Source organism: Enterococcus sp. DIV0806c (assembly GCF_051710905.1).
Lineage (GTDB): Bacteria > Bacillota > Bacilli > Lactobacillales > Enterococcaceae > Enterococcus_B > Enterococcus_B mundtii.
Map to the genome: position 1 here is coordinate 173,014 of NZ_JBIOLO010000001.1, position 230,686 is coordinate 403,699.

General features: G+C 38.5%; 211 protein-coding genes, 3 pseudogenes, 1 riboswitch and 1 other annotated feature (2 of these 216 running past the window's edge). Of the genes and pseudogenes, 157 read left to right on the plus strand and 57 right to left on the minus strand.

Going from position 1 to position 230,686, the window contains the following annotated elements; translation table 11 throughout:
- The 7 genes from IGK77_RS00875 to IGK77_RS00905 all read left to right on the plus strand — a co-directional run.
- On the plus strand, positions 1 to 480 hold the 3' portion of the coding sequence (locus IGK77_RS00875; RefSeq protein ID WP_071866085.1) for an HAD family hydrolase. It extends 294 nt beyond the left edge of the window; 480 of the gene's 774 nt are visible here — the last part of the coding sequence; its start codon lies off the left edge, out of view; its stop codon occupies positions 478 to 480.
- 449 nt (positions 481 to 929) lie between these two features.
- Entirely contained in the window at positions 930 to 1,727 is a 798-nt protein-coding gene (locus IGK77_RS00880) for a TIGR00282 family metallophosphoesterase (RefSeq protein ID WP_023518925.1), read from the plus strand.
- 15 nt (positions 1,728 to 1,742) lie between these two features.
- Complete coding sequence (locus tag IGK77_RS00885) at positions 1,743 to 2,117, plus strand: YlbF family regulator (RefSeq protein WP_071866086.1); 375 nt, start codon at positions 1,743 to 1,745, stop codon at positions 2,115 to 2,117.
- A 13-nt stretch (positions 2,118 to 2,130) separates the two neighbouring features.
- Positions 2,131 to 4,719, plus strand: coding sequence for a DNA mismatch repair protein MutS (mutS, locus tag IGK77_RS00890; RefSeq protein WP_373865789.1), 2,589 nt, complete (start codon positions 2,131 to 2,133; stop codon positions 4,717 to 4,719).
- A gap of 17 nt (positions 4,720 to 4,736) precedes the next feature.
- Positions 4,737 to 6,845, plus strand: coding sequence for a DNA mismatch repair endonuclease MutL (gene mutL, locus IGK77_RS00895; protein ID WP_074800056.1), 2,109 nt, complete (start codon positions 4,737 to 4,739; stop codon positions 6,843 to 6,845).
- Positions 6,846 to 6,873: 28 nt separating this feature from the next.
- Positions 6,874 to 7,440, plus strand: coding sequence for a Maf family protein (locus IGK77_RS00900; protein WP_074800058.1), 567 nt, complete (start codon positions 6,874 to 6,876; stop codon positions 7,438 to 7,440).
- Positions 7,441 to 7,614: 174 nt separating this feature from the next.
- Positions 7,615 to 8,559, plus strand: a complete 945-nt coding sequence (locus IGK77_RS00905) for a tocopherol cyclase family protein (protein WP_074800062.1) — start codon at positions 7,615 to 7,617, stop codon at positions 8,557 to 8,559.
- Positions 8,560 to 8,682: 123 nt separating this feature from the next.
- Here IGK77_RS00905 and msrB read toward each other — a convergent pair whose 3' ends face one another.
- A complete protein-coding gene (gene msrB, locus IGK77_RS00910) occupies positions 8,683 to 9,129 on the minus strand; it encodes a peptide-methionine (R)-S-oxide reductase MsrB (protein WP_010734395.1) in 447 nt (148 codons plus the stop codon).
- 388 nt (positions 9,130 to 9,517) lie between these two features.
- Positions 9,518 to 10,231 carry a trehalose operon repressor gene (treR, locus tag IGK77_RS00915; RefSeq protein ID WP_071866091.1) on the minus strand — a complete coding sequence of 238 codons (714 nt, stop codon included), beginning with the start codon at positions 10,229 to 10,231 and terminating at the stop codon, positions 9,518 to 9,520.
- Between the two features lie 232 nt (positions 10,232 to 10,463).
- Here treR and treP point away from each other — a divergent pair, with 232 nt between their 5' ends.
- The 6 genes from treP (at position 10,464) to IGK77_RS00945 (ending at position 15,886) form a co-directional block, all read left to right on the plus strand.
- Complete coding sequence (gene treP, locus IGK77_RS00920; RefSeq protein ID WP_071866092.1) at positions 10,464 to 12,443, plus strand: PTS system trehalose-specific EIIBC component; 1,980 nt, start codon at positions 10,464 to 10,466, stop codon at positions 12,441 to 12,443.
- Positions 12,444 to 12,594: 151 nt separating this feature from the next.
- Positions 12,595 to 13,197, plus strand: coding sequence for a Holliday junction branch migration protein RuvA (ruvA, locus tag IGK77_RS00925; RefSeq protein WP_074800065.1), 603 nt, complete (start codon positions 12,595 to 12,597; stop codon positions 13,195 to 13,197).
- Between the two features lie 12 nt (positions 13,198 to 13,209).
- Positions 13,210 to 14,211, plus strand: coding sequence for a Holliday junction branch migration DNA helicase RuvB (gene ruvB, locus IGK77_RS00930; RefSeq protein ID WP_071866094.1), 1,002 nt, complete (start codon positions 13,210 to 13,212; stop codon positions 14,209 to 14,211).
- Positions 14,212 to 14,259: 48 nt separating this feature from the next.
- Positions 14,260 to 14,862 (plus strand): TetR/AcrR family transcriptional regulator, encoded by a 603-nt coding sequence (locus IGK77_RS00935; RefSeq protein WP_192923821.1) that lies wholly within the window; start codon positions 14,260 to 14,262, stop codon positions 14,860 to 14,862.
- Positions 14,863 to 14,909: 47 nt separating this feature from the next.
- Entirely contained in the window at positions 14,910 to 15,380 is a 471-nt protein-coding gene (locus IGK77_RS00940; RefSeq protein ID WP_071866096.1) for a low molecular weight protein-tyrosine-phosphatase, read from the plus strand.
- A gap of 131 nt (positions 15,381 to 15,511) precedes the next feature.
- Complete coding sequence (locus tag IGK77_RS00945; RefSeq protein ID WP_019724219.1) at positions 15,512 to 15,886, plus strand: hypothetical protein; 375 nt, start codon at positions 15,512 to 15,514, stop codon at positions 15,884 to 15,886.
- Between the two features lie 295 nt (positions 15,887 to 16,181).
- On the opposite strand, the gene brnQ is transcribed toward IGK77_RS00945, so the two are convergent.
- The 4 genes from brnQ to IGK77_RS00965 form a co-directional block, all read right to left on the minus strand.
- On the minus strand, positions 16,182 to 17,546 hold the full coding sequence (gene brnQ, locus IGK77_RS00950; protein WP_071866097.1) for a branched-chain amino acid transport system II carrier protein: 1,365 nt from the start codon (positions 17,544 to 17,546) through the stop codon (positions 16,182 to 16,184).
- A 381-nt stretch (positions 17,547 to 17,927) separates the two neighbouring features.
- Positions 17,928 to 18,668, minus strand: coding sequence for an amino acid ABC transporter ATP-binding protein (locus IGK77_RS00955; protein WP_071866098.1), 741 nt, complete (start codon positions 18,666 to 18,668; stop codon positions 17,928 to 17,930).
- A gap of 12 nt (positions 18,669 to 18,680) precedes the next feature.
- Positions 18,681 to 20,276 (minus strand): ABC transporter permease subunit, encoded by a 1,596-nt coding sequence (locus tag IGK77_RS00960; RefSeq protein ID WP_074800068.1) that lies wholly within the window; start codon positions 20,274 to 20,276, stop codon positions 18,681 to 18,683.
- 212 nt (positions 20,277 to 20,488) lie between these two features.
- A riboswitch (Lysine riboswitch) is annotated at positions 20,489 to 20,663 on the minus strand.
- Between the two features lie 279 nt (positions 20,664 to 20,942).
- A complete protein-coding gene (locus IGK77_RS00965; protein WP_010734383.1) occupies positions 20,943 to 21,239 on the minus strand; it encodes a hypothetical protein in 297 nt (98 codons plus the stop codon).
- Between the two features lie 176 nt (positions 21,240 to 21,415).
- Between IGK77_RS00965 and IGK77_RS00970 the strand changes: the two genes are divergently transcribed.
- The 5 genes from IGK77_RS00970 (at position 21,416) to IGK77_RS00990 (ending at position 27,883) form a co-directional block, all read left to right on the plus strand.
- Complete coding sequence (locus IGK77_RS00970) at positions 21,416 to 22,132, plus strand: NAD-dependent protein deacylase (RefSeq protein ID WP_071866102.1); 717 nt, start codon at positions 21,416 to 21,418, stop codon at positions 22,130 to 22,132.
- Entirely contained in the window at positions 22,129 to 22,965 is an 837-nt protein-coding gene (locus IGK77_RS00975) for a chorismate mutase (RefSeq protein ID WP_071866103.1), read from the plus strand. Before IGK77_RS00970 ends, IGK77_RS00975 begins: the two co-directional genes overlap by 4 nt.
- A gap of 4 nt (positions 22,966 to 22,969) precedes the next feature.
- Positions 22,970 to 23,497 carry a transcription repressor NadR gene (locus IGK77_RS00980; RefSeq protein WP_071866104.1) on the plus strand — a complete coding sequence of 176 codons (528 nt, stop codon included), beginning with the start codon at positions 22,970 to 22,972 and terminating at the stop codon, positions 23,495 to 23,497.
- A 151-nt stretch (positions 23,498 to 23,648) separates the two neighbouring features.
- A complete protein-coding gene (locus IGK77_RS00985; protein ID WP_071866105.1) occupies positions 23,649 to 25,082 on the plus strand; it encodes a hypothetical protein in 1,434 nt (477 codons plus the stop codon).
- Between the two features lie 74 nt (positions 25,083 to 25,156).
- Positions 25,157 to 27,883 (plus strand): hypothetical protein, encoded by a 2,727-nt coding sequence (locus IGK77_RS00990; protein ID WP_438712855.1) that lies wholly within the window; start codon positions 25,157 to 25,159, stop codon positions 27,881 to 27,883.
- A gap of 174 nt (positions 27,884 to 28,057) precedes the next feature.
- On the opposite strand, the gene def is transcribed toward IGK77_RS00990, so the two are convergent.
- Positions 28,058 to 28,621: a peptide deformylase gene (gene def / locus IGK77_RS00995; RefSeq protein ID WP_010734376.1), complete on the minus strand. Its 564-nt coding sequence runs from the start codon at positions 28,619 to 28,621 to the stop codon at positions 28,058 to 28,060.
- 242 nt (positions 28,622 to 28,863) lie between these two features.
- Here def and rpsO point away from each other — a divergent pair, with 242 nt between their 5' ends.
- From rpsO to IGK77_RS01015, 4 genes are all read left to right on the plus strand, one after another.
- A complete protein-coding gene (gene rpsO, locus IGK77_RS01000; protein ID WP_010734375.1) occupies positions 28,864 to 29,133 on the plus strand; it encodes a 30S ribosomal protein S15 in 270 nt (89 codons plus the stop codon).
- A 177-nt stretch (positions 29,134 to 29,310) separates the two neighbouring features.
- Entirely contained in the window at positions 29,311 to 31,422 is a 2,112-nt protein-coding gene (gene pnp / locus IGK77_RS01005; protein ID WP_071866107.1) for a polyribonucleotide nucleotidyltransferase, read from the plus strand.
- A 176-nt stretch (positions 31,423 to 31,598) separates the two neighbouring features.
- The gene (locus tag IGK77_RS01010; RefSeq protein WP_065096493.1) at positions 31,599 to 31,856 is read left to right on the plus strand and encodes a GlsB/YeaQ/YmgE family stress response membrane protein; all 258 of its coding nucleotides are present in this window, start codon (positions 31,599 to 31,601) and stop codon (positions 31,854 to 31,856) included.
- 100 nt (positions 31,857 to 31,956) lie between these two features.
- Positions 31,957 to 33,954 carry a KUP/HAK/KT family potassium transporter gene (locus IGK77_RS01015; RefSeq protein ID WP_071866108.1) on the plus strand — a complete coding sequence of 666 codons (1,998 nt, stop codon included), beginning with the start codon at positions 31,957 to 31,959 and terminating at the stop codon, positions 33,952 to 33,954.
- A 137-nt stretch (positions 33,955 to 34,091) separates the two neighbouring features.
- On the opposite strand, the gene IGK77_RS01020 is transcribed toward IGK77_RS01015, so the two are convergent.
- The 3 genes from IGK77_RS01020 to pepG1 all read right to left on the minus strand — a co-directional run bounded on the left by IGK77_RS01020 (position 34,092) and on the right by pepG1 (position 34,775).
- A complete protein-coding gene (locus IGK77_RS01020; protein ID WP_100207132.1) occupies positions 34,092 to 34,169 on the minus strand; it encodes a putative holin-like toxin in 78 nt (25 codons plus the stop codon).
- A gap of 191 nt (positions 34,170 to 34,360) precedes the next feature.
- The gene (locus IGK77_RS01025) at positions 34,361 to 34,438 is read right to left on the minus strand and encodes a putative holin-like toxin (protein WP_100917302.1); all 78 of its coding nucleotides are present in this window, start codon (positions 34,436 to 34,438) and stop codon (positions 34,361 to 34,363) included.
- A gap of 193 nt (positions 34,439 to 34,631) precedes the next feature.
- Positions 34,632 to 34,775: a type I toxin-antitoxin system toxin PepG1 gene (gene pepG1, locus IGK77_RS01030; RefSeq protein WP_074799581.1), complete on the minus strand. Its 144-nt coding sequence runs from the start codon at positions 34,773 to 34,775 to the stop codon at positions 34,632 to 34,634.
- A 260-nt stretch (positions 34,776 to 35,035) separates the two neighbouring features.
- On the opposite strand from pepG1, the gene IGK77_RS01035 reads away from it, so the two are divergent.
- The gene (locus IGK77_RS01035; RefSeq protein ID WP_074799582.1) at positions 35,036 to 36,334 is read left to right on the plus strand and encodes a hemolysin family protein; all 1,299 of its coding nucleotides are present in this window, start codon (positions 35,036 to 35,038) and stop codon (positions 36,332 to 36,334) included.
- A gap of 46 nt (positions 36,335 to 36,380) precedes the next feature.
- Here IGK77_RS01035 and IGK77_RS01040 read toward each other — a convergent pair whose 3' ends face one another.
- From IGK77_RS01040 to IGK77_RS01050, 3 genes are all read right to left on the minus strand, one after another.
- On the minus strand, positions 36,381 to 37,757 hold the full coding sequence (locus IGK77_RS01040; protein WP_074799583.1) for an MATE family efflux transporter: 1,377 nt from the start codon (positions 37,755 to 37,757) through the stop codon (positions 36,381 to 36,383).
- A 218-nt stretch (positions 37,758 to 37,975) separates the two neighbouring features.
- Entirely contained in the window at positions 37,976 to 38,299 is a 324-nt protein-coding gene (locus IGK77_RS01045) for a DUF960 domain-containing protein (protein WP_071866112.1), read from the minus strand.
- A 328-nt stretch (positions 38,300 to 38,627) separates the two neighbouring features.
- The gene (locus IGK77_RS01050; RefSeq protein WP_071866113.1) at positions 38,628 to 39,236 is read right to left on the minus strand and encodes a 50S ribosomal protein L25/general stress protein Ctc; all 609 of its coding nucleotides are present in this window, start codon (positions 39,234 to 39,236) and stop codon (positions 38,628 to 38,630) included.
- A gap of 321 nt (positions 39,237 to 39,557) precedes the next feature.
- On the opposite strand from IGK77_RS01050, the gene IGK77_RS01055 reads away from it, so the two are divergent.
- The 9 genes from IGK77_RS01055 to IGK77_RS01095 all read left to right on the plus strand — a co-directional run bounded on the left by IGK77_RS01055 (position 39,558) and on the right by IGK77_RS01095 (position 46,736).
- Complete coding sequence (locus tag IGK77_RS01055; protein ID WP_074799584.1) at positions 39,558 to 40,274, plus strand: 16S rRNA pseudouridine(516) synthase; 717 nt, start codon at positions 39,558 to 39,560, stop codon at positions 40,272 to 40,274.
- Positions 40,275 to 40,345: 71 nt separating this feature from the next.
- Positions 40,346 to 40,657, plus strand: a complete 312-nt coding sequence (locus IGK77_RS01060; RefSeq protein WP_074799585.1) for a type II toxin-antitoxin system RelB/DinJ family antitoxin — start codon at positions 40,346 to 40,348, stop codon at positions 40,655 to 40,657.
- A 445-nt stretch (positions 40,658 to 41,102) separates the two neighbouring features.
- The gene (locus tag IGK77_RS01065; RefSeq protein ID WP_074799587.1) at positions 41,103 to 41,798 is read left to right on the plus strand and encodes a YjjG family noncanonical pyrimidine nucleotidase; all 696 of its coding nucleotides are present in this window, start codon (positions 41,103 to 41,105) and stop codon (positions 41,796 to 41,798) included.
- An 83-nt stretch (positions 41,799 to 41,881) separates the two neighbouring features.
- The gene (gene udk / locus IGK77_RS01070) at positions 41,882 to 42,511 is read left to right on the plus strand and encodes a uridine kinase (RefSeq protein WP_010734363.1); all 630 of its coding nucleotides are present in this window, start codon (positions 41,882 to 41,884) and stop codon (positions 42,509 to 42,511) included.
- Between the two features lie 331 nt (positions 42,512 to 42,842).
- Positions 42,843 to 43,445 (plus strand): TVP38/TMEM64 family protein, encoded by a 603-nt coding sequence (locus IGK77_RS01075; protein ID WP_074799588.1) that lies wholly within the window; start codon positions 42,843 to 42,845, stop codon positions 43,443 to 43,445.
- 25 nt (positions 43,446 to 43,470) lie between these two features.
- Positions 43,471 to 43,959, plus strand: a complete 489-nt coding sequence (locus IGK77_RS01080; RefSeq protein WP_177187663.1) for a GNAT family N-acetyltransferase — start codon at positions 43,471 to 43,473, stop codon at positions 43,957 to 43,959.
- Positions 43,960 to 44,393: 434 nt separating this feature from the next.
- Positions 44,394 to 45,767, plus strand: a complete 1,374-nt coding sequence (locus IGK77_RS01085; protein WP_074799589.1) for a hypothetical protein — start codon at positions 44,394 to 44,396, stop codon at positions 45,765 to 45,767.
- On the plus strand, positions 45,748 to 46,194 hold the full coding sequence (locus tag IGK77_RS01090; protein ID WP_071866118.1) for a YaiI/YqxD family protein: 447 nt from the start codon (positions 45,748 to 45,750) through the stop codon (positions 46,192 to 46,194). The genes IGK77_RS01085 and IGK77_RS01090 overlap by 20 nt, the downstream gene beginning before the upstream one ends.
- A 176-nt stretch (positions 46,195 to 46,370) precedes the next feature.
- Positions 46,371 to 46,736, plus strand: a complete 366-nt coding sequence (locus tag IGK77_RS01095; protein WP_074799590.1) for a DUF2512 family protein — start codon at positions 46,371 to 46,373, stop codon at positions 46,734 to 46,736.
- A gap of 180 nt (positions 46,737 to 46,916) precedes the next feature.
- Here IGK77_RS01095 and IGK77_RS01100 read toward each other — a convergent pair whose 3' ends face one another.
- Positions 46,917 to 48,662, minus strand: a complete 1,746-nt coding sequence (locus IGK77_RS01100) for an ABC1 kinase family protein (RefSeq protein ID WP_115357118.1) — start codon at positions 48,660 to 48,662, stop codon at positions 46,917 to 46,919.
- Positions 48,663 to 48,840: 178 nt separating this feature from the next.
- Here IGK77_RS01100 and IGK77_RS01105 point away from each other — a divergent pair, with 178 nt between their 5' ends.
- The 10 genes from IGK77_RS01105 to IGK77_RS01150 all read left to right on the plus strand — a co-directional run bounded on the left by IGK77_RS01105 (position 48,841) and on the right by IGK77_RS01150 (position 62,240).
- Complete coding sequence (locus IGK77_RS01105; protein ID WP_074799592.1) at positions 48,841 to 49,908, plus strand: D-alanine--D-alanine ligase; 1,068 nt, start codon at positions 48,841 to 48,843, stop codon at positions 49,906 to 49,908.
- Positions 49,909 to 50,105: 197 nt separating this feature from the next.
- Positions 50,106 to 51,458: a UDP-N-acetylmuramoyl-tripeptide--D-alanyl-D-alanine ligase gene (locus tag IGK77_RS01110; RefSeq protein ID WP_074799593.1), complete on the plus strand. Its 1,353-nt coding sequence runs from the start codon at positions 50,106 to 50,108 to the stop codon at positions 51,456 to 51,458.
- Between the two features lie 316 nt (positions 51,459 to 51,774).
- A complete protein-coding gene (cshA, locus tag IGK77_RS01115) occupies positions 51,775 to 53,310 on the plus strand; it encodes a degradosome RNA helicase CshA (protein WP_074799594.1) in 1,536 nt (511 codons plus the stop codon).
- 708 nt (positions 53,311 to 54,018) lie between these two features.
- Complete coding sequence (gene acpS / locus IGK77_RS01120) at positions 54,019 to 54,369, plus strand: holo-ACP synthase (RefSeq protein WP_010736606.1); 351 nt, start codon at positions 54,019 to 54,021, stop codon at positions 54,367 to 54,369.
- A gap of 15 nt (positions 54,370 to 54,384) precedes the next feature.
- Positions 54,385 to 55,503, plus strand: a complete 1,119-nt coding sequence (gene alr / locus IGK77_RS01125) for an alanine racemase (protein WP_071866123.1) — start codon at positions 54,385 to 54,387, stop codon at positions 55,501 to 55,503.
- A gap of 10 nt (positions 55,504 to 55,513) precedes the next feature.
- Positions 55,514 to 55,876, plus strand: a complete 363-nt coding sequence (locus IGK77_RS01130) for a type II toxin-antitoxin system PemK/MazF family toxin (protein ID WP_019722700.1) — start codon at positions 55,514 to 55,516, stop codon at positions 55,874 to 55,876.
- A gap of 651 nt (positions 55,877 to 56,527) precedes the next feature.
- The gene (locus tag IGK77_RS01135) at positions 56,528 to 59,233 is read left to right on the plus strand and encodes a YhgE/Pip domain-containing protein (RefSeq protein ID WP_074799595.1); all 2,706 of its coding nucleotides are present in this window, start codon (positions 56,528 to 56,530) and stop codon (positions 59,231 to 59,233) included.
- Between the two features lie 300 nt (positions 59,234 to 59,533).
- Complete coding sequence (locus tag IGK77_RS01140) at positions 59,534 to 61,357, plus strand: APC family permease (protein ID WP_010736602.1); 1,824 nt, start codon at positions 59,534 to 59,536, stop codon at positions 61,355 to 61,357.
- Positions 61,358 to 61,649: 292 nt separating this feature from the next.
- Complete coding sequence (gene mazE / locus IGK77_RS01145; protein ID WP_065096903.1) at positions 61,650 to 61,871, plus strand: type II toxin-antitoxin system PemI/MazE family antitoxin; 222 nt, start codon at positions 61,650 to 61,652, stop codon at positions 61,869 to 61,871.
- 15 nt (positions 61,872 to 61,886) lie between these two features.
- Positions 61,887 to 62,240, plus strand: a complete 354-nt coding sequence (locus IGK77_RS01150; protein WP_071866125.1) for a type II toxin-antitoxin system PemK/MazF family toxin — start codon at positions 61,887 to 61,889, stop codon at positions 62,238 to 62,240.
- A 186-nt stretch (positions 62,241 to 62,426) separates the two neighbouring features.
- Here IGK77_RS01150 and IGK77_RS01155 read toward each other — a convergent pair whose 3' ends face one another.
- Genes IGK77_RS01155 through IGK77_RS01170 form a run of 4 tightly spaced genes read right to left on the minus strand, consistent with a single transcriptional unit; the run spans position 62,427 to position 65,823 of the window.
- Positions 62,427 to 63,089 carry an ABC transporter permease gene (locus IGK77_RS01155; RefSeq protein ID WP_019722425.1) on the minus strand — a complete coding sequence of 221 codons (663 nt, stop codon included), beginning with the start codon at positions 63,087 to 63,089 and terminating at the stop codon, positions 62,427 to 62,429.
- Positions 63,090 to 63,094: 5 nt separating this feature from the next.
- Positions 63,095 to 64,012 (minus strand): osmoprotectant ABC transporter substrate-binding protein, encoded by a 918-nt coding sequence (locus IGK77_RS01160; protein ID WP_023518952.1) that lies wholly within the window; start codon positions 64,010 to 64,012, stop codon positions 63,095 to 63,097.
- Entirely contained in the window at positions 64,009 to 64,650 is a 642-nt protein-coding gene (locus IGK77_RS01165; protein ID WP_010736596.1) for an ABC transporter permease, read from the minus strand. Before IGK77_RS01165 ends, IGK77_RS01160 begins: the two co-directional genes overlap by 4 nt.
- 3 nt (positions 64,651 to 64,653) lie before the next feature.
- Positions 64,654 to 65,823 carry a betaine/proline/choline family ABC transporter ATP-binding protein gene (locus IGK77_RS01170; protein ID WP_071866126.1) on the minus strand — a complete coding sequence of 390 codons (1,170 nt, stop codon included), beginning with the start codon at positions 65,821 to 65,823 and terminating at the stop codon, positions 64,654 to 64,656.
- Positions 65,824 to 66,084: 261 nt separating this feature from the next.
- Between IGK77_RS01170 and queA the strand changes: the two genes are divergently transcribed.
- Both queA and IGK77_RS01180 read left to right on the plus strand, forming a co-directional pair.
- Complete coding sequence (gene queA, locus IGK77_RS01175; protein ID WP_074799596.1) at positions 66,085 to 67,116, plus strand: tRNA preQ1(34) S-adenosylmethionine ribosyltransferase-isomerase QueA; 1,032 nt, start codon at positions 66,085 to 66,087, stop codon at positions 67,114 to 67,116.
- A gap of 569 nt (positions 67,117 to 67,685) precedes the next feature.
- Entirely contained in the window at positions 67,686 to 70,346 is a 2,661-nt protein-coding gene (locus tag IGK77_RS01180; RefSeq protein WP_071866128.1) for a calcium-translocating P-type ATPase, PMCA-type, read from the plus strand.
- A gap of 64 nt (positions 70,347 to 70,410) precedes the next feature.
- Here the strand turns inward: IGK77_RS01180 and IGK77_RS01185 are convergent, their stop codons facing one another.
- The gene (locus IGK77_RS01185) at positions 70,411 to 71,103 is read right to left on the minus strand and encodes a DUF975 family protein (RefSeq protein ID WP_071866129.1); all 693 of its coding nucleotides are present in this window, start codon (positions 71,101 to 71,103) and stop codon (positions 70,411 to 70,413) included.
- A gap of 207 nt (positions 71,104 to 71,310) precedes the next feature.
- Here IGK77_RS01185 and tgt point away from each other — a divergent pair, with 207 nt between their 5' ends.
- From tgt to IGK77_RS01260, 15 genes are all read left to right on the plus strand, one after another.
- Positions 71,311 to 72,456, plus strand: coding sequence for a tRNA guanosine(34) transglycosylase Tgt (tgt, locus tag IGK77_RS01190; RefSeq protein ID WP_010736591.1), 1,146 nt, complete (start codon positions 71,311 to 71,313; stop codon positions 72,454 to 72,456).
- A gap of 93 nt (positions 72,457 to 72,549) precedes the next feature.
- Complete coding sequence (yajC, locus tag IGK77_RS01195) at positions 72,550 to 72,927, plus strand: preprotein translocase subunit YajC (protein WP_010736590.1); 378 nt, start codon at positions 72,550 to 72,552, stop codon at positions 72,925 to 72,927.
- A gap of 316 nt (positions 72,928 to 73,243) precedes the next feature.
- A complete protein-coding gene (gene adhE / locus IGK77_RS01200; protein ID WP_019722420.1) occupies positions 73,244 to 75,841 on the plus strand; it encodes a bifunctional acetaldehyde-CoA/alcohol dehydrogenase in 2,598 nt (865 codons plus the stop codon).
- 278 nt (positions 75,842 to 76,119) lie between these two features.
- The gene (locus IGK77_RS01205) at positions 76,120 to 76,374 is read left to right on the plus strand and encodes a hypothetical protein (protein WP_071866131.1); all 255 of its coding nucleotides are present in this window, start codon (positions 76,120 to 76,122) and stop codon (positions 76,372 to 76,374) included.
- Positions 76,375 to 76,573: 199 nt separating this feature from the next.
- On the plus strand, positions 76,574 to 77,680 hold the full coding sequence (gene bglB, locus IGK77_RS01210) for a beta-galactosidase BglB (RefSeq protein ID WP_071866132.1): 1,107 nt from the start codon (positions 76,574 to 76,576) through the stop codon (positions 77,678 to 77,680).
- Positions 77,681 to 77,696: 16 nt separating this feature from the next.
- Positions 77,697 to 78,716, plus strand: a complete 1,020-nt coding sequence (gene dctP, locus IGK77_RS01215) for a TRAP transporter substrate-binding protein (protein WP_071866133.1) — start codon at positions 77,697 to 77,699, stop codon at positions 78,714 to 78,716.
- A gap of 3 nt (positions 78,717 to 78,719) precedes the next feature.
- Complete coding sequence (locus IGK77_RS01220) at positions 78,720 to 79,199, plus strand: TRAP transporter small permease (protein ID WP_071866134.1); 480 nt, start codon at positions 78,720 to 78,722, stop codon at positions 79,197 to 79,199.
- A 10-nt stretch (positions 79,200 to 79,209) separates the two neighbouring features.
- Positions 79,210 to 80,505 (plus strand): TRAP transporter large permease, encoded by a 1,296-nt coding sequence (locus tag IGK77_RS01225; RefSeq protein ID WP_071866135.1) that lies wholly within the window; start codon positions 79,210 to 79,212, stop codon positions 80,503 to 80,505.
- A 13-nt stretch (positions 80,506 to 80,518) separates the two neighbouring features.
- Positions 80,519 to 81,358, plus strand: coding sequence for a sugar phosphate isomerase/epimerase family protein (locus IGK77_RS01230; protein ID WP_074799597.1), 840 nt, complete (start codon positions 80,519 to 80,521; stop codon positions 81,356 to 81,358).
- A gap of 58 nt (positions 81,359 to 81,416) precedes the next feature.
- A complete protein-coding gene (locus tag IGK77_RS01235) occupies positions 81,417 to 82,328 on the plus strand; it encodes an AraC family transcriptional regulator (RefSeq protein WP_066026117.1) in 912 nt (303 codons plus the stop codon).
- Between the two features lie 51 nt (positions 82,329 to 82,379).
- Entirely contained in the window at positions 82,380 to 83,141 is a 762-nt protein-coding gene (locus tag IGK77_RS01240; RefSeq protein ID WP_074799598.1) for an IclR family transcriptional regulator, read from the plus strand.
- A 93-nt stretch (positions 83,142 to 83,234) separates the two neighbouring features.
- Positions 83,235 to 83,879 (plus strand): bifunctional 4-hydroxy-2-oxoglutarate aldolase/2-dehydro-3-deoxy-phosphogluconate aldolase, encoded by a 645-nt coding sequence (locus IGK77_RS01245; RefSeq protein ID WP_041684164.1) that lies wholly within the window; start codon positions 83,235 to 83,237, stop codon positions 83,877 to 83,879.
- 6 nt (positions 83,880 to 83,885) lie between these two features.
- Positions 83,886 to 84,893, plus strand: a complete 1,008-nt coding sequence (locus tag IGK77_RS01250; RefSeq protein ID WP_074799599.1) for a sugar kinase — start codon at positions 83,886 to 83,888, stop codon at positions 84,891 to 84,893.
- 16 nt (positions 84,894 to 84,909) lie between these two features.
- On the plus strand, positions 84,910 to 85,752 hold the full coding sequence (kduI, locus tag IGK77_RS01255; RefSeq protein ID WP_074799600.1) for a 5-dehydro-4-deoxy-D-glucuronate isomerase: 843 nt from the start codon (positions 84,910 to 84,912) through the stop codon (positions 85,750 to 85,752).
- A 15-nt stretch (positions 85,753 to 85,767) separates the two neighbouring features.
- Complete coding sequence (locus IGK77_RS01260) at positions 85,768 to 86,571, plus strand: gluconate 5-dehydrogenase (protein ID WP_074799601.1); 804 nt, start codon at positions 85,768 to 85,770, stop codon at positions 86,569 to 86,571.
- Positions 86,572 to 86,612: 41 nt separating this feature from the next.
- On the opposite strand, the gene fni is transcribed toward IGK77_RS01260, so the two are convergent.
- From fni to mvk, 4 genes are read right to left on the minus strand one after another with little or no spacing between them, the layout of a single operon-like run.
- Positions 86,613 to 87,656 carry a type 2 isopentenyl-diphosphate Delta-isomerase gene (gene fni / locus IGK77_RS01265; protein ID WP_074799602.1) on the minus strand — a complete coding sequence of 348 codons (1,044 nt, stop codon included), beginning with the start codon at positions 87,654 to 87,656 and terminating at the stop codon, positions 86,613 to 86,615.
- A complete protein-coding gene (locus IGK77_RS01270; RefSeq protein ID WP_019722409.1) occupies positions 87,653 to 88,738 on the minus strand; it encodes a phosphomevalonate kinase in 1,086 nt (361 codons plus the stop codon). The genes fni and IGK77_RS01270 overlap by 4 nt, the downstream gene beginning before the upstream one ends.
- A 12-nt stretch (positions 88,739 to 88,750) precedes the next feature.
- Positions 88,751 to 89,728, minus strand: coding sequence for a diphosphomevalonate decarboxylase (gene mvaD / locus IGK77_RS01275; protein ID WP_074799603.1), 978 nt, complete (start codon positions 89,726 to 89,728; stop codon positions 88,751 to 88,753).
- The gene (mvk, locus tag IGK77_RS01280; RefSeq protein ID WP_071866145.1) at positions 89,721 to 90,668 is read right to left on the minus strand and encodes a mevalonate kinase; all 948 of its coding nucleotides are present in this window, start codon (positions 90,666 to 90,668) and stop codon (positions 89,721 to 89,723) included. The genes mvaD and mvk overlap by 8 nt, the downstream gene beginning before the upstream one ends.
- A 296-nt stretch (positions 90,669 to 90,964) precedes the next feature.
- Between mvk and IGK77_RS01285 the strand changes: the two genes are divergently transcribed.
- Entirely contained in the window at positions 90,965 to 91,621 is a 657-nt protein-coding gene (locus IGK77_RS01285; RefSeq protein WP_074799604.1) for a deoxynucleoside kinase, read from the plus strand.
- A gap of 131 nt (positions 91,622 to 91,752) precedes the next feature.
- Here IGK77_RS01285 and IGK77_RS01290 read toward each other — a convergent pair whose 3' ends face one another.
- The gene (locus tag IGK77_RS01290) at positions 91,753 to 93,150 is read right to left on the minus strand and encodes a lytic polysaccharide monooxygenase (protein WP_074799605.1); all 1,398 of its coding nucleotides are present in this window, start codon (positions 93,148 to 93,150) and stop codon (positions 91,753 to 91,755) included.
- Positions 93,151 to 93,922: 772 nt separating this feature from the next.
- Positions 93,923 to 95,293, minus strand: a complete 1,371-nt coding sequence (locus IGK77_RS01295; protein WP_074799606.1) for a lytic polysaccharide monooxygenase — start codon at positions 95,291 to 95,293, stop codon at positions 93,923 to 93,925.
- 499 nt (positions 95,294 to 95,792) lie between these two features.
- Positions 95,793 to 95,922, plus strand: a sequence feature (ribosomal protein L20 leader region).
- A 43-nt stretch (positions 95,923 to 95,965) separates the two neighbouring features.
- Between IGK77_RS01295 and infC the strand changes: the two genes are divergently transcribed.
- The 8 genes from infC to IGK77_RS01335 all read left to right on the plus strand — a co-directional run bounded on the left by infC (position 95,966) and on the right by IGK77_RS01335 (position 105,529).
- On the plus strand, positions 95,966 to 96,490 hold the full coding sequence (gene infC, locus IGK77_RS01300; RefSeq protein WP_010736567.1) for a translation initiation factor IF-3: 525 nt from the start codon (positions 95,966 to 95,968) through the stop codon (positions 96,488 to 96,490).
- Positions 96,491 to 96,561: 71 nt separating this feature from the next.
- Positions 96,562 to 96,762, plus strand: a complete 201-nt coding sequence (gene rpmI, locus IGK77_RS01305; protein WP_010736566.1) for a 50S ribosomal protein L35 — start codon at positions 96,562 to 96,564, stop codon at positions 96,760 to 96,762.
- 53 nt (positions 96,763 to 96,815) lie between these two features.
- On the plus strand, positions 96,816 to 97,175 hold the full coding sequence (gene rplT / locus IGK77_RS01310) for a 50S ribosomal protein L20 (RefSeq protein ID WP_019723984.1): 360 nt from the start codon (positions 96,816 to 96,818) through the stop codon (positions 97,173 to 97,175).
- Between the two features lie 499 nt (positions 97,176 to 97,674).
- Positions 97,675 to 98,682 carry an Abi family protein gene (locus IGK77_RS01315; protein ID WP_071866149.1) on the plus strand — a complete coding sequence of 336 codons (1,008 nt, stop codon included), beginning with the start codon at positions 97,675 to 97,677 and terminating at the stop codon, positions 98,680 to 98,682.
- A gap of 537 nt (positions 98,683 to 99,219) precedes the next feature.
- Positions 99,220 to 101,040 (plus strand): DUF3329 domain-containing protein, encoded by a 1,821-nt coding sequence (locus IGK77_RS01320; protein ID WP_074799607.1) that lies wholly within the window; start codon positions 99,220 to 99,222, stop codon positions 101,038 to 101,040.
- Between the two features lie 359 nt (positions 101,041 to 101,399).
- Positions 101,400 to 102,737 carry a citrate transporter gene (locus IGK77_RS01325; RefSeq protein ID WP_074799608.1) on the plus strand — a complete coding sequence of 446 codons (1,338 nt, stop codon included), beginning with the start codon at positions 101,400 to 101,402 and terminating at the stop codon, positions 102,735 to 102,737.
- Positions 102,738 to 102,771: 34 nt separating this feature from the next.
- Positions 102,772 to 104,901 (plus strand): hydantoinase/oxoprolinase family protein, encoded by a 2,130-nt coding sequence (locus IGK77_RS01330; protein WP_074799609.1) that lies wholly within the window; start codon positions 102,772 to 102,774, stop codon positions 104,899 to 104,901.
- Positions 104,876 to 105,529 (plus strand): hypothetical protein, encoded by a 654-nt coding sequence (locus IGK77_RS01335; RefSeq protein WP_071866153.1) that lies wholly within the window; start codon positions 104,876 to 104,878, stop codon positions 105,527 to 105,529. Before IGK77_RS01330 ends, IGK77_RS01335 begins: the two co-directional genes overlap by 26 nt.
- 56 nt (positions 105,530 to 105,585) lie before the next feature.
- On the opposite strand, the gene IGK77_RS01340 is transcribed toward IGK77_RS01335, so the two are convergent.
- From IGK77_RS01340 to IGK77_RS01355, 4 genes are all read right to left on the minus strand, one after another.
- A complete protein-coding gene (locus IGK77_RS01340; RefSeq protein ID WP_071866154.1) occupies positions 105,586 to 106,263 on the minus strand; it encodes a GntR family transcriptional regulator in 678 nt (225 codons plus the stop codon).
- Between the two features lie 182 nt (positions 106,264 to 106,445).
- Positions 106,446 to 106,613: a hypothetical protein gene (locus IGK77_RS01345; RefSeq protein WP_169823213.1), complete on the minus strand. Its 168-nt coding sequence runs from the start codon at positions 106,611 to 106,613 to the stop codon at positions 106,446 to 106,448.
- A gap of 76 nt (positions 106,614 to 106,689) precedes the next feature.
- Positions 106,690 to 107,148, minus strand: coding sequence for an acyl-CoA thioesterase (locus IGK77_RS01350; RefSeq protein ID WP_071866155.1), 459 nt, complete (start codon positions 107,146 to 107,148; stop codon positions 106,690 to 106,692).
- Between the two features lie 14 nt (positions 107,149 to 107,162).
- A complete protein-coding gene (locus IGK77_RS01355; RefSeq protein ID WP_071866156.1) occupies positions 107,163 to 107,990 on the minus strand; it encodes an NAD(P)H-hydrate dehydratase in 828 nt (275 codons plus the stop codon).
- 142 nt (positions 107,991 to 108,132) lie between these two features.
- Here IGK77_RS01355 and pepV point away from each other — a divergent pair, with 142 nt between their 5' ends.
- From pepV to IGK77_RS01385, 6 genes are all read left to right on the plus strand, one after another.
- Positions 108,133 to 109,551, plus strand: a complete 1,419-nt coding sequence (gene pepV, locus IGK77_RS01360) for a dipeptidase PepV (RefSeq protein WP_071866157.1) — start codon at positions 108,133 to 108,135, stop codon at positions 109,549 to 109,551.
- Positions 109,552 to 109,856: 305 nt separating this feature from the next.
- Positions 109,857 to 110,561 (plus strand): GntR family transcriptional regulator, encoded by a 705-nt coding sequence (locus tag IGK77_RS01365; RefSeq protein WP_071866158.1) that lies wholly within the window; start codon positions 109,857 to 109,859, stop codon positions 110,559 to 110,561.
- 171 nt (positions 110,562 to 110,732) lie between these two features.
- Positions 110,733 to 112,064: a PTS sugar transporter subunit IIC gene (locus IGK77_RS01370; protein ID WP_430604308.1), complete on the plus strand. Its 1,332-nt coding sequence runs from the start codon at positions 110,733 to 110,735 to the stop codon at positions 112,062 to 112,064.
- A 56-nt stretch (positions 112,065 to 112,120) separates the two neighbouring features.
- Positions 112,121 to 113,476, plus strand: coding sequence for a glycoside hydrolase family 1 protein (locus IGK77_RS01375; protein ID WP_074799611.1), 1,356 nt, complete (start codon positions 112,121 to 112,123; stop codon positions 113,474 to 113,476).
- 259 nt (positions 113,477 to 113,735) lie between these two features.
- A complete protein-coding gene (locus tag IGK77_RS01380; RefSeq protein ID WP_074799612.1) occupies positions 113,736 to 113,915 on the plus strand; it encodes a hypothetical protein in 180 nt (59 codons plus the stop codon).
- 135 nt (positions 113,916 to 114,050) lie between these two features.
- A complete protein-coding gene (locus tag IGK77_RS01385) occupies positions 114,051 to 114,236 on the plus strand; it encodes a hypothetical protein (RefSeq protein WP_074799613.1) in 186 nt (61 codons plus the stop codon).
- A gap of 110 nt (positions 114,237 to 114,346) precedes the next feature.
- Here IGK77_RS01385 and IGK77_RS01390 read toward each other — a convergent pair whose 3' ends face one another.
- Complete coding sequence (locus IGK77_RS01390; protein WP_074799614.1) at positions 114,347 to 114,727, minus strand: PH domain-containing protein; 381 nt, start codon at positions 114,725 to 114,727, stop codon at positions 114,347 to 114,349.
- A gap of 224 nt (positions 114,728 to 114,951) precedes the next feature.
- Here IGK77_RS01390 and IGK77_RS01395 point away from each other — a divergent pair, with 224 nt between their 5' ends.
- Positions 114,952 to 116,409, plus strand: coding sequence for an NAD-dependent succinate-semialdehyde dehydrogenase (locus IGK77_RS01395; protein ID WP_074799615.1), 1,458 nt, complete (start codon positions 114,952 to 114,954; stop codon positions 116,407 to 116,409).
- Between the two features lie 36 nt (positions 116,410 to 116,445).
- On the opposite strand, the gene IGK77_RS01400 is transcribed toward IGK77_RS01395, so the two are convergent.
- Together IGK77_RS01400 and IGK77_RS01405 are read right to left on the minus strand one after the other, a co-directional pair.
- Complete coding sequence (locus tag IGK77_RS01400; protein WP_062805833.1) at positions 116,446 to 117,405, minus strand: glycosyltransferase family 2 protein; 960 nt, start codon at positions 117,403 to 117,405, stop codon at positions 116,446 to 116,448.
- A 138-nt stretch (positions 117,406 to 117,543) separates the two neighbouring features.
- Positions 117,544 to 117,894: a PepSY domain-containing protein gene (locus tag IGK77_RS01405; RefSeq protein ID WP_019724280.1), complete on the minus strand. Its 351-nt coding sequence runs from the start codon at positions 117,892 to 117,894 to the stop codon at positions 117,544 to 117,546.
- 200 nt (positions 117,895 to 118,094) lie between these two features.
- Here IGK77_RS01405 and pepA point away from each other — a divergent pair, with 200 nt between their 5' ends.
- The 4 genes from pepA (at position 118,095) to ytpR (ending at position 120,947) form a co-directional block, all read left to right on the plus strand.
- Positions 118,095 to 119,174, plus strand: a complete 1,080-nt coding sequence (pepA, locus tag IGK77_RS01410) for a glutamyl aminopeptidase (protein WP_019724279.1) — start codon at positions 118,095 to 118,097, stop codon at positions 119,172 to 119,174.
- 123 nt (positions 119,175 to 119,297) lie between these two features.
- Positions 119,298 to 119,618 carry a thioredoxin family protein gene (locus IGK77_RS01415; RefSeq protein ID WP_071866164.1) on the plus strand — a complete coding sequence of 107 codons (321 nt, stop codon included), beginning with the start codon at positions 119,298 to 119,300 and terminating at the stop codon, positions 119,616 to 119,618.
- 21 nt (positions 119,619 to 119,639) lie between these two features.
- Positions 119,640 to 120,095 carry a universal stress protein gene (locus IGK77_RS01420; RefSeq protein ID WP_071866165.1) on the plus strand — a complete coding sequence of 152 codons (456 nt, stop codon included), beginning with the start codon at positions 119,640 to 119,642 and terminating at the stop codon, positions 120,093 to 120,095.
- 246 nt (positions 120,096 to 120,341) lie between these two features.
- The gene (gene ytpR / locus IGK77_RS01425) at positions 120,342 to 120,947 is read left to right on the plus strand and encodes a YtpR family tRNA-binding protein (protein ID WP_071866223.1); all 606 of its coding nucleotides are present in this window, start codon (positions 120,342 to 120,344) and stop codon (positions 120,945 to 120,947) included.
- Positions 120,948 to 121,142: 195 nt separating this feature from the next.
- On the opposite strand, the gene IGK77_RS01430 is transcribed toward ytpR, so the two are convergent.
- The 3 genes from IGK77_RS01430 to IGK77_RS01440 form a co-directional block, all read right to left on the minus strand.
- On the minus strand, positions 121,143 to 122,051 hold the full coding sequence (locus tag IGK77_RS01430) for an IS3 family transposase (protein WP_218150058.1): 909 nt from the start codon (positions 122,049 to 122,051) through the stop codon (positions 121,143 to 121,145).
- Positions 122,042 to 122,725 carry a transposase gene (locus IGK77_RS01435; protein WP_438712849.1) on the minus strand — a complete coding sequence of 228 codons (684 nt, stop codon included), beginning with the start codon at positions 122,723 to 122,725 and terminating at the stop codon, positions 122,042 to 122,044. The genes IGK77_RS01430 and IGK77_RS01435 overlap by 10 nt, the downstream gene beginning before the upstream one ends.
- An 83-nt stretch (positions 122,726 to 122,808) precedes the next feature.
- Positions 122,809 to 124,113 (minus strand): S1C family serine protease, encoded by a 1,305-nt coding sequence (locus IGK77_RS01440; RefSeq protein WP_066025889.1) that lies wholly within the window; start codon positions 124,111 to 124,113, stop codon positions 122,809 to 122,811.
- A gap of 427 nt (positions 124,114 to 124,540) precedes the next feature.
- Here IGK77_RS01440 and rlmH point away from each other — a divergent pair, with 427 nt between their 5' ends.
- From rlmH to IGK77_RS01470, 6 genes and pseudogenes are all read left to right on the plus strand, one after another.
- Positions 124,541 to 125,020, plus strand: coding sequence for a 23S rRNA (pseudouridine(1915)-N(3))-methyltransferase RlmH (rlmH, locus tag IGK77_RS01445; protein WP_034689953.1), 480 nt, complete (start codon positions 124,541 to 124,543; stop codon positions 125,018 to 125,020).
- A gap of 84 nt (positions 125,021 to 125,104) precedes the next feature.
- Positions 125,105 to 125,601: pseudogene (locus IGK77_RS01450) on the plus strand (DUF1456 family protein).
- A 99-nt stretch (positions 125,602 to 125,700) separates the two neighbouring features.
- A complete protein-coding gene (locus IGK77_RS01455; protein WP_010728617.1) occupies positions 125,701 to 126,336 on the plus strand; it encodes a hypothetical protein in 636 nt (211 codons plus the stop codon).
- 450 nt (positions 126,337 to 126,786) lie between these two features.
- Positions 126,787 to 127,725: a 2-dehydropantoate 2-reductase gene (locus tag IGK77_RS01460; RefSeq protein ID WP_002291914.1), complete on the plus strand. Its 939-nt coding sequence runs from the start codon at positions 126,787 to 126,789 to the stop codon at positions 127,723 to 127,725.
- Between the two features lie 12 nt (positions 127,726 to 127,737).
- Positions 127,738 to 128,790, plus strand: a complete 1,053-nt coding sequence (locus IGK77_RS01465) for a PTS sugar transporter subunit IIC (protein WP_002291912.1) — start codon at positions 127,738 to 127,740, stop codon at positions 128,788 to 128,790.
- A gap of 265 nt (positions 128,791 to 129,055) precedes the next feature.
- A pseudogene (locus IGK77_RS01470) lies at positions 129,056 to 129,487 on the plus strand (DUF998 domain-containing protein); the annotation flags it as partial.
- A gap of 51 nt (positions 129,488 to 129,538) precedes the next feature.
- On the opposite strand, the pseudogene IGK77_RS01475 reads toward IGK77_RS01470, so the two are convergent.
- A pseudogene (locus IGK77_RS01475) lies at positions 129,539 to 130,731 on the minus strand (IS256-like element ISEfm2 family transposase).
- Positions 130,732 to 130,861: 130 nt separating this feature from the next.
- Here IGK77_RS01475 and IGK77_RS01480 point away from each other — a divergent pair.
- The 11 genes from IGK77_RS01480 (at position 130,862) to IGK77_RS01530 (ending at position 139,563) form a co-directional block, all read left to right on the plus strand.
- Positions 130,862 to 131,110: a GlsB/YeaQ/YmgE family stress response membrane protein gene (locus tag IGK77_RS01480; protein WP_071866166.1), complete on the plus strand. Its 249-nt coding sequence runs from the start codon at positions 130,862 to 130,864 to the stop codon at positions 131,108 to 131,110.
- A 198-nt stretch (positions 131,111 to 131,308) separates the two neighbouring features.
- Positions 131,309 to 131,713: an organic hydroperoxide resistance protein gene (locus tag IGK77_RS01485; protein ID WP_002292291.1), complete on the plus strand. Its 405-nt coding sequence runs from the start codon at positions 131,309 to 131,311 to the stop codon at positions 131,711 to 131,713.
- 132 nt (positions 131,714 to 131,845) lie between these two features.
- Positions 131,846 to 132,889: a hypothetical protein gene (locus IGK77_RS01490; protein WP_002292292.1), complete on the plus strand. Its 1,044-nt coding sequence runs from the start codon at positions 131,846 to 131,848 to the stop codon at positions 132,887 to 132,889.
- 14 nt (positions 132,890 to 132,903) lie between these two features.
- On the plus strand, positions 132,904 to 133,467 hold the full coding sequence (locus IGK77_RS01495; protein WP_070828486.1) for a restriction endonuclease subunit S: 564 nt from the start codon (positions 132,904 to 132,906) through the stop codon (positions 133,465 to 133,467).
- A 589-nt stretch (positions 133,468 to 134,056) separates the two neighbouring features.
- The gene (locus IGK77_RS01500; protein ID WP_071866167.1) at positions 134,057 to 134,413 is read left to right on the plus strand and encodes a hypothetical protein; all 357 of its coding nucleotides are present in this window, start codon (positions 134,057 to 134,059) and stop codon (positions 134,411 to 134,413) included.
- Positions 134,404 to 135,690, plus strand: a complete 1,287-nt coding sequence (locus IGK77_RS01505) for a hypothetical protein (protein WP_071866168.1) — start codon at positions 134,404 to 134,406, stop codon at positions 135,688 to 135,690. Before IGK77_RS01500 ends, IGK77_RS01505 begins: the two co-directional genes overlap by 10 nt.
- Positions 135,680 to 136,405, plus strand: coding sequence for a hypothetical protein (locus tag IGK77_RS01510; RefSeq protein ID WP_071866169.1), 726 nt, complete (start codon positions 135,680 to 135,682; stop codon positions 136,403 to 136,405). Before IGK77_RS01505 ends, IGK77_RS01510 begins: the two co-directional genes overlap by 11 nt.
- A gap of 9 nt (positions 136,406 to 136,414) precedes the next feature.
- Positions 136,415 to 136,945 carry a hypothetical protein gene (locus tag IGK77_RS01515; protein ID WP_071866170.1) on the plus strand — a complete coding sequence of 177 codons (531 nt, stop codon included), beginning with the start codon at positions 136,415 to 136,417 and terminating at the stop codon, positions 136,943 to 136,945.
- A 327-nt stretch (positions 136,946 to 137,272) separates the two neighbouring features.
- Positions 137,273 to 137,659 carry a DUF4176 domain-containing protein gene (locus tag IGK77_RS01520; protein ID WP_071866172.1) on the plus strand — a complete coding sequence of 129 codons (387 nt, stop codon included), beginning with the start codon at positions 137,273 to 137,275 and terminating at the stop codon, positions 137,657 to 137,659.
- Positions 137,660 to 137,866: 207 nt separating this feature from the next.
- Complete coding sequence (locus tag IGK77_RS01525; RefSeq protein ID WP_438712859.1) at positions 137,867 to 138,535, plus strand: hypothetical protein; 669 nt, start codon at positions 137,867 to 137,869, stop codon at positions 138,533 to 138,535.
- A gap of 314 nt (positions 138,536 to 138,849) precedes the next feature.
- Positions 138,850 to 139,563 carry a TIM44-like domain-containing protein gene (locus tag IGK77_RS01530; RefSeq protein WP_071866173.1) on the plus strand — a complete coding sequence of 238 codons (714 nt, stop codon included), beginning with the start codon at positions 138,850 to 138,852 and terminating at the stop codon, positions 139,561 to 139,563.
- Between the two features lie 135 nt (positions 139,564 to 139,698).
- Here IGK77_RS01530 and IGK77_RS01535 read toward each other — a convergent pair whose 3' ends face one another.
- Positions 139,699 to 141,345, minus strand: coding sequence for a 6-pyruvoyl-tetrahydropterin synthase-related protein (locus IGK77_RS01535; RefSeq protein WP_071866174.1), 1,647 nt, complete (start codon positions 141,343 to 141,345; stop codon positions 139,699 to 139,701).
- 262 nt (positions 141,346 to 141,607) lie between these two features.
- Between IGK77_RS01535 and sstT the strand changes: the two genes are divergently transcribed.
- The 13 genes from sstT (at position 141,608) to IGK77_RS01600 (ending at position 154,189) form a co-directional block, all read left to right on the plus strand.
- Positions 141,608 to 142,840, plus strand: a complete 1,233-nt coding sequence (sstT, locus tag IGK77_RS01540; protein WP_074799618.1) for a serine/threonine transporter SstT — start codon at positions 141,608 to 141,610, stop codon at positions 142,838 to 142,840.
- 234 nt (positions 142,841 to 143,074) lie between these two features.
- A complete protein-coding gene (locus tag IGK77_RS01545; protein ID WP_074799619.1) occupies positions 143,075 to 144,715 on the plus strand; it encodes a BglG family transcription antiterminator in 1,641 nt (546 codons plus the stop codon).
- Entirely contained in the window at positions 144,712 to 145,143 is a 432-nt protein-coding gene (locus IGK77_RS01550) for a PTS sugar transporter subunit IIA (RefSeq protein ID WP_074799620.1), read from the plus strand. Before IGK77_RS01545 ends, IGK77_RS01550 begins: the two co-directional genes overlap by 4 nt.
- 14 nt (positions 145,144 to 145,157) lie before the next feature.
- A complete protein-coding gene (locus IGK77_RS01555) occupies positions 145,158 to 145,439 on the plus strand; it encodes a PTS sugar transporter subunit IIB (protein ID WP_023518991.1) in 282 nt (93 codons plus the stop codon).
- A gap of 4 nt (positions 145,440 to 145,443) precedes the next feature.
- On the plus strand, positions 145,444 to 146,694 hold the full coding sequence (locus IGK77_RS01560) for a PTS ascorbate transporter subunit IIC (RefSeq protein WP_074799621.1): 1,251 nt from the start codon (positions 145,444 to 145,446) through the stop codon (positions 146,692 to 146,694).
- Complete coding sequence (locus tag IGK77_RS01565) at positions 146,695 to 147,435, plus strand: sugar isomerase domain-containing protein (protein ID WP_074799622.1); 741 nt, start codon at positions 146,695 to 146,697, stop codon at positions 147,433 to 147,435. It abuts the gene before it with no gap.
- 191 nt (positions 147,436 to 147,626) lie between these two features.
- Positions 147,627 to 148,271 carry a DUF998 domain-containing protein gene (locus tag IGK77_RS01570; RefSeq protein WP_071866180.1) on the plus strand — a complete coding sequence of 215 codons (645 nt, stop codon included), beginning with the start codon at positions 147,627 to 147,629 and terminating at the stop codon, positions 148,269 to 148,271.
- A 276-nt stretch (positions 148,272 to 148,547) separates the two neighbouring features.
- Positions 148,548 to 150,629 (plus strand): BglG family transcription antiterminator, encoded by a 2,082-nt coding sequence (locus IGK77_RS01575; RefSeq protein ID WP_074799623.1) that lies wholly within the window; start codon positions 148,548 to 148,550, stop codon positions 150,627 to 150,629.
- 18 nt (positions 150,630 to 150,647) lie between these two features.
- Positions 150,648 to 150,950 carry a PTS sugar transporter subunit IIB gene (locus IGK77_RS01580; RefSeq protein WP_010736508.1) on the plus strand — a complete coding sequence of 101 codons (303 nt, stop codon included), beginning with the start codon at positions 150,648 to 150,650 and terminating at the stop codon, positions 150,948 to 150,950.
- A gap of 24 nt (positions 150,951 to 150,974) precedes the next feature.
- Positions 150,975 to 152,264, plus strand: coding sequence for a PTS sugar transporter subunit IIC (locus tag IGK77_RS01585; RefSeq protein WP_074799624.1), 1,290 nt, complete (start codon positions 150,975 to 150,977; stop codon positions 152,262 to 152,264).
- Positions 152,265 to 152,283: 19 nt separating this feature from the next.
- The gene (locus tag IGK77_RS01590; protein WP_074799666.1) at positions 152,284 to 152,676 is read left to right on the plus strand and encodes a hypothetical protein; all 393 of its coding nucleotides are present in this window, start codon (positions 152,284 to 152,286) and stop codon (positions 152,674 to 152,676) included.
- 21 nt (positions 152,677 to 152,697) lie between these two features.
- A complete protein-coding gene (locus IGK77_RS01595) occupies positions 152,698 to 153,567 on the plus strand; it encodes a class II fructose-bisphosphate aldolase (protein ID WP_074799625.1) in 870 nt (289 codons plus the stop codon).
- 1 nt (position 153,568) lies between these two features.
- Positions 153,569 to 154,189, plus strand: a complete 621-nt coding sequence (locus IGK77_RS01600) for an AAA family ATPase (RefSeq protein ID WP_074799667.1) — start codon at positions 153,569 to 153,571, stop codon at positions 154,187 to 154,189.
- Between the two features lie 120 nt (positions 154,190 to 154,309).
- Here IGK77_RS01600 and IGK77_RS01605 read toward each other — a convergent pair whose 3' ends face one another.
- Together IGK77_RS01605 and IGK77_RS01610 are read right to left on the minus strand one after the other, a co-directional pair.
- Positions 154,310 to 155,134, minus strand: a complete 825-nt coding sequence (locus IGK77_RS01605) for an alpha/beta hydrolase fold domain-containing protein (protein ID WP_074799626.1) — start codon at positions 155,132 to 155,134, stop codon at positions 154,310 to 154,312.
- Entirely contained in the window at positions 155,106 to 156,701 is a 1,596-nt protein-coding gene (locus IGK77_RS01610; RefSeq protein ID WP_074799627.1) for a PucR family transcriptional regulator, read from the minus strand. The genes IGK77_RS01605 and IGK77_RS01610 overlap by 29 nt, the downstream gene beginning before the upstream one ends.
- 121 nt (positions 156,702 to 156,822) lie before the next feature.
- Here IGK77_RS01610 and fdrA point away from each other — a divergent pair, with 121 nt between their 5' ends.
- The 13 genes from fdrA (at position 156,823) to IGK77_RS01675 (ending at position 174,045) form a co-directional block, all read left to right on the plus strand.
- Complete coding sequence (gene fdrA / locus IGK77_RS01615; RefSeq protein WP_074799628.1) at positions 156,823 to 159,834, plus strand: DUF1116 domain-containing protein; 3,012 nt, start codon at positions 156,823 to 156,825, stop codon at positions 159,832 to 159,834.
- Positions 159,827 to 160,702, plus strand: a complete 876-nt coding sequence (locus IGK77_RS01620) for a DUF2877 domain-containing protein (RefSeq protein WP_074799629.1) — start codon at positions 159,827 to 159,829, stop codon at positions 160,700 to 160,702. Before fdrA ends, IGK77_RS01620 begins: the two co-directional genes overlap by 8 nt.
- A complete protein-coding gene (locus IGK77_RS01625; protein ID WP_074799630.1) occupies positions 160,672 to 161,916 on the plus strand; it encodes an MFS transporter in 1,245 nt (414 codons plus the stop codon). The genes IGK77_RS01620 and IGK77_RS01625 overlap by 31 nt, the downstream gene beginning before the upstream one ends.
- A 22-nt stretch (positions 161,917 to 161,938) precedes the next feature.
- Positions 161,939 to 162,877 carry a carbamate kinase gene (gene arcC / locus IGK77_RS01630; RefSeq protein WP_074799631.1) on the plus strand — a complete coding sequence of 313 codons (939 nt, stop codon included), beginning with the start codon at positions 161,939 to 161,941 and terminating at the stop codon, positions 162,875 to 162,877.
- A gap of 6 nt (positions 162,878 to 162,883) precedes the next feature.
- A complete protein-coding gene (locus tag IGK77_RS01635) occupies positions 162,884 to 164,098 on the plus strand; it encodes a dicarboxylate/amino acid:cation symporter (protein WP_074799632.1) in 1,215 nt (404 codons plus the stop codon).
- Between the two features lie 203 nt (positions 164,099 to 164,301).
- Complete coding sequence (locus tag IGK77_RS01640) at positions 164,302 to 166,143, plus strand: beta-glucoside-specific PTS transporter subunit IIABC (RefSeq protein ID WP_074799633.1); 1,842 nt, start codon at positions 164,302 to 164,304, stop codon at positions 166,141 to 166,143.
- Positions 166,144 to 166,174: 31 nt separating this feature from the next.
- Complete coding sequence (locus tag IGK77_RS01645; RefSeq protein ID WP_074799668.1) at positions 166,175 to 167,635, plus strand: glycoside hydrolase family 1 protein; 1,461 nt, start codon at positions 166,175 to 166,177, stop codon at positions 167,633 to 167,635.
- A 50-nt stretch (positions 167,636 to 167,685) separates the two neighbouring features.
- On the plus strand, positions 167,686 to 168,525 hold the full coding sequence (locus IGK77_RS01650) for a PRD domain-containing protein (RefSeq protein WP_074799634.1): 840 nt from the start codon (positions 167,686 to 167,688) through the stop codon (positions 168,523 to 168,525).
- Between the two features lie 507 nt (positions 168,526 to 169,032).
- The gene (locus tag IGK77_RS01655) at positions 169,033 to 169,971 is read left to right on the plus strand and encodes a 2-dehydropantoate 2-reductase (RefSeq protein ID WP_019722895.1); all 939 of its coding nucleotides are present in this window, start codon (positions 169,033 to 169,035) and stop codon (positions 169,969 to 169,971) included.
- A 13-nt stretch (positions 169,972 to 169,984) separates the two neighbouring features.
- Complete coding sequence (locus tag IGK77_RS01660; RefSeq protein WP_071866187.1) at positions 169,985 to 171,037, plus strand: PTS transporter subunit IIC; 1,053 nt, start codon at positions 169,985 to 169,987, stop codon at positions 171,035 to 171,037.
- Positions 171,038 to 171,174: 137 nt separating this feature from the next.
- Positions 171,175 to 171,912, plus strand: coding sequence for a tRNA pseudouridine(38-40) synthase TruA (truA, locus tag IGK77_RS01665; RefSeq protein WP_074799635.1), 738 nt, complete (start codon positions 171,175 to 171,177; stop codon positions 171,910 to 171,912).
- Between the two features lie 98 nt (positions 171,913 to 172,010).
- Positions 172,011 to 172,829, plus strand: coding sequence for a peptide-methionine (S)-S-oxide reductase MsrA (msrA, locus tag IGK77_RS01670; RefSeq protein WP_074799636.1), 819 nt, complete (start codon positions 172,011 to 172,013; stop codon positions 172,827 to 172,829).
- A gap of 220 nt (positions 172,830 to 173,049) precedes the next feature.
- On the plus strand, positions 173,050 to 174,045 hold the full coding sequence (locus IGK77_RS01675) for an aldo/keto reductase (RefSeq protein WP_074799637.1): 996 nt from the start codon (positions 173,050 to 173,052) through the stop codon (positions 174,043 to 174,045).
- A gap of 272 nt (positions 174,046 to 174,317) precedes the next feature.
- Here IGK77_RS01675 and IGK77_RS01680 read toward each other — a convergent pair whose 3' ends face one another.
- The 8 genes from IGK77_RS01680 to IGK77_RS01715 form a co-directional block, all read right to left on the minus strand.
- On the minus strand, positions 174,318 to 174,692 hold the full coding sequence (locus IGK77_RS01680) for a hypothetical protein (protein WP_071866192.1): 375 nt from the start codon (positions 174,690 to 174,692) through the stop codon (positions 174,318 to 174,320).
- A 19-nt stretch (positions 174,693 to 174,711) separates the two neighbouring features.
- A complete protein-coding gene (gene lepB / locus IGK77_RS01685) occupies positions 174,712 to 175,200 on the minus strand; it encodes a signal peptidase I (protein WP_205216901.1) in 489 nt (162 codons plus the stop codon).
- 51 nt (positions 175,201 to 175,251) lie between these two features.
- On the minus strand, positions 175,252 to 175,575 hold the full coding sequence (locus IGK77_RS01690; RefSeq protein ID WP_074799638.1) for a hypothetical protein: 324 nt from the start codon (positions 175,573 to 175,575) through the stop codon (positions 175,252 to 175,254).
- A 61-nt stretch (positions 175,576 to 175,636) separates the two neighbouring features.
- The gene (locus IGK77_RS01695; RefSeq protein WP_074799639.1) at positions 175,637 to 177,382 is read right to left on the minus strand and encodes a sortase family protein; all 1,746 of its coding nucleotides are present in this window, start codon (positions 177,380 to 177,382) and stop codon (positions 175,637 to 175,639) included.
- Between the two features lie 203 nt (positions 177,383 to 177,585).
- Positions 177,586 to 178,299 carry a pilin N-terminal domain-containing protein gene (locus tag IGK77_RS01700; RefSeq protein WP_438712863.1) on the minus strand — a complete coding sequence of 238 codons (714 nt, stop codon included), beginning with the start codon at positions 178,297 to 178,299 and terminating at the stop codon, positions 177,586 to 177,588.
- Positions 178,280 to 183,175: a SpaA isopeptide-forming pilin-related protein gene (locus IGK77_RS01705; RefSeq protein ID WP_074799641.1), complete on the minus strand. Its 4,896-nt coding sequence runs from the start codon at positions 183,173 to 183,175 to the stop codon at positions 178,280 to 178,282. Before IGK77_RS01705 ends, IGK77_RS01700 begins: the two co-directional genes overlap by 20 nt.
- A gap of 23 nt (positions 183,176 to 183,198) precedes the next feature.
- Positions 183,199 to 184,920, minus strand: a complete 1,722-nt coding sequence (locus IGK77_RS01710; protein WP_074799642.1) for a SpaH/EbpB family LPXTG-anchored major pilin — start codon at positions 184,918 to 184,920, stop codon at positions 183,199 to 183,201.
- 362 nt (positions 184,921 to 185,282) lie between these two features.
- Complete coding sequence (locus tag IGK77_RS01715; RefSeq protein ID WP_071866199.1) at positions 185,283 to 186,188, minus strand: helix-turn-helix domain-containing protein; 906 nt, start codon at positions 186,186 to 186,188, stop codon at positions 185,283 to 185,285.
- Between the two features lie 507 nt (positions 186,189 to 186,695).
- Between IGK77_RS01715 and IGK77_RS01720 the strand changes: the two genes are divergently transcribed.
- The 8 genes from IGK77_RS01720 (at position 186,696) to IGK77_RS01755 (ending at position 192,379) form a co-directional block, all read left to right on the plus strand.
- Entirely contained in the window at positions 186,696 to 188,264 is a 1,569-nt protein-coding gene (locus IGK77_RS01720; RefSeq protein ID WP_074799644.1) for a peptidoglycan DD-metalloendopeptidase family protein, read from the plus strand.
- A gap of 13 nt (positions 188,265 to 188,277) precedes the next feature.
- The gene (locus IGK77_RS01725) at positions 188,278 to 188,979 is read left to right on the plus strand and encodes a DivIVA domain-containing protein (protein ID WP_071866200.1); all 702 of its coding nucleotides are present in this window, start codon (positions 188,278 to 188,280) and stop codon (positions 188,977 to 188,979) included.
- A 79-nt stretch (positions 188,980 to 189,058) separates the two neighbouring features.
- Positions 189,059 to 189,463: a hypothetical protein gene (locus tag IGK77_RS01730; RefSeq protein ID WP_147287471.1), complete on the plus strand. Its 405-nt coding sequence runs from the start codon at positions 189,059 to 189,061 to the stop codon at positions 189,461 to 189,463.
- Between the two features lie 31 nt (positions 189,464 to 189,494).
- On the plus strand, positions 189,495 to 189,647 hold the full coding sequence (locus IGK77_RS01735) for a hypothetical protein (RefSeq protein WP_157811363.1): 153 nt from the start codon (positions 189,495 to 189,497) through the stop codon (positions 189,645 to 189,647).
- A gap of 254 nt (positions 189,648 to 189,901) precedes the next feature.
- Positions 189,902 to 190,222: a PTS sugar transporter subunit IIB gene (locus tag IGK77_RS01740; RefSeq protein WP_010736487.1), complete on the plus strand. Its 321-nt coding sequence runs from the start codon at positions 189,902 to 189,904 to the stop codon at positions 190,220 to 190,222.
- A 23-nt stretch (positions 190,223 to 190,245) separates the two neighbouring features.
- Complete coding sequence (locus IGK77_RS01745) at positions 190,246 to 190,563, plus strand: PTS lactose/cellobiose transporter subunit IIA (RefSeq protein ID WP_010736486.1); 318 nt, start codon at positions 190,246 to 190,248, stop codon at positions 190,561 to 190,563.
- A gap of 35 nt (positions 190,564 to 190,598) precedes the next feature.
- On the plus strand, positions 190,599 to 191,852 hold the full coding sequence (locus tag IGK77_RS01750; RefSeq protein WP_019723248.1) for a PTS sugar transporter subunit IIC: 1,254 nt from the start codon (positions 190,599 to 190,601) through the stop codon (positions 191,850 to 191,852).
- Between the two features lie 125 nt (positions 191,853 to 191,977).
- Entirely contained in the window at positions 191,978 to 192,379 is a 402-nt protein-coding gene (locus IGK77_RS01755; protein WP_074799646.1) for an MmcQ/YjbR family DNA-binding protein, read from the plus strand.
- A gap of 127 nt (positions 192,380 to 192,506) precedes the next feature.
- Here IGK77_RS01755 and IGK77_RS01760 read toward each other — a convergent pair whose 3' ends face one another.
- Positions 192,507 to 193,235 (minus strand): class I SAM-dependent methyltransferase, encoded by a 729-nt coding sequence (locus tag IGK77_RS01760; RefSeq protein WP_074799647.1) that lies wholly within the window; start codon positions 193,233 to 193,235, stop codon positions 192,507 to 192,509.
- A 202-nt stretch (positions 193,236 to 193,437) separates the two neighbouring features.
- Between IGK77_RS01760 and IGK77_RS01765 the strand changes: the two genes are divergently transcribed.
- The gene (locus tag IGK77_RS01765; RefSeq protein ID WP_074799669.1) at positions 193,438 to 193,896 is read left to right on the plus strand and encodes a GNAT family N-acetyltransferase; all 459 of its coding nucleotides are present in this window, start codon (positions 193,438 to 193,440) and stop codon (positions 193,894 to 193,896) included.
- A 23-nt stretch (positions 193,897 to 193,919) separates the two neighbouring features.
- On the opposite strand, the gene IGK77_RS01770 is transcribed toward IGK77_RS01765, so the two are convergent.
- Both IGK77_RS01770 and IGK77_RS01775 read right to left on the minus strand, forming a co-directional pair.
- Positions 193,920 to 194,246: a YrhK family protein gene (locus tag IGK77_RS01770; protein ID WP_074799648.1), complete on the minus strand. Its 327-nt coding sequence runs from the start codon at positions 194,244 to 194,246 to the stop codon at positions 193,920 to 193,922.
- Between the two features lie 27 nt (positions 194,247 to 194,273).
- Entirely contained in the window at positions 194,274 to 195,407 is a 1,134-nt protein-coding gene (locus IGK77_RS01775) for an alcohol dehydrogenase catalytic domain-containing protein (RefSeq protein WP_019723244.1), read from the minus strand.
- A gap of 247 nt (positions 195,408 to 195,654) precedes the next feature.
- On the opposite strand from IGK77_RS01775, the gene IGK77_RS01780 reads away from it, so the two are divergent.
- Positions 195,655 to 196,497: a hypothetical protein gene (locus IGK77_RS01780; protein ID WP_143073233.1), complete on the plus strand. Its 843-nt coding sequence runs from the start codon at positions 195,655 to 195,657 to the stop codon at positions 196,495 to 196,497.
- Positions 196,498 to 196,591: 94 nt separating this feature from the next.
- Here IGK77_RS01780 and IGK77_RS01785 read toward each other — a convergent pair whose 3' ends face one another.
- Both IGK77_RS01785 and IGK77_RS01790 read right to left on the minus strand, forming a co-directional pair.
- Positions 196,592 to 198,286 carry an oleate hydratase gene (locus IGK77_RS01785; protein WP_074799650.1) on the minus strand — a complete coding sequence of 565 codons (1,695 nt, stop codon included), beginning with the start codon at positions 198,284 to 198,286 and terminating at the stop codon, positions 196,592 to 196,594.
- 48 nt (positions 198,287 to 198,334) lie between these two features.
- Positions 198,335 to 198,463, minus strand: a complete 129-nt coding sequence (locus tag IGK77_RS01790; protein WP_074799651.1) for a methanol dehydrogenase — start codon at positions 198,461 to 198,463, stop codon at positions 198,335 to 198,337.
- Between the two features lie 231 nt (positions 198,464 to 198,694).
- Between IGK77_RS01790 and IGK77_RS01795 the strand changes: the two genes are divergently transcribed.
- The 4 genes from IGK77_RS01795 (at position 198,695) to IGK77_RS01810 (ending at position 200,009) form a co-directional block, all read left to right on the plus strand.
- A complete protein-coding gene (locus tag IGK77_RS01795; RefSeq protein ID WP_420911716.1) occupies positions 198,695 to 198,907 on the plus strand; it encodes an AbrB/MazE/SpoVT family DNA-binding domain-containing protein in 213 nt (70 codons plus the stop codon).
- 40 nt (positions 198,908 to 198,947) lie between these two features.
- Complete coding sequence (locus tag IGK77_RS01800; RefSeq protein ID WP_256209262.1) at positions 198,948 to 199,076, plus strand: hypothetical protein; 129 nt, start codon at positions 198,948 to 198,950, stop codon at positions 199,074 to 199,076.
- Between the two features lie 214 nt (positions 199,077 to 199,290).
- A complete protein-coding gene (locus IGK77_RS01805) occupies positions 199,291 to 199,653 on the plus strand; it encodes a DUF1622 domain-containing protein (RefSeq protein ID WP_074799652.1) in 363 nt (120 codons plus the stop codon).
- Complete coding sequence (locus IGK77_RS01810) at positions 199,653 to 200,009, plus strand: DUF1622 domain-containing protein (RefSeq protein WP_066026548.1); 357 nt, start codon at positions 199,653 to 199,655, stop codon at positions 200,007 to 200,009. Before IGK77_RS01805 ends, IGK77_RS01810 begins: the two co-directional genes overlap by 1 nt.
- A 236-nt stretch (positions 200,010 to 200,245) precedes the next feature.
- Here IGK77_RS01810 and IGK77_RS01815 read toward each other — a convergent pair whose 3' ends face one another.
- The gene (locus IGK77_RS01815; RefSeq protein WP_074799654.1) at positions 200,246 to 201,676 is read right to left on the minus strand and encodes a DNA-binding protein; all 1,431 of its coding nucleotides are present in this window, start codon (positions 201,674 to 201,676) and stop codon (positions 200,246 to 200,248) included.
- A 497-nt stretch (positions 201,677 to 202,173) separates the two neighbouring features.
- Between IGK77_RS01815 and tdc the strand changes: the two genes are divergently transcribed.
- From tdc to IGK77_RS01830, 3 genes are all read left to right on the plus strand, one after another.
- Positions 202,174 to 204,009 (plus strand): tyrosine decarboxylase, encoded by a 1,836-nt coding sequence (gene tdc, locus IGK77_RS01820; RefSeq protein ID WP_074799655.1) that lies wholly within the window; start codon positions 202,174 to 202,176, stop codon positions 204,007 to 204,009.
- A gap of 27 nt (positions 204,010 to 204,036) precedes the next feature.
- Complete coding sequence (locus IGK77_RS01825) at positions 204,037 to 205,491, plus strand: amino acid permease (protein WP_438712867.1); 1,455 nt, start codon at positions 204,037 to 204,039, stop codon at positions 205,489 to 205,491.
- A 153-nt stretch (positions 205,492 to 205,644) separates the two neighbouring features.
- Positions 205,645 to 208,194, plus strand: coding sequence for an HAD-IC family P-type ATPase (locus IGK77_RS01830; RefSeq protein ID WP_074799657.1), 2,550 nt, complete (start codon positions 205,645 to 205,647; stop codon positions 208,192 to 208,194).
- Positions 208,195 to 208,788: 594 nt separating this feature from the next.
- Here IGK77_RS01830 and IGK77_RS01835 read toward each other — a convergent pair.
- Positions 208,789 to 210,231, minus strand: coding sequence for a helix-turn-helix domain-containing protein (locus IGK77_RS01835; protein WP_074799658.1), 1,443 nt, complete (start codon positions 210,229 to 210,231; stop codon positions 208,789 to 208,791).
- 116 nt (positions 210,232 to 210,347) lie between these two features.
- Between IGK77_RS01835 and IGK77_RS01840 the strand changes: the two genes are divergently transcribed.
- From IGK77_RS01840 to IGK77_RS01880, 9 genes are all read left to right on the plus strand, one after another.
- A complete protein-coding gene (locus tag IGK77_RS01840; RefSeq protein ID WP_074799659.1) occupies positions 210,348 to 210,947 on the plus strand; it encodes an NUDIX hydrolase N-terminal domain-containing protein in 600 nt (199 codons plus the stop codon).
- 68 nt (positions 210,948 to 211,015) lie between these two features.
- A complete protein-coding gene (locus IGK77_RS01845) occupies positions 211,016 to 211,468 on the plus strand; it encodes a MarR family winged helix-turn-helix transcriptional regulator (protein ID WP_062805801.1) in 453 nt (150 codons plus the stop codon).
- A gap of 13 nt (positions 211,469 to 211,481) precedes the next feature.
- Positions 211,482 to 212,009 carry a GNAT family N-acetyltransferase gene (locus IGK77_RS01850; protein ID WP_074799660.1) on the plus strand — a complete coding sequence of 176 codons (528 nt, stop codon included), beginning with the start codon at positions 211,482 to 211,484 and terminating at the stop codon, positions 212,007 to 212,009.
- 3 nt (positions 212,010 to 212,012) lie between these two features.
- A complete protein-coding gene (locus tag IGK77_RS01855) occupies positions 212,013 to 212,723 on the plus strand; it encodes a B3/B4 domain-containing protein (protein ID WP_019724095.1) in 711 nt (236 codons plus the stop codon).
- 219 nt (positions 212,724 to 212,942) lie between these two features.
- The gene (locus IGK77_RS01860; RefSeq protein WP_071866217.1) at positions 212,943 to 213,353 is read left to right on the plus strand and encodes a glyoxalase; all 411 of its coding nucleotides are present in this window, start codon (positions 212,943 to 212,945) and stop codon (positions 213,351 to 213,353) included.
- Complete coding sequence (locus IGK77_RS01865) at positions 213,334 to 213,594, plus strand: hypothetical protein (RefSeq protein ID WP_019724093.1); 261 nt, start codon at positions 213,334 to 213,336, stop codon at positions 213,592 to 213,594. Before IGK77_RS01860 ends, IGK77_RS01865 begins: the two co-directional genes overlap by 20 nt.
- A 226-nt stretch (positions 213,595 to 213,820) precedes the next feature.
- Entirely contained in the window at positions 213,821 to 215,131 is a 1,311-nt protein-coding gene (locus IGK77_RS01870) for an NCS2 family permease (protein WP_010736459.1), read from the plus strand.
- A gap of 104 nt (positions 215,132 to 215,235) precedes the next feature.
- Positions 215,236 to 215,775, plus strand: coding sequence for a hypothetical protein (locus tag IGK77_RS01875; protein WP_177187665.1), 540 nt, complete (start codon positions 215,236 to 215,238; stop codon positions 215,773 to 215,775).
- 21 nt (positions 215,776 to 215,796) lie between these two features.
- Positions 215,797 to 216,147, plus strand: a complete 351-nt coding sequence (locus IGK77_RS01880; protein WP_074799661.1) for a DUF7006 family protein — start codon at positions 215,797 to 215,799, stop codon at positions 216,145 to 216,147.
- Between the two features lie 309 nt (positions 216,148 to 216,456).
- Here the strand turns inward: IGK77_RS01880 and IGK77_RS01885 are convergent, their stop codons facing one another.
- The gene (locus IGK77_RS01885; protein WP_074799662.1) at positions 216,457 to 217,353 is read right to left on the minus strand and encodes a helix-turn-helix domain-containing protein; all 897 of its coding nucleotides are present in this window, start codon (positions 217,351 to 217,353) and stop codon (positions 216,457 to 216,459) included.
- Positions 217,354 to 217,571: 218 nt separating this feature from the next.
- Between IGK77_RS01885 and IGK77_RS01890 the strand changes: the two genes are divergently transcribed.
- From IGK77_RS01890 to IGK77_RS01910, 5 genes are all read left to right on the plus strand, one after another.
- Positions 217,572 to 218,213: a sugar O-acetyltransferase gene (locus IGK77_RS01890; RefSeq protein WP_438712869.1), complete on the plus strand. Its 642-nt coding sequence runs from the start codon at positions 217,572 to 217,574 to the stop codon at positions 218,211 to 218,213.
- 56 nt (positions 218,214 to 218,269) lie between these two features.
- Positions 218,270 to 220,549, plus strand: a complete 2,280-nt coding sequence (locus tag IGK77_RS01895) for an ATP-binding cassette domain-containing protein (RefSeq protein WP_074799663.1) — start codon at positions 218,270 to 218,272, stop codon at positions 220,547 to 220,549.
- A gap of 227 nt (positions 220,550 to 220,776) precedes the next feature.
- On the plus strand, positions 220,777 to 221,232 hold the full coding sequence (gene tnpA, locus IGK77_RS01900; RefSeq protein ID WP_100917284.1) for an IS200/IS605 family transposase: 456 nt from the start codon (positions 220,777 to 220,779) through the stop codon (positions 221,230 to 221,232).
- A gap of 689 nt (positions 221,233 to 221,921) precedes the next feature.
- Positions 221,922 to 223,907: a BspA family leucine-rich repeat surface protein gene (locus IGK77_RS01905; protein ID WP_074802101.1), complete on the plus strand. Its 1,986-nt coding sequence runs from the start codon at positions 221,922 to 221,924 to the stop codon at positions 223,905 to 223,907.
- A 177-nt stretch (positions 223,908 to 224,084) separates the two neighbouring features.
- Complete coding sequence (locus IGK77_RS01910) at positions 224,085 to 224,573, plus strand: hypothetical protein (RefSeq protein ID WP_074802098.1); 489 nt, start codon at positions 224,085 to 224,087, stop codon at positions 224,571 to 224,573.
- 268 nt (positions 224,574 to 224,841) lie between these two features.
- Here the strand turns inward: IGK77_RS01910 and IGK77_RS01915 are convergent, their stop codons facing one another.
- The gene (locus tag IGK77_RS01915) at positions 224,842 to 225,714 is read right to left on the minus strand and encodes an IS3 family transposase (protein WP_115357195.1); all 873 of its coding nucleotides are present in this window, start codon (positions 225,712 to 225,714) and stop codon (positions 224,842 to 224,844) included.
- Positions 225,714 to 226,409, minus strand: a complete 696-nt coding sequence (locus IGK77_RS01920; RefSeq protein WP_115357196.1) for a helix-turn-helix domain-containing protein — start codon at positions 226,407 to 226,409, stop codon at positions 225,714 to 225,716. Before IGK77_RS01920 ends, IGK77_RS01915 begins: the two co-directional genes overlap by 1 nt.
- A gap of 427 nt (positions 226,410 to 226,836) precedes the next feature.
- On the opposite strand from IGK77_RS01920, the gene IGK77_RS01925 reads away from it, so the two are divergent.
- The 4 genes from IGK77_RS01925 to IGK77_RS01940 form a co-directional block, all read left to right on the plus strand.
- The gene (locus IGK77_RS01925; RefSeq protein WP_086335374.1) at positions 226,837 to 227,145 is read left to right on the plus strand and encodes an LPXTG cell wall anchor domain-containing protein; all 309 of its coding nucleotides are present in this window, start codon (positions 226,837 to 226,839) and stop codon (positions 227,143 to 227,145) included.
- 24 nt (positions 227,146 to 227,169) lie between these two features.
- The gene (locus IGK77_RS01930) at positions 227,170 to 227,976 is read left to right on the plus strand and encodes a WxL domain-containing protein (RefSeq protein ID WP_438712870.1); all 807 of its coding nucleotides are present in this window, start codon (positions 227,170 to 227,172) and stop codon (positions 227,974 to 227,976) included.
- A 90-nt stretch (positions 227,977 to 228,066) separates the two neighbouring features.
- Complete coding sequence (locus IGK77_RS01935; RefSeq protein ID WP_086335376.1) at positions 228,067 to 229,113, plus strand: DUF916 and DUF3324 domain-containing protein; 1,047 nt, start codon at positions 228,067 to 228,069, stop codon at positions 229,111 to 229,113.
- A gap of 44 nt (positions 229,114 to 229,157) precedes the next feature.
- On the plus strand, positions 229,158 to 230,686 hold the 5' portion of the coding sequence (locus IGK77_RS01940) for a WxL domain-containing protein (protein ID WP_108146380.1). 1,480 nt of this gene lie beyond the right edge of the window; the window shows 1,529 of its 3,009 coding nt (coding positions 1-1,529); it begins with the start codon at positions 229,158 to 229,160; its stop codon lies off the right edge, out of view.

The following is a 230,686-nucleotide window of genomic DNA, read 5'->3' on the forward strand; positions in this document are numbered from 1 at the left end:
ATTGATACAGCATTTGTTAGTTTAGATTCAATCAAACGCTTTTCATCTAATCGTATCGATATGATGGAAGATGCGATGCATTCATTTGGTGCACACTTACCAGAATTGGACGAATACTTTGTTGAAAAACAGGATGTCTATCAAGCATTAGCTTTCTTTGATCACTCTTATGATCAACAATTCAGCGCTTACGATCGTATCCGTTTTGTGCGCTGGCACGAAAATAGTGTCGATGTGGTCCCACACGATGGTTCCAAAGCGGTGACTATCATGAACCTAGCCAATCGAGTAGGGATTGCGCCAGAAGACGTCATCAGTTTTGGTGACGGACAAAATGATCGCGAAATGCTTCGTATGTCTGGCATTGGGGTGGCAATGGGGAATGCCGTACCAGAAGTTCAAGCGGAAGCAAAAATGGTCACAGATACGAATGATCAAGATGGTATTTGGAAAGCATTGAAAGAGTTAGCTTTGATTTAGGTCATAAACATCATAAAACAATAATTTTAGTTAAAAAGAGGGCATGCAACAGGATTTTTCTGATTGAATGTCCTCTCTTTTTTTACCTCATTATGATACATAAATGATATGCTATCATATTATCAGATAGGTACTATCTGACTTCTTTAAAATAGGAGGTGATATCATGGGAGACATCATCGTAAACGTCGTTTTGGTTTTGAAATTGCTGTTTTGGTTCATGCTCTTCATAGGTTTAGCCCTGTCTATTGTTTACTTAGTAAAAAAATTAAAAAATAAATTTTGATCAATTTACATAGTTAGAGAATAAAGTTATAAAAAGCTGTTGCTAGTTAGTTCAAAATACCCTTTCTTGATATTCTAGAAAACAGCTTCTATTTACAACCTCTTTCCTTTCTTTACTAAAACACTTATAATATAAGATACGTTAGAAGAGAAGAGGAAATCGTGTGCGGGTATTGTTTATTGGTGATGTAGTAGGTGCGATGGGTAGAGAAATGATCACAGAATATCTCCCTCGCTTGAAGAAAAAATATCGTCCACAAATGACGATCGTGAATGGTGAGAATGCGGCTTCAGGTCGTGGGATCACAGAGAAAATCTATAAGAAGTTTCTGCAAGATGGCGTAGATGTCGTGACGATGGGGAATCATACGTGGGACAATCGTGATATTTTTGAATTTATCGATGACGCGAAAAAAATGGTTCGTCCAGCAAATTTCCCGGAAGGAACGCCTGGGCAAGGAATCGTTTTTGTCAAAGTCAATCAATTGGAACTGGCGGTCATCAATATGCAAGCTCGTTCATTTATGGTTGATTTAGATGATCCATTTCGTAAAATGACCGAGTTAGTCGAAGAAGCTCGGAAAAGAACACCGATCATTTTTGTTGATTTTCATGGAGAAACGACAAGTGAAAAACAAGCAATGGGCTGGTTTTTAGATGGAAAAGTATCTGCTGTGGTCGGTACACATACCCATGTTCAAACGAATGATGCGCGTATTTTGCCACAAGGAACGGCGTATTTGACGGATGTTGGTATGACCGGTCCATATGATGGGATTTTAGGGATGCGCCGTGAACCAGTCATTGAAAAATTTTTAACAGCTTTACCAAAGCGTTTTGAAGTGGTGGAACAAGGTCGAGGGCTTTTAAGTGGTTGTATCTTGGACATCGACGACCAGACGGGACAGGCAAAAGATATCCAATTGATCCAAATCAACGATGACCGCCCTTACAGAGAATAGAAAGCGAGAGGGAATGTGCAGGACAAAACGACGATCCAATTAGAAGTCGACCAATTGGCGACTCTTTTAAAGAAGAATGAAACGATCACACGTTATCAAGAATTGGAACATAAAGTGAAACATAGTCGTTACTTGAATCAACAAACAGAAGCATTGAAGCAAGCGCAAAAAGATGCAGTACAATATGCGCATTATGGACAAAAAGAAGCAGAAAAAGAAGCAATCAAACGGATCGAAGTCCTGACACAATCAATCGACGACTATCCTTTAGTGATTGCTTACCGCCGTCAACTGGTGGAGGCAAATGAGTTATTGCAACACTTGACTCAAATGATCCAAAATGAAATCAATGAGTATATAGAGGAGGAGCATAATGCCTCAAAAAACTAAGAACACTCCAATGATGGAACAATATCTAAGCATCAAGGCACAATACCAAGATGCTTTTTTGTTCTATCGTCTCGGAGATTTTTATGAATTATTTTACGAAGATGCTGTCAAAGCAGCACAAATCTTAGAACTGACATTAACTAGTCGAAATCGTAATGCGGATGATCCAATCCCGATGTGTGGGGTACCGCATCATTCTGCACAAGGATATATCGACAGTCTGATCGAAAAAGGCTACAAAGTAGCGATTTGTGAACAAGTCGAAGATCCAAAGACGACTAAAGGAATGGTCAAACGAGAAGTCGTGCAATTAGTGACTCCTGGAACAGTGATGGATAGTAAAGGATTATCAGCCAAAGACAACAACTTTCTGACGGCGGTAGTCAATCAAGGTTCCGCTTTCGGGTTTGCTTATGCCGATTTGAGTACAGGCGAATTAAAAACAGCCCGCTTACTTGATGAAGAAGCTGTTTTGAACGAAACCTCTGCGTTACAAACAAAAGAATTGATTCTAGGTACAGAGATCAGTGAAACGTTATATGAACAACTAAGCACAAGACTTGGCTTAGTCTTCTCAAAACAAGAAAGTGTAGAAGAAAATGCAGAATTCAATTTTCTAACGAGTGAGTTGACGGATGAATTAGAAAAGGAAGCGACTGGAAAGTTACTTACTTATTTAGCAGTCACGCAAAAAAGAAGTTTGGCACATATCCAAAAAGCGGTTGAATACCAACCAGATCATTTCTTGAAGATGGATTATTATTCTAAATTCAATTTAGAATTAAGCCAGTCGATCCGTACTGGAAAAAAACACGGCACACTTCTATGGTTATTAGATGAAACCAAAACAGCAATGGGAGGACGTTTGCTCAAACAATGGCTTGATCGTCCGCTGATCCAATCCCATCAGATCAATGCTCGGCAAGAAATGGTGGCATCGCTGATCAATAGTTATTTTGAACGTCTTGATTTACAGAGTGCGTTGACGAAAGTCTATGATTTAGAACGTTTAGCTGGACGTGTCGCATTTGGTAACGTCAATGGTCGAGATTTGATCCAGTTAAAAACATCGCTACAACAAGTACCGATGATTCGCGGGCTGATTGAAGGCATCGATCAAGGACAATGGTCAGAGTTATTAACAGATATGCAGCCAATGGATTCATTAGTTGAGTTGATCGAACAAGCGATCCAAGAGGATGCACCTTTACAAATCACTGAAGGAAACGTCATCAAAGATGGCTTCAATGAACAGCTAGACACCTATCGTTCTGCGATGAGAAATGGCAAACAGTGGTTAGCAGAATTAGAAGCGCGCGAACGCCAAAGTACAGGGATCAAAAATTTAAAAGTTGGGTTTAATCGAGTGTTTGGTTACTATATTGAAATCACGAAAGCGAATTTGATGAATGCTGAACTGGAAAAATATGAACGTAAACAAACGTTAGCCAATGCAGAACGATTTATCACTCCTGAATTAAAAGAATTAGAAACACAGATTCTAGAAGCGGAAGAAAAATCAGTCGATCTAGAATACCAACTCTTTTTAGCTGTTAGAGAAGAAGTGAAAAAAGCAATCCAGCCATTGCAAACCTTAGCAAAATCATTGAGTACTGTAGACGTCTTACAAAGTTTTGCAACGATCAGTGAGCGTTATCAATATGTTCGTCCAGAATTGACGAACCAAAAGACACTAGTGATCGAAGAAGGACGTCATCCGGTGGTAGAAAAAGTGTTAGGGCATCAAGAATATATCCCAAATAGCGTGATCATGTCGGAAGAAGAAATGATCTTGTTGATCACTGGTCCTAATATGTCTGGTAAAAGTACGTATATGCGACAGTTAGCATTGACGGTATTGATGGCTCAGATGGGCTGTTTTGTTCCGGCGCAAAAAGCAGTGCTGCCGATTTTTGATCGGATCTTTACCCGAATCGGTGCAAGTGATGATTTGATTGCGGGGCAAAGTACCTTTATGGTGGAAATGATGGAAGCCAACCAAGCGTTGCGTCATGCGACGCCGAACAGTTTGATTTTATTTGATGAACTCGGTCGAGGAACAGCAACTTACGATGGAATGGCATTAGCACAAGCCATCATCGAGTACATTCATCAACACGTCAAAGCCAAGACGTTGTTTTCTACGCACTACCATGAGTTGACGGTGCTTGATACAGAATTGCCGCAATTGAAAAATGTTCATGTTGGCGCAGTCGAAAAAGATGGCGATGTGGTATTTTTACACAAGATGATGGACGGTCCGGCAGATAAAAGCTACGGGATACATGTAGCTAAAATCGCGGGTCTACCAGATGAATTATTGTCACGTGCCTCTGCGATCTTAGCCTTTTTAGAATCAGGAGAAACGACACACCATGTCTCTGCACTTGAAGCATCTGTCACGAAAAAAAGCGACTATCCTAAGTCACAAACCAACCAACCAAGCCATCAGGTCAATGAAGAGAGTCAACAACTATCTTTATTTGGTGAAGTAACGGAAGCTGAAACGCAAATCATTGCTGCATTGAAACAGTTGAACCTACTAGAAATGACGCCAATGGATGCGTTGAATAAATTGTACGAACTGCAAAAACAATTATAGGAAGAAGGTGCTGATCGATGGCGAAGATCCAAGAATTATCCGAACGCTTGGCCAATCAAATCGCCGCAGGAGAAGTCGTTGAACGACCTGCTTCTGTGGTGAAAGAACTTGTTGAAAATGCCATTGATGCCCATAGCTCTCAAATCGATATTCTCGTAGAAGAAGCCGGTTTACGAAAAATCCAAATCATCGATAACGGTGAAGGAATCTTAGCAGAAGACGTTGAAAATGCGTTCAAACGTCACGCAACGAGCAAAATCCATAACCGTGATGACTTGTTCCGCATTCGGACATTAGGGTTCCGAGGGGAAGCTCTTCCTAGTATTGCTTCTGTCTCTGAATTGACGATCGAGACAGCCAATCAAGATGAAACACAAGGGACCTATCTTGAATTAAAAGGTGGGGAAGTGTTGACACATCGTCCTGCTCCATTGAGACAAGGAACGAAAATCACAGTGAGCAATTTGTTTTTCAACACGCCTGCACGGTTAAAATACGTCAAGACATTACAAACGGAATTGGCGAATATAGGCGATATCGTCAATCGACTAGCGTTGAGCCATCCCAACATCGCCTTTCGCTTAGTCCATGATGGCAACAAGATGTTAGCAACAGCTGGTAACGGAGATTTGAAACAAACGATTGCCGGAATCTATGGTTTGGCGACAGCGAAAAAAATGTTGAAGGTTGAAGCAAAAGATCTAGATTTTGAAGTTTCTGGTTACATTTCTTTACCAGAAGTCACTCGTGCGAGTCGTAATTATCTTTCAACGATCATCAACGGTCGTTTTATCAAGAACTTTTCCTTGAACAAAGCAATCGTGGCAGGTTATGGTTCTAAACTGATGGTTGGTCGTTTTCCAATTGCTGTTTTAGAGGTCAAAATGGACCCGTTGCTTGTCGATGTGAATGTCCATCCAACGAAGCAAGAAGTTCGTCTATCGAAGGAAAAAGAATTGACTGAATTGATTGCACAAGCGATTCAACAAGCACTAAGTCAAGAAAATCTGATTCCTAGTGCAGCAGACAATTTACGTTTCAAGAAAAAAATCGCCGATCAACCTAAAACGGAACAAATCGAAATCGATCTTTCTTATGCGTTTGAGGAACCACCAAAGAAACCACAAAGTTTAAATTTTGATCGCCAGACAGGTACATTTTACGTGGAAGAAAATCCACAAAAATCAGCCTATCCTGTTGATAAGTCTGTGGAAAATGTTGAAAACTCTTCTGTTTTTTCAGAAGATACACTGAATTATCCAGAAAAAGAGGAAAAAACGGTGGATAACTCTGGTGAAAGTGTTGATAACTTTGTAGAAAAACCAGTGGATAACTTTCAGCAAAATCATTTATCCACTGTTGATAACTACTCAGTACAAGAAGAACGAACAGCATCAGTAGAAGAGAAAAGCATAGAGGAAGAACCAAGCTTTGAGCAAGAAGAAAGCAAGTTGCATCCCGAGTTTGACATGAGTCAAGATAGCCGAATTTTGGAGAAAGCAATCAGTAAAGTCGAGCAGGAAGTACCAACACAACGTTTCCCACATCTTGAATATTTTGGCCAAATGCATGGGACCTATCTATTTGCCCAAAGCAATGAAGGCTTATACATCATTGATCAACATGCTGCGCAAGAGCGGATCAAATATGAATATTTCCGTGAAAAAATCGGCGATGTTTCAGATGATTTGCAAGAATTACTCGTTCCTTTTGTTTTAGACTATCCTAATAGTGATGCAATCAAGCTAAAAGAAAAGAAAGAACTATTAGAAGAGGCAGGCATTTATCTGGAAGAATTTGGCCAGAATAGTTTTATCGTACGAGCGCATCCGACTTGGTATCCAAGTGGGGAAGAAGAATCGATCATTCAAGGGATGATCGACATGTTATTGACAACTGGTGAAGTGAGTGTGAAGAAATTCAGAGAAGCCACAGCAATCATGATGAGCTGTAAACGCTCGATCAAAGCGAATCACTACTTGAACGAAGCACAAGCGAGGGTCTTATTAAAAGACTTAGCAAAATGTGAGAATCCGTTCAACTGTCCTCACGGTCGTCCGGTATTGATCCACTTTACGAATTCAGACATGGAACGAATGTTTAAACGAATCCAAGATCCGCATTGATCCGCGAGATTCGGAAAGGAAGTTTTTGATGAAAATAGTATTGGCTTCACAGTCGCCTAGAAGAAAAGAATTGCTCGGAAGATTAGTGCCAGCTTTTTCGATCCAACCGGCAGATATCGATGAAACGCCTAAGCCAAATGAGGACCCGCTTGCATACGTCCAACGCATGGCAGCAGAAAAAGCGGAGGCTGTGCAAAAAGAAAGCGAAGAAACGTTAGTTATTGCTAGTGATACTACCGTAGTTCTAGGAAACGAAATCCTTGGCAAACCAGAGGATGATGATGAGGCAAAACGGATGTTACGCAAATTCAGTGGTACGACACACGACGTCTACACAGCCGTCGTAATAACTGATGGGACGCAAGAAGAGTTCATCCTTTCCCATGCATCAGTCACTTTTTATGAATTGACCGATGAAGAGATTGAGCGCTATCTAGCAACTGGCGATCACCGTGATAAAGCTGGGGCGTACGGCATTCAAAGTTACGCAGGGGCTTTCGTAGAGTCGATTTCTGGCGATTACTATAGTATTGTCGGCTTTCCGATCGGCGCAGTCAATCAGGCGTTGAAAAAATGGCCAGATCTTTTGTCCTAAAATCTCGGACATCTGTATCTAGGTGAATAAAATCAAAAACACATGATCCGAGTAGCAAGAAACGGATCATGTGTTTTTTCTAATTATATTAGTTCATGACCTGGATTCAAGCGTATCGGCTAGAAGCTATAAAAAAACATGGTAAACTTAATTTATCTGAAGGGAGTGGACGAGGTGATTACAACGGATAAGTTTTATCATGGTGAAACGAAAAAAGCGCCGTTCTTTGAAGGTTGGTATTTTAAGCATCAAATCGGCGATGAAGTCTACGCATTTATTCCGGGGTACTCCATTGGAGAACAAGGCGAAAAGTGCCCGTTTATCCAAGTGATCAATCATGAGTCCTCGGAAGTCTTTCATTTTGATCGTGAAGTCTTCATGGCAAGCGAAGATCGTTTGTTTGTGAAAATCGGTGAAAATACATTTAGCGAGGAAGGAATCACACTAGCTTTACGTAGCCCCTCGTTGACGATCGAAGGAACGATTTCTTACGGAGAGTTTACTCCGTTAAAAAGGAGTCGCTATGCCCCGAGTATCATGGGACCTTTCTCTTATTTATCTTTTATGGAATGCTACCACGGAATTTTAAGCATGAAGCATTCGTTAGAAGGAACGTTGAGTTGGAACGGCCAACTCATTGATTTTACGAATGGAGTAGGGTATTTAGAAAAGGATTGGGGAAGTTCATTTCCCGCAACCTATTTATGGGTCCAATGCAACCAGTTTACTGATTCAGATGCTCGTTTTTTCTTTTCCGCAGCTGAGATCCCGTTTTTAGGTTTCCGTTTTTTAGGAATCATTTCGGTTTTACAAGTCGGTGAAGAAGAATATCGCTTATCCACCTATGATGGAGCCAAAATTTCGGAGATTTTCCGTGAAGAGGAGCATCTGATCATTCGAATACAGCAAAAAAATATTGAACTAGAAATGCAAGTGCTAGCAAAAGAAGGGCATGCGTTGATGGCGCCACAACAAGGTCAAATGAGTCGGATCATCCGTGAAAAAGCGAGTACAGAGATGACCTTGATTGTCCGAGAAAACAAGCAAGAGATCTTTCATCAAAAGGGGAAGGCTGCTGGTTTTGAAGAAGTGGGCAATCTCCATGGGCACGAGTATTAAGAATCTTGATCATATAAAAGTTCTGTCGCACCTTCAAAAATAAGCCTGAACCTCCAGAAATTAGAACAATTTCCTGAGGTTCAGGCTTATTTTTCGGAGCGATGTGATTTGATCACCTTCGACTTATTCGACAATTGATTTATATTCACTGTAACCAGCAGCATCCATTTCTTCATAAGGGATAAACTTCAAGGCAGCAGAGTTGATGCAATAGCGTAAGCCACCTTTATCTGCGGGTCCATCATTAAAAACATGTCCAAGATGGGAGTCGGCTTCATTACTTCTTACTTCGACTCGGTGCATCCCATGAGAAAAATCCGCTTTTTCTTTGACGTCTTTTCTGCTGATGGGTTGGCTGAAAGCTGGCCAGCCACAGCCTGCATCATATTTCTCTGCAGAACTGAAAAGCGGTTCGCCGCTAACGATATCGACATAGATCCCTTTTTCATAAAAGTCGTCGTATTCTCCAGTAAATGGACGTTCTGTCGCATTTTCTTGTGTCACTGCATAAGAAATCGGAGATAATGTTTCTTTTAAGTCCTCTTTGTTTGTGTCGGTTGGTTTACTCATTGATACTGCCCCCTTTGTCTCCTAATCATACTGCCATCTGAAATAGAAGCAAACAATCTGCTTTTAGGAGGGGGATAGCCAAGCGATTTAGCATAATTTTAAAGAATAGGACTTACTTGCTACCTAATTACGTCGAGCTATTGGGGTTTCTTACAACCTTGATAAACGGTGTTCAAGAAGCAACACTTCGGTCACAAGCCAAAAAAATCAAAAATGAAACAGCCATTTTTGATTTTTCTGTCTTCTGCCTTAGTGCTAACCGCTTCTTTCACAACCTAGATAAACGGTGTTCGAAAGCCAACTCCTTCAATAATAAGTCAAAAATCGAAAAAATATGAAGAGCTATTTTCTCAATTTTCGTCTTACTATTCGGAGCTGAACGGCTTTCTCACAACCTTCTTCTTCGTGCAAATTCCACGAACCGGAATTTGTCGAGGCGGTGGATTGATTCGGTGTATTCGAAGCATTCGGTATTCTCTAAATAGACGAGTCCGCGAACAATTACGACATAGGGATCGTCGTGGAGGTCCATTGATTCTGAAATACTATCATCGATCGGTTCGACGGTGATTTCTTTTTGAGCATAGGCAATGGAGAGATCTAGCTCATTTTCAAAGTATTCATAAATCGAATTCGCTGCTTGTTCCTTGGTCAAAGTAGGAATGGTTTCTTTTAACAAATAGTCTCGATCTAAAATGACGACTTCGCCATTGATTTTCCGTTGGCGGACTAAATGCCAGACAGGTGTATTGACTGGCCAGCCAGTTACTTTGTGTAATTCGTTGTCGACTACTGTTTCTTCAAGTGTTTGCACGATCGTTTCACTAGGGATATGTTGGTTTTCTTGAAGCTCTTTATAGCTTGTCAATCCAGCAATAGGAAAATCAAAGCGGTTACGGTCTAAAACGATCGATCCTTTTCCTTGTTTCTTTTGGATATATCCTTCTGTTGTCAATAGATTAAGTGCTTTACGAATTGTTTCCCGTGAAACACCATAGATTTTGATCAATTGATTTTCACTAGGTAGTAAAGTATGAGGAGGATACTCTTTGTCTAAGATTTTCTTTTCTAAGTCTAAAAAAATTTCATTGAATTTGTTCATCTTCCCTCTCCTTTGGGCAATCGTTCGTTCTTCGCTTATAAACTATACTACAGCTATATGTAGATTTCAAACTGGACTTGGATAGAAGATAGATGTTGCTACGACAAGGATAATAACGATTACAAATTATTTATCTTTTTGGCATAAAACGCTTGCAATCTGCTAAGAAAAACATTATAGTGTGAGTACAAAGTAACTTGTATAAACAAGTCAAATGAAAGGGGTTTATGTTATGGGGAAATATCAAGCAGATGCCGAGAAGCTGTTAAAAGGAGTCGGCGGGAAAGAAAATATCTCTGCGGTTAGCCATTGTGCGACACGAATGCGCTTTGTTTTAAATGATCCTGCAAAAGCAAATGAAGCTGAGATCGAAGAGATTGACAGTGTGAAAGGAATGTTTACCAATGCTGGTCAATTCCAAGTAATCATCGGGAACGATGTCTCAACATTTTATAACGACTTTGTTGCGGTATCCGGAGTTGAAGGCGTTTCAAAAGAACAAAGTAAAGCTGCTGCGAAACAGAATCTTAATCCATTGCAACGAGCAATTGCAGTTCTAGCTGAAATCTTCACACCATTGATTCCAGCAATCATTGTTGGGGGATTGATTTTAGGGTTCCGTAACGTGTTGGAAGGCATTCAGTTCGAGAGTTTAGGTGGAACGATTGCAGAAAGTTCGACATTCTGGAATGGAGTTAATTCATTCTTATGGCTACCTGGGGAAGCGATTTTCCATTTCCTACCTGTAGGGATCACTTGGAGTATTGCAAAGAAAATGGGAACGACACAGATTTTAGGAATTGTTTTAGGGATTACTTTGGTTTCACCGCAATTATTAAATGCCTATAGTGTCGCCTCAACTGCCGCTGCAGATATCCCATTTTGGGACTTTGGCTTTGCACAAGTACAAATGATTGGTTACCAAGCGCAAGTCATTCCAGCGATGCTTGCCGGGTTCTTACTTGCTTATTTAGAGATTTTCTTCCGTAAGTATATCCCACAATCGATCTCAATGATTTTTGTCCCACTGTTCTCACTATTACCAACAGTTATCGCTGCTAATGTAGTGTTAGGTCCAGTCGGTTGGGCAATTGGTAACTGGATTTCATCAATCGTGAATACTGGATTGACTTCATCAATCAGTTGGTTATTCAGTGCGTTATTTGGTTTCTTGTATGCCCCACTGGTTATTACGGGATTACATCATATGACAAATGCAATCGATATGCAGTTGATTGCTGACTTTGGTTCAACCAATTTATGGCCAATGATCGCATTGTCAAATATTGCGCAAGGATCTGCCGTACTTGCAATCATCTTCTTGCATCGCGGCAATAAAAAAGAAGAACAAGTTTCTATTCCAGCGATGATTTCTTGTTATCTAGGAGTAACGGAACCAGCTATGTTTGGGATCAACTTGAAATATGTGTATCCATTTGTAGCTGCAATGATCGGTTCTGGTGTGGCGGGGATGTTTGCGAACTTGATGGATGTTCGAGCAAATGCGATTGGTGTCGGTGGCTTGCCAGGAATCTTAGCAATCCAAGCACAAACGTGGTTACCATTCACGATTGCAATGATCATCGCAATCATCGTACCATTTGGTTTAACTGTAGTGTTTAGACGTAAAGGGATCTTGAACAAATTAGATCCAGTCAATCCAGAAGAAGTAAGTGTTTTACAAACTGCGGAAGGCGTATCTATTCCTACACAAAACTTTGAAGCCGCAGGAACAACTGCTGTAGCCACTGCCAATGAAGAGTTATTCGCCGTTGCAGACGGACAAATTAAAGCAATTACAGAAGTGAATGATCCAGTTTTCTCACAAAAAATGATGGGTGAAGGCTATGCGATCATTCCTGACAATCAAAAAATCTATTCGCCAGTAAATGGTAAAGTAACTAGTGTATTTGAAACAAAACATGCCATCGGTATTCTGAGTGAAGCCGGTGTGGAAGTTCTTGTTCATATGGGACTTGATACTGTTGAATTAAAAGGTGCACCGTTCAATGTTCTTGTGAAAGAGGGCGATCAGGTCTCGCCAACTACGCAACTCGCAGAGATGGATCTCAGTGCCGTTGAACAAGCAGGTAAACAAACAGATGTCTTAGTTGTTCTAACGAATACGGACAAAGTGGCTGATTTCTCATTAAGTAAATCAGGCCAAGTACAACATGAAGAAATGATTGGTCAAGCCTCTATCAATCGCTAATACACAGAGAAAATATGCTACGAGTTTGGGTCTTTATCAAAGACCTAAGCTCGTAGTTCTGTTTTTGGGAACACTTTTTTTAAATCGCAAAGTATGCTACAATGGATAGAAATATGGGAACGTATGTGTGCGAAAGAAAGAGGAAATTTCAATGTATGAATATCTAAGAGGCATGGTGACTTTTATCAGTCCGTATTATATCGTTGTAGAAACGCAAGGGGTGGGCTATCAAATTGCGTTAGGTAACCCTTATCGCTATAGTAGTAAGTTAGATAAAGAAGTAAAAATCTATGTTCATCAAGTCATTCGTGAAGATGCCCATTTACTATATGGGTTTGATTCACTCGAAGAGAAACAATTGTTTTTACGATTAGTCAGTGTTTCAGGGATCGGACCGAAAAGTGCATTAGCGATCATGGCGAGTGATGATCATTCCGGCTTGATCCAAGCGGTGGAAACTGGCGATGTCACTTACTTGACGAAGTTCCCAGGTGTAGGTAAAAAAACAGCACAACAAATGATCTTGGATCTAAAAGGCAAGTTTGGCGAGTTGAGTATCGATACGCCATTTTCTTTATTTGATGAAGCAACGGTGCAAGATGCAAGTGCCTTGTCAGAGGCAATGGAAGCTTTAGCCGCTCTCGGCTACAGTGAGCGTGAAACCAAACGAGTAGAGAAACAACTAAAAGAAATCGACAATCAGACAACGGATGAGTATCTAAGGCAAGCATTGAAATTGATGATGAAAAAGTAAGGAGGATTCTTGATGACAGATGAATATCTTCTCTCACCAGAACCCGGTGAGAATGAATTGAGTTTAGAAAAATCTTTACGCCCTCAATTGCTTGCGCAATATATCGGTCAACATAAAGTAAAACAAGAATTGAGTATCTACATCGAAGCGGCACGTAATCGTGAAGAACCGCTAGATCACGTCTTGTTATACGGTCCTCCAGGTTTGGGGAAAACAACGATGGCTATGGTCATTGCAAATGAGATGCAAGTCAATATCCGTACGACAAGTGGACCAGCCATCGAGCGACCAGGAGATCTGGTAGCAATTTTGAATGAACTAGAAGCAGGGGATGTCTTGTTTATTGATGAGATCCATCGCTTACCTCGCGTGGCAGAAGAAATGCTTTATTCGGCGATGGAAGATTTCTATGTAGATATCATGGTAGGGCAAGGGCCGACCGCTCACCCCGTTCATTTTCCGTTACCACCTTTCACGTTGATCGGTGCAACGACTCGAGCAGGGATGCTGTCTGCACCTTTACGTGACCGTTTTGGAATCATTGCGCACATGGAATACTATGAAGAAGAAGATTTAAGAGAAATCGTTTTACGATCTGCCGATATTTTTCAAACGGAGATCATCACCGATGGGGCTTTAGAAATCGCACGACGTTCTCGTGGTACTCCGCGGATCGCCAATCGTCTATTGAAACGAGTGCGTGACTTTGCCCAAGTACAAGGAGATGGCAAGATCGATCAGTTGATTGCTGACCGCGCATTGACACTCTTACAGGTCGATCAAGCGGGATTGGATTATGTCGATCAGAAATTGCTACGTACGATGATCGAACTGTATGGTGGGGGCCCAGTAGGTCTAAGCACATTATCCGTTAATATTGGAGAAGAGCGAGAAACAGTCGAAGATATGTATGAACCTTTTTTGATCCAAAAAGGCTTTTTGAAACGGACTCCTCGTGGTCGGATCGCTACCGCCTATGCGTATGAACACTTTGGCTATGACTACCAAGTGTGAACACTCTTTTCTATTGAAAGAGCAAATAGTAGAATATTGATTGAAGAGATGGGAGGGATCATTGTGGGAGAGGCGTCACATACGAAACAAATGATCAAAAAAGTCTTGGTGTCGCTTTGCGAAACACAGCCTTTTCGTAAAATCAGTGTGCAACAGATCGCACAAGAAGCAGGCATCAACCGACAAACATTTTATTATCATTTCACCGATAAGTATGATTTATTGCGTTGGGTGTACTATGAAGATTCGTTACATTACCTAAAAACAGAATCACTTTCTCTCGACAATTGGGAAGAGCAAGCCTTGCTGATGTTAAAAGCCATTGCCGAAAATAAACAGTTCTATTCAAGTACCGTTAGTTCAGAACAGGAGATTCTGCAAAAGCAATTTTCTGCGTTGATCCAACCCTCATTTATTAAAATCTTTGAGCAAATGGATGAAGAAAAACAACTAACTTCCAAAGATAAATTATTTTATGCTCGTTTTTTCTCTTATGGCTGTAGTGGAGTCTTAGTCAATTGGATCACACAAGGTTATACAGAAACACCCTTAGAAGTTGCAATGCAGTTCTTTCGTTTAGCCAAAGATACTGAATTGTATTCGTATCGGTTGTACGCATTGGAAGAAGAACAGGAAATAAAAGACGAATGATCTTTTTTCATTGATTCCAAAATAGGAATACAAAAGGAGAGAATGCTATGACGAAAGTATTATTTGTTTGTTTAGGAAACATTTGTCGTTCACCTATGGCAGAAGGGTTATTAAAAAAGAAAGTAGCAGAACAGGATTTGATGGATTCCTTCGTCATTGATTCAGCTGCAACAAGTACCTATGAGGTAGGTAGTGCTCCTCATCCAGGGACACAAGCGATTTTGGCAAAAGAACATGTTGATACGCGAGAAATGATTGCTCGCCAAATACGTCAAGAAGACTTCCAAAAATTTGATTGGATCATCGGTATGGATCAGTCAAATGTGGCTGACTTAAAGCAAATTGCGCCGATTGAAGCGCAAGAGAAAATCCAACTATTTTTGAGTCCAGTCATTGGCAAAAAAGTACAAAATGTACCTGATCCATATTACACGAATAACTTTGAAGAAACCTATCGATTGATCAATGAAGGCTTAGAAAAATGGCTTGAATTATGGATGAAAAACGACTTAAAATAACGCATGTATTGTTTGGTGGTTTTAGGTAAAAGTTGGTATAAAATAAACTATATTCTTGTTTTTTTAAGAAAAATTGGATAAAATAGGAGTAATTAAGTAACATATTCTTGGCTAGGGGAGGGGTACATTCAATGGATGAAGAAACAGTATCACCAATGAAGAAACTGACAAAGTTAGTGACTAATACTTCGTTTCAACTTTTTGATTCATTTGTGAATGACACAGAAGAAAAAGCTGAGAATGTACGGTTACAAGGGGAGTTCATTCTTGAACTCCAAAAAGCTGCAGCTCAGAATAGTTTAGTGATTCTACAAGTGCGCGAGAATCCACTAAGCAATAAGTACGAAACCTTTTCCGGTTGGGTGGCAACGAAAACAGTTGAACATGACCGAGTGATGATTCGCTTGCAAAATCAAGAGCAACAAATCCGAATCGTCCCAATTGAACAAATCGAAAAAATCACTAGTCTTTCACCTACGGGAGACCAAGAGCGATTATCTAAATAAGAATAAAAGCTATGAAAAAGTAGATTGCTTTTTCATAGCTTTTTTATATGTTTTTCTTACTAGAGAGAGAGGATCTAAAGATTCTCAAAGAACTTGATGTGTGGTATATGTATAAATAAAAAAAGGACCTGCTAGCCGGGGAGCTAGCAGGAAAGGAGTTAAAAATGAAAAAGTGTTGTTAGGGTTGTTTGTTGGTATACTTATATATTAAAGGTGAGTTGTGAATATTTTGTGACGAAAGTTTACCAAAGTTGTTAATTTTTTTATACAAAAAGTTAAACATCTCTTTTTTTTGTTAGCTAACAATCAAGTCAGGTTTTTTTTCATTTTTGAAGAAACTCCAGAGTAATCCGATGATAAAGCCAATCAATGCTGGTGTGATCCAGCCCATTCCTAATGAGAAGAATGGGAGATAGGAATCAGCGAATGTTAAAATGCCTTTGACGACACTTGTTTGCTTGATTGAATCAGGACAAGCATTCAGTCCATCTACGATGGAAGCGAGTAATGTGAAATAAGTGGTCATTCGATAAACAGAAGTACGTTGTTTAAACAATGGGCCAAACAAGACAAGTAAGATCAAGGTCATTGCCAACGGATAAATAAACATCAAGACCGGTAAAGAGATCTGAATAATATTCGTCAAGCCCACGTTTGCAACTAAACATGCCAATAAACTTGTTCCTGTTACAAAGAATAGATAGCTTCTTTTAGGAAACAATTCAGTGAATGTTTCTGCGAATGCAGTAATCAGTCCGATACCTGTTTTTAAACAAGCAAGAATCACGATAAAGGCTAATAGGATACTCCCGTAAGTTCCTAAATAGTGATCAGCGATTTGAGCCAAGGCGATACCACCATTCGCACTCATAGGAAATGTTCCTAGACTCATTGTTCCTGCATAAGAAAGTAGGGTATAGATGATCCCCATCAACACGATGCTGATCGCGCCTGATTTGATCGTATCTCTTGCAATATCAGAAGGCTTTGTGACACCCATGCCACGAATCGTCGTGACGATAATGATCCCAAAAGCTAAGGCAGCTAACGCATCCAACGTATTGTATCCTTGTGTAAAACCAGTGAAGAATGCTTGGTTTTGGTAGTGAGGTTGTACAGGCGCATCCGCCACTGAGCCAAGTGGGTTGATAAAAGCAAGTAATAGCAAGATGCCTAGTAATACTAAAAATGCGGGATTCAAAAATTTACCAACATAATCCAATATTTTAGTTGGACGTTTGGATAACCACCAAGCAGCTAAAAAGAATAAGAAACTAAAAATAGCTAAAAATAATGTTTGATTTTCTGCTGGAATAAAAGGTGCTAAGCCAATTTCAAAAGAAGTAGTTGCCAAACGTGGTAAGGCAAAAAATGGACCAATGACTAAATAAAGTAAGACAGTAAAAATAAGTGCATAAGTTTTATTGATCCGTTGTGCTAATTCGTAGACACCAGAGGTCTTTGAAACACCGATCGCAATGACACCTAAGAATGGTAAACCGATCCCTGTAACTAAAAAGCCAAGATTTGCCCAGAAGATATCCGCACCAGCTTCTTGCCCCATATGGACAGGAAATATAAGATTACCAGCTCCAAAAAATAGGCCAAATAGCATGGAACCGATGAATAGATTTTCTTTGAATGATAATTTTTTTGACATAGAAAACTCCTTTACTTTTTTGTATTTTGTTAAAAGTAACAAATTATGTGATGAATTGCAACAATTTTCTGAAAATTATCGAATTCTCTAGAATGATGCTACACATTGACGAAACGACTGCTAACCCTGTGAGAGGAATAAGTAGCGTGTTTTCTCTGCCTCGAAAAAATGTTAGTCAAAAGATCACTCCATTACCTAAATCTTCTTAATTGAAGTGGTTTCTCACAACCACATGTTACGTGAGGTTGTGCAAAAGTTCAACCGATAAAGCAATCGGAACAAAAACAATAAATAAAAAGAAGAACCGCAACTTTTTGAGTAGGGTGACCTTGCTCAATCAAGTTGCGGTAGTTTGAATACTAAGGGTGATTTGATACTTTATTAGTTATTCAAAATGCGTGACAAGAACTCTTTCGTACGTGTTTCTTTTGGATGAACGAAGATATCTTCAGGACTTCCTTCTTCCGCGATCACACCTTTATCCATGAAGATCACTCGGTCAGATACCTCTTTCGCAAATTCCATTTCATGGGTTACGATGATCATTGTCAGTCCAGTATGGGCTAGATCTTTGATCGTATTCAATACTTCACCGACCATTTCAGGATCAAGGGCAGAAGTTGGCTCATCGAAGAGCATCACATCAGGGTCCATTGATAGAGCACGAGCGATAGCGACCCGTTGTTTTTGACCACCAGATAGTTGAGAAGGGCGAGCTTCGATGTATTGTCTCATACCGACTTTTTCTAAGTTTTCGATTGCTACTTTACGGGCATGCTCTTTCTCTCGTTTTAAGACAGTGGTTTGTCCAGAAATACAATTTTCTAAAACATTCATATTATTGAAAAGATTGAAGGATTGGAAAACCATACCGACATTTGTCCGATATTTTGGTAAATTATATTTTGGTGCTAAGACGTTTTCGTTGTTGTAAATGATCTCGCCGCCCGATGGTTTTTCTAGTAAATTGATACAACGTAAGAATGTTGATTTACCTGAACCAGAGGAACCGATGATGGTCACGACTTCCCCTTTATTGACGGTCATGCTAATATCTTTCAGGACTTCATTGTCGCCGAATTTTTTACTTAAATGATTGATTTCGATGATATTCTCACTCATAGGACTGCCTCCTTATTCCTGTAGGTTCGCGTTGTTGACTTCTTCAATTTTTGTATACGCAGTAGGTCCGTCGATTTTCTTCTCAATCACACGTAGGATTCTTGTGATCGTGAAGGTCATGATCAAGTAGATGATCCCAACGATCGTGAATGTTTGGAAGAATTGGAAGTTTGCACCAGATGCGGAGTTTCCTTGGAAGAATAAATCTGCTACACCAATGACACTTAATACGGCGGTGTCTTTGATATTGATGACAAACTCATTTCCAGTAGCCGGCAAAATATTTCTCAATACTTGCGGAATCACTACTTTACGCATCGTTTGACTGTGGGTCATGCCGATCGCTTGGGCGGCCTCAAATTGTCCGCCATCTACTGCAAAAATCCCACCACGTACGATCTCAGTCATATACGCACCAGTGTTGATCGAAACGATGAACAACGCAGCAATCGTGCGATCCAGAGAAATACCAAAGGCTAGAGCCAATCCGTAGAAGATGACCATGGCTTGAACCATCATTGGTGTACCACGGAAGACTTCGATATAAACAGATAACAAGAAATTAGCAACTTTTTGGAAGAAGCGTGTCACTTTATTATCAGATTCTGGAATTGAGCGAAAGACGCCAATCAATAAACCTAATGTCGTTCCTACAACTGTACCGATCAATGCGATAAACAGTGTCAAACCAGCTCCGCGTAAGAACATGTTGCCATATTGATCCCAAATCGTCTTGAAATCTTGGAGCAAGCCAGTTTCTTCTGCATCTCCATCCGTTGACGCAGGTTGGTCTTCAATGGCTTGGTCCATGATGGCAATGCGATCATCATGAGAAATGCCGCTTAATATTTGGTTGACTTGTTGGAGATCAGGATCACCTTTGCGCATTCCTACAGCGATTTGGACATCTTCGGGATTTGTTTGAAAGCCATTTGCTTCATCTAGTTCGAGCATTTTCAAGGCTGGGTTGACGCTTGTGGCTGTTACCCCTTCTGGACGTTCGCTGACGTAACCGTCGATCATGCCAGAAGCTAGTGCTGTTCGCATGGCTGAAAAGTTATCCATTGCTTGTTGCTTGTCCACTCCTGGGATCTGATCGATCACGTTATAGTGGAATGTATTCAATTGTGCAGTGATTTTTGCGCCAGAAAGATCTTCTAAGCTAGTCGCATTCGCAAACTTACCATCTTTTTGTACGACGATCACAAGTTCTGATTCATAGTATGGATCAGTAAAGTCGATTTCTTTTTGGCGTTCAGCCGTCGGACTCATGCCGGCAATGATTGCATCGATCTTTCCAGATTGAAGGGCAGGGGGTAAACCGTCCCATTTCGTTTGGACAATGACTAGTTCTTTACCTAAACCTTCGGCTACCTTTTTGGCAATTTGTACATCATATCCGCCAGCAAAGCTATTTTGGCCTTGAATTGGATAGGCATTGTTTGCATCAGTTTGTTGAGACCAGTTAAAGGGCGCATAACCAGCTTCCATTCCGACACGAAATTGATCGCTCGGGGTTTTATCATCTGCATTAACCAAAGTGGTCAAGCTAAAGATCGATAGAATAAACGTAAAAATTAGAGTGAGTGTAACTGAATTTTTTTTCATCTGTCTTCTCCTTTTTGTTTGTTCACGTACGTGGTCCTTCAGGCATATACTGATAAGACCAACGTTCGCTCAGCTTCTTTGGCTGATAACCAAAGCGCCTTGACACGAGTGGTCGAATACATGCATTGCAGTTGCTTATCAAGGAGAAATAAAAAACGACCACTTTGTAGGTACAAAAGGGCCGCTAAATTTCACAGAGTGATAAACCTCTCACAAAACATAGCGCAACTTAGCATCACTGCTAAGACAGTCCGTAAGCTGTTAACTTACGTCCCAACATACTTTTTAAGCAAAAAAAAGTACATTTCGGCGATCCTCCCTAGCCCTGCTTCCACATGTTTGCTTCACTCCACAGGTTTAATGATTCTCGCGACCTCTACCTCATTGATTGAGGCATCTCGTATTCAGTTATTTATACAAAAAATAGTCTACGATAGAGTAGCCACTTTGTCAATGAGAAACTACATTTTTGCAGAAAAAAGTTGATAAATAAAGAAATATACTGTTTATTTAATTTCTTTCATGAAAAAAGGAAAAGAGAATGTTTTCAAAAAAAGAATAATTATACATTTTATGCAAAACTTAAATGATAGTAAAATAACGAAAAACAGACTGCAAAATCACGCAGTCTGTTTCCTTTTTTATCTAATTTTATCTAAAAGTATTTTAAGCTGTAGCTTTCTTAGGTTCACGACCAAGAATGGCTTGTAAAATAACTGTTACTCCATAAATAGCTAAAACGAGATAGATCAAACTAGAGTATTGTGTGATCCCCCAGCCCCATGTGCGATAAACAACTAATGTAATTGCTAGAACAATTGCTGCCAATACATTGAAAAAGGCAAACGCCCATAGATTTCCATTTTCTTTACGTACTAAATAGAAGATAGAGAAATAAATACTTAATGCTAACCAAGCGATACATGCTAAAATAACGCCCCAATAAATTAAGAATGCAACCATATTGATTCACCTCATTTCATACTCAAAATATACAGATCATTGGTATTGTAGCACGTTTTCATTGTTTTGTCAGTGATGTTTGTGAGTATTTTCTCAAAAAAAATCTCTGAATTTTCATTCGATTGAGGGTATGTTTCATTTTATTTCGATTATAATAGAAGAGAGGTGAGTGATAAATGTTGGAACAAACAATTGAAGAAGCAGCGACAGCGATGATTGAAAGTCAAAAACTGACCTTTCTAACAGGGGCAGGTGTGTCCACACCTTCTGGAATACCCGATTACCGTTCACTAACAGGTGTTTACCAAGGGATGGATCGCCCAGAATATTTATTGAGTCATCAAGCGATGGAGGAAGAACCACAAAAATTTTATTCGTTTCTCAAACATCTTTATCATCCCGAAGCACGCCCGAATATCATCCATCGAGAAATCGTAGAGTTGGCTAAAGAAAAAGAGGTATGGGTCGTTTCGCAAAATATCGATGGGTTACATGAGAAAGCTGGAAGTAAAAAACTAGTTAATTTTCATGGGAATCTGTATCATTGTTATTGTCGAAACTGCCATCAAGCTGTTGACTGGCAAGATTATCTCAGCAGTGACAAGCATCAACTATGTGGTGGTCAGATTCGCCCAGATATTGTGTTATATGGAGAAGGGTTCCAAGATGAAGTATTAGAGCAAGCAGCTTTTGCTGTAAGTCAGGCCGACTTGATTGTGATCGTAGGGACAAGTTTTCAAGTCCATCCCTTTTGTGATTTGATCCAGTTTCGCTCACCACAAGCGAAGCTGTTAGTCATCAATCAGACCCCTGTCTATCTATCAGAGGCGTATCGATTTGTCCAAACAGATGGAACGAAGGTGTTCAAAAAAGTACAGGAGAGTGTAAAATGACAGCTAAAACAGAAAAAGAAAAAATGATTGCAGGCGAACTTTATTTTGCGGGTGATCCAGAATTATCAGCCGATAGAAAATTTGCTCGAAGTCAAAGCCAGATCATCAACCAAGCGGAAACAAGTGAACTTCGCAGTCAATTACTTAAAGAAACGTTTGGCGCTACCGGCGAAAAGATTTATATGGAACCGACGATCAATTTTGATTACGGCTATAATATTTACGTAGGTGAGAATTTTTATGCGAACTTTAATTGTACATTCTTAGATGTTAGTACGATCAAAATTGGCGATAACTGCATGTTTGCCCCTAATGTCCAGCTTTATACTGCCACACATCCGCTACATCCAGTGAAACGAAATAGCGGGTTAGAGTTCGCTAAACCAATCGAGATCGGCAATAATGTGTGGCTAGGTGGTGGAGTGATCATCACCCCTGGAGTGACTTTAGGAGACAATGTCGTTGTCGGGGCGGGAGCAGTCGTAACCAAATCATTCCCAGATAATGTAGTGATCGCAGGGAATCCGGCACGGATCATCAAACGAATCGATGAACCAATGCCTGAAGAGTCATTGGAGGAGTTGAGACAAGCGATTGATCAAATCGATCACCAATTAGTAGAACTACTTGAAAAAAGAATGGCTACGGTCACGAAGATCGGTGACGTCAAACGAACAACTAACCAAGCAGTTTATGATAAAAAAAGAGAACAACAAGTGTTGGATAAAGTTGCTAGTTGGTTGAAAACACCAGAATACAGTGAGACGATCTTAGCTACTTATGCAGATATCATGAAGCACTCACGAAACTATCAAAAGAAACGAATGGAGTAGATAAATGATTGAAGGAGAAACTCGCCGAAAAGAAATCATTGAAACGCTAGTTGATGCAGAGAAACCTGTCAGTGCCAGTAAGTTTGCTACTCGTTTTGGTGTCAGTCGCCAAATCATTGTAGGAGACATTGCGTTGCTACGAGCAGCAGGAGAAGCGATCGTGGCGACGGCCAGAGGATATCTTTTGGAAGATGAACAAGATAAAAATGGGTTCATCAGTAAAATCGCTGTACAACATCAGAGAGAACAAACAGAGGAAGAACTACAGTTGATCGTTGCTCATGGTGGCGAGATACTAGACGTCATCGTTGAGCATCCCTTGTATGGCGAACTGACAGGGATGCTTCATATCAAGACAGTAGAAGATGTTCGCTCATTTATGAAACGTTATCGGAAAAGTCAAGCTTCGTTATTGTCTGAATTAACGGATGGGATCCATCTGCATACGATCCGTTACTCACATAAGGAAGTATTGCAGCAAATCAAACAAAGCTTGGCAGAAGCAGGCATCTTGTTCGAAGGGAACCAATAATTTACTTTATGAGATGGAGATAGGAGTGTTTTTACTTCTATCTCCATCTCATTTTTTCTTTATTTATAAAATAATTGATTTATGCTATGGCAAAACTTTAACTATACTGAACAGAAATGCTACAAATACTTTTATTGAAAGAGGGAGAAAAATGCTTCGAGGAACAAATCAAAAAACAATTCTTTGCTTTGGAGCAGCTGAAAGCAATTTGGAACAACAGTTGAATGATAGAGAACTCAGGAAAAAAACAAATCCGTATGACCCATTGGTTTATATGGAAGAGTTAGTCGACTATCTCATTCAACAACCTTTTGAGAATTTCTCTCTTCAACCCAAAGAGTTGATTGACCAAATAAAAGAAGGCAGCAAATATCCACTCTGGGAAGATATTCAAGCCATCATGATGGAGGACCCAAGGTTTCAATTACACAGGATCTACTCGGAGCCGTTTCTTGAGGAGTATCAACAATACAAGGAAACAGGACAATTTGCCAATCACTCAATGAAAGATACTTTAACTTATAGTCTACGAATACAATTGTTAAAAAAAACAGAATTATTAATGATTGAAGTTGCAAAAAAACGAAGTGATCTTATCATCTGGATACCTTTAGATTCTTATGATGGGGATTTTGTAACGACGATCCAAGGGAAGCAAAATAGATATAAAGATTTTACGTTACGCAGTTTATACCATGAAAAAGATAAGCTCAAAGCATCAATTGTCTTTTGGGAGCATGGACAAATCGTCGCAGCTCCTTGGGAAAGAAATGCTAGATTATGGAGAAATTGTGTGGAAAATGATTTGAGAAAATCATCGGCTATTTCCCCGTCAGAGAGCCATCTTCTAATCTACGGATTACGGGTAGCACGTATCCACTTTAACTATGAAGATCAAGTTTTGCTAAAACATTTCCAATATAAGGACATAAATGATTTTAATATCGATAAGTATAATGATATTTTAATGGAAAGTATTTTTGAACATATAAAACATTGTCCTACAGAAAAAAGTAGAGACGAATTTTTTAGTCATTGGATTGATTACCTCCCCGAAAAGGAACGCTATTTACCATTGTGGGAAACATATTATCATGTCACACAAACGATTGAAAAATTTCAATTGAAAAACATCTTTAAAGAGGTCATTTCAGAAGACGATACCCAATTTGATCGTCCAGAGATCAAGCAACACTTCATAAAAAAAGGCTGTAAAATAGGGATAGAACTCACTTTGTTGTCTCAACATGTCACAATAGTCTTTCTATTAGACGAACTTTGTGACCTAAGAGTAGTAAAAAAAGTCCCCGGCATTACTGGAAGTGAACTACGCTATATGTATCGAAACTGGGAACGGTTTAAGCAGCGAGTCGTTTTTATTGAAAAGAAAAAATTTGTTTCTCCACCTTGGGAATCTGATCCTGAATTTTGGGCAACCTATCAGCCTAAGTCAAAGAGCATGGCACAACCAGAAGGGTATACGCTTAGTGATAAAAAAGAATTTAAACAGTTGAAAACCTACGCAAAGACGAATAGCCAATCGCAAAGTAAACAAAGAATCAGACAGATGGAACATTGTCGCTGACTGAATCATAAAAATACATACTGACACACCATTGAGACGAATAGATAAAAAATAAGACGATTGGGAGGTCAACTATGATAGATCAAACAATGAACGAATTCAGAAAAAAATTAGATATATTAGCTTTATCTTTATCACTACAAGAAAATATCAATCATTTTGGTTTAAATAAAGACTATCAATTATTATTCTCAACATATATTCAAATGATTCGTGAGGATCAAGACAATTTTTTTATTGAAAAGGAACGAAAAGAAAATATCATGGAATCGCTAAAGCGAACAAAAGATTTTTATGATTTTGAGAAAAAAGAACAAGTGCAAATGATCTTTGAAAAACTGAGAAATGATGATCCAACAGATTTCATGCTTATTCCCTCTTCATTTTATCCAGGAGAGTATGGGGCAGTATCACCTCATACATGTGGATTAACAGTCTATAAAAAAAATGATTCTTTTATAATTATGAAGGTGGATAAAGAAAAAAATTTCGATGATCACACGGTTTCTTATTTTGAGATTCCGCCAACAAAAATTTTGGAACTAAGTGAACTGTTTCTTAAAGAGCGATTTCATGAAGTTCGCAAACCATATTTTATATTGAGAAGGTTAGCAACTCTTTCAATCCAAAACGAATCAATCGGTATACCAGCCATCACGATGAAAGAACAAAAGAGTGGGAATTGTTCAGTTAGCGAAGTTGATGCTTCGCTAAAAACAATTTTATTCAATTGTAGGAAAGATATCTTTTCTTTAGAGATGAATAATCAAGTGACACCTAAATGGCATTCAAAACATGCTGAACCGTCTTTGGAAATGCACAATAGATTTCTTAGTGCTTTGAAAGAAAAGAATCCAGATTGGAATCGGCAGCTCGATTATATCTTTATTTATTATTTATATAAAAAAGGCCAACTTAAAAGTGAGTTTTTAAAAAATATTGATACAAAAAAACGTCGATGGCATCTACAAATCCAGTTTCTTTTTAAGGAAGATCCATATATTTCAGCAATATTCAATCATCCTGGCCAACTTCCAACTATAGATGAAAACTTGATCCAAGAAAAATCCAGCAATATCATTCAATCACTAGGTATTCATACCACAAGTAAGCTTGCAGAAATTTCTTCTGGTGATTTAAAAGAATATCTCTATCAGCAAAAGTCCATAACCGATACAATAAATGGTCGTTTACCATTTATACAAGTTACAATAGCTAAGGAAATGATCCAGCGAATGTTATCTAGCTTAGAAAAGAAAGAGCATGAAGTAACGGAGGAATTACACCGACGAAAAGTATTAAAAGAAAAAAGGAAAGAAATAAGGTTGGAGCAGAACTTGAGCAACCCTGCATCTATTCATTATCAAGCGGAGACGATTTTTCCAATAGAAAAAAATGTCGAGAAGTTAAAACATGTATTGATTTTTGGTGACGAACAGGATAGAAAAGGCTTAATGGAAAAATTGGATCATTTAGATCCTAGACAAAAAAAGATACCCCATGATTCGAAAGTTTACATAGAAATGATTTTTCACGCCTTAAGAAAACGTTCAATTAATTCCAAGAATTTAGAAAGAGCAATACAGAACAATCCTCTACTTAATGAAATCATTCAAGTAATAAGAGATAGCATAGATTTGAACACAAACGCTGTTTATCCAATGCAATCACTGGGAGAGAGGCAAGAGTGTACACAAACAATAGAATATACTAATCAAGCCTTTGAAGAGATTGCAGATGCGGGGAGCCAAAACCCCTTGATCCACCGTTCTGAATTGATCCTGATTGAAGCTGTTAAAAAAAGAGAAGATGTTGAGCTATGGGTACCATTAGATTCGCTTCGCCATCAAATGGATCAAACAATTGACAGTTTTAGAAATGATGTGTTCGATCATGCGCTGCGAGTCTTGTATCTTCAAAGAAATCAACTACAAGGTAGATTTGTTTTTTGGGAAAATGGGCAAAGAGTAGTGGCACCATGGGAGCGTGATCCAGAATTATGGGCAAATCGTGTACCAAAATCAGTTATCAAAAATGAACCCTTTCCTATAGAGGATTCACATACAGCGGCAACTCAAAAAGCAACCATAGATGTGCTTCCACCGTTAAATGAACAGGCAAAGAGATTTGAACGAACATTTACTTCGCTAGATAAGATCGAACCACAAAAAGCTAAGGTAGTAGTCACTGATAACCTTAAAGATTTCAAGAGTGTCGTTACCCACTTAAGCACGGTAGTAAAAGAAAGCCAAGTTATAGTAGCCTCAATGAATGCAAACGAAAAGATAAATGAATTGGCTAGTGTCAAAAGATGTTTATATGGTAAAGAAACTTCAAAAAACAAGGAAGCTGTTATAAATGCCTCTTTGGATGAGCTTAAGTTGTGTAAAAATGTAAGTGCTCTATTTAGAAGGACAGCATCCAATACAGGAGTGGAAATGGAACTAGATCCACCACACAAACCAATAAAACGATTGGTTGATCAAGCAACCGATCAATTAATTCAAAGAAAAGGTCACTCGTATTACACAAGAATTGCAGGAATGAATGATCGAAGTACGAATACTAGTGAGAACGCTAGAAATAAGACCCATTGCTTTAGTAGTGTTGTGTCTCGGTTCAATAATGTATTTGAAAAAGGGAAAAACACTCCAGCAGAAAATGTGACTACCAAACCAACCAATACAGAAAAAGTTAGGATGACTAAATTGTTAACTGGTTTTCGATCAACAAAATTTGGACAGAATCTCGGAATGCATCAGACAACAAAACACCAGCAAAAAACATTGACGGAACGTTGAGTTATCTTTAAGAGAAGAGTAAAGAGTGTTTCGTACAAGAAACAATCATTTATTGTTGTCAACTTCTATAAAAATGTTAAAACAAGATCGAGATGAGTTTTTACGGTAGAAAAAATGAACAGAGGAAAGCAGATGAAGCTGCCACTCTCTGTTCATTTTTGTCATTATCTATTCTTACTCGATCACCAAGACGCCTTCTTTTAAGGCAAAAGGATTTTGATCATTGATATGGTCATAGAACATTACGCCATTGATATGGTCGATTTCATGTTGTACTACGATGGATTCATAATTTTTTAAACGGATTTTTTGTTTCTCACCGTTTTTGTCATAATACGAAAGCGTGATTTTTGCATGGCGCACAACATACCCAGGGACTTCACGATCGACGGATAAACAGCCTTCACCTTCGCCTAAGCAAGCATTCTGGACGGAATGGCTCAGGATTTTTGGATTATACATGACCGTACTCAACGTCGGTTCTGTGATTTCTGGATCTGGATTTGGTACGTGGACCGCAATGATCCGTTTTGAAATATCAAGCTGAGGCGCAGCTAGGCCGACACCACCACGTAAATTTAATTCTTCTGCTTTGATTGGATCTTGGCTATTTTTAAGAAATTCCAACATTTCTTCTCCTAATAAGAGATCTTCCTCACTGAGTGGAAGAGCGACTTCTTGCGCTACTTCACGTAATGTTGGATTGCCTTCTCGAATAATGTCATCCATTGTGATCATGGAATATGTACCCCTTTCTTATCAAACACTCTCTTTTCGGTTAATAGTTTACCATAAATTTGAAAAAGTAGTAGCCTGATTGTTTAATCAACTAGATTTTCTTAAGGATTCTACACTTGATTTATTAGGAAGATTCAGGTAAAGTATAGCTGTATGTTTAAAGCATATGTCCTGTTACTTGGTTAAACGAATCACCAACGTTTTACTCAGTCACAGGGGAATAATTAAACGAGGTGAAAGAAATGGCAATTTCAAAAGAACGCAAAAACGAAATCATCAAAGATTACGCACGTCATGAAGGAGATACTGGTTCTCCAGAAGTACAAATCGCTGTATTAACTGAAGAAATCAACCACTTGAACGAACATGCACGTGTTCACAAAAAAGATCATCATTCATACCGTGGTTTGATGAAAAAAGTTGGTCATCGTCGTAACTTGTTAGCTTACTTACGTAAAACTGACGTTCAACGTTACCGTGAATTGATCCAACGTCTAGGCTTACGCCGTTAATTTTTAACAGAAAGTGGGGTTCGCGTGAATCTCACTTTTTTACTTTAAACTATCAAACATTTCTGTGAATCAGCTCGATGGACTCCTACTAACCAAATGAAAGGTGCAAAAGATCGCTTTCGCGGTTTTCATTTGTTTAGTAGCGTCTAGCGTTCACGAGAAGGAAAAGGAGTATTTATGTCAGAAAAACAAGTTTTTAAAACGACATGGGGCGGACGTCCCTTAGAGATCGAAGTTGGCCAATTAGCCAAACAAGCCAATGGAGCAGTATTAGTTCGTTATGGGGATACGGTCGTATTAAGTGCGGCAGTTGCTTCAAAAGAAGCCAAAGATACAGATTTCTTCCCGTTGACGATCAATTATGAAGAAAAAATGTATGCAGCTGGTAAGATCCCAGGAGGATTTATCAAACGTGAAGGTCGTCCAAGTACGGAAGCAACTTTGACTGCTCGTTTGATCGACCGTCCGATCCGTCCAATGTTTGCGGAAGGTTTCCGTAATGAAGTCCAAGTTACAAATATCGTGATGAGTGTGGAAACAGATTGTTCTCCCGCAATGGCAGCAATGTTAGGTTCTTCACTAGCTTTATCGATTTCAGATATCCCATTCGATGGACCAATCGCAGGTGTTGAAGTTGGCCGTGTCAATGGCGAGTACATCTTGAACCCAACAGTTGAACAAGCAGAGACTACCGATATCGAATTAAGCGTAGCTGGGACAAAACAAGCAATCAACATGGTTGAAAGTGGCGCAAAAGAAGTTTCTGAAGAAGATATGCTGGGTGCATTATTATTTGGATTTGACGCAATCAAAGAATTAGTCGCATTCCAAGAAGAAATCGTTCAAGCTGTCGGCAAAGAAAAAATGGAAGTTTCTTTATTACAAGTCGATGCTGACTTGAAAAAAGAAATTTTTGATGCATCATATGGCACGATGAAAGAAGCGGTCATGACAGAAGAAAAATTAGCTCGTGAAGATAATATCGACCAAGTGAAAATCGATATTCGCGAAGCTTATGCAGAGAAATTTGCGGGTCATGAAGAGGAAGCGCAATTACTAAAAGAAGTGAAACAAATTACGGAAGATCTTGAAAAAGACGTCGTTCGTGAGTTGATCACGATTGACAAAATCCGTCCTGATGGTCGTAAATTAGATGAGATCCGTCCTTTAGCATCAGAAGTTGGCTTGTTGCCACGTGTTCATGGTTCTGGATTATTTACTCGTGGACAAACTCAAGCACTATCATCATGTACATTGGCACCTTTAGGGGAACACCAAATCATTGATGGCTTAGGTGTAGAAGTCAGCAAACGATTCATCCACCATTACAATTTCCCACAATTTTCTGTGGGTTCAACTGGTCGTGCCGGTTCACCAGGTCGTCGTGAAATCGGTCATGGTGCATTAGGTGAACGTGCATTAGCACAAGTGATCCCTTCAGAAGAAGAGTTTCCTTACACGATCCGTCTAGTGGCAGAAGTGCTTGAATCGAATGGTTCATCTTCTCAAGCAAGTATCTGTGCAGGTACCTTAGCATTGATGGACGCAGGTGTGCCAATCAAAGCACCTGTTGCTGGTATTGCTATGGGATTAGTATCTGATGGTGAAAACTACACGATTTTAACAGACATCCAAGGTCTAGAAGACCATTTAGGCGACATGGACTTCAAAGTTGCCGGAACAAAAGATGGAATCACAGCACTACAAATGGATATCAAGATCCAAGGTATCACGGAACAAATCTTAAAAGAAGCACTGGCACAAGCAAAACAAGCACGTATGGAAATCTTAGAAGAATTGACTTCAACGATCGCTACACCACGTGAAGAGCTTAGCCAATATGCACCTAAAATCGAAATGATCCAAATCGATCCTACGAAAATCAAGGATGTCATCGGTAAAGGTGGCGATACGATCAATGGAATCATTGATGAAACAGGCGTGAAGATCGATATCGATCAAGACGGTAAAGTAAGTATTGCTTCTTCTGATAAAGAAATGATCCAAAAAGCAATCAAGATCATCGAAGACTTGACAAAAGAAGTCAAAGTTGGCGAAGTCTACCTTGGTAAAGTTGTTCGTATCGAAAAATTCGGTGCATTTGTCAACTTGATCAAAGGGAAAGACGGCTTAGTCCATATCTCTCAATTAGCGAATGAACGTGTGAACAATGTAGAAGACGTTGTGAAACTAGGCGATGAAGTGTTGGTGAAAGTGACAGAGATCGACAAACAAGGTCGTGTGAATCTTTCAAGAAAAGCAATGTTGAACGAAGAGGACAAGAAGTAATTCCATCGTTTTAAGATAAAAGTTTTTTAATAAGCGTACTACTACGAAAATAATTTTATATTTTCAAAAGTAGTACGCTTATTTTTTTAAAATCGTTAAAGTAAAACGCATAAAGGGTCAATTTATATTTTCTTAATAAACACTTAGTTATTTAAAGTGCAAAAGGAGGAATGGAAATGATCCATTTTTTATTCTCATTGATTGTAGGTGGCGTATTAGGATTCGTTGCTGGAGCTGTTCTTAATGAAGATGTTCCAGGGGGCGTCACTGGAAATATTATCATTGGTTTCTTTGGAAGTTGGTTAGGTGAATTTGTGTTAGGCGATCTAGGTCCATCAATCAGTGGCTTTTATCTTATCCCATCATTGATCGGGGCACTCGTTTGTTTGGCTCTTTACTCCTTTACAGCCGATTATTTAAGAAGACGTCGATGAATCGGTTATTTTTAGCTGATTTATTGACACCGACGTTGAATACTTGGATAATTAGGTGGAATTTAGGTCAATCATAGGATTGGAGAAATGAGGGGGAACAGTGACAACAAAGCATAACACAAAAAAAATCTCGATGGCTGGGTTATTAGTCGCCATGGGGGTTGTTTATGGAGATATCGGTACCAGTCCGCTTTATGTAATGAAAGCAATCGTAGAAGACAATGGCGGCTTGCGGGGGATCAACCCAGATTTTGTTATCGGAGCAGTCTCCTTGATTTTTTGGACTTTGACATTATTAACGACGATCAAATATGTCGTGATTGCTTTAAATGCAGATAACCATGGGGAAGGTGGGATTTTTTCTTTATATACTTTGGTTAGAAAAGGCGGTAAATATCTGATCATACCTGCAATGATCGGTGGCGCAGCATTATTAGCAGATGGGGTACTGACCCCCGCTGTAACGGTTACGACCGCTATTGAAGGATTGCGTGGGATTCCACAATTCTTTGACCGTTTCGGCAATGACCAGAACATCATCGTCATTATTACTTTAGTTATTATTTTTGTTTTATTCATGGTCCAACGATTCGGTACAGAAGTTGTCGGGAAAGCATTTGGACCGATTATGTTTTTATGGTTCACCTTTTTAGGCGCGATGGGCTTGTTTAATTTCAGTCAAGACTGGACAGTGATCCGTGCCTTAAATCCTTATTATGCGATCCAGTTGCTATTTAGTCCTGATAATAAGCTAGGTCTATTTATTCTAGGAAATATCTTTCTGGCTACTACTGGGGCAGAGGCGCTTTATTCTGACTTAGGACATGTCGGAAAACGAAACATTCGTTTAAGCTGGCCATACGTTAAAGTATGTTTGGTATTGAATTATTTTGGGCAGGCAGCATGGCTGTTGAATGTCTATCAAAATCCAGAAACCCAAGCGATCGAAAACTTGAATCCATTTTTCAAAATGATGCCGGCTAGTTTTACCGTCATTGGGGTCATATTTGCAACGATTGCGGCTGTTATCGCTTCGCAAGCGTTAATTACTGGGTCATTTACTCTAGTTTCAGAAGCAATCAAATTGAAATTATTGCCTCGGTTGAAAATCATGTATCCCGGAAGCAGTATCGGGCAAATGTATATTCCAGCAGTAAATTTGATTCTATGGATTGCTTGTTCACTGGTTGTTGTTACCTTTAGAACCTCACACCATATGGAAGCTGCGTACGGGCTGTCCATTACCGTAACGATGTTGATGACGACTGCCTTACTTTATTTCTATTTGCTCCAAACTGGCTATCCGAAGTGGTTAGCTCATACAATTACCTTTTTCTTTGGGGCAATCGAAGTCGTCTTCTTTATTTCAAGTATCGTGAAGTTCTTCCATGGCGGTTTTGTCGCTGTGTTGATTGCTTTAGTCATTCTAGCAGTCATGTTTGTTTGGGAACAAGGAAATATCATTCGTGAATCGGTCGCAGAAGAAGTGGCATTAAAAGAATATATTCCACAACTTCAAGCATTGAAAGAGGACAAATCCTTACCAATGTATCAAACGAATGTAGTTTTCTTAGTGCCAGATATGGCAGATGGGAAGGTTGGTCGTCAGTTCGTGTATTCCATTTTAGATAAACGACCAAAGCGGGCGAAGGCCTATTGGTTTGTCCACGTAGAAGTAACCGATGAACCCTATACGAAAGAATATCAAGTGGATATGATGGGAACCGATTTCGTTGTTCAAGTGAACCTGTTCTTAGGATTCCGCGTACAACAAGAAATCAATGTCTACGTTCGACAAATCATCCACGATTTAATGAAACAAGGACGTCTACCAAAACAACCACAGACGTATTCATTGACTCCAGGAAGAGAAGTCGGCGATTTCCAATTCATCTTGATCGACGAAGTAGTTTCCAATGTAACAACTCTTGGGAAATGGGAACGACAAATCATGCAAGCTAAACTTGCCATCAAGAAAATCGCTACGACGCCAGAAACATGGTTTGGTTTAGAATACAGTGAAGTCAAACATGAAACAGTACCTTTGCTGATTGGTGGAACAAGAAAAACGTGGTTGAAAGAACGAAAAAGTAAGTAGATAAAGAATTAGTTTATGCTATACTAAAACTGGAAAGAGGAGTTGCGATAACAACTCGCCTTTGACAGTACCGCTTAATTAACAGCGGCATATTTCAACTTATTTTTTACAAAATAACCGTCCTATGCCGAGGACGGTTATTTCTTTTTGTCGTCGCTAAGCAATGCTACTACCAACGTGATCAGGGTAATGGTAAACATACCAAAGCTGAGCATCAATTTAGACTAAATGCCCAACTGACAGAGGATCTTCCCTAGAACTTAATCTAGTAAGCATGTCGATAGTATGCTATACTAAATACGAAAAGAGGAGTTGCGTCAACAACTCCCCTTTGACAGCGTTGTTTAAAAAACAGCGGCATATTCAAGTTAATTTTTACAAAATAACCGTCCTTAGCCGAGGACGGTTATTTCTTTTTGTCGTCGCTAAGCAATGCTACAACCAACGTGATCAGAGCGATAGTAAACATACCAAAGCTGAGCATCAATTTAGACTAAATGCCCAACTGACAGAGGATCTTCCCTAGAACTTAATCTAGTAAGCATGTCGATAGTATGCTATACTAAATACGAAAAGAGGAGTTGCATCAACAACTCCCCTTTGACAGCGTTGTTTAAAAAACAGCGGCATAGGTTTAGTTAATTGTTATAAAAATAACCGTCCTAAGCCGAGGACGGTTATTTCTTTTTGTCGTCTCTAAGCAATGCTACAACCAACGTGATCAGGGCGATGGTGAACATACCAAAGCTGAGCATCAATTGGATTGTATCGAATGCCGACAAAAGGCGTCTCCTTTCGTAAGATTTAGAAAGTATGTGCATACGCACCACCTCGCTTTCGAAGGATAGCCACCGTCATTAAACTGTACTGTCACGTAATAGCATAGCACATGCGTACATTTTAAACCTTAATTTATAAATTTTCTTGTTATTGAATAGCTGTTGAATGCTAGTGATACAAGTGAATAAATCCTCCCATTATTTAAAGTGATCTAGTGGGAGAAGCAGAAATCAAAAGCCTCCTAGTTATACTCTTTTTATGAAAAGTTGTACAATTGAAATGGAAAAGTGAGGCGAAACAAATGGTATTAAATTTTGTCATATTATTTTTGATGATAGCAATCACTGCTTTTTTTGTTGCGAGTGAATTTGCTTTAGTAAAAATCAGACGTTCCCGTTTAGAGCAATTGGAAAAAGACGACGTGAAGAACGCCAAACTAGCGCTGCATGTGACCCACCATTTAGACGATTATTTATCTGCAAGTCAATTGGGTATCACATTGACAGGCTTGATCATTGGTTGGGTTGGCGAAGGTTCTGTGGCAGCATTGTTGGAACCTTGGATCGGTCAACTTCCGATCGGACGGGGAATAAGTGCAACGATCTCTGTCGCATTAGGGTTCATTCTGGTGACGTATGTCGACGTTGTGGTGGGGGAACTTTTGCCGAAAAGTTATAGTATCGTCAATACGGAACAAGTTGTGTTATTCGTAGTCAGACCCTTGCATTATTTTTATCTGGCGATGTTTCCTTTCATCTGGGTATTGAATCATTCGGCAGCAAGCTTAGGTAAATTGCTAGGCGTGAAACTAGTATCAGAAGGTGAAGAAACACTCTCGCAAGAAGAATTGACTTTAGTTGCCCTCAATTCTTACCAGCAAGGTGAGTTGACAAAGGATGAATACCAGTACTTAGAAAATGTCTTTGAATTTGATGACACACTGGCAAAAGACATTCAAGTAGATCGGACATCGATGCAAGTATTTGATGCGTCAGATACAGTCAAACAAGCCATCAAGGAATCGATTGAACGTGGGCATACGAGATATCCTGTCATACTGGAATCCAAAGATAATGTGTTAGGATACGTGACATTACCTGCGTTGATCAAACAATCTTTAGAAGATGACCAGATAACGGTGGAGTCTCTGATTGAAGAACCAATCGTGACAGCAGAAACTATCCCCATCAAAAAACTATTGACGATCATGCGAAGAAAAGGAAAACATATAGCGATCTTAAAGGATGAATATGGTGGGACAAGTGGACTTGTCACGATCGAGGATATTTTAGAAGAGATCGTCGGTGAGATTCGAGATGAAACAGATGTGGACCAAGCATTGATTGCGAAACAAGAAGATGGTAGCTATATTGTTTCAGGTAAGTTGACGCTTGATGATTTTGAGCGCTACTTCAATGAAGATGTGCCAGAATTTGAAGAAACAAATTTCATCACTCTGGCTGGCTTTATGTCAAGCTATCAAAAAGAGATCGAACCAGGTACAGTGATCACGATTGGACAATTCAAATTTACAGTTTTGGAATATGATCATGCACATATCGACTATTTCAACTTGGTGATTTTACCAACGAATCCATAGAAAAAAAGTGTTCTTCCCGTAGTATAGGAGGAACACTTTTTTTAATCTAATAACTGATTTCAGCATCTTCAATTGAAAATTGCTGTTGTTCGGCGTCTAGCTGTTTCAAATGTTTCACAGCGCGGAGATAAGAGTAAAGCAAGACAATGACAGAACCAGCCCAAGCGAGTGGTGAAGCAAGAGCAGCACCTGGATAGCCCCAGATTCCAGTCAGAATGATTGCAGCGAAAGAACGCATGATCAGTTCCATCATCCCTGCAATCGTCGGTACTTTACTTTGACCAAGTCCTTGTAATGTGTAACGTAAGATAAATAGGATAGCTAAGATCCAGTAAAGGGAGCCGTTGATGTTGAAATACGTTTGTGCCAAATCAAAAACGACAGTTTCATTTGGGCTGACAAACAAGCTCACCAATGGTCGACCAAGGAAAATGACAATTGCTCCGGCTAAGAAACTAAAGCCGATACTCATCACTAATGTTTGACGAACGCCTTTTAAGATACGCCCATATTGTTTCGCTCCATAGTTTTGTGCTGCAAAAGTCGCCATCGCAATCCCAAAGGACATCATAGGTTGAACAGCAAATTGATCGATTCGACCAGCTGCGGCTTGGGCAGCTACGACATCTGTACCTAAGCTGTTTAATGCAGATTGCAAGACGATTGCACCAATCGCAATGATCGAAGATTGGAAAGCCATTGGTAAAGCAACATTCAAATGCATACGGATCTCTTGTTTATCGAACGAAAAATCTTTTTTACGTAATTGAAGCATTGGGATCTTTTTCTTGATATAGACGATACATAATAGACTAGAAGCAATTTGCGCAATCACTGTTGCAATAGCAGCACCTTCTACTCCCATACCGAAGTTGATAATAAAGATCAAATCCAAGACAACGTTGATAATTACCGCAACGATCAAAAAGAGTAAAGGCGTTCGACTATCACCAAGTGCGCGAATAACATTTGACAATAAATTGAAGCTGACGGCAGCAAAGATTCCCCATAGGATGATCACGATGAATGTTTGTGCTTCATCAATGATATCTGCAGGTGTTTGCATCAACTGGAGCATCGGACGAATAAATACTAAGCTAAGGACAGTTAAAATCACAGTAACAATGACACTAATCATGACACTTGTAGCAAAACTTTTTTTCAACCCCCGGAAGTCTTTCGCACCATATCGTTGTGCTGTAATAATGGCTAAACCAGCGGTTAGACCTTGAGCAAAGCCAATAATCAAGAAAGTTAATCCACCGGTAGCTCCTACAGCCGCTAGTGAGTTTTTCCCTAATGTCTGCCCAACGATGATCATATCGACCATGTTGTAAAACTGCTGAAAAACATTGCCTATCAATAAAGGGACAGTAAATAGCAAAATCAGTTTGGCTGGGCTTCCTTTTGTTAAATCGCGCATCTTGTAAACTCCTTATTTCTTTTAAAATTTAGTTAGTAGTATATAGTGTTTACCCTTGGAATACCAATTAGAATCTGATGATAAATAAATAGCTAAAATGCTTTATGTTTTCTGAAAATTTTCAGAGAAGGTCATCATAAAAGTAGCCAAGAAGTGAGTCTGCGATGAAAATCAAAGAGTCAACTTACTTGGCTATCGTGCAAAACAAAGGGTTTTTTTTAGTATTGTTTAATTTCACTTGGGAGAAGAATGGTTTCTCTGGTCCCATCATCATAGGCAAATACTTGCGCCGGATACTGTGGAGAATAAGGGAATGGTAAATCGATCCCCATCTCGACGGTACTGCCTGCTTGAGAAAAATGCAAGGTTACTTTCCCATGATTGTTGATTAAATCAAAAGCTAAAATATTATCTAATGGAATAACACCCTTAAGGTCTAAATCAATAACGAACCAGATACTATCGATCAGTTCATCTGGTAAACTTGATACCACACCTAGTGATGCGTATCGATTACGGCTATTATCAAAACTTTCAAACATCGGCTTAGCCTCCTTTGTCTAAAAAACCGAAATGACGAGAACAACATATTATTATCAGGATAAACGAGTTATACTTTTTTAACGTTGGTTCATTCTAATAAACATTTATACAAAATGCAACAATATTTGCATACTTTTTTTCAAAGTATAAGAAACTTTTAAGAGGACTTCAAGAAACCTTACTATATAAGGGTTTTTGCGCTTATCAAAAAAACAAATAAGGGTTGATAAATAGGAATATACCATTCTTAAAACAATTTATTTTTAAGTGGGAATTAAAAAAAACGAAGCAATGACACAAGTCACTGCTTCGTTGATCAAAAGACGTTTATTCTTCAGTTGAACCAATCACTTCTGGTTCTGCTGCTTCACCAGTTGATTCTTCTTCTTCTGTTGGTGCAACAACTGCGGCGATTTGTTCTTCTCCATCAGTAATGATCGTGTATGCGTCATTTTTTGGTAGATCCGCTACAGTGATCGAATCACCTAATGCTAAATCAGTGATATCCACTTCGATGTTTTCTGGTAATTGATCTGGCGTAGCAGAAACAATCACAGTATATAGGTTTTGAGCCAATACACCACCAGATTTCACACCAGTAGATTCGCCAACAAGGACAATTTCTGTTTCGACTTCTGTTTCTTCTGTCATATTAACAGATAGGAACTCCACGTGTTCTAATTGGTTGGTAAATGTGTTTGATTGGACTTTATGAACAAGTGTGTTGACTTTTTTTCCTTCAATATTCATTGTGATAACTGTGTTTGCGGCATTCTCACGCAATACTTTACTAAATGTCGCACGATCAAATGAAATTGGCGTGCTTTCTACATTGTAGCCATAAACGATTGCAGGAACTTTTCCTTCATGACGCAATTTGTTTCTCAATGAACGGGGACGTACTTCTCTTTTACTTACTTCTAATGATACTGACATAACCAAAATTCCTCCTTAAAATGTGACTGTCTGCTTTGGTGTCAGACAGATTTTATTTAAGTGAATGTCACATGGTCTCTTGCACATTATCAGGTAGCGCGAAAAAACGCAAAAAGACAGATGCGCGCATCTGCCCTTAAAAAGTCAGGATTCAACTTTTCTCCACCAGGTCATTACGCTGTGTATGAGAAATCCAATTCACTTTACTCTTTAACCGTAACGCGAATTTCTAAGTAAGTCAAGGAAACAACTTAACGTTTCCATTTTGCATGATGTACGATTCAGGTTATAATGCGTATGTAGCTAGGAAAGGAAGCAGTTATGCGGTTAGATAAATTAATAGAAAAAGAATTAGAAACATCACGTAAAGAGATGAAACGACTTTTTGCGATGAAACTCGTACGTATCGATGGTAAAGTGGAACAGAAACAGAATCGTAATGTGGATAGTTTGCTCCACTGTATCGAAGTGGATGGCGTAAATCTACATACAAATGAAGTATACTTTATGCTGAATAAACCCAAAAAAGCTGTAACAGCGGTGACAGACGTTCACAAAACGACCGTTATCGATTTGTTGGCTTCAGCCGACCGCACCCAGCCTTTGTATCCAGTGGGGCGATTAGATCGTGATACAACAGGGTTATCGCTAATCACTTCAAATGGACAATTAGGCTATGAAATGTTACTGCCTGAGAAGAAAGTGAAGAAAACATACGTAGCAGTTGTCAATGAACAAGTGACAGAAGCTGATCAAGTTGCTTTTGAAAAAGGGATCATCTTTGATAGTGGCTATCAGTGTTTGCCAGCCCATCTAGAAGTCTTGGATATCCAACAAGGTCAAAGTATCGTACGCCTGACGATCCAAGAAGGAAAATTCCACCAAGTGAAAAAAATGTTTTTGGCTTGTGGGAAAAAAGTGACAGCATTACAACGCATCAGCATGGGTCCATTACAGTTAGATCCACATTTAGCTGAAGGTTCATATCGTTCATTGACGTTAGACGAACTAAAAAAAATAAAAAAATATTTTAAATAATAAAAGTGAATTGGGTATTTCATTCGATGGATTTGTATTACACTCCTAATAGGAGTAAGAGGTGATGTTCTATGTCTGGAATCGAAGGAAAAGACAAAATTAACGAAAAAAAGAAAGTTCAAGTGAATATCAATAAGAATTTAGCTACTGACGTCGAAAGCATTTTAGATTCATTAGGAGTAAATCCGTCTATCGTAATCACTGCTTTATATGAAAGAGTAGCAGCTAGAGGAGAAATTCCATTTGATTTATCTTTAACAAGCAAAGAGAAGGCTGAACTGCAGTTAATGAAAGTTGCGGAAGCGTCTGTTGAAACTAATCCGTCAGAAAATAGCGGTGATCACGAAGATCTAGGGTCATGGATGAGAGACTTAGATGAATAGTGACGACCGACGTGTTCTTAATCTACATTCTTTGTCACGAGGGCAATGGAGGGGAAATTTGTCCTGCTATTGCTATCCGTCTCCGAAGTAGAGATGCATTCTTGATTCTTCCTATTACAAGTAAACACGAGAATAAATCAGAGATGATCAAGAAGCGATATTACGAAATAAAAGACTTAGATTTTGCAGGATTAAACAGGAAATCTTGGGTCGATACAGGAAACCGATTTGAACTGAAGAGTAACTTCAACCCCTACAGAGTCATTGGGCATTTCTCAGAAGAAGATATTATTGGACTTTCTAAAATGATTTAGTGCGATCAAATAAGCAAGTGCACAGACGACGATTCTAAGTACTTGTTTATTTGTTTTATGAATAACAACCTAACAACCCACGAAAATGCAAATAAACGAAACATTAAATATAGAAGAAATAGGAGAATTAGATGAAATATCATACATTATTATTCGACGTAGATGATACGTTATTAGATTTTCAACAAACAGAAGCAGAAGCCTTGCACCAACTCTTTGCGGAACAAGGCATTGAACTGACACCAGAGATCAGAACAAGTTATAAAGCATTGAATCATCATTTATGGCGAGAATTTGAAAAAGGGCAGATGACAAGAGATGAAGTGACAGGCAACCGCTTTGGTCTGTTGTTCCAACAGTTCGGCAAGACAGTAGATAGCCAAGCAATGGATCAACGTTATCGACATTATTTGAATCAGGGCCATCATTGGATTCCTGGAAGCCATGAATTACTGGAAGCAGTGTCAAGTGAAGCTGAACTTTATATAGTGACGAATGGGGTTTCTCAAACCCAACATCGACGATTAACAGATGCTCGGATGATCCATTATTTTCGAGAAATTTTTGTCTCAGAAGCAATTGGCGCACAAAAGCCAATGAAGGCTTTTTTTGATCACGTGTTTGCTAATATTCCTGAGTTGGACAAAGAACGAACGGTGATTATCGGTGATTCACTGACTTCGGATATCAAAGGTGGAAATGAAGCAGGGATCGATACGATCTGGTTCAATAAAAATAAGTTGCCTGAAATACCAGAGATCCAACCAACCTATCGGATTGATTCTTTAGAAGAACTTTACCCGCTCTTGGAAATCTCACCTCATTAATTTTCAGAAAAATAGTGCATTTTCCTTTTTTTTCGCTATAATAGATTAGAATGAAAAAACGGATATGAAAGAGGTTTTAGTCAATGACAAAAAGCAAGCCAATTATCATTGGTGTGACGGGCGGATCGGGAAGCGGAAAGACAAGCGTCAGCCGAGGGATTTTTAGTCACTTTCCAGACCACTCCATCATGATGCTTGAACAAGATTCTTACTATAAAGATCAAAGTCATCTTAGCTTTGAAGAACGGTTGAATACAAACTACGATCATCCTTTTGCCTTTGATAATGAACTGCTGATCCAGCACGTTGAAAAACTACTGAACTATGAAGCCATTGAAAAACCAGTCTATGATTATGTTGCCCATACGAGAAGTCAAGCAACAATCATCCAAGAACCAAAAGAAGTGATTATTTTGGAAGGTATCTTGATTTTAGAAGACGAGCGTTTACGTGATTTGATGGATATCAAGATCTATGTAGATACAGACGATGACATTCGGATCATTCGCCGCATCAAACGTGACATGGAAGAGCGCGGCCGTACCTTAGATTCTGTGATTGAACAATATTTAACAGTCGTTAAGCCGATGTATCATCAGTTTATTGAACCAACAAAACGTTACGCTGATATTATCGTTCCAGAAGGTGGCGAAAATCACGTAGCTATCGACTTGATCACAACGAAAGTTGCTAGTTTTTTGAATCACCAGTAAAAAGATAAGAACAGGTGTTAGAACTGAAGTAGTCGTTATGCCTATCTTCTAAAACCAAATAAACGGCGTTTTATAAGTAACTTCTGCGGGTAATCAGTCATAAAGAAGTGCTCAAATCCGAGAAATAAGCGTGAAAAACCGAAAATTTTTCTTCAAATTTTTGGGATTTCACGCTTATTTCTGAAGGAGCTTCTTCACGTTGTTTATTCGGGCTTAGGAGGCACAAGAGGATCAAGCTTCTGTTGCACGAAGTTGCATACGACGATTTTGTAGTTGTTCATTACTTGTTCTTTTATGAAACATAGAAAAATGAAAAGTGTAGGAGAAGCGTATGGCTGAGAAGAAAACATGGGTACATAGAACCATCCAAGTCGCACCACTCGTTGGATTAAGTATTTTTTTCATATTGATCATGTATGGCTATCGACATGGCATCTTTCAATCGGCAGATTCTTTGCAACAATTCATGCAACAGTTTGGGAGCTATGCGATCATTTTATTTATTCTTATCCAAATCATCCAAGTGATCATTCCGATTCTGCCAGGAGGGATTTCTTCTGTTGCAGGGATGTTGATGTTTGGAAATGTCTTTGGGTTGCTGTATAGTTGTATTGGCTTGATTATTGGTGAAGCAATCGGCTTTTTATTCGTGCGTTATTATGGTACGAGTTTTGTCCGTTTTATCTTATCACCAAAAAAATTCAAAAAATTTGAACAGCTAGTCATTGAAAAAACAAACAATATCAAAAAGGTATTGATCGTTACTTTACTTTTGCCTTTTGCGCCAGATGATTTGATTTGTCTCGTCGCTGGGTTGACGAAGCTTTCATTTAGAGAATACATGCAAATCGTTATTCTTTTAAAACCTTGGTCGGTCGCTGTATATAGTATGATCATGTTGTTTTTATTCCAACAGGCACAAGGGCATTTTTAGTTCATTGAACGGGGGAGAGTAAATGTTGGAGAAAGTAATAGTAACTGAGAAAGAACTCGATGAACTCGTGGCAGTTATCCATGACGTATGGCCAGAAGCCTTTACGCCGATCATCGGTCAAAAGCAAGTCGCTTATATGTTGGAAACATATCAATCAAAAGAACAGATTGAAAAAGAATGTGCAACAGGAGTCAATTATTTCTTATTGAAGCTAGATGGGCGGACGGTTGGCTATACGGCTTATGAAAAGATGGGTTCTTCGATCTATTTAAGTAAACTCTATATTCTTCGAGAAGTACGAGGGAAAGGTTTGACCTCTGAAATTTTTCGTTGGTACGAACAACTAGCAAAAGAAACAGAAGCACAGGAGATTTTCTTGCGTGTCAATCAAGGAAATCAACAAGCAATCGCAGTCTATCAACATCAGGGATTTGTCATTGAGGGAGAGTTGATCAGCGATATCGGCGAAGGATTTCAAATGGTTGATTATAAAATGAAAAAAAGACTCGCATAAAATGCTTGCTTGTGTTAAAGTATACGTTATGCGACGGGTCGAGAAGATCTCTGAACGTTAGAGGTCTAATTGATTTTGGCGGCACATGATCCACGGATCACCTACCGGATGTAGGCGTGCTGGACAAGACTTTTGTGGAGAAGGGCTTGTCTGTCTGAATCTTTCAGGCACCAGTGAGTGGCGAACAGAAATGTTCAACACTCAAAAATAAGCAGGGATTCCCAAATTTGCTAGTCAAATTTTGTGGAGTTCCTGCTTTTTTTTCTATCGGTTGACTGCGGGTCAGTGTGCTGCTTTCACAACCTCTATAGGGTGTTGGCTGCTTTGCTCCTATGGTATAATCAGTTTTGTACCTACAGACATGTGGGTATGTCTATAGAGATGATGCGTTGACATGACAAGTCGCTCATGTTTAACACGTAAGGAGTTTTTATATGATTGATAAAATCAAACGATTTGGGCGGAACTTTACCCAGACGACACCTTTTATTTTGAGTAATACGGTTATCTTGGTGCCGTATCTTTTATTTTTAAGTTTGAGTGATGGGAACCAATGGTTATCGATTTTACCCTTCACTTTGTTCTATACCTTTCGCATGACAGGTCTGTTTTTAGTTAGTAGTATTCGCTTTGGTCTGGATAGCTATACCTTGTTGATGATTTCTTTATTGATGGGTGGTGCAGGTTCGTTGATCGGGATTTTTGGTGTCCTTTATTTCCCGTTGTATTATCTATCAAGTGTACTTTTAGGACTAAGTGCGGCATGGCTGATCCCCACAAATATCACAGTGAATTACCATGAAAAACAACAGGGATTCACGAACATGTCAGCAAATAAATTTCCATTTGCGATTTTGTTGTTGCTTCTTTTGTTTCGGGTGATCGAGCTTCCTGGGTCAACACAAGTCGTCATGACGTTAGCTTTATATACATTGTTCTATATTATGGCATACCATACGGTCAGTCATTATCCACGCTACGAATTAGATTTTAAAGAGATGAAGTCGAATGTGGTAGTTACCAAAGAGTTGCTTTTATTTATCGGCTTTTTCGTTTTGTTGTTTCTTTTGAGAAATGCTCGTTTGTTGATTGACCCTGCGTTATTTGATGTGGCAATCTATGGATTTATGCTGTTGTTTCTATTTGCGGCTTTTTATCTTGGGAGAGCGAGAAAGCATTGGAAATTACCCACTTGGTTGAATAGTTTTACTTTTTTGAATGGGATGTTAGGCAATTTTCTTTTTTTATTCGGGACACTTTATATCGGTCGTATCTATGGTTTCGACTATTTGGGCGTGTATATGTATTTACCTTATGTTGCAGGGATGGTGTTAGCTAAAATCATTGGCAATCAAGTGATCCAGATTCCGACGATCGAACCAGTCCTCATTCAACTAGCCGGAGTATTTAGTTCATTGATGGTACTGTTACTTCCACAAATCGGTTTTGTGGTTGGCTTATTCTTATTAAGTTTTTGGCATGCGATAATAGGCAGTTGGTTGAATCGTACGTATTATGAGATCGACGCAGAAATACCGATGGATAATCGCGTGATCAAGAAGTTTACGACGCAAAACAAAGGAAGTGTGACCCATCAATTCTTATTGATGTCATTGATGTTATTGATGGCACAATGGTTGGACAAACCTGTGAGTGTATTGCTCCAACTGACTGGTAGTCTGAGCGTGCCAAACGCGATGATCCAATTGTTAGTGTACGTAAAATGGATAAATGTCAGTGTATTGCTCCTTGGGGTAACTGCTGTTTATCTTTTATGGAGGAAAGAACATGCGAAAAATATTCATTGATGGTGACGGCTCTCCAGTGAAAAATGATGTGATTGAAATTGCGGCATCTTTTCAATTAGAGGTAATGATCGTGACAAGTGTCGATCACTATACTAATAAAGAGTATCCAAGTTATGTACAGTTTGTTTATGTCGATAAAGGGGCAGACAGTGCAGATTATAAAATCGTCGGGCTGATCAAAAATGGTGATTTTTTGATCACTCAAGATTATGGCTTAGCTTCACTGGTCTTACCTAAAGGTGTTAGAGTCTTTCATCAATCGGGGAAAGAGTTTGATACCACGAACATTGACGGATTATTGGAACAACGTTACCAAAGCAGTAAGTTGAGAAAAGCGGGTATCCGGACGAAAGGGCCGAAGCCTTTCACTCACGAAGATCACCAACGGTTCAAAGAAGCGCTGATCCGAGCGCTTAAAGAAAGTTGAATAGAATATAAAACAGATGAACATTGTTTCTAACTAAACAGAAGCGGTGTTCATCTTTTTTATTGCTAAAATAAGTACGATATCTTTGATTGATTCTATAACAAAAGATATAATTATGAAGATTATTTAATTATATAATCATATATTTTTAACCAAAAAAGAAGGGAGTGCAGAAAATGAAACATGTGAAGGCGTTGGTGGTAAAAGCAATCATGATTTGGGCAATTTTGTGGATCGTTTTAACGGGACTGTATGGTGTTAGTTTCATGGATTCAACGATTGTCGGAGTAATCATTGTTGTCATGATCTATGTATTAGGTGATTTGGTGATTTTACGAAAAGTAGGAAATATCGCGGCTACAATTGCAGATGCTGGTTCAGCTGCAGTCATTCTATGGTTATATCTTTATTTTATGAACGATATGACGGATATTTGGATGAAGGTTTTAGTACCTGCGTTATTGATCGGGATCGCTGAATGGTTCTTCCATAAGTGGTTGTTGTCACAAAGAATCGTACCAGATGAACGAAAAATGAAATAATCAAACAAAAAAAGCTGAAATTATCAAATAGATAGCGAGCAAAAGGCTACAGACTAAAAAACAGGAATAGTGTGTATCCTTAACTCTAATCATCAAGCAATGAGGTTGTGTCAAAAGCACACAGCTTAAAAAATAAACGAGAACATCCGAAAATAGTTTCATATTTTGGGATGTTTTCGTTTATTTCCGTCGTTTTTTATAATAGTTGATCAATGTATCGATGGCTAAAAAGAGAATGACTACAGCTGCGATCGTATACGTGAATATACCTAATAATGTAATAAAATTGATTTGATCGTCTGGTGCAGCTTGGACGAGCAGCGAAGAACCGACGATCAATGCTGCGAGTATCACACCAAATACTAAGCGGTTCACCATACTTTCGATCCGGTTCATCAGTTGGTCTTGTTTCTTTAGTTCCAAATTGATTTTTCCTTGTCCAGAACGCCAAGTTTCTAGAAGATGGTAGACTTGCTGTGGGATTTTCGGTACGGTTTTGATACCATCGAGTATATCTAAGCCCGCTTGCTTCAATGTATCTTCGACAGAGAGATGTGCCAAGAAATAACGTTGTGCAATAGGTGTAGCGACTTCCATCAAAGAAACTTCAGGATCAAGGACACGAATCACTCCTTCTAATGTGCTAAACGCTTTAAGCAATAACGTGATATCACGATCGATTTGTAAGTTGTTCTGGTGGCAAATCGAGACGATCTGCGCAAAGACTTCTTGCAAGTCGATTTCTTCAAGGGGGAGGTCTAAATATTGCGTCAAAAAGCTAGCGAGTTGTTGATGGAATTCACTTTCATCAAAAGGCCCTTCTTGTTGACATAAGTTGATGACGGCTTTTTCAATACGGTAAATATCTCGTGTATAAATCGCTAAAACGATTTCCATCAGCTTTTGTCTTAGCGAAGCGGAGAGACTACCCATCATACCGAAATCAATATAACTGATTGTATATGGTTGCAATGGTTCAGTGACAGTAGCAGTCATTTTGAAAGAAATCGCGCCTAGTTGTTTTTGGTGTTCTTTTGTGTCTGTCGTTACATTTTCTGAAAGTTCTTCAACGCTTAAAGGATGGAACAATAAATTCCCAGGATGTGGATCGGCATGAAAAAACCCATCGTCAAAGATTTGCTTCATAAAATGTTCAATCAATCGTTTAGCCACTTGTTGTTTCAATTGAGTATTCGTAAGTGTCTCAATGAGGCGTTCATCCGTTTCTTCAAGATTCATCAATTGGTTGAAGTTCTTTCCAGACATTTCTTCCATCACAATGACTTTTTTTGTGCAAAGTGCCTCATAGATTTTAGGGGATCTAATTTCATACCAATGGTTGTTTAGGTCATAGAAACGTGCGCCATTTTGACTTTCTTTGTAGAAGTCCAACTCGTTTGTCAATGAACGTTTGACTTCTTGCAACACGCCTTTTAAATCGATGACGCTTGTTTCAGGAATATATTTGATCAAAGGAATCGCCCGTTCAAATAACTGTAAGTCCATCATGATTTCCTTCGCAATATTTGGATGTTGGACTTTTACGACGACTGCATCGCCATTCTTTAATGTTGCACGATGCGCTTGCCCCATAGAGGCAGAAGCGAAAGGTGCTTTATTGAAGCTAGTAAAAATCGTTTCTAAGGATGCGTCTAATTCCTGTTCAATCGTTTTTTTCGTCGTGACAAAGGGATCACTTGGTACATTGTCTTGCAATGTTTTGAATGTCTTAGTAAACTCAGCAGAGAGTAAGTCATCACGTACAGAAAGCATTTGCCCAATTTTTATAAAGGTTGAGCCAAGTTCTTCAAAGGCTTTTTTTACTTGTTCAGGATTTTTTTGTTGGATCAGATTAGGCAGAACATTTTCTTTGATGAATACGTGAATGATTTCTGTTAAGCGGCTTCGAGAAGTAGTTTTGGTCATAACTATGCCTCCTTTCTCTTATCATAACGATAAAGAAAAAAAGCGACAACTATTCCGCTGTTTTTTGAATAAAATGACACGTACCTCACCTTTTTTCAAATAAGCTGTTTGCATCTTTTGTTTTTGTGCTAAAATATGAAGTAAAAATGAATGATATCGAATACAGGAGGAAAATCTTTTGAAGATTACTTTATTATATGGTGGACGCAGTGCGGAACACGAAGTTTCGATTCTTTCAGCGTTTTCCGTTTTAAATGCTATTTATTATGCTTATTATCAAGTACAGCTCGTATTTATTAGTAAAGACGGCCAATGGGTCAAAGGCCCATTGTTGACTGAAAAACCTACAAGTGAAGAAGAATTGCACTTGACGTGGGACCCAAGTGGGAAAATGACAGAAGGATTTACCGGCACTGTCATCAATCCAGGAGAGATCAAAGAAGAAGGAACCATCGTCTTCCCAGTTCTACACGGTCCAAATGGCGAGGATGGCACGATCCAAGGATTCTTGGAAACCTTGAATATGCCTTATGTCGGTGCGGGTGTGTTGACGAGTGCTTGTGCCATGGATAAGATCATGACAAAATATATTTTACAAGCAGCCGGAGTACCGCAAGTACCTTATGTTCCAGTTTTGAAGAATCAATGGAAAGAAAATCCTAAAAAGGTATTTGACCAATGTGAAGGCTCATTGCTTTATCCGATGTTCGTGAAGCCAGCAAATATGGGTTCGAGCGTGGGGATCACTAAAGCTGAAAATCGAGAAGAATTACAGAATGCCTTAGCAACAGCTTACCAATACGATTCACGTGCCATCGTGGAACAAGGAATCGAAGCACGGGAGATCGAAGTCGCTGTTTTAGGAAATGAAGACGTCCGCACGACCTTGCCTGGTGAAGTGGTGAAAGACGTGGCATTTTACGATTATGATGCGAAGTACATCAATAATCGCATCGAGATGCAGATTCCAGCCGAAGTACCAGAAGAAGTCCATCAAAAAGCACAAGAGTATGCAAAATTAGCGTATACGATGTTAGGTGGAAGTGGCTTGAGCCGTTGTGATTTCTTCTTGACGAATAAAAATGAATTATTCCTGAATGAATTAAATTCAATGCCTGGATTTACAGCATTCAGCATGTACCCATTGCTTTGGGAAAATATGGGCTTGAAATACGGTGACTTGATTGAAGAGTTGATCCAATTAGGCTTGAACCGTTATAATCAAAGACAAAGTTTCTTTGCATAATTGAAACGTAATCAGCACAAGTATGTATGTGTCGAAGTAGTATGTATAGCAAAATAAAGGTTGTGGATGATCATCTGGTACTGATTGAAAGCGAAAGATTTTTACTATTCGACGCTATCAGTATTGGCGATTTTCACCACCTTTTTTGTTCCTATTCCTATAGGACTACTGGTCTAAATCGAAAGGACAGAGAATGGATGAACATAACAATACAAGAAATTGCTCAAGCAGTTGGAAGTCACCATGAGTCAACCCAATCAATCACAGGAGTAGAATTTGATAGCCGCAAAATCAAAGAAGGCGATTTGTTCGTTCCTTTAGCGGGCGCAAGAGATGGGCATGAATTTATTGAACAAGCTATCGCAAATGGGGCAGTTGCTTCTTTTTGGAGTTGGGCAGCCGAAAAGGCACCAGAGGGGATCGAGATCATACCAGTTTCTGATCCTTTAAAAGCAATGCAAGAGTTGGCGCAATACTATTTGAAAAAAGTTGGGGCAGATGTGGTGGCTGTTACCGGTAGTAATGGGAAGACGACCACAAAGGATCTAACAGCTTCTGTCTTAGCGCAAGGATATAAAACTTATAAAACACAAGGAAATTACAATAATAATATTGGCATGCCTTATACGATCTTGCATATGCCTCAAGATACTGAAAAAATCGTTTTAGAAATGGGAATGGATCATGCCAATGAAATTACGGAACTCTCGTTGCTGGCACAACCAAAAGTTGCAGCAATCACGATGATCGGTGAGGCTCATATCGAGAATTTAGGTTCACGAGAAGGCATCGCCAAAGCAAAAATGGAGATTGCTGATGGGTTGCTACCAGACGGATTATTGATCGTACCGAATAATGAACCATTGTTAGAACCGTTGATTGCTCCGTTGTCTCAAAAAATCAAGACGTTTGGAATCGAACAAGGCGATATTTCTGCACAACGAATCATCGAAGAAAAGCAACAAACGACATTTATCGTTGAAGGCGAATCATTCACGATCCCTTTACCTGGTAGCTATAATGTGACGAACGCGCTGATTGCTTATGCGATCGGGCAGTTTTTCGAGTTGTCTCTGTCGGAAATCCGACGAGGTCTAGCAACTGTCACAGTGACACAAAACCGAACAGAATGGCTGACTGCTGGAAACGGGGCAGCGATCTTAAGCGATGTTTATAATGCCAATCCTACAGCTATGGGATTAGTCTTAGATACTGTAGCAAGCCTCCCAGCAGCGGGACGAAAACTTGCCGTGTTAGCCGATATGTTGGAGCTAGGGGTAGACTCGCCTCTCATGCATGCTTCCATGAGTGAACATATTTCTTCAGACATCTTTTCGATGATCTTTTTGTATGGAAAAGAAATGCAGGCGTTAAAAGATGCTTTGGCTCAGAAATATCCTGATTTGCCGGTTTATTATACCGAAGAAAATAAAGAGCAATTGATTGCAGCGGTGATTGCTGAGATCCAGCCAGATGACACGATTGTACTAAAAGGTAGTAATAGTATGGGCTTGATTGAAGTGGTCGAACGACTACAAGAAATGAAATAAAAACTGTAAACTTGCAGAAAACAATAAATTATGCTAGAATAACCTATTGCCGAAAGATGAAGAGAAATTGGACTGGCTTGATGATGAAATGCGAAAGCCAGATGTCATAACAATGATAAAGCTGAACGCGACCCGTTTGGCTTTTCTAATGCCTAAACTTCGCAAAGTGATTTTTCGGTGGTGCCACAGGGGCTAAGAATGGATGGGAAACGTGCGTGGCCACTGTCAAAAAAGCAACAGACACTTTGACCGAACAAAAGACGGGGTAGCAAACTATAGCTACATCCTCAGTTAACAACCATATAGGAGGATTCATTTGAAATTTAAAGAACTAGAATTATCACCAGAATTATTAAAATCAGTAGAACGTGCAGGATTTGAAGAAGCGACACCGATCCAATCAGAAACGATCCCACTTGCTTTACAAGGTAAAGATGTGATTGGACAAGCACAAACAGGAACAGGTAAAACTGCTGCGTTTGGCTTACCGATGTTAGAGAAAATCGATGCAAATCGTCAAGAACTACAAGGATTGGTTATTGCACCAACACGTGAATTAGCGATCCAAACACAAGAAGAACTTTATCGTTTAGGACGTGACAAACGTGTCCGTGTCCAAGCTGTCTATGGTGGCGCCGATATCGGCCGCCAAATCCGTGGATTGAAAGACCGTCCACATATCGTCGTTGGTACACCGGGTCGTATGTTAGACCATATCAACCGTCACACATTGAAACTTGGAACAGTTGAAACATTAGTATTAGATGAAGCAGACGAAATGTTGAACATGGGCTTCTTAGAAGATATCGAAAGTATTATCTCTAAAGTACCAGACCAACGTCAAACACTATTGTTCTCAGCAACAATGCCACCAGCAATCAAAAACATCGGTGTGAAATTCATGAAAGATCCAACACACGTGAAAATCAAAACCAAAGAAATGACTGCTGATTTGATCGATCAATACTATGTACGCGCAAAAGAATACGAAAAATTCGATGTGATGACTCGCTTGCTCGATGTACAATCACCAGAATTAACGATCGTCTTCGGACGTACAAAACGTCGTGTAGATGAATTAGCTCGTGGCTTAGAAGCTCGTGGCTATCGTGCAGAAGGTATCCATGGCGACCTTTCCCAACAAAAACGTATGAGCGTATTACGTTCATTCAAGAGTGGTCATTTAGATATTTTAGTTGCTACAGACGTAGCTGCACGTGGTTTAGATATCTCAGGAGTTACTCATGTATACAACTATGATATCCCACAAGATCCAGAAAGCTATGTTCACCGTATCGGTCGTACTGGTCGTGCAGGTAAAGGTGGTATGTCAGTAACTTTCGTTACACCAAACGAAATGGGTTACTTACATGTTATTGAAAACTTAACGAAAAAACGTATGACAACTTTACGTCCACCGACTGAAAAAGAAGCATTCAAAGGACAACTAGGCGCTGCTATTGAACAAATCGAAGAAAAACTTGAAGAGAATGGCTTAGATAAATATCTGCAAACTGCGGATAAATTATTGGAAGAATACTCTGCTCAAGATTTAGTCGCTTTATTGTTGAAAACAACAGCCAAAGATCCATCAGATGCAACACCAGTAAAAATCACACCAGAACGTCCATTGCCAATGCAGAAAAAAGGCTACAACAAAAATGGTAAACGTGGTGGCGGAAGTGGCGGCGGAAACAGCCGTAATCGTCGTGATAATGGCAACTACCGCGGCAACAAAAATTCAAAAGGTAGCGGTAGCTACAGCAAAAACCATAACAAACAAAAAGACAATGGTGGAAAACGCACAAACGACAAAAAACGTGGTTTCGTGATCCGCACGAACAACGACTAATCCACATGTAAAGGGGTGGTCTCAGAAGGACCATCCGAATAAGCCCGTCAGATCCAAAAATAGCTTACCTATTTTTGGCCTTGACGGGCTTATTTTGTATTGTTTATTTGGAATTGATAGATAATAAAAAAACAAACATACTCTCTCTTTCATTACATAAAGAAGTAGAGATCATAGGGTAAAAATCTACTAATAATGGGAAGTCTAAGAGTATTAAGTATAAATTTAACGTAGTTCCTCCTTTTAGCAGGTAATTTAGATAACTTTAACAAAAATGTTATTTAAAAAAATAAAATATTTAGCTTTTTAAGGATATAGCAACAAATTTTTGTTTTTTTTGTTTATTAAGTAAAAATAATTTCTTTTTTTATGCGTGATCCATGGTAAATTAGAATTAATACCAATAAAATCATTTTATAAACAAACAATGCGGAAAATGATTTATATATCAGCTGTTTTTCGAATTGTACGTCTTATTTTTTTGAAAAACGTTCGTAAAAAAAGCAATGAAGTGACTTGAACTGTTTTCTTTGCGTCAGAGATTTTTAGCAATCAATTCTCAATGGTTTTTTATTGGAGAAAATGAAGAAGTGGTTTTTCACTAGGAAACAACTTTCATTTTTGTTATTTCTAGACTTATTGGTGGTAAATTGTCTAAAATTTGGTAGAATTAGAGTGTTCTAAAATTTTTTGAAAAGAGAATCGTGTATGATAAAAGGGATTGGGATTGATGCAGTTGAACTGTCGAGGATTGCTAAGATCATTAAAGAAAAGCAAAACTTTATTGATCGTGTACTGACACCAAGTGAAATCGAAATGTTTCGTTTGCTGCCATTTCATCGTCAGGTTGAGTTTTTAGGCGGTCGTTATGCATGTAAAGAAGCTTTTTCAAAGGCTTGGGGAACAGGGATCGGTAAAGTTACCTTTCAAGAGATCGAAATTTTAAAAAATGGATCAGGACAACCAATTGTAACGAAATCTCCACATGAAGGAGCAGTCTGGGTCAGCATCACACATACAGACGAGTTAGCTTTTGCACAGATTATTTTAGAAGACTAGAAAGAAGGAAGAACAATGGTTATTGCTTGGCATCGTCCGACAAAAGCAATTGTACATAAACAGGCAATTACAGAAAATGTAGCAAATGAAATAGCTCGATTGAATGGGAAAGAATTGTTTGCTGTTGTCAAAGCAGATGGTTATGGTCATGGAGCAATCGAAACAGCAGAAGCTGCAAAAAAAGGTGGAGCTTCTGGTTTTTGCGTAGCTACTTTAGATGAGGGAATCGAGCTGAGAGAGGCAGGTTTCACACAACCTATTCTTGTATTGAATATGGTTCCGATCGATGCGTTGACACTTGCAGTCATCCACGATCTATCCATTACTGCGGGAACAAAAGAATGGTTGGAAGCTGCGGCTACTTATATAGCAGAACGACATCTAGAATATTTATTGAAATTGCATTTGAAAGTCGATACCGGAATGGGAAGAATTGGCTTTCTCAATAGTGCAGAAGTGAATGAGGCAGTGGAAATCATCCAAGATAGTCCCAATTTAGAATGGGAAGGGATCTATACTCATTTTTCTACAGCAGATCAAGCAGATACCACCTATTGGGAACAGCAGAACCAAAAATTCAGTGAGATCATCGAAAGTCTACCTACTTTACCAAGATATATCCACAGCAGTAATAGTGCCACTGCATTATGGCACGAAAAAGCTATAGGCAATATGATCCGCTATGGGGTAGCAATGTATGGCTTGAATCCATCCGGTCACGCGTTAGCGGAAGTGTATCCCCTACAACCAGCGCTTGAACTTGTATCTGAATTGATCCAAGTGAAAGAGTTGTCAGCAGGAGAAGGTGTAGGTTATGGAAAAACCTATACGACTTCAGCTTCAGAATGGATCGGAACTGTACCAATCGGTTACGCAGATGGTTGGTTACGGAAAATGCAAGGTTTCTCATTATTAGTGGAGGGAAATTATTGTGAGATCATTGGTCGTGTATGCATGGATCAATTGATGATCCGTCTGCCCTATCAAATGCCAGTAGGAACTAAAGTTACGTTGATCGGGAAAAATCAACAGGCTAAAATCACAATGCAAGATGTAGCAGATCAATTGGGTACGATCCATTACGAAGTCGCATGTGTGCTAGGGCCCCGTATACCTAGAGAATATCAAGAGTGAGGAGAGGCGTATGGTAAAAAGAGGAGATATTTATTTTGCTGATCTTTCTCCGGTGGTAGGATCAGAACAAGGTGGGACAAGACCGGTCTTAGTGATTCAGAACAATTTAGGTAATCATTTTAGTCCAACGGTCATCGTAGCAGCAATTACTGCGAAAATGGCGAAACCTAAATTGCCCACACATATAGGAATCAAAGCGACCGGAACAGGGATCGAAAGAGACTCAGTCATTTTACTTGAACAAATCAGAACGATTGATAAGTCCAGATTAAAAGAAAAAGTCTGTCATTTAGAACGATCGATCATGTTAGATGTCGATCGTGCATTGAAAATCAGTGTTGGTATCGAAGCGCTTGTCCCAGTGTCAAAATAAAAGACAAAAACAGCACGTTTATACATAAAAAATAGCACCGTGTGTTTAGTCAATCATTGCGCGATTCAGCGCTTGGCAACAACAAAAAAAGAGGAACTTCAACGGTCTGGGATATTCGTCCCATCGCACCACCTAAAACCGAATAAACGGCGGGAATAGAAGTAACCTCTTCGAAAATAAGGCGCCATCCACAAAAATTTGAAAAACAATTTTCGTGGATGGTGCCTTATTTCTCGAAGCTAAACACTTCGATCCCGACCTCTGGCTGTCGTGCCTTTTTTTGTTTGTGTGGTTCGGTTTTGCCGGATTTTCCAGTTCTATTGGGAGATTTAGTTTATAAAATAACGACGTATATATATTGAAAATAAGATTATAATTTTATGAGTAACCAATTTAGACATTTTTTTAGAAACTATGGTAAGCTTTTTATAACAGATTTATTTGACTACACATAAAAAATTCTCGGGATGCTACATTTGGTAGTGGACTAGCGAATAAAAGAAGATTAATTATTTGTTAAGCAAAAGATGACAATATTCGGACAGTTTGATTTAACTGTCAAAAAATTAGTTGCTTGATTGAAAATAGGATTGAAAATCGTATGGTTTTCATGATAAAGTGATGCAGCTGAAACAAAAAAAGGTGATGAATATGAAATCAATAAAAAATACAATAAACTTATATTTACTTGATTGGAAACGAATTTTTAAAAATCCTGTTGCGACTCTTTTGATCATCGCAATTATGATCATTCCTTCATTATATGCTTGGTTCAATATCAAAGCATTATGGGACCCTTATGGTAATACAGGGGAATTACCGATTGCTGTTTATAGTGCAGACAAGCCGGCTGAGTTTGAAGGACAAGAAGTCGCTATCGGAAAAGAAGTACTAAAATCATTACATGAAAATAAAGATTTAGGTTGGCAGTTCGTTGACTCTAAAAAAGAATTAGAAGACGGTGTACGGTCTGGGGAATATTATGCTGGTATCTATTTGCCAGAGAATTTCTCGGAGGATTTATTAAGCTTTACGAGTGGTGATATCAAAAAGCCGGAAATTGAATATACAGTCAATGAAAAAATCAATGCCATTGCACCAAAAATCACAGATAAAGGTGCATCTACGATCCAATCACAAATCTCCAGTGAATTTATTCGAACGGCGAGCGAAACTTTACTAAAAGTCTTTAATGAAATTGGGTACGATATTGATACAAACCTGGTAAGTATCAATAAAGTAAAATCAATGATTCTATCAACAGATGAAAACTTGGATACGATCGATGGCTATACCCAACAAGTACTTGATCTACAAAAACAACTACCAGATATCAAAGACAAATTAGCGAAAGCAAATGAATTTGTTGATTATCTCCCAGAAGTGGATGAGATGGGACAAAAGGTCGTTGAATTGAACGATAAAATGCCAGAATTAAAGGAACAAGCCAAAATCATTCTTGACCTTCAACAAAAAATCCCAGAGATCCAAGATGCTGGACGACAAATTGCTGAAATCGACAACGATTTTTCATCAATCGAAGAAACGATGAATCAAGGAATCGAGGAAGCAAAACAAGGATTGACCATCATCCAACAAGTCCAAGACATCTTACCTGATGTGAAAAATTTAGAATCACAAGCGAAGAATCTCGCAGCGGATACCAAAACGGGCGCTGAACAATTAAAAGAAGCCGTACCAGGTATCACGACAAGCGTGAAGACGACGTTAGATTCGATTGGGCAAGTAGCGACCACAACAGGTTCATTAGCGAAAACAATCGAAAATGCTGTCGAAGATGGGCAATTGACAGCTGAGGAAAAAGAAAATATCAATAACTTGTTAACTAATTTTATCAACGGTATTAATGAGCAACAACAAGCAACTGACAAGTTGATTTCATTTTTGGAAGATTTACAAGCCAACGCTGGTAATACAAAACTACAACCTATTATTGATACATTGAAAAGTGTCAAACCAGTATTAACTGATTTACAAAACCGATTAACACGATTAAATGAAGCTGTTCAGGCAGGAGATATTTCTCAAGTTACTAGCCTTTTAGAAGAAGTACAAACTGCTGCTAATTCTGTCAACGGATTGATCAGTAGTATCAATGTTGATGAAGTCAACACCACCGTTGAATCGATCTTGACTCAAGTGATCGATACGATCAGTACGGCGCAAGGTGCGTTGAGTAAAGCAGATCAAATCGACTTTGATTCGCTATTAAATTCAACCAAAGCAACCGTAACAAATGCGGTGGCGATCTTAGAGAAATATCAAAAAGAAATGCCTGCAATCGGTCAAGAGGTCCATGATGCAAATACGATGCTAAACGGTAATATGGAAACGATCGTAACTGGAATCAATAAGGGAGCTGACCTATACAATAACGACTTACCTGTATTAGAAGAGAAACTTGGTTTAGCTGCTGATTTTATCCAAAATGATTGGCCAACGATCAAAAATGAAATCAATACCACAATGACCACCGTCAACGATAAAATGCCAGAAGTCGAAACAGCGGTGAATGCTGCGGCAGACTTGATCACGAATGACTGGCCAAACATCAAAGCTGGTATCCAAAAAGCCGCAGATGCGATCCGTAAAGGAGAAGAAGAGGTTGATCTTGGGGAAGTCATCAAACTCTTGAAATTAGATGCGACAAAGGAAAGTGAATTCTTTACGATGCCTGTGGAACTACAAACTAATTCGTTGTATCCAATCCCTAATAATGGATCAGCAAGTACACCGTTCTATACTGCGCTATGTTTGTGGGTAGGTGCGGTCTTACTTTCAAGTGTCGCTACAACAGATTATTATTTAGATAAAAAAGCGCGTAAAAACTATACAAAACGGGAACAGTTTGGCGCCCGCATGTTGACCTTCTTGACGATGGCGATCGCTCAAAGCTTGATCGTTACTTTAGGGAACATGTTCTTGCTTGGTGTGTATGTAGTGAATCCAGTCTACAGCGTACTGTTTGCTGTTTTGATTGCTTTGTCATTTATGATGATCGTCTATGTTTTAGCAGCGCTGTTTGACAATGTCGGCAAAGGGATAGCCATCATTATTCTTGTCTTGTCCATATCTGGTGGTGGTGGGAACTATCCAATTCAAGTTTCAGGGAAATTTTTCCAAATGATCAATCCTTTCTTGCCATTTACTCATGCAGTCAACCTCTTACGTGAATCAGCTGGTGGTATCTATTGGCCAAATGCCCTACATGCGATTTTGATATTAGTCGGCATATTTATTGTCGTAGGGATCGTTGGTACAGTGTCGTATCCATTTGTGAGTGAAAAAATGAAGAAATTCAAAGAAGCTGCGCATGAAAGTCGAATCTTCCACTAGAAACGTGATACCATCTATTCGTTTCTCGTAAAGATTTTAAGACTCTGTTTTTAAGTGAAGACGAGCTTAGGATAACGTTATTTTCCTAAGCTCGTCTTTTTTCTGTACCAGAGAAAGCAAGTGGTTTAATCATGGAAATCACTCTAAAAATGAATTAAAAAAATATGGGGATTTTCTATCGATATTTTTCCCGAATTTTGTTGACATTTAAAGGTCAAGGGCGTACTATAACATCTTGTTTACTATAAAAAATGACACCTGTAATTCGTAGGGGAAAAGGTGTGTAAAGGAGCATAGAAATTGGATTACTTAAAAAGGTTGTTAGTAGGGAAGCCGTTGAAGTCGGCGGAAAACGACGAGCATAAATTAACAAGGTTTGCTGCGTTAGCACTACTATCTTCCGATGCGTTGTCATCGATTGCGTACGGAACAGAACAAATCGTTGTGGTATTAGTGGCGTTGTCTGCTGCTGCGATCTGGTATTCATTGCCAATTGCTGCATTTGTTATTATTTTATTGATTTCATTAACTCTTTCTTATCGGCAGATCATTCACGCTTATCCACACGGGGGTGGGGCTTACGTTGTTAGTAGTGAGAACCTCGGTAAAAATGCTGGACTGATTTCGGGCGGGTCTTTATTGATCGATTATATGCTGACTGTTGCGGTTTCCGTCTCAGCCGGTGCAGAGGCGATTACTTCTGCTATACCAGCTCTATATGGGCATCAAGTAGCGATTTCAGTGACTATCGTCCTCTTGTTGATGATGTTGAACTTACGTGGACTGAGAGAGTCAGCTTCGTTTTTACTATTCCCAGTCTATACATTTATTCTCGTCATCTCCTTATTGATTGTCGTTGGTTTGTTTAATATCGTGACTGGGGCAGTACCATTACAAGCAACAGCACTGCCTGGTGCAGTTGTCCCTGGGGTTTCCGTCGCATTGATCTTACGGGCTTTTTCTTCTGGTTCTTCTTCATTGACTGGTGTAGAGGCAATCAGTAATGCGGTACCGTTCTTCAAAAAGCCACGGGCAAAAAACGCAGCGATGACCTTGACGATGATGGCATTGATCTTAGGGTTCTTTTTTGTAGGGATCACGTTTATCAACTATTGGTATGGAATTGTTCCTGAAAAAGAAGTAACTGTTCTTTCCCAAATCGGACAAGCTGTTTTTGGACATGGGATCTTGTATTATATCTTGCAATTTGCGACAGCCTTGATTTTGGCAGTGGCAGCAAATACAGGGTTTTCTGCCTTTCCAGTATTAGCGTATAACTTAGCAAAAGATAAATTCATGCCTCATATGTACCAAGATCGTGGTGATCGTTTAGGGTACTCAAATGGGATCATCACGCTTGCATTAGGGTCGATTGTGCTATTGTTTATTTTCAATGGCTCTACTGAACGATTGATTCCACTGTATTCCATTGGTGTATTTATCCCCTTTGCATTATCGCAAACAGGAATGGTCATCAAATGGAAAAAAGAAGGCAAAAAGTGGTGGACGAAATCAATTGCGAATATTACGGGTGCATTTATCTCTTATGCCATCATCGCAATTTTATTTGTTTACCGCTTAGGTGATATTTGGCCGTTCTTCATCATCATGCCAATCGTCATGTTCGTCTTCTATAAAATCCATGATCATTATAAAAAAGTAGCAGAACAACTTCGATTAGAAGACGAAGTAAACTTACACGAGTATGAAGGAAATACGGTTTTGGTACTTGTAGGGAACGTTACGCGGGTAAATACCGGAGCGTTGAATTATGCGCGTTCGATCGGTGATTATGTTGTTGCTATGCACGTTTCATTAGATGAGGATATCGAAAAGGAAAAAGAGATCCAAGCAGAATTTAAAAAGCATTTTCCAGATGTGCGTCTTTCAATCGTCCATTCTTCTTATCGGTCGATCCAAAATCCGATTTTGCGTTATGTGGATATAGTCAGCAAGAATGCTGCAAAACAAAATTATACGACGACCGTATTGATTCCACAGTTTGTACCAAATCGCAGATGGCAGAATATCTTGCATAATCAGACGAGTCTGAGATTGCGTTTACGTCTTTCTTGGCGTGAAAATATCGTCGTAAGTACGTATAGTTATCATTTGAAAAAATAATTACATGATAGTGAGTATCAATTTTAGAGGTCGGGACAGAAGTGTTCAGCCTCGAGAAATAAGGCGCCATCCACGAAAATTGTTCTTCAAATTTTTGTGGATGGCGCCTTATTTCCGAAGAGGTTACTTCTGTTCCCGCCGTTTATTCGATTTTAGGCGGGGGTAGAGAATTGATGTTCCACTCCCTTTTTTATAGTTATGTGAAATTGGGTTGGGTATTCAATTTTACGAAAAATGTATTCACGTTGTATTTATATTATGATGATAATAGATAGAATGGAGGGCGAAGATTATGAAGACTAGGAAACAAGGTAATGCGATTGTTTTAACTGTACCTACTAAATTTGGCATAGAAGAAAATGTTGAGTATATTGCTGTTAAGGGAGAAGACGATACAATCACGTTTATAAAAAAGAAAAAAAATATTTTTGATGAAGCATTTGAAAATGATGAAACAATTGATGCAAGTGCTGGTTTTCCTGAGGATTCACTGGTAGGAAAGGAAATTATTTAATGGCATATACTATTAATGGCTATACGGCCTAAACAAGGCGATTTTGTGATTATTAATTGCAATCCCAGTATAGGTAGAGAGATTAAAAAAAGAAGACCTGCAATTGTTGTCAGTGCGAACCATTATAATGCAGTAACAGGAATGTGTGCGGTTTGTCCAATTACTGATACGAAATATAAAAACCATATTGCATTAGATAAGAGGCATAAACTACAAGGATATATCAATCCTTTTCAAATCAAAACATTTGATTTTATGGAAAAGCAGAGAAATATACGCTTCGTAGAGAAAGCCACTCTGGCTGAATTAGGTGAAGTGGCGCAAATCATTGATATGGTGTTTGATTTTTCGTCATTATTGTCAGAGTAAGTAGCAACTCATTTATTTATAGTTTATGTAGAACTGTACATACCAGAAGATTCAGTCAATGACTATCTATCTGAATTTTAAATAAAAAAACACCACCAAATCAAGAATTTATTTCTTGAACTGGTGGTGTTTTCAACTATTTAAAAATAGAAATCCATTGGGTTCAATATGGATTCTCTATGTTCGTCATCTTGAATGCTTTGCCGCAGGGTCTAAACGGCGTTCGATGATCCCTAAGACCCAGTCGGTGATGATTGCCATGAAGGCTGTTGGCAAGGCTCCAGCTAAGATGATTGACGTACCATCTGTGGCATTGGTCCCACGAATGATGATGTCTCCTAATCCGCCAGCTCCGACGAAGGCACCGATGGCGGTGATCCCGATGGCAACGACCAAAGCATTTCTAATGCCTGCCATAATGACTGACACAGACAGCGGTAGTTCCACCATAAAGAGACGTTGGCTGGCTGTCATCCCCATCCCTTTACCGACATCAAGGATATTTTTGTCGACTTGGATCATCCCAGTGTACGTGTTCTTGATGATCGGCAATAGCGAATACAAGAACACCGTGACGATCACGACATTGACCCCTAAACCTAAACCAATCATCAAAATCGAAATCATTGCTAAAGAAGGAATCGTTTGGATGATATTTGCAAAACGGATCACCCAATTGGCTAACTTACGTTTTCGTGAAATAAGAATACCAACGGGGATACCGACGATTGCTGCAAAAAGTACACCATAGATCGAAATGAGAAAGTGACGTAGGAACTGTGAAAAGACATACGTACCATTCTCTTGAAAATAATAAATAAATTGTTCAAGCCAATTCATGTTTTCCATTATCGTCACTCCCCTCCAAAGTATTGGTTTTCTTTTAAAAAGCGCTCTGCGACGACAGAAGGCTCAACCAAATTATTGTCTGCTTCATAGTTCAATTGTTGCATTTTTTCAGTGCTGATCGTATTACTTAATTTTGTTAATGCTTCTGCTAAACCCGGCGTATCTTTTAATAGTTGATTATCTACAACCGGTGCAGCGTCATAAGGTGGGAAAAAACTCAAGTCATCTTCTAGCATGACTAGATCATAACTAGCAATACGTCCGTCTGTCGAATAACCTAAAACGATATCCATTCTCCCAGCTTCTACAGCGTCATAGACTAGACCGATCTGCATAGGCAAGATGGAATCAAATGAAAAGCCATATGTTTCTTTGAAGCCGTCATAGCCATCTCCTTTACGATTGATCCAGGAAGTATCCACTCCAGCGACAAGTTCATCGGCGACATTTTTCAAGTCACTGACTTTCTTTAAATTGTATTTTTCCGCAGTATCTTTGCGAACAAGAAAAACGTAGGTGTTCTCGAATCCATAAGAAGGAAACCAAGTTTGATCATACCTTTTTTCAAATTCACGTTTTACGATATCAAATGCTTTTTCAGGATCTTTCTCAGGCGGTAAATTAAGGGTAGTAGTCAAATCTGTCCCTGTATAGCGAGCGGCAGAAATAGACGCGTCGCCGTTCATCATCGCTTGATGATTGATCGTCGTCGTTGCTAAGTTATTGATGATCGTCGTATTTTTTTCCGTATAGTGTTCAACCATCCCAGCAACGATACTGGCAATGATCTGAGCTTCAGAAGTGATCCCACCGGTGATAGAAATCGTATCTTCATCCGTATTACTTGCCAATCCTGGGAAGGAGCAACTTGCAAGTAATAAGACGGTCAATACGAGAACGACACTATTTCTGATTCGTTTCATTCGTCATTCTCCTCCCTCAATGCGATCGGAGTTAACCGATTCTCCAATAGTCCTAATAAGAAATCTGCAAGCAATGCTAAGATCGTTACAGGGATCGTTCCAGCGAAAATCAAATCGGGTTGATAATTATTCAAACCGCTAAAAATCAAATCGCCTAGTCCGCCTGCGCCGATGTAAGAGGCAAGGGTTGCCCATGCAATCACATAGACTGCTGCTAACCGAATACCTGCCATTATCGTCGGCATAGCGATCGGCAATTCGACAGAAAAAATCGATTGGATATTTGTCATCCCCATGCCTTTTGCGACATCGCGGTAATTCCAATCCACATTTTTCATCCCAATATAGGTATTTCTTAAAATAGGTAAAAGGGAATAGATAAATAGGGCAATGATTGCAGGCAATTTACCGACACCGAATAAAGGAATCATAAGTGCTAATAGGGCAAGAGAAGGGACCGTTTGTAACGCACTGGTCAGACCAATAACAATCGTTGCGACTTTAGGAAAACGCGTCAAAAGAACACCTAAAGGAACAGCAACGGCAATCCCGATGACCAATGCAATTGCTGAAATATAGAGATGTTCGAGACTTTTTGAGAGGATCTCAGCGCCATGTTGTTGAAAAAATTCGGCCATTGGTTAAACCTCCTTTGTTTCAGATGGCGTACCAATTGCATCAGTAAGCGATGATTCTTCGCCCCAGATCACGTCATAGACGATGTCGACAAGAGATGCTCGAGTTAAAATACCAACGACTTTATTTTGTTCATCAACTACTGGCACATATTTTAAGCCACGTTTTAAGATTCGTTGTAGGGTATCACGTAAGTAAGCGGATTGTTTTACATAAAAAACATCCTTGTTCAAGATATCGCCAACACTTGAGACTTTGCCACGTTTTTTATCGATTGTTTCAACATCGATAAATCCTTTTAAGGTATTTGAATTATCAGTCACTAAAAGCGTATCGACACGTTTTTCACGCATCAATTTGATGGCTTCTTGCAATGATTTTTCTGGTGTGATCGTGATGGCTTGGTTCAGCATGACTTCGCCTACTTTTGTTGTATCTGGTTTGGCTTGAAGCAAGCGATCTTCACCGATCAATTCTTCGACAAATTCATTGGCAGGGTGGCGTAAAATGTTTTGTGGGGTATCAAATTGAATGACTCTGCCTTCGCTCATGATTGCGATGCGACTGGATAATTTGATTGCTTCATCCATATCATGTGTCACGAAGACAATCGTTTTTCCTAAACGTTCTTGCAGATCCTTGACTAAATCTTGTAAGGAATCTCTTGTGATAGGGTCTAGTGCACCAAAAGGTTCATCCATCAAAATGATGTCTTGGTTCGCCGCTAATGCACGAACGACACCGATACGTTGCTGTTGACCACCAGATAACTCATGTGGGTAACGATCAAGCATTTCACGAGGAAGCTCCACCAAGTCGATCATTTTCTCTGCTGTTTTGTTCCGTTCTTCTTGGCTGACCTTCAATAATTTTTGCACAAGAGTGATATTTTCTCGGATCGTCATGTGAGGCATCAAACCGATACTTTGGATCACATAGCCGATTTGTCGTCGGAGTTCAACGGGGTTGATTTCTTGGATCGACTTTCCATCAATCAAAATCTGACCTTCTGTCGGGTCCGTCATGCGGTTAAGCATCCGCATCGTAGTGGTTTTTCCGCTACCACTTGTACCGATAAAACAAATAAATTCGCCCTTTTCAAAAGAAATGTTGACGTTCTCGACCGCGACTTTTCCACCTTTATAAATTTTTGATACATTCTGAAATTCGATCATATTTGCACCTCTTCTTTTCTTTTCCATAAAGAATGTTCTTATAATAGTATGCCTAAAATAACTAAGGAATACAAATTTGATGATTTATTTACTATACAAATAACTAGACTAGTAGGCGTTTTTTGAATTTATAAATAAAATATAGCTGAAAAGATAACGTAACTAATCAAAAATGAATGGAATGATAAGATTTTTGCTTTTTGGCATTGTCGGCATAAAATGGTAAAATAAAAGGGCCAAACAGAGAAAGTGAGTGACGATATGTTAACAACAGAAGATTTCGATTTTGAGTTACCCGAAGAACTGATTGCCCAAACACCATTAAAAGACCGGGATCATTCCCGATTACTTGTGGTTGACCGCAAGACAGGTGAGATGATGGATAAACATTTTCATGAAATCATTGAGGAATTAAATCCTGGTGATGCGTTAGTGATGAATAATACACGCGTATTGCCTGCGCGCTTATACGGTGAAAAAGTAGAGACGGGTGCCCATTTAGAAGTATTGCTTTTGACCAATACGGAAGGTGACACGTGGGAAACACTGATCAAACCAGCCAAACGTGCCAAAGTAGGAACGGAGATCGTTTTTGGTGACGGCCGTCTAAAAGCAGTTGTGAAAGAAGAGCTAGATCATGGTGGACGAATCATTGAATTTGCCTATGAGGGGATTTTCTTAGAGAATCTAGAAGCACTTGGTGAAATGCCGTTGCCTCCTTATATCAAAGAACGTTTAGAAGATCCAGATCGCTATCAAACTGTCTATGCAGAAGAGAATGGCTCAGCAGCTGCGCCAACTGCTGGCTTGCATTTCACGACAGAATTATTAGATGAAATCAAAGCAAAAGGCGTAGAGCTTGTCTATTTGACACTTCATGTCGGTCTAGGAACCTTCCGTCCAGTGAGTGTCGATAAAATCGAAGAGCATGAAATGCACAGTGAATTTTATCGTTTGACCGAAGAATCTGCTACTCGCTTGAATCAAGTTCGCCAAAATGGCGGGAAAATCGTGGCAGTAGGAACGACTTCAATCCGCACATTAGAAACGATTGGTACGAAATTTGATGGTGAGATCAAAGCAGATAGTGGTTGGACCGATATCTTTATTACGCCAGGGTATGAGTTCAAAGTAGTTGAAGCTTTTTCTACGAATTTCCACTTGCCAAAATCCACTTTAGTGATGCTAGTCAGTGCGTTTGCTGGTAGAGAATTAACATTATCAGCTTATCAACATGCCATTGATGAACGTTACCGTTTCTTCAGTTTTGGCGATGCGATGTTTGTGAAGTAACTTTTTAAGATAAAAAAGACCCCGACTCTCGATTAGTCGGGGCTTTTGTGCTTCGGAAGGAAACAAATAAATAGAATTAGTGTAACTTTCCATAGAACATGCAAAGTACGGTGTTGAATTTCTTCTTGATAAACAAAAAATCTTGTTTTCTTTACATCTTCAACAGTTGAATCATCTCTTGTTCCTATTCAATTTTCAGATGTTCATGTTATTTAATTGTTACGTATCCCACTACTTCTTTTTTTGAACGATTTTCGTTTCAAACAGTCATACGCATTCACTATTTATAATGGTTACTTCACATGCTCGTTAAGGTGAAACTTGTACTTCTAACAACTTTGTTTGCTTATACTACTCTATCGAGAAATTCTTCTATCTATTTGTCTTTTCCTCCTTCCTTATGGTTAAATCATACCACGTTTTGGTAGCGTTTGCAATGAATATGTATCGATTATTTTAAAATATTTCTCTTCATATATATATGCGATATAGTTGAATTAATTAAAAAAAAGATGTTATACTAAAATAGTACGTTATACATAACGTATGATTTTTAAAGGAGGTATAGGATGGATAGTTACAAAAAAACAATAGAAGAAATAGCAGAAGAAACAAAAGTAGATATAGATCAAGGCTTGTCGATGACTGAAGCAAAAGAAAGAAGTCAAAAACAAGGCAAAAATCAATTCGAAGAAGCCCCCAAAGAATCACTCTTCAAAAAATTTATACGAAGTCTTTCAGATTTCACCACGATTGTTTTGTTAGTTGCCGCAGTCATTTCATTTTACACCGCATTTGCAACTGAACATGGAGACCTGTTCGAAGGACTCTTGATCATTGCGATTGTTATCATCAATTCAGTTCTAGCGATTGTTCAAGAAGGAAATGCAGAAAAAGCATTAGAATCCCTACAAGATATGAATAAACAAACCGCTACGGTCCTCAGAGATGGTAAAGTAGAAAAAGTAGATGCTGAGAATCTAGTTGTCGGGGATGTGCTGGTATTAGAAGCAGGATCAGCAATTGCTGCGGATGCTCGCTTAGTTGAAACATCACAATTACGTGTAGAAGAATCAGCTCTAACCGGTGAAAGTGAGGCTGTCGAAAAAGACGCAGGTTACATAAGTCAAGAAGATGACTCTCTCGGTGACCAATTGAACATGGTCTTTAAAGGTTGTACTGTTGCTGCTGGTCGTGGGAAAGCGATCGTCACAGCGATTGGTATGCAGACCGAAATGGGAAAAATCGCCGGATTATTAAATGACCATACAATGCAGAAAACACCACTACAAGTCCGTTTGAATCAATTAGGGAAGCGAATCAGTGTGATTGCATTAGCTGCTGCTGCCTTAGTCTTTTTGATTGGTGAACTTCAAGGTGAACCGTTACTTGAAATGTTCATGACTTCGATTTCCTTAGCTGTTGCCGCAGTACCAGAAACATTAACTGTTATCGTTACGTTGACACTTGCTTATGGTGTACAGAAAATGGCGAAAAAACATGCGATCATTCGTCAGCTGCCAGCTGTTGAAACGCTCGGTACTGCGAATGTCATCTGTTCGGATAAAACCGGTACACTGACACAAAACCGGATGCGCGTCCGTCGCGTGTGGAGTAAAGAAGATGAAGTGACAGACGTCGAAGATTCAATGACAAATAGCGCCATGGAAATCTTAAAAATGGCTGCATTATGTACCGATGTGACGGTTGAAAAAGAGGACGATGAATTGATCGTCAAAGGTAATCCAACGGAAGCAGCAATCGTACGTGCAGTTGAGGAAAACTATCATACAAAAGAAGAATTAGAAGAAAAATACCCAAGGGTTGACGAACTCCCATTCGACTCTGATCGAAAAATGATGACGACTGTCCATAAAATGGGTGATAAGTATATCTCTATCACAAAAGGCGCATTTGATGTCTTAGCACCAAAATTTACGTCTGGAGATGTTGAACAAGCAGAAGTGGTCAACGACCGTTTTGGGAAACGTGCCTTACGTGTAATTGCAGTAGGTTATCGAACGTATGACGAAAAACCACAAGAAATCACTTCAGAAGCTTTAGAAAAAGATCTACGTTTGATTGGCTTGATCGGTATGATCGATCCGCCACGTCCTGAAAGTAAAGGTGCTATCAAGCGTGCGAAAAAAGCTGGTATCAAAACAGTGATGATCACTGGGGACCATGTCGTCACTGCCAGTGCGATTGCCAAAGAATTGGGAATTTTGACCAATAGTAACGAAGCTCTTTCAGGTGCGGAACTCCGTGCGTTATCTGATGAAGAATTAGATGATCGAGTAAAAGATTTATCGGTTTATGCTCGCGTAACCCCAGAAGATAAAATCCGAATCGTCAAATCATGGCAACGAACAGGTGCTGTGGTCGCAATGACAGGTGATGGTGTGAACGATGCGCCAGCATTGAAAGCAAGTGATGTTGGTTGTGCGATGGGGATCACCGGTACAGATGTAGCGCAAAGTGCCGCTGACATGATTTTGACCGATGACAACTTCGCTACGATCGTAGATGCCGTTAGCCAAGGACGTTCTGTTTATCAAAATATTCGAAAAGCGATCAATTTCTTATTAAGCTGTAATATCTCTGAGATTTTTATCGTATTGATTGCGATGTTAGTTGGTTGGGGGGCACCATTTACAGCCGTTCAACTGTTGTTCGTAAACGTTGTCGCTGATGGACTGCCTGGTTTTGCTTTAGGAAGAGAACCAGCAGAGGAAGGGATCATGAATGAAGCGCCAATTCCTAAAAATGAAGGGATTTTCGCTCGTGGTCTAATGAAGAAAATTGCCATCAATGCAGGAATATTTACGGTAGTCACTTTATTTGGTTACTACTTAGGAAGCTTCGTCGATACGATCAGCCCTTGGGTCGATGCTAGTCAAGAAGTTGGCCAAACCGTCGCATTTCTAGTATTGGCTTACTCTTCGATCATCCATGTCTTTAATGTTCGTAGTAGTCAATCGATTTTCAAAGTGAACTTAGCAACGAATAAATCGTTAGTGGAAATGGCGATTCTTTCCCTTCTTATCACGTCAGCAGTCGCTTTATTACCATTCACGCAAGAATTATTTGGGTTAGTTCATATTAGTTTGAATCATTGGTTCTTAGTAGGAATCTTGTCGATTATACCGATTGGGGTCAATGAATTGATCAAGTTCCACCAATTGCCAGATGAGGAAGAGACAGTAGAAGCACCAGAATCTGAAATGTAAAAAAATAAACACCAAAAAAGGATTGGAGATTTTCCAATCCTTTTTATTATGGTGAAAAAGCTGATTAAACTTGTTTTGGTAATTGTTCGTAAAAAGCAGCTTTAGTTGCAGTGATGTATGGATTCAACCATAGATAACCGATACCGACTGTAGCAATTGCTAAGATGTGCCATCCGATAAACGATAAGTCTAACCAGAATAATTTTCCTTTGTAGCCATCCATCAATTTGCGGCTTGCAGTGATCGTATCAAGGATTTTTGGTTTTTCGCCTGTTTCTGTTACGACATCATAGTAAATGAAATAACTTTGAGAATAGGCATACCCTTTGATGATCCCAGGAATGACTAAAAGCAATGCCCATAACGTAGTGAAAATCGTTGTCACTAGTGCTAACAATAGAACGCCACCGAAGAATACGCCTGAAAAACCGCGGAAAGCATCTTTGAATGGTTCGATCGTTGTTCGTTTCCCACGGATAATGTCTAAATAGGTCCAAGAAATCCCACTCATGAACAATGCACTGATGATCGTAGAAACGATCCCTCCGCCTGAACTACTGCTACTTGAACCACTCACCATTTCTTGCATTGCGCTACTGTCTTGCATCGTTGCAATCAGTAAAGCAGTAGGTAAAGCTAAAATAAGAATAATAGCAATTGTGATCAATGTTGGAATCAGATTTAATAGAATTGCTTGCCCCCAACGTCCCTTTAAGCTGTCTTTTGCTTGTTGTTTTAATTCCCCAGAAGATACCATATTTTCCACTCCTTTTTTTTGATAGTCTTAGTATATCAAAGAAGGACTGATTTTGCTCTAGGAATCCTCTTTCGTTATTGAAAGGTGCACAAAAAAAGCAGGTTAAAAAAACCTATAAAAAAAGAGAAGCTCTTGCAAAAAGTAGTTGAAAAGATTATGATGGTGGGAGTTGCAAACGTGATTCTATAAAAGAAAGTAGGGAATTGAATGACAGAACCTGCCATTCGTTATCGTTTAATAAAAAAAGAAAAACATACAGGCGCCCGCCTTGGTGAATTGATTACTCCTCATGGAACATTTCCAACGCCGATGTTTATGCCTGTGGGGACATTAGCGACCGTTAAAACTATGTCGCCGGAAGAACTAAAAGAAATGGGTGCAGGCGTGATTTTGAGTAATACCTACCATTTATGGCTTCGTCCTGGAGAGGATTTGGTCGAAGAAGCAGGTGGCTTGCATAAATTCATGAATTGGGACCAGCCGATTTTAACAGATTCTGGTGGATTCCAAGTCTTCTCATTAAGCGATATGCGGAACATCGTTGAAGAAGGCGTGCATTTCAAAAACCACTTGAATGGTTCAAAAATGTTTTTGTCTCCTGAAAAAGCCATCAACATCCAAAATAAATTAGGTTCTGATATCATGATGAGTTTTGATGAATGTCCTCCATTTGATGAGAGCTATGATTATGTGAAAAAATCAGTCGAACGAACTTCTCGTTGGGCAGAACGTGGATTGAAAGCTCATGCGAATCCAGATCGTCAAGGATTATTTGGTATCATCCAAGGAGCTGGTTTTGAAGATTTACGTAAACAAAGTGCGAAAGACTTGATCAGTATGGATTTTCCTGGGTATTCCATTGGGGGCTTATCTGTCGGTGAACCAAAAGCTGAGATGAACCGTGTATTAGAATTTACGACACCGTTGATCCCAGATCATAAACCACGTTATTTGATGGGAGTAGGGGCTGCGGATTCATTGATCGATGGTGTGATTCGTGGAGTCGATATGTTCGACTGTGTTCTACCGACCAGAATCGCTCGTAACGGGACATGTATGACATCGCAAGGACGATTAGTCGTAAAAAATGCGCAATATGCCCGGGACTTCCGTCCAATCGATGAAAAATGTGATTGCTACACTTGTAAGAATTATACGAGAGCGTATATTCGTCACTTGATCAAATGTGATGAAACATTTGGGATCCGTTTAACGTCTTATCACAATTTATACTTCTTATTAAACTTGATGAAACAAGTTCGACAAGCGATTATGGATGATAACTTATTAGAGTTTCGTGCAGCCTTTTTCGAAGAGTATGGGTTCAATAAAGAAAACGCAAAAAGTTTCTAGCAGGATTTGTGAAATTTAGTTAAAAAACTAGTTTCTAGCGCCTTTTTCTGCTAAAGTGTTTAGTGTAGATATTTAGTTAGTGAGGTGAAAAAAATGGGTTCATTACCAATGTTAGTGATGTTCGTTGCCCTATTAGGGATGTGGTTCTTTATGTCACGTACACAAAAGAAACAACAACAAGAACGTCAAAATTTGCTTGATAGTATGAAAGCTGGCGATGAAGTAGTCACGATCGGTGGACTTCATGGCGTAGTCTCAGAAATCGACGAGACAAATCGTACAGTTGTTTTAGACTGCGAAGGGATCTTTTTAGAATACGATCGAGCAGCCATCAAAACGGTAAAACCAGGTACAGGCGCGATGACAAGCACACCAATCGCACCAGTAGAAGAACCGACAGAACCAGAAGTAATTGAAACTGTTGAAGTTCCAGAAACACCTGAAGAGAAAAAAGAAGAAAAAGAATTGTAGACATCGGTTGTTTGCCACGCGTTGGCTAAATGTACAGGAGTTAGAGCATTCTTTATCAAAAAGACTGATAGTCATTCCTATCTCATATGGAGATAAGATGGCGATCAGTCTTTTTTTTTGTAACTTTACTAAATAAATCACTTATTCCATTATTGAAGGGTTACTCGATGTTCAATCCTACTGAATGGACTATTTTCTAAAGAAAAACATAACTGTGAAAAAAATCACAAAAAAGTATTTACATCGAAAAAAAAGTGTTGTATGATGTGTATGTGAAATAATTAACAAATAACCATGACTCAGTAGGAGGAACATAATGGCTAAGATAATGGAAAAAGAAGAGACGAAAACTGTTGATGTACAAGCGATGATCGACGACTTGGCGACAAAAGCAAATGTCGCGTTGAAAGAAATGGAAAGTTTCGATCAAGAAAAAGTAGATCACATTGTGCATGAAATGGCAATGGCTGCATTAGATCAGCACATGCCTCTAGCAAAAATGGCTGTAGAAGAAACTGGCCGTGGAATCTATGAAGATAAAGCAATCAAAAATATGTATGCTTCAGAATATATTTGGAACAGTATCAAATATGACAAAACTGTCGGAGTAATTAATGAAGACACTCAAAAAGGATTGATTGAGATTGCTGAACCAGTCGGCGTCGTTTGTGGAGTAACACCAACAACGAACCCAACTTCAACAACGATCTTTAAATCAATGATCGCTTTGAAAACCAGAAACCCAATCGTTTTTGCTTTCCATCCAAGCGCTCAAAAATGTTCCGCTGAGGCAGCAAGAGTCGTTCGTGATGCAGCCATCGCAGCAGGTGCGCCAGAAAACTGTATCCAATGGATCGAGCATCCATCGATCGATGCGACTTCAATGTTGATGAACCATCCAGGAATTGCGATCGTATTAGCAACTGGTGGCGCAGGCATGGTAAAATCCGCTTATTCAACTGGTAAACCAGCTTTAGGTGTTGGACCGGGTAACGTTCCTGCATATATCGAAAAAACAGCAAAAGTAAAACGTGCAGTGAATGACTTGATCGTATCAAAAACATTCGATAACGGAATGATTTGTGCTTCTGAACAAGCAGTCATCGTAGATAAAGAAATCTATGCAGCCGTAAAAGCAGAATTCCAAGCACACCAAGTTTACTTCGTTAAACCAGCAGAGCTTTCAAAATTAGAAGATGCTGTCATGAATGAAGGTAAATACGCTGTAAATCCTGCAATCGTGGGTCATTCAGCAATGGATATCGCAAAATTAGCAGGAATCAATGTACCAGAAGGAACTAAATTATTAGTGGCAGAATTAGAAGGTGTAGGGCCTGATTATCCACTTTCACGTGAGAAACTTTCACCAGTTTTAGCAATGGTCAAATCAAATAGTACAGAACATGCTTTCGAATTATGTGAAGGAATGTTGAACCTTGGTGGATTAGGACATACAGCTGTCATCCATTCAGAAAACGAAGAGTTGCATGTCCAATTCGGACTACGCATGAAAGCCTGCCGTATCTTAGTCAACACACCATCAGCAGAAGGCGGAATCGGAAATATCTACAACGAAATGATTCCATCATTGACACTAGGTTGTGGTTCATACGGAAAGAATTCTGTTTCAAGAAACGTATCAGCAGTCAACTTAATCAACGTCAAAACTGTAGCGAAACGGAGAAATAACATGCAATGGTTCAAATTACCACCAAAAATCTTCTTTGAAAAGAACTCTTTGCTTTACTTGGAAAAAATGGAAAACGTCGAACGTGTCATGATCGTTTGTGACCCAGGTATGGTCCAATTCGGCTACTGTGACACTGTAAGAGAAGTATTAGCACGTCGTAAAAATGATGTGAAAATCGAGATCTTCTCAGATGTTGAACCAAACCCTTCAACAAACACAGTTTACGCTGGTACAAAAATGATGGCGGACTTCAAACCAGATACAGTGATCGCTCTTGGGGGCGGATCAGCAATGGATGCGGCAAAAGGCATGTGGATGTTCTATGAGCACCCAGATACTTCATTCTTTGGTGCCAAACAAAAATTCTTAGACATCCGTAAACGTACGTACAAGATCGACAAACCTGAAAAAACTCAGTTTGTATGTATCCCAACAACATCAGGAACTGGTTCAGAAGTGACACCATTTGCGGTAATCACAGATAGTGAAACACACGTGAAATATCCGTTAGCTGACTACGCATTAACACCAGACGTGGCGATCGTTGACCCACAATTTGTTATGTCAGTTCCCGCTTCAGTTACGGCTGATACAGGTATGGACGTCTTGACACATGCCATCGAATCTTATGTATCTGTGATGGCTTCTGATTACACTCGTGGATTAAGTTTACAAGCAATCAAATTAGTCTTTGACTACTTGGAAAAATCAGTGAAAACACCAGATATGGAATCACGCGAAAAAATGCATAATGCGTCAACAATGGCTGGTATGGCCTTTGCCAATGCTTTCTTAGGAATTTGTCACTCAGTTGCGCATAAAATCGGTGGAGAATACGGTATCCCTCATGGACGTACAAATGCGATCCTATTACCGCATATCATCCGCTACAATGCGAAAGATCCACAAAAACATGCGATGTTCCCTAAATATGACTACTTCCGTGCGGATACAGACTACGCGGATATCGCGAAGTTCTTAGGTTTGAAAGGGAAAACAACAGCAGAGCTTGTAGAAGCATTAGCAACAGCTGTTAGCGACTTAGGAAAATCTGTTGGTATCGACATGAGCTTGAGAGCGCAAGGCGTGACGCAAGAAACATTAGACACAACAGTTGATCGCATGGCTGAATTAGCGTATGAAGATCAATGTACAACAGCCAATCCAAAAGAACCATTGATCAGTGAATTGAAACAAATCATTATCGACGCATATAATGCGTAATTCATAACTAAAAGTTGTCCCAACAACGAATCAAGCATGAGAGAATCTTCTCACTTGGTTCGTTGTTTTTTCTTTTTAAGATAATGATTATCAAGCGATACATCAGAAGAATTTACGAAAAATAATTGTTGTAGAATCGCTCAATATGTTGTTAGAAGAGAAAAATGTCGTAGCTTTTTTTTCTGATTTCTAAAAAAAGAAGTATTAGATAACTCGAATAATAGGCATTTTGATGAATATGCTATGCTACTATTTTCTATAAAAAAGGAGATGAGATCTTGAAGAAATATATTGTTACTTTGTTGATTGCATGTGTCGTTTCTCTTGGACTATCCTTTCTTTTGGAACGAGAAATCTTACGTAACATTGGCATTGGCTTACTTTTGATCGGAATTGCACTTTCTGGCACAGCAGTTTCAGGGGATCGGATGCGAGCGAATCAGGAGAATAGCGAGTTGGGATTTCGTAAGAACTACTTTTGGTTTCCATTAATTGCTTGTTTGCCATTTTTTATGGTGTATACATTTTTATGAACTGTTGATTTTGAAACCATGACGAGCGATAAACGTCATGGTTTTTCTTTTGGTAGCACTCTTTTTCGCATGAAATCCATTAATAATCTTGTTATGTCAATTTTAGATAGTTTTTGTTCAAATGATGCTATTTATTGAGAAAGCGTTTACTGATATATTAACAGCATAGAATGAAAGCGTTTAAAAAGGAGAGGGAAAATTGATTATTAAAGAGGAACTATTTGTACAGAAAGAAGTTGTGGAAGAAACAATCGCTCGATTAGTGGAGAATTTGACGACGATCAACGATGATTCAGGTGAATTTTTATTGGATTTTGATGGGTTAAAGGTGGATGACAAAAGTTGGTCTGTTTGGAATTGGCCACAAGGTGTAGGGCTATACGGTATCTACAAAAATTATCAGTTGACTAAAAATCCTCGTGCGGCGGAAGTGGTGAAGGAATGGTTTGAAGCACGGATGCAAGAAGGCGCACCGCCAAAAAACGTCAACACGATGGCACCAATCCTCACGATGGCGTATTTATATGAGGAGACAGGTGATACACGCTACTTGCCTTACTTGCAACAATGGGCGGAATGGGTCATGAATGATATGCCTCGGACAGAGGAAGACGGATTACAGCACGCTACATATGGACCAGAAAATAAGAATCAATTGTGGGATGACACGTTGATGATGACGGTTTTGCCATTAGCCAAAATCGGTAAGCTCCTAGATCGTCCAGAATACCTAGAGGAAGCCAGATACCAATTTATGATCCACATCAAATATTTGATGGATAAACGTACAGGTCTTTGGTACCACGGGTGGACCTTTGAAGGTAATCATAATTATGCGGAAGCATTTTGGGGACGAGGAAATTGTTGGTTGACGATTGCGATTCCTGAGATCATCACGATTCTTGAACTGAAAGAAGGAGATGCTTTCCGTAAATTATTAATCGAAACGCTAGAAGCACAAGTGCAAACCTTAGCAAAATATCAATCAGAAAGTGGCTTATGGCATACCTTGATCGATGATCCAACCTCATACTTAGAATCATCTGCGACAGCAGGTTTTGCTTACGGTATTTTAAAAGCAGTGCATGAGCGCTATTTGCCTAAGAAATATTTAGAGATCGCCTATCGTGCCATTCAGGGATTGCTTGAGCAAGTAGATGAAACTGGCGAAGTCCAAAATGTTTCGGTAGGTACAGGGATGGGCGATGATCTAGAGTTTTACCGTACGATCGGCAAGACAGCGATGCCTTATGGCCAATCGTTACTTGTATTATGTCTGACAGAATTACTTGTGTCGTATTGTTGATAGAAAGGAGAAAAAAATGAAAAAAACACTTGCTTTTGCTTTTTGTTTACTGGGAATCCTCGGTTTGAGTGGTTGTGGTAGTCAGTCAAGTGTCGGTGTTGTCGCAAATGCAGAGGAAGAAGCAACGATTACTTTACGTTTTGCTTATGCCAGTAATAGTCAGCCGGTCATTGATGCAATGAATAAATTCGGAGAGTTAGTAGAAGAAAAAACAGCTGGCTCAGTCAAAGTAAAATATTTTCCTGATGGTCAATTGGGGGGAGAACGTGAATTGATCGAATTGACTCAATCAGGTGCGATTGATTTTACGAAAGTCAGTGCCTCTGCGTTAGAAAGTTTTTCTAAAGTCTATTCGATTTTTTCAGTTCCTTACTTGTTCAATGATGAGCAACATTTCTTCAATGTCATGGAGAACGAAGAAATCATGCAACCCATTTATCAATCAACGACAGATTTAGGTTTTTCTGGTCTCACCTATTATGATTCAGGGCAACGTAGTTTTTATATGGTCGATGGACCGATCCACACACCGGATGATCTAAAAGGGAAAAAAATCCGAGTGATGCAAAGTGAAACGGCCATTAGAATGGTCGAATTACTAGGCGGATCACCTGTACCGATGGGCAGTGACGAAGTATATACTTCGCTACAGTCTAACTTGATCAACGGATCAGAGAACAATGAATTTGTTTTGTACACAGCCGGGCATGGTGGTGTAGCCAAGTATTATTCCTATGATGAACATACACGAGTACCGGATATCATCATTATGAATGATGCGATCAAAGAACGTTTGACTACTGAACAACAACAAGCAATCGAAGAAGCGGCGAAAGAATCAACGATTTTTGAAATCGAAGCATTCGCTCAAGCAATCGAAGAAGAAAAAAGAGTAGCAACGGAAGAATATGGCGTCCAGTTCAATGAAGTGGACAATACGCCATTTCGTGAAGCAGTCGCACCGTTGCATGACGAATTCAAAAATCATCCAGATTTTCAAACGCTTTACCGAATGATCCAAGAAGAAGGGGTGTAATCGATGAAAAAAGGAATCAGTCGGCTGTTAGAATTTCTAGGAGCATGTCTGTTGATCGGTATGATCATCATTGTCTTATGGCAAGTATTCTCGCGAACGATTTTGGGTAATCCAAATACTGTAACAGAAGAATTAGTGCGTTTTGGGTTAGTCTGGTTTGCGATGCTATCTTCCGCTTATGTAGTGGGTCAAAAAGGGCACTTAGCAGTTACGCTGTTAAGTGAGAAACTGACTGGCACAAAAGCGAATGTATTGGAGATCGTCGTTCAGTGTCTTTTTCTGGCTTTTGCAATCACGATCATGGTTTATGGTGGTTGGAATGCTGTGACATTGACGATGGGGCAAATTTCCCCTTCATTAGGGATTCCGATGGGCTATGTCTATTTATCGGTGCCGGTCTCAGGTGTTTTGATCATTATCTACAGTTTGATCAATTTGATTGAAGCAATGAATGGGAAGTCTGTCGTTCAGGAAAAGGGATAGGAGGAATTTGATGGCTTTAGAAGCAGGTGCAATTTTATTTTTTGTTTTTGTCTTTTTATTGATTGTTGGAATGCCCATTGCAATCAGTATCGCTTTTTCATCGATGCTCACGTTGTTATTAGTGATCCCCTTTGATGTCGCAGCGTTTAGTTCTGCGCAAAAAATGGTCGGGAGTATCAATAGTTTCTCATTGATTGCCATTCCATTTTTCGTTTTTTCAGGAATCATTATGAACCATGGTGGGATTGCCAAGAAATTAGTTGATTTTGCTATGTTGTTTGTTGGTCGGATACCTGGGTCCTTGGCCCATACGAATGTTTTAGGAAACGCATTGTTCGGCTCAATCTCCAGTTCGGCGATTGCTGCTTCGACAGCGATTGGTGGGGTGCTGATCCCGCAACAAGTAGAAGAAGGGTACGATCGTAAATTTGCGACAGCAGTCAATATTGCTTCGGCACCTACAGGGATGGTGATCCCACCAAGTACAGCCTTTATCATGTATTCTTTAGTTGCCGGAGGCGCTTCGATTTCAGCTCTATTTATGGGTGGCTATTTAGTGGGAGCTTTGTGGTCGTTAGGAATCATGCTCGTTGCATTTGTAGTGGCGAAGAAAAATAAATATCCGACAGTACCAAAAGGACAAGGAAAGCAAGTCGGAAAAGTGTTAAAAGAAGCAATCCCAAGTTTAGCTTTGATCGTTATCATCATTGGTGGTATTTTAACAGGGTTCTTCACAGCTATCGAAGCATCTGCGATTGCGGTATTGTATTCTTTATTGATCTCCATGTTCTTCTACAAGACAGTGAAACTACAAGATATACCAAAGATGTTGGTACAAGCCGTGGCGATGTCGGGAACGATCATGTTTTTATTAGCGACGTCTTCCATGATGTCATTTGCTATGGCATTTACTGGGATACCTCAAGCAATCAGCAGTCTGATCATTGGAGTTACTGATAATCGCTTCATTATTTTATTATTGATCAATATCATTTTGTTACTTGTTGGGATGTTTATGGATGTCGCGCCAGCGATTTTGATTTTTACTCCGATTTTCTTGCCTATCGCGACAAGTGTTGGTGTGGATCCAGTCCATTATGGCTTATTTTCGATCATGAATCTTTGTGTCGGTTCCATTACCCCGCCAGTAGGTACCGGACTATATGTAGGAGCGAGTGTTGGTGGAGTTAAAGCAGAAGCGATGTTAAAGCCACTGTTACCATTTTACGGTGTCATATTAGCAGTTTTATTGTTGATTACGTATTTTCCACAAATCGTGATGTGGTTACCGGATCTATTAGGATAAAGGAGAAGCCATGATGAAATTAAACCTAGCCGCCAGAGGGCATGACTTGAGCCATGTACAAACCGTGGATGATTTAGCAAAAAAAGCGAGTCAACAAAACATTTCTACGCTACAATTGGCATTAAGTCGTTCATTTCCTACACTTTCAGCAGATGGACAAGCCATCAATGCTGGAATGGGGCAATATATGAAGAATATCCTCGCAAAAGAAGGCATAAGTGTCGGTATATTAAGCTGTTATATCAACATGATCCATCCTGATCTATCTGTTCGTGAAACGGTGCTTCATCAATTTGAACGATATCTCCAATATGCTGCAAGCTTCGGAGCGACGATGGTCGCAACCGAGACGGGGAGCGTGAGTGAAGCGGGTTATACAGAGGAGAACTTTTCAGATGAAGCCTTCTTACAGATCGTTGAAGCCATTCACCGATTAGTACGAGCTGGAGAAAAACATCGTATGATGGTGGGCATCGAACCAGGCTTGAATCATCCGTTGTATTCATTGGATCGTGTGGCAGAGTTAGTTGCCATGATCGATTCGGACTATCTAGGGATCATTTTAGACCCAACCAATCTAATCACTGCAAAAAACTATCATCAACAAGTAAGTTTAGTCGAAGAAGCCTTTGAACGGTTTGGAGAAAAAATTTGCGGATTGCATATGAAAGATTATATTGTTTCTAACGAAGAAGAAATCATCCCGGTAAATCTAGGGACAGGCATGATCGATTATGAAGCCATCGTAAACATCGCACAGAAACATCGTCCTTATCTTTATATCGTCTTAGAAGAAACAAAAGATGATGCACTAAAACAAGGTGTAATCATGTTGGAACAAGTCACTGGATAAGAAAATAATAGAATGTATCATTGTTCAATAGTGAGCAATCGGGAAAAGGGGGATAGAGATGGAAAAGAAACCGATCAATGGAAAACAAGTGAATACGATGATTTCGGATCAGTATGAGATTTATCATGTAAAAGATATCGTTAGCCAAAACAAAACGGTTTATCATCATCATGATTTCTATGAGATCCATGCTACTTTAGAAGGAGAAGCCATTTTTTATTTAGATGGTCGTCAGTTTACGATACAACCAGGAAATGTTTTGTTGATCCATTCAAGAGATCTGCATCGGATCGTTCGTCAATCAACTGACGTATTCGAGCGTGTCTACATGTTTATCACCCCTGCATTCTTAGAGAGTCGTTCCACCAAGTGGTCCAATCTATCCGCCTGTTTTTGGCCGATCGGTGAACGCCGAAGCCGGATATTACATATTGAACCACAAGTACTAAAAGAAAAACTTTCTTTTATCGACCAAACGTTGGATCGAAAAGATTATGGTGCAGATATTCGTTATGAACAAGCACTAGTCGAATATTTGATTTTTCTCAACCGTATGGTACAGATCGAAGAACATATTTCGGAAGAAAATTTCACTGTGCCGAATGAACGGTTAGAAAAAATGCTCCAATTTGTCGCAAAGAATTTGAGTGAACCACTCTCCCTTAAACAAATGGAAAAAGAATTCTTCATCAGTAAATATCATGTGACTCGCGAATTCAAAAAACATACTGGTTTTACCTTTCATCAATACGTGATGAAGAAAAAACTACTTTATTCAAAACAACTATTAAGAGAGTACGGCAGCTCAAGTTCCGTTTATAGTAAATGTGGTTTCGCTTCTTATCCTCACTATTTACGCGCATTCAAAACCGAATTTGGCGTAACTCCCAAAGAATTTTTGAAAAAAGATCTGGCAGGAGAGTTTGTTCATTATACGCATTATGAAGAAGAAAACAAAGATCCCTTTTAAATTATTGTTCTTTCCGATATAATTTCCTATATAGAAATAGGAGAGTGGAATATGGAAAACAAAAAACCTTATGGAACCGTTCTAATCAAAGCTTCACATATTTTAGATTATCTAGCAGAGCATCCAGATGCTTCATTACAAGAAATTGCGAAAGGTATCGACATGACGTCGTCTACTACATTAAAAATTTTAGATACGTTATCCTTGATTGGTTATGTAAATAAAAATCAAGAAAAAAATTATCGTTTAGGCGGAAAACTGGTCCGATATGCAAACAAAAATATCGATCAAATCGATCTAGTTGAACGCACTTTGCCATTTTTGGAAAAACTACAACAAACAATTGACGAAACTATTCATCTAGGTATTTTAGACAACAACGAGATTCTCTATGTCAATAAGTTGGACCCTAAAAATCAAACGATCCGTATGTCTTCAAAAATCGGTATCACGAGACCTTTATATAGTTCAGCAATGGGGAAAGCCGTCTTGGCGCATTTTACGGAAGAGCAATATCAACAGTATATTGAAAAATGTCCTCTGATCCCATTCACTGAATATACGATTACCAATCCGTTAAAACTAAAAAAAGAGATCCAGCAAGTCAAACAAACAAAAATCGCCTTCGATGATGAAGAAGTCGAAAAAGATATTTTTTGCATCGGTACCTCTTTAGTTCATGAGAACCAAGTGGTTGGAGCGTTTAGTGTCAGTATGCCGAAATACCGATTAAGTGAAGAAAGCAAAGCTCAAATCATTCAAACGATCCTGCAAACGAAAGAAGAAATCGAAAAAACTTTTGAAAAAAACTAAAAAGCGTTTGCATTTTTTTATTCCTGCCGTATAATGAAGATGTAAATTTCTTTATTGTAAACTATAATTTCCAAATAAGAAATGGGTGGGAAAATGAAAAAAATGGATATCTTATCTCGTTTGAAACAAGCGGGAGTTATTGCAGTCGTACGAGGAGCAACAAATGAAGAAGCGCTGAATGCTTGTCACGCGATTATCAAAGGCGGACTAACTGGCATTGAGTTGACCTTCACCGTGCCACAAGCAGATCGGGTAATTAAAGAACTAGTAGAAACATACAAAGACCAACAGGATGTGGTGATCGGTGCAGGGACAGTGTTGGATGCTATTACTGCGCGTTTAGCGATTTTAGCAGGTGCTGAGTATATCGTCAGCCCCTGTTTTGATCAGGAAACCGCAGAACTATGCAATTTATACCAAATCCCTTATTTACCAGGATGTATGACGATCGATGAAATCAAAACAGCGCTAAAAAGTGGCGTAGACATCGTCAAACTATTTCCTGGAAGTGCTTTCGGTCCAAGTATCATCTCTGCATTCAAAGCGCCGATGCCCCATGTCAATATCATGCCTACTGGTGGGGTCAGTTTAGAAAACATGCAAGAATGGTTTGAGGCAGGCGTGATCACTGTTGGTGTTGGTGGGAACTTGTTGGCTCCAGCAGCTCATGGCGATTTTGAGGAAGTGACAAAAGTCGCACAACAATATGCGGCAAAAATGAAAGAAATTACGAGGTAACCGCTCATGGGAAGAGTCGTGACACTCGGAGAGATCATGCTACGCTTGTCGACAGAACAGGGACAACGGTTACAAGACAGTGATCATTTTTGCGCGCATTATGGCGGTGGGGAAGCGAATGTCGCGATCTCATTAGCAAATTATGGACATACGGTTTCGTTCATGTCAAAAGTCCCAGAACATTCACTGGGTCTGGCAGTCGAAAAACACTTACGAAGCTATGGGGTAGATACTAGTCTACTGCTGAAAGGCGGCCCTCGGCTCGGCACATATTATATGGAAACAGGGATCGGTGAACGTGCGGCTTCAGTCATTTATGATCGTGCCGGTTCCAGTTTCGCGGTGATGGATTGCTTGGAATGGTCATTGGAGGACTGTTTCAAGGGAGTTGATCTATTCCATGTTTCAGGAATCACACCGGCATTATCAGAAAAGTGGCGAGGGTTGACAAAAGAACTCATGGAAGCAGCCAAACAAGCAGGCTGTCAAATCAGTTTTGATATCAATTATCGGGGCAAGTTGTGGACACAACAAGAAGCGGGTAAAGCGTTAGAACAATTATTACCACTCGTGGATATTTGTTCAGCCGGTGAGATGGATGCGCTTTATTTGTTAGGGATAGCAAAAGCACCTGAAACGACAGTAAATCCACTTATTTATTATTACGAAAAAATGCAAGAAAGATTTCCCAACATCCAAACGTTTTACTCAACCAAACGTACGGTGCATTCAGCGAGTGAAAATGATCTACAAGGTACTTTGTGGATGAAGGATAACTATTTCGAATCGCCCCTTCATCAAGTCACTTCGATCGTTGATCGTGTGGGTGGAGGAGATGCGTTTGCTGGGGGATTGCTTCATGGAATTTTAGAAGAGATGCAACCACAAGCAATTATTGATTTTGCGACAGCAGCCTCTGCGTTGAAACACACGATCCATGGAGATTGCAACCAATTCAATCAAGCAGAAGTTGCTAGTTTTATCGCTAGCGGTTCTGGAAAAATCATTCGATAAAGGAGAGTCTATCAACATGCAAGAAATGGAAACACGTTATACACATAGCCCAGAGGATATCCGTCATTATTCAACAGAACAATTGAGAAATGAATTTTTGGTAGAGAAAGTATTTGTTCCAGGGAAAATCAGTCTTACTTATACGCACAATGATCGTATGATCTTCGGCGGTGTAACACCAACAACTAATCCATTAGAAATCAAACTAGATAAAGAACTAGGTGTTACTTATTTCCTAGAACGTCGCGAGCTTGGTGTGATCAACATCGGCGGACCTGGATTCATTGAAATCGACGGTGGAAAAGAAGAAATGAAGAAACAAGATGGGTATTACATCGGTAAAGAAACGGAGCATGTAGTCTTCTCCTCTGTAGATCCAGCAAACCCTGCAAAATTTTACATCAGTTCTGTGCCAGCACATCACAAATATCCAAATGTAAAAATCAGCATCGATCAAGTGAAACCCATGGAAACAGGCGAAGGCGTCACATTGAATGAGCGTAAAATCTACCAATATATCCATCCAAACGTCTGTGAAAGCTGTCAATTACAGATGGGTTATACCATTTTAGAACCGGGTAGTTCATGGAACACGATGCCTTGCCATACGCATGAACGTCGCATGGAAGCGTATGTTTACTTTGATTATGCAAATGAAGATACACGTGTGTTCCATATGATGGGTAAACCAGATGAAACCAAACATTTAGTCGTAGATAATGAACAAGCCGTGATTTCACCAAGCTGGTCGATCCACTCAGGTGTTGGCACAAGCAATTATTCGTTTATCTGGGCAATGTGTGGGGAAAATATCACCTATACAGATATGGATATGGTATCAATGGATCAATTGAAATAGGAAAGGAAGATAAAAATGTCATTCAATATGGATATGTTTCGTTTAGACAATAAAGTCGCTTTAATCACCGGTGCGGTATACGGAATCGGTTTTGAGATCGCTCGCTCATTAGCAGAAGCTGGAGCGACGATCGTCTTCAATAATTTAACTCAGGAATCAGTAGATGAAGGGATTGCCAACTACAAAGAAATTGGCATTGAAGCAAAAGGCTATGTTTGTGATGTGACGGATGAGTCAGCAGTACAAGCAATGGTCAAACAAATCAAATCAGAAGTTGGTCCAATCGATATCTTGGTCAACAATGCAGGCATCATCAAACGTACACCAATGATCGAAATGGATGCGGCGGATTTCCGTCAAGTCATCGACGTAGACTTGAACGCACCATTTATCATGTCGAAAGCAGTCATCCCAGATATGATTGAAAAAGGTGGCGGGAAAATCATCAATATTTGTTCAATGATGAGTGAACTTGGCCGTGAGACAGTAAGTGCTTATGCTGCTGCTAAAGGCGGATTAAAAATGTTGACGAAAAACATTGCTTCAGAATATGGTCAGTACAACATTCAATGTAATGGGATCGGACCTGGCTATATTGCGACGCCGCAAACAGCGCCATTAAGAGAAACACAAGAAAACGGGGAGCGTCATCCATTTGACCAATTTATCGTTGGGCGTACACCAGCTGCTCGTTGGGGCGACCCGATCGACTTAGCTGGCCCATCTGTCTTCCTAGCATCACGTGCCTCTGATTTTGTTAACGGACATATCTTGTATGTAGATGGCGGTATCTTAGCTTATATCGGAAAACAACCATAACAAACAAAGAATGACGAGTGCATCGTATGCACTCGTCATTTTTATTTGCGTCTACCATATTTTGATAATGGGATGTCTCTGGCTTCACACCATTCTTTGACCGGGCCAGAAAAAATCAAGGATTGTTTGGTTAAATCACTTGTTTTTGTTGCACCGACCATAGCATAGAGCATTCGTAGTTCTTCTTGCCACTGTGCCATATGAGCAATCGTCTCCTCGATCCCGTGTGTCATGTAGTGCGTCAAGATCGTTCCGGAAATCCCTACAGCGTTCGCACCAAGACACAATGCTTTAAAGATATCATAAGCATTTCGTATGCCACCCGAAGCGATGATTTCGACATGTGTATTCGCTTCGTTTGCTTCAAGTAAGGAGGACACAGTAGACTGTCCCCAATCCGTCAAATAAGCCAATTCACGCTTTTTACGTCGAGCATTTTCGATTTGTGTGAAGCTTGTTCCGCTACGTCCACTGACATCAATCGTCTTGATACCTAGTTCAGACAATTCAATGATGGTTTCCCTCGTCATCCCAAAGCCCACTTCTTTTACGATCACTGGCACATCAAGGGTTTGTTGGATTTCTGCAATCAGTTCTTTCCATTGCGAAAAATCGCGATCCCCTTCAGGCATGACTAATTCTTGTGGTGCATTTAAATGGATCTGTAACGCATCCGCTTGGAAAAGCTGTACGGCTTCTTGGGCACGTAAGACCGAGGTGCCAGCACCAACATTCGCTAAAATCTTCCCTTCAGGATAGACATCTCGCATCACCGTATAAGAATCTGCCAAGGAAGGATTTTTCAAGGCGGCGCTGACAGAACCGGTAGCAATCATCAACCCAGCACTTTTAGCAATCTGTGCAAGGTCATGATTGATCTTTTTTGTTTTTTCACTACCGCCAGTCATGGCATTGATATAGAAAGGACTAGAAAGAGTAAAACCTGCAACTTCTGTTTTCAAAGACACGTCATCAACCTTGCTTTGTGGAAGTGGACGATGGACAAGTCGAACGAAGTCAAATTCATTTATCTGTTTGTTGTGAAATGCTTTAGCTAATGATACATGTTCATCTTTTCGATTCATAACTTGTCCTCTTTCTGTTGATGGTAGACATGTAATGGAAGCGGGGTGATCTCAGCTTCTTCCCAAGCACTCATCAATGGAAGGATACCTGATTTTTGGTCCACGATCACGATGCCACAATCCCCACCGCCAGCGCCAGAAGATTTCGCCGCACCTTCAAATTGTTCAGCTAAACAACACAGTTTATTTAATGCTGGTGTTTCGATCAACACACCAGTGATGGCAGACAGATCACGCAATAATTCACGATTTTTACGAATCATTTCTTGGATCAAAGCAACATCGTTTTCTTTAAAACCTTGGATCATCGTGTTGACGCAAAGCGTACTATCTTCAAGGAATTGTTGATACGCCGCCATTTTATCTTCACGAGAGCGATGTACTTGGTCCACTAAGTCGGAAGTAGAGGCAGGACTACCGGTCCAACCAATCAATAAACGGAGATCTTCCGGAGTGTGTAAGGATTCAATAGATAAACCAGGCCAATCAAGCGCTAATAATTCACTGATCGTTTTACTTGATTCTTGTTCTTTGAGCCATTGGTGGTCAAAAGTGGAGAAGGCGATCCAACCACCATAACAGCTAGCCGCAATATCGCCACAAGAACCATTGTCTTGGACAGCTAGATTAGCTAAGGCTGCAATTTTAAAAATCTCAAGCTGAGATAAATTCAGTGCGTAAAATTGGTTCAATGCTCGAACCGTCGCTACCGCTACTGCGCCACTAGAACCTAGTCCATACTTTCTGCCGTTTGAGCTATCTAATTCACTGGTTACCTTCAAATCATAAAATGAAAGAAGAATGTTTTTTTCCTGTGCATATTTCTCAGTTAAACGTATAGCAGCAAGGATATAATGGAACGGGTTTTCACGGATATCTAGAACAAGTTCGCCTTTTCGTCTTGTCCAACGCACAGGCATCTCGCTATATTGTGCAGATTGGATACTTCCTACTTTCCGAGCAGCTTCCACTGTTACTGTGACGAATTGATCGACTGCCACGATGATTGCAGGATGCCCCGTTTCGACAACTGCGTATTCTCCAGCGATATAAAGTTTTCCAGGTGCAGATACTTCAACCATAACAATCTCCCTTTATTCAATAATCGTGATTCCTTGCCCAGCATGAGCAAGAATCACTTGTTGACGGCTAAATAATTCAATGAATTTTGCTTGAACAGCCGTTTGATTTTTCTTTTCAACTAATACTTTGACGTTTGGACCTGCATCCATCGTGAAATAGCAAGGAATGCCTGAAGCACGTAGTTCACGAACTGCTTGCATCGCCTTCAGACTATCTGTAGACCAGTAGGTGAAGGGTGGATTAGCCGCTAACGTGGTGCCGTGCATTTTTAACCCGTTTCGCTCCATGACTTCGCCCACTGTTTGGAACGACTTTTCAGCGATTGCTTGTTTCAGCTCCATTAGATCTGTTTCGACTGAATCAAGCCACCCTTGATAAAAATGCGAAGTTTCCACTGTTCGACGCATCCCATCACGACTAGATACATCTTTTTGTTGATCATTGATCAATACAAATACCATGGCGAGTTCGTCTTCAAATCCATTAGAAGGGATTTGTTGCGCATATGAAGTTTGGTCATCATGCCCTTTTTCCCATTCCACGAAGCCACCAAAAATACTACGACAAGCCGAACCAGAACCCCGACGAGCGAGTCTGGACAGGGCTTGTTTATCCAATTCTAGTCCTAGGGCTTCATTACAGGCGCCAGCTAACGCAGCTAGACCGCTTGCAGAAGAAGCTAAACCTGCGGCTGTTGGAACAAAGTTATGGCTGATCACTTTTGCGCGTTTGTTTGTATTCGCTTGTATGCGTACAAGATCAAGGAAGCGACTGATTTTTTTTGTTGCTGCTTCTGTTTGTAATTCATGATCTAAATAGAACAGATCGTCTGTGAACGAATCTGAAAAAATCACTTCGGTTTCTGTATAAAAGGCATCGAGAGTGAGAGATAAACTGTTGTTCATCGGAAGAATCAATTCTTCGTTTTCCTTGCCCCAATATTTGATCAAGGCGATATTTGTATAAGCACGGGCTTTACCACTAAGCATAGGTATGTACTCCTAATCCTTGAATCCAAGTTTCAGCTGCGCCTGCTTGTATTAGTGCGTGGCTGATTTCTTGAGCTTCTGTTTTTGTTTGTGCTAAAGCAATCATACATCCACCACGTCCGCCACCGGTCAATTTTGCACCTAAAGCGCCAGCAGTACGTGCGGTAGCGATCAGAGTGTCTAAAAAGTCATTACTGATCGTCAAACTTTTTAGAATGCGCTGGGCATCATTCATTGCTTCAGCTAGCTTTTCTGGTGAGTTGTCGATAATTGCTTTTTTAGCTTGTTTCGTCAAGTATCCTAGTTGTTGGATTTTTTGTCCAGTTTTCTGCGCATCTTTTTCAAAAAGGTGAGCCACATCTTTCACCGCTGCACGTGTTTGACCTTTGATTCCCGTATCAGCAACGATCAAAAAAGCATCGATATTCAACGCAAAATAATCAAAAGGATGGCCTTTTGTAAAATAAATCGGTTCGTATCCACTTGTTGCGGCAGCATCGATTCCACTGGGGTTTCCATGTGCGATTTTTTCAGAAACTTGCACATGTGCCAATAATTGTTCTCGTGATAACGGCAACTCATAGGCGGAATAAAAAGCTCGTGTGATCGCAGTGGCTACAGCTGCACTGGAACCCATCCCACGTTCTGCAGGGATGGTGCTTTCAATTGTTAAACGCAATGTGTCTTGCACATGGTAGTGAGTTTTCAGTCCAGCAATCAGCTGTTTGATATTGTTCAACGCATGTGGTGCGTCATTTAAATTTCCTATATAGTAGGAAGAAATAAGTTGATCTTTATTGAATGATGGGAGTGCTTCAAGTGTAGCCGTTACTTTTGTTGCATAAAACGGAAAGGCAATGGCAGGCTCGCCGTAAACGACAGCATGCTCACCCATTAAAATCAGTTTTCCACTCGATTCCCCTTGGCCATGAATTGCCATAGTACAACTCCTTCTTTTCCTCTGAGAGTAGCTTTTAAACAAAAAATAAAGCGCCTATTACTACGTGCGCGATGTTTGTCCAAAAAAACAGTCCTTCTTTATTTTACTAAAACCAGTCAAGAAGTAAAATAAAGAATACGATTTCTCGACAAAAAACGTGATTTTCTTAATAAAATTTTGGTTTTTCATAGGAAAGAAACTTGTCGATTTCGTTTGACACCACAAGATATTGGGGTTATATTTAGAAACATGAGAAAAAAACACTGTATTTAGTGGGAGAAGTGAGTTGGAGGGAAATGAGTGTGATTGTTTTAGCAGGAACGATAGGGGCAGGGAAATCAAGCTTAACAAAAATGATTGCTGACCATTTTAAGAGTCAGGCCTTTTATGAATCAATCGATGACAACGAAGTATTGCCTTTGTTTTATGCAAACCCTGAACAATATGCGTTTTTATTGCAAATTTATTTTTTGAATAAGCGATTTGCAAGTATCAAGCAAGCGATGCAAGAGGATAACAATGTATTAGATCGTTCGATCTATGAGGATTCATTATTATTTCATTTAAATGCAGATCTTGGTCGAGCGACAGCAACAGAAGTCCAAGTCTACGATGAATTATTGGCGAACATGATGGAAGAATTGCCCTATGCGGCATCGAAAAAACATCCCGATCTATTGGTTCATATTCGCGTATCTTTTTCAACCATGTTAGAACGGATCGAAAAAAGAGGGCGGGCATATGAGCAACTTTCTTTTGATCCTAGTCTCTATGAGTACTATCAAGAATTGAATCGCCGTTATGATGAATGGTATGAAGCTTATGATGAAAGTCCTAAGATTCAAATCGACGGTGACTGCTTGAACTTTGTGGAAGATGAAGCAGCGAGAGTGCAAGTGTTACAAATGATCGAAGAAAAACTAACGGAGATCCGTGAAGAAATCAGCGTATAAAAATGTTCTGACTGAAGTGGAACTTTGAATGGTCCAAATAAAAAATCACAAAAAAGAGGCAACCACAAATGAGTGGTTGCCTCTTGCTTATTTCAATCGTTGTTTAGTCGAACAAAGGGTAGTGAGTTGATTTATTTAGGGTAAAATAATGAGTGAGCAATTCCTGGTGCCCAGTTTGTATCACCGTAGTTCAAGTGAGACTGCCAAGTAATATAAGTCACACCATTGTGGACAACTTCTTCACCGGCTGTATAAGAAACAGGTGAGAAGAAGCTTCCTACTGTCCATTGACGTCCAGTAACGACTTCACCGCCGCCGTTTCCGCCATCGCCACCGTTTTCGTCACCGCCGCCATTTTCATCGCGGTCAGTTGTGATTGTTAATGTGTTACTTGCATCTGAAACATCGCCTTCATTGCTGATTGCGTGTACTACAAATGAGTATTGTGTTTCAGCTTTTAAGCCTTCTACTTCAAAAACAGTTTCAGTTGTTGAACCAATTACTTGGCCATCACGCAAGATTTCGTATTCTTTGATTCCTTTTGAGTGAGTAGAAGCTCCCCACATCAATGAAACGCTAGAACTTGTCTGACCCATTGAGTGTAAGTGGCTAGGTGCAGTTGGTTTTTCTTCTGTAGTTTCAGATAAAGTTGTAACAGATAAAGCTGTTCTTTCAGAAACTAGACCTGTTTGTCCAACTGCTTCGATTTCATATTTATATGTAGTTTCTGCAGTTAGGTTTTGATCACTGAAATCTGGTGAAGCTGTGTTTCCTAATAATTGACCATCACGGTAAACGTTGAATGATGAAGCATTTGCTTGTCCGTCCCAAGTCAATTGAGTTGTTGAAGAAGTTACGTTAGTAGTACGAACGTTACGTGGTGCTGTTGGTGCTACTGGAATTGCTGAATCACCTTTCAAGTTCACATCGATTACTTGATAGAATGCCATTCGTGTATCGTCGATATCCCAAACTGCTAGAACAACATGATAACCAAGACGGTCATTAGGGATGTTCACTGAGTGTGATGGATTTGTTGAAGCTTGAGCCCCACCATGGTTGATCGTTGTTAACAATTCAAAATCGCTACGATCTAACTGATCATTTGGATTCCAATCAGCTTTTGTGATGTAGTAATGCCATTTAGTGGTGCTGTGTGATTGTGTATAGCGCCAAGTGAATGTATTAGGACCTGTGTTCAAGTCTTGTTTTGTCCACATAGTCGAAGTTTGACGGTCTAAGTTGAAGTTGTTTCCAACTGCACCGCTTGCAGAAGCAATCTGTCCGTCAGCAGGACCAGCTGCTGGGTAGCCTTTCAATGCTTCTAATGATTGTGGTTCATAGATTACTGGACCGTATTTTGCTAATGCAGAATCGTGATTAATTAGACGGTCGCGGTGTCCTTGATAAGAACGACTGATCGGTGACTGCACATAACCGTGAGCTGAAGCGTCTTGTCCTCCGATAGATAAACCTACTCCTAATAAAACGCTAGAGCATAGAACTGTTGCTAAAATTTGCTTTTTCATGTTTCCCTCCATAGATAAAATGATATTTTTAGATAACTAATAAGGTCGATGAGTATGACTCGTTCGATGTGTCTCGTTGTTATCTGTATTTAATATTATCAGAGAATTGCACTATTGAATAATCTGTTTATACCGAACATTAGGTAAATTTGGGTCTTGACGTCAAATGAGGGTGTTTTTATCCAAAACATGAATAAATATTGATTTAAAGGCATTTTTATTGTCTTTTTTATTTCTTATTAGTTATTTATTTTGTATAATAAATAACAATAAAAAAATAAAAAGATAAAATTTTATTCTAATTGAGAAAGCTTGGAATGGCGCTTATAGTTATTTTTTGACGTTTGATTATTTTTAAAATATATCTTTTTATTGACTGTTTTAGTCCTTTTTTGTAGATTTGATCATCAATTTTTTGGTTTGAGATTGTGATAGGAGTGTTCGGTCTTATTATCGAAAAAAGTCAATTTAGAATATCGTTTATTTGGATTCAAGAGTTTCGAGATGACTAAATACTACATCTCAAGCAATTCTATATATTTTATCTATTTATAGAAGGAACTGGATACGAAGAGGGAGAGAATGTGTTTTACAATCTGTGATAATGGATGAGCACTTTGAAAAACTAGCACCTGTATAATTCGTCTCGAATGTTACAGGTGCTAGCTTATTTTTGAGGAAAAGAAAGTTGTTCTAGCCTCAGTTTTATAGGGTTTTGTTTACGTGGAATGTTTTCTATATTATCGTTTTAATTATGTTTATAAGGTTTATTTTATTTAGGATAGAATAAGGCATGAGCAATTCCGGGTGCCCAGTTTGTATCTCCGTAGTTCAAGTGAGATTGCCAAGTGATGTATGTTACACCGTTGTGAACAACTTCTTCGCCTGCTGTATAAGAAACCGGTGCGAATAAGCTTCCTACTGTCCATTGACGTCCTGGAGTGACTTCGCCACCACCGTCGCCGCCATTGTCATCGTGATCTGTCGTAATAGATAACGCATTGCTTGCATCAGATAGTTCATCCGTATTGCTGACTGCGCGAACCACGAATGAGTAGGCAGTGTTTGCAGCTAATCCAGACACTTCGTATGCTGTTTCTTTTGTTGAACCAATCAATTGATTGTTACGGTAGATGTTGTATTGTTTGATTCCTTTTGAATGAGTAGAAGCGCCCCACATCAATGAAACACTTGAACTTGTTTGACCCATTGAGTGTAAGTGAGTCGGTGTAGTTGGTTTTTCTTGTGCATTTTCTGTTGCAGTTTTTACTGTCAAAGCTGTCTTAGCAGAGACTAAGCCAGTTTGTCCAACTGCTTCGATTTCATAGTTATAAGAAGTATCCGCAGTTAAGTTTGTATCATTGAAATCTGGCGATGATGTATTTCCGATCAATGCGCCATCACGATAAACATTATAAGATGCAGTATTCGCTTGACTATTCCAAGCTAATTGGACAGTTGAAGAAGTTACATTCGTCGCACGCACGCTTTGTGGTGCTGTTGGTGCTACTGGAATCGCAGAATCACCTTTCAAGTTGACATCGACTACTTGATAGAAGGCACCGCCTGTATCATGAATGTCCCATACAGCTAAAACAACATGATAACCGATACGGTCGTTTGGAATGTTGACTGTGTGGTTACGATTATTTGCAGAAGCAGTTCCATCATGTTGGATTTCTGTAATCAATTCTAAATCGCTACGTTTCAGTGGTGCATTCGGGTTCCAACCTACTTTAGTAATATAATAATGCCATTTAGTTGTACGGTGAGATTGTGTATAGCGCCATCTGAATGTGTTCGCTCCTGTTTCTAAGTTTTGTCTTGTCCACATTGTTTCTGTTTGGTTGTCTAATACAAAGCTTCGTTGAACAGCTCCGTTGGCAGAAGCGATGCGACCGTCGATAGGACCTCTTTCCGGGAATCCTTTACCGGCTTCTAATGATTGCGGTTCGTAAACCACAGGACCATACTTAGCTATTGCAGCAGCTAAGTTGACGTTACGGTCTAAGTGCCCTTGATACGCGCGACTGATCGGTGATTCAACATAACCGTGAGCAGAAGCGTCTTGTTCCCCGATCGCTAAGCTTGCTCCAAATAAAATCCCCGAGCATAAAACGGTACCCAAAATTTGTTTTTTCATTTTTCCCTCCATATGTAAATAAGATTTAGATAACGCATAATAAAAGACGAGTTTCGTAATTATCTCTTTATCGTGTTATCTGGAATTAAGATTATCAAAAAAAACGAATAGTTACGAATCAGTTTATACCGATGTGTAGGTAAAAAAAATAATAGAAACATAAATAATATGATTTGTTATAATGTTGATTTTTTAGGGTTTTTGGTACCGTGTTTGGAAAATAAGAACATTTTTTTATAAAAAAATATTTCTTTGTATTAAGAATCAAATGATTTCCCCCAGATTATATTTTAGTTATCTTAAAATAAAAGAAGTGGAATTATATAAAACGTAAATGAGGTAGTAGCAGTAGGGGGACAGATTCGATTGGTGATAAGCGAAGCAACAAAAATGTCTAATTACTGAGCTGTATGTGAAGAAGAATTGCTACGATTAAATAGAAAAAAGTGAAGAAACGATTGACAAAAAGAAATAGATTTGGTATGATAATTAAGTTGAGAAATAAAAGCAGAAGCACCCGCTTCTCGCCTTAGTTGATACAGTCACTGGGCTAGATAGTTTTCATCTATATGTAGTATAGGTGGAGTACGTGCGGGTTCTATCAAGAGAACTCGTTTTTTTATTGCCGTTCATTCGGTAAGCTTTTCTTTCTCTCATAATATTTGGAGGTGAATGACCATAGCAAAGGATATGATGGTTAACGACGGCATTCGTGCACGTGAATTACGATTGATCGGTTCAGATGGTGAGCAATTAGGAGTTAAGTCAAAAGCAGAAGCATTGCAAATTGCAGAACAATCAAACTTGGATCTTGTGTTAGTTGCTCCAGGTGCGAAACCACCAGTAGCGCGAATCATGGACTACGGAAAATACCGTTTCGAGCAACAAAAGAAAGACCGCGAAGCGCGTAAAAAACAAAAAGTGATCAATGTAAAAGAAGTTCGTTTAAGTCCAACGATTGATTTGAATGACTTCAATACAAAACTTCGTAATGCACGTAAGTTCTTAGAGAAAGGCGATAAAGTGAAAGCTTCTATCCGTTTCAAAGGCCGTGCCATTACCCACAAAGAAATTGGTCAAAAAGTCTTGGATCGCTTAGCTGAAGAAACTGCTGATATTGCAACAGTGGAACAAAAAGCGAAAATGGACGGACGCAGCATGTTCTTGACGCTGGCACCGAAAAACGACAGTAAGTAATTTGAATGACTAACTGATTGTTGGACAGTCAATAGTCGGATAACGAAAGATTTTGAGGAGGAAATATAGTCATGCCAAAACAAAAAACACACCGCGGATCAGCAAAACGTTTCAAACGTACTGGTAAAGGCGGATTGAAACGCTTCCGTGCGTTTACAAGTCACCGTTTCCACGGTAAAACTAAAAAACAACGCCGTCAATTACGTAAAGCGCGCATGGTTTCTAGTGGCGATTTCAAACGTATTCGTCAACAACTAGCAAAAATGAAATAAGAACGTAAAATAACTGAAATTTAAAGATTTATTTTTATTAGGAGGAATTATACATGGCACGTGTAAAAGGTGGAACAGTAACTCGTAAACGTCGCAAAAAAATGCTGAAATTAGCAAAAGGTTACTACGGTTCAAAACACACTTTATTTAAAACAGCAAAAGAACAAGTAATGAATTCATACAACTACGCATATCGCGATCGTCGTCAAAAGAAACGCGACTTCCGTAAATTGTGGATCGCTCGTATCAACGCAGCGGCTCGTATGAATGGCTTAAGCTACTCAAAATTGATGCACGGTTTGAAATTAGCTGAAATCGACATCAACCGCAAAATGTTAGCTGACTTGGCTGTCCATGATGCAGCAGCATTTACTGCATTAGCTGACCAAGCAAAAGATGCTTTAGCTAAATAATTTAACAGCGTAAACCGACTTTCTATCAAATGAAGTTGGTAAATAGAAATGTTAGAATGTTTGGAATAGACAGAAGATGATTATTTTCTGTCTGTTCTTTTTTTTATAGCGAAAAATATTTTTCCGTGTTGAGCCATATAGGATAAAGCTTAGTAAGTTTGAATTGTAGAAACAAATGCGGTTTCATGATAAAATAGATAAGAACATTCGTTCTTTTTTTTGGAGCTTTTGAAGTGGAATGGAATTATTAATTGATAAAAGTAAACATAATTTGCTGATATTTAATGATCTTATGAAGTTTACAGAATTAGCTTTATATAAATCTTTTAGAAAATAACAAAATTGACACATATAATACTGGGAAATTAGTCAAAAAAGAAATAAAATCTTCTAGCATGATTAAACTTTTCCAGTGAAGACAGCATTTTCAATAAGATTAATCCTCTACTTACAACTGATGAGTCTGTTTTTAGATAATAATATTGAATGGGTGGGAATTATGAAACTAAATTTATCTGACCAACTCGCATATTTAACAAAGGATAAAAATATTAGCTGTGATATTTTAACAGTTACTGAAGCACAGAATATACTTGAAAACACCAATTTTTATTATAAAATTACTTGTTACAAGAGAAATTTTAGAAAAGATAGCAACAATAAATATATTGATTTAGACTTTTTTCATTTATATGATTTATCAATAATAGATATGAGAATGAGACATTTATTTAATAAATTATGTTTAGACATAGAACACAGTTTAAAAAAGAACTTAATTAAGGACATAACGAATAGTACTGAGGATGGGTATGCTATCGTCAATGAATTTGATTCCTTTGAGAGAGTAAAGTTTAATTTAAAACAACAAGTACTAAGACAACGTTATGGACAAAATTACATAAATGTTAATTATAAGCCGATTTTAAAAAGAACAATTTATAATGTATCTGACCCTAATGATTATGATTATCAAATATCACGGAAATATTTTAATAGCAAGATTGTTCCAGTTTGGGTATTAATAGAAAAATTGAATTTTGGGCAATTGATAGACTTTATAAAGTTTTATGTTGATAAACAGAAAAATAATTATGCGTATTATAAAACCGCTGAGGAATTACTGATAATGATCAAACGTATTCGAAATGCTTCTTCTCATAATCGTCCTATATTGATGAATATTGCAAATAAAAATCACTCAGGTAGTCTTGTTGTTTCTTCCAACGTAAAAAGTTTTCTTACAAAATATCAAATTAATAAGAATGTTAGTAGGAAAGAAATTTCACTATACAATAATTTACTTGAACATACAAAGATTCATGATATCTTTTGTCTGATGATTTTATATAAAGAATATATTGAAAGCGAAAAAATGATTTTTGCTAGAAGAAAAGAAATTAGAAGCTTTATTTATCGTGCAAAATTAAATAAAAAGCATTACTCAAAGCATAATAAAATGAAAAATATTTTTTTGTTTTTATCTAAATCATTGAATAGCATTTAAAATTCTTCCCAAAGTCATTTCATTATGCTATGATTAATACACAAAGGAAAGGTGTCGGTCATAGCCCATAGACACTGCGTACTAAGGAGCAAAAGAAATTTTGTGAATTAGGCGTTATGGCATTATCATAATATAAAAAAGCTTACTAGAAATTTGTTCCTGTTAATTCCTAGTAAGCTTTTTTGTTTTGCCTCAGATGATTTTTGCTAGTCAACTACTCAACTCATAAAATCTCCTAGAAATTTCTTCTTTTCTGTCTTTCGAGACTATATTCCCCACGAATGAATAACCGCTCAGGCTTTGTGGATTTGTTGAGATCTTGAATGAGAAGACTTCGACAAACATTTATTCTTATTGTTTTCTATTAAGATCTTTTATGAAATGTTCATTTTGTAGTGAACCTATCTGAAGCCAAAGAAACTATGAGACAAAAAATGATAAAAAGCGTTGTTTCATTTAAGAGCACCCAATGATTTAAAATGTTATAATAATATTCATAAGTATTCACTTAAATAATTGTTGGAAGGGAAGAACAAAATGAATCGAATAATCGATAGTATCTGCAAGCATAAAAAGATGATTGTGATAGTTTCCGTTTACGTAGTCATGGTCATCCTGAATTTTTTAACGCCATTGATTGCAGATGATATTGAATACATGTACAAAACAACAAGTTTTTCAACTATTCTCCATGACGAATATATGCAATACATGAATTGGACAGGTCGGTCAGTGGTCCATATCATTGCGCGTTTATTTTTATTGATGCCAAAAATCGTATTCAATTTTATGAATCCATTGATTTATGTTTTACTAACCATTTTGATCTATAAAATATCAACTAAAGATAATAAGAATTTTTATGTGTTTAAATATTTAATGATCAATTTGTTGATTTGGTTATTTGTCCCAACTTTCGGACAAACGATCTTATGGGAGACTGGAGCGGCGAATTATCTATGGGGTGGCATCCTCATTATTAGTTTCCTTTCTATGTATCACCGCTATTATACAAAAGGTCGAGAATTACCATTTAATCAACCGTTACAGATTATTTTTATGACAGTTTTAGGGATACTTGCCGGATGGTGTAATGAAAATACATCTGGTGGAGCAATTCTTGTTGTTTTAGGGTATATCTATTTTATCTATAAAGAGAAAAGACCGTTTAAGGTATGGTTGTTTTCAGGCTTAGGTGGAGCAATCTTTGGATTATTGATGATGGTTGCGGCTCCAGGGAATGAGATACGAGCAACGTATTTTGACCGTAGTACATGGTCATTTGCTCGTAAGTTATATACTGGTGTTTTTGGGATTACACGAACTCTTTACGAAAACAGTTTGCAATTATTTGTTTTAGCGGCTATTTTAATTGCATTAGGTATTATTTTTAGCCAACATAAAAACTGGTTCCGACTTTCGTATGTATATGTACTTGCCGGACTAGCAACTATCTATGTGTTATCTCTTTCGCCAACTGGACTTAACTGGGGGCGGTCATTCTTTGGTGGCGCATTGTATATTATTATTGCGATGTTAATCGAATGGCCAGATAAATTAACAAAGACAACAGCTGGAAGTTTTTATAGTGTGATCAGCTCAATTCTCATTGTTCAATTTTTATTTTCCTTTGTCTTAGGTGTGCAAGGTATCGTTCAGTCTTATCGTGATATCAACGAACAATATAGGTATGTAGAGAACCAGAAAAAGCAAGGGAATCTAAATCCTTTGATCGCTGATTTCAATGCAAATGAAGGGATGCCCTATCCAGCATATTCTAGCGCACTGTCACACGTTGGAGCGAACATAGACTCTCAGATCAACCGTTCAAATGCTAAATATTTTGGCTTGGAGACGATTCGATCGGTTTCTAAAAATGCTTGGAATACGATTTATAAAAATGGAGACCCAACGTTGATGAATATTTGGGATTATCAGGAATATCTAAAAGAATTAGAAGACTCAGATTATACAGTTCTGATTGCTGGTGCAGGCAAGTCCCAACAAATGAGTGAAGCTTTAGCAGTAGAAATAGCAAAACTTTTACCGGATCTTGATTTACAGAAGTTTACTCATGATTGGAATTTTACTGGTATTCGTCAAGAGAATCAGACTCCTATTCTTTCGCAAAATGGAAATTATAATGAAGTTAACCAAAAACTCACTGATAAGAACATCTCCATGGTTTCTAGTTTTACGTCTTATGAGGAGCAACAATTTTCTAGAATTAAAATTGACGGCGTCGATGTATCAAGAAATAAAACAGGTGTCAACATTATTGTGCTATCCAAAGACGGTCAGATCATGGATGCGGTAAACATCGCTTCAAATGAACAGGGAGTGACCGTTTCAAGATAAATATAGGATTTAAAGTAAAACACGTCTAAGCTTGCTTAGGTGTGTTTTTTTATAGCTATCATTCTTCAATAAAATTTCTGTTATCTACAAATAGATTGAAATAACCCAATAAATAAAGTACATGATATTTTTTTGAAAAGAGAGGTGATCATTGCTTATTTTTTATCTTAGATAGTAAATCTATTTATACAGTTAGCTAAATGAAATGTTTTTTGAAAAAACATTTTAATAGTCCATAATGAATCTTCTTTAATCATATGTCCTTGTTCTGTCGTCAATATTTAATGAAAGCGATTTCTCTGTAGGGTAGAATAAGTCAACTGATATATCAGTGAGATGAAATAGAATGGAGTGAGTCTATGAGCGAAATGATTATTGGCATGTTGTTGATTTTGTCGTTCTTTTTTATGGTTTGGTATTGTGTCAAAGGACTTAATTTGATGGTTGGTTTAGCGATCATGGCGACGATTTGGATGGGATTGGCGCTGATTGGTAATTTTTTCTCACCGAATGCTGCAATGGAAGGACAGTCAGTCATTGATGTGTTGACCCATGTATATGCTACTGGTCCAGCGGAATATGCGAAATCGATTTTAGTGAATGTATTCTTTGGTGCGTTTTTTGGTCGAGTGTTGGTAGATAGTGGGATAGCGGCTACATTGATTCGAAAAGTCGTAGAGCTTGGCGGTGATAAACCGCGGATCACGATGAGCCTTTTGTGTCTTGTAACGTCAATTATTTTTATGTCGATGACCGGGATTGGTCCAGTGATTTCAATTGCCGTGATCGTTTTACCGATTTTGATGTCGTTAGGAATTACTGCACCTGTTGCTCTATTTGCATTCATGGGTTCGATCATGGCAGGGATCTTTGCAAATATTGTCAATTTCAAGCAATATCAAACAATCTATGCAGGTTTTAATTCTGCGGCTGAAAATTATACATACAATGATTACTTTCAAATCGGAATGATTGGCATGATCGTAAGTTTAGTAATCGTTCTACTTGTAGCTAATATATCAATGAACCCGAAGAAACGCTATGCAATGGCAGCTGAACTTCCACGAGAAGGTGGGGAAGCGCCAATGATTTCTTGGTTGGCAGTCGTTATACCTGTATTAGGAGTAGTGGTGTTAGAAATCCCGATCATTCTTGGTTTTATGTTGGCAGGGATCTGGGCGTTGCTATTTACAGGGAAATTACGTGGGGGATACAAGGAGATTTGTCGGCAATTCGCTAAATTATTTACAGATGGAGCAACAGATGTAGCACCGATGGTTGGCTTTTTGATGACTTTAGCGATGTTCAATAATTCGGCGGTATATGCTTCTTCTTATTTCTCTGCAATTTTGGGAGACTTTATTCCTCAGACACCTTTTGTGTTAGCACTTGCCTTTGCATTGTTGACGCCTCTGGGTTTTTTCCGTGGTCCGTTGAGTCTAGTCGGTTCGGGATCAGCAATTTTAGCAGTAGTTTTAGCCGTCAATCCGACGATGCCCGTGGCCTTCTTATTTCCACTATTTGCGACGACGACCATTGCGCCACAGCATTTAGATATCACTCAATCCTGGATCGCATGGGGATTAGGGTATACAAAAGTTTCCTCTCGTGAATTCATGAAAAAATCGATTCCGACAGGGTGGGCGATCGGTGTGATCGTCTGTATCTTGACGTTGATCCTTTATGGTAATTTTTGATAGGTATAGAAAGTAAAAATTTGGAGGATGCAAAATGAAGCGTGCAGTAAGAATGGGCATCGATGTAGGCGGTACCCATACAAAAGCAGTCGCAATCGACAATGCGACACATGAAATCATCGGTAAATCATCTGTTAAAACAACGCATCACCATCCAGAGGGTGTAGCTGCCGGGGTCGTACAATCGTTCCAAAATTGTTTGCAAGAAAATCAAATCAGCCCCGAGGATGTTGTTTTTGTCGCTCATTCCACAACTCAAGCAACGAATGCCTTGATTGAAGGAGATGTGGCAAAAGTAGGAGTGATCGGAATGGCAAAGGGCGGTTTCGAAGGGTTTCTGGCGAAAAGACAAACTCGGTTAGCCCCAATCGATTTAGGGAATAATCGAAAAATAGACATTGCAAATGTGTTCTTGCCAATCAAACAATTGACAAATGAACGAGTGTTAGAGACGATTGCTACACTGAAAAAAGAACAGGCGGAAGTTTTAGTTTCTTCCATGGCTTTTGGCGTAGATAATAGTGAACCAGAACAAGTCATCTATTCACTTGCTTCGGAACAAGGGATACCAACAACGATGGCTTCTGAAATCACAAAGCTTTATGGTTTGACGAGACGCACACGAACGGCAGCGATCAATGCCTCGATTTTGCCTAAAATGTTAGAAACAGCGACATCAACTGAACGTTCCGTTCGAACTGCCGGTGTCAATGTTTCTTTGATGATCATGCGTGGTGATGGTGGGGTAATGGAAATCGCTGAAATGAAGAAGCGACCAGTATTAACGATGCTTTCAGGTCCAGCTGCCTCTGTCATGGGTTCTTTGATGTATTTACGTGCCTCGAATGGTGTGTATTTTGAAGTCGGAGGGACAACGACCAATATTGGTGTTATCAGGAATGGGCGTCCAGCCATCGATTACTCAGTGGTCGGCGGTCATGCGACCTATATTTCATCGTTAGATGTTCGTGTCTTAGGTGTGGCCGGTGGTTCAATGGTTCGGGCAGATCGCACAGGGATCCTTGACGTGGGACCACGTTCTGCCCATATCGCTGGATTGGATTATGCTGTATTCACACCGATTGAAAAAATCGATCAACCGAAAATCGTTTTTTTCTCACCCATTGAGGGAGATCCGGCTGATTATGTCAAAGTGATTTTGGCAGACGGAAAAGAGGTCACTATTACCAACACATGTGCAGCGAATGTTCTTGGGCTTGTCCAAGAAGAACACTTTTCCTATGGTGATCCACAAGCCGCAAGAAAAGCCATGGAAGCTTTAGCAGCTTATTGTCAGACTTCTGTGGAAGATATCGCTGAGCAGATCATGGCAAAAGCTTATGCAAAAATCGAACCAGTGATTTTGGAACTGGCAGAAAAATATCAATTGGAAAAAGAGCAAATCTCCTTGGTTGGGGTAGGCGGTGGAGCAGCGTCCTTAATTACTTATTTTAGTCAGAAAATGGGTGTTAAGTATTCAATACCAGAAAATGCGGAAGTGATCTCATCTATCGGTGTGGCATTAGCGATGGTGAGAGATGTAGTGGAACGGATCATTCCTTCACCAAGCAAAGAAGATATTCGAGGATTGAAAAATGAAGCGATGAATAAAGCAATCGAATCTGGCGCTACACCAGAATCGATTGAAGTCCATGTTGAAATTGATCCACAGACGTCGAAAGTTACGGCAATTGCCACAGGTTCAACGGAAGTCAAAGCGACTGACTTAACAAAGCAGATCAGTGAAACAGAGGCGTTGACATTAGCTGCAGAAGATTTACGGATGTCCCTCAAAGATGTTCGTTTATTAGCGAATACTGACTACTTCTATGTGATTGGAGAAAATAACCCAGAGCATGTGATCGGTGCGTTACGGATCATCGATCAAAAAGGATTCATCAAAGTTCAAAGAGGGTATGCGAAATGTCTGAAAACCACAGCTGAACAGTATCTCGCCGCTGTCCAACAGTTATGGGAAGAACTTGCAGTCTATCAGACTGAACTGATTGCTCGACCAGAATTTTATCTATGTATCGGCGCGCGTGTCGCAGATTTTTCGGCGACAGAATTTGAACAATTACAACTCTTGATGGAGTTAGAAATCTCGATGTTAGATCCAGAGGAAGAAGTGATTGTGATTGCGGGGAATATCAAGCAAAAATAAACTAGATGAGTTGATTTTAAAATTGCTGACGATTTCTGATGAACAGTGGTGTGATTATCAATTTCAACGAGATCTTTTAGTAGGGAAATTCTCACTTTCTGAGCAACGAGCGTGGGGAGAACTGGCGAGACAATGTGGAGAAAGGTTAGCAGAAGTGATTTATCGAAAGTACCGTACAAGGAATATTCATGCGCTTTGTCGTACATTCGATGTCGCTATCTCCTATGGAGAAACAGCATGGCGGAATGATCGTTTGACACTCGCGACTTACGATGAAACAACGGGGATCTGTTTAATGACAGAACCAATTCAGAAATTTGAACAGGAAAAGATCACTGAGCTCCCACTGGAACAAGTTACTTCTTTGATTTTAGCGCATGAATTATATCATCATCTTGAAACACGCGATCCTACATTGTATACCCAACAGAAAACCCTAGAACTATGGCGATTTTTTGGGTATCGTCATCAGTCTAAGATCCGAGCATTGAGTGAGATTGCAGCGATGAGCTTTTCGAAGAAGTTGAATAACGTGGGCTTCTCACCATATGTGTTAGAAGTCGCTATGACTTGGCCATATGACTCCCGATTATGTGAGTATCTCGTCCAGTCATTTAAGTCGTTTTGAATAAGAAAAAAAGGCATAGCCCTTCCTGAAAGTTCGGGAGGCTACGCCTTTTTTCATTATACTTCAGAAGAGATTATTTCAAAATAACTCGGATAATGAAGGATCACTTGTTCTTGTTCCTCAATGATCATATGGAGGTGGAGGTTACAAAGAAAGCCCACTTCATCAAGTGCGTGTTCTTTCATGGCTCTCAATAAGATTTGATGTTCATCTAATACACGGCCCCAATCTAATTCAGAAATCGTCAAACGCAACCAACGGAAACGATCTAAGTGAGTGCTATAGCTTTCAAGCCAAGTCCATATTTCTTCTTTCCCCGCGACTTTGTAACACATTTGGTGAAAGGCTTTATCCAAAAGAAAGAAGGTTTTTTTGTCTTGTGCCAAGATGGCTTGATCCGTCTGTTCTAAAATCATCTCCAAGCGCTGATGCGCTTTATCGTTCATTTTAGCACTGCACTCTTGTAAAATCGGTTGCTCTAATTTTTCTCGCATGTAACGTGCCAAGTCTGCGGAACGTATGTCGATTTTTGAGATATATGTACCGGATTGAGGAATTGTTTTGATCAATTCCTGATTTCTAAGTTGGATCAATGCTTCTCGAATCGGCGTGCGTCCAATCGTTAGTTGTTCTTCTAAGATTCTGTCGGAAATCTTACTCCCGGGAGCTAATTCAGAATAGATGATTTGTTGTCTGATGGCTTCGTATGCTTGTTGTTGCAAATTGTTCCCCATAGAACACCCCTTTCAAAAAGTTATATCCAGTATAGCATATCCTTTACTGAGAACAGAATAAGGGGGAGGTAAGCAGATCAGCGAACAGAAACACAAAAATAGAGCCGCAAACGATTGGTTTGTCGACTCTTTTCAATACATATCCATAGTGCGAACATCTCATCCTTTCACGAAAGCAACAGTCAATCTGGGCGAACTTCCTGCAGTTGTTTGACACGACCACCGATTTGATTGGCAAAGGTTTCTGATTCTTTTTTGTCTTTGAAGACAAGCAAGGTTTCCGGGTTTTTTTCACGTGTGCGACAGCCAGTTTTATCAATATAACCGTGTAAGACTTTCACGACATACATTATAATCACCTGCTTTTTTTCTTTCCATTATACAAATCAGGGGTTAAAAGGCAAGAATAAACACTTATTTTTTCTTTTATTTCATTTCTGTTGCAGAATCAGGGTCTGTGTCGATGTTTGCATAAGTTTTAAACAGACTATCCAAGCTAGGATTTACACGGCCTAGTTTGACTAAACGTTGATTTTCTGCAAGCAAGAAACAGTGTTGGCTTGTACCGGTCGTCCGTAAACGCTGATCTTCTGTGTCGTAGATCTCATAACGGAAATTCAAGCGTGTACCTGTATAGCTTTCGATAATTGGTTGGATCAAGATTTTGTCCCCATAACGGATCATCTCTTTGTATTCGCAACTTACGCCTAGTACAGGGATGATGATGCCTTGTTCCTCGATTTTCTTGTAACTAAAATCTAAATGTTCTAACAACGCAACACGTGCTTCTTCGAACCAGCGGATATAGTTGCTGTGGTGAATGATACCCATTTGATCGGTTTCGTAATAAAAAGGCTCTCTAAGGTAGCCGGTATATTTTTCCATTGTGACGCTCCTTCTTATCTTTGACTAAAATAATGCATCCATTTTGGGATGTACTGACTGATTTGAGTCGGTAAAACGACATACTGCTCTTTTGCTAATTGGTCGCCGATAATGCTATGCAAATAGACAGCGGCACTGATCGTTTGGTCATTTTTTGGAAACTGAGCTAAAAAACCAGCAATCATGCCAGCTAACGTATCCCCCATACCACCTGTTGCCATAGCTGGTGAACCTGCTGTATTGTAATAGATGCCATTTTGCCCATAGATCGTTGTTTGATGACTTTTTAAAACCAGGGATGCCCCTAATTCTTGTTGTTTCTGCTGATTGTTCTCTTCAGATTGCTCATCTAAACGCAATCCACTGACGCGTTGCCATTCCATTTGATGGGGTGTGAGAACGGTATGCTCTGGATAAGGAAGCTCCAGCGAATGCCTAGCCAACAATGTCAGGGCAGAACCATCAATGACTAACCATTGTTTTTCTGTTTGTTTTGTTAGGACAAATTGCAGAAGTTCAAGGCTTTGTTGGTCGGTTCCTAATCCCGGACCAATCAGTAAGACATCGGCATCTTCAAAAGCCGAATGCCATGTTTCTTTATTTGTCCAATCCCCTACCATTGCCTCTGGTAAATGACTATGGACGGCCACGTGATTATTAGGATCTGTTACAACAGTTGTCAAGCCAGCGCCACTATGGACAGCTGCTAAAGCGCTCATGATGATCGCACCACCGAATTGCTCGTTTCCGCCAATCAACAGGACTTTACCAAATGTACCTTTATGAGATTCGATGGGGCGAGGAGTAATCACTTGTTGGAGTAATCGTTCATTTAATTCCATGGGAAAGCCTCCTTTTTTTCATTATAGCTTATAATATTTATGGAAAAAACTGTTTCGTTTATTCGTTGTCTGATTTTTTAAACAATTTGTCTGATTTATGTTATGATGAACTCGTAGACTGAATGAGTGGAGGAGTAACTTTATGACAATCAATTGGCAAAAAGAAGTCGAAGCACGTAAAGAAGACTTGCTTGAAGACTTAAAAAATCTTTTACGCGTAAGCAGTGAACGTGATGATTCAAAAGCAACTGCAGATGCACCATTTGGACCTGGGCCTCGTGACGCATTGAAACACATGCTTGCTTATGGTGAACGTGATGGCTTCGTTGTAAAAAACGTGGACAATTACGCAGGACACATCGATTTAGGTGAAGGAGACGAAACCTTAGGGATTTTTGGGCATATGGATGTTGTGCCTGCTGGCGATGGTTGGGATACTGATCCTTACGAACCAGTGATCAAAGACGGAAAAATCTTTGCTCGTGGGTCAAGTGATGACAAAGGTCCAAGTATGGCTGCCTATTATGCGATGAAAATCATCAAAGACCTAGATTTAGAATTATCGAAAAAAGTTCGCTTTGTCGTAGGTAGTGATGAAGAAAGTGGTTGGGCAGATATGGCTTACTACTTTGAACATGAAGAAGAACCTGATTTCGGTTTCTCACCAGATGCGGAATTCCCGATCATCAACGGAGAAAAAGGCAATGTTTCTTTCGCATTCCGTTTTAAAGGCGATAATGCCGGCGACTATGTATTGAAATCATTTACGTCAGGTTTACGTGAAAACATGGTGCCAGGAACAGCGACTGCAAAAATTGAAGTACCAAGCGCAGATGCAGCAGTTGCATTAGAAAAGGCATTTTATGAATTTATTGAAGCAAACCCAATCAATGGTTCGATTGAAGCAGAACATACATTTGTTACGATCAACGTAGTCGGAAAAGGGGCACATGGCGCAAGCCCACAATCTGGGATCAATGCCGGCTCTTTCTTAGCGAGCTTCCTTGATAATTATGAATTTATTGGTGCAGCTAAACAATTCATCCATGTGGCAGCTACTTACGTCCATGAAGACTTTTATGGTGAGAAATTAGGCGTTGCCCACGAAGACGAAAAAATGGGTAAACTAACAATGAACGCTGGGTTGTTTGCGTTTAAAGAAAATGGTTCAGAAGACGATAACTATATCAACATGAACTTCCGTTTTCCTAAAGGCACAACCACAGATGAATTAGAAAGCAAACTGAACAAAACAGTAGCAGACGAAGGTGCCTCAGTTACTCGTGGTGCCCGTGTAATGGAACCACATTATGTACCAATGGATGATCCGTTGGTTGAAACATTATTACAAGTCTACGAAGATCATACCGGCGAAAAAGGCTATGAGCAAATCATCGGTGGTGGCACATATGGACGCTTATTAAAACGCGGTGTGGCGTATGGCGCAATGTTCCCAGGCTACACAGATACGATGCACCAAGCAAATGAATTTATGAGTCTAGATGACTTGTTCCGTGCGACAGCGATTTATGCGGATGCTATCTATCGTTTGGCGAAGTAAATCATCTTTATTCGTACTTCAACATTCATTGCAAAAGTCAGAAATAGTTGTATGCCTAGCTTAGATATAACATGATAAAATCAATAGGTAACAAATGACAAAGACTTGAGTGACACCTGGCCTTCAGAGAATTGGGCTTCTCTGAAGGCTTTTTTTGGATTCCGAAAAGCGGATATGTTAGTAAATGAATAAACATCTGACTGACTAGTCATTTATTTATTAGTTATAGTTGTAAAGGTTGTTTACATTTGCTTGTTAATCTAATATTATAATAAGTGTATACAAATTTTGGAGGTGAAATGAATATGCCTAAATACATCGAAATCGCTCGTTCTTTGAAAAATAAGATTATCGAGGGTGAATTTAAAGAAGGCGAGCTATTACCAAACCAAGAAGCATTGGCAAAAACCTATCATACGAGTCGAGTAACTGTCAGAAAAGCGATACAGTTATTGATTGATGAATCTTTACTTTACACGAGACGGGGATCAGGGACATATGTTAGGAGCAATATAAAAAAGGACAATGAGAGTGTGACCCAGATCAATAGCGTATTTGGGACTTCTGCTCAAGAAGGGACGGCGGTGACCAGTAAAATCATCCGCTTTGATGTGCGTTTTCCCACTTCTTATGAGTCTGAAGAATTGAAAATAAAGGCGACTGATCCGGTCTATGATATTAAACGAGTGAGATATGTCGATGAAGAGGCGAGAAGTATAGAGACATCTATCATGCCTCTTAAGTACATCAAAGATTTGGATGAAGAGATTTTAAAGGGGTCTATCTATAACTATATCAGAGAAGAGTTAGGTTATGTGGTCAGTGCGGCCCGTCGAGTGATCATTGCTTCAAAAGCAAATCATTTAGACAGTGAAGAGTTTGAGATCGAGGTAGGCGACCCGATTTTGGAAACCAATCAGATCGTCTTTTTTGATGATGGTACGCCGTTTGATCTATCTAAGACAAGATATCCCTATACGTCAGGGAAAATAGTAGCAGATATCAATTAGATAATAATACTTAAAAGACTGTGCTTGTCACGATCAAGTGTGGTCTTTTTTTCTTTCTTTTGAAAATAAGTATACACTAATTTTAATTTTGTGTTTACAAAAACGCTTACAGGTGATATTCTGTATTAGAAATTGATATACAACTATAGACAATTCAGGAGGCATAAATAAATGGATGAGAAAAAAAGGGAAGCTTTGATGGGGAAATTTGTTTTAACAGCTCAAAAAATCGGCAATCAAGTTTATTTAAGAACACTACGTGATTCATTTGCTACTATCATGCCTTTATTCATTTTAGCAGGTATTGCTATTTTAATTAATTCGGTAGTGTTAGATCCGTCAGGTTGGTTCCAAAATATGATCAGCGCGGACACAATGGCATCTTGGCAAAACTGGGGATCGATCATTACGAACTCGACCCTTAATATCACTGGGATTATTCTTGTGATCACCATTGGCTATTTCTTGTCAAAAAATAGAGAGTATGATAATCCAATTGGCGTCGTGATCGCTGTTGTTCCAGCATTTTTGACGTTGCTTCCAACAATGATCGAGACAACGCCGATCAATGGGGAAACGGCTGTGGAAATCAGTGGGGTCATCAGTTACGGGAATATTGGTTCAAAAGGAGTCTTTGCTGCCATCATTACTGGATTATTGGCAACAGAGCTATACATTCGTCTGACACGTTCTAAAAAATTGCAAGTCAACTTAGGAGATAGTGTTCCGCCAGCGGTAGGAAAATCTTTTAACACGATGTTTCCATTGATCATTGTCGTTTCATTGTTTGCCTTTGCTTCATTTTTGATCCAACTAACAGGAAATGATTTTATGAGAATCATCGAGCAATTCATCCAAGAACCGTTACGTGGTGTAGGTACGTCATTTATTGGTTACTTATTTTTAGTTTGCTTTGGCAACTTACTATTTTCTTTCGGTATTCACCAATCTGTCATCACAGGTCCGATCTTAGATCCATTGTTGATGGTAAATATGAATGAGAATATGGCAGCTACTGCGAATGGAGAAGCTGCTCCTCACATCATTAACTCAGCGTTTCACCAAGTATATGGCGCTTTGATGGGTGGAACGGGTTCGACGATTGCTTTAGTGATAGCAATATTGATTTTTAGTCGCTATCAAGCATATAAAGATTTATCTAAGTTGGCGTTAGGCCCTAATATTTTCAACATCAATGAACCTGTGATTTTTGGATTACCGATCGTCTTCAACTTACCGATGATCATTCCTTTTGTATTGTCACCGATCATAGGTACGACCATTGGCTATTTAGCAACATCGATGCAGCTAGTCAATCGCTGTGTGGTGCCAATTCCTTGGACGACACCACCGTTTTTAAGTGGCTTTTTAGCAACAGCAGGTGATTGGCGAGCAATTGTTGTTCAAGCAGTCATTATCGTCGCGTTAGTCTTCTTCTATCTGCCATTCTTAAAAATCAGTGAACGGGTTGCTCGTACAAATGCTGAGACGAGTCTTTCTTAAACGATTGCTAAAGGAAATTGACAAATTATAAATAGAACGATGATTGGAATGATAAGATGGTAAAGGAAAAATTTTTCTGGGGAGATTCCTCCTCAAGTATGCAAACTGAAGGTGCTTGGAACGAAGGTGGAAAAGGGTTGTCTGTTTATGACGTTCGTGAAGCCACTGAAACTACCTCAGATTGGAAACATGGGATTGATCGCTATCATAGATATGAAGAAGATCTTGATTTGATGCAAGAAATGGGCATGAACTTTTATCGTTTCCAAACTTCTTGGTCGCGTGTCAATCCAACAGGTGATGGGGCATTCAATGAAGAAGGACTCTTATTTTATGATCGTTATATCGATGCGATGTTAGAACGGAATATTGAACCGATGCTATGTCTCTATCATTTTGATATGCCGCTTCATCTTGCGCAGAATTACGATGGATTTATGAGTAAACATGTCGTAGATGCTTTTGTGGAATACGGAAAAAAAATGGTAGATCGCTACAAGAACAAAGTCAAATATTGGGTAACTTTCAATGAACAAAATTTGTATTCAACACCGTTGGCACTATTATATGGAGGAACATTGAATACGGAAGATACAGCGGATAATATTCATCAAATTGCGCATAATATCATGGTCGCACATGCCAAAATCGCCAACTACATCCATGAAACGACAGATGGGCAAATTGGTGGGATGTTAGCCTATTCTAATATGTACCCTGCGACTAATCATCCCAAAGATATATTGGTTGCGAGAGAATGGGATGAATTTATCAACCAGAATCTTTTGGATGCCTTTTGTGGACGTGGTTATTCGAAGCAAGTTTTGGCGTTTGAAAAACAGCATTTGAACGTAGATATGACAGAGGAAGAACTTGCTGAGATTGGAAAAGTAACAAGCGATTATTTAGCCTTCAGTTACTATTGTACCGGAAGTATCAGCCATAAAAACATTCCAGTAGATATTGCGCCAAATTATTATTTGACTTATGGTGAAGTGGAAAATCCATTTGTTTCAATGAATGAGTGGAATCTAGGAATTGATCCTCTTGGCTTTAGAGATATCATCAACAAGATGTATCAAAAATACAATCTACCGATTTTCCCTGTTGAAAATGGGATAGGCACGCAAGAAACATGGGATGGCAATACACCTATTCAAGACGACTACCGCATTTATTACCATGAACAACATATTAAAGCAATGCAAGATGCAATGAGCATTGACGGCTGTGAAGTACTAGGTTATCTTGGCTGGGGATTAATTGATCTACCTAGCTCAAAAGGTGATATGGAAAAAAGATACGGGATGGTTTACGTTAATAGAGGAAATCATGATCTGCGTGATATGAAACGCGTACCTAAAAAAAGCTTCTATTGGTTCAAAGATTTTCTTGAAAAAGAGCAAGGCTGATAGAATGAGTAATTAATAGCAAAAAAGCTGCATGTATTCGCTGGATCAAGTGAATGTATGTCGCTTTTTGTACGTTCTTATTCGTTTTGGGTTAAGTGATAAATCAACCATACAGTTGGTTGACTGAATGTTTATAAGCGACTACCAACAGTAATGTTTCTCTTTATCGTTTGGAGGAAATACTTTTTTTATTTTCAAAAAAATTCGTTCATTCTGTCGACATTTATTCAGTAAAATAATTACTAAAGGGGGAATTACGATGGAACACGAAACACTAGAAAGTCTTAAAGAAAGAAAAGCGCGAATTTTAGCAACAGTCAAAGAGCAAGCATTAAATGAAGTCGACAGAAATAAAGAAGTAACGAAAGATAGTAAAGAAGTATTACACAGAGATGATTCTCAGGCTGTGGGGCAAAGCGAAAAAAATAAAGAGAGATAAATTTTCAAAAATCCAGAATATGAATAGAAGATACTTGAACGTCTCACCATCCTGTTCGATTGATGCGACTTTCTAGATTTTCATGGTTACAGTGAATCTTAAAAACCAAGCTTTTTCAAAAGAAAGGAGAGCATGATGAAAGAAAAAGATCTAGATAAGTTAAAAGAGAAAAGAAGACAAGAAATCGAAGGTATCAAACAGCGCTCTTTTGCAGAAATCAGTAAAATCAAAGTGAATAATATGAAAAAACTAAAAGTAGACAAAATGGACTTTAAAGAAAAAAGAGCGAATCATCAAAAAAATGAAGGACGTGTACTATAAAATTTTTATTTTATTAGGAAGAGTTTTACAGAAGACGTCAACACAAAGAGCTTACACACCCAAAATTTGAAGTATTTTGGGTGTGTAAGCTCTTTGTGTTGATCGTAAGTTTAAGATAAGACAGCTGTTGCTAGCGCTTGTTGTACAGCGATGATATTCTTATCTTTTCTAAATTGTAAAGACTCTGCGGGTAGTTCTGCGCTAGAGATCCAAATTTTCAATTCGGCATCTAAATCAAAATGCCCACTTGTTTCAATCGAAAAACGTGAAATCGAGCGGTAAGGGATCGATTTATATTCGCTTTTTTTACCGGTCATTCCTTGTTTATCGACGATAATCATCCGACGGTCGGTGAAAATGATCAAATCACGCACTAATTTGAACGCTAACTCTACCTGTTCCATTGGAATCAGGATTTCTTGAACCTCTCTTGTGATATTGGTTGTATCTTTTTGGATAGCATTTCCCATCAAGCCATCAAATAGCCCCATAAAAACACTCCTTTAGTCGTAGGATAAAATCATTGTAGTACTCTATCTCATTTCTATCTCATTGTAACAAAGCTTTTGAATGAACGAGCAATTTATTCTTCAAAAGAATAAAAAAATTGAATTTGTAAGGCTGAGTCGGACAAATTCATCTTAAACAGATGGTTTGAGCTTTGACTTTATTAATGTTACGGTTGTTATGTAATTAAGAATAGAGGAGGCAAACTATGGGGAAATATGATTTACCGCAAGTAGAAACTCATCTTTATATTAATGGCAAATGGCTTGAAGGCTCTGAAGGAACAGTTGATGTCGTCAATCCAGCTACTGGTGAAACGTTAGCAAGCGTTCAACAAGGTGGCGAAAAAGAGACAAAAGAAGCCATTGAAGCTGCCAACAAGGCATTCGAAGGTTGGTCAAGAACGGCACCAAGCGAACGAGCAAAATTAATGAATAAAATGGCTGATCTAGTAGAAGAAGACAGCGAACGTTTAGCAAAAATCATGACGATGGAGCAAGGGAAACCGCTTGCTCAAGCGACGGCAGAAATCCAAACAAATGTCGAAAACCTTCGCTGGAATGCAGCGCAAGGCCAACGAATCATGGGAGAAATCATTCCTTCACCTGAAGGGAAACAATGGCAAGCACGTAAACAACCAGTAGGTGTCGTCGGCGCCATCACACCATGGAACTTTCCATCCAACATGATCATTCGTAAAATCTCGCCGGCAATCGCCGCAGGCTGTACGGTGATCTTAAAACCAGCAAAATCAACACCTCTATCAGCACTTGCGCTGATGGAACTATTCCACAAAGCTGGCTTTCCAGATGGCGTCGTAAATATCGTCATGGGGGACTCCTCAACTATTGGAAAGATTTTGTCTGAATCGGATGATATCAAAAAAATCACATTCACAGGTTCAACAGAAGTTGGACAAATTCTAAATGAACAAGCAGCACCTACCTTGAAAAAAGTTTCTATGGAGCTAGGTGGACATGCGCCATTTATTATTTTTCCAGATGCCGATGTAGAATTAGCAGTCGATACATTGATCAAAACGAAATTTATCAACAATGGACAAGTATGTACGTCACCAAATCGAATTTTTATCCATAAAGAAATCAAAGAACAAGCAACAAAATTGATTGTGGAAAAAATCAGAGAAGTGACTGTTGGAAATGGGTTAGACGATCCAACTACGGGGCCATTGATCAATGAAGAAGGCGTAAAAAAAGTTGAAGAACAATTAAAAGATGCAGTAGCTAAAGGAGCAGAAATCTTGGCTGGTGGTCATCGTCTGACGGACGGAGAGTATGCAAATGGCTTCTTCTTTGAACCGACAGTATTAGATGGCGTGAAAAAGGAAATGGATATTTTCTACAATGAAACATTTGGACCAGTGATCCCAATCATTACATTTGAAGACGAAGAACAAGTAATCAAAGATGCCAATGATACGATTTTTGGTTTAGCATCATATTTCTTTGCGACGAATATCCATACGATCAACAATGTAAGCAATAAATTGCAATATGGCATGGTCGGTGTCAATGATACGACGATCTCAAATTCTGCGACACCATTTGGGGGAGTCAAACATTCAGGGTTTGGCCGTGAGAACGGAACTTTTGGGGTAGAGGAATATGTCGAAGTGAAGTTTGTGACGATTGCATCAGAGAAATAAATGATAAGATAAAAAGAAGAGGATGATTGCATAAAATCATCTCTCTTCTTTTTTATTTTGGTGATACTCATGATAAACATGATAGAGGTTCAGTTCGTACTCTTTCTTTGCATTTGTAACGACCGTATCTAAAATCATACCAGTAACTAGTGAAAGTAAAGCTAGGATCATCAATCCTGTACTTAATATGGCTGAAGGGACTTTAGTAATAAAGCTCGTCAACATAAACTCCCGAATGACAGGAATCCCAGTGAACAGACCAGCTAAAAAGAAAATGACTGTCCAGATATTGAAAAATAGGATAGGTTTATAATCTTTACACATTTTAATAATCATCATAATGACTTTGAAGCCATCAGAAAAGGTATTCAATTTTGATTCGCTACCTTCTGGGCGATCACGGTAATCAATAGGGAGCTCAACTAATTTGAATTTTTTATCTAAGGCATGAATGGTCAATTCCGTTTCGATTTGGAATCCCGCACTCATGATCGGAAAACTTTTGACAAAAATACGATTAAATCCTCGATAGCCAGTCATCACGTCTCTTATTTTTGTTTTATATAAACGAGTGATCGTATTTTTAACTAAATTATTGCCAAAATCATGGAAGGCGCGTTTATTTTCTTCAAAGTAAGTGCCATTAGAAAGACGGTCGCCAATAACCATATCCGCTTCGCCAGAACGTAATTTTTCTAAAAGTCCATGTACGGCTTCGGCTGGATATGTATCATCTCCGTCTACCATCAAATAATAATCAGCATCAATGTCAAAAAACATTTGACGTATGACATTTCCTTTACCTTGACGAGGTTCTTTTTTTACAATAGCACCCGCTGCAACTGCTAAGTCGTAGGTGTTGTCCGTTGAGTTATTGTCGTATACATAAATATCTGCTTCTGGTAATTCTCGTTTAAAGTCGGCAATGACTGTAGGAATCGTTGCTTCTTCATTATAACAAGGAATCAGGACAGCAATTTTTTCTGTGTGATTCATTTTTCACTCTCCTAAATAAATTGAAAAAGTTTAAACTAAGCATAACCTATCATGTACGTTTATACCAGTTTTTATGCAAAAAAAGAAGCTCTTATCCATAGGAAAGCCTATTTCTAAGAGAATCTTTTAAAAATGAAATCAAGCATCTGTTCCTTTTTTTCTAGAAATATCTAAAACAGTACCAGTATAGGCATCTGCTAAAAATTCATAATAGACGACTTCACCATCTTCTATGCGAGAAATCCCACCACGATAAGCTTTTGAATGAATTGCAAATTTACGTGTCGGTTCTTTCTCAAAAGAGATCCAGGAGCCTTCAATCGAGCCTTCATCTAAAAACGCTTCTTTGATGGTAGCTAAGACTTCATCAGCGGACATCGTTTTGTTGCGATTGTACCATAGTGCAGTTGCCACGCCACTTAATAATCCTAAACCAAGTCCGACAGCTAAACCACCTTTGAAATAGGCCTGTTCACTTTCTTCATACATGCTGCTTGCCCTCCTTTACACTTTCACAAGTTTCTTTGGCTTTATTTTACCACACTATCTGATTTTCTTTGAAATAAATAACCGTTTTGAAATAAAATACGGTATAATAATCACGATAGATTTGTCCAGATACTATTTTTTAAGACAAATCAAAGCTGAGATTGAAAGGAGACAAGTCTGAATTATAGACGATCATTATTATGGATGAAAAAACATTTCAACGTATTAAAGAATTAACAGAATTACAAGGAACAAGCGGTTTTGAACAAGACATCCGCGCGTACATGGAACAACACATGGAGCCACTAGTTGATGAATTACAATTAGATGGATTAGGTGGGATCTTTGGATTGCGCCATCACCAAGAAGCGGATGCCCCTCGTGTCATGGTGGCAGCACACATGGACGAAGTTGGTTTTATGTTGACACAAATCCAAGATAACGGATTGTTCAAAGTGGTTCCGCTAGGCGGTTGGAATCCTTATGTAGTATCGGCTCAACGCTTTACATTGAAGACATCAACAGGGAAAAATTACCCATGTATTTCTTCTTCTGTTCCACCACATTTATTACGTGGTACAAGCGGTCAAAAGTCAGTCGAAGTAACAGATATTTTATTTGATGCTGGTTTTGAATCAAAAGAAGAAGCAATGAGTTTTGGTGTCCTACCAGGAGATACGATCGTACCTTTTGCAGAAACGATCAAAACAGCAAACGGCAAAAATATCATCAGTAAATCATGGGACAACCGTTACGGTTGTACGATGGTCTTGGAAGCATTAGAAGCCCTAGAAAAAGAAACATTAGGTCATACGCTGATCGCCGGCGCCAACGTCCAAGAAGAAGTTGGTTTACGCGGATCAAAAGCTTCAGTGAACAAATTCAAACCTGATCTATTCTTTGCGGTAGACTGCTCTGCAGCAGATGATACAGTAACTAAAAAAGGCACATTTGGTCATCTAGGAGAAGGCACCTTGATGCGTATCCAAGATCCAGGATTGATCATGTTGCCACGTTTACGTGAATATTTACTAGATATTGCTGAAACAAACAATATTCCTTATCAATACTTTGTATCAAAAGGCGGTACCGACGCGGGTGCTGCTCATACACAAAATGAAGGAATCCCAAGTACCGTTATCGGTGTCGTTGGACGCTATATCCATACGCATCAAACGATGTTTAGTATCCGTGACTTTGAAGCAGCCAGAGAAATGTTGATCCAAACATTGAAGGGCTTAGATAAATCAACGGTGAATACGATCGTTTACGGAAAATAAGTAATCAACGAGTAAAGGCTATCCGCTTTTGCTCGTTTTTTATTTTTTAGATATAGTTTGGTCAGTTTTTTGTAAAGGTGTATAATTTAAGTAGAACATAGAATAAGAAAGAAGTGTGAACCTATGATTACTCCTAAAAGTCTTGAAGAAGTAGCCGGTTATGTTGAAAAAGGCAATCATATCTTTTTCTTTACTGCCGATTGGTGTGGCGATTGTCGCTTCATCAAACCACAAATGCCAGAAATCGAACGTCATTTTTCAGAGTGGACATTTGTCGAAATGGATCGAGATGCGTACATCGATTTAGCAGCAGAATGGAATATTTTCGGTATTCCAAGTTTCATTGTCATCAAAGATGGGAAAGAATTAGGTCGTCTGGTCAATAAAGATCGTAAAACAAAAGAAGAAATCGAACAATTTTTAACAAAAACGATTCAGCAGTGAGAAACGAGAGGAGTGGGAAAAATGGAACAAGCATATAAGAAAATATTAGTTGGAATTGACGGAAGCGAGCAAGCGTTTGCTGCATTCAAAAAAGCTGTCGAGGTGGCTCGTAGAAATGAAGGCACAGTGTACGTGACGAATGTGATCGACCAACAATTTTATCAATTTATGGGGTATACGCCTATTGACCAATCCTTGATCGATCAACAGACTGAATCAGCAAAACAATTGATTGAAGAATGTAAAAATTACGGAAAATCCGTTGACTACCAAAAAATAGAAGGTATTGTGGCTTATGGTTCGGTCAGAGAATCTATGGCAGTAAAACTACCAAAGAAATATCAAATCGACTTGATCATGATCGGTCAATCAGGTTTGAATGCCGTTGAACGCTTTATGACTGGGAGTGTGGCAAGCTATGTGATTCGACAAGCTCCGTGTGATGTCTTAGTCGTTTCAGAACCAAGAGAAGCCTAGTTTTTGATTCAATAGGCAGATCCTTGAACAAAAAAGACGAGGAAACGAAAGATGGTGCATTTCGTTTCCTCGTCTTTTTTTGTGATCCGTGCTTTCTTTTTATTCCGGCAAGTTTTTCTAAGAGAATTTATCATGCAAGAACTTCCTTTTTTTGTTAAGATAATACAAGAGAGTTTGGTGCTGATCGATCTACTCAGTTGCCATAAATCAAAAACAACTTCAACAAATGATATTGGAGGAAACAAAATGATTTTTGCTTATAATCGCGCACATGTGGGCGACACATTAATGGTGATCATAGCCGACGATAAAGGCACGGAAAACACTGTTAGTCGTAAATGGAATGTTGCGCAAATCAAAGATGAATCTGGTCAAATCGTTGCATGGAACTTTTTCCATATCTCAGATCATCTAACAATTGAAGGCAATGGCCAAGTAACAATCTCAGAAGAACAACTAGCTGAATTGAACCGTTTGATCAAAGAAGCTGGCTTTGAAGAAACATTGGAAAAAGACAACCAACCGAAAATCGTTGTTGGTTACGTCAAAACTTGTGAACCTCATCCAGATTCTGATCATTTATCTGTAACTGAAACAGAAGTAGATGGTGGTGAAGTTTTACAAATCGTTTGTGGCGCACCGAATATTGAAGCAGGTCAAAAAGTAGTCGTTGCTAAACCTGGTGCAATGATGCCAGACGGTATGATGATTTGGCCTGGAGAATTAAGAGGGGTCAAAAGTGACGGAATGATTTGCTCTGCAAAGGAACTTCACGTACCTAACGCCCCAGAGAAAAAAGGCATCTTAGTTTTACCTGAAGATGCGATAGTTGGCGAAGCATTCAAAAACTAGCATGAATAAAAAAACGACTACCTCCATTGGTTGGCTCCCCGTCAAGTGGACATGGAAATATAATAAAATTTTTAGAGAGCTGTTTGCTAACTTTGTGGCAAACAGTTCTTTTGATTTTCATTGTTTAAACCTGATTGGTGTATTTCTTAGATGTGAGAAACAAAGGACATTTCACACATCTAAGAAATACGATTATTACGCTGCCATTAAAAGCTGTTGGTGAACTTGTAATGGAGTTTTAGATTTCAAGCATCGTTGATAACGGCCATTGTTATAGTAGTTGATGTAATCTTCGATCATCGATACGAGATCTTCGCGACTTGTAAATTTACGACGATAGTATTTTTCACGTTTCAATGTTCCCCAGAACCCTTCCATTGGCCCATTATCAATACAATGGGCAACACGAGACATGCTTTGTTTCATCCCTTGATTTTTGATTTTAGTTCTCATGTTTTTACTGGTGTACTGAAACCCTCGATCGCTATGTAATAGCGGATGAGCCTTAGGCTCAAGTCGAATCGCTTCGTCAAAGGTATCAAAAACCAACTTATTATCATTTCTATCGCTAATGATAAAAGAGACAATACGTCGATCTGCTAAGTCTAGAATGGCACTAAGGTAAATTTTCTTTACTTGGTTTTCTAGAGTGTACTTGAATTCACTGACATCAGTTAGCCATTTTTCATTTGGTTTATCTGCATGGAAATCTCTATTTAGATAGTTCTTGGCAATATGATAAGGATTATTGAAAGCTTTAGTAATTCCGTTTGGATGGTGTTTGACGGTAGATTTAATTTGAAGATTACGACAAATACGTAAGACTCTTTTGTCATTGACATGCAAACCAAAATCTTGAACCAAGTCGTCTCGGATTCTCCGATACCCCTTGTCATTATCTGCTTCATAGATGTATCTTACTAGGTCTGCCAAGTGTTCGTTAAAGATAGTTTGAGCTGATTTTGGTTGCTTTAACCAACGGTAATACGCTGATCTGGAGACGTTAAAAAAATCACACATTAATTTTATCGAATAATTTTTGAGATCGTGGAGTTCCTTAATTGCTTGGTATTCAAAGATATGACGGTTGAGGTCTAGTCCCACTTCCTTTCTAACTCCCTTACTTTTTTTAAGAGGTCATTTTCCATTTCTAATCGTTTGATTTTGCGTTCTTGTTCAGCCAGTCGATCACGCATTTCTTCTTCAGGTGTCCGACTGGGTTCTGTTCCAGCTCGATGTCCTCGGCGATCTTTTAGGCCGGCTTCGCCCATTTCTTCAAATTTTAGTACCCAATTACGTACCTGTTGGTACGATACCTGGTACTTGATAGCCGTTTTTCCATAGTTATGATCATGCACAATACAATAGTGGACAATTTCCACCCGTTCTTTGAAGGTTGTTTTTCTTGATTGACTCATTTGACTTCCACCGCTTCCTGTTTTGAAGTTTCTATGAGTATTATATATCTTTATCCAATCTCGTAGTTGTTTAGACTGTCTTAGTCCATATTTCTTAGTAATTTCCGACAGACTCCCCAAACCATTTAGGTAATCATTTACAGCCTGAATCTTTGTTTCAATCGTATAATGTGTATTCTTCCGTCTTGCTAATAAGCCAGTAGGTCCCCCATTCTCATAAAGCATAATCCAGTTTTTTAAAGCAGCCCAACTAATGCCTGCAGTGCGAGCTAAGCTGATAATACTGGCTTCACCATTCAAATAGCGCTCTACTAGTTCAACTCGTTTTTCTGGAGTGAGTTTCATCTTTCTTTTTGGCATACAAAATACCCCCTACACAGGACTTTTATATTTCAGTGTCCTATATAGGGGGAGCATATCACATTGAGGTAGCCGTTTTTTTATTAATTATTTGAGCCATTGGAACTATTTGAATTTCCTTGATTTAATGCAGTATTATCAATTGTCAATTTGATATCTACAGTTTTTTCTTCTTCGCCACGGTAATAAGTGATCTTCACAGTGTCACCAACTTTTTTACCATAAAGCACAGACTGTAATTCAACACCAGATGAGACTTCTGTATCATCGATTTTTGTGATGACATCATATTGTTCTAAGCCAGCTTTTTCCGCAGGCGTTGCTGGTTGAACCGAACGAATGATCACGCCATTTGTTACAGAAGATGGTAATTTCAAGATCTGTTCCTGTTGTTGTGTAGAAACGGCGGAAAGATCGGTCATTGTGATACCCAGTGCAGGGCGTGTTACTTTTCCATCTTTTTCAAGTTGATTGATGATATTTACGACATCATTACTTGGAATCGCAAAGCCCATTCCTTCAACACTTACACTTGAAGAATCAGAAGTCGATGCAATTTTACTTGAATTGATACCAATAACTTGGCCTTCGATATTAACTAGTGGACCACCAGAGTTCCCTGGGTTGATCGCTGCATCTGTTTGGATCGCATTGATATTCACTGTCTCATTAGATTCATTTGTACTTGTCACTTGACGATTCAAGGAAGAAACAATTCCTGATGTCACCGAGTTTGCGTATTGAGAACCTAGAGGAGAACCAATCGCAATCGCAGGTTCGCCGACTTTCAATGAAGCAGAGTCGCCAAATGAAGCAACAGTATCGACTTTGTCAGCACTGATTTTTAAAACAGCTAAATCAGTATAAGCATCTGTACCGACTAATTCTGCTTTCACTTTTGTTCCATCTTTTAGTAAAACTTCTAGTCCTTGTTGTCCATCGACAACGTGATTATTCGTCACGATATAAGCGGAATCGCCCTCTTTTTTATAAATCACACCGCTACCTTCACTGTAAGCTTGCAATTCGCCATCTTCGCCACTACTTTCTTGTTGTTGGCCAAATAATGAACCAAACGGGTCAGATGATGAACTTTGTTTTTGTAGGTTGATAACAGAAACAACTGCTCCTTGCACTTTATCTACTGCAGAAGTGATATCTGAATCTACATTGACTTTTACATTTTCGACAACTGTTTCGCCTGATGCATTTTGTGTCCCACTGCTAGAAGAAGTCGTTACTGAGTTACCACCTCCAGTTGCTGCATAAAAAATACCGAAAGTCAGTAATCCGCCAATCACGCCACCAACTACGCCAAGACCTAGCTTTCGCCAAATGCCATTAGATTTTCTTTTTTTCATTTTTGGTGTCACATCTCTTCTGTCCATGTGATCTGCCTCCATTTATTATTTTCTTGATAAGTTAAGTATAGACTTATTTACTAAATTTAGTCTACTTCCAGACTGTGAACTTTTTATGAAAAACATTAGGAAAAATAATTGTTTTCAGATGAAAAAATAAAATACAAACTTATACACAGGAATTGTGGAAAAGTATTTGTAAAAAATGCGTATAAATGCCCATAAAAGTTATCAACAACTTGTGGAAAAAGTGGAAAAATCTGTGCGAAACATATGTTTGCTTAAGAAATACTTATGAAATAAGCAATAAAACCACGATAAGCTGTGGATAAACCTGTGGAAGATGTGTATAACTATGTGGGAAAACTTTTTTAAATCTCTTTGTCGAATAAGAATACTCTATTATAATAAGAAAGAAGAATTCGATATGAAAGACCGAGGGAAGGAAATTATTATGAATATAAAAATCATTTCAGTTGGAAAATTAAAAGAGAAATATTTGATCCAAGGAATCAATGAGTATGTCAAACGACTTAAAGCATATGGAAAAATCGAACTAATCGAAGTACCTGACGAAAAAGCACCAGAAAATCTTAGTGAAGCCCAAATGCGCCAAGTCAAAGAAAAAGAAGGCGAGCGTATACTCGCAAAAATCAAAGATCATGAATTTGTCTACGCTTTAGCGATCCAAGGCGAAAATCCTACCAGTGAAGCCTTTGCAAAGCAAATTGATCAATTAGGCATCCAAGGAAAAAGCCAGCTCGTCTTTGTCATCGGTGGCTCATTAGGATTAAGCGATGACGTCATGCAACGCAGCAATGCCCAAATCTCCTTCGGCAAAATGACCTACCCGCATCAACTGATGCGTCTAATCCTCGTTGAACAAATTTATCGCGCGTTTCGGATCAATACTGGGGCGCCTTATCATAAGTGATGCGGTTTTTATCATTGATCCTAAAAATCTTAGCAAGACAAAAAGTACGTAAGAAAGTAAAGACTAAATACTTCGGAGGAACAAATGAATAACAATGATAGGTTATTGCGATTGATTTGAAAGATACGGATTTGATTAAAGCTTTTGAGCTAGGCGGTGTACCACTGACTAAAGAAGAAGCTCAGGCGGTACTGACCAAAGTACAGGATAAGAACAAAGATAATGCAGAAAATAATGTGTATGAAAAAACCATCAACAACCAAGTTTTTGACGCATTCCTAAATGGCCTGATTCTCTTGGCGCGTGGTCCGCAAAAAGATAAGCCGATAGTAGACACGCCGCAAAAAAGCAAGGAAATCAAATATATCAACAATGTGTTGCTAAAAAAATTAAAAATCGCCTTGTCTATGACCACTGATGATATTTTAGACGTTTTTGCTGAGGCAGAAATCTATCCATCAAAAGGCGAAATCGGGGCATTTTTGAGAAAAGAAGGCCAACGAAATTTTAAGCATTGCGGAGATAAATATATGCGTAATTTTCTCAAGGGGTTAGGAATTTATAATCGGAGAAAAGTATAAAGAAATTTCATGAGAAATCAAAACAATGGTTGTTTTGATGAGAGCTAGTTTTTGTATGAGATTAAAATATTATCTTAATCGAGGAGCTGGATTGGTTTAATGAATGATGAAGATAAGATGCTTTTTGAAGAGATAGAGAATCGATGTAGGCTCAATTTTGAGCTTCGGGGAAAGATGTCTTTAATACAACAAAAAAAGTATTTAGCGAATAAATCAGAGTTTACTCTGGGACATGTTGAAAAATTAATCTCGGATTGGATTAGTAGTAGAAGCGAATTTACAAAAATAAAACAGCCGATTAAATTTGACATGAAAAAACTTTTGTTAAATAAGAGTGAGATAGGTAATAGAGATCAATATATTAGAGCTAAAGGGCAAGAAATAATTGATTCATTAGGTGAAATGAGGTCATACAATTATTTGTATGTAACACATAGAGCTGATGGAATGGTCATTACTGTGGGGAAATCTTCTTCTAATGATATTTTTTTAGATGGAGATCTTTTTTATCAACTCAATACAAATCACTTGTCTGGCACTGAAAATATAATTTTAAGGACGGAATATGGCAATGAAATATTTGCAAAATATGATGAGATTTTAAAAAATTATTTGGACTGGGCTTGGATAATTCCGGTTGAGTCAGGAGATGCTAAGAAACTGGAGAGATTATTGGGCGATGAACTAATTAATAAAAAAGTACCAATTTTAAATTATTATTCCCATAGACAATAAAAGGCTATTTTTCATGATAATACTAGTTATAACTGTAAAAATGGAAGAAAATCTGGGAAAGAAGTTTTTAAATAAGTGTATTGTTCGATTTTAATAAATAATAAGCAATACCATCCGTCTGTGTTGCGCAACATCGTACTACAATGAATATTTTTTCACAAAAAGAAAATCATCCATCGAATGAATGGAAGGTTTTAGTATACACGAGGTTAATGCCCCCTCTTTTATAATCAGAGGAGTGAGGTTTTTTCTATGAATGTTTCTATTTTCTTATTGCTAGTCTAGTTTCTCTTACGATGAAATTTGGATTCTATTCCAGTTTTTATTGATTTGCTGATAAAATAACTTGAATGGTGGATATAAACATGATAAATAAGAGAAGAATAACAAAACAAATTTGTGAAATGATTCTCAAATGAGTATAATAGAAAGAAAAAGGAGGAAGAATCAATGAAAATAGCAATTGCAGGCGCTGGCGCAATGGGAAGTCGCTTTGGGTTAATGCTTCACCAAAGTGGGAACGAAGTATTATTAATCGATGGCTGGGCAGAACATGTCCAACAAATCAAAGAACATGGATTACAAGCAAATTTTAATGGTAAAGAGGTAGAAGCAAAACTACCAATCGTTCTTCAATCCGAAGTAGAAAAAGAAGATCAAGTTGATCTGATTATTCTATTTACCAAAGCGATGCAGCTGGAAAAAATGCTGCAGGATATCCAATCATTAATCAAAAAAGATACAGAGGTCTTATGTCTATTAAATGGTATCGGGCATGAAGATATTATTGAGAAATTTGTACCAATGGAAAATATCTATATTGGAAATACCATGTGGACGGCAGGTCTTGAAGGTCCTGGTCAGGTCAAATTATTTGGAAGTGGTTCAGTAGAATTACAAAATTTAGGTGATGGAAAAGAAGCAGCTGCAAAAAAATTAGCAGACAAATTGTCTGAATCAGGATTAAATGCTCATTTTTCTGACAATATTCACTATTCTATTTATCGCAAAGCATGTGTGAACGGAACAATGAACGGATTATGCACAATCTTAGACGTTAATATGGCTGAGCTAGGAAAAACATCGACTGCTCATAAAATGGTGGCGACGATTGTCAATGAGTTTGCCAAAGTAGCAGCAGTAGAGAAGATTGAACTAGATGTCCCAGAAGTCATTGCACATTGTGAATCTTGTTTTGACCCGGAAACAATTGGGTTACATTATCCTTCAATGTATCAAGACTTGATTAAGAACCATCGATTAACAGAAATCGATTATATCAATGGCGCAATTTCTAGAAAAGGGAAGAAATATGGTGTTGCGACGCCTTATTGTGATTTCTTGACTGAGCTTGTCCATGCAAAAGAAGATAGTTTGAACGTAAAATAAAGGAGAGATTGAATGGAAACTTCACAAAAAATATCACCGAAAATTTTTCTGAATAAAGTCCTCGCTGGTACAGCAACAGGAATCATTATTGGATTGATTCCTAATGCAGTATTAGGTGCCATTTTAAAATATTTTAGTGCGTATCCCTTTGCGGTAACGATCGCACAGTTAGCAGTTATTTTTCAATTAGCAACACCTTTGATCATTGGTGGTTTGATTGCCTTACAATTTGGATTTGATCCGATGAGAATGATGGTTGTAGCCGGAGCTTCTTTTGTTGGTTCTGGTGTAGTCAAATTCACACCTGATTTGGGTGAAACGGGTGTTTACGTTGGTGCTGGTACAGGCGATATTATTAATACGATGCTGACAGCATCGATTGCTGTCGGGCTGATTTTACTGATTGGAAATAGTTTTGGGTCAGTGTCGATTGTGTTAACACCGATTGTTGTAGGTGTAGGTGCAGGTTTACTTGGTTTTTATTTATTCCCTTTTGTAACAGCAATTACTTCTGCAATTGGATCATTGATTAATAACTTCACTACCTTACAACCGCTGTTAATGTCTATCTTGATTGGTTGTTCCTTTGCCTTTTTGATTATCTCTCCTATTTCAACAGTAGCAATCGGAATGGCAATCCAACTAGATGGTGTTTCTGCTGGTGCGGCTGCGATGGGCGTAGCTGCAACCACTTTTGTTTTAGTAGTGAACTCTTGGAAGGTTAATAAGTCAGGTGTGACAATTGCGATTGCTTTAGGCGCTATGAAGATGATGATGCCTAATCTATTTAGAAAACCTGTGATTCTTATTCCTTGTTTAGTTAGTGCAGTGATTACAGCTATTCCTGTCGCTCTATTTTCTATTTCAGGTACGCCTGCTTCTGCTGGTTTCGGCGTGGTCGGACTTGTTGGTCCGTTGGCTTCTTTAGATGCAGGGCTAAATGGCTTTCTTGTTGTTCTTTGTTGGTTAGTCATCCCTGTTTTTGCGGCACTAATTACTCAATTTTTATGCGAGAAAGTATTTAAACTGTATGATCGAGAAGAAGTCTTCAAATTTTTAGGCTAGTAGATTTTACTAAGAAATTTTCAATCAATGGATGCGTAAGTGAGATGTCAACAACATCTGACTTACGTTTTTTTGCCTTTTTGAGTAGGAGATTGATGCTGACAACTGAACTCTTCAGTGCCATTCGATTTTTTAAAATGTAGAAGAAACTCACCTTTATGTTATTGATTGTTCAAAAGGCAACTAGAATAAAAATATGTGTTAAAATGAGAAAAAATTTGATTGTTGGATGTATCGAATAATCACTAAAAAGTAGGGGAAGAAAATGATTTTTTTGCAAAAATATGGTTTTTATTTTTTATTATTAGGTGTGATTAGTGATTTATCGACACCGTATATCCTTGGCCTTTTTTATCCCAAACTGAATCAAATGACTACCGTAATTAGTGTGTTTGGTGACGTAGATAGTCCAGTCAGACGTGCTTTCTTGGTCTGGTCAGTTGTATCTGGACTTTTTTTTGTTCTTTCGTTGCCTGCGTTGTATCACCTATTTGTTGGAACATCAAAAACACTTGCAATACTTGCTGTTGCAACAGTTGGTTTATATGGGATAGGTGATTGTATTTTTACTGGGTTATTCAGTATCAATACGAATGAAAGCTCTTGGAATCTATCGACTTGGATCCATAATATAGGTTCTGGGCTAGGCTATGCAGGCTTTCTACTTTTCCCATTGTTACTTGTTCTGCTTTATCGGGGAGCGTCAATAATTTTGTGTAAATAACTCGTCCTTCTGCAAAATAATGGGTTACTCAGTAAACATTGAAGCTAATGTATCCGTCACTTGTTGGAAGCCTTTATGGCTTCTATTTAAGAATTTTTGATTGTATGTATCAAAGATGGATACTAGGAAACGCTCTAGTGATTCTTCATTTTGAAACTGCTCTTTTCTGCGGCTGTATTTCTTGATTTGTTTATTGAAAGATTCGATTAAATTAGTTGAGTAAATGCTTCGGCGGAAACTCATAAAAAGTCAATAAATCTTGATTTTTTATCAGTGACTGCGTCACTTTAGGATAAGTTTTCTGCCACTTCTCAATCATACTCCCTAAAAAGGTATTTGCCTCTTCCTTTGAGCTAGCTTGATAAACAGCCTTAAAATCATCACAGATTTCTTTTCGATCTTTGACACATACTTTGTGAGCAATATTACGGGAAACGTGAACACAGCAATGTTGGTATTTAGCTTTAGGATAAATCTGGTGAATCGTATCTTTCATGCCTTTTAAGCCATCGGTAATAAACAGTAAGACATCATGAACCCCTCTGGAGTAAATGTCCTGTAACAACTCATTCCAAACGTAGGTCGATTCAGTCGGAGCAATCGCATAACTTAGTACTTCTTTAGTGCCGTCTTCTCGTATACCAATGGCAATATAGATTGCTTCTTTGGAGACGGTTTGCCGTTTTAAAGGAATATAAGTAGCATCCATGAAAATAGCGACATACTTATCATTTAGAGTTCTAACTTTAAATGCATTTACTTCTTCAGTCAGCACTTTAGTCATGTTGGACATGGTTTGGGGCGTGTAGTGATGCCCATACATTTTCTCAATCAAGTCTGCGATTTCCGACATGGTAATACCTTTTCGGAAGAGGTGAATGACGGTCTCCTCTAAGGTATCATTCGTCCGTCTATAAGCAGGAACAGTCTGTTGCTTGAACTCGCCCGTTGCGGTCGCGCGGAATCTGGAGATGAAGTTCCCCGTACTCGGTCTTGACCGTACGGTCATAGGAGCCGTTACGAGAATTACCCGTGTTAAAACCAATGCGATCGTACTTTTCGTAATCGAAGAAAGCCGTTAACTCCGTTTTGAGAAGCGTATTGACAGCTTTTTCCAAATGGACACGGAATAATTCATTCAAATCGCCTTTGTTCGCTAGAGTCTTTAGAATTTCTGTAGTAAAATCGTTCTTATGGAAGTCCTCTTTTCTGTGAATGTGTTGTGGTAACTCTATTCTACAGAAGGGACTTCCTTTTTTCTATTTACACAAAATATTTTACACTCTCTTAAGAAGAAGCGTAACATAATATGTGTAATAAATATTTCACAGAAAGAAAGAGAAAATTATGCATTGGTTATGGGTATTAATCGTAGGAGCTATTATCGGTTTGATTGCCGGAGCAATTACAAATAAAGGTGGATCAATGGGATGGATAGCTAACATCGTTGCAGGTTTAGTTGGTTCAGCAATTGGACAAGCATTATTAGGTAGCTGGGGTCCTCAATTAGCAGGAATGGCTTTGATTCCTTCTATCATTGGTGCGATCATCGTTGTTGCTGTAGTATCATTTTGCTTGGGACGTTCAAGAGGTTAATCGTCAATATATCAGCAATTTTACCTATTATCTTAAGGAGCAGCTTTTCGCTGCTTCTTTTTTTGTATAGATAAACTGCTTCTATCACTGATCATCGATGTTGTCTAACTGATGTCGCCGAATGCAAGCATTACCTTTGTCAGATTAAAAAATACTCGTTACACTTAATATAGAACGACGAAAGAAAGGATGATCTCAATGAAAAAAATGTACGAAACAGCAATGATCAATCGTGGAGGCCGTGATGGCGAGGTTGAGGCACCAAACGGAAGTATGCACATGAAGATCGACCGCCCAGGAATCCATAGTGAAGGGACAAATCCGGAACAACTTTTTGCGGCTGGATACGCATCTTGCTTCAACGGCGCGGTTCAACACATGCTGGAAGAAAATAATCTTGAGTCTGATTCTGAAGTCAAAGCACGGGTATCTTTATTTCAATTAGAAGATGGGGGCTACCAAATCGGGGTTGTTTTAGAAGTTTCTTTGCCAGGACTTGAGAAGGACCAAGCAGAGAAAATCGCAGAAGAAGCCCACGCATTTTGCCCATACTCTAAAGCAACAAGAGGCAATATTGATGTGGAAGTGACTATAGTAGAATAAGGGATTCTTAATGTTACTATAAATGAGATTATGAAAGATCCTATAAAGAAACGCTAGTAAAAGAAACATGTAGTTACGGTAATTAATTGCGGTATATGTACGATTGATCGAATAGAACAAGGAGGCAAAAAAATGACACAGCGGGTAGCAATAATGATTTTAGTGTTGCTGGTCATTGGCCTCCTTGTTTACTATGTCCTAAAGTTTAAGCATTGGAAGCAGCAACGGATACATCAGGATATTGAAAAAAAGTTAAAACGGTATCCTATTGTTCAAGCAGCTTGGGAAAAGGCTGAAGCAAAACAATATAACATTCCTGGATTAACAGAAACAAGAATGGTGGTGCCGGAAACCGGCGAAAATGAGGTTTGTCAATGGATGACGCCGCAAGGGTTGGCTTTTTCTCAAGATTTTGTGTTTATTTCTGCCTACTGCTATGACCATCAGCATCATTCTATTATTCATGTACTGGATAGAGAAACAGGACAGCCGATCAAACTGCTGATTTTACCTAAACGGCCACATGTAGGGGGCTTAGTATATGATACAAAACGGGAACTTTTATGGTTGACAATCACAGGATCTGCTACTGGACGAGTAGCCGCTTTACGTTTGATCGATATCTTAGCAGATACATCTGAAGAGACGGGACAGCCAATCGCTTATTGGCTGACAACTGATCTCTCAGAGATTCCACAAGCATCGTATTTGACTCAAAACAATGATCAACTGGTATCTGGCAACTTCACACTAAAAGGTGAAGGACAGTTGACTTTCTATCTATTGCCGACGATAGCTGAAATGAAAACAGCAATTCGCCGCAAAGACAAAATCCAACCAACCGTGACAATGAGCAGAAAAACATCTGATAAGATTCAAGGTGTGGCTTTTTATGGCCATTATCTCTTAGCCAGTCGTTCTTATGGTCCTTATACCTCGGAACTCTTAGTGTCCGAGCGGGACTCTCCTAGCCGGATCCTAAAACGAATCAAATTTCCACCGTATTTGGAACAAATCGTTGTTGTAGAAGATCGTCTAGCAGTATTGTTTGAAAGTGGCGCCGCAGCGTATCGCGAGAAAGCCAATCCTGTGTTAGCCAATGTTTTATTACTAGACTTAGCAACGTTGCTTCATGCAAATAAGCGTCCCAAAAAGATTGCTGCAACTAAAAAATAGTCGGACAACTCAAGATGATCACTGTTGTTCATAAAGAACGACAAGAAAAATCATCTAGCGATGTTCAACTATGGGTTTATTTAGGAAGTATTTCTACTAAGATTCAATATGGCTATACAGATTCGGCGAAAAAACAAGGCAATGTTAAGTTTTTAAGAATCACAGATATACAAGAGGGACGTGTAAATTGGTCCAGTGTGCCTTACTGTGATATTAGTAATTCTAAACTAGTTGATTTAAGATTGGAAGAAAATGACATTTTGATAGCAAGGACAGGAGGAACTATGGGAAAAAGTTTCTTGGTTAAGGAAATAAGTGAGGAATCTGTTTTTGCTTCTTACTTGATTCGAATTAGGTTAGTTGAGAAATTATTATCAGAATACGTAGACTGCTTCTTAGACTCGCCATTATATTGGAAGTTATTAGAAAAAATTTCTTACGGAACTGGGCAACCAAATGTAAATGGTACAAATTTATCTAAACTACTTATACCATTACCACCTTTAGAAGAACAACAACGCATGACTACTAAAATAGAAATGATAAGAAGATCTATTCGTAGAATCAATTTTGAGTAAATATAACGGACCTAGCATCCATTTTATACCAGATGATGCTAGGTCTATTATTTATATTTTATGGAATTTAATTGATTTGTTCTAGTGTTTTAATATTATTACGACAGTAAAAAAATAGTTTGATTCTTCTAACATGAATGACCATCTAGAAGTGGAAATGTATAAAAGATTTATTTTATGAAGTTTTCCTAATATCATTCACTCATGATAGGCAGCTCCGTATCATAAATGAAATAATGATCGATATCACGAATGACTGTCAATAAATGACGGTCTTTTTTTAATGTTATTTTAACGATTATGAAACCAAAACGACGTTTTATGATATGTTCTATTTTTCAATTGATTATTATATTAAAATGGAAATATATCGAAGGTGTAAAGTTAATTTTATCAGTTATTTTATTTGATCAAAGAGCTCATTTTTTTATGAAATAATAAAAATCGTTTTAATCGTTTTAAATATGAAAATAATTCAGAAAAAATTCGTATTTAGTTTAAGAAGGACAGTATCTAAAGAGCAAAGCTATCGTTTAGGAAAAAGAATGTTGCAAGAAATCAACCATCAAATATCTAAGAAGGTGAATGAATGTCAATAGACAATGAAATGATCTATGAGAATCAAAAAGAAATTTGGAAAGTGGAACAGCAACAAGACGAATTAGCAAATGGGAAACGTAGGTTAGAAAACCAGCTCCTTCAATTAGAAAAAGAACTTCAAAGAGGTTTTCGCCAATTATCTGAATTGAATCATGAAGATATCCAACAAGGTATGACCAATGCAATTTGGATGCAGAAGGAGTATGAAGCAAAGCAACAAACATTTCAACAACAATTTCATCAGGCACATGAAGAACTTGATTTTTCGTACAGGAAAACTTTACAAGGATTAGAAGTAGAAAGAGAAGAGTTGTTTGCAGAAAGGAGAACATTTGAGTGGGATTAGTTTATGTGAGTGGGGAATCATCAGAATTTATGTCAGCGTTAAAGAAGAACTTAGCCAGTAGTAAAGAAACGATCAATCAACTAAAGAGAGGAAGTCAAAAAGTCGTGTCAGCTGTTAACGGAAACGAATTATCTGGTGCAGCATATACAGCAGGAAAAGGATTATTTAGTGAATTGATCATTCCGACAATTACACGAACAACGAATGCGATTGAAAAAATTGAACAGGAGCTACAAAGGTATAAAGTCGCGGATCAGATTGTAGCAATGGAAGGATACTTGGATGAGAACAAACTGAACCAGCAACTGGCGACGACGCGAGTTATGAAAGCATCAGTAGACACGACTTCTGCTTTTGTTCAGTCCCAAGCACAAAGTAATCCGTTCGTCGGCATTCTCGAAACATTGCTAAATGTCCAACGAGATCTAAATCGTATGTCAGAGAGCTTTCAACAAGATATTGATCAATTACAAAATAAGCTAAAAAAATTACATAATTTCAATTCTCAAACTAGTGGATTATTCAGTCATAGTTTGGATGAATTGAAACTGGCAATGCAGGGTGTATTAGTGTTAAAGAATACGAGAGTGCGGACAGATGGTTCATATTTGTTACCCGAGGGGATAAATAAAAAGTGGTTTACTTCTGATCAAATGGATATAGAAAATTATGATGAAGTTATTTCAGTACTTCAAACAACAGGGGGGACTCTGGCTAGTGAGAAAACAGAGAAACTATTTATACAAAAAGGAATACAGCATGGTCAAGATGCTTCCGACTATATCTGGAAAAACCGATATTCGTTAGAATTACCAGACGGAAAGATTTTGGGAGAAGTTCCTGGAGCCACTCTAGCTGCAAGAGAATCGGCTGAGAATGCAATAAAAGGGGTATTTAAATATGGAGGTAAGGTAATAACAGAAGGAGCAGGATTATTAATTGGTGTAGGGATAGATATAGTTTCAGGTGATAGTGCTGAAGAGGCTTGGGGAAAAGGAATAATTACAGGATTAGCTAGTGCAGGAGTAGTAAGTGGTATAAAGCTTAGTACTGGAGCATTAGCTGCAGTTGGACTAATTTCTGCTCCTGTAAATATTGGTATAGTAGGTTCTATAGCTGTAGGTATAGGTGTAGGTATTGCGAATGATATTTTAAGAGAAAAATTTAAATTTGTTAGAGATTTTGAAGATAGTGTGGGACAAGCAGTAGTATCTGGATGGGGTGATTTCACTGAAGGGGTGAGTGGTTTTATTGGAGGCCTATTAGATGGAATATAGCCGTAAAATTATTGGTGGGAAAATATATAATATTGCATTTCAAAAAAATAAAATTATTCGCGGATGGTTGTTATTAGTAACAGAAAACAATGAAGAATTTGTTGTTCGACAGAATTCAAATTTGTTAAGGTTGGGCAACTATCATCTGAAGAGAGAAATATATAAATCTAATACTTCTTTAATGAGTTTTTCTGTAGACTGTAAAGAGATAGAGAAAGATTATAAGAAAAAATCGAACAGTAATTACATAGGTAGTGCGGTTGCTTTAGTATTATATCCAATAATAAGAAAAATAGTTCCAGTTGAATGGTTATGGGATAATTCTGATCAATCTTTTAATTTTTCTATAGGTATAAAAAATCTATTGTTTTTTTGGCTAACTATAATAGTTTGCTTGTACTTTTGTTCTTTCTTTAGAAAAAGAAATTTTCTTTTTAAAATGATGAATAATGATTTTGATGTAAGTTTTTTAGGAAAGATAAATCTGATTAATAATTCTAAATATACAAAAAAAGTATGGACAATAAATAATCTAGTTGGTCTAGCTTTGATTATTTGTTTTACAATCATTTTTTTGTTTATAATACCTTTTTTAGTACAAGCAAGATTGCTAAGTTTGTTGAGTTTTTATATAGTTAAAATTTTTTTGTTCAATGGTAAAGTTTGGTTCGTTAATAATGATGTGAAATATATAATGTTAGAAAGTGTATCTTGAGTAAATGATATGGAAATAGAAGATGGTGAGATTAGAAATTTATGCTTTGATAAAAAAAGAGTAATTCCAGGTTGGTGTCTATTGATTTCAGATAATAATGAAGAATATTTAATAAGACAAAACAATTTCATGGTAGGTTTAAAGCAATATAGAGTTAATAGAAAGATCTATCAAGCCAGTATTTCTTTGAGTGAATCCAGTATTTCTGGTTTAGAAATGGAGAAGGAAATCAAGAAAAAATCAGAAAAAAGTTATTTAGGAGTAGCCATTGGACTTCCTTTAAGTAACTTAGTGAGGGACTTTATTCCACAGAATTGGCTTTGGGGCAAAAGTAATTTGCCAATAGATATGTTGGAAGGAATCATCAATTTATTATTCTTCTGGTTAACATTAGTCGTTTGTCTTTCTGTTGTCTCTTATTGGAGAAAAAATAGATTAAAAATGGAATTAGAAAAAAGAGGTAGTTCTTTAAAGCTTATAGGTAAGGGATATGCAATTACTCCATTGATCATTACACAAAAAAATTTAAAGTGGTGGTGAGAAGAATGAAGATGATTCATTGCGTAAAGGTATTAATAGTAGGGATAGGATTGCTTATATTTTATGGCATATTTACGCTAGTGCTTCCTTTTTTGATACAAGAAAGATTATTATTTTTTCTTACAGTGTTTATTCTTGTGAGTACTATATATAATGGCAAAATATATTCAACAAAAAAAGTGAAATATAAAATAATATTTGATAAAGATGATCGGTAAATATGTATATCCTTTTTTTGTATTAAATTTCTTATGGAATAGAAGTCGGAAATACAGAGATTGAGCCTACTAATAGCAACAGCTATAATAACTAGAATGGAGAATACATATGGAACAAACTAACTTATTGCCTTTGGGTAGTGTTGTGTACATGAAAGAAGGAATTATGCCATTACTAATTGTTGCGCGACAACCGATTTTGAAGATGCAAGAGGAAATTTATTACTTAGATTATGCTGCAGTAAATCAACTAACTGGTTTAAATAATATTGAAGAAATAGCGTATTTTAATAACGAGGACATTCGAGAAATTTTATATCAAGGATATATAAGTGAAAATGAAAAAACAGTTTTAACAGCCTTAGAAGAATGGAAGCAAAATAATTTGGATATCCCTAAAGGTAAAGTTATTGATCTAAAACATACTTCTAAGAAAAAAGAATACGGGGATTTAGGAAAAAAATCTTTATTGGAAGGAGAAACATTTGGTTTTTAATTTTATATTGAGTTAATGAGAATGCTAGCAAGGATTATTAAGCCCATCAAATACAATTTAAAGATGAGGAGGAAGATCGTTTTGGTTGGTTTTTTATGAAAAAATCACAGAAATAAAATACTATAGAACTGTTTTGAAACTAATTAAGTAATAGCTTATAGTGCTAAATTTTCCAGAATCAACTGAGAAACTTGAAGGAGGCTTTAGATGATAGGAAACAACTGTGCCCAAGAGATTAAAAGAATTAATGGCAGATATTATTTACTGGAATTAAATGATGGATTGTACATTGTTGATTATTTTAAGTTAATGAGGCTGAGAAACTTTTTTCCGTTTAGTACCTTTTACGACAACGCTCCGAAAAAAAGTTGGACTGCATATAAAGTAACTGGATCAGCAGAAATTTTTGAAGGTAAAAAAATACCTGAAATACAATTTTATGTTCCTGAATCTTATGGAATTTTCGGAGTTTTTGTAATTAGTCCTTTTCTTATATTTTTGGGCTATCTTGAATCAATATATTTAGCTCTATTGATTGGTAGTGTTCTTAGTACATATGGAATAATATCGACCTGTCGACTATTACATAACAATAAGAAAGTGAAAGAAATCGTTAAAGATACGACAATTGTACAGTTAGTACTTGTTGAAAATAAAAGGTCAAAAATTTATTTATTTCTGAGTAATTTTTTATCATGTGTATATGGTATGTTTATAGGTTACCTATTTATATCGGCAATTTTATCAGGTGACTTTTGGAAAGTTATTTTTGTTTCATTAGTATCACCTACAATTTCATTAATATTTGGAAAAATCATATCAAATTTTAGAGAAGTTCCAGATGCATCTTCTAAATATCAAATTGAAAAAAGATGAAAATTACATAAAAGATTATCAATTGAAATGATTGTATATTTTGAACCCATTATTCTAATCGATTATGAGGATAAACAAAAGATGAATGTGTGAAAAGAAATAATATGACTACCAAAATTTAAGTTTCTGTTGAATGTGTATGTATTTTTTAGTCCACCTCTAAGCATTTAGGAGCATAGGTGCTGTATCTTTGAGAATCTATCAAGAAATCCTACCAAATAAAGAAAATTAGGAAATCATTCATTGTTCCATAGGAATCTTGTAATAATTATTTGATAAGGTATCATCGTGGGGGATTGAGAAAGAGGGTTCAGATGAAGAAAACTTATCAAGTGATTTGTCTATTGATCATGGCTTTTTTGTTTTTTACGCCCGTTCAAACTTTTGCCGTAGCAGGTGGGCATGGTGGTGGTTCAACCGGTGGGGGCTCTGGTGGCGGTTCGATAGGGGGAGGTTCCAATTCCTATTATCGGAGGAGTCGGACGACTAATAGTAACAGTACATCAGAAGATTTTCTCTTTGTTGGCTTATCATTAGGAAGTATATTTGTTTTTTCTTTATTTAAAAAAAAGAAAACGCACAATATGGATATCAATGATTTGTTATCAAGAATGCCTGGAACAAAGCGTGAAAAGAAAAAATTGCTTTCTGAGATCAACAGAATCTTTTATGCAATACAAAAATCTTGGGAAGAAGAGGCTCCTGAAAAAGCAAAAAATTGTTATACTTCAAGATTATTTGAAGAACATCAGCAAGTGTTACAAAAAAATAAAGATGACGGTGTAAGAAATCATACAACGAAAATAGCCATTCAAGAATTGGCTAACTACCGACAAATCAATGATACTAGTTTCTCTATTCGAATCGATTTTAGTTGTTTCGATTACTTAGTCGATCGAAAGAACCAGCAGTTGATTTCAGGAGATAAGCGGGAAAGGCTTTATTTTTCGCAAGTATGGTATTTCAACTACTCTGAAAAAGACAAAATTTGGCAAGCAGATTTTATTCAACCGATATTTTTAGATTGATAGCGTGTCTTTAGAGGATAAATGATCAACCATATAAAATAAGATGACAAAAAAGAGGATTGAAGAATCAATAAGATGCTTCAGTCCTCTTTTTATAGTTATTGAAATAGATGATTCTCTATCATGATTAAATAACTAAAAAATGTCATTCGTGATATGAGTATAATGGGATCCTAACTTAGTCTTATAGGAATTATATAAGAGAAAAATCAGGAAAATCATCAATGAAATTAGAGAGAGATATCTTGCGAAAATAGCGAGATTTGTATAGGTATAAGTAATCACAATTGTGTTTTTACCGGGTGGGATGACTAACTCAGTTGTACCTATTGAAGATAAAGAAGTTTCAACTGGAGTGTTATTCACTGTTGCGATTTGTCCATCATAATGGTAAAGAGATGTTGTGAAAACTGATTTTTCATTATTTTTATTATCAACTTTAATTGTATATTTACTATTAGTAAAAGAAGTCTCGGGTTTTATTTCCTCATTATTAAGGAAGTATTTATGATTGTTAATCACATCTGGATATTTTATTGATTCTTTATTTGCATAATCAGTATGCTGGTAGTTCTCGGCAGCAGAAATAGCATTTTCAGGTTCGATGCGAGTTAATGAGTCATTATTCGCTACTAGATTAATTATCCCAGAAAAATGAAGGGTAATCCCAATTAGAGTAACACTGATGATTTTTATCATATTTTTTTTATTATATAAATTATAATAGATTAAGATACTTATTGTATAAGCTAAAAACAATGAAGTGAAGCCATTCAATCGCCAAATAAATTGTAGGCTCTTTATAGGGGTACTGTTCAGTAATTTTAAGGGAAATAAACTAGTACAACAAAAAAGTGTAAATATACCAAGCGCGAAAATGAATTTATCAGTAACTTGCAATTTTTTTACAAAAGTAAAAGTTACTAATAATCCAATAAAAATAAAGAATCCGATTGTATAATTTCTATAGTTATTATTTAAAATATGAGAGAGCATATCACTAGGAGCCATCCCGATTAATTCTCTTCCTTGAGGTACTTTGAGTTCTTGTGCGCTAGATTGCTGAATAAATGGAATTAAAAAAGCCGCACTTAATAAAAAGGTCACTGTAGTTGCTTTTAACAAGCTTAATAATCTAGACATTTTATTATTCCAAAAATAAAAAGATAAAATTATGGTGATAGCTATAAAGCCTGTAACCATTGCTACCGATAGTAAATGTGTATAGACTACTAAAGTCATACCAATAGTAAGCCAATACCACTTGCTATAATCGCCCACATATATTTCATAACAACCAACCAATATTAGAGGTAAAAAGGTTAAAGCAACTGCTTCTCCTAGTGAGGCTCTAAAAAAGATATCAATTGCGCGATAGCCTGCAAATGTGTATATGATAGAAAATAGTAGAGCGATGTATCTGTTTCTTTTTAATTTATTCATTGAGAAGTAAGCTATTAACATTGTTAAAAATGTTATGAAAAAATAGTATAAATTATAACTCAATACAAGATTACCTGTAATTTTAAAGAAAAAACTAGCCGGGTAAAAAGTTAACCAAGGGTAGAAAACGTTTATCATAGTACCATGATGGGCAAAATTATTAAAATTGACTGGAGAATCCCATACATTATCTAAACCTACAAGGCGTGACAAATGAAAATATGTGTCTTGAGACGAGTTATGTAAGATTCCATGTGTCAAAAATAAAGGTAGTACATACATCATACTTAAGCAAAGCATAAACATGATATCTATTAATTGATATTTATTCTTTTTCATCTTTTTCTCCTTTTTTTTCATCTATTACTAAAAACATTTAATAATATTATAACATATATTGGTTATTTTATAAACTACTTTTAAAGTTTGTTCCTTTAATAAATCTAAATAATAAAGCGTAAGATTGCACGATTAGATAAAATTTAATTATAAAAATAAGTAATTACTAAAAAGATAAATAATAAGAATTTTCTGAAAATTACCCTTTTGTTTCTCTCATGAAGATGTTAGAATGGTTGTTAAACTATAAAGGGGTGGTTGTTTGTTAGAGAAATTCTTGAACATGTCGTTAGTTCAACGTATTGGTTGTGGTATTTTAATTGGTATAATATTAGGTATTTTTTTACCGACCTGGGGATTTATTGCTTTATTAGGAACGTTGTTTGTTAGTTGTTTAAAAGCGATTGCGCCGCTGTTAGTGTTTTTCTTAACTGCTGCTTCGATTGCGAAACACAAAATGGGGAATGAAACATTTGTAAAGCCGATTTTAGGATTGTATCTAAGCGGAACTTTTTTAGCAGCTTTTGTTGCGGTGATCACTAGCTCGATTTTTACAGTGCCGATCACGCTACAAGAAACAGCTTCGGAACAAGCGCCTCAAAATATTGGGATTGTTTTATCAACGATGCTGACCAATGTCACTCAAAATCCGATTCAAGCAATTATTGACTCTAATTATTTAGGTGTGCTATTTTGGGCGGTATTATTAGGATTGGCATTGCGGACACGTACGGAAGCAACGAAAGAAGTTATCGATCAGATTTCGGTCGCATTGTCACAGGTCGTTCAATTGATTATTTCTTTCGCGCCGATCGGTATTTTGGGGTTAGTCTATGAATCAATTGCAACAACAGGTCTTTCTGGACTGACCGAGTATCTCCAATTAGTTCTTGTGTTAGTAGGTACGATGCTCTTTGTTGCTTTGATCATCTATCCATTACTTACTTTTTTGTTTATCAAAGAAAATCCCTATCCATTAATTTTCTTTTGTTTAAAAGAAAGTGCAATCTCTGCTTTCTTTACGCGTAGTTCTGCGGCAAACATTCCGATCAATATGATGTTGGCAGAAAAACTGAAATTAACAAAAGAATCTTATGCCATTTCGATTCCATTAGGAGCAACGATCAATATGGGGGGAGCAGCAGTGACGATTACAGTGATGACGTTAACGACTGTTCAGGCACTAGGTATCGAAGCTTCTTTTGGCTTAAAATTGATTTTAAGCATCTTGGCGGCTTTAGCTGCTTGTGGTGCATCTGGAGTAGCTGGTGGTTCATTACTGTTGATTCCTTTGGCTTGTAGTTTATTTGGCATCTCAAATGATATTGCGATGCAAGTGGTAGGAATTGGGTTTATTATTGGGGTCATCCAAGACTCAGTTGAAACAGCGCTGAATTCTTCCAGTGACTTACTATTTACCGCAATTGGTGAATTAGGTGCTAGAAAAAGAAATGGCGAGGCTGTTTCGATCAAAAGTCGTTTGAGTGAATTGTAATAGAGGAATCTTTCTACCATCATTTCAAAGTACATTTTTTTTAAGCCCACAGCAATCGTCTGTTGGCTTTTTTCATGTCTTTTACTGCGAGTAGAATTATTTAGTTGTTTCTGAGTATACTAAAAAAAGACTTCGATTAGTAATGTGCAGACTATCTCATTATTTTCTAATGATTTATTTGGTCTTCTAATCGGTTGTTAGAAAAATTATAGTAAATATAGAAGGTGATGGAAAATGACAGTTATGCACTATCAGGAAAATAAAATGCGCAGAATAACCATTCTCAATCGACTGTTGAATTTTGAGCACTTAAGTTACCAACAGCTTTCTGATGAATACTTTGTCTCACGAAGTAGTATTGCCAATGATCTTTCTTATGTGAAGGATATTTTTACCAAAGAAGGATTGAATTTGACATTTGATCGTTCGGGAACATTTTTTGAAGGAAATGAAATTCAAATCCAACGTGTGTTGAAGCGGACCATCCTTAATCATTTCAATGAACTAGAAGTGGTAGCAGAACTGGTAGAACAGCAACTTTTAAGAAGAATTGAGCAAGCTTTTCGTCAAGGAATCAACGAAAAACAAATGGAGATTCCAGAGAGTTATTTCAAAAGCATTGTGATTTCAATTTTATTGATTGTCCAACGCTCAAAAGAGGGTAAAAAAATAGATTTGATTGGTAAGAATCAGTATGGAAAATATTTCTTGGAGTTCAACAAGTACCCGCTTGTGTATGAACTATTAAAAAAATTAGAAGACCAGAAAATTTATCAGTTCACGCAAGAAGAGGTCCAATATTTAACTTACATTATCGTAGGAAGTGGCTTGAAATTCTTTATGAAAAGTGAGAATATTCCTTTTGCTTTTCGTGGGAAAATTCGGCAATTGATCCAAAAGGTTAGCGAAGGTATCCAGATTGATTTAACACAAGATAACCGTTTAGAAGAAGATCTTCTAGTACATCTGTATCAATTACTTTTACGAATTGAAGCGCAAACAACGATCGTCAATCCATTGATTGACGAAATCAAACAAAATTATCCATCCATTTATGGGGTTGTATGGTTTGCATTAAAAGATTTTTGTTGGCCAAGTGAAGTGAATCTATCTGAGGATGAAGTTGGGTTTGTCACCATCCATTTTCAAGCTGCTATTGAGAGAATCAAACGATTGAACAAATTATTATTTGTCTGTCCGAATGGCATTGGAACAAGTTCATTTGTTTCAGCCAAAATACGAAGAATCTTACCTGATATTGACAGCATTGAAACTGCCTCTATTGATAAGTTGACTTACATGGATCTATCAGAAATTGATTTTATTATTTCTACAGTTGATATACCCAAGCAATCAAAGCCTGTCGTCAGAATCTCGCCCATGGTGACTAGTCGTGATATGAAACGAATCATGAATCATTATATCGATTTAGTCATTGATCATGAGCATATGAAGGAAAGGCGGATATTGCCTGAAAAAACAAAACACTTGCTTGCGTCCAATATTTATTTTGGTCACTATGAGTCAAAAGAAGAAGCAATCCATTTTCTGATTGAGCAGCAAAACTTTAAAAATGACTATAAAAAAGAACAATACACCCAGTCGGTTTTTGACCGAGAAGCAATCCAATCAACCTATCTCGATAACGGTTTTGTGATTCCTCATGGTAATCCGTTATTCGTAGAAGAAACTGCTATTGCAATATTAGTAGCGGATAAACCAGTTAATTGGGGAAATCAAAAAGCAGATATCATCGTATTATTGATGATCCGAGAAGAAGATGTGAAAGAAGTTGAAGCAGTGATGAAACTTATCATGCAAGGGATTGGTGATAAAAACTGGTTCATCTCAAAAATGTTGGAGGTAAAAGAATGAGCAGAATTGATCCATTATTGGCAAAAGAGCAGATCCAAGTAATCGATGCAGTGGAAAATTGGGAGACTGCCGTTGAGATTGCAAGTGAGCCTTTGTTAAAAAGTGAAATGATAGCGCATACCTATTTGGATAATATGATCAAAAGTGTAGAAGAGCATGGTCCATATATGGTTTTAACCGACTATTTTGCCCTCATGCACGCCAAACCAGGTGTAGGAGTGAATGAACAAAGCATGAGCCTTTTAGTCGTAAAAAATGCAGTAGATATGAAAGAAAAAGCGGTGAAAATATTTTTGATCTTAGCTGCGAAAGATAGTGAGAGCCATCTGGAGAAATTGCAAGAAATCATGTCCATATTTATGGATGAAGTGAAGTACCAAACTATTTTATCGGGAAATAAGGAAAAAATAATCCAATTACTAACCTAAGGAGGAAGAAAAAAATGAAAATTTTAGCAGTATGTGGATTTGGTGTTGGAAGTTCAATGGTTTTAAAAATGTCGATTGATAAGGTGATCAAAGAGTTAGGTCTTAAAGCTACAGTAGAGAATACTGATTTATCCTCAGCAAAAGCGACTCAAGCAGATGTTTATTTTACTAGTAATGAATTACTACCAGAACTGAAAGCTTCGGTCAAAGCGCCTGTTTATCCAATCAAAAAATATATGGATACAAATGAAGTGAAAGCACAATTAGAACAATATTTAGCAAACAAGGAGGGCTAGACTGATGAATTTTATTAGCGATCATATTTTGAAAAATCCACCTGTTCTTTTAGCCCTGATCGCGATGATCGGTTTGATCATCCAACGAAAGTCATTTTCAGAAATCATCAAAGGTTCCTTGACCGCAGCCTTTGGGATGGTGGCGTTAACGGCTGGGGTAAATATGTTGGTAGGGACGATAGCTCCTATCAATACGGCGGTCCAGACACAATTAGGTGTGCAAGTTACTGAAGGGTTATCTGATGTGACTTTTACAGCAGAATACGGTGGTACAGTCGGTTTAGCCATGTTCTTAGGATTGATCATCCATTTGTTGATTGCTAGGTTTACACCAGTCAAAACGATTTTTCTGACTGGACATATGCTGTGGTGGTTCCCATTTGTATTTGTAGCTGCCGGAGTAGAGGCTGGTCTAACTGACGCTTTACTGATTGGGATCAGTGCATTATTGTCTGCTTGCTATTGGTCATTCATGCCATGGATCATGCGCAAATATGTTTGGGATGCTACCGGTGATGATTCTTTCTTGATCGGTCATCCGACAGGGATCTTATCATTGATTTCAGGATTTGTGGCAAAGCGTGTGGGAAATAAAGAAAAATCGACAGAAGATATCAATGTTCCAGAGAACCTTTCATTTTTCCGTGAAATTTCGATAACGGGTGCACTGGTCATGTTTCTTATGAATGTGGTAGTTGGGATCATCGCACCAGTTTTGATTCCAGAAGGTGGGAATCTTGTTATGTTTGCCATTGAAGCTGGGTTGAATTTCGGTGCTGGATTATTGATCATGTTGTATGGTGTTCGTTTATTGATTAATCAAATTATTCCAGCTTTCCAAGGGATTGCTGAAAAAGTGGTACCAGGTGCGAAACCTGCTTTTGATGTCCCGATTCTATTCAATTATCGTCCGAATGCGGTCATTATTGGGTTTATCGTTGCGATGATCACTTCAACGATTTTAGTTGTCTTAGCAAATTCATTCCAGTTATTTGGTGTACTGATCGTACCATTGGTCATTACAAGTTTCTTTGAATGTGGTGGAGCTGCAGTCATTGGTGAAGGCCAAGGCGGTTTTCGTGGGGCAGTTCTCGGAACGATTGCAGCATCTGTCGCAATGGTTGCTTTAGTTGGTTTTTCTGCCATGATTTTCAGTACAACGATCCAAAGTTGGATCTTGATTTTTGGCGGAAACGATTTGTCATTGTGGGGAATGATTGGACGAGGAATCAGCAGTTTGTTTGGAGGGTTTTAAATGTTTCGTTACATGGATAAAATCAGAGAACTATTAACAATTGTCGAAGAAAAAGAAAGGCAATCAATTGGAGAAGCAATTAAATTATTGACGCAAGCAAATTTACAAAAACATTCGATCTATATTTTTGGCGCCAGCCACGCGGGTATTTTAGCAGAGGAAATGTATTACCGCGCTGGAGGAATGATGACGATCAATGCAATATTTGGACGAGAAGTGATGTTGGATCGAAATCCAGTAACCTTTACGAGTCAAATGGAGCGATTAGAAGGCTATGGAATGGCCATAGCCGGAACGATTCCTTTTAAAGAAAATGATGTATTGATTCTTCATTCAGTATCTGGCAGAAACCCGATCATTATTGACTTAGCTAAAGTGGCAAAAGAAAAAGGAGTAAAAATCATCGCACTAACAAATGTATCCTACTCGAAATCTGTAACTAGTCGCCATTCATCAGGGAAACGATTATTTGAAATTGCGGATATCGTGATCGATAACCACGGCGATATCGGAGATGCGTGTTGTGAACTAACAGGTCTATCACAAAAGGTCGGGCCTTCTTCTACGGTGATTGGAGCGTCCATTCTCAATACGATCATTGTAGAAGTTTGTGAACAGTTGATTTCTGAGGGAGTGAAACATCCACCGATTTTCTATTCTGCCAATATAGATGGTGGCGATCAATTGAATGCTGAATTATTTGAAACGTACAAAGAGGTCATTCATTATCCATTCACTTAAACTAGCGCGTCGTGAGCCATTGATTTTAAAAAGATAACTTTTTTGAGAATATAGTAAATAAGCTATGTCAAAGCAAAAAATCCTTTGATCCTAACTCACTGAGTGTGACAGAATCAATAGGATTTTTTGTTTTGCAATTAAATTGAAAATGTTATTCTGTATATAAGAATAAAAGTGTTTTGGAGGAGTACATGGATTTTTTACGACGATATGGGCTTTATTTTTTATTTCTAGGAGTGTTGAGTGATTTTTCGACACCTTATATTTTGGGCTTGTTCTATCCAGGCTTAGATCAATTGAGGCTGCCAATCAGTGTATTCGGTGACGTCACAAGTCCAGTGAGAACATTCTTTCTTGTTTGTTCTGTTTTTTCAGGCATCTTTTTTATCTTATCCTTACCTGCATTGTATTCTTCGTTTGAAAAAGTATCTACTCATTTAGCGAAATGGTTGATTATTTCACTAGGTTTCTATGCAATAGGCGATTGCCTTTTTACAGGATTATTTAGTCTTAACACCCAAGCTACTTCGTGGGATTTCTCAACGTGGGTACATAATGTTGGTTCTAGTTTAGGTTATAGTGGCTTTCTTTTATTTCCGGTTTTTGCTTTATTGCTCTATCGAAAAGAAGCGAATCAGCCAATCAGTCGAATGTATATCGTCTTAATAAGCTTGAGTCTGCTGAGTGCGATGATTTACGGACTGGCAAGGATCCCAGTGCTGAATCACCTTCCACTATTGGATAAACTAGGTTTTTGTCAAAGATTGAGTTACTTCTTCAATTATTTAACGATCGTATCAGTAGGTATCAACCAACTAAAACGAGTGACAAAATAGCTGTTTGGTTGAGCGAAAGGGTTATTTCTAAACAATCGAATAAGCGAGCTTCCTGAAGTTTTTTTTTCAGAAAATGAGCCGCGCAAGCCAAAAATAGGAGAGACTATTTTCGACTTGTGCGGCTTATTTCTCGAAAGTAGGTGCTTCTGTTACTAACTTGCTTAAAAAAATTTATAAAGGTGTTCTTACTTTTCTGCCAACTTAATTGGCAGAAATCTCTACTTTTTATTTTGGAAGCGCCAACATATACTTGGTTCAGAAAGGAAAATCAATCATATGAAAACGAGAACGATTGAGTTACTTCAAAGATTTAGAGCATATCATTATCCAATCAAAGCGGAACAATTAGCGTTAGAGTACCAAGTCAGTCAACGAACGATTCGTCAAGATGTGTTGGATGCCAATAGTTGGTTGCGAGCCAATCAGCTGGCAGAGATCCAAACGGTTCGTAAGCAAGGGTTTCTATTGCGTTTAAGCGATGAGGAAGAAAAAAGACTGGCAGAAGCATTGGTGACTTATCAAGAGGAGTTGTTGAATCGTGACGAGAGGACCTTTGATTTAGTGTTATCAATTGCTTATGAGCAACAGCCAGTTTATTTGAATCGTAAGGAAGAAGCATTCATGATCTCGAAAAGTACGATGGACGAAGATATGCGTCGTTTGCGAGCGGATTTGATCAAATACGGTATCGAGATCGTGAGTTTTGGTAGACAGGGATTAGTCTATAAAGGAGCGGAGCGCTCCATCCGCACGATGATTTATGACTTGATCAATAAGAATCTAGGAAGAATTGATTTTTCAGCAAGAAATGGTACGAAAATCACTGCGGCTCAAAGAATTTTCCAACAGTATTTTCCACCTTCGGAGATTGTAAAGCTCGAAGCCATCTATACAGATACTATGATCAGACAAGAAGATGATATCTACAAAAATCAACTGTTGCTGTTTACGATGATTTGGGTCCAGCGAGTCAGAAAGCATGAACTTATTGCAGCCATCAATTGGAAAAATAGTAACGAAAAAAAAGACGGTTTCACTGACTTTATTGAAAAGGTGATCGCTGAGTTTCGTTTGACAGACGTTCCGCCGGTTGAAAGAAACTACCTTCGTTTTACGATCGAGACATTCAGTTCAAAAGATATCAGTAATTCGTTGGAATGGGTCCAAGCACAACTGTTGACGATCCAACTGATCCAATTCGTCGAGGAACAGACCCGTATCCCATTTCACTTAAAAGAAGAAATCCTGTGTGAAAATCTTTATAAACATATGACAGCTTTGATCATTCGCATCAAACATCGAATCCAAGTCACGAATCCTTTGAAAGAAAATATTCGGGCCAATTACCGCCCCATCTATGAAGCCGTTGAGTTGTTTGTCCCAACAATCGAGGAAGTCATTGGGGGAGAGATAATCGAAGATGAACTTGCTTTTCTAGTGATCCATTTTTCGACGGTTGCTAGCACGATCAAACAGAATGTCACGTACATGTATAAATCAGTGGTGGTTTGTCACCATGGACTGGCGACAGGCAATCTATTAGCAGAAAATTTAAAAGAGAAGTTCCCACAAATTGAAGTTGTTGCGGTATTGAGTTCTAAAGAAGCGGAGTTGGTGGATAAGTTAGATGTCGACTTGATTTTCAGTACGTTCCAATTAGCAGATCAGAACAAGCCGTTGCTCGTGTTGGAGCCTATTTTAACCGATGCGAATCGTCCGATCATTGCAGATTTTTTAAACGCTCACCAAAAGGTCCAACGACTGATTCCGACAGAGAGTGGGCAAACAGAATTATTTACCGATGTCTTGCGGATCGTGGAAGAAAGTGGAGGCAAGATCGATCGGCCAATCTACACCAAATTAGAAACATTATTTGAGCAAAATCATTTAGAAATCAATAAAAGGGAGATCCAACCAATGCTAAAAGACATTTTGACAGATAATCATATATTGATCCAAGAACACGTAGACAATTGGCAAGAAGCGATTGAACGAGTGGCTAAACCATTGTTGAAAGAAAATATCGTTGAGTCAAGTTATGTTGATGCGATGGTCCGTGCAGTAGAAGAGTATGGCGCCTATATCGTTATTGGCAAGCATCTGGCATTAGCCCATGCCAGACCAGAAGATGGCGTCAATAAGTTAGGGGTGAGTGTCGCGACGATTCGTCAGCCAGTTGATTTTGGCAATGAAGAGATGGATCCGGTTAAAATCATTTTCTGCTTAGCAGCGGTGGATTCATATTCTCATTTAACGATCATGAAAGAGTTGATCGAGTTGATCAATGACGAAACGAAATTGACTCGTTTGATCGAAAGTCCTAATGTAGATTCATTTAAAAAACTACTATTTAAGTAGATAGAAGGAGAGAGTGGAATGAACAAATTGAATATTTTATTTGTATGTGGCGCAGGGTTAGGAAGTAGTTTTGCCGCTCAAATGTCAGCTGAAGATGTATTGAATAAATTAGGAGTGACAGCTAAGCTGGATCATTGTGATATTTCGTCAGCCGTTTCGATGAAGCCGGATGTGATCATTACCGCAGAGAATTTTCGTTCACAATTTGAGAAATTTACCATTGATCCGACAACAGCCATGATTTACTTGAAAAATATCGTCTCAAAAGTTGAGATCGAAGAGAAGTTAACACCAGTTTTACAAAGTAAGGGAGCTATCTAATCAAGAAAAATAGGGGGAGAAAACATGGGCGTTATCAATTTTATTATCGAAAACATTTTGACTCAAGCGTCGATCACGATTGCCTTGATTGCGATGTTAGGGCTGATTCTGCAAAAGAAATCAACGGGTCAGATTATCTCGGGTACATTGAAAACATTGCTAGGCTTTCAAGTTTTAAGTGCGGGTTCGAGTATCATCGTCGGTAGTTTGACGTATTTTGGGCAAATTTTTACCGAAGGGTTCCAAATGGAAGGGATCATTCCTTCAATTGAAGCAATCAATGGTCAAGCAATGAATGAACTTGGTCTAGGTAGAGACATCGCATTAACATTTTTAGCTATTTTTGTCTTCAATATTTTACTGGCACGGTTTACCAAATGGAAATATATCTTCTTGACTGGTCAAGCAATCTTATGGATGGCGACGATGACCACTGTATTTGGGTACTTTGCTGGGTTACGTGGATTTGTCTTGATTTTAGTTGGTGGTTTCATTGGGGCAGTTTTTGCTGTTGCGATGCCAGCGATGGCGCAACCAATCATACGTAAGGTCACCGGTTCAAACGATATTGCTTTAGGGCATTTTTGTACGATCGGTTATTTATTTGAGGCTGGGGTAGCAAAAATTTTTGGTGAAAAAGGCGAGAACAAGAAATCGATTGAAGATATCAAATTGCCTGCTCACTTTGAATTTTTACAAGATACGTATCTATCGGTCATGGTGGTGATGGTACCTCTTTATATCGTGACTGTGTTGTTTGCAGGAGAGACGTTTGCGGCTGAGCTATCAGGGGGCCAAAACTACATCATGTTTGCCTTTTTACAAGCTATCCAGTTTGTTGTCGGTGTATACGTCTTACTTTCAGGGGTACGCTTATTACTAGGCGAAATTGTTCCAGCGTTTCGTGGGATTGCGATGAAACTAGTTCCTGATGCGATCCCAGCGTTAGACTGTCCGGTATTCTTCCCTTATAGCCCGAATGCAGTGATTTTAGGGTTCATCACCACAACGATCGGTACGGTCATTGCGATGTTTACATTACCGATGTTTGGATTAGCGATGATTCTGCCAGGGATGTTGACGAATTTCTTTGCTGGGGGGACAGCGGGTATTTTTGGTAATGCAGTTGGTGGACGACGAGGAGCAATCATTGGCGGGATCGCTCATGGTTTCTTTATTACCTTGTTGCCAGCATTACTAGTAACGATTTTCAATTCAATGGGATTTGTTAGTGCGACAGCGACAGATGTCGACACAGTAGTGGTAGCGCTACTTTACGCTTGGATCTTAAGTCCGATTTTAAAAGCATTCTAATGTGAAAGTAGGGATCATGATGTTTGGTTTTTTGAAAAAGAAAAAAGAGCAACCTGAAGTAATACAGACGCTTTCCAGCGAAGAAAAAGAAGAACTTCAAACAGCAATCGAACGACTCAAGAAAGATATCGACCAGACAGAAGAAACAGACCAACTAGCTGTTCTTTTTGAACAAGTAGGACTAAAACTCGCTGAGTTAGGGGATAACGATCAGGCAATCGAACAGCTTGAAAAAAGTTTATCACTGAAGAAAAGTATCAATGATGGGTACAAGAAGTTGATGTCTTTATATAATGCAAAAAGAGCAGAAGCTGCACGAGCTGGGAACGATCAAGGAATTGATCATTATATGGGGAAAATGGACGAGATGCGACAAATTGCTAAACAACTCACGATTACAGGGAATAAATAAGAATAAAGGTGGCTATAAAAAATGTATACGACATTAAAAGAAGTAACAAAAACAGCAGAAGCTTTGAATTTTACCGTGGGCGCATTCAATGCGCATAACTTGGAGATGTTGCCAGAAATGTTACGAGCAGCGAAAGAAATGGGTGCGCCGATCATTATCCAAACAAGTGTGGATACGGCGAAATATATTGGGATGAATGTCTTAGTCAATGTAGTGAAAACGATCGCTGAAGAAGAAATGGTGGATGCTGTCCTTCATCTGGACCATGCGCGTGATTTCTCTGATATCAAGCAAGCAATCGATAGCGGTTATACTTCGGTGATGTATGATGGTTCCCATTTACCTTTTAAAGAGAATATCTTGAAAACAAAAGCAGTCGTTGAATACGCCCATGCTCGTGGTGTCTCAGTGGAAGGGGAGCTAGGAACGATTGGTGGGACGGAAGAAGGAATCCATGTGGCAGAAGATGATAAAGTGTATACCAAACCAGAAGATGCGGTAGAATTCGTAGCAGCAACTGAAGTAGACGCATTAGCAATTGCTATTGGAACAAATCATGGGCAATTCAAATCAAAAACAGAAGTCAATCTACCACTCCTGAAAGAAATCGACGCAGTAGTCGATGTTCCCTTGGTCATCCACGGTGGTACTGGAGTGAAAGAGGAAGATTATCCAGAGTTGATCAATCACGGAATCCGTAAATTCAATGTTGGGACAGAGCTACTTGTCAACTGGACGAAAACCGCAAAAGAAAGCTTTGGTGAAACAGAAGTCAGCCGATCATTACGCCACAACGTGATCCCAGCCAATGAAGCAGTGAAGGCAATCATCAAACATAAAATCGGCTTGTTTTTGAATACAGGAAGTGAGATCTATGCAGGAAAGAGCTAAAATGAAAAAATATTTGTTTCTTTTGGCAGGAAGTCCTGGGACAGGGAAAACCTATTTGATGGAACGACTGTTCGAACGGTTTCCAACGATGTATCGTCTTACCTTAGATGAAGTCAAAGAGTATTACGCTGAATCAATTGGGTTCGATAATTTAGCTGAACGAGCAGAGCAAGAAAAAAACAAGGTGTATCCATTCTTTTATCAGGCATTGGAACTGTACATGGAAGCAGGGAAGAAAGTGATTGTTTCAGAGTATCCTTTCAGTGACAAACAAAAAGGACCATTAGAAGCGTTATCAAAAAAATATGGCTATGAAGTGATCACGATTCGCTTGCACGCAGACTTTGATGTACTATGGCAACGACGTTATAAAAGAGATCGCGATCCTGAACGTCATTTGAGTTATATTATGGACCATTATCATTATGGAGATACGTTGGACGATCGATCGTTAGGAACCAATCATATTACCAAAGAAGAATTTAGAGCTGTTATAAATGATCGAAAGTATGAACACTTTGAACTTGGAACGCTTTATACATTCGATGTGACTGATTTTTCCAAAGTGGATTATACGCCGCTGTTAGACGAGTTAGAGTGGCGAGTGGCGAATGATCAATAAAAATTAATATCTAGTTGATTGATTCAAGTTTTGAATGAATCGTAAAAAGTGAAAGCCTATCCTCCTATTTATTGAGAGATAGGCTTTTTTATTTTTATTACTGGATTTCCGTGCCATATGTCAAAGCGACTCTTTGGTGGATAACCAATCTGATAATTTCTTTAAGACTGTTTGGACTTGTGGCTCGTTTGTTTGTTTCAAAAAGTCATGTTCTAGATCATAAACAGGTTTGAATCGACTATTCGAGATCTGTTTGCTTATCCTTTTACTTGAAGCAAAAGGTACTTCTTGGTCTGAGGTACTGGCGGTACTATAGCAAGGAGGAAAAGCTGCAAGTTCTTTTTCACGAATGGCATAATCCGACCAATCCAGTGATTTCGGTAAGTGATAGTAATCGGCTAAGATCCCGTGTTGTCGTCCGTAGTGATAAAGTAAGGCGCGACCCATCAGTGGATCGTCTGCCGTGGGTGTTTGTTGATCAATGCCTATAAGCATTTCTTCTGTTAATGTGTGTGTGGTGGGATTGGTTTGTTTCTTCAGAAATTCAAAATCAGTATATCCATAAAAATTGATTAAGAAATTGGGTGAAATCCTTTTATCCATAAGCAAATATTTGGTTAGGTGGAACATCAAATAACTTCCCGCAGAACGTCCACAAATACCAAAGGGGTGTTCATGGATGATTGTCTTTTTTAAGACATCAAAGCTTTCATTTAGTTTTGCAATGATTTCTGTTACAGATGTATTTGGTGCCAACAGGTAATCAAGAGTTAGTAGAGTATAGCCATGAGCTAGAAAGAGATCCTTTAGTGTATGGGGTATGTCACCTTTTGATCCGTAAATCAATCCGCCGCCATGCAGATAAAGGATATATTTTGGTGTATCGCTCTGAGCAAGATAAATGGTTACTGTAATGTCATCGAGTAGTTGTTTGGTTTCTTTCATTTGCCTGTCTCCTCATTTTGATAATATAGGCGCCAATCTCATGATTGACCATTTGTAACGGATTTGTTAAATCAATTGATAAATAATCGGAAATTTTGTGGAGACGATAACGAATCGTTTTAGCATGTAAAAACATTGCTTCTGCTGTTTGTTTGTAGTTGCGATTGTGTTGTAAAAAACAATAAAAAGTTTCAAATAAGTCATAGTCTGTTTGAGCCAACTGCGCCAATTTTCGAGGGATTGCTTCTTGCAATGTTGCTATCTGATTTTCTCGAATAAAATGTTTGAATATGCCGATATCTTCGGATGTCACAACAGGACCGTTGTAAAATGAGGTATTGAAATTCAAAATATCCAAACATTCAAACAACAATTCCTTGATTTCTTGTCGTGGTTTTGCTTGGCTGATGGCAAAGGTTACTTGTTCATTTTCTGCGAGTATTTCTACCATCAGACGTGAAATCTGATCTTTAGTGATAGGCCCTTCCGATTGAGCAAAGTTGAATAAAACAGCTGAATATTGATGTTGGTCAAAGAAAATCGCCTCTTTTTTCAGTGTCCGTAAAAGTGTAAGGATGCGATTTTTCATTAATTGCGTTTGCATCTCTTTAGTTGAAAAGACGATTGTCTGGTAAGTATCTTTTGACTGCATATGCGCTTCTTGTAGCAAGCTATCTAATTCTTCAGGATTTCGTGGTGTATTTTGTAAAATCGCATCAGCTAAATTATTTAAACGGGTATAACGTTCTTTTTTCAATAGGCTTTCTGTATTGAATTTTTCTTGCAAGGCGTCAATGGCATTTTCGATAATGACTAGGTCGGTTTCTTTGATTTGTTGGTTGTTCAGATAAACAAGCAATAAGCAATTGAGAGAGTAGTTATTGAAAATCGCAATCTCTAATGCATAGCGTTTTTTCGAGTCTGTTTGAGCATAAAGTGTCAGTAAAGAATAATCGTTTTTCATGAAATCTGTTTGCGGTAGCGATTCACGTGAGAGTACGATGGCATCGGTTGGAACCAGCCCTTCGCAAATTTCGATTTCTTTATCAAGCAATTTTAAGGAAAAAGGAAGTTCGATGATTTGATAAAACTCTTGCATGATCGTTTCTAAAGAAGAAAACTGCTTTTCTAGACGGTTGAATCTTTGGCGTGCTTCATAGTAGGTTCGTAAAGTATGGGCATGTGCATTGAGTAACGGCTCATAAATCGTTAATAGAATTTTTTCATAGCTGATTTCTTGGCTGATTTTGATCAATGGGATTTCATATTTGAAGCACAATGCAATAAACCATTCGGGGATCACCTTGATAAAACGATCGGTTTTTAACACAAGACCACTGATCCCGATTTGACACATCTTGATGAAAAAATCTTCCAGTTCTTTTTCTGACAAGTCGTTCAATGCATAAAACGAGGTCAGGATCAGCTGATTTTGTTTACTCCAATTTTCGATATCAATGGCTTCTAAGACCATTGCAGTTTCGACTTCATTATCTAAACCGATCTCATTCGTTAGAATCTTCCCTTTTTTTAGTTCACCTAGCAATAATAACTCCCTTAATTTCATCATATTCTCCTTTTTTCCTTTTATGGATAAAAAGTATAGCATTCTTTTAGAAATACGTCCGATGAAAACACTTTCTTAATCTTCTACAATGACAGTGTAAGAATGAATAAGGAGGGGCATTATGTTAGAAACGGTTGTTTTACCAAATAATTATCAAGATTCCATCAACTTGATGCTATTGACTAATCAAATCAATTCGCTTGAGGAAGTCAACATGAGCCAGATCATGATGGGAACGGATGCTAATAAAGATATTTTGAATAACACGTCACTTTTAACAGAAAAGGCACAAACTGCGTCTGCGAACGATTTAATGATCGTGGTAGAGAGTGAGGATGAATCAATCATGGAAAAGGTACTGCCAATGATTGATGATTTTTTAGCGGATCTATCAGCAAAAGAGACAGCGCAACCGAATAAATCAGTGACCACGTGGAAAGAAGCATTGAAACAATTACCAGATGCAAATGTCGCCTTGTTTAGTATTCCGGGGGAATACGGCGCAGCAGAAATGGCACGTGCGTTGAAGAATAATCTGCATGTTTTTTCATTTACGGATAATATTGCGATCGAAGATGAAGTCCGTCTGAAAAAACTAGCGCATGAAAAAGGATTACTGATGATGGGGCCAGATTGTGGGACAGGTATTTTATCGAGTATTCCAATTGCTTTTACGAATGTTGTCGCACCTGGAAATATTGGCGTAGTTGGTGCATCTGGTACGGGTATCCAAGAAGTGACGACAATCATTGATCGTCTAGGTGGAGGTGTGGTTCATGCTATTGGTACCGGTGGTCGTGACCTGAGCGACAAGGTGGGAGCAATAACGGTCAAAGATGCAATCGTGGCACTTGAAAACCATGAACCAACAGATGTGATCTGTGTGATTTCTAAGCCACCTGCAAAAGAGGTACGTGACGAAGTAGTGCAATTATTGCAGAGTATTTCAAAACCAGTCGTCGCTATATTTTTAGGAGAAAAACCAACGAATCACGAAGGAAAAGTCTATCTGGCACACACGTTAGAGGAAACTGCCCGTATCGCTGTAGATTTAGCAAACGAAGCAACAGTGAAAAAAAATTACTTTGAAGCACTAGAACAACCGGATGTCTTGACGCTTGCTAAAGAAAAAGTCGTCAAAGGGCTATATTCTGGAGGAACGCTCGCAGCTGAAGCAGGCATGCTGATTTCAGAAGCATTAGATTTAGGTGGTCTGGTCAAAGAAGATGGGTACATCTTGAAATCTCAAGGTTATGAAGTGATTGATTTAGGAGATGATCGTTATACACAAGGGAAACCACATCCAATGATCGATCCGGAAGTCCGGATCCACAAAATAGAAGAGTACGCCAAGGAAGAAGAAACTGGCGTCATCTTATTTGATATTGTTTTAGGATATGGTGCACATGAAGACATGGTGGGTGCATTGTTACCAACGCTCCAATCTGCGCAGTCAGAAGCGGAAAAAGCAGGACGTGAACTTTATTTCGTGGCGACAGTCTGTGGGACGAAGAATGATCCACAAGACTACCAAAAATCAGTGGAACGGTTGAAAGAAGCAGGTGTTTTTGTCGCAGAGAGTAATGCTAAAGCGGTTCAACTGGCATTGTTGTTAAAAGGCATCAGATTGTCTGAAGCAGATAAAGAAGTCTTAGCATATGATGGAAAAACAGTTGCTGTACCACAACCGAGTGAGCAAGTCATGGAATTATTGACGACGAAACCGCGTGTAGTGAATGTCGGTTTGAAAAGCTTCACCGAATCGATTGTCACCTATGGTGGACAAACAGTCCAGTTGGATTGGCGGCCTCGCGCAAGCGGTAACAAGAAAATGATCAAAATTTTAGATGCGTTGGAAGAGCATCAGGAGCAAATTGACGAAGAAAATCAGAAAGTGACAGAAAAAATCAAGAACGCACAGCCGTTTCTGGTCGATGTGGTCCCTGCAAAAACGGTGATTCCTGAATTAAATGATCCAAAGCAAAAAACACTATTGCATGCAGGTCCGCCAATCACTTGGGAGGCGATGACCGGACCGATGCGAGGCGCGTGTCTAGGTGCAGCGTTATTCGAACGTTGGGCAGAAAACGAAGAAGAAGCATTAGCACTTTTTGAAGCAAATGAAGTGCGATTCATTCCTTGTCATCATGTACAAGCAGTAGGACCGATGGGAGGGATCACTTCTGGTGATATGCCGGTCTTCATTGTTGAAAACCGGAAAGAAGGCAATCAAGCCTTCTGTATCTTGAATGAAGGTATCGGTAAGGTATTACGTTTTGGTGCGTATTCCCAAGAAGTCGTTGATCGCTTAGATTGGATCAAAGAAGTACTAGGACCAACAATTCATCAAGCGTTGGCATTCACCGAGGAAGGATTGAATCTAAATGTTTTGATCGCTCGGTCGATTACGATGGGGGATGAATTCCATCAAAGAAATATTGCTGCTTCTTTGAATTTCCTGAAAGAAATCGCTCCATTGATCATTCAAACGGAGATTCCTGAAGAACAAAAATATGATGTAATCAAGTTCTTAGCAGATACGGATCAATTTTTCTTGAATATCATGATGGCTACGGGAAAAGCAATCGTCGATGGTGCGCGCCAAGGGACTAAAGGAACAATCGTGACAACGATGACACGTAATGGTGTTGATTTTGGTGTTCGAATCGCAGAAACAGGCGATACATGGCATCTAGCGCCTGTAAACACACCAAAGGGCTTGTACTTTACAGGATTCAATGAAGAAGATGGTAATCCCGATATTGGCGATAGTGCTATCACAGAAACTGTCGGTGTAGGAGGAATGGCCATGGTGGCAGCACCAGGTGTGACCCGTTTTGTTGGCGCAGGTGGTTTTGAAGATGCGTTAGCAACCTCAAATGAAATGGCGAAAATCTGCGAAGGGCATAACCCAACGTTTTCGATACCAACTTGGGATTTTCAAGGAACTTGCTTAGGAATCGATATTCGCAAAGTGGTGGAAACAGGAATCACTCCTGTTATAAATACTGGAATCGCGCACAAAAATGCTGGAGTGGGGCAAATTGGCGCAGGTACAGTTCGGGCACCACTCGCTTGCTTTGAACAAGCCTTAGAGGCCTATGCTAAGGAGCTAGGGATCAACGTTGAGTAATCAAGAAATTCAAATGAGCGAGTATTTATCTCCACTTTTGCAATTTGGAAAAATAGGTGTGATCCACAGCGTATTTGAGCATTCCTTTAATGTTGAAATAAAGCAACAATTGATCAATATCGCCTGTTTTCATGACTATCTATCTAGTTTTGGTATCAATCTTCCTGAATATCGATTTAACACACTTGCTTCGGCTCTTCAAACAGGAAATCGTGTAAAAATAAATGATGATGTATTGACGATTTACAGTATTTCAAGTGTCAGACAAGTGACATTAAAACCGTGTCGGCTGGTTCCTCTCAACGTCTTCACGTTAGGGCTATCAAAAAAACAACTACTTTTATTGAAACCATTTTTGGCTGAAAAAAACTGGCAGACAAAAATCGGGTTACCGGTAGATAAACGTGCATCCACGCTGTTTGCTCGAATGGCACAGCCAAACAGAGAGTGGACGACAACTGAATGGCAAGAAGTCGTTGGTTATCTTTTAGGCAGAGGCAAAGGGTTGACGCCTAGTGGTGATGACCTATTGATGGGCTATCAGCTTGTTTTAGGGACTGTTTCAGATCCCAGAGGAATCGCGCTAGCGGTTGCTCTGGGAGAAGCCCAAACGGCAACGACTGCAATCAGTCAAGCGTATCTAACTTGTGCGACAAAGGGGTACGCCAACTCACTAGTGTATCAATTATTTTCAGACTTAGCACAAAATCAAGAGGGGAAAATAGAAGAACAGTTAGAGAAAATCATGAGAATCGGTCATTCTTCGGGAAAGGATCTAGCTTTTGGTATTTGGTTGGCGCTACAAGCAATCGAAGGAGAAGAAAGTGAGGGTGAAACATGGAAGCGAGTAAACAAAAACAAGCAGTAAGAGTCAGTGATACTTACTGGATCAAAGTAGTAGCAATCTTTTTTATTGGTTGGATCTTGATGTATGCCACACGAACGATTTTCAACCCGATCATGGGGGTGGTCGGGGAAGAATTCGGTTTAAGCAATACGCAATTAGGCTTAGCAAATAGTATTTTCTTTCTGACATATGCCATCGCTCAGATTCCTTTTGGGATCGTCGGAGACAAAATTGGACGAAAGTTAGTCATCACAGTGGGATTTTTACTTTTGGCAGTAGCGACATACTTCACCGGATTAGCCACGACGTTTATTTTATTCTTAGTGATTCGTGCCATCGCTGGGATCGGGCAAGGTGCTTACTACGGTCCACAGTTTGCCTTGTCGACAGAAGCGATTCCAAAGAGTAAACGGACGATTGGAAATGCCATCATTAATAGTGGTATGGCTTTTGGAACATCAGGCGGTTATCTTCTATCAAGTAAATTGGTCTTAGAAAACGGAGATGATTGGAGCAAACCTTTTTATCTTATGGCGATCCCTACATTGATTGTCGGCATTTTGTTTTATGTATTGTTGAAAGAAAAAGTGATCCGTCCGGGTGAAGAAGCGGAAGTGGAAGAAGGTCCAAAAGAAAAAATTTCTTTGAAGCAGATTTTTACAAATCGTAACTTAGTAGCAGCCTTTATTTTATGTTTTACCAGCATTTATGCTAATTTTGTGATTCTCACTTGGTTGCCGCAGTTTTTGATTGCAGAACGTGGATTTACTGGAGCGAGTGTCGGCTTTATTTCTTCTTTAGTCCCTTGGGCATCGATACCAGGCGCCTTACTCTTTGCACGGGTCAATGATAAGACAGGAGCGACGAAGAAACTAGTGTTTGTTTTGGTTCCATTAGCAATCGTTTCGGTTTTTGCTATCGCTTTTGTTACCAATCGTACCTTATTGATCACAGTGCTTATTCTTTATGGATTGACTGGGAAATTAGCACTTGACCCGATCATGGTGACGTTTGTCACGAAACATGCACCAAGAGCAGCCTTAGGAACGACGTTAAGTGCGTATAATTTTATCGGGATGTCAGGATCGATTTTAGCGCCTTACGTTACTGGTTATTTAGCAGATACTTCAGGTTCGATGCAAGTTGGTTTTTACCTCTCTTGTGTCTTGTTGATCATCGGGTTGATTCTCTTTGCCCTATTGGCAAAAGAGGATCGTACACAAACGCTGAAGTAATAGAAAGAGGTGTAGGAAAGACATGGGATTAAATGTGATTGCTTTAGGTGGGAATGCTATTTTAGAAACTGATCCAACCGATAAAGGACAAAAAGCCGTAGTCGAACAGGCGGCTGAAGCTATCGCAGCTTTTGTTGAACAAGGAGAACAAGTCATTCTTTGTCATGGCAATGGTCCGCAGGTTGGCAATTTATTATTGCAGCAACAAGCAGGAATAAGCGCAAAAAATCCTCCAATGAGCTTGGATACATGTGTCGCAATGACGCAAGGAAGTATTGGCTATTGGTTACAACAAGCGTTAACCAATGCGTTTACGCAACATGGGATCAACCAACCGGTCGTCTCCATCGTGACACAAGTGTTAGTTGATCCGAATGATCCATCGTTTCAGAAGCCAACGAAACCGATTGGACCATTTTATACAGAAGAGGAGGCAAAAAAATCGGTACAAAAGAATGAAGGAACATACGTGGAAGATGCAGGACGTGGCTACCGTAAAGTCGTTGCATCTCCTCAACCAAAAGAAATTGTGGAAAAAGAAGCACTCCAAGCATTAGTAGCAGCTAATGTTGTCACGATTTGTGCAGGTGGTGGTGGTATCCCAGTGATTGAATCATCTGGGCTTTATCAAGGCGTGGAAGCTGTCAATGATAAAGATTTCTCAGCAGCCGTATTGGCAGACGCTATGGGTGCCGATCGTTTGATCATTTTAACTGGTGTCGAGCATATCTATATCAACTATGGAAAACCAGAAGAACAAGCCTTAGGGACGATGACTCCCGAAGAAGCAAAAGAATACGTAGCTGGTGGTCATTTTGCAGCTGGAAGTATGTTGCCAAAAGTAGAGGCAGCGGTCCGTTTTGTTGCAAGTGATCCAAAACGTCAAGCAGTCATTACTTCCATTGAAAAATTGAACCATTTGACTGAAGGTGCGGGAACAGTGATTCAACAAACGAGGTAACGAGTGATGAAAAAAAATGCCATGATCACTCAAATTAGCCTTGCATTGGCTTTAGGTATTCTGGTGGGGATGTTCTGGCCTATGAGTGCGTCTGTGTTAAAACCGATTGGCGAAGTATTTTTACGACTGATGCAGATGGCGATTCCATTATTGATCCTTGGTCAGATCATTCAAGCTTTAGGTAGTATTGATTTGAAGGAATTAGCAAGTATTGGGACACGCACCTTGCTCATCTTTGGGATTTCCTCCTTATTGGCAGCTTTATGGGGTGTGTTATTGGCTGTTTTGTTTACGCCTGGATCTGGCATGGAACATATAGAGCGATTAAGTCCTACGATCGAGGCGCAAGAGCTGTCGATCCAAGAAACATTTCTCCAGTTTGTGCCTAAAAATATTTTTGACTCCCTTACGCAAGGTTCGATTATCCAAATCATTGTTTTCGCGATTTTTTTCGGCCTAGCCTTGAATCACTATGGACAAAAACAGCCCCAATCGAAGTTGTTTCAACTAATCATTGATTTTAACGAAGTGATTATCCAAGTCATCAAGTATGTGATGCATTTTGCCCCTATTGGGATATTTGCCTTGGTGAGTAGCAGTATCAGCCAATTAGGCGCACAAGTCATTCTGCCAATGGTGAAATATCTACTGGTGTATAGCTTAGCTACAGTATTGTTCTTACTGGGATGGTTAGTTGTTGTCAGTATATACGGCCGATTACATCCGTTAAAATTGATCATGAATATGAAGAATATGTCGATCATGGCGCTTGCAACGACTTCTTCAGCCATCACTTTACCAATCGAATTAGAAGAAGCACAACATAAATTAGGGTTGAGTAAGCGAATCAGTCACTTAGTCTTACCATTAGGGATGTCATTGAACAGTAATGGCTCAGCAATGCACATGGCACTGACGGTGATCACGATCGCTCAGATGTACCAAGTAGAGTTTCAATGGACGACCATGGTCTATCTTGCGATTTTAGCTACTTTTATTTCTTTAGCCAATGCGGTAGTTCCTGGTGCGGGGCTAGTTTCTTTAGCCATCATCGTGCCGCAAATGGGGTTACCTATTGAAAGTATTGCCATTTTTGGCGGTGTCGAATGGTTAGTAGGGATGTTGCGCACGATTTTGAATGTCAATTCTGATGTGTATTCAGCGATCCTAGTGGCAAAATCAGTCGATGAAATCGATTATGAGATTTTTAACCGTGGCTAAATGAATAAAAAGAAAGGGGTTGCAATTTTAAAAAATACTTGTTATAGTAAATGTAAATAAAACAGGCATGTGACTGGTAAAGCAGGCAGGACCTAAAGAAAGACACACAAAGAATCCTTTGTTGTTATTTCTTATGGTCTTGCCTGCTTTTTTCTTTTTTGTCTGCGCAGCGAAAAAGGAAAACGAAAGAAGGAGTGGAAAAAATGGATTATCAAACTTTAGCAAAGCATATTTTACAATTCGTTGGCGGAAAAGAAAATATCATTCATTTGGAACATTGTTCAACTAGGCTTCGTTTTACGTTGAAAGATGTCAAACAAACAAATCGTGAAGAGTTAGAACGCTTAGATGGGGTCATCGGTGTTCGTAGCAATGCTCAATTCCAAGTAATCATTGGGAATGAAGTAGTGGAAGTTTATGACGAATTAGCCAAATTGATCGGAGAAATCTCTGCAGATCAGAACATAAACAAAGAAAAGAAACCTGTTGGCACAATTTTACTTGATTTTATCATTTCAGTCTTTCAACCGTTGATTCCCGCGATTGCAGGTGGCGGTGTCTTAAAATCACTTTTACTGCTCTTATCTTTATTGGGTGTGATGGATGCAAACTCATCTACTTACCTGCTATTGAATTTGATCGGAGGAGCGCCTCTTTACTTCTTACCGATTTTAGTTGCGATGACGACAGCAAGAAAGCTAAAAGTCAATGAAATCGTAGCTGTTTCAGCAGTGAGTGCTTTGCTTTTACCAGAGATGGCAACCCTTCTAGCAGACGGAACCTCCTTTCTAGGGTTCTCAATTGAAAATATTGCGTATGCTTCTCAAGTCTTCCCAGCAATCTTAACGGTGTTGTTTTACAGTATCGTCGAAAAATATGTCACGAAGATTTCTCCGAAGCCGATTCGTATTTTCTTTGTTCCGATGGTTGCTTTATTAGTGACTGTTCCAGTTGCACTGCTGATTTTAGGCCCTTTAGGATATAACGTTGGTGGCGCATTCTCGTATTTGATCGTCGAGTTATATCAACGATTAGGCTGGTTAGCAACAGGCTTACTTGCCGCAGTTCTACCATTGATGGTCGTTACTGGCATGCACAAAGCGATGATTCCTTATGCTGTTTCTTCAATGGGAGAGTTAGGAAAAGAGATGCTCTATTTACCGGCTTCTTTGGCTCACAATATCGCTGAATCTGGTGCATGTTTTGCCGTAAGTTTAAAGACAAAAAATATGAAATTGCGACAAACAGCGATTTCTGCAGGAATCTCAGCTTTGTTTGGTATCACTGAACCCGCATTATATGGGGTCACGATCTTACACAAAAGGGTATTGAGTATCGTGATGGTTTCTAGTTTCATCGGCGGGATATTTGCCGGAATCATGGCTTTAGAAGCCTTCGCATTGGTTGGACCAGGGATTGCGAGTATCACTATGTTTGCCAGTGCAGATCAACCGATGAATCTTGTCTGGGCATTCGTCTGTACAGCTCTTTCTTTTGTTGTGTCGTTTGTAGGTGGCTTGGTATTTTTTAAAGATCAAGAAGAAGCAACCACACAAGAAGAGAACGAGAGTCGTAGGGGAGGAACTTGGGGTATCGTGAGCCCAGTCAAAGGGCAAGTGATTCCTCTTGAAACAGTCCCAGATGATGTCTTTTCTAGTGGGATGGTTGGCGAAGGTGTCGGGGTCATTCCAGAAGAAGGTATTGTTTTTTCTCCTGAAGAAGCACAAGTGACCATGCTATTTGAGACAGGTCATGCAATCGGGTTACGAACGGTGAGCGGAGTAGAATTACTGATTCATGTAGGAATCGATACAGTCAAGTTACAAGGTGAAGGTTTCCATGCCCTTGTTCAAGAAGGGCAGATGGTGCAACCAGGCGAGCGTTTACTTGAGTTTGATATTGAAAAAATCAAACAAGCAGGATTTGATCCAGTCGTTGTGGTGGTCGTGACCAATCAGAAGGAGTATCACATTGATCGTCAAGTAGAAAATCAATCAGTGACACCCAATACTGAGTTATTGATGATTTCTGCTTTAGCAAAATGAAAAAATGAAAGTGAGGAATAGAAAAATGGATATGACACAAACAGGTTTTCCCGAAGGATTTCTATGGGGAGGTGCAATTGCAGCAAACCAAGTAGAAGGAGCATGGAATATTGGTGGAAAAGGGTTATCTGTGGCCGATGTTGCAACCTACAAACCCAATGTAGACAACAAAGATTACGCAGCTCATGTAGGTGTGACGATCGAAAAAGTAGAAGAAGCAATAGCCGACCCTACAGACAAGTGGTTCCCTAAACGACGAGGGGTCGATTTCTATCATCGTTACAAAGAGGATTTAGCGTTATTTGCAGAAATGGGGTTTACTACATTACGTTTGTCGATTGCGTGGTCCCGACTCTTTCCAAATGGGGATGAAAAGACAGCTAATCCTGAAGGTGTCTCATTTTACAAAGAAGTTTTTAAAGAAATGAAGCGCTTAGGAATCGAACCGATTGTGACCTTGTCTCATTATGAGATGCCATTAGCATTAGCGATGAAAGGCAACGGTTGGATTCAACGAAGTGTGGTGGATGACTTTGTTCGATTTGCAGATACTTGTTTTGATGAATTTGGGGAGTATGTTCATTACTGGTTGACGTTCAATGAAGTGGATAGTATTTTTAGACACCCATTTACGACTGCCGGGATTTTGACTGATACGATCGAACCAGACAAAATTGAAGCATCTATCTATCAAGCGTTACATCATCAATTTGTAGCAGGAGCTTTAGCAACGAAACATTGCCATGAAAAGATCCCTGGTAGCCAAGTTGGTTGTATGTTGACCAAATTGATGACCTATCCGTTGACGAGTCGACCAGAAGATGTGGAACGAACATTGAAAAAGAATATGAACAATCATTTTTATGCGGATGTTCAAGTGAAAGGTATGTATCCGCCGCTCGTGTTGAAAGACTTAGCCAACCGTCATATCACAATCGACATGCTACCTGGTGACAAAGAATTATTGAAAGAACATACGGCAGATTTCTTATCGTTTAGTTATTATATGTCTATGTGTGAATCCGCAGATCCAAAGGCAGAGCGGACACCGGGGAATACCGTTTTGGGTGTTAAAAATCCTTATTTAGAAGCGACAGATTGGGGTTGGCAAATTGATCCTTTAGGCTTGAAAATTTCTTTACTAGAATTATATGACCGTTATCAAGTACCCTTGATGATCGTTGAAAATGGCATGGGAGCTTTTGATGAAGTGATTGACGATGAAATCCATGATCCCTATCGAATCGCTTATTTTACTGCACATTTCAAAGCGATGAAAGCAGCCATCGATGAAGGGGTTGATTTGATTGGGTATACAAGTTGGGGACCTATTGATTTAGTCAGTGCCGGAACCTCTCAAATGTCAAAACGTTACGGATTCATTTATGTAGATGCGGATGATGAAGGAAATGGAAGTTATGATCGCTTGCGTAAAGATTCATTTTACTGGTATAAAGAAGTTATTAGAACGAACGGTCGATCCATCGAGTGAAGGAACTGTTCGATGCGTTCAAGGAGTAACCTTGACCGAAGGAGGCTATCATGAGGAAAATACTAAAGGTGCTTAACTCCAGTGTGGTATTGATCGACAGCAATCAGCAAAAAATGATTGCTTTAGGAAAAGGGATTGGTTTTGGCAAAAAGCCCGGTGAGATCATCTCGGATGATTCGATTGATGAAATCTATCTGCCCTATGATGAAGGCAAAGCCATGCAATTATTAGATTTGATCAAAGAGGTTCCTTTGACCTATTTTGAATTAACGAAAGCAATGGTCTCTAGTATGGAAAAACGACTAGGGAAACGGTTAAACTCTAGTATTTATTTAACATTACCTGATCATTTACATTTTTCAGTTGAACGTATGACCAAAGGAATCATCATCACTAACCGGTTATATTGGGAGATCAAGAATTACTATCCGGAAGAATATCAAGCAGCCGAGCAAGCGCTAACGATCTTCAATGAAAAATCCGATGTCGAGTTACCCATTGAAGAAGCGGCAAATATCGCCTTTCATGTCATTAATTCATTGTCTCAAGAAAGTCAGGGAACCGATAGTATGAAGCAAGCGAAAATGATTGGTGGCATCGTCAACTTAGTAAAATATTCGATTCGGATCGACATTGCTCCAGACTCGATCCATTATAGTCGTTTTATTACTCATGTTCGTTTTTTCGTTGAACGGTTGTTTGCGAATAAGATGCTGGATGGACAAGATGATGGTCTATATCAGCAAATGTGTACCTTGTATCCATTGGCGATGGAAAATGCAGACAAAGTAAGGCAATATATCCAGAAAATGATCCAACAGGAAATCACGAAAGAGGAAGTCACCTATCTAGGTGTGCATATCAATCGATTGATGCGGCACCCTGATTGAAGAAAAAATAGACAAGATTAAGTAATGAAAAGCAGCAAGCCAGTGATCCTTTCTGGTAGCTGCTTTTTTTTTGTAACAAATAGGAGGAATAGACTTTTTAGCGAAATATATGTCTATAAAGTACCAGATATCCTATTTTTCGGATAATATCGTGTGGTGATTCACAATCGTATCTGATTAGTTATATAACATAATTGATTTGAAAATTAACAAAAAAAATTAGGGTTATATTAAAAAAACGGGCTGTTTTTAGTGTATAATACTCCTTAGTGTCGTGCGACAACCCATCCAATTGGGCTTAAAATGATTAGATAACGCTTACGTTTGTGAGCAATCAATCAGGCTATTTGAAATAAATTAAAGGAAATGGGAAAATGAGTCAAGTAAAATAGTTTTTCAAGCGAATAATCAGTCATAACTAGCGGACATTGTGAATGATTGAATGATCGTAAGGGGAATTATTTGCTTATTCGTCGTATAACCAAATTAAAGGGGGAGAACAAAGAAATGAAGATAGCAATTGCTGGTGCAGGTGCAATGGGGAGTCGGTTTGGACTCATGTTGCAAAAAGGTGGAAATGACGTGACATTGATCGATGGTTGGAAAGACCATGTAGAAGCGATCAAAGAAAACGGATTGAAAGCTAACTTTAACGGTGAGGACATCGTTGTCGATATCCCAGTCGTTCTTCAATCAGAAATCAATGACGTAGAAAAAGTTGATTTGATCGTCTTATTCACGAAGGCAATGCAACTAGAAAAAATGTTGGAAGATATTCGTCCAATGATCAAAGATGAGACAAAAGTCCTTTGTTTATTGAACGGAATCGGCCATGAAGATATTATTGAAAAATTTGTACCAATGAAAAATATTTTTATTGGTAATACAATGTGGACGGCAGGCCTAGAAGGTCCTGGACGTGTGAAATTATTTGGTAGTGGTTCAGTAGAACTACAAAACTTAGGAGACGGACAAGAAGAAGCTGCGAAAGAATTGGCAGAAACTTTAGCTGAATCGGGTTTGAATGCGAAGTATTCAAGTAATATCCATTACTCGATCTATCGTAAAGCTTGTGTCAATGGCACAATGAACGGCTTATGTACGATTTTAGACGTGAACATGGCAGGACTTGGTCGTACTTCTACGGCTCATGATATGGTTGTTGCTATCGTAAATGAATTTGGTCAAGTAGCAAAAGCCGAAAATATTGATTTGGATGTGGAAGAAGCAGTCGCACACTGTGAAACTTGTTTTGATCCTGAGACGATCGGTATGCATTTCCCATCGATGCATCAAGATTTGATCAAAAACAACCGATTGACAGAAATCGACTATATCAACGGTGCGATTTCACGTAAAGGAAAGAAATACGGGATCGCTACGCCTTACTGTGACTTTTTGACAGCGCTCGTGCATGCAAAAGAACAGATTTTACAGGCGAAATAGGAGGAACAAATAAATGGATACGACGAATAAATTAACGCCAAGAATTTTTTTGAACAAAGTATTAGCTGGAACAGCAACAGGGATCATCGTAGGACTGATTCCAAATGCTGTTTTAGGAGCTATTTTAAAGTATTTCAGTGAATATCCTGTTGCTGTGACGATCGCACAACTAGCTGTGATCTTCCAATTAGCGACTCCGTTGATCATTGGTGGTTTGATCGGGTTACAATTTGGGTTTAATCCGATGCAAATGATGGTAGTAGCTGGTGCTTCATTTGTCGGTTCTGGTGTTGTCCGCTTTATGCCAGACCTTGGTGAAGCAGGTGTATATGTAGGGTCAGGTACAGGAGATATCATCAATACTATGATTACTGCAGCGATTGCTGTTGGTCTGATCCTATTGATCGGCGATCGTTTTGGGTCAGTCGCAATCGTATTGACACCAATCGTAGTCGGTGTGGGCGCAGGTCTTATTGGGTTTTATTTATTCCCTTATGTGACAGCGATCACCTCTGCAATCGGTGAAGGTATCAATAACTTCACGACATTGCAACCTCTTTTGATGTCTATTTTGATCGGTTGTTCATTTGCCTTTTTGATCATCTCACCGATTTCAACAGTGGCGATTGGTTTAGCAATCCAGTTAGACGGTGTCTCTGCTGGTGCTGCTGCTATGGGTGTTGCAGCAACAACCTTTGTGTTGATCGTCAATTCTTGGCGTGTCAATAAATCAGGTGTCACGATTGCGATTGCGTTAGGTGCGATGAAGATGATGATGCCGAACTTATTCCGTAAACCGATCATCTTAGTTCCATGTTTAGTAAGTGCGGTTATCACAGCGATACCTGTTGCACTTTTCTCTGTATCAGGAACACCAGCTTCTGCGGGCTTTGGGATCGTTGGTTTAGTTGGCCCTCTTGCTTCATTAGATGCTGGACTAAATATCGTGATGGTGTTGATTTGTTGGTTCGTCGTACCAGTCGCGGCTGCTTTATTTACGCAATTGGTATTTGAAAAAGTCTTAAAACTTTACGACCGGGAAGAAGTCTTCAAATTCTTAGGTTGATCAAAATTATAAAAGAAAAAAACGCAAAACAGAGAAATTTCTGGATTGCGTTTTTTTTTGAGAAGAAGCTGGTGTTATCTGCTATACTGACACTAAATGAAAACAATGGATCATTTGATCCAATAGAAGGAGAATACATGAGAAATATAAAATTAACGATCGAATATGATGGAAAAAGATATTCTGGTTGGCAACGACTTGGTAATGATGAAAAAACGATCCAAGGAAAGATCGAAGCGATCATTTCGCAAATGACCGGTGAAACGATTGAGATTATCGGTTCTGGTCGAACAGACGCTGGGACACACGCCAGAGGTCAAGTAGCTAACTTCAAAACAGCTAGTACAATGAGTCGAATGGAGATGCTGGATTTCCTCAATCGTTATTTGCCAAGAGATATTGTGGTGAAAAAAGTGGAAGAAGTACCTGAACGTTTTCATGCTAGATATAATGCAAAAGGGAAAAAATATAGTTACTACGTTTGGAATGCACCGATTCCAACAGTGTTTGAAAGAAACCATAGTTTTGATTATCCGAAGGCACTTGATTTGGAGAAAATGGAAGAAGCTTGTCGGAAACTAGAAGGAAAACATGACTTTATTGGATTTTCAGCATTGAAAAAAACAAAAAAATCAACAGTACGTACAATTGAAGAATTATCGGTCCAACAAGAAGGCAATATGCTTCATTTTACATTTGTAGGAGATGGTTTTTTGTATAAAATGGTACGGATCTTAATGGGAACGATTTTAGATATTGGTTCAGGTAAAGCTGATTTATCTTTGATCGATACGATTTTTGAAACGAAAGTCAGACAGCAAGCAGGCGAGACAGTTCCCGCACATGCGCTTTTTCTAGATGAAGTGTATTATTAAGAGATGTTAAATGATTCAAAGAAAATAGTGAAAAAGCAATCTCAGCTTTTTCCTGTTTCCTTGGATCGACAAGGGACACTTTGGGAGGAGGAGATCCGATGAAGAAAGAGGAAGAAATCACCACTCTCTATAATTTGATTTTAAACCCAAACACGCGAGACTGGGAACGGCAACAACTAATTACAGCAAAAGAAGAGTTAGCAACTTCTGTTTCTCTAAAAGAGGTACTTGAAAAGTTGGAAGTTTCTTTACGACCATTAGCTTTACGACAAAATCTAACGCCAGACGTCATGGATTTCTATTTGCAAATGATCGGCGATCCGTTAGGGGAAGCGCGGTATGATTTTTCTAAACACGAAATGACAGATCCGACTGTTCAAGAACGAGCAGTATTTGCTGGCGGTTGTTTTTGGTGTATGGTAGAGCCTTTTGAGCAAAAAGCAGGGATTGTTTCTGTGATGTCCGGGTACACAGGTGGACAGTTTGATTCCCCTAATTATGACCAAGTCAGTGGCGGCTATACTGGTCATGTGGAAGCAGTGGAGATCATATTTGATAAGCGAGTGATCAGTTATCAAGAGCTAGTCGAGATTTACTGGCAAGTAACGGACCCGACGGATGAATTTGGACAATTCCAAGACCGCGGAGAACAATATCGCCCAATCATTTTTGTTCAAAATGAAGAGCAACAAAAAACTGCTGAAGCGTCGAAACAAGCATTAAGCGCATCAGGTCGCTACAGAAAACCGATAGTTACAGCTATTTTGCCAGCGACAGCTTTTTGGCCGGCTGAAAATTACCATCAACAATTTTACCAGAAGCAACCAAAACGTTACAAAAAAATAAAACAAACCCGTCGTCAATTAGCATTTTTGCAAAGAATGACGCACAATTGGGGAAAAAAAGCCAAGAAATAAATAAGTTAACACAATTATGATAGCGTTTTCTGCCAGAGCTGATGTATCACTTGAAAGTAGACAAGGATACATGGGTACTTGAAATAGAGATGGATCAAAAAGCTGGGTTAGTAGTCATCTGCTATCCTTGAAAATGAAAAACGGCATTCCAGAAGTAACTCCTTATTTTTTCGGAGTGGAAGACTTCTGTGATAATCATAAAAAATAAGGAGTGAATGAAATGTATGTAGCTGATAAAACGCGTTACGAAAACATGGAGTATCGTAAAAGCGGTCGATCTGGCTTAAAGCTGCCCTTACTGTCTTTAGGGTTATGGCAAAATTTTGGGGAATATGATCCCATCAGTAATCAGCGGGAAATTTTAAGGGGGGCTTTTGATTTAGGCATCACCCATTTTGATCTAGCCAATAATTATGGTGGACCTGCTGGAGCAGCTGAAACAAACTTTGGGCGACTTTTTAAAGAAGATTTCAAATCCTATCGAGATGAACTGATTATCTCTAGTAAAGCAGGTTATCATATGTGGGATGGCCCTTATGGCGATTGGGGGTCTCGTAAGTCGATCATTGCCAGTTGTGACCAGAGTTTGCAACGTATGGGTTTGGACTATGTGGATATTTTCTATCATCATCGTCCAGATCCTGAAACACCTTTGGAAGAAACCGCAGAGGCATTGATGCAATTAGTTCGACAAGGAAAGGCCCTTTATATCGGTATCTCTAACTACAATGGGGCGGACACACAGCGAATGGCGGAAATTTTACGCAAAAAAGATGCACCCTTCGTGATCCATCAAATGCGTTACAATCTGTTTTCAAGAGAATTACTTGAGACGGACTTAGCACCTGTTCTTGCTGAAAATGGACTAGGTGCAATCACGTTTAGTCCCTTAGCACAAGGCTTGTTAACGAATCGCTACTTACATGGTATTCCTGAAGATTCACGTGCCCATCGAAAAGAAATCCCTTTTCTTTCAGAAGAACAGATTGCAGCGACACTACGTAAAATCACACAGTTACAGGAAGTGGCGGAAGCGAGAGGACAAACATTGGCTCAGATGGCGTTGGCGTGGAATGTGCGACAACCATCAGTGACAAGTGTCTTAGTCGGTGCTAGCCGTTTGAGTCAGTTGCAGGAAAGTGTCAAAATGAAAGATAATCTCGTCTTTGCACCAGAAGAACTAGCAACGATCGAAACGATTTTGGCAGAAAATTAACGTGTGAGAAAATCACGTTGAAGTGGATACAACAAAAGCAAGAGTGTCTGGGGCATTAGTCCTCTAGCATATTTTAAAACCGAATAAAAGGCGGAAACAGGAGTAACTTCTTCGGAAATAAGGCGCCATCCACAAAAATTTGAAAAACAATTTTCGTGGATGGCGCCTTATTTATCGAGGCTAAACACTTCTGTTCCAACCTCCTCTTGTTTCTGCTATCGTATTTTGTGTTTGAGAGGTGATGTAGGGACAGACGGCGCAGATTGTTTTCTTCACTTCTTTTTTACTTGGTACAATAACTTGCCTGCTTGTTCTTCTAAAGTGAAGGTTTTATCGTCTTGCTTTTTTTGTTCCTGTTCTATTTGTTCCAAATTTGTTTCAGACGCAACAGAAGGAGCCTTCACATACAACATACGCCCATCTTCTGCGGTTTTTATTAAAGATACGGGAGACGAGTGGCTATCGATTTCTGTTTTTTTTTCTGACACTGTCGCTGTTTCTAGCGTTAGCTCACTTATTTTTCTTGTGAATGGTTCATGTAGTTCTTCCTCAGTTTCCAAATCAATCTCTTCCTCTAGTGGTAGTTGATAAATTTCATCTAATAAACTTTTTGAGAAAAACCAACCATCATTCTTTTTTTTACCCATAGTTGTCAAACACTTCCTTTTATTTAAAAATAACTTTTCCTAAAATACGAGAATGACTAACAAGTCCAAATGTCCGACTATCTTCAGAAATATCCGGATTATCGCCTAAAACAAAATAGGTATTTTCAGGAAGATAGGTCAAATGTTTCATTTGCGCGACTGCTTCTGGACTCAGTCGAAAAATCTCTGTAGGAGAATGCGGCTTGTTGCCTAAATGCAAGGTCAGTTCATTCCCATGTACTTTTATAGAATCTCCTGGGATTCCGATAATCCTTTTTACGATTTCATCCGTAGAGGATCGCTGAATAGCGATGATGCTATAACGTGTAAGCGAAGAAAATTTGTCCACGATCACTATGTTGCCGTTGACTAAAGTATCCTCCATTGATGTTCCAGTAACTTGATGAAAGTGATAGCGGTGAAGCGAATAAGTAAACGTAACGCATAGAAGCAGACATATTAAGAAATAGGGTCCTTTCTTTTTCCTTTTTCGAAGTTGACCATTCACCCAAATAAACAAGAAAACAGCCCCCTTTTTTTACTTGCTTGTTCTTTTTGATTAGTCCAATCGATTTTTTAGTTCTTGGACCCGTTCAACTAACTCAAGGATTGTCTGATGGTCATTTATTCGAGCATTTTGTAGTTCAAACAGCATGTAGACACAAAAGGCCAATGCAATAGTTAGCAAGCTATTAATGATCAAAAGATAAAAAAATTGTTTTTTCAATAATTTCAGTTCATAAATACTGATTTTTTTATATAGAAGCGGTTGATCACCGGCTTTCTTTTTTAGCAAAATCAATCTCACTTGTTTTATCATTTGGATTCCCAAGAAAAATAAAATAGCCAACACAACAAGGGATAAGATACTGTTGATAAGCATGAAAGAGACCTCCTTTATAAGTAGTTCTTTTGAAGATGTTTTGCTCAATGGGGGAAAACACTTAAACAAGATGGAACAACAGTATCGGTATCAATAAGAAAAAAACGATCGGGATCAAGGTCTGTAATGGCTCGGCGACGATCTTAGACGCCACGGACATTGACCACGAATTAATGGGATGGACGGGAGAGTCCGCGAGAATCGTGCCATCTATGTTTGTACGGTTTTTTTCTAAGCCTAATTGGGCTAATTCAGTAGCGGATAAGGTGCTTAGACTTTTTACGCTACTTAAATTTCCTTGAACGACTCGACGAAAACGTGTGCCGATGTCACCTTCACAACGCACTAAAGTGATCATAGCTTGTGGTGCTTCTTTTTTGATTTCGAGTAACTCGATTTCTGTATCAACAACGACATCGTTGTAGCTCACTTCATAGACAAATAGCTCGTTGAAATCTGTCGCATAGATCTTTGCATTGAGACGAAGTTGAGCGATTTGATGAAGCAAGACATTTTGTTCAAATACATTATGTGATAAGAGGACATAATTTCCTTTGCCGAGTTGTTGATTTTGCGTGTAAGTGGCTACGCCATTCATCAAGTTGTCATTATTCATACCGGCAAGTATCGGTAAGTCGATCGCTACTTCTGGGATCATTATTTTTCCGATGCCCCAGTCATTGATGCTTTGTTGGTAATTGATCTTCGCTTTGGAAAAATTACTGAGATTGACACTCGCAATGTCGATTTCAGAGTAGTTAGCTGCCGCTATTTTTGGCAAGTTGAACGTTGAAAGGTCTGTATTTTGTCCTATATCAATGCTCTCCATTTCTTGTTGTTTCTGAATTTGTGTATAGCCATAGATTCCGACACTTAGTAAAGCAACCATTGAAAGAACTAAAGTAATAAAGAGTCCTTTGGTCAAGAAATAAAGGCGAAGCAATTTTTTTCTGGATTTTTCTTTGACAAAGGGGTCTTCAGAGCGAAAGCGTTTGACTAGATAACGAAAACGAACAATAAGTAGGAGAGCGAGAGTGAGACAAACACTGAAAGAGCCTAATACAATGGTTTGATAACTCCAGAAATTTCGTTTTTCAACTTGTCGATTAACGGCTTCGTTGTAAGGAATCCGGACACCATTTACTAATAATCGATACGTATTGATTCCTGGTGGCGTGCAAGTCAATAAGGTGACCATATCCTTTCCAGGGATGATTTTGGCTTTATCGACTTCAGTAGGCAAGACTTCTTCAAAGGATTCGATTTGATAAGCGAGGCGTTCACCTAAAATCGTGAGAAAGAATAGATCGCCAATTTGAAGATGGATGATATCAGTAAATAAAACTTGGTTCTGGATACCGCTATGTCCAGTGATGATCGATCGTGTGTTTTCACCGCCCACTGGAATCGAACTCGCTTCGTAATGTCCTAAGCCACGATTAAGTGTCAAAAAATCAGTGCCGTGATAAAAAGGCATGGTTTCGATTGCCAAAGCGGGAATGTCTAGTGTACCCATTACCCCAGCGGTATTGATCAATGTTTGGTACTCAATTTCATCGAAGTCAACCAAGTCTCCTTGTTGTTCTTTATAAATCAATTCATTGTAACGTTTTGCTTGCTCGAATTTATGCCCTAATTCATCTTTCGTTAGCTGTTCTAATGCTTGATGGTAATTGATGGAAGCAGTACTACGTTCACGATTTGCGAGATAGTTCGCAAAAATCGGATAGATCAAAGTGAGCGTTCCTAAAAGAATCAATAGTGAAGCAAATAACAAAAGAACAGACTTCTTTTCTTTTTCAATCAAGGTTGTTCACCTCATTTTCATTTCATTATTTTTGTTTTTAGATTTGCGAAAAAAGCAAAGTCATTTCTCTTTTCTGCTTTCGGAAATGTAAAAACGAGAGTTGTGAAAAATTCTGAAATAAGCGGAAATCCACAAAAATCAACACTCGATTTTTGTGAATTTCTTCTTACTTCTTAGGTTAGAAACAATTGGTTCTAGACTGTTTAAGGCTTTTTTTTCCCTTTTGGTTTAAAATTAACGATTGTGACGATCCCTAGTAAGATGATCAATGCCAGTGTAAAATAAACCGGAAAAAGTGAACCGAGATTCCCACTTGTTTGTGGAATCCTTTTTGTAGTCGCTTGCCCTTGTTTCGGTATAGTCGATCTAGGAGTAGCTCCTTCTTCAGGAGAGACGACCACGCTTGATTTTGGATAAATAAACAATTGATCTAAACGAGTGCCATCGGCAGTAATTGCAGGTAATTGGACAACGACTGGCTTAGCTGGGGAAGACAATGCATCGTTTGCAAGTTCGGTGACTTCATAGAGTCCTTCAGTCAATGGAATAGTCGCTTGCCCGTTTGACCCCGTGATGATTTCGATTGGTTCAAAACTTGGGATTTCCGTAAAAGGATCACTGGCATCATTACTCGGTGTGACCTTCTTGATTTGATAACGAATCCCAGGAAAGGGGGTTAATGCCTGTCCCTGTTCGTTCGTTAATCCCGTTTCTAAGGAGCCAGTTGGCTCAGAAGGAAGTAGGTGATTATCCATTTCCTGCTCTGAAAGCTTATATTTTACAATTGTTAATTGGAAGGCTTCTTCTGCGTATGCCACAAGAGTAGTCCATTTTCCAATTGAACCACCGAAGAGGAATAGTAGAACCAACAGGAGGCGAATAAATAAAATGGAATGATCATCTTTTTTTGGGTTCATCTTTCTTTCCTCCTGTTTTTTTTCGATTCATTTCCTCCAATTGGTATTTTGTACCTAATCCGATTAAACCAATCAGGGATAAACTAGCAGCTGCGATAAGGACACGTTGCATGATTGAACTGTTACCGGCAAAAGGCAATTCAGTGATCAGCTCATCTTCGGCAAAGAGATGAACGATCGTGTTGTTTTCATCCAATGTGACCTCGCTTGGTTGTTTCAATAGTTCATAGCCATCGGGTGCTTTTGTTTCAACCAACTCATAGGTACCGAAGGGAACCTCTTCAAAATGAATACGTCCATTCGCGTCAGTTGTCTTCGTTTGGAGGATCACGCCTGATTCTTTTTCGTGGAGGGAAAACTCAGCGCCAGCCAGTTTATTTCCTCCAATCAACTGATTTTCGTCATTGATATCTGGTTGATCATCCTGATCATCATCTACAGCGGTACCTGCTTCTAACTTATACAAATAAATCTCTCCAAGTGTACTGACAAATCCTAGGTTCAAGTAAGGAATATGATAGATAGAATCATCTGTCGTGATCATTCCCGGCAAATTGGCTAAAGGTTCAGCGATATACTCATTGGTTCGGAAGGTGGTTTGATTTGCTTTTGAGTTGATGGAAGGATCATCACCAACCATTGGCCTCGTTACTGCAACTTCTTTTCGTTCGATTTGATCGCCGATTTGGAATTCTACTACATAGGTTCCTTCTGGTAGATAATTAAAACTGTAATGACCATTTACATCTGTTTTTAGTGTGGCATTTCCGTTACTGTCAACAAATGATGTTCCTTTCAAGTTATGCTCGACCAACTGATCGGCTACTTCGCTTGGGTGAGTCAGGCTTGTTCGATAGAGTTTGACAGGGATATTTGCTAGCCTTTCCTCGCCATCATCGTATAGACCATCGCGATCTTCGTCTAACCATACGAACCCGCTCAACTCTCTGCCATATACTCGGGTAATCGTTTCTTGTGAATGGACAGGTAAGTCGATTTGCGCATTCATATGGGCGGTATTTCGATATTGGTCGCCTGGTAATTGGTCAACTGGTTGGACAGTGATGGAGAGAGTGACCGATTCACCAATCGGAACAGTTGGTTTAGTGATCATAAAACCTGTGGCATGTTTGATTTCTTCATCAGGTGTTGAACCGGGTGTGTATTCCGTCCATGTAGCAAGGTCGATCTCATTTGGGTTCGTCGCATCTTCTACTGGTTCGGTGGTGTAATACATCGTATATCCTTCTGTGTCGATATCCACTGAAAGAACCTCTAGCGTACCATTGAAAGAAGAGCCACGAGAATCACCGTTATACGGTAAGATATCCATCAGACGAAAATCATGAGCGGGTTGTAAGGCACTGTTGGCTGAAGTGATCGAATAAGTGAACGAAGTATCAGCATCCGCTTCGGTCAAAGGATTCATTTCTTGATTTCCTGTTTCAATTGATGTTTTGTTGACGGACTTGCTTATTGTTAGTTGCTGGACAAGCTCTTGAATGAACTGGTCTTGAGATGATCGAGCTGATTCGGCACGGGTATCTGTAATTTCTGGAGTATCGGAAATCCACATTTCACCAACACTACGTATGACGAGTGAATGAGTTAAGCCCATGTCATTGAATGCTAGTTGCGAACTATCACTGATAGCCGTGAAATTCACTTCAATCCCCTCTGTAATAGAGGAGTCAGGAAACACCCAACGCAATGTCGTTTCTCCGTTTTCGTGTTGGATAATGATTGGATCAGGTAAAGGATTATCATGTTCATCTTTCGAAGAACCAGCTAGGTAATTGATTCCTTTTGGAAGAATGGTATTCAGCGCACTATCATAATCAACTTCTTCCGATCCAGAGAATGTTCCTCGAACTTTGACATCGATTTGTTCGTCGGATTGATACAAAGGTTTCGATACAAGTGTTTCTGTTTCAATTCCAAAATTCTTAATAAAGGCATTTGTACCAAGAAAAGGCGTAGTAACAGCACTTGGTATACTACTATCGTAGGGAATGGTTACATTAGAACCATCCGCGGCCCAAGTAGCTGGAAAGAAAGTAAGATTATTTTCCGCAGGGCTTTGCTTAAAAACAACACCTGAATCATTTCTGAGAGCAGCACGTGATAGGTGGACATAAGGATCGCCCTCCTCATCCAATGCGCCTGATTGACCGATGACTCTTATTGGAACGCCATTCCAGTGTAAAAAGGTAGGCTCGTTATTGATATGGTATTGGAATCGGACGGCACTGATCACCCCAGCTTCCTGTGCTTCTTGGGGAGTGTCGTACCAAGTGTAATTTGAAACGATTGTATCAATATGTGGGACGGTTAAGTCGGGCATAGCATTTCCATTATTTCTAACACCATACGTTAAATAAGAGTAATCACTTTCGTTTGGATAATAACGTTGTGTATACGGTTGTCTAGAAATATCATACTCAAATCCATTGGAATTCCATTGGAAAATTTGGTCAGAGGTTGCTGTTCCAGGAACATTCTGTGTGACAAACCAGCCTCCTAAATGTAATTTTTGTCCTCTCATAAGAGTCGGTTTGCCAACATTAAATTCCCACGTATTGAATCCAATATCCTGATTTCCCCAACTGTGTATCTTGCCTGTTATGGGATCTGGAGGATTTAAAACGACGAAGTTTGGACCGGAGGAAATATCTCCTGTCGGAATCATATAACTACTAAAATGTACTTTAGCGTCATTAGTAGTAGTTACTCCATCATAAGTTAAAGTAGGAATACTTAAGTTTAATGTGTAATACGACCAATTGTTTGTTAACATTAATTCCTGTAACCTCGAATGATCCCAGTCAAAAATAAATTCAATGCTGATAAAAGCTTTGTTTGAAAAGGTATGACCTAAAGTGTCATAAGTATAGATATTTTTGATTCCTTTATAGTTTGAGATTTTCCAAGATTCTTGATAATTTCCTAATTCAATCATGACATTACCAGAGTTGAACACCCCGATTTTTTTGTGATCACTATAAGGTTCAGAAAAGTAAAGTTCATTTGTTTTTCCGTGGGGTACAGGCAATGGGTGCGCTAATATTGTCGGATCAAATGTTGCTTCATACGGACTACCTTCTGTGGTTGCTTGCCAATCAGCAGTCGTTCGATCGGCATCTGTGACAGAATAGAAACGTGTTTGGGCGGAGTCATATTCAGATGGATCTACAGGTATTTGAGTATTTCCCAAAGTTCCGGTGACATTTTGAATAAGATCAAAAGTAATCGGTCCTTCAGGGTAGGTGGAACCGCGAATATCACCGATACTTCGTCCATCTAGATTTTTTAGCTCAATGACTAATCCTAGGTTGTATACCGAATCATTATTTGTAGCGTTAGGATCATAGATTTGATAAGTCGTTTGCTCGCCACGGACGAGTGTTGCAGCAATAGAAGGTGCGGAAGAAACGATTGTTGGCGGCGCAGTTAGATTTGCTAAATGTTCGACTGTATAAGTGTGATTAAATGTTTCTAACTCACCAGTATTTATATTTATGGCATCAATCAGTTGCAATTTGAACGTGGGTTGCATGATCGTTCCGTTCTTTGCACCAGACACATTGACAACGATGGGCACGAAAACTTGTCCCGAAGTGCTGATGATCGATTCCATGATGCCTTCAGAATACATGGTGCCATCACCGATGCCTGTATCAATATACGTGCCATTGGCAATTTCTCCATTAATAAAAGGCGCATCATTAATCAGGGTAGTCGCGTTAGGCAAGGTGCTAACGACACGATAGCGGATATTTGTGTAATCGTTTGGTAACTGTGTTTGTATTGAGAAGCCAAGTCGGTATAAGATTTGATCATTGGAACGAACGATATCGTTATTTGGAGAACTATCATAGCCAGGATCATCGTGGGAATCAAAACTGTCTGTACCAGTGGCCATCGTTAATTTGGCATCTTTGATGACAATAGGATTACTGCTAGTTTCTTCGCTGGTATCTATTTCTTCAGCCACTAATTTTGGTGTAATGATGGAGTCTTCTGCAGGGAACTCTTCTTCGAGAAGTTCTTCCATTGTTAAATCAGTTTCCTTTGTTTCGACCACTAAGATATTCTCATCGGCGATAGTTTCCTCAAATGGAGGAAGTGCTGTATCGTTTCTTTCATCATGGGTTTCAGCTTGTTCTGTTTGGGCCTCGTAGTCTGAGTCTTCGGCTGAAGATGACGTTTCTTCAACGTGGGATTCGGATGTTTCTTCTAATGCAGTCACATCATCTGGTCTTAACCATTGAAAAAGGGATTGATACTGCTGAGAATAAACATCCGTCAATACGATACTCATATCTTTCGTTGGTTCCCGAAAAACGAGAGTGACTGGCTGATCTTTGACTAAGCGTAAGTAAATAGTCGGTTGTTCTGAGTTTTCTTCGGATGCTACACCAATTACATCACTTGCTACTGCTTGTTCAATTGTAGGGAGGGCAGGCTCAACCATGGACGCAGTAGTTGAGGAGACGGTTGTTTCCGTCGTTTCTACACCAATACCTAGACGAGCAAGCTCTTCTTCTTGAACAAAATTTTCGGTGGAATAGATAGGGATGGTTTGCTCCTGTTCCTCATTTAAGGTGGTGATTGCATAATCCGTACTAGCTGGGAGAGCGAGTAAACGATTTTCAGTACTTCTGATCGTGATGGTTGCAGGATCATCATAAATTTGTGTTTCTTTTGTCATAAAGGTTTGATCCTGATTGATTACTTCAACTAAATGTGCTTCTTCTTTGGCTCGAAGGGGACCTCCTACAATAACGACTTTAGCGATTATACCAAGGATAATCGCTAAAACAATCACTATTAGAATAGGAGGTTTTACTTTGAGTCTAGAAAAACTAGTATTCATTGCAGTCTCCTTTCATTCTGGACTTACGTCTGTTTTCGCTTTTTGTGGATAATGACCACTGTTGTGCCAATAACGATGGCTACAAGTGCAATTGTGATGATCAGATTTCTGCCTATACCGCCAGTAAATGGCAAGCTTGTTTGCGGTTTATTAGTGACTGTCAGCTCAATCGTTGCATCATCTGCGGTCGTCAAATCGACAGTTACTCTTTGGTGAGCCTTCAATAATTCGTAGCCCTGAGGAGCAGTAGTCTCGACAACCCAGTAGTCGCGTGTAACCTCGTTATTTTCCACGTAATTATTACCATTGGCATCCGTCCAGTCTAAGGCTAACCCATCAAAAGTCGCGTGACCATTTGCATCAGAAGTAGAAGTTAAGAAAGTTATCCCAGATGGTAAATTGGCATCCTCTGCATAGCTATTTCCATTACTAGCAATAAAAGTTTTATTGTTCGCATTACTCTCAGAGGTGGCAATTTTGAATTCGGCACCAGCTAGACCAGTCCCGCTATTTTCTGAAATTTTTTCGATATCAAAGCCACCAGTATAGTATTTTGGATTCGTTGTTTCTGGTGTTGTTGTACTTTTTGGTCGTTGGCCCGGAAGTTGATGGTTGACAGTAAAGGTATTTTCAACAATATTGTTCCAATATTCTGGAACATACGTGGTAAGCACCGTACGGATATCAGTATAGCCATTTGCAACTGATCCGGCTTTGATCAGACCAGCTTCTGTCAAAGTGGTTGTCAGTCTATTTGTCTCAGCATCAAACGAGACCGTATAATCGGTAAGCGCCAAGTCTGTCCATTCACCACCAGCTTGTCTAACTTGCATTTTTGCGCTATCTGGAACATAAGTTAAGTCACTATTCAGTTCGTCTACCATTGAAAAATTTGGCTGTAATAACCCACTAGTATCTCGATATACAATGGGCTGACCAGCGATCATCTCGACAGTATCCACCGTCTGTCCAGCGGCATCTAAAATATCGATCGTTCCTGTTTGACTGGCGACTTGCCAGAGACCTGCTGGGATGTTAGTAGTCAATTCCCAGCGAAAGGATTGTCCGGCTTGAACAGAATCGCCTTTTTCACCATTGATTGTTTTGTCAGGATGCAATAAATCTTCTAAAATATTCTTTGGTTCAACTTGTACATCATAGATCAATGAAGATAAATCGGTACGACTGGTTTGGGGAATATGCACAAAAAAAGGATAAACAGCTGTTTCGATTTTTTTTCCATCGGTTGCAGCTAAATTTTCGCCTGTACGTTCATCTGGTAATTCAGTAATTAAATAGATGCCATCATTGGCTCGACCAATGCCTAAGTCAAGCGTTGCTTTTCCACTTGTGTCAGTTGTAATTGTCTGGGCGTTGAAAGTGGTGTCGATTTCGTAATCTGTGCCCAATTGTTGTTGTTTTGGATCAGTTAAAGAGCTACCACTCGATAATTTTTTCACCCGTTCCACTTTGAAGTTGATTCCAGGAATCAACTCTCTATCTGGATTGGTGAGGGTTCCGTCTCCTCGAGGTTCCAACTCACTAAAGTCAGTGATCGCGTACTTCCAGATCGTTAAGCTTCGCCTAGATGTTTCATTGGCAATTGCGTTATCAACTGTTTCAGCTAAGGCGATTGGTACATGAGGTAATCGCAACGAATGGTCAATAGAAGATAGACCGATTGATAAAAGTGTTGTAGCAAATACTAATTTTGATAATGTTTTTATTATGGATTTCTTCTTCATTTTCTCCCTCCTCAACTATCAAGCAATGCATGTCCAAATGTATGTGTACGTTAGATTTGCTGAGTGATTGAACATGTATGCCTGCTTACATACATAGGTCAAGAGTAGAGGATGAAAGTGATCTCCAAAGCAAAAGTTTCATAAATGACACTTTTATCATTAGAATAAGGTGAGTTTATGATGGTAATAAGATTAATTTACGTTTGCTGGTTGATTGTACTAGATGAACATCCATAAAAGAATAAAGTAAATGAAATATTGGATTTACTAAAAAACTTTTAGCAAATGTAGCTTCTAAGTAGATAATAAAAATCAGACCAATGGCTATAAAAAGCGTAACCTGATGGAATGAGTGATTATCATTACTCGGACATTTGTGCAATGATCTCTACTTTTTCCCATAAGGTATTGAGTGTCTTGATTTCGAAAACCCCTTTTTGTTCGTCTCGGAAGACATAGGCGATGATTTTTTGTAATCGACTATATTTTTTTTGCCCTCTTTCCAATTCACCATGAAGCGTTAGTTTTGCAGCATATAAAAATAATCGCCAAATCCGAAAGCGATAATTAAAACGGTGAGGTGTTCGTTTCAAAATAAATGTCGTTGCAACAGTGACATTGCTTTTACGGCAAGAATCTAGGGCTGTTTCGTAATACCCAAAATACAATAGATCCAAGACTAATGGGTCTAAGACTTCTTCATGATTCGTTCTGCGGTATAAAAATCGTTTAAAAAAATAATCATATTCTTCAAAATTAAGCGTTTCCGTAATTGAAGAAAAAAGTTTTAGTTCGATGTTTGTCCATAGATCAATACTATTTAAATAAGTTTTTACTTGTTGGATCAATGTTTCGTATTCTTGATAATCGCCAATGAACTTGCTGTGGATTAGACCAGCGCGCCAATATACATATTGATAACCTAAACCATCTGTTTTAACAAATTGGTCCAACGCTTGAGTTTTAATTTTTGCGATTTCAAGATAGTCAAATTTAGCAAGGGCTTCAGCCAACTGGTTTTCTAAAATTTTAGAACCTTGTTTGATCAAAGGGATTACTTCTTCAAATTCAGTTAATTCGATCCCAAGAATGTCAATGATTTTTAAAAAATTGTTTAGACTGATTTCACCTTCTCCGCGAACAAAGCGATAATAAGTAGGTCTTGTGATTCCTGTAGCAAAAATCGTTTTTGTTGAAATTTTTTTTTCTTTTCTAATATCATTCAATAATTCCCCCAAAGCAAGAGGAGTTTTTACATGGTTGATCATCGGATTCACCCTTTCTTTTATCTTGAAAAATAAAAAATATAAGTTATTTTATTTTTTAAATAAGTTATGTTTTATATTGATAAATAAAATTTTATCTTACTGTTTTAGATATAAACATTATAATAATAAGGTTAATCTATTATATATTTACTTTTAGATAACATTAATTATTTTTGTTTTGTTATTTAAAAATAATATTTTATTATCTTAAGTGTAATTTTTTTTGATGTAGTGATAAAGTTATTTGCTTATGAATGAGTCAACCTATTTTCAAGTTAAGAAAATTTTAAGAATTGGTGTATTATTTTGATTTCTGTGAAAATTTGTACAAAAAATTCTTAGAACGTACCTAATAAATCGTAGAAGAGTAGTGTCATATATGAAACTCTCTGACACTGTAGATCCATTTAAGTTTAGTGTAAGGATATTAAGCTGTTAGCTACTTGTATGTAGGAGATAAAATAGGATCGCTGAAAATCAATGGGATAGTCAAAGGAGCAACTTTTTATGGAGAAAGAAAAAATATTATATAAAAATGGTAAGAAAATAACTATAAGAAGTACAAGTATCAAAAAAAGCAATGTGTATAAACGAAAGATCGCTGGGGCGTTTATAGTCATTGGTACGGTGGCAAGTAGTTTTAGTCATAGTATTGTATCAGCTGATCAAATCATTACGAATACGATAGAAATGGAAGATACACCCATTTCGCCAATCGATGAGATGGTCTTATCAGAAAGCACCACAAACTCAGATAGTGAGCGACTTGAAGCGAAAGAGGAGGAGGAAGTATCTACAGAAGAAGATAATGAAGTGACTACTCCTTCACCTGTCCCTGATTTGCCGGACAATCCGGAACCAGAACCAACTTTCCCTCAACCATCTGTGCCAGAAACGCCTAAACCACCAATATCACGACCTCCAGCAATCACACCTGAGATGCCAACAACGCCTCCACCGATAGGATCAGAAATAAAGGGTAATGAGGATTCAGGCACGAATGGTGTTGAGTCAATCCCAGTTCAAACGGAATCAGAGGGAGAAGTATGGACGTCTCCACCTGAATCATCTTTGGGAGCGGCCCCTGCTGAGACGGTGCCAACTGAAACCGTAGAAAGCATAACGATAACCAAAGGACCGATTGCCCGAACCGAACAGAGTAGTCCCTTTTTCAGAGGGTTTTCTGCCAATACGACCACGGAAGCTTTCATTCAAGAAATTGCGCCGGAGGCTAGAAAAGTTGCTTTAAGCAACGATCTATATGCATCTGTGATGATTGCTCAAGCCATTTTAGAATCGGGTAGTGGAAGTAGTCAATTAAGTGCATCTCCTCATTATAATCTCTTTGGAATAAAAGCTTACACCGAGGAAAATTCGGTGGAATTTTTAACACAAGAGGATGATGGAACAGGAAACTTATACACACTTAGCGCACGTTTCAAATCTTATGAATCCTACGAAGAAAGCTTTTTAGATTACGCCAAATTATTAAGAGAAGGATTAACTCAAGATGCTGATTTCTATTCTGGTGTCTGGCGTTCGAATACTTCTTCATATCAAGAGGCTACAAGGTTTCTAACGGGCAGATATGCCACTGATACGTCCTATTATCAAAAATTAGATGCATTGATCGATGTCTATGACTTGGAAAAGTTTGATATTGAAATCGATCAACTAATGATTGAAGAAAATGGATTTATCAACCCATTGGAACACTTTACGATTACGAGTCACTACGGTATGAGAGGAGCGGAGTTCCATCGAGGGATCGATTTAGCAGCCAATGCCGGAGCGCCGATCTTTGCCAGTGAAGCAGGAACAGTTATAAAATCCGAATATCACGCTTCGTGGGGAAATGTCATTTCGATACGTCATGAGAACGGATTATTTACATTATATGCGCATCAAAGTGTCAATGTTGTTGAACCAGGGCAAGTCGTTCAAAAAGGGGAAGTGATTGGTTTTGTTGGTTCGACGGGGAATTCAACTGGACCACATTTGCATTTTGAGCTATCAACAGATGCCAGTATGGAACAACGATTTTTAATCGATCCGTTTGAAATCATACAACTATGAAAAGGAGTAACCTATGAACTTTAATGCAGAGCAATTAAGGAAAATCACTTTCCCCACGGTTTCTCTAGCGGGGTACAAAAAACAAGATGTGGATGATTTTTTGACACACGCAGCAAATGATTATGACGTGATGAAAGAGACAACCACAGAATTAGAGAAAAAATTGACACTTGCAGAAAATCAAAAAGAGAATTTAGTAAAAGTATTTGAAAAAGAAAAAAGTGATTATTTAGCTGAAATCAATGAATTAAATGCTAAGTTGGATGAAGCAAGTAAAGAGGGCAGAGATGTACATGCGAAAAAAAGAAGCTTTGAAAATGCCTTGATTATTGCGCAAGATGCCGCCTTGAAGATTGAAGAAAATGCTGAATTAGAAGCCAGACGTATCGTAGAGGAAGCAAGGATTGAACAAGAAAATATTCTCAAAGAAGCAAAGGTCGAAGGGAATAATATCAAAGCCGAAGCCTATCATTTATTAGCTGAAGCAAATGGAAAAGTCAGTGAAGCGAACACTTATTATGAAGAACAGATGACGAAGCTAGAAAGTGAAAAAGAAAAAAGGACGAAAGAAATCATCCAGTTAGAAAGTGAAGCAAACAATGTCCGCTTGCAAATCATTTCAGAATATCAACGTGCCATCAATAATTTGTCTGAGGGGAAATGGCAAAACTGGATAAATGCAGTCAAACAAACGGTTAGTGATGGGAGTGAATAGTTCGGACAACCTTTCGACTTCCCCTACTTTCACCACGAACTTAGTCGGAGGATATAATAAAGCGGAAGTTGATTCTTTTTTGGAAAAGCTCAAGGCTGAACAGGAAGCAAAGAATCATAGGATTCAAGAGCTAATACGTGAGAACGCAAAGAAAACAACTGAATTAATCAATTTGATCCAAGCAAATGCCACTGTTTCTTCTATATTAAAAGAAAAAATGTCTAAGATAAAGGTGTTAGAAGGGTCTTCCCCAACCAAACAGACTGAAAAGTTAACGGATGCGATTCAAATCACCCAAGCAAAAGAAGCGCTATCTATTGAAAAAGAAAGAATCCATTGTTTGAAGAACGAGTTAAAACAGAGGTTATATGAATTTGAAGATTTTCGAACAAGGAATATCGAAGTATGGTGCAGTTCGATGACTCAGCTAAATGAAAACATCAGCGAAAGTTTAAGGAATAAGAAGAGGGAAACGTTGGATTAGTTCAGCAAGAAAAAGTTTGGAGGTTGAAGAGGTGACAGGAATCAATAAAAGCGCATGGGTTTACAAACGACAAAAATTAGAAGTGTTGGCTAAGAAACGTGTTACTTCTATCGAAGTGTTACAAGAATTGAAATTTATGAAAAGAATCGATGCAATTGAATCAAAAAATAAGTCAACGAAGTAACTACTTGTTGATTTATTCTATCAAACAATCACTGAAAACCACCAAGTAAGGAGTAGCTATACTTACTTGGTGGTTTTTAATACTCCATCCTCTCTTTTTGCACACTAAAAATAGTGTGCAATGTAAAAAATAGAGTGTGCTTGATAAAAATTAACATGAAAACCCTTTTATACCAACTTGATAAAGCGATTTCAAAGTTGGCACGATACTTGCATTATATAAAAGTGTAAGAAGAAGAAAAGGAAGTGTTCACAATGGAAAAAAGAACAATCATGCTTGTCTGCTCTGCAGGAATGAGTACAAGTTTATTAGTGACAAAAATGCAAAAAGCAGCAGAAGAAAAAGGCGTAGAAGCGGATATCTTTGCAGTTTCAGCATCAGAAGCTGATAGCCAACTAGAATCAAAAAATGTAGACGTTTTATTATTAGGGCCACAAGTACGTTTCATGCAAAGTCAATTTGCTGAAAAACTAGCACCAAAAGGGATTCCGTTAGATGTTATCAACATGCAAGACTATGGCATGATGAACGGGGCAAAAGTATTGGAACAAGCAGAATCATTGATTAATAAATAAAAACAAGAAAAAGAGGGAAGAAAATGGAAGATCAAAAAAATTTAGAAGCGATCATGGGCTTGATCATGTTCGGCGGCAACGCAAAAAGCGATGCAATGGAAGCGATCGCGGCTGCGAAAAAAGGTGACTTTGAATTAGCAGATGCAAAAATCAAAGATGCAGAAGAATCATTGGTTCAAGCACATCATTCGCAAACAGGGTTATTAACACAAGAAGCACAAGGGGAACACATGGAAGTTACTTTGTTGACCGTTCATAGTCAAGATCATTTGATGACATCGATCGCGTTTACAGATTTAGCAAAAGAAATTATTGATCTATACCGTCGTATAGATGCTTAAATAAAAGTTTTTTAAAGGAGAAAAGAGGAAAAGATATGGATAGCTTTGTAGCATTTATGGAGAAACACTTTATACCAGTCGCATCAAAAATCGGTGCGCAACGCCATTTAGTGGCCATTCGTGACGCTTTTATGGTCAGTATGCCATTAATGATCTTAGGCGCTTTAGCTGTAATGATCAATAACTTGCCGATCCCTGGATTCCAAGAATTGATGAATTCGATTTTTGGTGGTGAAGCATGGAAAGGATTCGGTGCGGCTGCTTGGAACGGAACGTTTGCGATTCTTTCTGTTTTGATTGCGTTCTTATTAGCTTATCATTTAGCAAACGGTTACCGTAAAGATGGCGTATCTGCCGGAGTGATTTCATTAGGTTCATTCTTCGCACTAGGCGGCGCTTTAGGTATGAGTTCAAACGGATTATTTATTGCAATTATTGTCGGAATTATTTCAACAGAGATTTTTGTTCGTTTAAGTGGAAATGAAAAATTGATCATCAAAATGCCAGACGGAGTGCCACCAGCAGTAGCAAAAGCATTTGCGTCATTATTACCAGCGATGATCACGATCTCATTTTTCGCACTAATCGCTGCAATTTTTGCAGCATTCGGTGTTGCTGATATTGTCGGAGCATTCTACACGGTGGTTCAAGAACCATTTATGGGTCTTGCTAACTCTTATCCATCTGCATTATTGCTTGCATTTATTACACCGTTCCTTTGGTTCTTCGGATTACATGGAGCAAACATGGTCGATCCATTGATGCAAACCATCAATGCGCCGGCGATCCAAGCAAACGTCGAAGCGATTGCTAACGGTCAAAGTGCACCATTTATCGTCAACAAACCTTTCTTTGACAGCTTTGTCAATTTAGGTGGTACAGGTGCGACACTAGGCTTACTGATTGCGATCTATTTAGTAGGACGTAGAAACAAACCTTATATGGTCGTAACGAACTTATCAATTGCACCAGGTGTTTTCAACATCAACGAACCAACAATGTTTGGTCTACCAATCGTCTTGAATCCAGTGATGTTTATCCCATTTATTCTAACACCGATGGTTTTAGTAACTGTTGCGTACTTTGCGACATCAACAGGACTTGTACCAGCAGCTACAGTAATGCCACCATGGGTAACACCACCAGTGATCGGCGGATTTTTAGCAACAAACAGTCTTTCAGGCGCAGTGTTATCTGCGGTCAACTTACTGATTTCAATTCTGATCTATCTACCATTCGTTAAAGTAGCAACGATCCAAGAAATGAAAAAAGACGCATTGAACGCGTAAGAAATAAAAAACGGAGAGCAAGTGATTGCTTTCCGTTTTTTTGTGTTACTACTGTTATCATTGCTATTTTTCAGAAAGCAACGTATAGTTTTTGTAAGCATTTTATTTGAATAGGAGGATAGCGTATGAATACAACAGATATTCAAAAAAGGATCGAACGATTCCAAGCATATGGGAACACACTTCCAGGAGCTAAGGTATATTTTCGTGAAGATTGGGAAACGCTTTATTTTGATTTGGATGGTAAACAGTTTGGGATGATGAGTCCAGAAGCAAATGAAAAAGCATTGATCACGTTAAAACATTTTCCAGAAAAAAACGAGGAATTACGAACGATGTACCCTGAGATCATTATACCTGGTTACTATGCCAATAAGAAACATTGGAATTCGATCATGTTAGGCAAAGATGAATTGTCAGACGAGGAAATCGAGAAAATGATTTTGATTTCTTATGAATTGGTACTAGCTAAATTCGCTAAAAAGAAACAAGAAGAAATCAAAAACTCAGTGATAGAAAGTGATTGAAAGGTTGAAAGGGCAGAAATCATTCTCAAGTTGATAAAAAAGGTCTGGAAATAGGGGCAACCTATTTCCAGACGCTTAATAAAATTTGTGCAGATGGACTAAGAATGTTTGGATCGATGATTCGCCTCTACATTTTTGTCACAGAAATAATCAACATCATCGGTCGTCTTAATTCGTCTTTCATACCAGGCATATCTAACATATGTGACGGTGGTATTGGTTCAAGCACATGGTTGATTTGAAAGCCATTAGACAATAATGTCTCAAGATAAGTTGTAATCGTTCGATGATATTTTTTTACAGAAGATCCTAGGAAGTTTGTGTCACGCTCCCCTTCGTCAAAATAATGGTCAACTGGAAAGTGCATGATCTGACTGTCTTCTGTATAAATCCAATCTTGCCGACCATCCGCTGTAAAAACAGGATGTTCAACTGAAAAAAGAAATTGGCCATTCGGTTTTAGAAAGTGATGGATATGCTTGACGAGCTGCTCCCAATTTTCCACATAATGGATAGCTAAAGAACTGAACACGACATCAAACGAGTCTTTTGCAAACTGAATCGTTGAAATATCATCTTTTATATAACTGATCGTGGTGTCATTTGTTCGAGCTCGGGCTTCTTCTAGCATCTTCTCAGACAAGTCGACACCAATGATTTTTTTTGCCCCTTGCGAAGCAGCGTAACGACAGTGCCACCCATAGCCACATCCAAGATCAAGGACTGTTTGTCCATGGAGATTGGGGAAGATAGTTGCAAGCGTTGGCCATTCTCCAGCACCTTGTAAGCCTTTTTTGCTACGAGGCATTTCTTTGTATTGATCAAAAAATTGTTGATCGTCGTAAATGTTTGTCATAATTGTTTCCTCCATGTCATTATTTTATACCACTAAACAACATGGAGCTCGTCTCTTTTGTGTGCAATCATCTCGCTCACTCCTTTGATTTCTATTCTAGCTTAGGTTAGAAAAAGAAGCAAAAATCCAAGCAACAGATAAAAGTACTTCGTGGTCTAATTTGACACTGCGTATAGAATGACTGGAGGTTGCAAAATTGAATATGTATCAATGGATCAAGTTAAATGAACACCCAGAGCTAATGGAAGAAACCGCAAGTTGGTTTTCCTCAAAATGGGGAATTCCTGCTGTAGTGTATAAGGAAAGTATTCGTACTGGCATCATTGCGAAGGAAAGTATTCCACAATGGTACGTCGTTCTAGATAAAAATGAAGCAATCGTTGGTGGAGTTGGCGTGATCGAAAATGACTTCCACGACCGTCCAGATTTAGCACCTAATCTTTGTGCTTTATATGTTGAACCGGAGCATCGGAATCAGGGGTTAGCGAAGTGGATATTGGAACAAACCAGAAAAGAGATGCATCGATTAGGGTTTAAACAACTTTATTTGATTACAGACCACACTTCCTTTTATGAACGATACGATTGGTCATTTTTGACGATGGTCAAGGAAGAAAGTGGAACAACTGCCCGGTTGTATCAAATCGCTACAATAAACTAAAAAGAGAAGCGCGAGAGGTGTGTTCAAATCTCGCGTTTCTCTTGTTTGGCTTGTTCTCTTCGTTGTTTTTTTTCATCATAGATAAAGATATTACGTACGATACGCAAGATGGGGCGAGTGGTCAAGAAGATGGCGCCTGCTAAATATAAGTAATTGCTGTAATAATCAGGGATTTTCGTGATCAAAGCAACACTTCCCAGGACATAAAAGATTCCTGTCAGCAAATCGACCGCTAATGAAATCAACGTGTAACGATTTTGAAAATACAAACGAAAGCGCCGTCCACGGATCTCAATATCTTCTTCTTTGCCAATCTCGACATCATGGGTATTTCGTTTGATTTTTGGCATATAAAATCACCTAACTAGTTTTTATTTCTACGGTTTCAAAACAACTTTGATATTTTTATCTTCTTTTTTATCAAAAATCTCGTATGCTCGAGCCGCTTCTTCTAACGGCATTGAATGAGTAATGATCTGAGTTGGATCAAACATTCCTTCTGCAATCATGTCATAAATTTTTGGCATCAAGTGGACAACCGGTGCTTGCCCATGTTTGACGTCAATATTGCGCATAAAGAATTCTTGAAGTGGATAGGAAGAAGCAGGTGTCATATAAACACCAGTGATTTGCACTGTACCAAATTTTTTCACCGCTTTAGCAGCCATTTGGATAGGTGAGATCGTTCCACTTTGTAAGCTAACTAAATTTTTAGCTTTTTCTTTTGTTGGCTCTAAACCATCCATTCCGACACAATCAATGATGACATCTGCACCGCCACGAGCTAACTCATATAAATCATCTCCGGCTTGGTTCACGTCGTCTAATAGATAGGTTTCGATTTGATTATAGCGGACCGCTTTGTCCAAACGATGTTTGACAGGATCGACCGCAATAACACGTTTTGCTCCTGCCATCACAGCAAATTTTTGTGCAAATAAACCAACAGGACCTGAACCTAAGACGACGACTGTATCATCTTTTTTAACCCCTGCATTTGCAACGCTCCAATAAGCGGTTGGTAAAATATCAGATAAAAATAAAACTTTTTCATCAGGTAAATCATTATCTGGAACGATAAATGACGTAGAATCGGCGAAAGGTACCCGAAGATACTCTGCTTGACCACCCCAGTGATTTCCGTTCAATTTACCAAAACCGAATAATCCGCCGTATAATTCTTCCTGATTGGAATTATCACACTGACTTTCCATATGGTTTGCACAAAAATGGCAATGGCCACAACTAATATTAAAAGGAATAACTACACGTTGCCCTTTTTTCAACTTCTTCACTTCGGAACCAACTTCTTCGACAATCCCCATAGGTTCATGTCCAACAACATAGCCTTTTTCCATAACGGATTCCCCATGGTGATAAAGATGGAGATCAGATCCACAAATCGCTGTTGCAGTGATACGGATGATTGCATCGGTTGGTGCTAAAATTTTTGGATCATCAACATTTCTAATTTCCATTTTTTGCTTTCCTTGCCAAGTGACTGCTTTCATCGTAGTGCTCCTCTCCTGTTTTCGTTAATAAAACTAACGATAGTTATTTATAAACTCATTCTAAGGGAATGTTACTTTTTTTCACAATGAAACGCGCTTTTAGTTTTAGTTTAAAACAGTAAAATAACTTTTGACGAAAAAAGGAAGTTGTAGTTTTATTGACTGAAAGTTATAATTAGAGTAGTTGGTTTTCAAAAAATAAAACGTAAAAGAACAATTTTTTGTGCTGACATAGGAAAGGAGAGAAATGAGAAATAGTCGATTAATCAAAATAATTATAGGAGTCGTGTGTACAGTCTTGCTCTTTTTTTTATCGATTGGCGGACTTTTTTATACGACTTTAGCAAATGAAGGATTTATGAATGAGCAAATCAAACAAGCAAACTACATACAAAAAGTAACGAAAGAGATCAATGGTCGTGTCCAGAGCTACCACCAAGAAGCAAGAGTCACTCCAGAATTACTTGCCGACAGTGTATCTGAGGAATTAGTCAAAAAGAATATCGAGCATTTTGTCAAAGAAACTTATCGCGACAAGCAACCAAGCTTGATCCAAGCCACAGAGTTGGAAGAACATATCAAAGAGACGATCCATACATATAAAACAGAACATGAGATCAATATTGAAGAAGGGATTGCGGGAGAAGAACTCGCTTTACACATGATCGGCGGGATCTTTGAACGGAGTGTCCAACCAAGTTATCTGCATCTTTTTATTCGAGGAATCAATGACCTGAGCCACCAGGTACTTCACTATGCTTGGGGCATTGTGAGTGTGAGCCTATTGATCTTAGCGGGGTTCATGTATTTCAATCCAGGCTCTATCCGTTTACGTATCAAAAAATTTGCGTGTAGTCTGATGGGCGCTGGACTGATAAGTCTAGCATTGGCCGCAACTTTATACTATGCGCAGATTTTGCAGACGGATGAGCAAATGGAGTCACTTCAAGGCTTGATGCGAACATATCTTTCTAACTTTACTTTGATTGTTTTACTGGTCGGAGGAAGTGAGATTGTTGTGGGCGGCTTCGCATGGCTCCTTGCGAAAAGAGAAAACAAAAAAAGAACTGTCGGGCAAAATCAAAAGTAGCGAAACAACAAAAGTCCTCCATCTATTTCCATAGGTGGAGGACTTTTCTTTTAGGACTGAAGTAGCACAGGAAAGTGAACTCCTTTAGTGAACCTCAATCAAACATTTTTTTCGCTGCACGCATCAACGTAGGGATATCTTTGTCATAACGTGGTGTTTTCACCAAACGTGACATTGGAATACCTGCAAAATGGAATGCCGCAATTTCTCCTGAACGAACAGCACTTTGTTCGGTAAAGATCATTTGATAAGGCTGTTCAACGAACTCACCAGTAAAGGCAAGGTTTGTTGAATGTTTAGGAATGACTTTTGGTCGATCACTTTTCGCACGATTGTTGAATAAGGCAGAAGCATATGGCATGTAAACCGGAATATTATTGATGACACTATCGTAGATTTCGGTTTCTTTTTCGCGAATGTTTACTGGACCAGGATCAACTTTTGAAAGCTGACCAAGCAATTCTTCCAACATTTCTTTTCCGTTCATTTTAATATACTCTTTGTCGACAAATTCACCACGACGTCTTGGATACAAGAAGTAGCCCCAAATTACTGTTTCATTCGGTTTTTGTGAAGTGAAATGCGGTTGGTGATGCACGACGATCGACATATTGACATCTTTTTGACCAAGTGGGGTGATCGGTGTTGTTGAAATAAATGAATTCAACGCATTACCTGGTTCTTGTGTCGTGATACGTGTGATCTCGTTTAGCAACACATGATTTTTCGTTGTCAACGTAAAGCTGACCCATTCACTTGCGTCACGATCTGCGAAAAATTTATCTGGATTACCTAAATTGTAGAATTTTTCACTGGCTTTTTTCCACAAACTAGAAGCAGCACCGTAATCCATATTTTCCTCTGCGGGCGTTTCGTAGTCGCCAAGTGTTGCCGAATCAGTAATCGAACCATTCGTAAATAATACGCCAGTATCTCCATCAACGACGACATGTTCTTCTTCTTGTGTTTTTGTATTGATCATCTTCAAGCCTGTCACCGTGATTTCATCTTGCATCGCTGTTTCTTTGAATTCCCAGTCAATGACACGACGATTCAAAATGATTTTACAACCTTGTTCTTTCAAATAATTAATCAGTGGCAACATAATACTTTCGTATTGATTATAGCGTGTCCGATTGACCCCAACTAAATGCTCGATTTGAGTAAACTCATAAATCATTTGATGCATATAGCGACGTAATTCTTGTGCAGAACTACGTGTTCGAAAAGCAAAAGTCGTTTCCCACATAAACCAGAAGTTTGTTTCAAAGAAATGAGGATCATCTTTGAAATACTCAGCAATCGTCACATTATCTAATTTTTCTTCTTCTGAATCAGGCATGGCAATCAGTTTCGTTAATAATACGCGATCTTTATTGTTGAAGCCTAATTTACCGCCATCAATGATTCCCTTGCCACCTTCCAACAAACGAGCTTTATCAAATGTCGGATGTTTGGCATCGAAATCTCGTGTATCTTCTTCGGCTGTCATGCCCGGTTCTGTGGCAGAAGGGATACGACTGAGTAGATCCATCAAATCGACATACGTACGGTAATTCAGCATACGTCCACCACGTGCAACGTAGCCTTTTTGATTTTCTAATGGGTGATTTTTGTTCCAATATTCATCAGTAACTGTGTCCACGGGAGCGCCATCATTTGATCCATGGTCATCTAAGGAGTAGAAAGTGATTTGATCTCCACGCCATTTGCCTTCTTGGATCAAATAAACAGCTGCTGCCATATTCGCGATTCCTGCACCAATCATAATTGCTTTCTTTTTTTGCATTGTCCAATCCTCCAATATCTCCTAAATCATTGTATTCTGGCTAAATTTCTAGATTGATTCAAATTCGTCATAAAGGTGACTATCATCTTCTAGTAAGCCTGTTTTTTTGCCAAGATAAACAGCACCTATAGCGACTAGTCCTAAGCCAATGCCTACTTTCAACCATTTCTTGTTCATAAAAAAACCTCCTTTTGGTTTGTGAACTATTTCTACTTCAAAGCATAGAGCGTTTAGAAAAATAAGCCAAATGATAGGGTAAGGAAACAACCTGGGTTTTTGACAGTTTGGAGGAAGTGTCTGTTTTTTCGTGTGTTTTGTAATAAATTCTTAACAAAGAGAAGTAAAAAAAAATTTGGGAATGAGTTATAACGCGTTTTAATTCATGTGAATCAGAAAGGTGTGGAAAAGATGAAGAGTTTAAAGGTGAGAAAAATTGGGAACATTGTCGGCAACATTTTACCTAAGGAACTTAGGTTACATGAGGGGGATATTTTGAGCTATACGAAAGAAGGTACAACATTGATAATTGATACAAAGGAAGTGATGAGAGAACAAGACCGTAAAGAAATAGAAAAAGCATTTGATGATTTCTCAAAAAGATTTAGTAGTTTCCGAATCTGAAATGAAAGATACATTTAGTAAGTATGGTTGAGGTGAGTAGATGGTAGATACGATCGTGTATTCGGAGAGTTTTCGCCAGGGGTTAGAGCAGTTGATCAATGGATGGGGAAATGAATTATTTTTATCTAAAGAAAATATTCGACATTTTACAAGGATGATCAATCAATAGAACTTACAAAAAATTTTCCCGAAATGCACGAAGAAATATCTGCGTTGTATCATTTTCATGAACGTACATATCATATACGAATCGAAAAAAATATGCATATGTTACCGAATAGATAAAAAGAAACATCTTATTTTGATCGGTAATATTTGCTCAAACTGGACGAAACTCCGTACTCTTAGTAGGATAGGAGTAGAAGAAAAAGTGGGGTGTAAAGATGTTTAGTGAAACGTTGGTCCATTTGTTGGAATGGGTGACTGCGATTTTGAATATTTTCTCGATTTTAGTCTTATTGGTTGGAATTTTTTTAGTTTTAAAACATTTGATGTTGGAACGCCCATTGATCAAAGATTATGCGATGCGTAATCGGCGGAATGCGGATATTCGAAAACTACTAGCTAGTTATATTTTGTTGAGTTTAGAAGTACTGATCGTGGCAGATCTCATTGAATCTGTCATCAAACCAACTTGGACAGATATTTTAAAATTAGCATTGATCATTATCATTCGCACGATCATCTCTTATTTCTTAAATTTAGAAATCGCGAGTCATGTATCGCATGAAAGAAGGGAAGTTTGATGGAGATCAGTTGGATGACACTTCTTTATCCATATCTTGAATGGTTGGTCTTGATTTTAGATATTTTTGCCATTGCGGTCTTATTATGGGGTGGTTTTCTTTCGATCAAAGATTTTTTGAAAGATTCTTTGAACCCGTCATTCAAACAAAATGAACGGATTCATCAAAATAATGGCATCAAAAAAATGCTAGGTGGGTATATCTTGTTGAGTTTAGAGATATTGATTTCTGCTGGGATCATCGAGTCAATCATCAAACCGACATTACAAGATATTTTTCAATTAGCCGCATTAGTCGTGATTCGTACGATCATCTCTTACTTCTTGAATAAAGAAATCGGTCCAGCGGATGTCTAAGTTTGCATGATCCTCATAGACAGAATGTGCAAATGATATTAGTGATCACGTCTCTTAAAATTGAATAAATAGTTTTTTAGAAAGTAACGATTATAAAAAAAGCTAGAAAAACCAAAATTTTGTAGGATGAATTTTTGGTTTTCTAGCTTTTTTTATGGAACTGTCTAGTTTTTCACACGCTTTATACGACAGCATAAATGTGTGCAAGAGGTTAACATTACGAGAGTATGCCTCTCTCATGAACTATTTTTTACAAGCCGTATAATGGCTTGTTCCACTGTTTCGACTGAGATCGGAATAATATGTTCCATGGACAAGGCAACAGGTGTATAAAGCGTTCGTTCACACAACAGCCGATGGGAGGAAGCAGTTGCAAACGCGATACCTTCTTCATTTAATTGTTTATAGATCACTGGTTCGACGGAAATGTCACATGTCGTAACGGCCTCTAAAGCTTCGCGATAAATCAGGTATTTGATATCTGAGTTGGTCACGATCCGCACAGATACTTTTTGTTTATCTAAGCGTAACATACCAGTCAATTCAATAACGAATGAGCGTAGACAATTTGGATTGATCTTTAATTGGTAAGGAAGTGCATGGCTCCAATCGGTAACGATCTGTTTTACTTCTTCAAATAATTGCTGTTGATCATCGGTCAACAAATGAAATTTTTCAGGTAAGAATAATTGATAGTTTTTCCAAGCAGAACGCAAAATACGGATCAACGCACGTTCAAAAGCTTTGTTTCCAAGAAAAGGATGGTCAAAATGTTGCTCGAATTGTTGGATCAACTGTTTTGTCTCTGGATTATTTTCTATAAAGACTTGATGTAGTTGAGCAAAATCCTCCTCGATGGCTTCATAGGAATCAAATCCATAATCACATAGATTGAAGAGTATCAGAATAAAATAAAATTCATTTGGCTGAAAAAATTGCTTAAACGAACTTTCTTCCCAAGCAGCAAGAACGAAATGATAAATCGGTCTCTTTTTGATTTCATCGATGAATGATTGATCGATTGATAGCGGGGCATCTTTTTGATAGAACAGACTGATCAGAAAGCCTGTTTGTAGAATCTCTTGGGTATCCCGATCATAGATACGTCCACTTTTTTTAGTGACTGCTTGAATAAATTCTTGCGCTTGGACATCAAAGGAGCGAGGAAGAGAGAAGTCTGGCAATGTGCCTGTCCGATAGCTCACATTTAGCAAAACCAAGCGTCTTTCGATGTCAGTAAAGTGGGGGGAATGATGTTCAATAGCGATATCGCATGCTTGAAAGTAGTCTAACACTTGTTTCTTCAATGCATAAGCTTTGCTGACTGAAATAAATTCGAGTTCAGTCAATTGAATATAATCTGGTTCATCTTCTAAGTAAAGAAGGCAGGTTTTTAAAAATAAAGACGGTCGAGAGAGTCGTTGCATCAATTGGAAGCGAGAAGTTGTTGGTGCGAAGTATAAAGAATAGGTTTCTTTTTCTTTTGATTGATAAATGATTTGGTCGCTCAATTCTCTACTTAAAGCTTTGATATCATTCAACAGAGTCGTTTGACAAACATGTAACAAAGTAGCTGTCGTTGGAAGATGGACTTCTTTATTTACATAAAACTGACCACAAAGAAAGAGTTGGCGTAAGAGATTTTTCTCAAGATAATGTTCAATCATGGGGAATCCTCCCTATTTGTATAGTCATGCACAAGCACTTAGCTATTATGCCATGTTTTTTGTAGATACGCACCTATCACTTAATCTTTCTTAGCAAACAAGATGCTAAATTTACTTATATTTGTTATTGTATCTGTTTTATTTAAAAAAATTGGGAACTGATTGATAAAAAGAACCAAATAGAAAAAATAAATATGACTATTTTTCAACGAATAAGTACATTGGATTTCTTTTTTTTGTTCGTGAATTAAACGTTATAATCAATATAGTAAACCGTTCTTTAGCAGGAAGTTTAGTCACATCGTTCGTTTTTTTCAGCTGAAAATACAGAATAATCAGACTTTATTTTTTTTGTCTTCAAAGTAAGAAATCTAAAGGTATGTTATTAAAAAAAATTTTTAAAATTTGGGCGTATAGTCAAACACGTAAACTGATCAAGAAACAACAGCCGGCTGATTATTTCCTGTGATCAGGTAACAAGAGAGGAGAAATGAATCATGAAAGATATGGATATCAAAGCCGTCTTTATTGGCGACAAAGCAGAAAATGGCCAAGTGTATAAAATGTTATTGAATAAGATGGTGGATGAACATTTAGGTTGGCGTGAAAATTATTTACCAGCTGACCTTCCCGCAATCAGTGAAGCAGACAAATCAACAACATCTTATCTTGCGACTCGACAACATATGATGGAAGTCTTAGATGAAGTCAGTGAACGAATGCGTGCCGGTTCAATTCCTTGGCATTCAGCCGGACGTTATTGGGGACAAATGAATGCAGAAACATTGATGCCAGCTTTGTTGGCTTATCACTTTGCGATGCTTTGGAATCCTAATAACGTGGCATTGGAATCCTCAATGGCCACATCACAAATGGAAGCAGAAATCGGAGAAGACTTTGCGAAGCTGTTTAGTATGCCGAATGGTTGGGGACATCTGACAGCGGATGGTTCAATTGCGAATTTAGAAGGTCTATGGTATGCCCGTTGTATCAAATCGATTCCTTTAGCGGTCAAAGAAACTTATCCTGAAAAAGTGAAAGACCTATCGGACTGGGAATTACTTAATCTATCTGTAGAAGAAATATTAGAAATGATCGAAACATTTACTGATGAAGAATTAGACAATGTCAAAGCTGCATCTTCACGAAGTGGGAAACACATCCAAGAATTGGGCAAATGGCTTGTTCCTCAAACCAAACACTATTCATGGATGAAAGCATTAGATATTTGTGGTGTCGGGTTGGATCAAATGATCGCGATCCCCGTTGATGACTGCTACCGAATGGATGTCCAAGTATTGGAAAAGACGATTCGTGAACTAGCTATCCAACATATCCCCATCCTAGGTGTGGTCGCTGTTGTAGGTACAACAGAAGAAGGACAAGTCGATCGTGTCGATCAAATCGTTGAACTTAGAGAAAAATTGAAAGATGAAGGCATTTATTTCTACCTTCACGTGGATGCAGCTTATGGTGGCTATGCTCGTTGTTTGTTCATGAATGAAGCGTATGAATTTGTACCTTACGCATCATTAGCAGAATTTTATGAAGAACATCATGTTTTCCATCATGAAGTGAAAATCGAACGAAGTGTTTATGAAGGATTCAAGGCAATCAGTGAAGCCGAATCAGTGACTGTTGATCCCCATAAGATGGGCTATGTACCTTATGCAGCAGGAGGAATCACGATCAAACACAAAAGTATGCGGAATATCATCTCTTATTTTGCACCTTATGTGTTTGAAAAATCGGTTAAAGCTCCTGATATGTTAGGTGCCTATATTTTAGAAGGCTCAAAAGCTGGGGCAACGGCTGCAGCAGTTTGGACGGCGCACCAAGTTCTCCCTTTGAATGTCACTGGTTATGGTCAATTGATCGGTGCATCAATCGAAGCTGCTCAACGTTTCCGAGAATTTCTTGGTCAATTAAGCTTTACTGTCAATGGCAAAACAATTGAAGTCTATCCATTGAATCACCCAGATTTCAATATGGTCGATTGGGCATTCAAAGTCCAAGGATGTACGGATTTAAAAGAAATCAACCGTTTGAATGAAAAAATGTTCGATGTGTCCTCTTATATGGAAGGGGATGTGTACGCAGAACGCTTCATCACTTCTCATACGACCTTCACGCAAGCGGATTATGGCGATTCTCCAGTGGCATTTGTTGAAAGCATGGGTGTTCCAAAAGAGGAATGGCAAAAAGAACAACAAGTTACTTTGTTGCGAGCTGCTATCATGACTCCGTATTTAACCGATGACAACATCTTTGATTATTACACCGAAGCCATCAAACACGCAATGGAAGAAAAACTAAGAGAAGTTCTTGCGTAGTTTTAGTGATAGAAAGAAGGATCGATCATGACAGACTCAAAATCTACCAAACAACTGTCAACGTTAACGTTTATTGGGATGACTTGCGCTTTAGTCGCAAGCGTCCGTAATATTCCTGATGTCGCTGCCACTGGTTGGACGATGTTGTTTTATATGTTAGTTGCTGTACTCTTTTATGCGTTTCCGATCTCTCTGATTTCAGGAGAGTTTGCAGGGATGTTTCCTCAAAAGGGAGGGCCAGAACTATGGGTCTCTCAATCCCTCGGTAGAAAATGGGGATTTGTCGTTTCTTGGCTTTTATGGGTTCAAATGTTTCCAGGAATGGTCATGGTTGCCTCAGCACTTGCCCCATTGTTTGGCAACATGGTCAATAACGTCCCATTGGGCTTGAATAGTAAATTCACATTACTCGTGATTTTAGTCGTTTATTGGATCATCACACTATTGAACTTAAAATTCGACATGGCAAAAATTGGCGGGAAAATCGGTGTCTGGTTGGGGTTGTATATCCCGTTGGCATTAATGCTCCTATTGGGTGTCGCAGCATGGATCAAGGTCGGTATCATGCCAAATGGAACATTAGGAAAATTTTCTTGGGATCTTTTAGTTCCCGATCCAAGTACTGCAAAATCATTCGTTTATTTTGCACCGATCATGTTCATTTTTACTGGAATCGAAATGTCTTCTGTTTATATCACTCGATTGGCACATCCAGTTAAAACTTATATACGCGGTATTTTCGCTGCGTTAGTCTTTTTATTTGTGGTAAACACGCTGAATGCGTTAGTCGTTGCCAATGTGGTACCAAAGGGTCAAATGGAGTTGAATAATATTGCCCAATCCATTTCGATCGATTGCCAAATTCTTGGCTTGCCACATATGATTGTGAACCTATTCAGCTTACTTGTATTTGTCGGTGTCGCTGTACAATTGTCTGCTTGGGCTTCTGGTCCAGCCAAAACTGTTACAGAAAGTGCAAGAAAAGGCGCGTATCCTCCTCGTTTCAATTTTTGGAAAACCAATGAATTTGATGTGTCAAAAGCGGTGATCTTGACACAATCTATTATCATTTCTGTGTTTGCCCTATTCTATTTATTGATTCCAGGAGTCAATCAAGCATTTTTGATGTTAGTAAATGCAACGACAGTGATTTATTGTATCGTCTATCTCATCATGGGTGTCGCATTCTTACGTTTTAGAAAAACAAATCCGGCTATCCCTCGTCCATTTCGAATCGGTAAAAAAGAGGGAAATGGGAATCTCGGTGCTTGGCTTGTTGTGTTAGTCTTATTTGCAGCAATCGTTTTTTCTGTCGGACTTACATTAAAAGCTGGTACGTGGATCAACTTTGTGGCTGTCGTATTGATCAGCGGCATTCTTTTTGTTGCCCCATTATGTATCGAAAAAATTAGAAAACCTTCTTGGGAACAAGAAATAAAAAACAAATTGAGTGAACAAAAATCAACGAAGCAATCGGAGTAAAGGGGAAAAATTTCGTTTGAAAAGCAAACCTAGAAACCTGGCTCATCTTAAATCACACTAATTATTTCATGTTTGCCTGAAATAATCGACATAAGAAACCCTCCTTCTTACGTATAATAAGTATTATCAAATGAAATACAGGAGGGATTGCCGATGACATGGTACAAAGAAACTGCTGAACAAACAATGAATAAATTAAAGACGACCAAAGATGGTCTTTCAAATCAAGAACGTACCAGTCGTTTAGAAATACAAGGACGAAATGAAATAGAAGTGAAAAAGAAAGTCAGTCCGCTTCGGAAATTTTTGAAGCATTTTACGGATTTGTTGATGATCATCCTTATGGTGGCTTCTGTCTTGAAGTTTTTAACGGGTGATTATATTGAAGGTAGTATTATTTTACTTGTAGTGATCATCAATAGTTTTGTTGGTTATTGGCAAGAAAGAAAAGCAGAAGAGTCACTCAATGGGCTAAAAAGCTTAATGAGTCAAGACGCAGTGGTTCTTTCTGAAGGTATCAAGAAAAGTATCCCTGCCACTGAGATCGTGCAAGGGGATATAGTTAGTTTAACAGCTGGAGATGTCGTGCCTGCCGATATTCGTTTAGTCGAAACATATGGTTTGATGATCGAAGAAGCTGCGTTGACCGGTGAATCCGATGCGGTAGAGAAAATGAGTGAGCCGTTAGTCGATGAATTAGGCGCAGGAGATCAACTCAATATGGCGTTTTCAGGTACACTTGTCCAAGCTGGATCGGCGCTTGGTGTCGTCGTTGAAACAGGGAATACGACGGAGATTGGAAAAATCAATCAAGCATTACAATCAGTTCAACAACAAACGACCCCTTTGGTTCGCAAGATCCATCAGTTGAACAAGCAAATCTTCAGAGGAATCGTTTTTCTAAGTTTATTCTTGATTTTCTTTACCTCATTTAGGTATGGCTTAGAGTGGAACTTTTTATTCTCAACGATCATTGCGTTGATCGTTTCTATGATCCCAGAAGGGCTACCAGCGGTATTGACGATGATCCTCTCACTTGGGGTCAATGAAATGGCACAAGAACAAGCGATTATCAAAGGACTACCTTCCGTTGAAACACTTGGTTCAATGACGGTGATCTGTTCAGATAAAACGGGTACGTTGACCAAAAATGAAATGACTGTTGTGGAAACAATGACAGAAGATGAGACACGCTTACTTGAAATCATGAAAAATTGTCAAGAAGTGCAAACGAAAGATGATCAAGTAGTGGAAACGTTGAGTGGCAATCCAACTGAGCTAGCTTTACTACGATACACAGCTGAACAGAATCTTCCCCTAAAAACGGCGCTTGCTAAATTGCCATTTAGCTCAAGTTACAAATATATGGCAACACTGCATGAAGAACAGGACCATGCAGTAGTGTTTGTCAAAGGAGCGCCAGAAGTTTTATTATCGAGATCTTCTTTGTCACAGTCAGAACAGCAACAATGGATCAACCAAGCATCACAACTAGCAAAAAAAGGTCAACGTGTATTAGGGTTCGCCTACAAGCAATTGCCTATCGAGCAAGAGTTAGACCATGCACAGTTACAACAACTGACATTTGTTGGGATTGCAGGAATCATTGATCCGCCAAAAGAGAGTGCGATCCAAGCGGTAAGAGAGTGTCAGCAAGCAGGGATCTCGGTGAAAATGATTACCGGTGACCATAAAGACACAGCGCAAGCAATTGCTGATCAAATCGGGTTGAAGCATACGAGTAATGTCCTTGAAGGGATCGATATCGATCGACTCTCTGATCAAGATTTAGCGAAGAAAGTGAGCAAAGTCGATGTCTTTGCTCGAACGACTCCGGAGCATAAATTAAGGATCGTAGAAGCTTTGCAGAAAAATGGTGAAATCGTTGGGATGACTGGTGATGGTGTCAATGATGCGCCAGCATTGAAACGAGCAGATGTAGGAATCGCTATGGGGATCAAAGGAAGTGAAGTCAGTAAACAAGCCGCAGATATGGTCTTAGGCGATGACAACTTCCATACGATCGCTAAAGCAGTCAAAGAAGGACGTCGGATTTTAGATAATTTACAAAAAACGATCAGCTTCTTCTTACCTACATCTTTAGCACAAGGTTTGGTGATCATCTGGGCATTACTTGCGAATCAGCCATTGCCTTTGACACCGATCCAAATCTTATGGGTCAATATGGTGACAACAATCACGTTATCCTATGCGTTAGGTTTTGAACAAGCAAGTAAAGACACGATGAGTCGGCCACCAAGAGATCCCAACCAAGGGATTTTGACTAAGTACAATGTTTTCCGGATTTTCTATGTGTCCCTCTTGATCATTATCCCAGCTTATTGGTTGGCAATGCAGTTTGAAGGTCAAGCATTACAACAAACTGTTCTTTTACAAAACATTGTTGCTGCCCAAGCCGTCTATATGATCAATTGTCGTGAGCAAGTCGATGCTTCATTGAACAAAGGCTTCTTCCAAAATAAATTCTTATTTATTTCATTAGGTATTTTATTTGTCCTCCAAACTGGAGTCATTTATCTACCCTTTGCGCAACAAGTCATTGAAACAACAAGTTTGAGCTTTGCTCAACATTTACCAATCCTTGCAAATGTACTTCTATTATTTACAATCGTAGAAGTCGAGAAACGAATCAGTAAAACATGGATCAAAAGAAAAGAAAGAGAAGCTTTTGCCGGTAACTGAGAATCGTCGATCGTTCAAGAGATAAAGGCAAAGCGGCAGTCTTCCCCTAGGTTACAGTAGAGGAAGGCGGTCGCGTTTTATGTTTTAATGCTTGGAGCTGAACGCTTCTTTTACAACCTAGATAAACGGTGTTCGAAAAGCTGACCTTCAACATTAAGCTAAAAAATCAAAAAATATGGGGAGCTATTTTCTGATTTTCTATCTTACTGTTCAGGTCATAGCGCTTTTCTCACAATCTATGATAAACGGTGTTCAAAAGCCAGCTCCTTCAATATTAAGTCAAAAATCGAAAAAATATGAGAAGCTATTTTCTCAATTTCTGCCTTAATACTTGGAGCTGAACGGATTTTTCACAACCTAGATAAACGGTGTTCAAAAAGCTGACCTTCAACATTAAGCTGAAAAATCAAAAAATATGAGGAGCTATTTTCTGATTTTCCATCTTACTGCTCAGGTCAGACCGCTTTTTTCACAACCTGATAAACGGTGTTCAAGAAGCAACACTTCAATAATAAGCCAAAAAAATCAAAAATGAAAAAGCCATTTTCGATTTTCCTGTCTTATTACTCAGTGCTGAACGCTTCTTTCACAACCTTACAAATAACTTCTAAATGTGAGTTCGGTCAATTGGTCGAGCTCGTTTTTGGTTGGTATGGTAGAGATGTAGATGATTGGTATTGGGACTTGGTCGAGGGGGGTGTTCGAGACGAACAAGTCGTTTTTATGGAACGTGATATCAGAAAGTTGTGATAATTCTACTGGAATCAATTGAACTCGTTTCCCAAAGTAATCATTTAATTCTTGTTGCAAAAAGGCTTTCCAAGAGGGTTCGCCTTGAAAGAAGAAATACAGGTTCAATTTATTTGGACGAACGGATAAGATCGCTTGTTGGATCAAGAAGGATAGTAGGCGTAGAAAGTATTCGTCTTCTTGAACAGGCAACTCTTGTTTCAGTTGCTCAAGTAATTCTTGTTTGAATGGGTACAACTGTGGATATTGTTGCTCATATTCTTCCAAGAAATAGTGATACTGCAAATTCAACTGCTCGATCAAGATAGGTGATTCATGATATTTCAACAATAACAAGATCAAGTTATCCGCAAGTTTTGTCTCGTTTAGTTTTTCTAAGTGCAAGGTATCAGCTAAATCCTGAACGAATTGTTTGATCTTGCCCGAAAAAGGATAACTTTGCAAGATATCTGCTACGGGTTCTTGGTATTGATTGTTGTAATTCCAACTTTCTAAAAAGCAAAAGAAAGCAAAAATCAATTCATCTTTTTGTAAATAAACGCCTTCTAATTCATAAAGCGTGGTCAATTCAGTCGCATACGTGGAGTAAAGAGTATCTTCAGGTTCAAAGAAAGAGTCCTCGATACGGCAGTTTGCCTTAACACGTATCGTGTTGATGAAAAACCAGCAAATGCCAAAAATCTCTTCTGTTTCAACAGAAAAAGGGGTTTGCTTCAAGCGTTTCAAAAAACGAAAGTAATGGGATTCATGGATGGAATAATCTTCAAAAAAATAATTATTATGAGTAAATGGCATCAAAAGACGATGATAAAACAAGCGGATCGCATTTTCAGAACCACTCATCGTACTTGTATATTTTGTCAGCTTGATCTGTAACCCATAACGAAGGAGTTGGCGATTGACTTTTCTTGTATGGCGTTTCAGCGTTTCGTAAGAAAGTCCATTGGCTGCTAAGAAATTGGTTGTGGAACATTCCTTTGTAAACAATAGTTCTTTGATCAATTGTACACTAACGGATTGCTTTAGAAACAATTCCCACAGATCATTGGCAAGTAGATTTTGTTGGTTGAGTAAACGAATCCCTGACTGATCACTATCGATCAACCAGCCATCAGGTAATTGTGAGCGGATGACTTGTAAGTCGGAAAAAATCGTACGTTCCGTTGTATTTGTTTCTTCAGCAAGCTCATTGACAGTGATTTTGGGATGGTTTAAAAGTAGTTCGATCAACGTGACTTGTCGTTGTAAATCTTTTTCAGTGATGATTTGGTGCATGAGCGAGTACATCCAACATCCCTCCTTTTAAAACAAATTATAACACAATCCTTGACTTACATAAGCGGTTTCTTGTAGTTTTGGAGTAAGACATAACAGCGTGGATTTATTGAAAGGAATGAATTGCAATGACAACAAAAAACGAAAAATACAAACGTCTATTAGCGATCGCAGAAGCCGGTCTCTTCTATGGCAAAGATCCATTTGACGAAGAACGTTACCAAGAATTGAAAGCGATCGCTTTATCATTATTAAGTAATGGCGACAAGGAAATCGAAGAACGCCTTGAATTTATTTTAGAACAAAATGAAGGGTATCCAACACCCAAAGTCGATGTACGTGCCTTTATCAAACAAGAGGATAAAGTACTGTTAGTGGAAGACAGCAATACAAAAGAATGGGCATTGCCGGGCGGTTTTGCGGAAATCGGCTATTCACCAAAGGAAAATATCGAAAAAGAGGTGAAAGAAGAAACTGGGCTAACAGTGACGGTGGATCAACTACTGGCGATTTTTGATACCAATACCCGAAAAGATATTCCACAAGCCTTTCAATACTATAAAGTCATTTTTGGATGTTCGATCATCGGAGGTTCTTTTATCACAAATAATGAAACTTCAAACAGCGCCTTTTTTGCATTGGACGATTTACCTACTCTTTCCCAAAAACGGACGACAGAAGAACAGCTTGCGATCTTAGCGACAGGTCATTTGCCTTATTTTGACTGATCAATATATTTTTGTTGCATTTGCAACAAAAATCAGTACAATAAAAGTACAACTAAAGGAGAGAAGAGATGGCTGAGATCATAAGAGAAATCGGCGCGATAGCACGAGCGTTAGATTCGATCAGTAATATTGAGTTCAAGGAAGTCGCTTTGACGAGGGGGCAATACCTGTATCTCGTTCGGATTTGTGAAAATCCAGGCATCATTCAAGAAAAAATAGCCGAAATGCTTAAAGTCGATCGAACGACAACTGCCCGTGCGCTGAAAAAGCTGGAAAGTAATGGCTTGATTCGACGTGTAACGGACGAACAGAACAAGAAAAATAAAAGGTGTTATCCAACAGCCCAAGGAGAAGCACTTTATCCGATGATCATCCGAGAACACCATCATTCTACGAAAGTCGCTTTAGCTGGCTTGTCTGAAGAAGAAATCCAACAGTTGGAAAGATTATTGACACACGTAAGGAAAAATATCAGCGAAGACTGGAATTTTGTAAAAAAGGGCAATAAACGCCTGTATTGAAAGGGATGTTGGAGTGGGAAAGGTAGAAATCAGACCGATTGTGGGAAGTGAAGTGGAACGCCTTCAAGCAATCAGCATTGAAACGTACACAGATACTTTTGGCGAATATAACACGCAGGCAGATATGGATGCGTATCTTTCGCAAGCGTATGATTTGCAGCGATTGACAAAAGAACTGATCCATCCAGAATCAGCTTTTTTCTGGGCGCTAGATCATGGCGAAATTGCGGGTTATCTAAAACTGAACATAGGAAAAGCACAATCCGAGGAAATGCCTGAGGATCATCTAGAAATCGAACGGATCTATATTCGACCACCCTATAAGAAAAAAGGGATCGGCACTCACTTGATGAACTGGGCGTTGGCTCAAGCGAAAGCACAGGGAAAAACAGCTGTGTGGTTAGGTGTGTGGGAACATAATGATCCAGCCCAAGCTTTTTACCGTAAGCATGGTTTCATACGCCAAGGACAACATGTGTTTTATATGGGAGACGATGCACAGATCGATCATATTTTAGTCAAAAAAATCAATGAGGTGTAACGAATGAAAAAATTTGTAGCAGATCCATCATTTTGGGAAGTGTTCCCAGAAGCAAAAATTGAGATCCTAACGGTAGAAGGGATCAATAACGAAGTCGTTGAAGAAAACAAAGCAGATTACTATGACAAATTAAATCGTGCTGCTAAAGAAGCAAGAAATTATTTAACAGAAGAACCTTTTAGTCAAAATGAAGTGATTGCACAATGGCGTCAAGCGTTTACCCAGTTCAAGACAAAAAAAGGTGCACGTTCATCGATCGAGGCACTGCTAAAAAGAGCCAGTCAAGGTCGCGAATTTTTCCCGATCAGTCCGTTAGTGGATATCTATAATAGTATCTCTTTGCGCTTTGGCGTACCCTGTGGTGGAGAAGATCTTGACACGATCGTTGGGGATCTTCATTTGGGTAAAGCTCAAGGTGGAGAAAATTTCTTGCCATTAGGCGCAGAAGCAGATGCGCCCGCATTACCAGAAGAAATCATTTATTATGATAAAGAAGGCGCAGTTTGTCGCTGCTTTAACTGGCGTGAAGCGCAACGGACTATGTTAACAGAAAAAACGACGAACGCTGTGTTGGTGATCGAGGCAGTCAACGCACAACAAGCAGAAGTTGCCGGAAAAGCAATGACTGCTTTACAAGAAGACATTGAACGAACATTTGGTGTAACGAGTACTAGACAAACAGTGACGAAAGAACAACCAGAAATCACTTTGTGACCGGACACGTAGGAAATAACCAAAACGATGGAGTCACTCGTAATCTTCAAACAAAGCAAACTTGAAGATTGCGGGTGATTTGTCTTTTGATCGCTTAACACGAAAATAAGCAACGTTCGCTCAATCATCTTGTGCTTAATAGCAGTGACTTCCACTAAGTGTGTTTCCGCTTTCGTGCTATAATGAAAACAAGCTTTTATTTAGAGGAGGCGTTGTCAAATGATCCATAAATCTCGTGTCATGCTATACGTCGAAGATGTCGCGTTAGTCAGTCGGTTTTTCGTTGAGCAATTGAAGGCAGAAATAGTAGAAACGTTGGAATTGCCAGAGGAATATCAAAGCATTGTCTTGCGTATGTCGCAAGAATTGGAGTTGGCTATTTTTCCTCGGACATTCGTTGAACGATTTTCACCAGAAGTGTTAGGACCACCACCGTCTATGATTTTCTTTACAGATAAGTTTGACGAACTTTACGAACAAATCGAAACAGCTGGTGAAATTTTGGAGAACAATGGCTTGTTGACGTTTAACTTTTCCGATCCTGAAGGAAATTTTTTTGTGATGGCAAAATTAGAATCGACAGAAAAAGTAGATGAAAGGGAGACAGAAGATGAAAATCTCGATCACTGAAACACTTGAAGATTATTTCAAAAAGCAACGGATGAAAAAGAGTGATAAATTGAGAATGAAGAATTTGAAATCTGGGAAAAATCCTGCCAAAGGATGGAATAAAATGGTCGATACAGGCTTCGGTGGTTTAAATTCATTAGATTATCGTGGAAAAGGGAGTAATTTACCGATCAGCCAAATCGACAATCAGCAATTTCGTGCGGAAGAACAAAAGCGAATCGGTAAAGAAACCCATAGATAGAAGCTTCTTCAACTATTGTGTACTTAGTTTTATTTATTAGTAATCGACATACTCTTCTCTAAATGAAAGCGGAATAGGTAAATAGTAATGTTCGGATTTTTGATTAAATCCGAATTTTTTGTTTACTTATTTCTTTATTTGGGATAATATTAAACACGTTGTTTTATTAATAAATCTAATATAGTAAGAACTTTTTTATAAATGTTCGGTTTTAGGGGGATGAACGATGAAGGAAAAGATACTTTCCTACTTCGAGATTGACGCACTGAATACGACGGTGAAACGTGAGATACTGGCTGGGTTTACGACATTTATCTCTATGGCATATATCTTATTTGTCAATCCAACAGTACTTGGTGCTTCGGGGATGGATGAAGGGGCAGTGTTTACTGCGACAGCATTAGCCAGTGCCATTGGCTGTATTTTGATGGGGGTCGTTGCACGCTACCCGATTGGAACAGCGCCTGCGCTAGGAATCAATGCCTTTTTTGCTTACTCGGTCTGTTTAGGTATGGGGATTCCGTGGGAAACAGCATTGGCAGGAGTGTTTGTCGCTTCGTTGATTTTTATTTTGATCACCATTTTTAAATTACGTGAGATGATCATTGATGCCATTCCAACAGACTTGAAGTTTGCGATTTCCGGCGGGATTGGTTTGTTTATTGCCTTTCTAGGCTTGAGTGAGGGTGGCTTGATCGTGGCAAATGAATCCACTCTTGTTGGCTTAGGTTCATTGAGTGTCGGTTCCACTTGGTTGACGATTTTTGGTTTGATCGTGACGGCGGTATTGTTAGTTCGTCGCGTACCAGGAGGGATTTTTATCGGAATGGTAGCTACCACACTTCTAGGACTAGTCACTGGACTGATTCCTATGCCTTCACAGCTTGTTGCGGCAGCACCTAGCTTGAAACCCACTTTCTTAGTTGCATTGAAACACGTTGGTGATATCAATAGCTTACAAATGTGGGTAGTCGTTTTGACGTTCTTGTTAGTGACATTCTTTGATACAGCTGGAACATTGGTTGGTCTAGCAAACCAAGCCGGTTTCATGCAAGATAACAAAATGCCACGTGTTGGGAAAGCATTAGCTTCGGATTCTACTGCGATGTTAGCTGGTTCATTGTTAGGTACATCGCCAGTTGGGGCTTTTGTTGAGTCATCCGCAGGGATCGCCGTTGGTGGACGATCTGGATTAACTGCAATCACAACAGGGATTTTATTCTTGTTCGGGTTGTTTTTCTCACCATTATTATCAGTCGTGACTTCTCAAGTGACTGCACCTGCGCTGATTTTAGTTGGTGTGTTGATGGCCCAATCATTACGTCAGATCGAATGGGGAAAAATGGAGATTGCGATTCCTGCTTTCTTGATCTTGATCGGTATGCCGTTGACTTATAGTATCTCAGATGGGATTGCATTAGGATTCATCTTTTATCCAATCACCATGTTAGCGGCAAAACGTGGCAAAGAAGTCTCACCGATCATGTACGCGCTGTTCTTTGTCTTTATAGGATTCATGTGGATCTTGAATGTTTGATTGATTTAGGTAGAACTTGAGTGTTCATTCGCTTTTAAAAGAGTGTGGGACAGTCCAGTCGCCCTTTCTCAAAAATAAAAAACGAGTCTGATTTTGATGTGTTTTTGTCAAAATTGGACTCGTTTTTAGTCTCACATCTGATCAATGAAGCGTTGAGCCCGGTATTGAATAAAGAGTTAGAAGAAGTCCGTGTCATGGTCAAGAAAACCTATGGACAGTTCCATGAGATCAATTCCTACTTCTTACAAAAGCATGCGCAGACACTTCGCTTTTCAGCAGTGACCTTTGAAGATGTGGCCGTCAGTTTTACGTTATACATAGATATGTTATTTCATTATTATCAACCAGTCAAACAGGTTTTGTTTTTACTGGAGGGGAATTATTTGGTGGTACAATCGATTCGCCTGCAAGCCCAAGAACTTTTGAGTGACCATTACAATTTACTCTTTCTTCCGCTAAAGGAATTGACGCAAGAACGCTTGAATGATGCACAGATTGATTTAATTGTCACAAACTATCGGCCGTACCTTTTGGATTACGCGCTGGAAACTGAGTATATTTTAATGAATAGTATTACTACGGTGCAAGACTGGACACGGGTCAAACACCAGTTGAATCCATTGATCGACCGGATCGTTTTTTAAAAGAAAGAAGGAAAAAGAACTATGGCGGTATTTACTACCCAAGAAGCCTATCTTCAAGGGTTTCAAAGTACTTTGGAAGAAGTAGAGAAACGAGAAAGCCAAGTCCTGAAGGACTATATACAGAGCCAAATGAACCAATTGGAGAAGTTAGTATCACAAGTTTCTCAAGAACATTTCTGGAAAGTCTTACCCGAAATCTTAGGGATCGATGCGAAGCTAGGCATCTTCTCAGAATTGATTGTCTTTGATGATTTTTCGAATGAGTATATTGTTCGAATGGTTGAAACAGATTATCGTACCTATTTCAAAGAATTGTGTAGGTTTAATCTTAGCATGGAGCCGAAACATTCCATGATTTTCAATGTTTTATGATTATCCGCTCGCTGACAATCTTAAACGATATGAAGAAAAATTAGCAGGATAATCATTATCTAAGAAACGAATTCTTTTTCAGAATCGATAATGCATACTAAACAAACATTTAGTTGAACATGTAATTTATAGTTTTTTGTTGAGATATTTTATGGGTTCAGAAACTTATAAGTTTAGGGCCATTTAATTTTAGTCAGGGTGCAATCTCTTTAATGTATCTTTTCAAAGGTTCTTGTTTTTGATTAAAAAAGCGCGATAGTATTAAGACTATGATTTTTTAATAATAACATAATTATTATCATGGTTCCTTTACTTGCGGTATTGGCCAGGCGTTGTTCCCAAATATTTTTTGAATACTTTCCCAAAATATTCTGGTGTGGAAAAACCACACGAGCTTGAAATATCTTTTATTGTTCGGCTCGTACTTGTTAATAGCATTGTTGCCATTGATAAACGATAGCTGGTCGTATACTCCATAGGTGTTTTTTTTAGAAACTTTTTGAAGCAGCGAAAACATTCAGTTCTACTAATTCCTGAATGTTTGGCAATTTCTTCGACCGTGATACATTTTCCGTAATTTGAGTGGATAAATGTTAACATTGCCTTCATATATTGTGTTTGAATCGATTCTTCGCAAAACATAGTTTTTTCTGTGAGATGATTCATTTTTGATGTCAAAAGACGCCATATTCTAGAAACTAATTCAATACAATATAATTCAAAACCTGTTTCAGTACCAGTTAATCCACAAATTTCTATGATGCTTTCAGTTATTGATATATCAATCGATTCTTCAGTATTTAAATATATGAATGGAAAATGGGAATCGAACACTTTGCTTATATTATTAAAGTAAAAATTATCGAAGATTGTTAATTCAAAAAAACTAATGGGAAATACTAGACCTGCGAGTATAGTTCCTTCTTGCAATGCTCTAACACTATGTAATTTACCAGAAGGAACATAGATTCCTTCCCCATGATGTAAAGTGATGGTTGTTGTGTTTTTTTCACTAGAGAAAATAATATATTCAACACTTCCTTTTAAAACAACTGAAAATTCCACTTCTTCATGCCAATGACATTCCCATGTGCTATTAAAATAGTCATCAAAATGATCTACACATGTTGTCACAGGGATATATTGATTTCTATGGGAAATTCTTTCTCTTAAGTCGTTTTGTAATTCTAGCATTTTCACTTTCATTTAAAACCTACTCCTAAATTAAATTATTGTTGAAAAGAAATAATTGGTACTATTTTACCATATAAACATCTGATTTTATCTTAATTTAATTACATTGTGGATGTATAATGCCTTAGTCTGATAAAAAAGTATTCATTTTTGTGAAATACTATAATTTATTTTATTTAATGAATATGAATTAGTTGATTTAATATTTAGAAAAAGGAGAAATTGGTAAAATGAATAATAAGGAAAAATATCATGATTTACTAAATAGCGTAGAAATATATGACAGTGTAGATAGTGAATTAATTGAATATCAGGGAGAACTTGTGAAAAAAATAAGTGAGTTTAATCATACTTCAGAAACACCTGAAGGACATAAAAAGAGAGAAAAGATATTGAGAGAAGTGCTTGGAACATATAATGAAGGGTTATACATTATTCCTCCAATTTTTGCAAACTGTGGATTGAGGAATGTACATGTTGGTACAGACGTAGTTATTAATTTTAATGCGAATTTTGTAGACGATGGTGATATTTTTATTGGTGATGATTGTATGATTGGTCCTAATGTTTCTATAGCAACTGCAGTCCATCCTGTTTCCCCGAAGTTAAGAAAACACAAGCTCCAGTTTAACAAGCCAGTTCATATTGGCAATAATGTTTGGATCGGTGCTGCAGCGACTATTCTTCCTGGTGTAACAATCGGGGACAACTCGATTGTAGGAGCAGGAAGTGTTGTAACACGTGATGTAGAACCAGATAGCATTGTTGTTGGATCTCCCGCAAAATTGTTAAGGAAGATAAATGCTGAGGATGATATATTCTATGATGGCAGCAAAAAAATTCCTAAAGAAATCCTAGATAAATATCTATAGTGCTTATAGTTGAAAATTGATCAGTCACAGGGAATAAAACGATTGGAGGAAAGATTATGAAGAACAACGATAATGATGATATTAGGATAATAAATGCTTCTGAGAATAATTTGAAACATGTAGATATCACTATACCAAAAAATAAATTAGTAGTTTTTGCAGGTGTCTCAGGCTCTGGAAAAAGTTCTTTAGTTTTTGATACGATAGCAAAAGAAAGCAGTCGCCAATGGCAGGCTTCCTATCCTTTGTATGTTCGTAATAAAATGAAAAATTATGAAAGACCGAATGTTGAAGGGATATATAATCTAACTCCCTCAATAGTTGTAGATCAAAAATCTTTAGGACATAATGGTCGATCGACCGTAGGAACAGCTGTAGATGCTTCTCCATTATTAAGACTACTATTTTCGCGTGTAGGAAATCCAAGCGCAGGAGGGTCTATGGCATACTCCACCAATCATCCTGCAGGGGCATGTCCTAAATGTTCTGGTATAGGTAAAGAATTGGATATAAACGTTGAAAGTTTGTTTGACAAAACAAAAAGTTTGCATGAAGGGGCAATACGATTCAGTCAGTTTTCTTCAGGATGGCAAAGCCACTTATATCAAAATAATCCTCTATTAGATCCTGACAAATTGGTGAAATTTTTTTCAAAAGAAGAGTTGGATATATTATACTATGGATCAAATGATCCTATCAAAATTGAAATAAGATCTAATAATTCTGGACGAATCGACAAAGTTGATTATGAGGGTGTAGTCCCTCGCTTTCAAAGGCTTTATGTAAATAGGGATATTTCAAAATTGAAGAAAAACTTGCAGATAGAAATTGCTGAACATGTTTATGAAAAGACATGCTCAGTTTGTAATGGGACGGGATTAAATCCTAATGCGCTGGTATCTAAAATTAATGGGTATAATATAATTGATTTTATGAATGTGACGGTTTCAGAATTATTGCCTTTAATGAAAAAAATTGAGAATCCTATAGGAACTTCAATCGTTCAACAACTTATTCCTACGTTGACTCAAATGATTGACGTTGGGATAGGCTATCTTTCATTATCAAGAAGGACTAATACATTGTCTGGGGGGGAATTACAACGAATAAAAATTGTTCGTAATTTTGGAAGTAGCTTGAATAATATAACGTATATATTTGATGAGCCAACAGCAGGACTACACCCATTTGACGCAGAAAAGATTGGGAATTTACTTGTTGATCTTAGAGATAAAAAAAATAATGTCCTTGTAGTCGAACATAGTCAACAGATGCTAGCTCTTGCTGATCATATTGTTGAATTAGGACCAGAGGCAGGTATAAACGGAGGGCAAGTTGTGTTCGAAGGGGATCTGCTGAGTTTAAAAAAATCGAATACCTCCGTAGGAAGTGCTCTTCGACAAAAAATAGAACTGAATGAAAATCCGTTACCATGGAGTACAGGATATGAAATTTTAAATGCAAGTCAAAATAACCTGAAAAATATAGATGTCACTATTCCTAAAGAAATAATGACTGCAATAACAGGTGTCGCCGGTTCGGGCAAGTCTTCTTTGATACGACAAGAATTTGTTAAACGCTATCCTGAGGCAATAGTGATTGATCAAAAACCCATTGGAACCTCTATTCGTTCCACTCCGGCAACATATACTGGTGTGATGGACGAAATAAGAAATCTATTTGCAAAAAAAAATCACGTTTCAGCAAGTTGGTTCAGCTTCAACTCTAAAGGGGCTTGTCAAATATGTAAGGGAAAAGGAACGATTTCTTACGATATGGCATTTGCTGATTCGGTCACTGTAGTGTGTGAAGAATGCAAGGGCAATCGTTATAATAGCAAAGCGTTGAATTACAAATTTAATGGTAAAAGTATTGTTGAAGTGATGGATTTGACAATTATAGAAGCAATATCTTTCTTTCAATCAGAAAAGATAAACGATTTGCTCAATAGCTTACTTAATGTAGGACTTGGCTATTTAACGTTAGGTCAACCTACTAGTACATTATCTGGAGGAGAAGTTCAAAGAGTAAAACTTGCTAGTGAACTTCATAAAAAAGGAAACATTTACGTATTAGATGAACCCAGCACGGGTTTACATCATAAAGATATACAAAAACTGCTCAGCTTATTAAGAAAATTAGTGAATCAAAATAATACAGTTATTCTTGTCGAACATAGACTAGAGTTGATAGCTGCGTGTGACTGGATAATTGACCTAGGGCCTGGTGGAGGAAACGAAGGCGGAAACATTCTCTTCAGTGGAATTCCTACCGATATTGTAGATTGCCATGAGTCAAAAACTGGCAGGTATCTAAAAAAAGAAATATTAATTTAAAAAGACCGTACATGATACCCTTTGAAATTTTACCAAAAATAGGGACCGAAAACCTGTAGTTTTTGGTTCTTATTATTGTCTTTAGACCAAGTTGAGCTCGCAAAGCGAGTGAAACAGAAAACCACCTGCTATGCGGGTGGGGAATAAAAGGTTCTACCAAAAAGCCCTTCCTATCGTTAAAATATGATTGTTCAGGTCATATTGATAACGAAAGGAAGGGAAAAGAAATGGCTAATAAAGCAAATAGTTTAGCCCATACAAAGTGGCTGTGCAAATACCACATTGTATTCACACCAAAGTATAGAAGAAAAATCATCTATAATCAATATCGAGCAAGTATTCAAGAAATTATCAAACGACTATGTAAGTATAAGGGAGTAGAAATCTTGGAAGGACATATGATGCCAGATCACGTCCATCTATTATTGAGTATCCCACCAAAAATAAGCGTGTCAAGTTTTATGGGTTATCTTAAAGGAAAGAGTGCATTGATGATTTTTGATAAACATGCAAATTTAAAATATAAATTTGGCAATCGACATTTTTGGGCAGAAGGATATTATGTAAGCACAGTGGGATTGAATGAAGCGACCATAAGGAAATACATTCAAGAACAAGAGAAACATGATATAGCGCTAGATAAATTGAGCGTTCGAGAATACGAGGACCCTTTTAAGGGTTAGAGAGTAGAACAAAAACCTTTTTAAAGGTAGGCAAAAGTGACAAAGGCAATATGGCTTGAACATGAAATGAGAAAGCCAGCGTCTTTAGGCGCTGGCCGGTGTTAAGGGCTTATAGCCCTAGAGCAAACCACCCTTTTGAAGGGTGGTTATGATTTTTTTGTAATGTTAGTTTCTTACTAATGATTAAGCGGATTATAAACACATAGTTTTTTTCGATATCAATTCTGTTATAAATAGATATTCAGGAAAAAAGTCTATTAAGTAATTTCGTGTATTTACCTTTTAGGAGGTCGGGACAGAAGTGTTCAGCCTTATTTCCGAAGAGGTTACTTCTGTTCTCGCCGTTTATTCGGTTTTAGTTGGTGGGAGAGAACTAATGTCCCACTCTCTTTTTGATTCTCCATTCCACAGCTCTTTCAGTAACCCAAATAATTAGGTCAGAAAGTCCCATTTATAGAGGTCAACAGAGTATACCCTGTTAGTTTTTAATTAAAATTTTCCCCTCTTTAATTTGTATAGAATGCTAGAACTTATAAGGATGATTCTTTATAAGTTCTTTTTTTGTTTAAAAATTTAATAATATGAAATAAATGTACACTCGGTTCGTTTTTGTAAACCTCAAGGGAATCTAATTTTGTTAAATTATTAATTGTTCTGAGGCGTTGGTTTATTTGAAACGGAGGCGAACGATGAAAAGGAAAACTTTAATAGTAATGATTCTGGTGGGATTAAGTATTCCAGCCAATATAAGTTATGCGGTTGAAAATGAAGTTTTATTTGAAGATACAATTGATAGTGAAGTACTTGATGAAATACAAGATGATCAATTAGAGGATATTGAATCATCCGTGGAGATAGATGCTGAATCAGGGTTAGAGGAATCTTCGGAGGAAGTAAAAGAGTCTGATGAGTCGACAGTCTCTGAATCAGTAGATCAAGAAGAAGTAAAAGAAAGTTCAATAGAAGTTATAAAGACACAAAATAAAGAAGCAGAGGTAATTGCTTCAGGTCAAAATGGAACTGGATTTACTTGGACTCTGTACGAAGATGGAGTACTTGTCTGTGGGGGAGGAACATGGTCAGGATCTTTTTCTGCATGGTACTCTTGGCGAAGTCAAATAACTAAAGTCATTATTACTGACGAAATAGATCCGCCCAACAATAGTGACGGATTTAGTACGATGTTTTATAACTGTAGCAATTTAATAGCAGTCGAAGGATTGGAAAAATTAAAAACAGGGAATGCAAAGTCTTTTGCTTTGATGTTTTATAACTGTGAAAGATTAGAAACGATAGATTTATCTAGTTTCGATACTAGTAGTTCAACAAGTTTTGCTTCTATGTTTGAAAATTGTGTGAAATTAGAAAAAATTGATTGTTCTAAATTTAAAACCACTAATTCAATTAATTTTAGTGAAATGTTTGCATTTTGTAGAAATGTTAAAGAGTTGGACGTAGCTAATTTCGATGTGAGTAAGGCAATAAATTTATCAGGAATGTTTCAAGGCTGTAATTCTATAAGTTCAATAGATGTAAGCAAATTCAACACTGAAAATACTACTAATTTTAGTTCAATGTTTATAGGTTATAAAGGAACTCAACTGGATGTTTCAAACTTTAATACTGAAAAAACAACTGATATGAGTTTTATGTTTCAAAATGTGTCTAATATTGCTGAATTAGATGTTTCAAACTTTCAAATGAAAAACGTTAAAAATATGGAGTATATGTTTTCAGCAATGACTAGTTTAACAAACTTGAACTTACAAGGATTTGATGTTTCAAATGTAGAAAAAATTTCTGCGTGCTTTTCTGGATTAGCTAGCATTGAAAGATTAGATCTATCTCATTTTGTGACAAACAATTTGCGAGAAGCAGAGTATGTATTTAGAAATATGACGAATTTAAAAGAATTAAATATTGATAATTGGATTATACCGTCTAATGTTTCAGTTTATAAATTCTTTGAAGGTACCTTATCTACCAAAATTACGATTGGTTCTAGAGTAACATTAAATACCCTTATGTATATGCCCGATCTTAGTAGAGGATACGTATGGGCAGACACAAATGATGAAATAATAGATAGTGATCAATTAGTTGCTTTTCATAATAAAAATGGAGTAAGCAACACCTATCGAATCGAAGAGTTGCATACCTTGACATTTGATACGATAGGAGGGTCAGAAGTTGATAGTCAAAGAAGTATTATCGGTAAAAATTGGATTGTTCCTGATATACCAGAAAAGAAGGGATATATATTTGACTATTGGTCGACAGACAAAGATGGAGAAAATCCATATGATTTCAAAACTCCTATCTCCAGCTCACTCATATTGTATGCACAATATACTCCAGCCTATACCGTGAGCATACCAGCAACTATAAATCTAAACGAAACTAATCAATTAAAGGTAGTTGCGGAAAATTATGTGGAAGCAAAGACTTTGATCATTTCAACAGATGAAAAAGTGTCATTAAGAAATATACACGATAGTACACGGATACTTGAGAAGGAGATTACTAAAGAAAAAGAATATCCTGAATCAACTAATGTATTAGAAGTAGCAGGTATAAAAAAGGAAGAAAATACTTTATACATTCAGCAAGCTGAAGAAAAAGAATTAGCAGGAACCTACGAAGGGATTTTAAATTTCACCATAGATTTTTATTAGGAGTAAGTACATGAATGAAACTAAAAAAATACTTTATACATTTTGTTTGGTTGTTATTTGTAATCTGATTGCATTAATTATAGGGATTCAGATAAGGAAAGTGGGGTTATAGAATTGTAATAGAGGTAAAAAACTATAATAGAACGAAAATCAAATCAGAAAAAAAGGAGAATATTTATGATTAAAAAAATTATTACAGGATTTACAGTGCTAGCGTCTTTAAGTCTATTTAGTGGCATCGTACAAGCAGATGACCAAACTGAAGTGGAATACGAGGTTGGAAGTGAGTATGTTATTTCAATACCTTCTAAGGTTGTTTTAGATAATTTTGGATCTGTGCCATTAACAATCAACTCTGTTTCTCACAATTTGAGTCCAATGAAATTAGTTTCAATTTCGTTAACTGATGGTTTAATTGATGCAGGAGAAATTGAACTTAAAAGATTCATTGATCCTACAACAACTATAAATGCTTATGTTACTTTAGATGGAAATGCACTACCAGTTAATAATACTCTCAGAACTTATGACTATACAGCTGGACAAACAGAAGAACTAGCAAGGTTAGAACTAGGTATCCTTGGTTCGCCAAATACATTTAAAGCTGGTACTTATTCTACTATATTAACATTTACATCTGAGATGACTGACAAAGTGATTGGTTAATCAAGAAATATATTTGGAATGTAACGTGGGGGGGATATTTAGATGCGGGCAATCAAGTTTGTTTTGTACTTATGATGCAGACAATTAAAAACTAGCTGTGGTTACTTTATATGGAAATAAAATGTTCAATGTATCTAAAGATTAAAAATTGTATGTTTCTTGATGTTCAAAAAAGTCCAACAGGGTGTGTGAAGTGCCCCCTGTCAAGTAGACAGTAAAAAAACAAAAATGGTATGAAAACAGGGATCGAGTCACTCGATTCCTGTTTTCATGCAGCTTGCTTTCTAAACTCATTCGGCGAAAGCTCATTCAAGGCTTCCGAATAGCGGTAGTTATTATAATACCGCATATATTCACCTACAGATTTCTTTAAGTCCTCAAAATTCTGGTAGCTTTCTTGATAAAATTTTTCTTCTTTAAAGGTTCCCCAAAAATGTTCAATCGGTTGATTATCTAGACAACGCCCCACTCGGGACATACTTTTGGTGAACTTATATGTTGTTTCAAGTTTCTTATAGTCATAAGACGTGTATTGAAACCCACGATCACTATGAAGTAATGGTCTTACTCCAGAGTTCTTATCCATTGCTTTTTTTATCGTATTCATGACAAGTAAATTATTGTTTGAATGACCTAGCTCCCAAGAGACAATCGAATGATCATAGAGATCGATGATTGCACTTAAATAGGCTTTTCTACCATTTCCATAGCGCAATTCAGTCACGTCTGTACACCATTTCTGATTGGGCTTTTTAGCGACAAATTTACGGTTTAATACATTTTCTGCAACATGTGCTTCCATCGATTTTATATAAGTGGGACGCTTTTTTTTGATGACTGCTTTGATACCAATGGCTTTCATTAATCGATAATAACGATTTCGAGAATACTGTTTCTTTAGTTTTCTGTTAATCTGCATTCGAATTTGCCGATAACCAATTGCTCCTTTTTTGCTGTCATATTTCTTCTTAATCTCTTTCGCCAACTTTCGGTTGGCCATTTCCTTTTTGGAAGGTTGCCATTTCACCCATTTATAGTAGGAAGAGCGGGCAATCCCTGCTAACTGACAGAGCTGAGTGATTGAATAGTTCTTCTCTTCATGAAGAGAAGAAATCGTTTGGTAGAGTTCAACGTTCCTCACTAACGTGAGGGATGGTTTCGCCGCCGAACTTCCTGTAACTTTTTTACGAAATCATTCTCCATTTCTAAATGCTTGTTTCGAGCTTCTAACTCTTTTACTCGTAATTTCAGCCGTTCTTCTTCGGTTAAGAACTCGCTTGATCTGTTTCGACCACGATTGTCTTTTAACGCTTCTTCTCCGTATTGTTGGTATTTTTTTACCCAAGAATACACTTGTTGATAGGAAATATCGTATTTTTCAATCGACTGAGCGTAATTCAGCTCATTAGCGATGGTGTATTGAGCGATCTCGATACGCTCTTGATAAGTGGTTTTACGTCCTTTTGTCATGGTTTTGGGTACACTGCCTTTACTTGTAAATTTTAGTGTTTCCCCCTTAGTATAACTTGAAATCCATTTTCTTAAAACGGAGTGTGAAGATATTTGAAATAATAGCGTTGCCTGACGAAGAGACATCTCTTTATTGAGGACAGCTAGAATGGCTTTCTGTTTTTGTTCACGATCATACCGCTTCCAGGTTTTCGCCTCTTTTAACCCCTCGAGCCCCTCCTCGTTATATTTATGAATCCAACTTTCTATCGTCCCATTGGAAAGAGAATATTTCTTCGTTATACTGTTTACGCTACAACGACCACCCATCACCTCTGAAATGATCTGATATTTTTCTTTTGGAGAATATGGACTTCTCTTAGACATACAAAAAACTCCTTATAAAGTAGATTTGGAATTTTGTTTTTTTCCTTGTCTACTTTATAGGGAGCATATCAGTGCCCTGTTGGACTTTCTATTTAGCTATTGAACACTTAAATTAGAAAATGACATCGAAGTTGAGCAAGAAAAATAAAAGGTAAGGGTCGAAAATCTTTAAGTGGTTGATCCTTACCTGTTATTTTTCTTGCACGCTAATTATTCTCTCGCATTCATTCTGATGAATTCGTGATCTTATTTCTTTTCAGGATTTATTTTCTAAATATGCATAATGAGGTGAAAATTGTGATTTTTAATATTAAATAAATTGTTATAAGATAATGATTGTAAAGAAGGCTGGAAGATAAGACTTTTTTTTCACTAAAAATTATTAAAAACAGTCGTTTTTGAGATAAATCTTAGAGGAGGAGGAAAGATGCGAAAAACTATTGGTCTTATGATTGGTCTAATGTCCCTAATAATAGCGATACAATTTCCGCTGCAGGTGTATGGTACACAGGTCCGATCCGTCGAGTCAGAAGGATCTATTGGATTTACAGGTACCTATGAACCGATCGGACCACCAGATCCCCCCCCTAGCACTAGCCCGCAAAAGCCAGGAGGCACTTTGCCGAAAACCAATATGACCGATAGCTCACTCGGAATGTGGATCGGAAGTTTCTTAGTGGCAGGCGTTTTATTAGTCGTAGGGAGTAAAAAAAGAAAAGCAATATCCAAAAATTAATTTAAAGAAAGCAGGAATTTAAGTATGAAATTTATTCGTTTAGCAACTGTAGCCGCATTATCAACAACGATTTTCGCAGGAGGAGTACAAGTCTTTGCTGAAGATACAGACCAAGATTCAAAAGAAGTACGTAAAACAACAACGACCGGTCAGGTCACCTTCACTCCAAATATTGAAGACACAGTAGTAGAACCTGATCCGGAAGGTCCAGAGGTGACGATTCCACCAATTCCTGGTACAGGACCACTAACTATTGCAACAGTTCCAACAATGAACTTTGGGACTAAAGTTATCTCAACTACTGATGAACATTACAACATGATTGCGGAAATGCAACAGAAAGCCGGGACAACAGGCGAGGAAAATATGATTCCTTATGTCAGTATGGCGCAAGTCCAAGACACCCGTGGTACCAATGAAGGATGGGAACTGAGCGTGAGTTTAAGTGAATTTCAAGCAAAAACAGATACCCTAAATAGTGTGTTAAAAGGCGCCAAAATCACGTTATTCGATCCTTCCCTTCGTTACAGTGTGAATGATGCAAATCAGGAACCAACGATTCACGCAAGTGGTTTAGAGTTGATTCCAAATGAAGATGCCGTGCCGATCATGACGGCTGCTAACCGAAAGGGTGGTGGAACTTCTTCCGTTGTTTGGGGAGATCATGATACGCTCGCAAAACAAGTGGAAGATGGAGTAGATGTCGTCGAAAATAAGGCGATCCAATTGTTTGTTCCTGGCTCGACTGCCAAAGATGCAGTAACGTATACCTCTACATTGACATGGGAATTAGAACTAACACCAGATAATGAGGCACCTGAAGAGGTTTAAGAAGTAACCATTCTTATTTCTATGTTCTATTAGTCACTGGCAGCGTTACAGATTTCTGTGACGCTGCTTTTTTAGAAAGGATTATGACAAATGATACACAAACAAACGATGCAAAAAAGTCTATGGTTGCTTATAGTGGTGCTCTTCTTTTTCTTGCCACATCCGACGGTCCAGGCCGAAGAAGCTGGTTTAAATACGTACGTTACCCCTCTTTTTCCAGAGAGCCAAGTGGATGAAAGCAAAGGATACTATGAGTTATTGCTCTCACCCGGGCAAAAAGAGACTTTGCGAGTAGAAGTCGGCAATTCCAGTTCAGAACCAATCAACGTTCAGGTGACACCACATACAGCTTATACGAATACTTTGGGGAATGTCGAGTATGGCAAAGATGCCGAAGAAGTGGATCCAACCTTACCCTACTCTTTGGATGAGTTGATGACTCCTTCGGAGGTCATTACTGTAGCGGAAAATGAAACAAAGGTCATAGACATTCCTTTACAGATGCCTAAAGACCCCTTTGAAGGGTATTTAGCTGGCGGTTTACGAATCGCCGAAGTAAAAGAAGAGGAAGATAGTGATGTTCCAGAAGGAGAAGGCGTAGCTATCAAGAATGAATTTGCCCATGTGGTAGGTGTGGTCGTCAGTAATACCCGAGACTCGGTACAACCGGAGTTGGAACTATTAGATGTGTTTGCGGATCAATTGAACTATCGCAATGTGATCAGTGCCACGCTACAAAACTTTACGCCCACTTTTGTCAATCAATTGGCGGTGGAAGCTACCGTGAAACGAGCAGGGGAGAACGAGGTGCTCTATAAGGCTGAGAAAGAAATGATGCAGATGGCCCCAAATTCTAATTTCAACTTCCCGATTTCTTTAGAAGGTGACCGTTTTCGAAGTGGGAACTATGTCCTAGAATTAACAGCTACATCGGGAGAGAATGAATGGTCATGGACGCGTGAATTTACGATTGAAGCCGATGAAGCCCGCAAGTTAAATAGAGAAGACGTAATGATTGATTCTGGTGTCAATTGGTGGATGATCGGTGCGATTATTTTGCTCATTTTAATGCTTGGGCTTGTTCTTTACCTGATGTGGCAAAAGAAAAGAGCACGTGAAAGTGAAAAAGAATTATAAGTATACAAATTTTCCTCGTATAGAGATAGAAAGGAAATGTCGTAATGAAAAATAAACTCTTCCATCTTTTGAATGTTATTAGTATAGGATTACTATTTATTCAAGTACTCATTTTTCCAGTTGCATCCGTCAGTTTATCTTCAGTAAATGCAATCGATATTCAAGAAGATCAAACCACACTAGATGGCTTTAGTGAAGAAGTTCTCCCTAATATTCCTGAGTTGATAGAAATTGAAGATTTACCTCTTTCTTTTTCGACTATTGATTCAACTATTGTAGGCAAAGTTGGAGAAAATATCATTCTCTCATTTCATGCAAATAAAAAAATAAATGAAGCAACCGTAAAATTGTCTGAAGAAGCTAGGATTGTTGAAGAAGATATGCCAGTAGGCGTTACGATCGAAGAATCCAAGAAAGAAAATTACTGGATAATTCATTCTGAAAAAATACAAGAAACATTCATTTTTCCGGTGGTATTCGAAGAAGCAGGAAGGTATGAAGCCGTCATCGATGAAGCAAAAGTACAAATTTATATACAGCCAGTGGAAACAATATTAACGGATGAACATGGAAAAACTAATGTAGATAAAGATGAATCAACTGAAGCCAAAGAAAGTACAGAAAATAAACATACAGCTACAGATGATGAAGTTGAAATTGACAAGGCTGTTTCCTATATTTCTCCTGAAGAAGGAGTAGCTGAGGTAACTAACTGGACAGACTTTGGCCGGGCTTTAGGTACGCCTTCTATTACGACAATAGAAGTGACAAAAGACTTTGAAGTTCCAGCAAACTCCACTGTACCGGGATTTATTACTGGCGTAGGTTCTAATCCATCAGGAACTGCACAATTTGTTTATTTAACACCTGCAAATAGTTCGAGAAAATTAGTAGTGAATGGGAATGGACATCATATAGATTTTGGCTCAGTGTCACTTGTTCCGATGGGAGCTACCCATAATGCACAATCACCATGGGATATCACTTTTAACGATGCGACTATTTATTCAGGTAACTGGTGGGGATTTTGGTCAGTTCAGCAAGGACTCACGTTGGCACAGCAACAGATCTCCAGAATAGCGTTGAAAGATGTGTCTGTTGTGGGTAATCAAATGCTTGCACCGTATTATACCCATGTAGATCTGTATGGTAAAATTAATAACCATGTAGTAGCAAGCTATAATTCACCTTTTAGAACGAACTTTGCTGTGAATACTCCCAATTCTATAAATATTGAGTCACGCAGTTTAACAATTAAAGAAGATGCTGTTGTCAATTTTTCTACTTTAAACTCTGGTAATGTCGTAATTGGCGTAGGTAACCAGTCAGGTAGTCTTACACTTGAAAAAAATGCTACCTTCAACCTAGAATCAAACGGTACAGTAGCCAGTGCGAATGCGAATGCGCAGACTGGATCCAGCATTGATATTGCAAATGGAAATTTAATAATGAATGAAGGATCAGCAATCAATATTGATACGACTCGGAATTTTGCAGCACTAACTTTGCGTAGTACTACCTCTACTTTAGAGGTTAATGATGGGGCAAAATTCAATATTGAATCTACGAATCA

Excerpts from the sequence above, each read along its gene's own strand:
- mutS (WP_373865789.1), top strand. The coding sequence starts at position 2,131 with ATGGAACAATATCTAAGCATCAAGGCACAATACCAAGATGCTTTTTTG.
- mutL (WP_074800056.1), top strand. The coding sequence starts at position 4,737 with ATGGCGAAGATCCAAGAATTATCCGAACGCTTGGCCAATCAAATCGCC.
- IGK77_RS00900 (WP_074800058.1), top strand. The coding sequence starts at position 6,874 with ATGAAAATAGTATTGGCTTCACAGTCGCCTAGAAGAAAAGAATTGCTC.
- msrB (WP_010734395.1), bottom strand. The coding sequence starts at position 9,129 with ATGAGTAAACCAACCGACACAAACAAAGAGGACTTAAAAGAAACATTA.
- treR (WP_071866091.1), bottom strand. The coding sequence starts at position 10,231 with ATGAACAAATTCAATGAAATTTTTTTAGACTTAGAAAAGAAAATCTTA.
- treP (WP_071866092.1), top strand. The coding sequence starts at position 10,464 with ATGGGGAAATATCAAGCAGATGCCGAGAAGCTGTTAAAAGGAGTCGGC.
- ruvA (WP_074800065.1), top strand. The coding sequence starts at position 12,595 with ATGTATGAATATCTAAGAGGCATGGTGACTTTTATCAGTCCGTATTAT.
- ruvB (WP_071866094.1), top strand. The coding sequence starts at position 13,210 with ATGACAGATGAATATCTTCTCTCACCAGAACCCGGTGAGAATGAATTG.
- IGK77_RS00935 (WP_192923821.1), top strand. The coding sequence starts at position 14,260 with ATGGGAGGGATCATTGTGGGAGAGGCGTCACATACGAAACAAATGATC.
- IGK77_RS00940 (WP_071866096.1), top strand. The coding sequence starts at position 14,910 with ATGACGAAAGTATTATTTGTTTGTTTAGGAAACATTTGTCGTTCACCT.
- IGK77_RS00945 (WP_019724219.1), top strand. The coding sequence starts at position 15,512 with ATGGATGAAGAAACAGTATCACCAATGAAGAAACTGACAAAGTTAGTG.
- brnQ (WP_071866097.1), bottom strand. The coding sequence starts at position 17,546 with ATGTCAAAAAAATTATCATTCAAAGAAAATCTATTCATCGGTTCCATG.
- IGK77_RS00955 (WP_071866098.1), bottom strand. The coding sequence starts at position 18,668 with ATGAGTGAGAATATCATCGAAATCAATCATTTAAGTAAAAAATTCGGC.
- IGK77_RS00960 (WP_074800068.1), bottom strand. The coding sequence starts at position 20,276 with ATGAAAAAAAATTCAGTTACACTCACTCTAATTTTTACGTTTATTCTA.
- IGK77_RS00965 (WP_010734383.1), bottom strand. The coding sequence starts at position 21,239 with ATGGTTGCATTCTTAATTTATTGGGGCGTTATTTTAGCATGTATCGCT.
- IGK77_RS00970 (WP_071866102.1), top strand. The coding sequence starts at position 21,416 with ATGTTGGAACAAACAATTGAAGAAGCAGCGACAGCGATGATTGAAAGT.
- IGK77_RS00975 (WP_071866103.1), top strand. The coding sequence starts at position 22,129 with ATGACAGCTAAAACAGAAAAAGAAAAAATGATTGCAGGCGAACTTTAT.
- IGK77_RS00980 (WP_071866104.1), top strand. The coding sequence starts at position 22,970 with ATGATTGAAGGAGAAACTCGCCGAAAAGAAATCATTGAAACGCTAGTT.
- IGK77_RS00985 (WP_071866105.1), top strand. The coding sequence starts at position 23,649 with ATGCTTCGAGGAACAAATCAAAAAACAATTCTTTGCTTTGGAGCAGCT.
- IGK77_RS00990 (WP_438712855.1), top strand. The coding sequence starts at position 25,157 with ATGATAGATCAAACAATGAACGAATTCAGAAAAAAATTAGATATATTA.
- def (WP_010734376.1), bottom strand. The coding sequence starts at position 28,621 with ATGATCACAATGGATGACATTATTCGAGAAGGCAATCCAACATTACGT.
- rpsO (WP_010734375.1), top strand. The coding sequence starts at position 28,864 with ATGGCAATTTCAAAAGAACGCAAAAACGAAATCATCAAAGATTACGCA.
- pnp (WP_071866107.1), top strand. The coding sequence starts at position 29,311 with ATGTCAGAAAAACAAGTTTTTAAAACGACATGGGGCGGACGTCCCTTA.
- IGK77_RS01010 (WP_065096493.1), top strand. The coding sequence starts at position 31,599 with ATGATCCATTTTTTATTCTCATTGATTGTAGGTGGCGTATTAGGATTC.
- IGK77_RS01020 (WP_100207132.1), bottom strand. The coding sequence starts at position 34,169 with ATGCTCAGCTTTGGTATGTTTACCATTACCCTGATCACGTTGGTAGTA.
- IGK77_RS01025 (WP_100917302.1), bottom strand. The coding sequence starts at position 34,438 with ATGCTCAGCTTTGGTATGTTTACTATCGCTCTGATCACGTTGGTTGTA.
- pepG1 (WP_074799581.1), bottom strand. The coding sequence starts at position 34,775 with ATGCACATACTTTCTAAATCTTACGAAAGGAGACGCCTTTTGTCGGCA.
- IGK77_RS01035 (WP_074799582.1), top strand. The coding sequence starts at position 35,036 with ATGGTATTAAATTTTGTCATATTATTTTTGATGATAGCAATCACTGCT.
- IGK77_RS01040 (WP_074799583.1), bottom strand. The coding sequence starts at position 37,757 with ATGCGCGATTTAACAAAAGGAAGCCCAGCCAAACTGATTTTGCTATTT.
- IGK77_RS01045 (WP_071866112.1), bottom strand. The coding sequence starts at position 38,299 with ATGTTTGAAAGTTTTGATAATAGCCGTAATCGATACGCATCACTAGGT.
- IGK77_RS01050 (WP_071866113.1), bottom strand. The coding sequence starts at position 39,236 with ATGTCAGTATCATTAGAAGTAAGTAAAAGAGAAGTACGTCCCCGTTCA.
- IGK77_RS01055 (WP_074799584.1), top strand. The coding sequence starts at position 39,558 with ATGCGGTTAGATAAATTAATAGAAAAAGAATTAGAAACATCACGTAAA.
- IGK77_RS01060 (WP_074799585.1), top strand. The coding sequence starts at position 40,346 with ATGTCTGGAATCGAAGGAAAAGACAAAATTAACGAAAAAAAGAAAGTT.
- IGK77_RS01065 (WP_074799587.1), top strand. The coding sequence starts at position 41,103 with ATGAAATATCATACATTATTATTCGACGTAGATGATACGTTATTAGAT.
- udk (WP_010734363.1), top strand. The coding sequence starts at position 41,882 with ATGACAAAAAGCAAGCCAATTATCATTGGTGTGACGGGCGGATCGGGA.
- IGK77_RS01075 (WP_074799588.1), top strand. The coding sequence starts at position 42,843 with ATGGCTGAGAAGAAAACATGGGTACATAGAACCATCCAAGTCGCACCA.
- IGK77_RS01085 (WP_074799589.1), top strand. The coding sequence starts at position 44,394 with ATGATTGATAAAATCAAACGATTTGGGCGGAACTTTACCCAGACGACA.
- IGK77_RS01090 (WP_071866118.1), top strand. The coding sequence starts at position 45,748 with ATGCGAAAAATATTCATTGATGGTGACGGCTCTCCAGTGAAAAATGAT.
- IGK77_RS01095 (WP_074799590.1), top strand. The coding sequence starts at position 46,371 with ATGAAACATGTGAAGGCGTTGGTGGTAAAAGCAATCATGATTTGGGCA.
- IGK77_RS01100 (WP_115357118.1), bottom strand. The coding sequence starts at position 48,662 with ATGACCAAAACTACTTCTCGAAGCCGCTTAACAGAAATCATTCACGTA.
- IGK77_RS01110 (WP_074799593.1), top strand. The coding sequence starts at position 50,106 with ATGAACATAACAATACAAGAAATTGCTCAAGCAGTTGGAAGTCACCAT.
- acpS (WP_010736606.1), top strand. The coding sequence starts at position 54,019 with ATGATAAAAGGGATTGGGATTGATGCAGTTGAACTGTCGAGGATTGCT.
- alr (WP_071866123.1), top strand. The coding sequence starts at position 54,385 with ATGGTTATTGCTTGGCATCGTCCGACAAAAGCAATTGTACATAAACAG.
- IGK77_RS01130 (WP_019722700.1), top strand. The coding sequence starts at position 55,514 with ATGGTAAAAAGAGGAGATATTTATTTTGCTGATCTTTCTCCGGTGGTA.
- IGK77_RS01135 (WP_074799595.1), top strand. The coding sequence starts at position 56,528 with ATGAAATCAATAAAAAATACAATAAACTTATATTTACTTGATTGGAAA.
- mazE (WP_065096903.1), top strand. The coding sequence starts at position 61,650 with ATGAAGACTAGGAAACAAGGTAATGCGATTGTTTTAACTGTACCTACT.
- IGK77_RS01150 (WP_071866125.1), top strand. The coding sequence starts at position 61,887 with ATGGCTATACGGCCTAAACAAGGCGATTTTGTGATTATTAATTGCAAT.
- IGK77_RS01155 (WP_019722425.1), bottom strand. The coding sequence starts at position 63,089 with ATGGAAAACATGAATTGGCTTGAACAATTTATTTATTATTTTCAAGAG.
- IGK77_RS01160 (WP_023518952.1), bottom strand. The coding sequence starts at position 64,012 with ATGAAACGAATCAGAAATAGTGTCGTTCTCGTATTGACCGTCTTATTA.
- IGK77_RS01165 (WP_010736596.1), bottom strand. The coding sequence starts at position 64,650 with ATGGCCGAATTTTTTCAACAACATGGCGCTGAGATCCTCTCAAAAAGT.
- IGK77_RS01170 (WP_071866126.1), bottom strand. The coding sequence starts at position 65,823 with ATGATCGAATTTCAGAATGTATCAAAAATTTATAAAGGTGGAAAAGTC.
- queA (WP_074799596.1), top strand. The coding sequence starts at position 66,085 with ATGTTAACAACAGAAGATTTCGATTTTGAGTTACCCGAAGAACTGATT.
- IGK77_RS01180 (WP_071866128.1), top strand. The coding sequence starts at position 67,686 with ATGGATAGTTACAAAAAAACAATAGAAGAAATAGCAGAAGAAACAAAA.
- IGK77_RS01185 (WP_071866129.1), bottom strand. The coding sequence starts at position 71,103 with ATGGTATCTTCTGGGGAATTAAAACAACAAGCAAAAGACAGCTTAAAG.
- tgt (WP_010736591.1), top strand. The coding sequence starts at position 71,311 with ATGACAGAACCTGCCATTCGTTATCGTTTAATAAAAAAAGAAAAACAT.
- yajC (WP_010736590.1), top strand. The coding sequence starts at position 72,550 with ATGGGTTCATTACCAATGTTAGTGATGTTCGTTGCCCTATTAGGGATG.
- adhE (WP_019722420.1), top strand. The coding sequence starts at position 73,244 with ATGGCTAAGATAATGGAAAAAGAAGAGACGAAAACTGTTGATGTACAA.
- dctP (WP_071866133.1), top strand. The coding sequence starts at position 77,697 with ATGAAAAAAACACTTGCTTTTGCTTTTTGTTTACTGGGAATCCTCGGT.
- IGK77_RS01220 (WP_071866134.1), top strand. The coding sequence starts at position 78,720 with ATGAAAAAAGGAATCAGTCGGCTGTTAGAATTTCTAGGAGCATGTCTG.
- IGK77_RS01225 (WP_071866135.1), top strand. The coding sequence starts at position 79,210 with ATGGCTTTAGAAGCAGGTGCAATTTTATTTTTTGTTTTTGTCTTTTTA.
- IGK77_RS01230 (WP_074799597.1), top strand. The coding sequence starts at position 80,519 with ATGAAATTAAACCTAGCCGCCAGAGGGCATGACTTGAGCCATGTACAA.
- IGK77_RS01235 (WP_066026117.1), top strand. The coding sequence starts at position 81,417 with ATGGAAAAGAAACCGATCAATGGAAAACAAGTGAATACGATGATTTCG.
- IGK77_RS01240 (WP_074799598.1), top strand. The coding sequence starts at position 82,380 with ATGGAAAACAAAAAACCTTATGGAACCGTTCTAATCAAAGCTTCACAT.
- IGK77_RS01245 (WP_041684164.1), top strand. The coding sequence starts at position 83,235 with ATGAAAAAAATGGATATCTTATCTCGTTTGAAACAAGCGGGAGTTATT.
- IGK77_RS01250 (WP_074799599.1), top strand. The coding sequence starts at position 83,886 with ATGGGAAGAGTCGTGACACTCGGAGAGATCATGCTACGCTTGTCGACA.
- kduI (WP_074799600.1), top strand. The coding sequence starts at position 84,910 with ATGCAAGAAATGGAAACACGTTATACACATAGCCCAGAGGATATCCGT.
- IGK77_RS01260 (WP_074799601.1), top strand. The coding sequence starts at position 85,768 with ATGTCATTCAATATGGATATGTTTCGTTTAGACAATAAAGTCGCTTTA.
- fni (WP_074799602.1), bottom strand. The coding sequence starts at position 87,656 with ATGAATCGAAAAGATGAACATGTATCATTAGCTAAAGCATTTCACAAC.
- IGK77_RS01270 (WP_019722409.1), bottom strand. The coding sequence starts at position 88,738 with ATGGTTGAAGTATCTGCACCTGGAAAACTTTATATCGCTGGAGAATAC.
- mvaD (WP_074799603.1), bottom strand. The coding sequence starts at position 89,728 with ATGCTTAGTGGTAAAGCCCGTGCTTATACAAATATCGCCTTGATCAAA.
- mvk (WP_071866145.1), bottom strand. The coding sequence starts at position 90,668 with ATGGCAATTCATGGCCAAGGGGAATCGAGTGGAAAACTGATTTTAATG.
- IGK77_RS01285 (WP_074799604.1), top strand. The coding sequence starts at position 90,965 with ATGAGTGTGATTGTTTTAGCAGGAACGATAGGGGCAGGGAAATCAAGC.
- IGK77_RS01290 (WP_074799605.1), bottom strand. The coding sequence starts at position 93,150 with ATGAAAAAGCAAATTTTAGCAACAGTTCTATGCTCTAGCGTTTTATTA.
- IGK77_RS01295 (WP_074799606.1), bottom strand. The coding sequence starts at position 95,293 with ATGAAAAAACAAATTTTGGGTACCGTTTTATGCTCGGGGATTTTATTT.
- infC (WP_010736567.1), top strand. The coding sequence starts at position 95,966 with ATGACCATAGCAAAGGATATGATGGTTAACGACGGCATTCGTGCACGT.
- rpmI (WP_010736566.1), top strand. The coding sequence starts at position 96,562 with ATGCCAAAACAAAAAACACACCGCGGATCAGCAAAACGTTTCAAACGT.
- rplT (WP_019723984.1), top strand. The coding sequence starts at position 96,816 with ATGGCACGTGTAAAAGGTGGAACAGTAACTCGTAAACGTCGCAAAAAA.
- IGK77_RS01315 (WP_071866149.1), top strand. The coding sequence starts at position 97,675 with ATGAAACTAAATTTATCTGACCAACTCGCATATTTAACAAAGGATAAA.
- IGK77_RS01320 (WP_074799607.1), top strand. The coding sequence starts at position 99,220 with ATGAATCGAATAATCGATAGTATCTGCAAGCATAAAAAGATGATTGTG.
- IGK77_RS01325 (WP_074799608.1), top strand. The coding sequence starts at position 101,400 with ATGAGCGAAATGATTATTGGCATGTTGTTGATTTTGTCGTTCTTTTTT.
- IGK77_RS01330 (WP_074799609.1), top strand. The coding sequence starts at position 102,772 with ATGAAGCGTGCAGTAAGAATGGGCATCGATGTAGGCGGTACCCATACA.
- IGK77_RS01340 (WP_071866154.1), bottom strand. The coding sequence starts at position 106,263 with ATGGGGAACAATTTGCAACAACAAGCATACGAAGCCATCAGACAACAA.
- IGK77_RS01345 (WP_169823213.1), bottom strand. The coding sequence starts at position 106,613 with ATGTATGTCGTGAAAGTCTTACACGGTTATATTGATAAAACTGGCTGT.
- IGK77_RS01350 (WP_071866155.1), bottom strand. The coding sequence starts at position 107,148 with ATGGAAAAATATACCGGCTACCTTAGAGAGCCTTTTTATTACGAAACC.
- IGK77_RS01355 (WP_071866156.1), bottom strand. The coding sequence starts at position 107,990 with ATGGAATTAAATGAACGATTACTCCAACAAGTGATTACTCCTCGCCCC.
- pepV (WP_071866157.1), top strand. The coding sequence starts at position 108,133 with ATGACAATCAATTGGCAAAAAGAAGTCGAAGCACGTAAAGAAGACTTG.
- IGK77_RS01365 (WP_071866158.1), top strand. The coding sequence starts at position 109,857 with ATGCCTAAATACATCGAAATCGCTCGTTCTTTGAAAAATAAGATTATC.
- IGK77_RS01370 (WP_430604308.1), top strand. The coding sequence starts at position 110,733 with ATGGATGAGAAAAAAAGGGAAGCTTTGATGGGGAAATTTGTTTTAACA.
- IGK77_RS01375 (WP_074799611.1), top strand. The coding sequence starts at position 112,121 with ATGGTAAAGGAAAAATTTTTCTGGGGAGATTCCTCCTCAAGTATGCAA.
- IGK77_RS01380 (WP_074799612.1), top strand. The coding sequence starts at position 113,736 with ATGGAACACGAAACACTAGAAAGTCTTAAAGAAAGAAAAGCGCGAATT.
- IGK77_RS01385 (WP_074799613.1), top strand. The coding sequence starts at position 114,051 with ATGAAAGAAAAAGATCTAGATAAGTTAAAAGAGAAAAGAAGACAAGAA.
- IGK77_RS01390 (WP_074799614.1), bottom strand. The coding sequence starts at position 114,727 with ATGGGGCTATTTGATGGCTTGATGGGAAATGCTATCCAAAAAGATACA.
- IGK77_RS01395 (WP_074799615.1), top strand. The coding sequence starts at position 114,952 with ATGGGGAAATATGATTTACCGCAAGTAGAAACTCATCTTTATATTAAT.
- IGK77_RS01400 (WP_062805833.1), bottom strand. The coding sequence starts at position 117,405 with ATGAATCACACAGAAAAAATTGCTGTCCTGATTCCTTGTTATAATGAA.
- IGK77_RS01405 (WP_019724280.1), bottom strand. The coding sequence starts at position 117,894 with ATGTATGAAGAAAGTGAACAGGCCTATTTCAAAGGTGGTTTAGCTGTC.
- pepA (WP_019724279.1), top strand. The coding sequence starts at position 118,095 with ATGGATGAAAAAACATTTCAACGTATTAAAGAATTAACAGAATTACAA.
- IGK77_RS01415 (WP_071866164.1), top strand. The coding sequence starts at position 119,298 with ATGATTACTCCTAAAAGTCTTGAAGAAGTAGCCGGTTATGTTGAAAAA.
- IGK77_RS01420 (WP_071866165.1), top strand. The coding sequence starts at position 119,640 with ATGGAACAAGCATATAAGAAAATATTAGTTGGAATTGACGGAAGCGAG.
- ytpR (WP_071866223.1), top strand. The coding sequence starts at position 120,342 with ATGATTTTTGCTTATAATCGCGCACATGTGGGCGACACATTAATGGTG.
- IGK77_RS01435 (WP_438712849.1), bottom strand. The coding sequence starts at position 122,725 with ATGCCAAAAAGAAAGATGAAACTCACTCCAGAAAAACGAGTTGAACTA.
- IGK77_RS01440 (WP_066025889.1), bottom strand. The coding sequence starts at position 124,113 with ATGGACAGAAGAGATGTGACACCAAAAATGAAAAAAAGAAAATCTAAT.
- rlmH (WP_034689953.1), top strand. The coding sequence starts at position 124,541 with ATGAATATAAAAATCATTTCAGTTGGAAAATTAAAAGAGAAATATTTG.
- IGK77_RS01455 (WP_010728617.1), top strand. The coding sequence starts at position 125,701 with ATGAATGATGAAGATAAGATGCTTTTTGAAGAGATAGAGAATCGATGT.
- IGK77_RS01460 (WP_002291914.1), top strand. The coding sequence starts at position 126,787 with ATGAAAATAGCAATTGCAGGCGCTGGCGCAATGGGAAGTCGCTTTGGG.
- IGK77_RS01465 (WP_002291912.1), top strand. The coding sequence starts at position 127,738 with ATGGAAACTTCACAAAAAATATCACCGAAAATTTTTCTGAATAAAGTC.
- IGK77_RS01480 (WP_071866166.1), top strand. The coding sequence starts at position 130,862 with ATGCATTGGTTATGGGTATTAATCGTAGGAGCTATTATCGGTTTGATT.
- IGK77_RS01485 (WP_002292291.1), top strand. The coding sequence starts at position 131,309 with ATGAAAAAAATGTACGAAACAGCAATGATCAATCGTGGAGGCCGTGAT.
- IGK77_RS01490 (WP_002292292.1), top strand. The coding sequence starts at position 131,846 with ATGACACAGCGGGTAGCAATAATGATTTTAGTGTTGCTGGTCATTGGC.
- IGK77_RS01495 (WP_070828486.1), top strand. The coding sequence starts at position 132,904 with ATGATCACTGTTGTTCATAAAGAACGACAAGAAAAATCATCTAGCGAT.
- IGK77_RS01500 (WP_071866167.1), top strand. The coding sequence starts at position 134,057 with ATGTCAATAGACAATGAAATGATCTATGAGAATCAAAAAGAAATTTGG.
- IGK77_RS01510 (WP_071866169.1), top strand. The coding sequence starts at position 135,680 with ATGGAATATAGCCGTAAAATTATTGGTGGGAAAATATATAATATTGCA.
- IGK77_RS01515 (WP_071866170.1), top strand. The coding sequence starts at position 136,415 with ATGGAAATAGAAGATGGTGAGATTAGAAATTTATGCTTTGATAAAAAA.
- IGK77_RS01520 (WP_071866172.1), top strand. The coding sequence starts at position 137,273 with ATGGAACAAACTAACTTATTGCCTTTGGGTAGTGTTGTGTACATGAAA.
- IGK77_RS01525 (WP_438712859.1), top strand. The coding sequence starts at position 137,867 with ATGATAGGAAACAACTGTGCCCAAGAGATTAAAAGAATTAATGGCAGA.
- IGK77_RS01530 (WP_071866173.1), top strand. The coding sequence starts at position 138,850 with ATGAAGAAAACTTATCAAGTGATTTGTCTATTGATCATGGCTTTTTTG.
- IGK77_RS01535 (WP_071866174.1), bottom strand. The coding sequence starts at position 141,345 with ATGAAAAAGAATAAATATCAATTAATAGATATCATGTTTATGCTTTGC.
- IGK77_RS01545 (WP_074799619.1), top strand. The coding sequence starts at position 143,075 with ATGACAGTTATGCACTATCAGGAAAATAAAATGCGCAGAATAACCATT.
- IGK77_RS01550 (WP_074799620.1), top strand. The coding sequence starts at position 144,712 with ATGAGCAGAATTGATCCATTATTGGCAAAAGAGCAGATCCAAGTAATC.
- IGK77_RS01555 (WP_023518991.1), top strand. The coding sequence starts at position 145,158 with ATGAAAATTTTAGCAGTATGTGGATTTGGTGTTGGAAGTTCAATGGTT.
- IGK77_RS01560 (WP_074799621.1), top strand. The coding sequence starts at position 145,444 with ATGAATTTTATTAGCGATCATATTTTGAAAAATCCACCTGTTCTTTTA.
- IGK77_RS01565 (WP_074799622.1), top strand. The coding sequence starts at position 146,695 with ATGTTTCGTTACATGGATAAAATCAGAGAACTATTAACAATTGTCGAA.
- IGK77_RS01570 (WP_071866180.1), top strand. The coding sequence starts at position 147,627 with ATGGATTTTTTACGACGATATGGGCTTTATTTTTTATTTCTAGGAGTG.
- IGK77_RS01575 (WP_074799623.1), top strand. The coding sequence starts at position 148,548 with ATGAAAACGAGAACGATTGAGTTACTTCAAAGATTTAGAGCATATCAT.
- IGK77_RS01580 (WP_010736508.1), top strand. The coding sequence starts at position 150,648 with ATGAACAAATTGAATATTTTATTTGTATGTGGCGCAGGGTTAGGAAGT.
- IGK77_RS01585 (WP_074799624.1), top strand. The coding sequence starts at position 150,975 with ATGGGCGTTATCAATTTTATTATCGAAAACATTTTGACTCAAGCGTCG.
- IGK77_RS01590 (WP_074799666.1), top strand. The coding sequence starts at position 152,284 with ATGTTTGGTTTTTTGAAAAAGAAAAAAGAGCAACCTGAAGTAATACAG.
- IGK77_RS01595 (WP_074799625.1), top strand. The coding sequence starts at position 152,698 with ATGTATACGACATTAAAAGAAGTAACAAAAACAGCAGAAGCTTTGAAT.
- IGK77_RS01600 (WP_074799667.1), top strand. The coding sequence starts at position 153,569 with ATGAAAAAATATTTGTTTCTTTTGGCAGGAAGTCCTGGGACAGGGAAA.
- IGK77_RS01605 (WP_074799626.1), bottom strand. The coding sequence starts at position 155,134 with ATGAAAGAAACCAAACAACTACTCGATGACATTACAGTAACCATTTAT.
- IGK77_RS01610 (WP_074799627.1), bottom strand. The coding sequence starts at position 156,701 with ATGAAATTAAGGGAGTTATTATTGCTAGGTGAACTAAAAAAAGGGAAG.
- fdrA (WP_074799628.1), top strand. The coding sequence starts at position 156,823 with ATGTTAGAAACGGTTGTTTTACCAAATAATTATCAAGATTCCATCAAC.
- IGK77_RS01625 (WP_074799630.1), top strand. The coding sequence starts at position 160,672 with ATGGAAGCGAGTAAACAAAAACAAGCAGTAAGAGTCAGTGATACTTAC.
- arcC (WP_074799631.1), top strand. The coding sequence starts at position 161,939 with ATGGGATTAAATGTGATTGCTTTAGGTGGGAATGCTATTTTAGAAACT.
- IGK77_RS01635 (WP_074799632.1), top strand. The coding sequence starts at position 162,884 with ATGAAAAAAAATGCCATGATCACTCAAATTAGCCTTGCATTGGCTTTA.
- IGK77_RS01640 (WP_074799633.1), top strand. The coding sequence starts at position 164,302 with ATGGATTATCAAACTTTAGCAAAGCATATTTTACAATTCGTTGGCGGA.
- IGK77_RS01645 (WP_074799668.1), top strand. The coding sequence starts at position 166,175 with ATGACACAAACAGGTTTTCCCGAAGGATTTCTATGGGGAGGTGCAATT.
- IGK77_RS01650 (WP_074799634.1), top strand. The coding sequence starts at position 167,686 with ATGAGGAAAATACTAAAGGTGCTTAACTCCAGTGTGGTATTGATCGAC.
- IGK77_RS01655 (WP_019722895.1), top strand. The coding sequence starts at position 169,033 with ATGAAGATAGCAATTGCTGGTGCAGGTGCAATGGGGAGTCGGTTTGGA.
- IGK77_RS01660 (WP_071866187.1), top strand. The coding sequence starts at position 169,985 with ATGGATACGACGAATAAATTAACGCCAAGAATTTTTTTGAACAAAGTA.
- truA (WP_074799635.1), top strand. The coding sequence starts at position 171,175 with ATGAGAAATATAAAATTAACGATCGAATATGATGGAAAAAGATATTCT.
- msrA (WP_074799636.1), top strand. The coding sequence starts at position 172,011 with ATGAAGAAAGAGGAAGAAATCACCACTCTCTATAATTTGATTTTAAAC.
- IGK77_RS01675 (WP_074799637.1), top strand. The coding sequence starts at position 173,050 with ATGTATGTAGCTGATAAAACGCGTTACGAAAACATGGAGTATCGTAAA.
- IGK77_RS01680 (WP_071866192.1), bottom strand. The coding sequence starts at position 174,692 with ATGGGTAAAAAAAAGAATGATGGTTGGTTTTTCTCAAAAAGTTTATTA.
- IGK77_RS01690 (WP_074799638.1), bottom strand. The coding sequence starts at position 175,575 with ATGCTTATCAACAGTATCTTATCCCTTGTTGTGTTGGCTATTTTATTT.
- IGK77_RS01700 (WP_438712863.1), bottom strand. The coding sequence starts at position 178,299 with ATGAACCCAAAAAAAGATGATCATTCCATTTTATTTATTCGCCTCCTG.
- IGK77_RS01705 (WP_074799641.1), bottom strand. The coding sequence starts at position 183,175 with ATGAATACTAGTTTTTCTAGACTCAAAGTAAAACCTCCTATTCTAATA.
- IGK77_RS01710 (WP_074799642.1), bottom strand. The coding sequence starts at position 184,920 with ATGAAGAAGAAATCCATAATAAAAACATTATCAAAATTAGTATTTGCT.
- IGK77_RS01715 (WP_071866199.1), bottom strand. The coding sequence starts at position 186,188 with ATGATCAACCATGTAAAAACTCCTCTTGCTTTGGGGGAATTATTGAAT.
- IGK77_RS01720 (WP_074799644.1), top strand. The coding sequence starts at position 186,696 with ATGGAGAAAGAAAAAATATTATATAAAAATGGTAAGAAAATAACTATA.
- IGK77_RS01725 (WP_071866200.1), top strand. The coding sequence starts at position 188,278 with ATGAACTTTAATGCAGAGCAATTAAGGAAAATCACTTTCCCCACGGTT.
- IGK77_RS01740 (WP_010736487.1), top strand. The coding sequence starts at position 189,902 with ATGGAAAAAAGAACAATCATGCTTGTCTGCTCTGCAGGAATGAGTACA.
- IGK77_RS01745 (WP_010736486.1), top strand. The coding sequence starts at position 190,246 with ATGGAAGATCAAAAAAATTTAGAAGCGATCATGGGCTTGATCATGTTC.
- IGK77_RS01750 (WP_019723248.1), top strand. The coding sequence starts at position 190,599 with ATGGATAGCTTTGTAGCATTTATGGAGAAACACTTTATACCAGTCGCA.
- IGK77_RS01755 (WP_074799646.1), top strand. The coding sequence starts at position 191,978 with ATGAATACAACAGATATTCAAAAAAGGATCGAACGATTCCAAGCATAT.
- IGK77_RS01760 (WP_074799647.1), bottom strand. The coding sequence starts at position 193,235 with ATGACAAACATTTACGACGATCAACAATTTTTTGATCAATACAAAGAA.
- IGK77_RS01765 (WP_074799669.1), top strand. The coding sequence starts at position 193,438 with ATGTATCAATGGATCAAGTTAAATGAACACCCAGAGCTAATGGAAGAA.
- IGK77_RS01770 (WP_074799648.1), bottom strand. The coding sequence starts at position 194,246 with ATGCCAAAAATCAAACGAAATACCCATGATGTCGAGATTGGCAAAGAA.
- IGK77_RS01775 (WP_019723244.1), bottom strand. The coding sequence starts at position 195,407 with ATGAAAGCAGTCACTTGGCAAGGAAAGCAAAAAATGGAAATTAGAAAT.
- IGK77_RS01780 (WP_143073233.1), top strand. The coding sequence starts at position 195,655 with ATGAGAAATAGTCGATTAATCAAAATAATTATAGGAGTCGTGTGTACA.
- IGK77_RS01785 (WP_074799650.1), bottom strand. The coding sequence starts at position 198,286 with ATGCAAAAAAAGAAAGCAATTATGATTGGTGCAGGAATCGCGAATATG.
- IGK77_RS01790 (WP_074799651.1), bottom strand. The coding sequence starts at position 198,463 with ATGAACAAGAAATGGTTGAAAGTAGGCATTGGCTTAGGACTAGTCGCT.
- IGK77_RS01795 (WP_420911716.1), top strand. The coding sequence starts at position 198,695 with ATGAAGAGTTTAAAGGTGAGAAAAATTGGGAACATTGTCGGCAACATT.
- IGK77_RS01800 (WP_256209262.1), top strand. The coding sequence starts at position 198,948 with ATGGTAGATACGATCGTGTATTCGGAGAGTTTTCGCCAGGGGTTAGAG.
- IGK77_RS01805 (WP_074799652.1), top strand. The coding sequence starts at position 199,291 with ATGTTTAGTGAAACGTTGGTCCATTTGTTGGAATGGGTGACTGCGATT.
- IGK77_RS01810 (WP_066026548.1), top strand. The coding sequence starts at position 199,653 with ATGGAGATCAGTTGGATGACACTTCTTTATCCATATCTTGAATGGTTG.
- IGK77_RS01815 (WP_074799654.1), bottom strand. The coding sequence starts at position 201,676 with ATGATTGAACATTATCTTGAGAAAAATCTCTTACGCCAACTCTTTCTT.
- tdc (WP_074799655.1), top strand. The coding sequence starts at position 202,174 with ATGAAAGATATGGATATCAAAGCCGTCTTTATTGGCGACAAAGCAGAA.
- IGK77_RS01825 (WP_438712867.1), top strand. The coding sequence starts at position 204,037 with ATGACAGACTCAAAATCTACCAAACAACTGTCAACGTTAACGTTTATT.
- IGK77_RS01830 (WP_074799657.1), top strand. The coding sequence starts at position 205,645 with ATGACATGGTACAAAGAAACTGCTGAACAAACAATGAATAAATTAAAG.
- IGK77_RS01835 (WP_074799658.1), bottom strand. The coding sequence starts at position 210,231 with ATGTACTCGCTCATGCACCAAATCATCACTGAAAAAGATTTACAACGA.
- IGK77_RS01840 (WP_074799659.1), top strand. The coding sequence starts at position 210,348 with ATGACAACAAAAAACGAAAAATACAAACGTCTATTAGCGATCGCAGAA.
- IGK77_RS01845 (WP_062805801.1), top strand. The coding sequence starts at position 211,016 with ATGGCTGAGATCATAAGAGAAATCGGCGCGATAGCACGAGCGTTAGAT.
- IGK77_RS01855 (WP_019724095.1), top strand. The coding sequence starts at position 212,013 with ATGAAAAAATTTGTAGCAGATCCATCATTTTGGGAAGTGTTCCCAGAA.
- IGK77_RS01860 (WP_071866217.1), top strand. The coding sequence starts at position 212,943 with ATGATCCATAAATCTCGTGTCATGCTATACGTCGAAGATGTCGCGTTA.
- IGK77_RS01865 (WP_019724093.1), top strand. The coding sequence starts at position 213,334 with ATGAAAATCTCGATCACTGAAACACTTGAAGATTATTTCAAAAAGCAA.
- IGK77_RS01870 (WP_010736459.1), top strand. The coding sequence starts at position 213,821 with ATGAAGGAAAAGATACTTTCCTACTTCGAGATTGACGCACTGAATACG.
- IGK77_RS01880 (WP_074799661.1), top strand. The coding sequence starts at position 215,797 with ATGGCGGTATTTACTACCCAAGAAGCCTATCTTCAAGGGTTTCAAAGT.
- IGK77_RS01885 (WP_074799662.1), bottom strand. The coding sequence starts at position 217,353 with ATGAAAGTGAAAATGCTAGAATTACAAAACGACTTAAGAGAAAGAATT.
- IGK77_RS01890 (WP_438712869.1), top strand. The coding sequence starts at position 217,572 with ATGAATAATAAGGAAAAATATCATGATTTACTAAATAGCGTAGAAATA.
- IGK77_RS01895 (WP_074799663.1), top strand. The coding sequence starts at position 218,270 with ATGAAGAACAACGATAATGATGATATTAGGATAATAAATGCTTCTGAG.
- tnpA (WP_100917284.1), top strand. The coding sequence starts at position 220,777 with ATGGCTAATAAAGCAAATAGTTTAGCCCATACAAAGTGGCTGTGCAAA.
- IGK77_RS01905 (WP_074802101.1), top strand. The coding sequence starts at position 221,922 with ATGAAAAGGAAAACTTTAATAGTAATGATTCTGGTGGGATTAAGTATT.
- IGK77_RS01910 (WP_074802098.1), top strand. The coding sequence starts at position 224,085 with ATGATTAAAAAAATTATTACAGGATTTACAGTGCTAGCGTCTTTAAGT.
- IGK77_RS01920 (WP_115357196.1), bottom strand. The coding sequence starts at position 226,409 with ATGTCTAAGAGAAGTCCATATTCTCCAAAAGAAAAATATCAGATCATT.
- IGK77_RS01925 (WP_086335374.1), top strand. The coding sequence starts at position 226,837 with ATGCGAAAAACTATTGGTCTTATGATTGGTCTAATGTCCCTAATAATA.
- IGK77_RS01930 (WP_438712870.1), top strand. The coding sequence starts at position 227,170 with ATGAAATTTATTCGTTTAGCAACTGTAGCCGCATTATCAACAACGATT.
- IGK77_RS01935 (WP_086335376.1), top strand. The coding sequence starts at position 228,067 with ATGATACACAAACAAACGATGCAAAAAAGTCTATGGTTGCTTATAGTG.